Source organism: Streptomyces eurythermus (assembly GCF_014649115.1).
GTDB lineage: Bacteria > Actinomycetota > Actinomycetes > Streptomycetales > Streptomycetaceae > Streptomyces > Streptomyces eurythermus.
On the sequence record NZ_BMSK01000015.1, the window covers coordinates 56,538 to 266,821 of the forward strand.

At 72.0% G+C, this 210,284-nt stretch carries 183 protein-coding genes, 3 tRNA genes and 3 pseudogenes (1 of these 189 only partly in view); 69 read left to right on the forward strand and 120 right to left on the reverse strand.

The features are described 5' to 3' along the window. The 6 genes from IE251_RS27005 to IE251_RS27030 form a co-directional block, all read left to right on the forward strand. A protein-coding gene (locus IE251_RS27005) for a phosphatidylglycerol lysyltransferase domain-containing protein (protein WP_234470142.1) crosses the window boundary here: on the forward strand, positions 1-1,474 show its 3' portion. Its footprint begins 362 nt before the window's first position; only the last 1,474 of its 1,836 coding nucleotides appear in the window; its start codon lies off the left edge, out of view; the stop codon is at positions 1,472-1,474. 95 nt (positions 1,475-1,569) lie between these two features. Next, the gene (gene folP / locus IE251_RS27010) at positions 1,570-2,484 is read left to right on the forward strand and encodes a dihydropteroate synthase (protein WP_189755619.1); all 915 of its coding nucleotides are present in this window, start codon (positions 1,570-1,572) and stop codon (positions 2,482-2,484) included. Beyond that, positions 2,481-3,014: a nuclear transport factor 2 family protein gene (locus tag IE251_RS27015; RefSeq protein ID WP_189755620.1), complete on the forward strand. Its 534-nt coding sequence runs from the start codon at positions 2,481-2,483 to the stop codon at positions 3,012-3,014. Before folP ends, IE251_RS27015 begins: the two co-directional genes overlap by 4 nt. Before the next feature lie 270 nt (positions 3,015-3,284). After that, the gene (gene folB, locus IE251_RS27020) at positions 3,285-3,644 is read left to right on the forward strand and encodes a dihydroneopterin aldolase (RefSeq protein WP_189755621.1); all 360 of its coding nucleotides are present in this window, start codon (positions 3,285-3,287) and stop codon (positions 3,642-3,644) included. Continuing rightward, the gene (folK, locus tag IE251_RS27025; RefSeq protein ID WP_189755622.1) at positions 3,641-4,252 is read left to right on the forward strand and encodes a 2-amino-4-hydroxy-6-hydroxymethyldihydropteridine diphosphokinase; all 612 of its coding nucleotides are present in this window, start codon (positions 3,641-3,643) and stop codon (positions 4,250-4,252) included. The genes folB and folK overlap by 4 nt, the downstream gene beginning before the upstream one ends. A gap of 78 nt (positions 4,253-4,330) precedes the next feature. Next, positions 4,331-4,819: a DUF3180 domain-containing protein gene (locus IE251_RS27030; RefSeq protein ID WP_189755623.1), complete on the forward strand. Its 489-nt coding sequence runs from the start codon at positions 4,331-4,333 to the stop codon at positions 4,817-4,819. Positions 4,820-4,844: 25 nt separating this feature from the next. Here IE251_RS27030 and folE read toward each other — a convergent pair whose 3' ends face one another. The 6 genes from folE to dacB all read right to left on the reverse strand — a co-directional run bounded on the left by folE (position 4,845) and on the right by dacB (position 12,522). Further along, a complete protein-coding gene (gene folE / locus IE251_RS27035) occupies positions 4,845-5,450 on the reverse strand; it encodes a GTP cyclohydrolase I FolE (protein WP_189755624.1) in 606 nt (201 codons plus the stop codon). Positions 5,451-5,585: 135 nt separating this feature from the next. After that, positions 5,586-7,625: an ATP-dependent zinc metalloprotease FtsH gene (ftsH, locus tag IE251_RS27040; RefSeq protein ID WP_189755755.1), complete on the reverse strand. Its 2,040-nt coding sequence runs from the start codon at positions 7,623-7,625 to the stop codon at positions 5,586-5,588. A 196-nt stretch (positions 7,626-7,821) separates the two neighbouring features. Then, positions 7,822-8,382: a hypoxanthine phosphoribosyltransferase gene (hpt, locus tag IE251_RS27045; protein ID WP_030606186.1), complete on the reverse strand. Its 561-nt coding sequence runs from the start codon at positions 8,380-8,382 to the stop codon at positions 7,822-7,824. 125 nt (positions 8,383-8,507) lie between these two features. Further along, on the reverse strand, positions 8,508-9,536 hold the full coding sequence (gene tilS, locus IE251_RS27050) for a tRNA lysidine(34) synthetase TilS (RefSeq protein ID WP_189755625.1): 1,029 nt from the start codon (positions 9,534-9,536) through the stop codon (positions 8,508-8,510). Positions 9,537-9,728: 192 nt separating this feature from the next. Beyond that, a complete protein-coding gene (locus IE251_RS27055) occupies positions 9,729-10,862 on the reverse strand; it encodes an Rv3626c family coenzyme F420 biosynthesis-associated protein (protein ID WP_189755626.1) in 1,134 nt (377 codons plus the stop codon). Between the two features lie 115 nt (positions 10,863-10,977). Continuing rightward, positions 10,978-12,522, reverse strand: coding sequence for a D-alanyl-D-alanine carboxypeptidase/D-alanyl-D-alanine endopeptidase (gene dacB / locus IE251_RS27060; RefSeq protein ID WP_189755627.1), 1,545 nt, complete (start codon positions 12,520-12,522; stop codon positions 10,978-10,980). Between the two features lie 124 nt (positions 12,523-12,646). On the opposite strand from dacB, the gene IE251_RS27065 reads away from it, so the two are divergent. Together IE251_RS27065 and IE251_RS27070 are read left to right on the forward strand one after the other, a co-directional pair. Beyond that, positions 12,647-13,138 carry an inorganic diphosphatase gene (locus IE251_RS27065; RefSeq protein WP_029381130.1) on the forward strand — a complete coding sequence of 164 codons (492 nt, stop codon included), beginning with the start codon at positions 12,647-12,649 and terminating at the stop codon, positions 13,136-13,138. A gap of 129 nt (positions 13,139-13,267) precedes the next feature. Then, positions 13,268-14,929, forward strand: coding sequence for a threonine/serine exporter family protein (locus IE251_RS27070; RefSeq protein ID WP_189755628.1), 1,662 nt, complete (start codon positions 13,268-13,270; stop codon positions 14,927-14,929). Positions 14,930-14,956: 27 nt separating this feature from the next. Here the strand turns inward: IE251_RS27070 and IE251_RS27075 are convergent, their stop codons facing one another. From IE251_RS27075 to IE251_RS27100, 6 genes are all read right to left on the reverse strand, one after another. Then, positions 14,957-16,003, reverse strand: coding sequence for a DedA family protein (locus IE251_RS27075; protein ID WP_189755629.1), 1,047 nt, complete (start codon positions 16,001-16,003; stop codon positions 14,957-14,959). Positions 16,004-16,204: 201 nt separating this feature from the next. Continuing rightward, entirely contained in the window at positions 16,205-16,957 is a 753-nt protein-coding gene (locus tag IE251_RS27080) for a MerR family transcriptional regulator (protein WP_229896969.1), read from the reverse strand. A 212-nt stretch (positions 16,958-17,169) separates the two neighbouring features. After that, the gene (locus IE251_RS27085; RefSeq protein WP_189755630.1) at positions 17,170-17,811 is read right to left on the reverse strand and encodes a PadR family transcriptional regulator; all 642 of its coding nucleotides are present in this window, start codon (positions 17,809-17,811) and stop codon (positions 17,170-17,172) included. Between the two features lie 23 nt (positions 17,812-17,834). Further along, the gene (locus tag IE251_RS27090) at positions 17,835-18,383 is read right to left on the reverse strand and encodes a DinB family protein (protein WP_189755631.1); all 549 of its coding nucleotides are present in this window, start codon (positions 18,381-18,383) and stop codon (positions 17,835-17,837) included. 118 nt (positions 18,384-18,501) lie between these two features. Continuing rightward, positions 18,502-19,962, reverse strand: coding sequence for an aldehyde dehydrogenase family protein (locus IE251_RS27095; protein ID WP_189755632.1), 1,461 nt, complete (start codon positions 19,960-19,962; stop codon positions 18,502-18,504). A 95-nt stretch (positions 19,963-20,057) separates the two neighbouring features. Beyond that, complete coding sequence (locus IE251_RS27100) at positions 20,058-20,894, reverse strand: Sco1979 family transcriptional regulator (protein ID WP_030606206.1); 837 nt, start codon at positions 20,892-20,894, stop codon at positions 20,058-20,060. A 357-nt stretch (positions 20,895-21,251) separates the two neighbouring features. On the opposite strand from IE251_RS27100, the gene IE251_RS27105 reads away from it, so the two are divergent. After that, positions 21,252-21,725, forward strand: a complete 474-nt coding sequence (locus tag IE251_RS27105) for an ATP-binding protein (RefSeq protein ID WP_229896954.1) — start codon at positions 21,252-21,254, stop codon at positions 21,723-21,725. A gap of 157 nt (positions 21,726-21,882) precedes the next feature. On the opposite strand, the gene IE251_RS27110 is transcribed toward IE251_RS27105, so the two are convergent. The 5 genes from IE251_RS27110 to rpmG form a co-directional block, all read right to left on the reverse strand. Beyond that, the gene (locus tag IE251_RS27110) at positions 21,883-22,152 is read right to left on the reverse strand and encodes a DUF397 domain-containing protein (protein WP_030781778.1); all 270 of its coding nucleotides are present in this window, start codon (positions 22,150-22,152) and stop codon (positions 21,883-21,885) included. A 499-nt stretch (positions 22,153-22,651) separates the two neighbouring features. Further along, complete coding sequence (gene rpsR / locus IE251_RS27115; RefSeq protein ID WP_189755634.1) at positions 22,652-22,885, reverse strand: 30S ribosomal protein S18; 234 nt, start codon at positions 22,883-22,885, stop codon at positions 22,652-22,654. Then, positions 22,885-24,093 (reverse strand): CobW family GTP-binding protein, encoded by a 1,209-nt coding sequence (locus tag IE251_RS27120; protein ID WP_189755635.1) that lies wholly within the window; start codon positions 24,091-24,093, stop codon positions 22,885-22,887. The genes rpsR and IE251_RS27120 overlap by 1 nt, the downstream gene beginning before the upstream one ends. Then, the gene (locus tag IE251_RS27125) at positions 24,090-24,344 is read right to left on the reverse strand and encodes a type B 50S ribosomal protein L31 (RefSeq protein ID WP_030781785.1); all 255 of its coding nucleotides are present in this window, start codon (positions 24,342-24,344) and stop codon (positions 24,090-24,092) included. Before IE251_RS27125 ends, IE251_RS27120 begins: the two co-directional genes overlap by 4 nt. A 9-nt stretch (positions 24,345-24,353) precedes the next feature. Continuing rightward, positions 24,354-24,518 (reverse strand): 50S ribosomal protein L33, encoded by a 165-nt coding sequence (gene rpmG / locus IE251_RS27130; RefSeq protein ID WP_030606219.1) that lies wholly within the window; start codon positions 24,516-24,518, stop codon positions 24,354-24,356. 62 nt (positions 24,519-24,580) lie between these two features. Here rpmG and rpmB point away from each other — a divergent pair, with 62 nt between their 5' ends. From rpmB to IE251_RS27145, 3 genes are all read left to right on the forward strand, one after another. Further along, on the forward strand, positions 24,581-24,817 hold the full coding sequence (rpmB, locus tag IE251_RS27135) for a 50S ribosomal protein L28 (RefSeq protein ID WP_030606221.1): 237 nt from the start codon (positions 24,581-24,583) through the stop codon (positions 24,815-24,817). Beyond that, entirely contained in the window at positions 24,817-25,122 is a 306-nt protein-coding gene (gene rpsN, locus IE251_RS27140; protein ID WP_189755636.1) for a 30S ribosomal protein S14, read from the forward strand. The genes rpmB and rpsN overlap by 1 nt, the downstream gene beginning before the upstream one ends. Before the next feature lie 913 nt (positions 25,123-26,035). Next, positions 26,036-26,551, forward strand: a complete 516-nt coding sequence (locus IE251_RS27145) for a DUF4232 domain-containing protein (protein ID WP_189755637.1) — start codon at positions 26,036-26,038, stop codon at positions 26,549-26,551. Between the two features lie 37 nt (positions 26,552-26,588). Here the strand turns inward: IE251_RS27145 and IE251_RS27150 are convergent, their stop codons facing one another. Continuing rightward, complete coding sequence (locus tag IE251_RS27150; RefSeq protein WP_189755638.1) at positions 26,589-27,698, reverse strand: DUF2786 domain-containing protein; 1,110 nt, start codon at positions 27,696-27,698, stop codon at positions 26,589-26,591. A gap of 313 nt (positions 27,699-28,011) precedes the next feature. Here IE251_RS27150 and IE251_RS27155 point away from each other — a divergent pair, with 313 nt between their 5' ends. Then, positions 28,012-28,758: a Clp protease N-terminal domain-containing protein gene (locus IE251_RS27155; RefSeq protein WP_189755639.1), complete on the forward strand. Its 747-nt coding sequence runs from the start codon at positions 28,012-28,014 to the stop codon at positions 28,756-28,758. 85 nt (positions 28,759-28,843) lie between these two features. Continuing rightward, positions 28,844-30,532 (forward strand): bifunctional 3'-5' exonuclease/DNA polymerase, encoded by a 1,689-nt coding sequence (locus tag IE251_RS27160; RefSeq protein WP_189755640.1) that lies wholly within the window; start codon positions 28,844-28,846, stop codon positions 30,530-30,532. Positions 30,533-30,754: 222 nt separating this feature from the next. On the opposite strand, the gene IE251_RS27165 is transcribed toward IE251_RS27160, so the two are convergent. From IE251_RS27165 to bldG, 12 genes are all read right to left on the reverse strand, one after another. Further along, positions 30,755-34,270 (reverse strand): AfsR/SARP family transcriptional regulator, encoded by a 3,516-nt coding sequence (locus IE251_RS27165; RefSeq protein ID WP_229896955.1) that lies wholly within the window; start codon positions 34,268-34,270, stop codon positions 30,755-30,757. Positions 34,271-34,854: 584 nt separating this feature from the next. Continuing rightward, positions 34,855-34,931 (reverse strand) — tRNA-Thr (locus tag IE251_RS27170). Positions 34,932-35,039: 108 nt separating this feature from the next. Further along, positions 35,040-36,668: an alpha/beta hydrolase gene (locus IE251_RS27175; RefSeq protein ID WP_189755641.1), complete on the reverse strand. Its 1,629-nt coding sequence runs from the start codon at positions 36,666-36,668 to the stop codon at positions 35,040-35,042. 145 nt (positions 36,669-36,813) lie between these two features. Continuing rightward, positions 36,814-38,019 (reverse strand): DNA polymerase III subunit delta', encoded by a 1,206-nt coding sequence (locus IE251_RS27180; protein ID WP_030781817.1) that lies wholly within the window; start codon positions 38,017-38,019, stop codon positions 36,814-36,816. A gap of 186 nt (positions 38,020-38,205) precedes the next feature. After that, on the reverse strand, positions 38,206-41,685 hold the full coding sequence (gene tmk / locus IE251_RS27185) for a dTMP kinase (RefSeq protein WP_189755642.1): 3,480 nt from the start codon (positions 41,683-41,685) through the stop codon (positions 38,206-38,208). Positions 41,686-41,891: 206 nt separating this feature from the next. Beyond that, entirely contained in the window at positions 41,892-44,726 is a 2,835-nt protein-coding gene (gene topA / locus IE251_RS27190) for a type I DNA topoisomerase (RefSeq protein WP_189755643.1), read from the reverse strand. Positions 44,727-44,982: 256 nt separating this feature from the next. Then, entirely contained in the window at positions 44,983-45,180 is a 198-nt protein-coding gene (locus IE251_RS27195; RefSeq protein WP_189755644.1) for a hypothetical protein, read from the reverse strand. A 253-nt stretch (positions 45,181-45,433) separates the two neighbouring features. Then, on the reverse strand, positions 45,434-46,957 hold the full coding sequence (locus IE251_RS27200; protein ID WP_189755645.1) for a N5-glutamine methyltransferase family protein: 1,524 nt from the start codon (positions 46,955-46,957) through the stop codon (positions 45,434-45,436). Between the two features lie 61 nt (positions 46,958-47,018). Next, positions 47,019-47,630: a small secreted protein gene (locus IE251_RS27205; RefSeq protein ID WP_229896956.1), complete on the reverse strand. Its 612-nt coding sequence runs from the start codon at positions 47,628-47,630 to the stop codon at positions 47,019-47,021. Positions 47,631-47,844: 214 nt separating this feature from the next. After that, a complete protein-coding gene (locus tag IE251_RS27210; protein WP_189755647.1) occupies positions 47,845-50,247 on the reverse strand; it encodes a sodium-translocating pyrophosphatase in 2,403 nt (800 codons plus the stop codon). 297 nt (positions 50,248-50,544) lie between these two features. Then, positions 50,545-50,979, reverse strand: a complete 435-nt coding sequence (locus IE251_RS27215; RefSeq protein ID WP_189755648.1) for an ATP-binding protein — start codon at positions 50,977-50,979, stop codon at positions 50,545-50,547. Between the two features lie 219 nt (positions 50,980-51,198). Next, on the reverse strand, positions 51,199-51,540 hold the full coding sequence (bldG, locus tag IE251_RS27220) for an anti-sigma factor antagonist BldG (protein ID WP_030781841.1): 342 nt from the start codon (positions 51,538-51,540) through the stop codon (positions 51,199-51,201). Between the two features lie 81 nt (positions 51,541-51,621). Between bldG and sftH the strand changes: the two genes are divergently transcribed. Next, positions 51,622-54,099 (forward strand): DEAD/DEAH box helicase, encoded by a 2,478-nt coding sequence (gene sftH, locus IE251_RS27225; protein WP_189755649.1) that lies wholly within the window; start codon positions 51,622-51,624, stop codon positions 54,097-54,099. A gap of 313 nt (positions 54,100-54,412) precedes the next feature. On the opposite strand, the pseudogene IE251_RS41255 reads toward sftH, so the two are convergent. From IE251_RS41255 to ssd, 7 genes and pseudogenes are all read right to left on the reverse strand, one after another. Continuing rightward, a pseudogene (locus IE251_RS41255) lies at positions 54,413-54,703 on the reverse strand (Rv3654c family TadE-like protein); the annotation flags it as partial. A gap of 245 nt (positions 54,704-54,948) precedes the next feature. Beyond that, entirely contained in the window at positions 54,949-55,287 is a 339-nt protein-coding gene (locus tag IE251_RS27235) for a TadE family type IV pilus minor pilin (protein WP_189755757.1), read from the reverse strand. A 34-nt stretch (positions 55,288-55,321) separates the two neighbouring features. After that, the gene (locus tag IE251_RS27240; protein ID WP_030606347.1) at positions 55,322-55,459 is read right to left on the reverse strand and encodes a DUF4244 domain-containing protein; all 138 of its coding nucleotides are present in this window, start codon (positions 55,457-55,459) and stop codon (positions 55,322-55,324) included. Positions 55,460-55,609: 150 nt separating this feature from the next. Further along, positions 55,610-56,398, reverse strand: a complete 789-nt coding sequence (locus IE251_RS27245) for a type II secretion system F family protein (protein WP_189755651.1) — start codon at positions 56,396-56,398, stop codon at positions 55,610-55,612. 94 nt (positions 56,399-56,492) lie between these two features. Next, a complete protein-coding gene (locus tag IE251_RS27250) occupies positions 56,493-57,386 on the reverse strand; it encodes a type II secretion system F family protein (RefSeq protein WP_229896957.1) in 894 nt (297 codons plus the stop codon). A gap of 154 nt (positions 57,387-57,540) precedes the next feature. Next, a complete protein-coding gene (locus IE251_RS27255; RefSeq protein WP_189755652.1) occupies positions 57,541-58,728 on the reverse strand; it encodes a TadA family conjugal transfer-associated ATPase in 1,188 nt (395 codons plus the stop codon). After that, complete coding sequence (gene ssd / locus IE251_RS27260; protein ID WP_189755653.1) at positions 58,725-59,831, reverse strand: septum site-determining protein Ssd; 1,107 nt, start codon at positions 59,829-59,831, stop codon at positions 58,725-58,727. The genes IE251_RS27255 and ssd overlap by 4 nt, the downstream gene beginning before the upstream one ends. Before the next feature lie 594 nt (positions 59,832-60,425). On the opposite strand from ssd, the gene IE251_RS27265 reads away from it, so the two are divergent. Next, positions 60,426-61,256 carry an HAD family hydrolase gene (locus tag IE251_RS27265; protein ID WP_189755654.1) on the forward strand — a complete coding sequence of 277 codons (831 nt, stop codon included), beginning with the start codon at positions 60,426-60,428 and terminating at the stop codon, positions 61,254-61,256. 332 nt (positions 61,257-61,588) lie between these two features. Here the strand turns inward: IE251_RS27265 and IE251_RS27270 are convergent, their stop codons facing one another. Beyond that, positions 61,589-62,413 (reverse strand): Fic family protein, encoded by an 825-nt coding sequence (locus tag IE251_RS27270; protein ID WP_189755655.1) that lies wholly within the window; start codon positions 62,411-62,413, stop codon positions 61,589-61,591. 101 nt (positions 62,414-62,514) lie between these two features. On the opposite strand from IE251_RS27270, the gene IE251_RS27275 reads away from it, so the two are divergent. Next, entirely contained in the window at positions 62,515-63,495 is a 981-nt protein-coding gene (locus IE251_RS27275; RefSeq protein ID WP_189755656.1) for an ATP-binding protein, read from the forward strand. A 3-nt stretch (positions 63,496-63,498) separates the two neighbouring features. Here the strand turns inward: IE251_RS27275 and IE251_RS27280 are convergent, their stop codons facing one another. Continuing rightward, positions 63,499-64,764 carry a polysaccharide deacetylase family protein gene (locus IE251_RS27280; protein WP_189755657.1) on the reverse strand — a complete coding sequence of 422 codons (1,266 nt, stop codon included), beginning with the start codon at positions 64,762-64,764 and terminating at the stop codon, positions 63,499-63,501. A 356-nt stretch (positions 64,765-65,120) separates the two neighbouring features. Here IE251_RS27280 and acs point away from each other — a divergent pair, with 356 nt between their 5' ends. The 5 genes from acs (at position 65,121) to IE251_RS41260 (ending at position 70,616) form a co-directional block, all read left to right on the forward strand. After that, positions 65,121-67,118: an acetate--CoA ligase gene (gene acs, locus IE251_RS27285; RefSeq protein WP_189755658.1), complete on the forward strand. Its 1,998-nt coding sequence runs from the start codon at positions 65,121-65,123 to the stop codon at positions 67,116-67,118. 206 nt (positions 67,119-67,324) lie between these two features. Further along, entirely contained in the window at positions 67,325-68,755 is a 1,431-nt protein-coding gene (nhaA, locus tag IE251_RS27290; RefSeq protein ID WP_189755659.1) for a Na+/H+ antiporter NhaA, read from the forward strand. A gap of 122 nt (positions 68,756-68,877) precedes the next feature. Beyond that, positions 68,878-69,366, forward strand: coding sequence for a phage holin family protein (locus IE251_RS27295; RefSeq protein ID WP_030606372.1), 489 nt, complete (start codon positions 68,878-68,880; stop codon positions 69,364-69,366). Further along, complete coding sequence (locus IE251_RS27300; RefSeq protein WP_189755660.1) at positions 69,363-70,298, forward strand: alpha/beta fold hydrolase; 936 nt, start codon at positions 69,363-69,365, stop codon at positions 70,296-70,298. The genes IE251_RS27295 and IE251_RS27300 overlap by 4 nt, the downstream gene beginning before the upstream one ends. Before the next feature lie 138 nt (positions 70,299-70,436). After that, positions 70,437-70,616, forward strand: a complete 180-nt coding sequence (locus IE251_RS41260) for a hypothetical protein (RefSeq protein WP_229896959.1) — start codon at positions 70,437-70,439, stop codon at positions 70,614-70,616. A 16-nt stretch (positions 70,617-70,632) separates the two neighbouring features. Here the strand turns inward: IE251_RS41260 and IE251_RS27305 are convergent, their stop codons facing one another. From IE251_RS27305 to nth, 3 genes are all read right to left on the reverse strand, one after another. Then, a complete protein-coding gene (locus tag IE251_RS27305; protein ID WP_030781889.1) occupies positions 70,633-71,832 on the reverse strand; it encodes a MarP family serine protease in 1,200 nt (399 codons plus the stop codon). A gap of 90 nt (positions 71,833-71,922) precedes the next feature. Further along, on the reverse strand, positions 71,923-72,618 hold the full coding sequence (locus IE251_RS27310; RefSeq protein ID WP_189755661.1) for an NUDIX hydrolase: 696 nt from the start codon (positions 72,616-72,618) through the stop codon (positions 71,923-71,925). Positions 72,619-72,673: 55 nt separating this feature from the next. Next, entirely contained in the window at positions 72,674-73,852 is a 1,179-nt protein-coding gene (gene nth, locus IE251_RS27315) for an endonuclease III (protein WP_189755662.1), read from the reverse strand. A gap of 275 nt (positions 73,853-74,127) precedes the next feature. Here nth and IE251_RS27320 point away from each other — a divergent pair, with 275 nt between their 5' ends. Then, positions 74,128-74,802: a Crp/Fnr family transcriptional regulator gene (locus IE251_RS27320; protein WP_014674022.1), complete on the forward strand. Its 675-nt coding sequence runs from the start codon at positions 74,128-74,130 to the stop codon at positions 74,800-74,802. A 73-nt stretch (positions 74,803-74,875) separates the two neighbouring features. On the opposite strand, the gene IE251_RS27325 is transcribed toward IE251_RS27320, so the two are convergent. The 4 genes and pseudogenes from IE251_RS27325 to sp36 form a co-directional block, all read right to left on the reverse strand. After that, positions 74,876-75,706 carry an MBL fold metallo-hydrolase gene (locus IE251_RS27325; protein WP_189755663.1) on the reverse strand — a complete coding sequence of 277 codons (831 nt, stop codon included), beginning with the start codon at positions 75,704-75,706 and terminating at the stop codon, positions 74,876-74,878. A gap of 314 nt (positions 75,707-76,020) precedes the next feature. After that, positions 76,021-76,902, reverse strand: a pseudogene (locus IE251_RS27330) (NUDIX hydrolase); the annotation flags it as partial. Between the two features lie 68 nt (positions 76,903-76,970). Beyond that, on the reverse strand, positions 76,971-77,435 hold the full coding sequence (locus IE251_RS27335) for a RidA family protein (RefSeq protein WP_189755664.1): 465 nt from the start codon (positions 77,433-77,435) through the stop codon (positions 76,971-76,973). Then, the gene (sp36, locus tag IE251_RS27340; protein WP_086024262.1) at positions 77,432-77,590 is read right to left on the reverse strand and encodes a Sp36 family protein; all 159 of its coding nucleotides are present in this window, start codon (positions 77,588-77,590) and stop codon (positions 77,432-77,434) included. The genes IE251_RS27335 and sp36 overlap by 4 nt, the downstream gene beginning before the upstream one ends. Before the next feature lie 95 nt (positions 77,591-77,685). On the opposite strand from sp36, the gene bagA reads away from it, so the two are divergent. Both bagA and bagB read left to right on the forward strand, forming a co-directional pair. Then, on the forward strand, positions 77,686-78,663 hold the full coding sequence (gene bagA / locus IE251_RS27345; protein WP_189755665.1) for an ATPase BagA: 978 nt from the start codon (positions 77,686-77,688) through the stop codon (positions 78,661-78,663). Further along, on the forward strand, positions 78,660-80,003 hold the full coding sequence (gene bagB, locus IE251_RS27350) for an ATPase BagB (protein ID WP_189755666.1): 1,344 nt from the start codon (positions 78,660-78,662) through the stop codon (positions 80,001-80,003). The genes bagA and bagB overlap by 4 nt, the downstream gene beginning before the upstream one ends. Before the next feature lie 237 nt (positions 80,004-80,240). Here the strand turns inward: bagB and wblA are convergent, their stop codons facing one another. Continuing rightward, positions 80,241-80,579 (reverse strand): transcriptional regulator WblA, encoded by a 339-nt coding sequence (gene wblA / locus IE251_RS27355; protein WP_030606400.1) that lies wholly within the window; start codon positions 80,577-80,579, stop codon positions 80,241-80,243. Positions 80,580-81,139: 560 nt separating this feature from the next. On the opposite strand from wblA, the gene IE251_RS27360 reads away from it, so the two are divergent. Further along, the gene (locus IE251_RS27360; RefSeq protein WP_189755667.1) at positions 81,140-83,488 is read left to right on the forward strand and encodes a transglycosylase domain-containing protein; all 2,349 of its coding nucleotides are present in this window, start codon (positions 81,140-81,142) and stop codon (positions 83,486-83,488) included. 382 nt (positions 83,489-83,870) lie between these two features. Here IE251_RS27360 and IE251_RS27365 read toward each other — a convergent pair whose 3' ends face one another. After that, positions 83,871-84,338 (reverse strand): GatB/YqeY domain-containing protein, encoded by a 468-nt coding sequence (locus tag IE251_RS27365; protein ID WP_030781920.1) that lies wholly within the window; start codon positions 84,336-84,338, stop codon positions 83,871-83,873. A gap of 179 nt (positions 84,339-84,517) precedes the next feature. On the opposite strand from IE251_RS27365, the gene IE251_RS27370 reads away from it, so the two are divergent. From IE251_RS27370 to IE251_RS27380, 3 genes are all read left to right on the forward strand, one after another. After that, on the forward strand, positions 84,518-85,447 hold the full coding sequence (locus IE251_RS27370) for a metallophosphoesterase (protein WP_189755668.1): 930 nt from the start codon (positions 84,518-84,520) through the stop codon (positions 85,445-85,447). Positions 85,448-85,630: 183 nt separating this feature from the next. Beyond that, positions 85,631-86,389, forward strand: coding sequence for a Pr6Pr family membrane protein (locus tag IE251_RS27375; RefSeq protein WP_189755669.1), 759 nt, complete (start codon positions 85,631-85,633; stop codon positions 86,387-86,389). A 66-nt stretch (positions 86,390-86,455) separates the two neighbouring features. Further along, positions 86,456-86,529, forward strand: a tRNA-Pro gene (locus IE251_RS27380). Between the two features lie 184 nt (positions 86,530-86,713). On the opposite strand, the gene IE251_RS27385 is transcribed toward IE251_RS27380, so the two are convergent. Further along, a complete protein-coding gene (locus tag IE251_RS27385; protein WP_189755670.1) occupies positions 86,714-87,859 on the reverse strand; it encodes a hypothetical protein in 1,146 nt (381 codons plus the stop codon). 638 nt (positions 87,860-88,497) lie between these two features. Between IE251_RS27385 and IE251_RS27390 the strand changes: the two genes are divergently transcribed. The 7 genes from IE251_RS27390 (at position 88,498) to IE251_RS27425 (ending at position 95,911) form a co-directional block, all read left to right on the forward strand. Beyond that, positions 88,498-89,259: a DUF3761 domain-containing protein gene (locus IE251_RS27390; protein ID WP_229896960.1), complete on the forward strand. Its 762-nt coding sequence runs from the start codon at positions 88,498-88,500 to the stop codon at positions 89,257-89,259. 571 nt (positions 89,260-89,830) lie between these two features. Next, entirely contained in the window at positions 89,831-90,691 is an 861-nt protein-coding gene (locus tag IE251_RS27400) for a hypothetical protein (protein WP_189755671.1), read from the forward strand. A 155-nt stretch (positions 90,692-90,846) separates the two neighbouring features. Continuing rightward, positions 90,847-92,271 carry a non-reducing end alpha-L-arabinofuranosidase family hydrolase gene (locus IE251_RS27405; RefSeq protein WP_189755672.1) on the forward strand — a complete coding sequence of 475 codons (1,425 nt, stop codon included), beginning with the start codon at positions 90,847-90,849 and terminating at the stop codon, positions 92,269-92,271. A gap of 305 nt (positions 92,272-92,576) precedes the next feature. Beyond that, complete coding sequence (locus IE251_RS27410; protein ID WP_189755673.1) at positions 92,577-93,089, forward strand: toxin-antitoxin system HicB family antitoxin; 513 nt, start codon at positions 92,577-92,579, stop codon at positions 93,087-93,089. A gap of 81 nt (positions 93,090-93,170) precedes the next feature. Further along, positions 93,171-94,013 carry a DUF4097 family beta strand repeat-containing protein gene (locus IE251_RS27415; RefSeq protein WP_189755674.1) on the forward strand — a complete coding sequence of 281 codons (843 nt, stop codon included), beginning with the start codon at positions 93,171-93,173 and terminating at the stop codon, positions 94,011-94,013. 132 nt (positions 94,014-94,145) lie between these two features. After that, entirely contained in the window at positions 94,146-95,123 is a 978-nt protein-coding gene (locus IE251_RS27420; RefSeq protein ID WP_189755675.1) for an ATP-binding cassette domain-containing protein, read from the forward strand. Then, positions 95,120-95,911, forward strand: a complete 792-nt coding sequence (locus tag IE251_RS27425) for an ABC transporter permease (protein ID WP_189755676.1) — start codon at positions 95,120-95,122, stop codon at positions 95,909-95,911. Before IE251_RS27420 ends, IE251_RS27425 begins: the two co-directional genes overlap by 4 nt. Before the next feature lie 313 nt (positions 95,912-96,224). Here the strand turns inward: IE251_RS27425 and IE251_RS27430 are convergent, their stop codons facing one another. The 4 genes from IE251_RS27430 to IE251_RS27445 all read right to left on the reverse strand — a co-directional run bounded on the left by IE251_RS27430 (position 96,225) and on the right by IE251_RS27445 (position 99,906). Next, positions 96,225-96,734 carry a hypothetical protein gene (locus IE251_RS27430; RefSeq protein WP_189755677.1) on the reverse strand — a complete coding sequence of 170 codons (510 nt, stop codon included), beginning with the start codon at positions 96,732-96,734 and terminating at the stop codon, positions 96,225-96,227. 28 nt (positions 96,735-96,762) lie between these two features. Then, the gene (locus tag IE251_RS27435; protein ID WP_189755678.1) at positions 96,763-98,373 is read right to left on the reverse strand and encodes a multicopper oxidase family protein; all 1,611 of its coding nucleotides are present in this window, start codon (positions 98,371-98,373) and stop codon (positions 96,763-96,765) included. Next, positions 98,370-98,849, reverse strand: coding sequence for a hypothetical protein (locus tag IE251_RS27440; protein WP_194552778.1), 480 nt, complete (start codon positions 98,847-98,849; stop codon positions 98,370-98,372). Before IE251_RS27440 ends, IE251_RS27435 begins: the two co-directional genes overlap by 4 nt. Before the next feature lie 304 nt (positions 98,850-99,153). Continuing rightward, positions 99,154-99,906 (reverse strand): SDR family oxidoreductase, encoded by a 753-nt coding sequence (locus IE251_RS27445; RefSeq protein WP_189755680.1) that lies wholly within the window; start codon positions 99,904-99,906, stop codon positions 99,154-99,156. Positions 99,907-100,040: 134 nt separating this feature from the next. On the opposite strand from IE251_RS27445, the gene IE251_RS27450 reads away from it, so the two are divergent. Continuing rightward, the gene (locus IE251_RS27450; protein ID WP_030782079.1) at positions 100,041-100,559 is read left to right on the forward strand and encodes a MarR family winged helix-turn-helix transcriptional regulator; all 519 of its coding nucleotides are present in this window, start codon (positions 100,041-100,043) and stop codon (positions 100,557-100,559) included. 29 nt (positions 100,560-100,588) lie between these two features. Here the strand turns inward: IE251_RS27450 and IE251_RS27455 are convergent, their stop codons facing one another. The 14 genes from IE251_RS27455 to IE251_RS27520 all read right to left on the reverse strand — a co-directional run bounded on the left by IE251_RS27455 (position 100,589) and on the right by IE251_RS27520 (position 116,150). Further along, positions 100,589-102,361 (reverse strand): acetyl/propionyl/methylcrotonyl-CoA carboxylase subunit alpha, encoded by a 1,773-nt coding sequence (locus tag IE251_RS27455; RefSeq protein WP_189755760.1) that lies wholly within the window; start codon positions 102,359-102,361, stop codon positions 100,589-100,591. Between the two features lie 345 nt (positions 102,362-102,706). After that, positions 102,707-102,916 carry an acyl-CoA carboxylase subunit epsilon gene (locus IE251_RS27460; RefSeq protein ID WP_189755681.1) on the reverse strand — a complete coding sequence of 70 codons (210 nt, stop codon included), beginning with the start codon at positions 102,914-102,916 and terminating at the stop codon, positions 102,707-102,709. A gap of 25 nt (positions 102,917-102,941) precedes the next feature. Continuing rightward, the gene (locus IE251_RS27465) at positions 102,942-104,486 is read right to left on the reverse strand and encodes an acyl-CoA carboxylase subunit beta (protein WP_030791023.1); all 1,545 of its coding nucleotides are present in this window, start codon (positions 104,484-104,486) and stop codon (positions 102,942-102,944) included. Continuing rightward, positions 104,470-105,267, reverse strand: coding sequence for a 4'-phosphopantetheinyl transferase family protein (locus IE251_RS27470; RefSeq protein WP_200692377.1), 798 nt, complete (start codon positions 105,265-105,267; stop codon positions 104,470-104,472). Before IE251_RS27470 ends, IE251_RS27465 begins: the two co-directional genes overlap by 17 nt. 79 nt (positions 105,268-105,346) lie before the next feature. Beyond that, positions 105,347-106,867 carry an FAD-dependent monooxygenase gene (locus IE251_RS27475; protein ID WP_229896961.1) on the reverse strand — a complete coding sequence of 507 codons (1,521 nt, stop codon included), beginning with the start codon at positions 106,865-106,867 and terminating at the stop codon, positions 105,347-105,349. A 19-nt stretch (positions 106,868-106,886) separates the two neighbouring features. Next, positions 106,887-108,359, reverse strand: coding sequence for an FAD-dependent monooxygenase (locus IE251_RS27480; protein WP_189755683.1), 1,473 nt, complete (start codon positions 108,357-108,359; stop codon positions 106,887-106,889). Beyond that, positions 108,349-109,296: an aromatase/cyclase gene (locus IE251_RS27485; protein ID WP_189755684.1), complete on the reverse strand. Its 948-nt coding sequence runs from the start codon at positions 109,294-109,296 to the stop codon at positions 108,349-108,351. Before IE251_RS27485 ends, IE251_RS27480 begins: the two co-directional genes overlap by 11 nt. Positions 109,297-109,323: 27 nt before the next feature. Next, complete coding sequence (fabG, locus tag IE251_RS27490) at positions 109,324-110,106, reverse strand: 3-oxoacyl-ACP reductase FabG (protein ID WP_189755685.1); 783 nt, start codon at positions 110,104-110,106, stop codon at positions 109,324-109,326. Positions 110,107-110,230: 124 nt separating this feature from the next. Beyond that, positions 110,231-110,503: an acyl carrier protein gene (locus IE251_RS27495; protein WP_189755686.1), complete on the reverse strand. Its 273-nt coding sequence runs from the start codon at positions 110,501-110,503 to the stop codon at positions 110,231-110,233. An 80-nt stretch (positions 110,504-110,583) separates the two neighbouring features. Then, positions 110,584-111,807, reverse strand: a complete 1,224-nt coding sequence (locus tag IE251_RS27500; protein WP_189755687.1) for a ketosynthase chain-length factor — start codon at positions 111,805-111,807, stop codon at positions 110,584-110,586. After that, the gene (locus IE251_RS27505) at positions 111,804-113,075 is read right to left on the reverse strand and encodes a beta-ketoacyl-[acyl-carrier-protein] synthase family protein (protein ID WP_189755688.1); all 1,272 of its coding nucleotides are present in this window, start codon (positions 113,073-113,075) and stop codon (positions 111,804-111,806) included. Before IE251_RS27505 ends, IE251_RS27500 begins: the two co-directional genes overlap by 4 nt. Beyond that, positions 113,072-113,404 (reverse strand): TcmI family type II polyketide cyclase, encoded by a 333-nt coding sequence (locus IE251_RS27510; protein ID WP_030619579.1) that lies wholly within the window; start codon positions 113,402-113,404, stop codon positions 113,072-113,074. Before IE251_RS27510 ends, IE251_RS27505 begins: the two co-directional genes overlap by 4 nt. 108 nt (positions 113,405-113,512) lie before the next feature. Beyond that, positions 113,513-115,000 (reverse strand): FAD-dependent monooxygenase, encoded by a 1,488-nt coding sequence (locus IE251_RS27515; RefSeq protein ID WP_189755689.1) that lies wholly within the window; start codon positions 114,998-115,000, stop codon positions 113,513-113,515. Positions 115,001-115,316: 316 nt separating this feature from the next. Continuing rightward, a complete protein-coding gene (locus tag IE251_RS27520; RefSeq protein WP_229896962.1) occupies positions 115,317-116,150 on the reverse strand; it encodes an IclR family transcriptional regulator domain-containing protein in 834 nt (277 codons plus the stop codon). A gap of 762 nt (positions 116,151-116,912) precedes the next feature. Here IE251_RS27520 and IE251_RS27525 point away from each other — a divergent pair. After that, positions 116,913-117,398 (forward strand): hypothetical protein, encoded by a 486-nt coding sequence (locus IE251_RS27525; protein ID WP_189755691.1) that lies wholly within the window; start codon positions 116,913-116,915, stop codon positions 117,396-117,398. Next, a complete protein-coding gene (locus IE251_RS27530; protein ID WP_030790987.1) occupies positions 117,395-117,586 on the forward strand; it encodes a hypothetical protein in 192 nt (63 codons plus the stop codon). Before IE251_RS27525 ends, IE251_RS27530 begins: the two co-directional genes overlap by 4 nt. 13 nt (positions 117,587-117,599) lie before the next feature. Here IE251_RS27530 and IE251_RS27535 read toward each other — a convergent pair whose 3' ends face one another. The 3 genes from IE251_RS27535 to IE251_RS27545 all read right to left on the reverse strand — a co-directional run bounded on the left by IE251_RS27535 (position 117,600) and on the right by IE251_RS27545 (position 120,575). Next, the gene (locus tag IE251_RS27535) at positions 117,600-118,271 is read right to left on the reverse strand and encodes a TetR/AcrR family transcriptional regulator (protein WP_229896963.1); all 672 of its coding nucleotides are present in this window, start codon (positions 118,269-118,271) and stop codon (positions 117,600-117,602) included. After that, entirely contained in the window at positions 118,268-119,101 is an 834-nt protein-coding gene (locus IE251_RS27540) for an NAD(P)H-binding protein (RefSeq protein ID WP_189755692.1), read from the reverse strand. The genes IE251_RS27535 and IE251_RS27540 overlap by 4 nt, the downstream gene beginning before the upstream one ends. 241 nt (positions 119,102-119,342) lie before the next feature. Next, positions 119,343-120,575 (reverse strand): MFS transporter, encoded by a 1,233-nt coding sequence (locus tag IE251_RS27545; protein WP_189755693.1) that lies wholly within the window; start codon positions 120,573-120,575, stop codon positions 119,343-119,345. A gap of 164 nt (positions 120,576-120,739) precedes the next feature. Here IE251_RS27545 and IE251_RS27550 point away from each other — a divergent pair, with 164 nt between their 5' ends. Together IE251_RS27550 and IE251_RS27555 are read left to right on the forward strand one after the other, a co-directional pair. Next, a complete protein-coding gene (locus IE251_RS27550; RefSeq protein WP_189755694.1) occupies positions 120,740-121,102 on the forward strand; it encodes an ArsR/SmtB family transcription factor in 363 nt (120 codons plus the stop codon). Then, positions 121,103-121,738: a pyridoxamine 5'-phosphate oxidase family protein gene (locus IE251_RS27555; protein ID WP_189755695.1), complete on the forward strand. Its 636-nt coding sequence runs from the start codon at positions 121,103-121,105 to the stop codon at positions 121,736-121,738. Positions 121,739-121,745: 7 nt separating this feature from the next. On the opposite strand, the gene gltX is transcribed toward IE251_RS27555, so the two are convergent. Continuing rightward, complete coding sequence (gene gltX, locus IE251_RS27560) at positions 121,746-123,128, reverse strand: glutamate--tRNA ligase (RefSeq protein ID WP_229896964.1); 1,383 nt, start codon at positions 123,126-123,128, stop codon at positions 121,746-121,748. 114 nt (positions 123,129-123,242) lie between these two features. Next, a complete protein-coding gene (locus tag IE251_RS27565; protein WP_189755697.1) occupies positions 123,243-123,680 on the reverse strand; it encodes a hypothetical protein in 438 nt (145 codons plus the stop codon). A 161-nt stretch (positions 123,681-123,841) separates the two neighbouring features. Here IE251_RS27565 and IE251_RS27570 point away from each other — a divergent pair, with 161 nt between their 5' ends. After that, the gene (locus IE251_RS27570) at positions 123,842-125,911 is read left to right on the forward strand and encodes an NAD(+) synthase (protein ID WP_189755698.1); all 2,070 of its coding nucleotides are present in this window, start codon (positions 123,842-123,844) and stop codon (positions 125,909-125,911) included. An 89-nt stretch (positions 125,912-126,000) separates the two neighbouring features. Beyond that, a complete protein-coding gene (locus IE251_RS27575; protein ID WP_189755763.1) occupies positions 126,001-127,797 on the forward strand; it encodes a potassium channel family protein in 1,797 nt (598 codons plus the stop codon). Between the two features lies 1 nt (position 127,798). On the opposite strand, the pseudogene IE251_RS27580 reads toward IE251_RS27575, so the two are convergent. Continuing rightward, a pseudogene (locus IE251_RS27580) lies at positions 127,799-127,987 on the reverse strand (helix-turn-helix domain-containing protein); the annotation flags it as partial. 268 nt (positions 127,988-128,255) lie between these two features. Here IE251_RS27580 and IE251_RS27585 point away from each other — a divergent pair. Further along, the gene (locus IE251_RS27585; protein WP_189755699.1) at positions 128,256-128,822 is read left to right on the forward strand and encodes a dihydrofolate reductase family protein; all 567 of its coding nucleotides are present in this window, start codon (positions 128,256-128,258) and stop codon (positions 128,820-128,822) included. 80 nt (positions 128,823-128,902) lie between these two features. Here the strand turns inward: IE251_RS27585 and IE251_RS27590 are convergent, their stop codons facing one another. Further along, positions 128,903-130,708: a S9 family peptidase gene (locus IE251_RS27590; RefSeq protein ID WP_189755700.1), complete on the reverse strand. Its 1,806-nt coding sequence runs from the start codon at positions 130,706-130,708 to the stop codon at positions 128,903-128,905. Between the two features lie 226 nt (positions 130,709-130,934). Here IE251_RS27590 and IE251_RS27595 point away from each other — a divergent pair, with 226 nt between their 5' ends. Next, complete coding sequence (locus IE251_RS27595; RefSeq protein WP_189755764.1) at positions 130,935-131,714, forward strand: class I SAM-dependent methyltransferase; 780 nt, start codon at positions 130,935-130,937, stop codon at positions 131,712-131,714. Positions 131,715-131,757: 43 nt separating this feature from the next. Next, positions 131,758-132,549 carry an SURF1 family protein gene (locus tag IE251_RS27600; protein ID WP_189755701.1) on the forward strand — a complete coding sequence of 264 codons (792 nt, stop codon included), beginning with the start codon at positions 131,758-131,760 and terminating at the stop codon, positions 132,547-132,549. 25 nt (positions 132,550-132,574) lie between these two features. Here IE251_RS27600 and IE251_RS27605 read toward each other — a convergent pair whose 3' ends face one another. From IE251_RS27605 to IE251_RS27635, 7 genes are all read right to left on the reverse strand, one after another. Beyond that, a complete protein-coding gene (locus tag IE251_RS27605) occupies positions 132,575-133,675 on the reverse strand; it encodes a hypothetical protein (protein ID WP_307784871.1) in 1,101 nt (366 codons plus the stop codon). A 113-nt stretch (positions 133,676-133,788) separates the two neighbouring features. Next, entirely contained in the window at positions 133,789-134,469 is a 681-nt protein-coding gene (locus IE251_RS27610) for a SigE family RNA polymerase sigma factor (RefSeq protein WP_189755703.1), read from the reverse strand. Positions 134,470-134,781: 312 nt separating this feature from the next. Further along, positions 134,782-135,876 (reverse strand): aspartate-semialdehyde dehydrogenase, encoded by a 1,095-nt coding sequence (locus IE251_RS27615; RefSeq protein WP_189755704.1) that lies wholly within the window; start codon positions 135,874-135,876, stop codon positions 134,782-134,784. A gap of 36 nt (positions 135,877-135,912) precedes the next feature. Further along, positions 135,913-137,184 (reverse strand): aspartate kinase, encoded by a 1,272-nt coding sequence (locus IE251_RS27620; RefSeq protein WP_189755705.1) that lies wholly within the window; start codon positions 137,182-137,184, stop codon positions 135,913-135,915. Positions 137,185-137,350: 166 nt separating this feature from the next. Then, positions 137,351-138,013: a DUF5063 domain-containing protein gene (locus tag IE251_RS27625; RefSeq protein WP_030790918.1), complete on the reverse strand. Its 663-nt coding sequence runs from the start codon at positions 138,011-138,013 to the stop codon at positions 137,351-137,353. Continuing rightward, positions 138,006-138,605, reverse strand: coding sequence for a recombination mediator RecR (recR, locus tag IE251_RS27630; RefSeq protein WP_030790916.1), 600 nt, complete (start codon positions 138,603-138,605; stop codon positions 138,006-138,008). The genes IE251_RS27625 and recR overlap by 8 nt, the downstream gene beginning before the upstream one ends. 82 nt (positions 138,606-138,687) lie before the next feature. Beyond that, on the reverse strand, positions 138,688-139,029 hold the full coding sequence (locus IE251_RS27635) for a YbaB/EbfC family nucleoid-associated protein (RefSeq protein ID WP_189755765.1): 342 nt from the start codon (positions 139,027-139,029) through the stop codon (positions 138,688-138,690). 262 nt (positions 139,030-139,291) lie between these two features. On the opposite strand from IE251_RS27635, the gene IE251_RS27640 reads away from it, so the two are divergent. Beyond that, positions 139,292-140,044 carry an SLATT domain-containing protein gene (locus IE251_RS27640; protein ID WP_189755706.1) on the forward strand — a complete coding sequence of 251 codons (753 nt, stop codon included), beginning with the start codon at positions 139,292-139,294 and terminating at the stop codon, positions 140,042-140,044. A gap of 3 nt (positions 140,045-140,047) precedes the next feature. Here the strand turns inward: IE251_RS27640 and IE251_RS27645 are convergent, their stop codons facing one another. Continuing rightward, positions 140,048-142,141: a serine/threonine-protein kinase gene (locus IE251_RS27645; RefSeq protein ID WP_189755707.1), complete on the reverse strand. Its 2,094-nt coding sequence runs from the start codon at positions 142,139-142,141 to the stop codon at positions 140,048-140,050. 255 nt (positions 142,142-142,396) lie between these two features. Between IE251_RS27645 and IE251_RS27650 the strand changes: the two genes are divergently transcribed. The 3 genes from IE251_RS27650 to IE251_RS27660 all read left to right on the forward strand — a co-directional run bounded on the left by IE251_RS27650 (position 142,397) and on the right by IE251_RS27660 (position 145,331). Beyond that, positions 142,397-143,752 (forward strand): aspartate aminotransferase family protein, encoded by a 1,356-nt coding sequence (locus IE251_RS27650; protein ID WP_189755708.1) that lies wholly within the window; start codon positions 142,397-142,399, stop codon positions 143,750-143,752. 122 nt (positions 143,753-143,874) lie between these two features. After that, on the forward strand, positions 143,875-144,570 hold the full coding sequence (locus IE251_RS27655) for a GntR family transcriptional regulator (RefSeq protein ID WP_030790903.1): 696 nt from the start codon (positions 143,875-143,877) through the stop codon (positions 144,568-144,570). A gap of 110 nt (positions 144,571-144,680) precedes the next feature. Then, positions 144,681-145,331: a putative DNA-mimic protein gene (locus tag IE251_RS27660; RefSeq protein ID WP_189755709.1), complete on the forward strand. Its 651-nt coding sequence runs from the start codon at positions 144,681-144,683 to the stop codon at positions 145,329-145,331. Positions 145,332-145,408: 77 nt separating this feature from the next. On the opposite strand, the gene IE251_RS27665 is transcribed toward IE251_RS27660, so the two are convergent. Beyond that, positions 145,409-146,692: an adenylosuccinate synthase gene (locus tag IE251_RS27665; protein ID WP_189755710.1), complete on the reverse strand. Its 1,284-nt coding sequence runs from the start codon at positions 146,690-146,692 to the stop codon at positions 145,409-145,411. A 197-nt stretch (positions 146,693-146,889) separates the two neighbouring features. Here IE251_RS27665 and IE251_RS27670 point away from each other — a divergent pair, with 197 nt between their 5' ends. Then, on the forward strand, positions 146,890-147,729 hold the full coding sequence (locus tag IE251_RS27670; protein WP_189755711.1) for a diacylglycerol kinase family protein: 840 nt from the start codon (positions 146,890-146,892) through the stop codon (positions 147,727-147,729). Between the two features lie 27 nt (positions 147,730-147,756). Here IE251_RS27670 and IE251_RS27675 read toward each other — a convergent pair whose 3' ends face one another. From IE251_RS27675 to IE251_RS27750, 16 genes are all read right to left on the reverse strand, one after another. Next, positions 147,757-148,977 (reverse strand): cytochrome P450, encoded by a 1,221-nt coding sequence (locus tag IE251_RS27675; RefSeq protein WP_189755712.1) that lies wholly within the window; start codon positions 148,975-148,977, stop codon positions 147,757-147,759. Between the two features lie 55 nt (positions 148,978-149,032). Next, positions 149,033-149,713: a response regulator gene (locus IE251_RS27680; protein WP_189755713.1), complete on the reverse strand. Its 681-nt coding sequence runs from the start codon at positions 149,711-149,713 to the stop codon at positions 149,033-149,035. Then, complete coding sequence (locus IE251_RS27685) at positions 149,710-151,110, reverse strand: sensor histidine kinase (protein ID WP_189755714.1); 1,401 nt, start codon at positions 151,108-151,110, stop codon at positions 149,710-149,712. The genes IE251_RS27680 and IE251_RS27685 overlap by 4 nt, the downstream gene beginning before the upstream one ends. Next, a complete protein-coding gene (locus tag IE251_RS27690) occupies positions 151,103-152,296 on the reverse strand; it encodes an acyltransferase family protein (protein ID WP_229896970.1) in 1,194 nt (397 codons plus the stop codon). The genes IE251_RS27685 and IE251_RS27690 overlap by 8 nt, the downstream gene beginning before the upstream one ends. Positions 152,297-152,360: 64 nt before the next feature. Then, a complete protein-coding gene (locus IE251_RS27695; protein ID WP_373302056.1) occupies positions 152,361-153,395 on the reverse strand; it encodes an alpha/beta hydrolase in 1,035 nt (344 codons plus the stop codon). Between the two features lie 721 nt (positions 153,396-154,116). Beyond that, positions 154,117-155,049: an alpha/beta hydrolase gene (locus IE251_RS27700; RefSeq protein ID WP_189755716.1), complete on the reverse strand. Its 933-nt coding sequence runs from the start codon at positions 155,047-155,049 to the stop codon at positions 154,117-154,119. Positions 155,050-155,238: 189 nt separating this feature from the next. Next, positions 155,239-156,423 carry a kynureninase gene (gene kynU / locus IE251_RS27705; RefSeq protein WP_189755717.1) on the reverse strand — a complete coding sequence of 395 codons (1,185 nt, stop codon included), beginning with the start codon at positions 156,421-156,423 and terminating at the stop codon, positions 155,239-155,241. After that, complete coding sequence (locus IE251_RS27710; protein ID WP_189755718.1) at positions 156,416-157,264, reverse strand: tryptophan 2,3-dioxygenase family protein; 849 nt, start codon at positions 157,262-157,264, stop codon at positions 156,416-156,418. Before IE251_RS27710 ends, kynU begins: the two co-directional genes overlap by 8 nt. A 154-nt stretch (positions 157,265-157,418) precedes the next feature. Beyond that, a complete protein-coding gene (locus tag IE251_RS27715; RefSeq protein WP_030620585.1) occupies positions 157,419-157,832 on the reverse strand; it encodes a DUF3151 domain-containing protein in 414 nt (137 codons plus the stop codon). Positions 157,833-157,912: 80 nt separating this feature from the next. After that, entirely contained in the window at positions 157,913-159,370 is a 1,458-nt protein-coding gene (locus IE251_RS27720) for an MFS transporter (protein ID WP_189755719.1), read from the reverse strand. A gap of 62 nt (positions 159,371-159,432) precedes the next feature. Then, positions 159,433-160,455, reverse strand: coding sequence for a class II fructose-bisphosphate aldolase (fbaA, locus tag IE251_RS27725; RefSeq protein ID WP_030790871.1), 1,023 nt, complete (start codon positions 160,453-160,455; stop codon positions 159,433-159,435). Between the two features lie 141 nt (positions 160,456-160,596). Next, positions 160,597-161,148, reverse strand: a complete 552-nt coding sequence (gene pyrE, locus IE251_RS27730) for an orotate phosphoribosyltransferase (protein ID WP_030620592.1) — start codon at positions 161,146-161,148, stop codon at positions 160,597-160,599. A gap of 10 nt (positions 161,149-161,158) precedes the next feature. Continuing rightward, positions 161,159-161,947 (reverse strand): aldose epimerase family protein, encoded by a 789-nt coding sequence (locus tag IE251_RS27735; protein ID WP_189755720.1) that lies wholly within the window; start codon positions 161,945-161,947, stop codon positions 161,159-161,161. Positions 161,948-161,990: 43 nt separating this feature from the next. Then, a complete protein-coding gene (locus IE251_RS27740; RefSeq protein ID WP_189755721.1) occupies positions 161,991-162,863 on the reverse strand; it encodes an SRPBCC family protein in 873 nt (290 codons plus the stop codon). A gap of 133 nt (positions 162,864-162,996) precedes the next feature. Next, entirely contained in the window at positions 162,997-164,631 is a 1,635-nt protein-coding gene (locus IE251_RS27745; protein ID WP_189755722.1) for a polyamine aminopropyltransferase, read from the reverse strand. Positions 164,632-164,742: 111 nt separating this feature from the next. Continuing rightward, entirely contained in the window at positions 164,743-165,267 is a 525-nt protein-coding gene (locus IE251_RS27750; RefSeq protein WP_030790858.1) for a DUF2617 family protein, read from the reverse strand. Between the two features lie 820 nt (positions 165,268-166,087). On the opposite strand from IE251_RS27750, the gene IE251_RS27755 reads away from it, so the two are divergent. Beyond that, complete coding sequence (locus tag IE251_RS27755) at positions 166,088-167,272, forward strand: pyridoxal phosphate-dependent aminotransferase (RefSeq protein WP_189755723.1); 1,185 nt, start codon at positions 166,088-166,090, stop codon at positions 167,270-167,272. 54 nt (positions 167,273-167,326) lie between these two features. Here IE251_RS27755 and IE251_RS27760 read toward each other — a convergent pair whose 3' ends face one another. Together IE251_RS27760 and clpB are read right to left on the reverse strand one after the other, a co-directional pair. Further along, positions 167,327-167,860, reverse strand: a complete 534-nt coding sequence (locus IE251_RS27760) for a YbjN domain-containing protein (protein ID WP_030790849.1) — start codon at positions 167,858-167,860, stop codon at positions 167,327-167,329. Positions 167,861-168,044: 184 nt separating this feature from the next. Next, positions 168,045-170,642 (reverse strand): ATP-dependent chaperone ClpB, encoded by a 2,598-nt coding sequence (gene clpB / locus IE251_RS27765; RefSeq protein WP_189755724.1) that lies wholly within the window; start codon positions 170,640-170,642, stop codon positions 168,045-168,047. Between the two features lie 113 nt (positions 170,643-170,755). On the opposite strand from clpB, the gene IE251_RS27770 reads away from it, so the two are divergent. Continuing rightward, positions 170,756-171,169, forward strand: a complete 414-nt coding sequence (locus tag IE251_RS27770) for a pyridoxamine 5'-phosphate oxidase family protein (protein ID WP_189755725.1) — start codon at positions 170,756-170,758, stop codon at positions 171,167-171,169. Positions 171,170-171,314: 145 nt separating this feature from the next. On the opposite strand, the gene IE251_RS27775 is transcribed toward IE251_RS27770, so the two are convergent. Continuing rightward, entirely contained in the window at positions 171,315-171,650 is a 336-nt protein-coding gene (locus tag IE251_RS27775; protein ID WP_030790839.1) for a Rieske (2Fe-2S) protein, read from the reverse strand. Between the two features lie 346 nt (positions 171,651-171,996). On the opposite strand from IE251_RS27775, the gene IE251_RS27780 reads away from it, so the two are divergent. Then, positions 171,997-173,001: a helix-turn-helix domain-containing protein gene (locus IE251_RS27780; protein WP_189755726.1), complete on the forward strand. Its 1,005-nt coding sequence runs from the start codon at positions 171,997-171,999 to the stop codon at positions 172,999-173,001. A 15-nt stretch (positions 173,002-173,016) separates the two neighbouring features. Here IE251_RS27780 and IE251_RS27785 read toward each other — a convergent pair whose 3' ends face one another. Both IE251_RS27785 and IE251_RS27790 read right to left on the reverse strand, forming a co-directional pair. Continuing rightward, entirely contained in the window at positions 173,017-174,057 is a 1,041-nt protein-coding gene (locus IE251_RS27785; protein ID WP_189755727.1) for a helix-turn-helix transcriptional regulator, read from the reverse strand. Positions 174,058-174,291: 234 nt separating this feature from the next. After that, positions 174,292-175,398, reverse strand: coding sequence for a sugar ABC transporter substrate-binding protein (locus IE251_RS27790; protein ID WP_189755728.1), 1,107 nt, complete (start codon positions 175,396-175,398; stop codon positions 174,292-174,294). Between the two features lie 291 nt (positions 175,399-175,689). Here IE251_RS27790 and IE251_RS27795 point away from each other — a divergent pair, with 291 nt between their 5' ends. Next, complete coding sequence (locus IE251_RS27795; RefSeq protein ID WP_189755729.1) at positions 175,690-177,135, forward strand: PA14 domain-containing protein; 1,446 nt, start codon at positions 175,690-175,692, stop codon at positions 177,133-177,135. 53 nt (positions 177,136-177,188) lie between these two features. Here IE251_RS27795 and IE251_RS27800 read toward each other — a convergent pair whose 3' ends face one another. The 5 genes from IE251_RS27800 to IE251_RS27820 all read right to left on the reverse strand — a co-directional run bounded on the left by IE251_RS27800 (position 177,189) and on the right by IE251_RS27820 (position 182,488). Then, entirely contained in the window at positions 177,189-177,659 is a 471-nt protein-coding gene (locus tag IE251_RS27800; protein ID WP_189755730.1) for a heat shock protein transcriptional repressor HspR, read from the reverse strand. 5 nt (positions 177,660-177,664) lie between these two features. Next, positions 177,665-178,831, reverse strand: a complete 1,167-nt coding sequence (gene dnaJ / locus IE251_RS27805; protein WP_189755731.1) for a molecular chaperone DnaJ — start codon at positions 178,829-178,831, stop codon at positions 177,665-177,667. Positions 178,832-178,864: 33 nt separating this feature from the next. Next, the gene (gene grpE, locus IE251_RS27810) at positions 178,865-179,536 is read right to left on the reverse strand and encodes a nucleotide exchange factor GrpE (protein ID WP_189755732.1); all 672 of its coding nucleotides are present in this window, start codon (positions 179,534-179,536) and stop codon (positions 178,865-178,867) included. Continuing rightward, positions 179,533-181,368: a molecular chaperone DnaK gene (gene dnaK, locus IE251_RS27815; RefSeq protein ID WP_189755733.1), complete on the reverse strand. Its 1,836-nt coding sequence runs from the start codon at positions 181,366-181,368 to the stop codon at positions 179,533-179,535. Before dnaK ends, grpE begins: the two co-directional genes overlap by 4 nt. A gap of 94 nt (positions 181,369-181,462) precedes the next feature. Beyond that, positions 181,463-182,488 carry an MraY family glycosyltransferase gene (locus tag IE251_RS27820; protein ID WP_189755734.1) on the reverse strand — a complete coding sequence of 342 codons (1,026 nt, stop codon included), beginning with the start codon at positions 182,486-182,488 and terminating at the stop codon, positions 181,463-181,465. Positions 182,489-182,688: 200 nt separating this feature from the next. On the opposite strand from IE251_RS27820, the gene IE251_RS27825 reads away from it, so the two are divergent. After that, positions 182,689-184,971 (forward strand): (Fe-S)-binding protein, encoded by a 2,283-nt coding sequence (locus IE251_RS27825; RefSeq protein ID WP_189755735.1) that lies wholly within the window; start codon positions 182,689-182,691, stop codon positions 184,969-184,971. Between the two features lie 113 nt (positions 184,972-185,084). Here the strand turns inward: IE251_RS27825 and IE251_RS27830 are convergent, their stop codons facing one another. Beyond that, positions 185,085-185,423, reverse strand: a complete 339-nt coding sequence (locus tag IE251_RS27830) for an antibiotic biosynthesis monooxygenase family protein (RefSeq protein WP_030620648.1) — start codon at positions 185,421-185,423, stop codon at positions 185,085-185,087. An 86-nt stretch (positions 185,424-185,509) separates the two neighbouring features. Between IE251_RS27830 and IE251_RS27835 the strand changes: the two genes are divergently transcribed. Then, positions 185,510-186,571 carry a YIP1 family protein gene (locus tag IE251_RS27835; RefSeq protein WP_189755736.1) on the forward strand — a complete coding sequence of 354 codons (1,062 nt, stop codon included), beginning with the start codon at positions 185,510-185,512 and terminating at the stop codon, positions 186,569-186,571. 84 nt (positions 186,572-186,655) lie between these two features. On the opposite strand, the gene IE251_RS27840 is transcribed toward IE251_RS27835, so the two are convergent. Together IE251_RS27840 and dcd are read right to left on the reverse strand one after the other, a co-directional pair. Continuing rightward, positions 186,656-187,159, reverse strand: a complete 504-nt coding sequence (locus IE251_RS27840; protein WP_189755737.1) for a phosphoribosyltransferase — start codon at positions 187,157-187,159, stop codon at positions 186,656-186,658. 13 nt (positions 187,160-187,172) lie between these two features. Then, positions 187,173-187,748, reverse strand: coding sequence for a dCTP deaminase (gene dcd / locus IE251_RS27845; RefSeq protein ID WP_030620657.1), 576 nt, complete (start codon positions 187,746-187,748; stop codon positions 187,173-187,175). A 498-nt stretch (positions 187,749-188,246) separates the two neighbouring features. On the opposite strand from dcd, the gene IE251_RS27850 reads away from it, so the two are divergent. Next, positions 188,247-188,320 (forward strand) — tRNA-Gly (locus IE251_RS27850). 923 nt (positions 188,321-189,243) lie between these two features. On the opposite strand, the gene IE251_RS27855 is transcribed toward IE251_RS27850, so the two are convergent. From IE251_RS27855 to IE251_RS27870, 4 genes are all read right to left on the reverse strand, one after another. Next, a complete protein-coding gene (locus IE251_RS27855) occupies positions 189,244-190,050 on the reverse strand; it encodes an SPDY domain-containing protein (protein WP_189755767.1) in 807 nt (268 codons plus the stop codon). 215 nt (positions 190,051-190,265) lie between these two features. After that, positions 190,266-191,417: a tyrosine-type recombinase/integrase gene (locus IE251_RS27860; protein ID WP_189755738.1), complete on the reverse strand. Its 1,152-nt coding sequence runs from the start codon at positions 191,415-191,417 to the stop codon at positions 190,266-190,268. After that, positions 191,417-191,629: an excisionase family DNA-binding protein gene (locus IE251_RS27865; protein WP_019983959.1), complete on the reverse strand. Its 213-nt coding sequence runs from the start codon at positions 191,627-191,629 to the stop codon at positions 191,417-191,419. The genes IE251_RS27860 and IE251_RS27865 overlap by 1 nt, the downstream gene beginning before the upstream one ends. 155 nt (positions 191,630-191,784) lie before the next feature. Next, positions 191,785-192,042: a helix-turn-helix domain-containing protein gene (locus IE251_RS27870; RefSeq protein ID WP_189755739.1), complete on the reverse strand. Its 258-nt coding sequence runs from the start codon at positions 192,040-192,042 to the stop codon at positions 191,785-191,787. Positions 192,043-192,542: 500 nt separating this feature from the next. Between IE251_RS27870 and IE251_RS27875 the strand changes: the two genes are divergently transcribed. From IE251_RS27875 to IE251_RS27890, 4 genes are all read left to right on the forward strand, one after another. Beyond that, on the forward strand, positions 192,543-193,451 hold the full coding sequence (locus IE251_RS27875) for a hypothetical protein (protein ID WP_189755740.1): 909 nt from the start codon (positions 192,543-192,545) through the stop codon (positions 193,449-193,451). Beyond that, entirely contained in the window at positions 193,448-194,143 is a 696-nt protein-coding gene (locus tag IE251_RS27880) for an ATP-binding protein (protein ID WP_189755768.1), read from the forward strand. The genes IE251_RS27875 and IE251_RS27880 overlap by 4 nt, the downstream gene beginning before the upstream one ends. Before the next feature lie 961 nt (positions 194,144-195,104). Beyond that, the gene (gene mobC, locus IE251_RS27885) at positions 195,105-195,512 is read left to right on the forward strand and encodes a plasmid mobilization relaxosome protein MobC (RefSeq protein ID WP_229896965.1); all 408 of its coding nucleotides are present in this window, start codon (positions 195,105-195,107) and stop codon (positions 195,510-195,512) included. Positions 195,513-195,570: 58 nt separating this feature from the next. After that, positions 195,571-197,337 (forward strand): relaxase/mobilization nuclease domain-containing protein, encoded by a 1,767-nt coding sequence (locus tag IE251_RS27890; protein ID WP_189755742.1) that lies wholly within the window; start codon positions 195,571-195,573, stop codon positions 197,335-197,337. Here IE251_RS27890 and IE251_RS27895 read toward each other — a convergent pair. Then, positions 197,327-198,016, reverse strand: coding sequence for a YdcF family protein (locus IE251_RS27895; protein ID WP_189755743.1), 690 nt, complete (start codon positions 198,014-198,016; stop codon positions 197,327-197,329). The genes IE251_RS27890 and IE251_RS27895 overlap by 11 nt on opposite strands. Before the next feature lie 284 nt (positions 198,017-198,300). On the opposite strand from IE251_RS27895, the gene IE251_RS27900 reads away from it, so the two are divergent. The 6 genes from IE251_RS27900 to IE251_RS27925 all read left to right on the forward strand — a co-directional run bounded on the left by IE251_RS27900 (position 198,301) and on the right by IE251_RS27925 (position 205,595). After that, positions 198,301-198,969, forward strand: a complete 669-nt coding sequence (locus IE251_RS27900) for an HAD-IA family hydrolase (protein ID WP_229896966.1) — start codon at positions 198,301-198,303, stop codon at positions 198,967-198,969. 100 nt (positions 198,970-199,069) lie between these two features. Then, positions 199,070-200,272 carry a helix-turn-helix domain-containing protein gene (locus IE251_RS27905; RefSeq protein WP_189755744.1) on the forward strand — a complete coding sequence of 401 codons (1,203 nt, stop codon included), beginning with the start codon at positions 199,070-199,072 and terminating at the stop codon, positions 200,270-200,272. A 188-nt stretch (positions 200,273-200,460) separates the two neighbouring features. After that, positions 200,461-200,904: a hypothetical protein gene (locus IE251_RS27910; protein WP_189755745.1), complete on the forward strand. Its 444-nt coding sequence runs from the start codon at positions 200,461-200,463 to the stop codon at positions 200,902-200,904. Continuing rightward, positions 200,901-201,107: a hypothetical protein gene (locus IE251_RS27915; RefSeq protein ID WP_189755746.1), complete on the forward strand. Its 207-nt coding sequence runs from the start codon at positions 200,901-200,903 to the stop codon at positions 201,105-201,107. The genes IE251_RS27910 and IE251_RS27915 overlap by 4 nt, the downstream gene beginning before the upstream one ends. Before the next feature lie 126 nt (positions 201,108-201,233). After that, complete coding sequence (locus IE251_RS27920; RefSeq protein ID WP_189755747.1) at positions 201,234-201,536, forward strand: hypothetical protein; 303 nt, start codon at positions 201,234-201,236, stop codon at positions 201,534-201,536. Positions 201,537-201,563: 27 nt separating this feature from the next. Beyond that, positions 201,564-205,595: a P-loop NTPase fold protein gene (locus IE251_RS27925; protein ID WP_189755748.1), complete on the forward strand. Its 4,032-nt coding sequence runs from the start codon at positions 201,564-201,566 to the stop codon at positions 205,593-205,595. A 380-nt stretch (positions 205,596-205,975) separates the two neighbouring features. Here IE251_RS27925 and IE251_RS27930 read toward each other — a convergent pair whose 3' ends face one another. From IE251_RS27930 to IE251_RS27940, 3 genes are all read right to left on the reverse strand, one after another. Further along, positions 205,976-206,950: a hypothetical protein gene (locus IE251_RS27930; RefSeq protein WP_189755749.1), complete on the reverse strand. Its 975-nt coding sequence runs from the start codon at positions 206,948-206,950 to the stop codon at positions 205,976-205,978. Positions 206,951-207,332: 382 nt separating this feature from the next. Beyond that, positions 207,333-208,502 carry a tyrosine-type recombinase/integrase gene (locus tag IE251_RS27935; RefSeq protein ID WP_189755750.1) on the reverse strand — a complete coding sequence of 390 codons (1,170 nt, stop codon included), beginning with the start codon at positions 208,500-208,502 and terminating at the stop codon, positions 207,333-207,335. After that, complete coding sequence (locus IE251_RS27940; protein ID WP_189755751.1) at positions 208,502-208,702, reverse strand: excisionase family DNA-binding protein; 201 nt, start codon at positions 208,700-208,702, stop codon at positions 208,502-208,504. Before IE251_RS27940 ends, IE251_RS27935 begins: the two co-directional genes overlap by 1 nt. A gap of 474 nt (positions 208,703-209,176) precedes the next feature. Between IE251_RS27940 and IE251_RS27945 the strand changes: the two genes are divergently transcribed. Continuing rightward, positions 209,177-210,088 (forward strand): hypothetical protein, encoded by a 912-nt coding sequence (locus IE251_RS27945; RefSeq protein ID WP_229896967.1) that lies wholly within the window; start codon positions 209,177-209,179, stop codon positions 210,086-210,088. Positions 210,089-210,284 lie beyond the last annotated feature (196 nt).

The window sequence follows — 210,284 nt, forward strand, 5'->3', positions numbered from 1 at the left end:
CTCGCTGGTCGGCGCCCTCATCGCGGTCGCCCTGCTGGTGCCGCTGCTGCGCCACCGGGACCAGTTCGCCGCCCTGCCCGATCCGCGCAGCCGGTGGCGCGCCCTCGCCAACTTCGTGCTGATGAGCGCCGGTTCGGTCCTCCTCGGGCTCGTCATCGTCAGCGTCCACCCGGGCCGGACGATCGGCGACCCGAGCCTGGCCGACCGGCTGACGCACGTCATCTACGGCCTGTTCGGCTTCGAGGGCCCGGTCGACTACCAGGGCAACACGTCCTGGACGGTCGCCTTCTCCCTCGGCGCGCTCGGCTGGATCACCGCGGTGACCACCATCTACCTGGCCTTCCGCCCGGAGCACCCGGCCGCCCGCCTCACCGAGGAGGACGAGGAGAAGCTGCGCGCCCTGCTGGCCAGGCACGGCGGGCGCGACTCGCTCGGCCACTTCGCGCTGCGCCGCGACAAGGCGGTGGTGTTCTCGCCGAGCGGCAAGGCCGCGGTCACCTACCGGGTCGTCTCCGGGGTGATGCTCGCCAGCGGCGACCCCATCGGGGACGTCGAGGCCTGGCCGGGCGCCATCGAGCGCTTCATGGACGAGGCCCGGGCCCACTCCTGGACGCCCGCCGTCATGGGCTGCTCGGAGACCGGCGGCGAGGTGTGGACCCGCGAGACCGGCCTGGACGCCCTGGAACTGGGCGACGAGGCGGTGGTGGACGTGGCGGATTTCTCGCTCGCCGGACGCGCGATGCGCAATGTGCGCCAGATGGTCAAGCGCATCGAGCGGGCCGGCTACGAAACCCGGGTGCGGCGCATCCGTGACCTCGGCGAGGCCGAGCTGGAGCGGACCCGCCGGGCGGCGGAGGACTGGCGCGGCACGGACACCGAGCGCGGCTTCTCCATGGCGCTCGGCCGCATCGGCGACCCCTCCGACGGCGACTGCCTGATCGCCACCGCGCACAAGCAGGACGACGAGCCGGGCGAGTACGGCGACCTGAAGGCGATCCTGCACTTCGTGCCGTGGGGCAAGGACGGCGTGTCGCTGGACCTGATGCGCCGCGACCGCGCCGCCGACCCGGGCATGAACGAGCTGCTGATCGTCGCCGCCCTCCAGGCCGCCCCCAAGTTCGGCATCAGCCGGGTCTCGCTGAACTTCGCGATGTTCCGCTCCGCCCTCGCGCGCGGGGAGAAGATCGGCGCCGGTCCGGTGCTGCGCGCCTGGCGCGGGCTGCTGGTGTTCCTCTCGCGCTGGTTCCAGATCGAGTCGCTGTACAAGTTCAACGCCAAGTTCCAGCCGCGCTGGGAGCCGCGGTTCGTGGTCTACCGGGCCCCCGCCGACCTGCCCCGCATCGGCTTCGCCGCCATGCAGGCCGAGGGCTTCGTCGACCTCGCCGTGCCGCTGCCGCGCTTCCTGCGCCGGCGCCGCCCCGCGCCCGGACGCCCGTGCGGGCACGTGGGCGAGCGGGACGTCCGGGCCGCCTGAGTCCCGCGCCCCGGACGCCACGGCCCGCCGGCCGGCCCCCTCGCCGAGGGGGCCGCCGCGCGTTCCCGGCACCGGCCTGGGCCTACGCTGAACGTATGAACAGCATCAGCGGGCGCGGCCGGGTGGCCGGCCTTCCGGCATGGGACCGGTGCGCGGTCATGGGGGTCGTGAACGTCACCCCCGACTCCTTCTCCGACGGCGGCCGCTGGTTCGACACCACCGTCGCCGTCAAGCACGGCCTGGACCTGGTCGCCCAGGGCGCGGACCTGGTCGACGTGGGCGGCGAGTCCACCCGGCCCGGCGCCACCCGCGTGGACGAGGCCGAGGAGCTGCGCCGGGTGGTGCCCGTGGTGCGCGGCCTGGCCTCCGAGGGGGTCGTCGTCTCCGTCGACACCATGCGCGCCTCCGTCGCCGAACAGTCCCTCGCGGCCGGCGCCGCCCTCGTCAACGACGTCAGCGGCGGCCTGGCCGATCCCGCGATGATCCCGGTGGTGGCCGCCGCGGGCGCCCCCTTCGTCGTCATGCACTGGCGCGGCTTCCTCCAGGGCGGCAACGTCAAGGGCGTCTACGCGGACGTGGTCGCCGAAGTCGTCCAGGAGCTGCACGCGCGCGTGGAGGCCGTGCTGGCCGGCGGCGTCGCCCCGGACCGTGTCGTCGTCGACCCGGGCCTGGGCTTCTCCAAGGAGGCCGAGCACGACCTCGCCCTCCTCGCCCACCTGGACCGGCTGCGCGCCCTCGGGCACCCGCTGCTGGTCGCCGCCTCCCGCAAGCGGTTCCTCGGCCGGGTGCTGGCCGGGCCGCAGGGGCCGCCCCCGCCGGCCCGGGAGCGGGACGCGGCCACGGCCGCCGTCTCCGCGCTCGCCGCGCACGCCGGCGCGTGGGCGGTGCGCGTCCACGAGGTACGCGCCACGGCGGACGCGGTACGGGTCGCCCGGGCCGTGGAGGAGGCGCGCGGCACAAAGCGCACGCCCGGCGCGGACGGCGAGCGCGGGCCGGAAGGAGCCCGGTGAGCGCCCCCCACACCGACGTCGAGCAGGTGGAAGCCGCCAACACCGCCTTCTACGAGGCACTGGAACGCGGCGACTTCGAAGAGGTCTCCGCGCTCTGGCTGACGCCCGCGGAACTGGGCGTGGACGAGACGTACCACGACCCCGCGGACACCGGCGTGATCTCCTGCGTGCACCCCGGCTGGCCGGTGCTGACCGGCCGCGGCGAGGTCCTCAGGTCGTACGCCCTGATCATGGCCAACACCGACTACATCCAGTTCTTCCTCACCGATGTGCACGTCTCCGTGACCGGTGACACCGCGCTGGTGACCTGCACCGAGAACATCCTCAGCGGCGGACCCGCACCGGAGGAGGGCGCGGAGCTGGGGCCGCTGCTCGGCCAGCTCGTCGTCGCCACGAACGTGTTCCGGCGCACCCCCTCGGGCTGGAAGCTGTGGTCGCACCACGCCTCCCCCGTCCTGGCCGAGACCGCCGAGGACGACGACGACACCGGTGCGAACGGCCTGAACCCGGACGACGGCCCCCTCGCCTGACCGGCTGCCCCGCCCGTCTCCCGGCGGCGGGCCGTCCGGGAGACGGACACGTGGTTGGAATCACCTACGCCCGGGTAGAAGCGGCTACCGGCCCGTGACAGGGCCGGGTTCCCCAGGGGAAACCCGCGGTGAACCCTGCGGGTTCCGGCCCGCCCCCGCGCCCCCGCGGCCGGGCCCTGTCGGTGCCCGCAGGTAGATTCGTCTGAGACCGGCGTGCCGCCCGCACGCGGCACGGGCCGGTCCTTCCCGACGATTGCAGGAGTGATTCGCGTGGATCGTGTCGCGCTGCGCGGCCTCAAGGCCCGTGGGTACCACGGGGTGTTCCCCAAGGAGCGCGAGGACGGCCAGACCTTCATCGTGGACCTCGTCCTCGGTCTGGACACCCGGCCGGCCGCGGCCGACGACGACCTGACGAAGACCGTGCACTACGGCATCGTGGCCGAGGAGGTCGTGGCCGTGGTCGAGGGCGAGCCGGTGAACCTCATCGAGACCCTCGCCGAGCGGATCGCCCGGACCTGCCTGAAGCACGAAGGGGTCCAGGAGGTCGAGGTGTGCGTCCACAAGCCGGACGCGCCGATCACCGTCCCCTTCGACGACGTGACCGTCACCATCACCCGGAGCCGAGTATGACCCGACCTTTCCGCCAGGGTCACAGCGACCCGACCGTCCAGCCGGTACCCGCCTCGGTCGTCGAGAAGGTGGACGCCGCCGACACCACCCTGCACAACCCCCAGTGGGCCGTGATCTCCCTCGGCTCCAACCTCGGCAACCGCCTGGAGACCCTCCAGGGGGCCGTGGACGCCCTGGAGGACACCCCGGGCGTGCGGGTGAAGGCCGTCTCGCCGGTGTACGAGACCGAGCCGTGGGGCGTGGAGCCCGGCAGCCAGCCGTCGTACTTCAACGCGGTCGTGGTGCTGAAGACGACCCTGCCCCCCGCCTCCCTGCTGGAGCGGGCGCACGCCGTCGAAGAGGCCTTCCACCGCGTCCGGGACGAGCGCTGGGGCCCGCGCACGCTGGACGTCGACATCGTCGCGTACGCCGACGTCACCTCGGACGACCCGCGGCTCACCCTGCCCCATCCGCGCGCCCACGAGCGCGCCTTCGTGCTGGCGCCCTGGCACGACGTGGACCCCCAGGCCCAGCTCCCCGGCCGTGGCACGGTCGCCGAACTGCTGTCCACGATCACCCGTGAGGGTGTGGCGCACCGGGAGGACCTGGAACTCCGGCTGCCCGAGTAGTCGTTAAGGTCGAGACGGGTCGAGACCGAAGAACGACCACCGTCCGGGACGGTCCGGGGGAACAACTGAAGGGACACCGTGAGAGAGCTGCGCATCAGGGTGCTGGCGGGCGTGTTCGTCGTGGCCGGCGTCCTGTCCTGGGCGGGCGCCCGCCTCTGGAACTCGACCGGGACCCTTCCGAGCGTCCCCCTGGCCGCGCCCGTGGTCCTCGCGCTGATCGCGGTGGTGCTGCTCTCCACGGCGCTCTCGCTGCGCGCCCGGCTGAAGGCCCAGCGCGAGCGCCGGCCCGGCGCCAAGGGCGTCGATCCGCTGATGGCCGCCCGGGCGGTCGTCTTCGGCCAGGCCAGCGCCCTGGTCGCGGCCCTCGTCGCCGGCATGTACGGCGGCACGGGCGTCTTCCTGCTGGAGCTGCTGGACTTCCCGGCCCGCCGCGACCAGGCGATCTACGCCGGGTTCTCGGCCCTGGCGGGCTTCGGTGTGATAGCGGCCGCCCTGTTCCTGGAGCGAGTGTGCCGGCTCCCCGAGGACGACGACCAGAACCCTCCCGGGGCGCAGCCGGCGGCCTGACCGCCCGCCGCGCCCGGCGGGCGGCTCAGCGCGCCATGATGAGGCTCATGGCCTCGTTGCGCGTGGCGACATCGCGCAGCTGACCGCGCACGGCGGACGTTATGGTCTTCGCGCCCGGCTTGCGGATGCCGCGCATCGACATGCACATGTGCTCGCACTCGACGACGACGATGACGCCCCGCGGCTCCAGGATCTGCATCAGGGAGTCCGCGATCTGCGTGGTCAGGCGCTCCTGCACCTGCGGCCGGCGGGCGTAGACGTCGACGAGCCGGGCCAGCTTGGACAGCCCGGTGATCTTGCCGGTCTCGGACGGGATGTAGCCGACGTGGGCGACGCCCCGGAACGGCACCAGGTGGTGCTCGCAGGTCGAGTACACCTCGATGTCCTTCACGAGGACCATCTCGTCGTGCCCGAGGTCGAACGTCGTCGTCAGCACGTCCTCCGGCCGCTGCCACAGGCCGGCGAAGATCTCCCGGTAGGCTCGCGCGACCCGGGCCGGCGTCTCCCTGAGCCCCTCGCGGTCCGGGTCCTCCCCGACCGCGAGCAGCAGTTCCCGCACGGCGTTCTCGGCGCGCTTCTCGTCGAACTCGCCGATGCGGCCCTCGCCGTCCAGCGTCACCGGGTCGGTCATCTGGTTCCTCGTTCCCGCGCCATGACGCGCGTGTGTCTCGCCTTGCCGAAACTGCGGACATGCGAAATGCCGCGACCCCCAGGCTAGAACCTGAGGGTCGCGGCATTCATTCCGGGCCGTGTCTCCGCGGGCCGGTCAGCCCTCGGAGCGGTCCTCCGGGGACTGGTCCGTCACCGGGGCGGACTCCGCCGCCGTCGACTTCGCGGTGCTGATCGACGCCGTCGCGCCGTTCGCGCCGTTGGTCAGTGCCAGCTCCTTCGGGGAGAGCACCGGCGGGCGGGTGGACGGGGTGCGGCGCGAGGAGCCGGTCCAGGCGGGCCGCGGCGGGCGCTTGACGATGGGGGCGAAGATCTCGGCGATCTCCTCCTTGCCCAGGGTCTCCTTCTCCAGCAGCTGGAGAACGAGGTTGTCGAGCACGTCGCGGTTCTCGACCAGGATCTCCCATGCCTCGTTGTGCGCGGTCTCGATGAGCTTCTTGACCTCTTCGTCGACCAGCGCGGCGACCTCTTCCGAGTAGTCCCGCTGGTGGGCCATCTCACGGCCCAGGAACGGCTCGCTGTTGTCGCCGCCGAACTTGATCGCGCCGAGACGCTCGGTCATGCCGTACTGCGTGACCATCGCGCGGGCCAGGTTGGTGGCCTTCTCGATGTCGTTCGCGGCACCGGTGGTCGGGTCGTGGAAGACCAGTTCCTCGGCCGCCCGGCCGCCCAGCATGTAGGCGAGCTGGTCGAGCATCTCGTTGCGGGTGGTCGAGTACTTGTCCTCGTCGGGCAGGACCATCGTGTAACCGAGGGCACGGCCGCGGGACAGGATCGTGATCTTGTGGACCGGGTCGGAGTTCGGCGAGGCCGCCGCGACCAGGGCGTGACCGCCCTCGTGGTACGCGGTGATCTTCTTCTCCTTGTCCGACATGATCCGGGTCCGCTTCTGCGGACCCGCGACCACGCGGTCGATCGCCTCGTCCAGCGCCTTGTTGTCGATCAGCTTCTGGTCGCCGCGGGCGGTGAGCAGCGCGGCCTCGTTCAGCACGTTGGCGAGGTCGGCGCCGGTCATGCCCGGGGTGCGGCGGGCCACGGCGGACAGGTCGACGTCGGGCGCGACCGGCTTGCCCTTCTGGTGGACCTTGAGGATCTCCAGACGGCCCTGGAGGTCCGGCGGGTCGACCGCGATCTGCCGGTCGAAGCGGCCCGGGCGCAGCAGCGCCGGGTCGAGGATGTCCGGCCGGTTGGTGGCGGCGATCAGGATGACGCCGCCCTTGACGTCGAAGCCGTCCATCTCGACCAGCAGCTGGTTCAGGGTCTGCTCGCGCTCGTCGTGACCGCCGCCGAGGCCGGCGCCGCGGTGGCGGCCGACCGCGTCGATCTCGTCCACGAAGACGATCGCCGGGGCGTTCGCCTTGGCCTGCTCGAACAGGTCACGCACCCGGGAGGCACCGACACCGACGAACATCTCGACGAAGTCGGAACCGGAGATCGAGTAGAACGGGACGCCCGCCTCGCCGGCGACGGCGCGCGCGAGCAGGGTCTTGCCGGTACCCGGGCGGCCGTAGAGCAGCACGCCCTTGGGGATCTTGGCGCCGACGGCCTGGAACTTGGCCGGCTCCTGGAGGAACTCCTTGATCTCCTGGAGCTCCTCGACGGCCTCGTCACAGCCGGCGACGTCGGAGAAGGTCGTCTTCGGGGTGTCCTTGGTGATGAGCTTCGCCTTGGACTTGCCGAAGTTCATGACCCGGGAGCCGCCGCCCTGCATCTGATTCATCAGGAACAGGAAGACGACCACGATCAGGACGAAGGGGAGCAGGGACAGCAGGACGCCGACGAACGGGTTCTGCTTGGACGGCGAGACCGTGTAGCCGTCCGTGATCTGCTTTTCCTGGTACTTGGTCTGCAGCGTGCCGGCGAGCTGCACACCCTGGTCGCCGATGTAGCTCGCCTGGATCTTCGAGCTGCCCTCGACCTTGTAGCCGTCCTTCAGCGTGACCTTGATGCTCTGATCGTCACCGGTGGTGAGCTTGGCCGACTCGACCTTGTTCGCGTTGATCGCCGCCACGACCTGGCCGGTGTCCACCGTCTTGTAGCCGCCGGACGAGCCGACGACCTGCATCAACACGACCACGGCAAGGACGGCCAGCACGATCCACATGACCGGCCCACGGAAGTATCGCTTCACGTCCATCCATACGGAGCGGTGCCGCCCCGTCCCTCCTGCCATAGTGAGTTTGATAAGACAGTTCTTCTGACGGTACCCCAGCATTGTTGCCCGAAGCCGCACGGAGCCGATTCGACGGCTGGGAAAACCCGTCTCCGCTTGCTTCAACGGCGCGGAACCCGCTGGGGTTCCCGATCGTCCTACAGGGCTTGGGCCGAGTGGCTCAGCCGCCGTAGACGTGAGGCGCGAGCGTACCCACGAACGGCAGGTTGCGGTACTTCTCGGCGTAGTCGAGGCCGTAGCCGACGACGAACTCGTTCGGGATGTCGAAGCCGACCCACTCGACGTCGATGGCGACCTTGGCGGCGTCCGGCTTGCGCAGCAGCGTGCACACCTTCAGGGAGGCGGGCTCGCGCGAGCCGAGGTTGTTGATCAGCCAGGACAGGGTCAGGCCGGAGTCGATGATGTCCTCGACGATCAGGACGTGCCGGCCCTTGATGTCGGTGTCGAGGTCCTTGAGGATGCGGACCACACCGGAGGACTGGGTGCCCGCGCCGTAGGAGGACACGGCCATCCAGTCCATCGTGACGGGGGTGGACAGCGCCCGGGCGAGGTCCGCCATGACCATCACCGCGCCCTTGAGGACGCCGACGATGAGCAGGTCCTTGCCCGCGTACTCCGCGTCGATCTTCGCGGCCAGCTCGGCCAGCTTCGCGTCGATCTCTTCCTTGGTGATGAGCACCCGCTGGAGGTCGGCACCCATGTCTTTCGCGTCCACCCGCATCACTTTCGGTCGTCCCGCACTTACGGCCGCGTGTGCGGCCACCGGCTACGGCCGCGTGTACGGCCCCGGGGGCCGCCCGGCCCGCCGGAGGGCACCGGATGCGGGCACTCCGTGGGGGCCGGTCGTCAGCCTTGCCGAATCACCAGTCTGCCACCCTGCCGCTGGGCGACGACCCTGCCCGGGAGATTGATGGCTCCCTGGCCGCGCCAGCCGGTGATCAGGCGGTCGACTTCCTCGATGTGGCGGGCGAACAGCGCACCGGCCGGCGCTCCGGCCTCGATGGCCGCGCGGCGCAGGATCCGGCGGCGCACGGCGGGCGGCAGGGCGTACAGCTTGGCGCACTCCAGCAGGCCGGCCGCGTCCCGTACGGAGGCCTCGGCCTGCCTGGCCCAGGTGTCCAGGGCGTCGGCGTCGTCGCGGGAGAGCTGGGCGGTGCGGGCCAGCGCCTCCACCACGCCCTTGCCGAGGGCCTTCTCCAGGGCGGGCAGTCCCTCGTGCCTCAGCCGGGAGCGGGTGTAGGCGGGGTCGGCGTTGTGCGGGTCGTCCCAGACCGGCAGGGACTGGACCATGCAGGCCTTGCGGGCGGTCTGGCGGTCCAGGTGCAGGAAGGGCCGCCGGTAACGGCCGCCGGCCCCCGAGACCGCGGCCATGCCGGACAGGGAGCGGATGCCGGAGCCGCGGGCGAGCCCGAGCAGGACGGTTTCGGCCTGGTCGTCGCGGGTGTGGCCGAGCAGGATCGCGGTGGCGCCGTGGCGTTCGGCGGCGGCGTCCAGGGCGGCGTAGCGGGCGTCCCGGGCGGCGGCCTCGGGGCCGCCCTCGCGGCCTACGGTCACCGCGACGGACTCGACCGGGTCGAGGCGCAGCTCGCGCAGCCGCACGACGACCTCCTCGGCGCGGAGGTCGGAGCCGGGCTGGAGGCCGTGGTCGACGGTGACCCCGCCGGCGCGGACGCCGAGCTTGGGGGCCTCGAAGGCGAGGGCGGAGGCGAGGGCCATGGAGTCGGCGCCGCCGGAGCACGCGACGAGGACGAGCGGGGAGGGGAGCCGCTCGGCCGTCCGGCCCGCGGGGGCGCGGGAGGTCTGGTCGTTCAGGATGTCGTGGAGGACGCGGCGGACCGCCAGGCGTATCGCCGCGACCGCAGGATGGGGACCCATGTCCGGTTCCCTTCATGAAGTTTTCCGGGGGGTGTGCCCGGGACGGTCACTCAGAGTGTGTAGATGGTGACAGAACCGGGGCGTTCCCCGAGCATCGCACGCCTACGCATGGCATACGGTCCCTCGGACGGGTGATTGGAGGGGCGGTCGCCTGCCGTCGGCCGGATCCGCTTCACGACTCCGCCCCGTGGTTCACCCCTCGGCCCTGCCGTGCACCCGCGCGACCCAGTCCGCCGGTTTGGCGATCTCCGCCTTGGTGGGAAGGGTGTTGGGCGAGGTCCACACGCGGTTGAAGCCGTCGGTGCCCACCTGTTCCACGACCGCTCGCACGAACCGTTCGCCGTCGCGGTACTGCCTCAGTTTGGCATCCAGCCCCAGCAGCTTGCGCAGGGCCGCGTCCAGGCGGGAGGCGCCCTTGGCGCGGCGCTGCTGGAACTTCTCGCGGATCTCGGCGACGGTCGGCACGACGCTGGGCCCGACGCCGTCCATGACGTAGTCGGCGTGGCCCTCCAGCAGCGACATCACGGCGGTGAGCCGGCCGAGGATCTCCCGCTGGGCCGGGGTCTGCACCAGCTCCACGAAGGAGCGCCCGCCGTCCTCCTCCTCGCCCTCGGGACGGCCGCCGGCCAGGGACTGGGCGGCGTCCCGGATGCGCTCCAGGAAGGTCATCGGGTCGACGTCGGTCTCCGCGAGGAACGACTGGATCTCGCCCTCGAGGTGGTCGCGCAGCCAGGGCACGGCCGTGAACTGGGTGCGGTGGGTCTCCTCGTGCAGGCACACCCACAGCCGGAAGTCGTGCGGCTCGACGTCGAGTTCGCGCTCCACGTGGACGATGTTGGGCGCCACCAGCAGCAGCCGGCCGCCGCCGTTCTGGCCGGCCGGCAGATCGCGGCCGGCGGGGGCGAAGGTCTCGTACTGGCCGAGGACCCGGGAGGACAGGAACGACAGGAGCATGCCCAGCTCCACGCCGGTGACCTTGCCGCCGACGGCGCCCAGGACCGCGCCGCCCGGGCCGCCGCCGCGCCGTTCCTGCATCTTCTCGAGCAGCGGTTTGAGGATCTCCCGGAAGCCCGCGACGTTGGCGCGGACCCAGCCGGGGCGGTCGACCACGAGGACGGGGGTGTCGTGCGTCTCCTCCGTGCCCATGCGGGTGAAGCCCCGGACGTGTTCCTCCGAGGCCTTCGCGTGCCGGCGCAGCTCCGCGACGACGGCCCTGGCCTCGTCACGGCTGACGTCGGGGCCGGGCCGTACGAGCCGTGTCGCGGTCGCCACCGCGAGGTTCCAGTCGACCATCCCGGGAGATGCGGTGCCACCGAAGCCAGTCATGTTGTCAACCGTACGTGCTCGTTGCCGCTTGGGGCAGGCCGTGGCGGGCCGGCGGGGGCCGAGGGGGTTGCCCCGGCACCCGGTGGTGCGGCGAGCCCGGGGCGAACGGCGCCGGTCACCTCGCCAGTGCCGTCGCCGCCTCGTCCAGGGTCGACTGGGCCTGGGTGGCGTCGGTGGTGCCGGAGGCCAGGAAGGCGAAGGCCAGCAGGTGGCCGGTGTCGTCCACGACCGTGCCGGCGAGGGTGTTCACGCCGGTCAGGGTGCCGGTCTTGGCGCGTACGACGCCGGACGCGCCGTCGGCGAAACGATTGCTCAGGGTGCCGGTGAAACCGGCCACCGGCAGGCCGGTGAGGACCGGGCGCAGGCCGGGGCGGTCCGGGTCGGCCGCCCGGACCAGGAGGCCGGTCAGCAGGTCGGCGGTGAGCCGGTCGGCGCGGTCCAGGCCGCTGCCGTCGCGGAAGACGGCGCCCGCCATCGGCAGGCCCAGCCCCCGCAGCTGCGTGGCGATGGCCTCGGCGCCGCCGGCGAAGCTCGCCGGACGCCCGCCGGCCAGGGCCGTGTGCCGGGCCAGGGCCTCCGCGATGTCGTTGTCGCTGTTGGTCAGCATCCGCTCGACCAGGGCGGACAGCGGGGGCGAGGAGACCCGGGCGAGGGTCTGCGCGCGCGTGCCGGCCTTGGAGGGGCCGGGGGGCGTGGTCGTGATGCCGGCCTCCTTCAGGAAGCCGGCGAACCGGGCCGCCGCGTCCGCCGCCGGGTCGCCCACGCGGATCACCGGGCCGCTGGTGGAGTCGTCGGTGCGGCCCTCGTCGGCGGTCAGGGCGCTGACCGGCGCGAGGTTGTCGTTGACGCCGATGGGGTGCAGGGCGGGGCCGGTGAACAGGGTGGTGTCGTAGGACAGGGTGATCTTGCTGATGCCGCGCTCGCGCAGGGCCTTCGCGGTGTCCGCGGCCAGCGTCCGCAGGCTCGCCCAGCCGCCGCTGCGGGCGCGCGCGGTGAGGGTGGGGTCGCCGCCGCCGACCAGGACGAGTTCCCGGGTGTCCGGTTCCAGGGCGGTGCGGGTGGTGAGGCGGTGGTCCGGGCCGAGGGCGGACAGGGCGGCGACGGCGGTGGCGATCTTGGTGGTGGAGGCGGGGACGAGGGCCTTGCCGCCGTCGGCGTCGTACAGGCGTTCGCCGGTCGTGACGTCGACGACGGCCGCCGTGTGGCTGTCGCCGAGTTCGGGGGCGTCCAGGAAGGGCTTCAGGGCGTCGGAGACGGCCCGCGCGTCCGGCGCGGACCGTCTGGTGCCCACGGCGCCCGTGACGCCGCCCAGGCCGGTCAGGACGGGTCCGGCGCTCGGCGCGGGCCGGGCCGCCGTACCCGGGCGGCCGTGATCTGCGCCACCCGTCCGCTCCAGGGCGGCGGCGCGGTCCCGCTCGGCCGTACGCTGACCCGAGGCGTCCCAAGGTCCGGCCACGGTCACCGCACCGGCGGCCAGCGCCAGGCCGGCGGTGGCGGCGCCAGCGGTGTACTGCCAGGTCCGGACGGTGCGCGGACGGGGGAGACGGGGGAGGTGCACAGGGCCGGTCCGCACGGCCCGCGACAGCCGCGCGAGCTGCGGCTTCACGGCCGTCACGGCGCGCGTGAGACTCGGTCGGACGGCGTTCGCGAGCCGCGCCACCCGCGGTCCCGCGGCTCGCCAAGGCCCCAGCTCCGGCACGACCACCAGCCCCTTTCGCGATCACACACCTGCGTGAGGGACACTTAACCACCAGAACTATGTGCTGATCATGGAGGAGCCACCGGTGGAGTTCGACGTCACGATCGAGATCCCGAAGGGTTCGCGGAACAAGTACGAGGTGGACCACGAGACCGGCCGGATCCGCCTGGACCGTCGTCTCTTCACCTCGACCGCCTACCCGACCGACTACGGCTTTGTCGAGAACACCCTCGGCGAGGACGGCGACCCGCTGGACGCGCTGGTCATCCTGGACGAGCCGACCTTCCCGGGCTGCCTGATCCGCTGCCGTGCGATCGGCATGTTCCGGATGACGGACGAGGCGGGCGGCGACGACAAGCTGCTGTGCGTTCCGGCCACCGACCCGCGTGTGGAGCACCTGCGTGACATCCACCACGTGTCGGAGTTCGACCGCCTGGAGATCCAGCACTTCTTCGAGGTGTACAAGGACCTGGAGCCCGGCAAGTCGGTCGAGGGCGCCAACTGGGTGGGCCGGACGGACGCCGAGGCGGAGATCGAGCGGTCGTACAAGCGCTTCAAGGAGCAGGGCGGTCACTGACCCCGCTCGGTGGACGGGCCGCACGCGCAGGCGTGCGGCCCGTTCGCGTGTGTGCACGCCTGCGCCCCTTCGGGGTACGTGTGCGCATACTGAGGGCTACGCGAGGTGTGGTGCAGGGAGCGGTGCGAAGTGACGGAGACGGAGGACCGCAAGCCCCGGTCGGACGAGGCACGGTACGACCCGGAGATCACCTCCGAGTTCGCCATCCCCCAGGGTCTCGATGTCCCGAAGACCGGCGGCGAGAGCGAGACGACCTCCGAGTTCGCGGTGCCGGAGGGGCTGCAGACGCCGCAGCCGCCCGGTGCCGAGCCGGAGGGCTCGGCGTTCACGCCACCGCGCACCTACAGCGCGAAGGAGGCGCCGGCCGCGTTCACACCCGCGACCGGGGTGCCGCTGGTCAGCCTGATCAAGGACGCGCCCTGGCAGGACCGGATGCGCACGATGCTGCGCATGCCGGTGACCGAGCGGCCGGCCCCGGAGCCGGTGCAGCGCGAGGAGGAGGGCGGCCCGGCCGTCCCGCGTGTGCTGGACCTGTCCCTGCGCATCGGCGAGCTGCTGCTGGCCGGCGGTGAGGGCGCGGAGGACGTGGAGGCCGCGATGTTCGCGGTGTGCCGGTCCTACGGCCTGGACCGGTGCGAGCCGAACGTCACCTTCACCCTGCTGTCGATCTCGCACCAGCCGTCGCTGGTGGAGGACCCGGTGACGGCGTCCAGGACGGTCCGGCGGCGGGGCACCGACTACACCCGGCTGGCGGCCGTCTTCCATCTCGTGGACGACCTCAGCGACCCGGAGACCGAGGTCTCCCTGGAGGAGGCCTACCGGCGCCTGGCGGAGATCCGCCGCAACCGGCACCCCTACCCCGGCTGGGTGCTGACCCTGGCCGGCGGGCTGCTGGCCGGTGCGGCCTCCCTGCTGGTGGCGGGCCGGGGCGACCCGGTCGTGTTCCTCGCGGCGGCCGTCGGCGCGATGCTCGGCGACCGGCTGGCGTGGCTGTGCGCGGGGCGCGGGCTGCCGGAGTTCTACCAGTTCACGGTGGCCGCGATGCCGCCCGCGGCGATCGGGGTGGCGCTGACCCTGGCCCATGTCGACGTGCAGGGCTCCGCGGTGATCACCGGTGGGCTGTTCGCGCTGCTGCCGGGGCGGGCACTGGTCGCGGGGGTGCAGGACGGGCTGACGGGCTTCTACATCACCGCCTCCGCGCGGCTGCTGGAGGTCATGTACTTCTTCGTCGGCATCGTCACCGGGGTGCTGACCGTCCTGTACTTCGGCGTGAAGATCGGCGGCGAGCTGGACCCGGAGGCCGCGCTGCGGGTCTCGGAGCAGCCGCTGCTCCAGATCGCGGCCTCGATGCTGCTGTCCCTGACCTTCGCCGTCCTGCTCCAGCAGGAACGTTCCACCGTGCTCTGGGTGACCCTGAACGGAGGCGTCGCCTGGTCGGTGTACGGCGCGATGCGCTACGCCGGCGACATCTCACCGGTGGCCTCCACGGCGGTCGCGGCGGGCCTGGTGGGCCTGTTCGGGCAGCTGCTCGCCCGGTACCGGTTCGCCTCCGCCCTGCCGTACACCACGGCCGCGATCGGGCCGCTGCTGCCCGGTTCCGCGACCTACTTCGGGCTGCTGTCCATAGCCCAGAACGACGTGGACAAGGGGCTGGTGTCGCTGGCCAAGGCCGTGTCGCTGGCCATGGCCATCGCCATCGGGGTGAACCTGGGGTCGGAGATCTCCCGGCTGTTCCTGCGCATCGGCTCCGCCGGGAAGCGCCGGGCGGCGAAGCGCACCAGGGGATTCTGAGCGCCGTACGCCCGGGGCCCCGGGGAGCTACTGGCGGCGCTGGTCGTACGGGTAGCCGTTCTCGTCGTACCGCTGCTGGTCGTGGCCCTGCTGCTGCCCGTAGCCCTGCTGCTGCCCGTAGCCCTGGTGCTGGTCGTAGCCCTGCCGCTGGTCCCAGTCCTGCTGATGCGGGTACTGCTGCGGGTCGTACGGCTGCTGGTACTGCTGCTGCCCGTCGTAGTACTGGTCGTAGCCCTGCTGCCGGTTCCAGTCCTGCTGCTGCGGCTGCTGCTGGTACCCGGGCTGCTCGTACCGCTGCTCCTCGTAGTGCGGCTGCTCCGGTTCGACGCGCCGCAGCTGGGCCGTGGCGTCGTCCATGACCGGGGGCTGCTGCCCGTACGACGGCTGGGGCTGCTGGTAGGCGGGCTGCTGCGCCGGCACCGGCTGGGGCCGCGGGCCGGCCTGGGCGGCCTTCTTCTCCTTGCCCCGCGCCCGGAGGAACTCGATCGCGATCGGGATCACCGACACGAGGACGATCAGGATGAGGATCGCCTCGATGTTGGTCTTGACGAACTCGATGTTGCCGAGCCAGGAGCCGAGCAGGGTGACGCCGGCCCCCCACAGGACGCCACCGATGACATTGAAGATCAGGAACGAGCGGTACCGCATGCCGCTGACGCCCGCGATGATCGGCGTGAACGTGCGCACGACCGGCACGAAGCGGGCCAGGACCAGGGACTTCGGGCCGTACTTCTCGAAGAACTCGTGCGCCTTGGTGACGTTCTCCTGCTTGAACAGGCGGGAGTCCGGGCGGTTGAACAGGGACGGCCCGACCTTCTTGCCGAACATGTAGCCCGCCTGGTCGCCCAGGATCGCGGCGAGGCAGATCAGGGCGATCGCCCCCCACAGCGGGAAGTCCAGGTCGCCGGAGGTGATCAGCAGGCCGCAGGTGAACAGCAGCGAGTCACCCGGCAGGAAGAAGCCGATGAGCAGGCCGGACTCGGCGAAGACGATGAGCAGCAGGCCCCAGATGCTGTAGGTGTCGAGCAGGTAGTTGGGATCGAGCCAGCTCGGGCCTAGGGCGAGTGTCATCACGGGTCCGGGCTCCTGAAGGGGTGAGGGCGGCTACGGCGTCCAAGTGCGGCCGCACAAAGCTATCAACGCGATGTGACCGCCCCAGGTTCCACCGGTGGCTCCAGGATGCCCTGTGCGAGGCCCCTGAGGAAGCTGTGACTCAGGGGACTCGCGGGGTTCCGACCCGGGAGCGAACCCCGTGCGCTCCCGGGCCGGGAACGCTCAGGACGCGCCGTGCCGGGCCGTGTTCGCCACGATCGCGTCCCGCATGTAACGGGCCAGACCGGGACGGATGGCCTCGTACGTGGCGGTGAACCGCTCGTCGGTGACGTACATCTCGCCCAGGCACGCGTGCAGCTCGGGCCCGCAGTCGTAGTACGCGCCCGTGATGAACCGGCGGTGCTCCTCGGCGACCTCCATGGCCCGCTCCGAGTCCGCGGGCACGCCCTCGGCGAGCAGGCCGGCCATCCGGCCGTGGATCGCGTCCAGCTCGGCGTTGATCCGCTTCCAGTCCTCCTTGGTGTAGCCGGCGGTCCGGCGCTGCGACTGCCGGTAGGCCTCGGTGTGGCCCCAGCGCCGCTCCACCTCGTCCGCGTGCGCGTCCGGGTCGAAGTCGCCGAAGACCTCGAACTTCTCCTCCGGTGTCAGGTTGACGCCCATCTTGCGTGCCTCCATGGCGTGCTCCACGGCCGCGGCCATCTTCTGGAGCTTCTCGATCCGGGCGGTCAGCAACTCGTGCTGGCGGCGCAGGTGCGCGCGCGGGTCCGTGTCCGGGTCGTCGAGCAGGGCCGCGACCTCGTCGAGCGGGAAGCCGAGCTCCCGGTAGAACAGGATCTGCTGGAGCCGGTCGAGATCGGCGTCGGTGTAACGCCGGTGCCCGGCGTGGGTGCGCGCGCCGGGCACGAGCAGTCCGATCTCGTCGTAGTGGTGCAGGGTGCGCACCGTGATCCCGGCGAACCCGGCGACCTGCCCCACGGAGTAGACCCGGTCCGGTGACCGGTCCTCTCCCGCGGGCCGGTCCTGCCCCACGGGCCTGTCGTGTCCCAGGGGGTGGTCGTGTCCCACGCGGTCCTGTCCCACGGGGTGGCTCACTTCTTCCGCTCCTTCGGTCGGTACGCCCTCCACCCTGCTGCCTCACGTCGCGTGAGGTGCAAGCCGGTCGCGGGTGGCCACCGGGCCGGGACCGCTCAGCGGTCGTCCTCCGGGTGCCGCTCCCCCGTCGCGTACGGGTTCCGCTGCCCCTCGGCGAGGACGCCGACGAAACGCTCGCCCTCCCCCGCGAAGGTGTACGCGCCCGCCTCCAGGCGGTCGATCAGGCCCTGGGTCCAGGCCGCGTCGGAGTCGGCCGTGTGGATCCACAGGCGCATGATCTCGCCGATGTGACCGAGCTGCTGCGGGCCGCCCTCGGGGAGGTAGTCCCCGGTGACGGAGTCCCGCCACCGCCCGATCCGGCGGATCCGCTCCCGCAGCAGTTCCAGGGCCTCGGCACGGGGCAGCTCGACCAGGAAGCCGATGGCCGCCGACCGGACGTCGGGCTTCTGGTCGTAGGAGACCAGGGACTCGCGCAGCAGCCGGAAGAACTCCTCCTCGCCGCGGCCGGTGATCTCGTACTCGGTGCGCGGCGGCCCGCCGGCCGTGGACGGCGCCGTCTCGTGCGCGTGCAGCAGTCCCTGCCGGGCCATCTGTTTCAGGGCGTGGTAGACCGAGCCGGGCTTGGCGTTGGACCACTCGTGTGCGCCCCAGTACTCCAGGTCGTTGCGCACCTGGTAGCCGTGGGCCCGGCCGTGCTGACGGACCGCGCCCAGCACGAGGAGACGGATCGCTGACATGGGGACCAGGTTAGGACCCGCGATCAGGCCGGGGAGCCGCCCTGTGCCTGGGCCACCAGCTCGAACGCGGTCCTGCCGTCCAGCGACTCGCGGATGATGTCGGCGTGGCCGGCGTGCCGGGCCGTCTCACGGATCAGGTGCAGGCACAGCCAGCGCAGCGAGACGCGGCCCTCCGGGGGGAACCACGGGTCGGGCGGCAGCGGGAAGGTGTCGTCCAGGCTGGGCGCGGAGCGGATCAGCTCCTCGGTCTCGCCGGCCACCCGCTCCCAGTACGCCAGCTGCGCGGCGACCGTCTCGTCGTCGGTCAGCCGGAACGTCTCGTGCCAGTTCGACGCGTCCCGCTGTACGGCGGGCGGCTCCTGCCTGGCCCGGGCCACCCAGCCCTGCTCCACCTCGACGACGTGCTTGAGCAGGCCGCCCAGGGACAGCTCGCTCGCGCTCGGGCGGCTGCGGGCCTGCTCCTCGGACAGTCCGAGCAGCGCCCTGCGGATCCCGCCGCGCTGTTCCTCGATGAACGCGAGCAGCGCTCCCCGCTCGTCGCCCTTGTCCTCCGCCGGCACGTGCATGACCATGGCCCGCCGCCTCTCGTCTGGCCGTCCGCCGGGGCGTCCGCCCCGACGGGAAAGACGCTAGGGGCCATTGCGGTCAGATCCTGACCGCAATGGCCCCTGGGCGGGAAAGGTGACGCGGCTAGAACGGGAATCCGCTGCGGCCGTGCTGGATCGAGATCCACTTGACGGTGGTGAACGCCTCCAACGTGGTCTCGCCGTTGAGGCGGCCGACGCCGGAGTGCTTCTCCCCGCCGAAGGGCACGATCGGCTCGTCGTGGACGGTGCCGTCGTTCACGTGGAACATGCCGGTGTCGATCCGCTTGGCGAAGGCCACACCGCGCTCGATGTCCCCGGTGTGGACGGCGCCGCTCAGCCCGTACGGCGAGCCGTTGACGATCCGCACCGCGTCCTCCTCGCCGTCGAACGGGATGAGGAAGACGACCGGGCCGAACACCTCCTGCTGGAGCAGCGGGGACTCGGCCGGCACGCCGGTCAGCACGCTCGGCTCGACCAGGTTGTCGGTCGTGCCGCCGTGCACCAGGGCGGTGGCGCCCTCGGCGAGCGCCTGCTCGACGGTGCCGGAGATCGCGGCGGCCTGCGCGGAGTTGATCACCGGGCCGATCACGGTCTGCGGGTCACGCGGGTCGCCGACCTTCAGGCTCCTGACCTTGGCGACGAACTTCTCGGTGAACTCCTCGTGGACGGAGCGGTCCACCAGGACCCGGTTGGCGGCCATGCAGACCTGGCCCTGGTGCACGAACCGGCTGAAGACCGCCGCGTCCACCGCGTAGTCGATGTCGGCGTCGTCCAGCACCACCAGCGCGCTGTTGCCGCCGAGTTCGAGGACCGAGCGCTTGAAGTGCTTGGCGCAGACGGTGGCGACGTGCCGGCCGACCTTGTCGGAGCCGGTGAAGGAGATCACCTTCGGGACGGGGTGCTCGAGGAACGCGTCACCGATCTCGGCGATGTCGGTCACCAGGACGTTCAGCAGGCCCCCGGGCAGCCCGGCGTCCTCGAAGATCTTCGCGATCAGGGTGCCGCCGGCGATCGGGGTGTTCTGGTGCGGCTTGAGCACCACGCCGTTGCCGAGCGCGAGGGCCGGGGCGACCGACTTCAGCGACAGCAGGAAGGGGAAGTTGAACGGGCTGATCACACCGACGACGCCGACCGGCACCCGGTAGACGCGGTTCTCCTTGCCGTCGACCGGCGAGGGCAGGATCCTGCCCTCGGGGCGCAGCGCGAGGTGGACCGACTCGCGCAGGAACTCCTTGGCGAGGTGGAGTTCGAAGGCGGCCTTCACGCGCGTGCCGCCCAGTTCCGCGATGATCAGGTCGGTTATCTCCTGCTCGCGGTCCTCCACCAGCCGCAACGCGCGCTCGAACACGGCCCGCCGGGCGTAGGGGTTGGTCTCCGCCCACTCCTTCTGGGCACGGGCGGCCGCCCGGTAGGCCAGGTCCACCTCCTCGACGGTGGCCACGGTGATCGAGGCCAGCTTCTCGTCGTTGTAGGGGTCGAAGTCGATGACGTCCCAGGAGCCCGTGCCCGGGCGCCACTCGCCGTCGATGTACTGCCGGGCCAGGTCGCTGAAGTAGGACGACATGTGATCCCTCAATCGCTAGCGGACACCAGATCTACGCCGTGTCTGACAGGACGTCATCGTACTGGTGGGTACCGCGAGTTGAGAGCCCTGTCGGGTCAGGAGAGTTGCAGGAGGCCGCGGAGCAGATCCCGGCTCTCGTCGGGGCCGGGGCTGTCCTGCTGGAGCTCCTTCAGGGCCTGCTCGTACTGGGCGACGTCCTCGCGCTTGTCCAGGTAGAGGGCGCTGGTCAGCTGCTCCAGGTAGACCACGTCGGACAGGTCGGACTCGGGGAAGCTGAGGATGGTGAAGGCGCCGCTCTCCCCGGAGTGCCCGCCGAAGCTGAACGGCATGACCTGGAGCCGTACGTTGGGCCGCCCGGAGATGTCGATCAGGTGCTGGAGCTGGCCGCGCATCACGTCCCGGTCGCCGTAGGGGCGGCGCAGGGCGGCCTCGTCCAGGACGATGTGCAGCTCCGGGGCGTTGTCGGAGAGCAGGTGCCGCTGCCGCTCCAGGCGCAGGGCGACCCGGCGCTCGATGTCGGCGGCGCTCGCGCCCTTCATGCCGCGCCGGACCACCTCGCGGGCGTACTCCTCGGTCTGGAGCAGGCCGTGCACGAACTGCACCTCGTAGACCCGGATCAGCGAGGCGGCGCCCTCCAGGCCCACATAGGTGGGGAACCAGCTGGGCAGGACGTCGGTGTAACTGTGCCACCAGCCCGCCACGTTGGCCTCCCGGGCGAGGGACAGCAGCGACTCGCGCTCCGCTTCGTCGGTGATGCCGTAGAGCGTCAGCAGGTCCTCGACGTCTCTGGTCTTGAAGCTCACCCGGCCCAGCTCCATCCGGCTGATCTTCGACTCGGAGGCGCGGATCGAGTATCCCGCCGCCTCGCGCGTGATCCCCCGCGCTTCCCGCAGTCGCCTGAGTTGCGAGCCGAGCAGCATCCGCCGCACCACCGATCCGGGCTCTCCCGCGCTCACTTTCGCCAGCCTCCCCAACCGTCTCCCAGGGGCCGAAGTCTGCCACTAAAACACTCCGAGCAGTACTCGCCCGGTTACGCAAACGGAAAGAGCTCGGCCGTTTCCACCCTGACCGGACCGGGCCAGAGGTCCGGACCTCTGGCGACTTCCCGGACGAAGTCGGCGGAAAAAATGGCCAAGAAGCGGTACGGGATGTGCCATTTCGGCCGCGTGCACGTGCATCTGCCCTTGCATCTGCTCTGCGCTTCCGAAACCATGGGTGCCGCGCCACCGCTGCATCGCAACGACCGCGAATTCCCGGGAGTGCCTCGCATGGGGACGAATGGATCGACCATGCTCAAGCCGTTACGGCAGGGCCTTCCGCCGCTGGATCCCGCGGCCGTGTCCGATGCCGCCTCCTGCGCCCTCCCCGCCCGTTACGAGGCGGTGCGCGAGGCCCGGCGCTTCACCCGCGACACCCTGGGCCGGTGGGACGTCGGCGACCGCTTCGACGATGTGTGCCTCGTCGTCTCCGAACTCGTCACCAACGCCCTGCGCCACGCGGTGCCGGGGGACCCCTGTCCCACCGACGGCCTCCCGTCCGTGCGGCTGCACCTGATGCGCTGGAGCGAGCGGCTGGTGTGCGCGGTGCGCGACCCGAGCCACGAGACGCCGGCCCCCAGGAACTCGGACGACTTCTCGGCCGAGTCGGGCCGCGGCCTCTTCCTCGTCGACTCCTTCGCCGACAGCTGGGGCTGGCACCCGCTCGCGGGCACCCTCGAGGGCAAGGTGGTCTGGGCGCTGTTCCGGATGCACCGGGCGGGCTGATCCCGTACGGCGCGGGCGCACGCACGGTTTCTACGCGCGTACACCCGCGGCTCGCCGGTGCGTACGCGCGCTGTTGCCGCGTGGGCGTGCGTTCCGGTTGTCACGTGGGTGCGCTCGCCGGTCGTCGCGTGGGGCGTGCGTGCCGACGAACCGGGCGTCAGCTCGCGATCAGGTGGTCGAACTCGCCGTCCTTGACCCCGAGGAGCATGGCCTCGATCTCCGCGCGGGTGTAGACGAGCGCCGGCCCGTCCGGGAAGCGCGAGTTGCGCACGGCGACATCGCCGCCCGGCAGCCGCGCGAATTCCACGCAGGAACCCTGCGAGTTGCTGTGCCTGCTCTTCTGCCAGGCCACTCCGTCCAGCTGCGTGGCAGCCATGCCGTTGTACACGTCGTACCCCCCGTACACGCCGTCAACGTCGCGGTCCACAGGTCGCTCCCCGGTGGTGCACTGGCTGGTGTGGCCATAGGTGCTGTGGTCAACTGACCCGGATCATAACTCTGTTCACGTGCAGATGCATGAGCAGATGCACGTGCACGAGCGGTGTTGCCGTGATTACACCTTTGACGTGTGCTTTACCAGAGCCGCTCCGGCGTCTGCCCCGGAGCAGGCAGGACATGCCTCGCCCCGCACGGGAAGAGACGCGTACCGCACCGCTCATGTTCCCCTGTCCGGCGACCGATCGGCCCGGCGGACTGGCCGGAACGGCGTCCGCCCACCGGAGGGACGGCCTCCGTTCGGTGGCGTAGACCCGCCGAACCGCGGCTACGACAGCGGGACGCGGGCGCCGGGACACGTGACGGAGATCATCCGGTACCGGTCGGCGTAGCGCTCCGGGGCGGGCCGCCGCCGGCACCGGTGGATACGGCAAGAGGCAGGCGCCGTCCTACGGGGGAGCGTAGGGCGGCGCCTGCCTGGGCGTGGGGGCTCAGCGGCCGGCGTACGGCAGCAGCGCCATCTCGCGGGCGTTCTTGACGGCCCGCGCGAGCAGCCGCTGCTGGCGGACGGTGACCCGGGTGACGCGGCGGCTGCGGATCTTGCCCCGGTCGGAGATGAACTTCCGCAGCAGGTCGGTGTCCTTGTAGTCGATGTAGGTGACGCCGGCCTCGTCCAGGGGGTTGGGGCGGTCGCGGACGGAGGAGCGGTCGCTCTTGCGGGGCATCAGACCTCCAGCAGGGTGTCGAAGGCGGGCGGGAGCCGGCGCCAGGAGTCCCGCCCGGCGGCGTACTCGGCGTCGGTGAGCAGGCAGGACTCCAGCAGCCTGGTCAGTCCCTCGCGGTCGAGGCCGGGCGAGGTGAACACCAGGTGGTTGCAGCGGTCGCCGTGCTCGGGGTGCCAGTCCAGCGCGGCGGCGGCGCGGCGCACCGGCGGCACCAGTTCCCAGGCCGCGTCGGGCAGCGCGGCGAGCCAGGGCCCCGCGCTCTCCACGCACAGCGCCCCGCCCGCCGCGTCCCAGTGCAGCAGCGCGTCCGGCTTGTCGGCGAGCCAGAACCGGCCCCGGCTGCGGGCGGCGGCGCAGGTCAGGTCCTCCAGCGCCGCGTACAGCCGCTCCGGGTGGAAGGGCCGGCGGCGGTGCCAGACCAGGGTGGAGACGCCGTGGTCGTCGGCCTCCTGGGGCAGCAGCGCGCAGGCCGGGTGCTGGGCAGCGGCGGCGGCCTCCACGTCGAAGCCGGCGAGGGCGGCCCGGGCGAGCGGACCCTGGACCCCGGCGTCCGCGCCGCCCGGCACCGGCCGGACCGCCGAACGCGGTCGCGCCGAAGGCTCACCGTCCCCGGCACCCGCGCCGATCGGCACCCGGCGGGCCGTCGGATGCAGCTGCGCCAGCAGCTCCATGTCCTCGTCGTCGGCCTCCGGGGAGTCGGTCACGGCGAGCACGGGCGCGTACTCCAGCTGCCGGGCGAAGGTGTCGGCGACCGTGCGCCGGTCGGTGGCCGCCGCGGCGAGTCCGGCCTCGGCGAGGTCGTCGCCGTTGCCCAGGTACGGCAGCACCAGCGCCGGGTCCACGGCCGTGATCACGGACGTGACGGTCAGGCCGCCGGAGGCGATCACCTCGGCCATCGCCTTCGGCTCGACGGAGTCCCACAGCTCGACGATCGCCAGCCGGGTGCTCGCCGCGTCGGCCAGCCGCCGCAGTTCGGGCACCAGGTCCTCGCGCAGCGCGCAGCAGGCACAGTCGTTGACCAGGGGCGTCTCGCCGCGCGACACGATGCCGTCGCGGTCCCGGACGGTGCGCGCGACCCGGCCGGCGGGGGCCGTGGAGAGGTCGTGGTGCAGGACGACGCTCCCGGGTACGTCGGCGAGCAGCCGGTCGACGGCCGCCGTGCGGGCCGCGGCGTGCAGCCCGCCGACGACGGCCACGGCCAGGCTCACTTCCCGCCCCGCTTCCCGAACCGGCGCTCGAAGCGCTCGACGCGTCCGGCGGTGTCCAGCACGCGCGCGGTGCCGGTGTAGAAGGGGTGGCTGACGTTCGAGATCTCGACGTCCACGACCGGGTAGGTGTTGCCGTCCTCCCACTCCACCGTCTTGTCGCTCGTCATGGTCGACCGGGTGAGGAAGGCGTGCCCGGCGGCGCGGTCGCGGAAGACGACCGGTCCGTAGGCGGGGTGGATTCCCTTGCGCATGACGGTGGTTCAGCGCTCCTCTCGGAAATCGACGTGCCGGCCGGCGACGGGGTCGTACTTGCGCAGCGTCAGGCGGTCCGGGTCGTTGCGGCGGTTCTTGCGGGTCACGTAGGTGTAGCCGGTCCCGGCGGTGGACCGGAGCTTGATGACCGGGCGCAGCTCGTTGCGTGGCATGCTGCTACCTTACTGAAAATGAATTCCATTTGCTGACTCGCTGCGAGGAGAGCTACGTCACCATGTCCGCCCACTGCATGCTCACCGGGGCCCGGCCGGGCTTCGGCAACCGCGTCTCCCACTCACACCGGCGCACCTCCCGCCGCTTCGACCCCAACATCCAGACCAAGCGCTACTGGCTGCCCGGCGAGGGCCGGTACGTCCGGCTGCGGCTGAGCGCGAAGGCGGTCAAGACGGTGGACGCGATCGGTGTGGAGGCGGCCGTCGCCCGCATCCGCGCCCGGGGGGTACGGGTCTGATGGCGAAGAAGAGCAAGATCGCGAAGAATGAACGGCGCAGGGAGATCGTCGCCCGGTACGCCGAGCGCCGCGCCGAGCTGAAGGAGATCATCCGCCGGCCTTCCACGCCCGAGACCGAACGGCTCGCCGCCCAGCGGGAACTGCGCGCACAGCCGAGGGACGCCGGCGCCACGCGCGTCCGCAACCGCGACGGGATCGACGGCCGCCCGCGCGGCCACCTGCGCGCCTTCGGACTGTCCCGGGTGAACCTGCGAACACTGGCACACCAGGGCTTCCTGCCCGGGGTCCGCAAGTCGTCCTGGTGACGGCCCGCACCGCTCCGGGACGGGTGACCGGGTCGGGGTGCGGGGCGGCCGGGTGACCGTTGGGTGCCCGGGCCGGATCGGGGCTGTGCTGGTGACGGCCGGGTGAGCGGGCCGGGTCGCGACTGTGCCGGTGACGGCTGGGGGCCGGGCCGGGTCGGGGGCTGTGCTGGTGGCCGCCGGGTGAGCGGGCCGGGTCGCGACTGTGCTGGTCACCATCGGGTGAGCGGGCCGGATCGCGGGCCGGCCTGGTCACCGCCGGGTGAGCGGGCCGGATCGCGGGCCGGCCTGGTCACCGCCGGGTGAGCGGGCCGGATCGCGGGCCGGCCTGGTCACCGCCGGGCAACCAGGCCGGATCGCGGGCCGGCCTGGTCACCGCCGGGCAACCAGGCCGGATCGCGGGCCGGCCTGGTCACCGCCGGGCAACCAGGCCGGATCGCGGGCTGTGCTGGTGACCGCCGGGTGAGCGGGCCGAGTCGCGGGCTGTGCTGGTCACCGCTGGGGGGCCGGGCCGGATCCCGGGCCGTCTTGGCGAGCATCAGGCGACCAGGCCGGATCGCACGCCGCCCTGGCGACCGCCGAGCAACCAGGCCGGGCGCGAGCCACCCTGGCGAGCATCAGGCGACCGGGCCGGATTCCAGGCCGCCGCCTGGTGACCACCGCGCAACCAAGCCGGGCCGCGGGCCGCCTGGCGAGCACCGGGCGACCGGGCCGGATCCCGAGCCGCCGCCTGGCGACCACGGGACCGGTCCGGGTCGCTGGTCGTCCGGGAGGGTGGCGTGCGATCCCTGAAGGGGAGCCCGGCCGCGCGGGGTTCGAGGGTCCGGGGGCCGGGTTGCGGAGGGGCGGGCGTACGGGGCTCGGGGGCAGGCGCCATGATGCAAGGGCACCGTCACCACCAGGACAGGGACCCGCCATGCGCGCCATTCCGCTCACCGTCACCGCTCTCGCCGCCACCCTGCTGCTGACCGCCTGCGACGACGGTGGCGGGAAGAGCGGCAATAACGCCGACTCGGCCTGCGAGATCGGCGGGGTCTCCGTGCAGATCGGCTCGGCGAGCGTCGCTCCGGCCGCCGGGGACACCGGCGAGATCCCGGTCAGCCTCACCAACCAGAGCGCGCCCTGCACCCTGGACCACTTCCCGGGCGTCGTGCTGAGCGGCGGCGGCAGCGACGTCACCGTGCCCACGCTCAAGGGCGCGAAGGCCCAGAAGCTGAAGCTGGCCAAGGGGGACTCCGCGTCCTTCTCCCTCACTTACGTACGCGGCAAGGACGGCGCCGAGAACACCCTCGCGGCGAAGACCGTGAAGATCACCCTGCCCGGTACGGACACCGGCCGGAGCTTCCCCTGGAAGTACGGCCCGGTCGCCGGGAAGGCCGACGGGAGCGGTCCGGACGCCTCGGTGAGCGCCTTCCAGCAGGTCGGCGACTGAGACTCAGGACCGGTGAGGCGCACTCCGGCACGGGGGCTCACTCCAGCCGCGGACGGGCCCTGACCTGGGCCTGGTCCGCCGCGCGGGCGCCCTCGGTCCAGCCCGCCGCGTCGCTGACACCCCGCAGCCGGGTCGTCGTGGTCTCCGGGAACATGTGCTCCAGCCGGCCGGTGACGGCTATCGCGCGCGTGGCCAGCACCGGCAGCAGGTCCTGGGACACCTGGGTCTCGGCGGCAGCCGCGAGCCGGTCGCCCACGCGGTGCGCGTAGGCCGCGAGGAACGACTGCCGGAAGGTCTTGGTCCGCTTGCGCCCGCCGGCCCGCTGGGCCGCCTCGGCCCTGGTCATGGCATGCGTGGCCTGCACCAGCAGTGAGGTGTAGAGCAGCTCGACGGCCTCCAGGTCCGCCTCGAAGCCGACGACCGTGGAGAAGCCGAGCGGTTCGTTCCACACCGCGCGGCAGTGGTTGGCCGTGGCCACCGCGTCCAGCAGGACGGCCTTGGCCTGTTCGTACGGCGGCTCGACCCCGATCCGGCAGGCGCCGGGCGCGTCCGGCGCGGGTGCCTCGGCGGCGAGCAGTGCCTCGTCGACGCTGTGCCGGGCCATCAGCTCCTGCGCCTTGGCGCTGAGCGCCTCCGCCTCCTCCGGATAACCGGTGGCCTCGGCCTTGGCGAGCAGCGCGCGGATGCGGGTGAGCATGCGGGAGGCGGCCGGGCCGGGAGCGCGCCGGGACTCGTCGTCCAGCGGCTCCAGGGCGGGCAGGCGCAGCAGCAGGCGGTACAGCTCCAGGACGGTGGTGGCGTACGAGAAGCGGTCCGTGGCGCGGTCGGGGCCGGTGGGCAGCGCGGCCAGCTGGTCGGCCCAGCGGCGCCCGCGCGGACGGTCCCGCCCGGCCTGCGCCCGGATCAGCGCGGCGGCCAGGTGGACGTGCGGGTCGTCCAGCTCGCGCCGCACCAGTCGTACGACGTCGGCGGGCTGCCAGCCGCGTCTCCAGGCCGCCGCCACGAACTCCTCACCGCGCCGCCCGAGTTCGGCGTCGGCCCCCGGATCGGCGGCGAGCACGGAGGCACCCGTGTCGAGCCCGGTGTCGGTGTCGTCGTAGAGAGCGGCCCGGAAGGCCCGCTCGACGGTGCTGGCAGTACTGGTCACAGACCCGATCGTGCCACGCGCCACCGACAAGCGGCGGCGTCCGTCCACAGCCTGTGGAAAACTCTGACGGAGGCGGATCCCGGGTCGGCTCGGGGCGGCGGCCCCCAGCACACCCGCGAGGCCCTACGGACGCCGCGTCCGTACGGCACCCACACACCCGATGCCCCCAACCGGGCGGGCGGGACTCGCCCGCGCCACTGTCTCACCCTCCGGAATTCCACCCCCGCGCGCGGGCCGGTGCCGAGCATGGCCGACCGAACCAACTGACAACCATTGGTTGACACCCCTAGAGGTGCAACCTACGGTTGACACTATGGCGACCAACCCGAACTTCACGGCTTCCGTGCGCCTCGACGACCTCATCGAGGCCATCAAGAAGGTCCATCCCGAACCCCTCGACCAGCTCGAGGACGCGGTGATCGCCGCCGACCACCTCGGTGACGTGGCGGACCATCTGATCGGGCACTTCGTCGACCAGGCCCGCCGCTCGGGCGCGTCCTGGACCGAGATCGGCCGCAGCATGGGCGTGACCCGGCAGGCGGCACAGAAGCGGTTCGTGCCCAAGGAGTCCGCCGATCTCGACCCCAGCCAGGGCTTCAGCCGCTACACCCAGCGCGCGCGGAACGTGGTCATGGCCGCGCACAACGAGGCGCTGGCCGCCCGCAACACCGAGGTCCGCCCCGAGCACCTGGTCCTCGGCCTGCTGTCCGAGCCCGAGAGCCTGGCCGCGAAGGCGATCACCGCGCAGGGCGTGCTCCTGGACGCCGTACGCCAGGCCGCGACCGCCGCGCTGCCGCCGGCCGCCGACGACGTTCCCGACCTCGTCCCCTACGCCCCGGACGCCAAGAAGGTCCTGGAACTGACCTTCCGCGAGGCCCTCCGTCTCGGTCACAACTACATCGGCACCGAGCACATCCTGCTGGCCCTGCTGGAGCACGAGAACGGCCAGGGCGTCCTCAGCGGCCTCGGCGTCACCAAGCCGGCCACCGAGGAGGAGCTGCGCAAGATGCTGGCGCTGCTGCTGGAGAACACCCCCGGGCCGGGCGGCTCGCAGGAGTAGATCCACAGGTTCCACCCCAGCTCACGGCCCAGGTCCCGCCCGAGGTCACGGCCGATTGTCAGACCCACCTGCCACACTCGCGGACATGACGGACCGGTGGGCGCTCGCACCGGCCGAGGACGGAGGCGTGGACGTCGCCCCCCTCGGCCCGGACGGGCTGCCCGCCGGACCGGTGCGGCGGGAGAGCGATCTCGCCGGGGCGGTGCGGAGCCGCCCGGAGGTGACGCGCTGGGTGTGGCGGTCGACCGCCGAGGTCTATCCGCGTCTGCTCGCCACGGGGGTGCGAGTGGAGCGGTGCTACGACATCGAGGACGCCGAGACACTCCTGCTGGGCCACGAGGGCCGGTACGGCGAGCCACGCTCGGCCGCCGCCGCCCTGGCCCGCCTCCGCGGCGGCCCCGTCCCGCCCGATCCGCCGCAGCGCGCGGCCGAACCGGGCGCCCAGTCCCCGCTGTTCGAACCCGCCGGCGACCATCTGCCCCTGCCCGACCTGCTCGCGGTCTACGCCGAGCAGCAGCACCGCCACCAGAAGGCCGCCCATCCCGACCGGATGCGGCTGCTGACCGCCGCCGAGTCGGCCGGGATGCTGGTGGCCGCCGAGATGAACCGCTCCGGCCTGCCGTGGAGCGCCGAGGTGCACCGCGCCCTGCTGCACGAACTGCTCGGCGAGCGGTACGCGGGCGGTGGCGAGCCGCGCCGCCTCGCCGAGCTGGCCGACGAGGTGTCCGCGGCCTTCGGCCGCCGGGTGCGGCCGGACCTGCCCGCCGATGTGGTCAAAGCCTTCGCGCAGGCCGGGATCAAGGTGAAGTCCACCCGCCGCTGGGAGATCCGGTCCGTCGACCACCCGGCCGTCGCTCCCCTGCTGGAGTACAAGAAGCTGTACCGCATCTGGGTGGCACACGGCTGGTCCTGGCTCCAGGACTGGGTGCGCGACGGCCGCTTCCGCCCCGAGTTCCTCGCCGGCGGCACGGTCACCGGCCGCTGGGTGACCAACGGCGGGGGCGGCCTGCAGATCCCCAAGGTGATCCGGCGGGCCGTCGTCGCCGACCCCGGCTGGCGGCTGGTGGTGGCCGACGCCGACCAGATGGAGCCGCGCGTACTGGCCGCGATCTCCCGCGACCCCGGTCTGATGGAGGTGGCCGGCCGCGACAGCGACCTCTACCAGTCCGTCTCCGACCGCGCCTTCTCCGGCGACCGCGAGCAGGCCAAACTCGCCGTGCTCGGCGCGGTCTACGGCCAGACCTCCGGCGACGGCCTGAAGAACCTCGCCGCGCTCCGCCGCCGCTTCCCGAAGGCCGTCGCCTATGTCGACGAGGCCGCCCGCGCGGGCGAGGAGGGCCGGCTGGTGCGCACGTGGCTGGGCCGTACCTGCCCGCCGGCCGCCGGTTCGGGCGAGGACACGGCGGAGGAGGCGGGCATCCCGGGCGGCGAGGAGGAGAACGAGGGCCAGTCCGGCTGGGTCCCCGGATACGCCTCGGCCGATTCCCGCGCGCGGGGCCGCTTCGCGCGCAACTTCGTCGTCCAGGGCAGCGCCGCCGACTGGGCCCTGCTGCTGCTCGCCGCGCTGCGCCGGGCGCTGTGGGACATGGCGGCCGAGCTGGTCTTCTTCCAGCACGACGAGGTGATCGTGCACTGCCCCGCGGAGGAGGCCGAGGCGGTCGTCCGGGCCATCCGCGACTCCGCCGCCCTGGCCGGCCGGCTGACCTTCGGCGACACCCCGGTGCGGTTCCCGTTCACGACGGCGGTGGTGGAGTGCTATGCCGATGCCAAGTGAGGGAGTGGGGTGCGGCGGGCGGGCGGGGATCGGTGGCCGCTGGGAGGTCGGCCGGTGGCCGGAACTCAGCGGACGGCCGGAGTCCGGCGGACGGCCGAGGTCCACCGGAAGGCGGGGGTCGCCCGGAAGGCGAGGCGTCGGCGGAGGGCTGGGGTCAGTTGGCGGGTGCGGGTGCATCGGACCGCTGGGTGGGCGGTCGGGCGGGCGCTCGGGAGGTCCCGTTCAGCCGGCCTCCGGGTCTTCGCCGGGCGGATCCGGTTCGCCGGAAGCGCCAAGTCCCCCGCCGTCCTGCGCACCACCCCGTCCGCCGACCACGCCCGGACCACCGCCCGACGGCCCCGCTCGGACAGCGACGCCGGCGGCGTCAGTGGCGCAAGTGGGGTCAGCGGCGTCAGCAGGGTCGGTGGCGTCAGCAGGGTCGGTGGCGTCGGACGCGCCGGAACCGTCGCCCAACAGGTCCCGCAGCTCCGCCAGGACTGCCTGCTCGTCCGTGCCGTCCAGTGCCGTGTGTGCCGCGCGCCAGGCGTCGTACGCCTCCATCCGCAGCCCCCGCTCGCGCAGCAGCAGCCCGTGCTGGTGCAGGGCCAGCCCGCCCATGTAGCGGTCGGCGCGGGCGTCGGCCCGGCGCAGCAGCTCGGCGCACTCCTCGGCAGCCCGCTCGGTCCGCCCCAGCTGCCGCAGTGCGCGGACCAGACCGAGCCGGGTCTGGGCCTCGCCGTGCCAGTCGCCGTGGACGCCCAGGATGCGCAGGCTCTCCTCGAAGTGCCGGGCGGCGGACTCCGGTTCGCCGAGGGTGAGATGGGCGTAGCCGATGTTGCAGTGCGCCGAGTGCCGCACGATGACCGCGCCGATCCTCTCCCCGATCGCCAGCGAGCGCCGGTGCTGCTCGATGGCGGCACGCGGGTCGGTGTGCTCGTAGAGGTTGCCGAGGTGGCTGCGGGTGACGGCCTCGCCGTAGGGGTCGTTCAGCAGCCGCGAGTAGGCGAGGCTCCGCCGCAGCGCCTCCCCCGACTCCGCGAACCGCCCGAGCCCCTCCAGCAGCAGCCCCCGGTTGTTCAGACAGCGCCGGATCCGGGAGACCATGCCCAGCCGCCCCCAGATCTCCAGGGCCTGGTCGGTGAGGGCGAGGGAGTCGTTCTGCCGGCCCGTCAGGAAGTGCAGCGCGGCGAGGTCGCACAGCGCGTACCCCTCGGCCGCCGGGTCCCCCAGCCGCCGCGCCGCCGCGAGCCCGGCCCGACCCAGCACCTCCATCTCGGCGACCCGGCCGCTGCGCTGCACGTACGGGGAGATCAGCCGCGTGAGCACCGAGAGGTGCCCGGCCGTGCGCGGATCGTCGGTGTCCGCGTTCCGTGCCACCAGCGCGACGATGTTCTCCAGCTCCGTCTCGCCCCAGCCGAACGCCTCCTCGGCCGACTCGAAGGACGCGAGCGCGGCCACGTCCGTGGCGTGCTCGGGCGGCTGCGCCGCGGTCGGCCGCCGCCGGTCGTCCTGGTCGATGCCCGGCTCCACGATCGCCTCCAGCACCCGTTCGGACACGGCGGCGTACCAGCGCAGGGCGACGAGATCGGCGCAGGCGTGGAGGGAGGTGGTGCCGGGCTCGTCCGGCCCCGGCTCCACGTCCCCGGTGACGGCCTCCGCACGGCTCGTCCGCGCGTCCGCGTCCGCCAGTTCGCGGGCGAAGTCGCGGACCAGGTCGTGGGGTGCGTAACGGCCGTACGCCGTCTCCTCCAGCAGGGCCACGTCGACCAGACGGTCCAGGGCGGCCTCGGCGCGCCGCTCGTCGGTGCCGGTGAGACGGGCGAGCAGCGAGGCACCGTACGTCGGCAGGTCCAGCGCGCCGATACGGCGCAGGGCGAGGGCGGCGTCCCGGTCGGCCTCGCGCTCGGCGGCGGCGAGCGCGTCGTGGGCGACGGCCAGGGAGCGTCGGACGCTCAGATCGTCGTACTCCAGGTGGTGCAGCCGGCTGCCGGTGTCGGCCAGCTGACCGGCCAGGACGTCCGGGGTGAGGGCGCGGCGGGCGGCGAGCCGGGCGGCGACCACGCGCAGCGCCAGCGGGAGCCGGCCGGTCAGCTCGACCAGCGGATGGCCCGCGTCCAGCCCCGCGCGCCCGCTGACCGCGCGCAGCAGGGCCGCGCTGTCCTCGCCGGTCAGCGGGGCGAGCGGGAAGCGCCGGGCGCCGTCGAGGGCGGTGAGCGGCGAACGGCTGGTGACGATCACCGCGCAGCCGGGCCCGGCCGGCAGCAGTGGCCGGACCTGGGCCGCGTTCGCCGCGTCGTCCAGCACCAGCAGGAGGCGGGCGGGGGCGAGCAGCGAGCGGAGCAGCGCGGCGGCGGCGTCGGGGTGTTCGGGGATGTTCCGGGGGCCCACGCCGAGGTCGCGCAGCAGCGCGGCCAGTGCCTGGGTGGCGGTGAGCGGGGTCATGCCGGGGGTGGCGCCGTGCAGATTGACGTAGAGCTGACCGTCGGTGAAGAGCTCCCGCAGTTCATGGGCCACGTGCAGGGCCAGAGCGCTTTTGCCGACCCCGGCCATGCCGCTGATCACCGCGACGGCGGGGACGGAGGCGGGTGGCCCGGTGAGCGCCTGGCGCAACTCGCGCCGTACGTCCGTCCGCCCGGTGAAGTGGGCCGGCGGCGCGGGCAGCTGGGCCGGACGCGGGGTCTGCGGGGAACCTGAGGCCGTGGGACCAGGGGTGGCGGTCCCGGGGGCCGGGGTTGCGGGGAAGGCGCCGGAAGCCGAGGCGGTGCCGGGTCCGTCGACCGCGCTCGCGAGGCCGGCACCGTCGTTACCGGTACTGCCGGAGCCGGTGCCGTCGTCGGTGGCGGCACTCCCGGCAGCGGCCGGGCCGGCGTCGTCATCACGCGACTCCTGCCCCGGCCAGGGCTCTGACCGGGAGTCAGCACGTGCCTGCCCGCGACGGTCGCGCAGCACCTCGACATGCGCCTCGCGGACCGCCGGACCGGGTTCGATACCGAGTTCCTCCACCAGACGGGCGCGCAGGTCGCGGTGGACGGCGAGGGCCTCGGCCTGGCGCCCGGTGCGGTGCAGGGCGAGCATCAGCTGGCGGTGGTACGCCTCGCGCAGCGGATGCTCGGCGGCCAGGGCCGTCAGCTCGGGCACGAGGGCGGCCAAGCGGGTGCCGCCGAGGGCGAGTTCGGCGTCGTACCGCCACTCCAGCAGGAGCAGCCGGGCCTGCTCCAGGCGCTGCACGAAGGCGTAGCCGCCGATGTCGGCGGGGAGCCCGCTGAGCGGGGTGCCGCGCCACAGCGCGAGCGCGCCGGCGCAGGCCCGCAGCACGCCCGGCCAGTCCCGCCGGACGTGCGCGGCCCGGGCCTCGGCGGCCCGGGCGTCGAAGACGTGCACGTCGAGTTCGCCGTGGTCGACGCGCAGCACATAGCCCGGCGGTACGGCCCTGAGCCGCTCGGGGTCGTCCAGGAGTCGGCGCAGCCGGGTGACGTGGTTGTGCAGGGACGCCCGCGCGGAGACGGGCGGCGCGCCGCCCCACAGCGCGTCCTTCAGCACCTCGACGGAGACGACCCGGCCGGGCTCCAGCAGCAACGCGGCGAGCAGGGCACGGACCTTCGGACTGCCGATGGACCGGACATGACGGTCGGGAACATCACCCCCGGACGAGACATCACCCGAGACCCCGGACGAGGGCTCGTACGAGACTCCGTACGACGGTCGGTCGTAGAGAACCGGCGGTCCCAGCAGTCCGAAGCGCAGCTCGCACCGCCGCATCACGCCGCTCCACAGCCTTCCCGCGCGGCCGGGCCGACCGCACTCCGCAGCGGGCGCCTGCCCGCCGATGTCTGGCGGAAACCCGCCCTGTCCACAACGGTTTCCCGCCACTTCCTGCCCACCAAACGGCCTGCGGAACCTCCCTCGTTCGAGGGGCTGTTCCCGCGCCTGAAGGGCGAGTTCAAGCCAACCGTTCAGCGGCCCTCTGACGAACCGTTGGCCACATGTTAGCGATCCGTTGGCGAATCCTGATGTGATCATTCCATCGGATCTGGCTCGACGGCGCGCGCGTATGTCGCGTAACTCGGGGGAGTGTCGCCGCAGGCTGGATCCGGGGACGACAAGGGCCCCGGCCGGCGGAGGTGAACGACCGGGGCCCCGTCCCGCCTCTCCTGCGAGAACGCGCGTCCCGCGTCGGCGCCCATTCGTTCCACGTACGCCGGCGCCCTCCCGCCGCACCCCGCGATCCGGAACCGTCTCGGTGTGCCTGCCGTCGTCACCCGAGCGGCCCGCGCCCGCCGCCGACGCCGCATCCACTGAACGACGAAAGACCACCCAGGAACGTTCCCAGGTGGTCTTCGCGATGGAGCCGCTTTCGGGATTCGAACCCGAGACCTACGCATTACGAGTGCGTTGCTCTGGCCATCTGAGCTAAAGCGGCGCGCTGCTCGCACCATGGTGCGAGCGGCAACGTCGGTAAGTCTACACAGTTTCCGGGGGTGCTTCGCACCCACCCCGGAGCGGGGGATTCCGGGGTGGGTGGGAGGGGTCAGGAGCAGCGCTTTCCGGGGGGTGGCGGGGTGCCTCGGAGGAGGTAGGTGTCGATCGCCGTGTCGATGCAGCCGCTGCCCCGCCCGTACGCCGTGTGGCCGTCGCCGGCGTAGGTCAGCAGGCGGGCCGAGGAGAGCTGCCCGGCCAGGGACCGGGCCCAGCGGTAGGGCGTCGCCGGGTCGCGGACCGTGCCGACCACCACGATCGGCGCCGCCCCCTTCGCCTCGATGCGGTGCGGCTCCCCCGTGGCCCGCACCGGCCAGTACGCGCAGTTCAGCGACGCCCAGGCCAGGCCCGGCCCGAAGACCGGGGACGCCTTCTCGAACGCGGGCAGCGCCTTCTCGACCTCCTCGGGGCCCGAGAACGCCGACGGCAGGTCCAGGCAGTTCACGGCCGCGTTGGCCATCATCAGGTTGCTGTAGTGGCCGTCGCCGTCCCGCTCGTAGTAGGTGTCCGCGAGGGAGAGCAGGCCCGCGCCGTTGTGCTCCTTGATCGCCGAGGTGAGCGCCTCGCGCAACTGCCCCCAGGTCCCCTCGTCGTACATCGACGCGATCACCCCGGTCGTGGCGAGCGACTCCCCCAGCCGGCGGCCGTCCGCGTCACCCGACGGCAACGGGCGGGCGTCCAGCTCGCGGAAGAACGCCCGCAGGCGGTCGCCGACCCGCGCGGGCGTCGCGCCCTTGCCGCCGAGCGGGCAGTCGGACCGCCGTACGCAGTCCCTCGCGAACGCCTGGAACGCCGTCTCGAAGCCCGCCGTCTGGTCCAGGTTCATCCTGCGGGCGTCCAGGGACGGGTCCATCGCGCCGTCCAGCACCATCCGGCCGACCCGCTCGGGGAACAGCCCCGCGTACGTCGCCCCGAGGAACGTGCCGTACGACGCCCCTACGTAGTTCAGCCTCCGGTCCCCGAGCACCGACCGCAGGATGTCCATGTCCCGGGCCGCCTCCACCGTGGAGACATGCCGCAGCAGCCGCGCCGAGTGGGCCCCGCAGCTCTCCGCGAACCTCCGGTCCGCCGCGACCAGCGCGTCCCGCTCCCGCTGATCGTCGGGCGTCAGGTCCGTCTGCGTGTACGCGTCCATCTGCCGCCCGTCGAGGCACTTCACCGGCTCGCTGCGGGCGACGCCCCTCGGGTCCATCGCCACCATGTCGTAGCGGGCGCGGATCCGCGCCGGGTAGCCGAGGGCCGCGTACTGCTGGAGGTAGTCCACCGCCGAGCCGCCCGGGCCCCCCGGGTTGACCAGCAACGAGCCCAGCCGTCCTGCCGTACCGGTGGCCTTCTTGCGGGCGACGGCGAGCCGGACGGTGCCCGCGTCGGGGCTCGCGTAGTCCAGCGGGGCCTTCATCGTCGCGCACTCGAATCCGGGGACGCCGCACTCGCGCCAGCGCAGCCGCTGGCCGTAGTACGGCGTCAGCGCCGCCGGCGTCGTACGCGGCAGCGCGGCGAGGGCCGCCTGCACCGTTCCGCCGGACGGCGCCGCCGGGTTCCCCGGGGAGCAGGCGGACACCAGCAGTGCGGCGGCCCCGAGGAGTGTGGCGGTGAGCCGGGCCGTCGCCCGGGGGCGGGTGCCTCGGATCCGGTGGGCGCGGCGGGGACCGCGGGTACGGGGAGATGGCCTGGTTCGCATCAGGCGAGCGTAACGCTCCGCGATGGATCAGGTGCGGTGCGTGGACATTGTGCCTCCTACGGGGGACACGCGCCCTGTTCCCGGAACCGGTTGACGCTCCCCCTGGCCGCACGCCCCTGAGCGCATCAGCCCCGGTCTCACCGTCTCAGCCCGCCCGCAGTGCCATCGTCATCGCCTCCACCGCCAGCAGCGGGGCCACATTGCGGTCCAGGGCCTCGCGGCACGCGGAGATCGCCTCGATGCGGCGGAGCGTGGACTCGGGGGTGCTGCCGTTCGCCAGCCGCTCCAGGGCGTCCCCGGCGTCGGCGTTGGCGATCGCCACGCGCGTGCCGAGCTGGAGGGCGAGGACATCTCGGTAGAAGGCGGTGAGGTCGCCGAGGGCCACGTCCAGGCTGTCGCGCTGCGTGCGGGTTCTGCGGCGCTTCTGCATGTCCTCCAGGTCCTTCATCACCCCCGCCGTCCCGCGCGGCAGCCGGCCGCCCTGGGCCGCGCCGAGGGCCGCCTTCAGCTCCTCGGTCTCCTTGCCGTCCATCTCCTCGGCGAGCTGCTTGGCGTCCTCCGCCGCCGCGTCGACCAGCTCCTGGGCGGCCTTGAGGCAGGCACCCACCTCGTCCAGCCGCAACGGCAGCCGCAGCACGGCGGCGCGGCGCTCGCGGGCCGCCGGGTCGGTGGCCAGCCGGCGGGCCCGGTCGACATGGCCCTGGGTGGCGCGGGCGACGGACGCGGCGACCTCCGGCTCGATGCCGTCGCGCCGTACGAGCATGTCGGCGACCGCGTCGACGGACGGCGTGCGCAGGTTCAGGTGGCGGCAGCGGGAGCGGATGGTGGGCAGGACGTCCTCGATGGAGGGGGCGCACAGCAGCCAGACCGTGCGCGGGGCGGGCTCCTCCACGGCCTTCAGGACGGCGTTGGCCGACTTCTCGTTCAGCCGCTCGGCGTCCTCGACCAGGATGATCTGCCAGCGGCCGTTCGCCGGGGCGGTGAACGACTTGCGGACCGTGTCCCGCATGTCCTTGACCAGGATCTCGGCACCGACCGCGGCGACCGTCGTGACGTCCGCGTGGGTGCCGAGCAGCGCCGTGTGACAGCCGTCGCAGAAGCCGCAGCCGGGGGCGCCGCCGAGCGCGCGGTCGGGGCTCACGCACTGCAGGGCCGCGGCGAAGGCCCTGGCCGCCTGGTTCCGGCCCGCGCCGGGCGGGCCCGTGAACAGCCAGGCGTGGGTCATCTTCGACGCCTCGGGCAGCGGCTGCTCCGCCGAGACCGCCGTGACGAGGGCGTCGGCGTCCCGCGCGGCCGCATCGAGCACCGCGCTCACCTTCTCCTGCCCGACGAGGTCGTCCCACACGGTCATGGGTCACGCCGCCCTTCCGTCACATTCCGCGTTCCGGAATCCATTGTGCGGGTGGGCACTGACAACGGGCCGCCACCCGAGGACGACGGGCTGCCGACCGACGGCCACGAGCCGCCGACCGACGGCTACGCGGCCCCTGCCGGGGGCAGCGGCGACGGGACACCGGCCGAAGGTCCGGCCGCCTGGTCAGCCCCGTCGACCCCGGCCCCTGCCCCGGCCCCGGCCGCCCTGCTCCTCGCTCTCGCCCCCGTCGCCGTACTGCCGCTCGCCGTACTCCCCCTCGTCGTACGAGCCGAGCAGTTCGTCGGCCAGCGACGGCAGGTCGTCCAGCGGGGTCTCCTCGGCCCAGTCTGGGCGCGGGCGGCGGGGCGTGCCGTCGGCGTCGAGCTGGGGCATCTCGCGCGTGCGTGCCTCGGAACCGTCGGGGCTCGCCGCGGGGCGCTCGTCGCGGAAGTAGCCGGGCGGTACCCGGTCCGCCGGGTCGTCACTCCGTACGGGCGGCAGCACGGCCGTCTCGTCGGCCGCACCCGGGGTCACCGGCGGCAGCACGGCCGTCTCGTCCGCCGCACCCGGGGCCACCGGCGGCAGCACCGCCGTCTCCTCCCCCGGCCCGGTCGGCGCCGGCGGCTGCGGCAGCTCGGCGGTCACCTCGGAGTCGGGGTAGGCGTCCCGGGGGCCGTCGGCGGGCCGGCCGCGCTCCTCGCGCACCGGTCGCAGCACCGTCGTGTCGTCCGTGGCCGGTCCTTCCGTACGCCGTCCCGTCGTACCCGTCGTACCCGTCGAGCCAGTCATGCCCGACGCACCCGGTGTCTGCCCCGTCCGCGCGTCCGGCGACACCGCCGGTGTCGGGACGGTCTCCTCGGCCTGCTCGACGCCCTCGGCGCCGCGGGCCGTGCCCGGGGCCACCACCGGCGTGGCGACCGTGGCGTCGTCCGGAGCCACGCCCGGGGCCGCGGGAAGCGGCGCGCTGGGCCTGCGGGCCGCCGCGTCGGCCGCCGCCGCGGCCTCGGCGGCCTGCCGCCGGGCCTCCTCGGCACGCAGCAGCGCCTCCTCGGCCTTGCGCTGCGCCTCCAGACGCCGCGCCTCCTCCTCGGCACGCAGCTTCGCCTGCCGGGCCTCCTCCTCGGCGCGCAACCGGGCCTGCCGGGCCTCTTCCTCGGCGCGCAGCCGGGCCTCCTCCTCGGCCTGCTTGCGGCGCTGCTCCTCCTCGGCCTTGCGGCGGGCCTCCGCCTCCGCGCGCGCCTTCTCCTCGGCGAGCAGCCGCTGCCGCTCCTCCTCCGCGCGACGGCGCGCCTCCTCGGCCCGCTGCCGGGCCTCCTCCGCCTGCCGCTCGGCCTCGCGCCGCTGCGCCTCTTCCAGCTCGCGCCGCTTGCGCTCCTCCTCCTCGGCGCGCAACCGGGCGAGCTGCTCCTGGCGCTCGCGCTCCAGACGCTCTTCCTCGGCCTTGCGGGCGGCCTCCTCCTCGGCCTTGCGGCGGGCCTCCTCCTCGGCCTTGCGCCGGGCTTCCTCCTGGGCCTTGATCTCGGCCTCGGACAGCGGCAGCACGGTGTCCAGCCGGTGCCGGATCACGGTGGTGACGGCCTCGGGCTCCTGTCCGGCGTCCACCACCAGGTAGCGGCCGGGGTCGGACGCGGCCAGTGTGAGGAAACCGGCCCGCACGCGCGCGTGGAACTCCGCCGGCTCCGACTCCAGCCGGTCCGGTGCCTCGGTGAACCGCTCGCGGGCGGTCTCCGGGGAGACGTCCAGCAGGACGGTGAGGTGCGGGACCAGGCCGTTGGTGGCCCAGCGGTTGATGCGGGCGATCTCGGTCGGGGACAGGTCCCGGCCGGCGCCCTGGTAGGCGACGGAGGAGTCGATGTAACGGTCCGAGATGACCACCGCGCCGCGCTCCAGGGCGGGCCGTACGACGGTGTCGACGTGCTCGGCGCGGTCGGCGGCGTACAGCAGCGCCTCCGCGCGGTGCGACAGCCCCGCCGAGGACACGTCCAGCAGGATGGAGCGCAGCCGCTTGCCGACCGGGGTGGCGCCGGGCTCGCGGGTGACCACGACCTCGTGGCCCTTGGCGCGGATCCACTCGGCGAGGGCCTCGGCCTGGGTGGACTTGCCGGCGCCGTCGCCACCCTCCAGGGCGATGAAGAAGCCGCTGGCCGCCGGTGCCGTGACCGGGTCGTCGCCGCCGAGCAGCGCGTCCCTCAGGTCCTGGCGCAGCGGCACGCCGGAGCGGTCGTCGACCTTGGCGAGCACCAGCGCGGCCACCGGCAGCAGCAGCGCGCCGACGAGCATGAGCGTGAAGGCGGCGCCGCCGTGCGCGAAGACGAACTTGCCGTTCTCCAGCCGGTGCGGGCCGATCAGCGCCGCGAACAGCGGCGCGATCAGGACGCCGAGCGCTATGAAGACGCGGACCACGGCGTGCAGGTGCTCGGTGGTGCGGACCCGGCGGTAGTCCTCGGTCTCCTGGTCGAGCAGGGTGTGCCCGGTGTTCGCGGCGACGCCCGCGGCGGCACCGGCCAGCGTGACGATCAGCAGGACCGTGGTGACGTCCGGGACCAGCCCGGCGGCCAGCAGCGCGATGCCGGTGACGGCGATCGCCAGGGCCAGCAGGCGGCGGCGGGACAGGGACGGCAGCAGCGCGGGGGCGGTCTTGATGCCGACGGCGACACCGCCGGTCAGGCCGAGCACCAGCAGGCCGTAGAGGACCGGGCCGCCGCCCAGGTCCCGGGCGTGCAGCACGCACACCGAGACGGCCGCGGCGATCGCGCCGGCGACCCCGGCACAGGCCAGGACCAGCAGCGGGGCGACGCCCGTACGGCCCTTGTCGACACCGGTGCCGGTGCGCGGCCGGCGCAGGCCCTCCAGCGGGGACCGCGCGCGCGGGGTGCGCGTGCCGGGCACCTCCAAGGACGTCAGCACGGACAGGGAGGCGGCGAACAGGCCCGCCGCGACATACGACCCGAGGGCCGCCTGGTGCTGGTCGAACCAGGCCACGCCCGTGCCCAGCAGGTTGTTCAGCAGGGCGGCGACGATCAGGGCCGCGGCGGCCGGCGGGACCGCGAGGAAGGTGGTGCGCAGGGTCAGGCGGCGCAGGGCGTCCAGGTGGTCCGGCAGCGGCCGCACGGTCGCGCCCTCCGGGGGCGGGGCCGGCAGCAGGGCGGGGGCGGCGCTCTCCCGGCACACCGTCCACAGCCGCTCGGCGACGCCGGTGACGAAGGCGGTGACCAGCAGGACGGTGAGCGCGTCACCCGGGACCCAGTCGATCCACAGGGGCGCGACGATCAGCAGCGCGGCGCGCAGGCCGTCGGCGCCGACCATGGTCCAGCGGCGGTCGAGCGGGCCCTCCTCGGAGGTGAGCGAGGTCAGCGGGCCGAGGAGGACGGCGCCGAAGACCAGCGTGGCGAGGATGCGCGCGGCGAAGACCGTCGCCACTGCGAACGCCACGCCTCGGTAGCCACCGCCGAGGGCGCCCTCGGCGACCGACGCCTGGAGGACCAGCACGACGAGGACGAGGAGGGACAGGGTGTCGCCGACACCGCTCACCAGCTGCGCGCTCCACAGGCGCCTCAGCTGCGGTCGGCGCAGCAGGGAGCGGACGGCGCGCTCGCGGGAGTCCGCGACCAGGGCGTCGTCCGGGGCTGTGGAATGGGCCGTTGGCTGCTCGGCTCGCGTCATGCGTTCAGCCTATCCGCAGCCGCTGACACCACACCTCGCGTGTCCGGACGTACGCCCGCCCCGGCACCGCGCGGGCACCGGGGCGGGCGTTCGTTTCGCGAAGCCGAGTGCGAAGCGGGGAAGCGGCAGCCGAGGCCAAAGGCGCGGACACCCCCTGCCCGGGAGGCCCCGGAGGCCTCAGCCCGCCGCCGCCCCCGAATCCGCTGTCAGTCCTCCGCGCCGGAACCCGACGCCTTGGACGCCGTGGTCTTCTTCGCGGCCGTCTTCTTGGCGGTCGTCTTCTTCGCGGCGGCCGTCGTCTTCTTGGCGGCCGTCTTCTTGGCGGCGGTCTTCTTCGCCGGAGCGGTCTTCTTGGCCGCCGCCTTCTTCGCGGTCTTCTTGGCCGGTGCCTTCGCCCTCTTCTCGGCGAGCAGCTCGAAACCACGCTCAGGAGTGATCGTCTCGACGCTGTCGCCGGAGCGCAGGGTCGCGTTGGTCTCGCCGTCGGTGACGTACGGACCGAAGCGGCCGTCCTTGACCACGACCGGCTTTCCGGAGACCGGGTCCTCGCCCAGCTCCTTCAGCGGCGGCTTGGCGGCGGCCCGCCCCCGCTGCTTCGGCTGGGCGTAGATCGCCTGGGCCTCTTCCAGCGTGATCGTGAAGATCTGGTCCTCGGACTGCAGCGAACGCGAGTCCGTGCCCTTCTTCAGGTAGGGGCCGTAGCGGCCGTTCTGCGCGGTGATCTCCACGCCGTCGGCGTCCGTGCCGACCACACGCGGCAGCGACATCAGCTTCAGCGCGTCCTCGAGCGTCACCGTGTCGAGCGACATGGACTTGAACAGCGAGGCCGTCCGCGGCTTGACCGCGTTCTTGCCGGTCTTGGGGGTGCCCTCGGGCAGCACCTCCGTGACGTACGGGCCGTAGCGGCCGGCCTTGGCGACGATCTGGTGGCCCGTCTCCGGGTCGGTGCCCAGCTCGAAGTCGCCGCTCGGCTTGGCCAGCAGTTCCTCGGCCAGCTCGACGGTCAGCTCGTCCGGCGCCAGGTCGTCCGGGATGTCGGCGCGCTGGTGCTCCTCGGTGTCCTTCTCGCCGCGCTCGATGTACGGCCCGTAGCGGCCGACGCGGAGCACGATGCCGTTGCCCACCGGGAACGAGGAGACCTCGCGGGCGTCGATCGCGCCCAGGTCGGTCACCAGCTCCTTGAGGCCGCCGAGGTGGTCGCCGTCGCCGTTGCCCGCCTCGGCCGCGCTGCCGACGCCGCCACGGCCCTCGCCGAAGTAGAAGCGCTTCAGCCACGGCACGGCCTGCGCCTCACCGGCGGCGATCCGGTCGAGGTCGTCCTCCATCTTGGCCGTGAAGTCGTAGTCGACGAGCCGGCCGAAGTGCTTCTCCAGCAGGTTGACCACGGCGAAGGACAGGAAGGACGGCACCAGGGCCGTGCCCTTCTTGAAGACGTAGCCGCGGTCCAGGATCGTGCCGATGATCGACGCGTACGTGGACGGGCGGCCGATCTCGCGCTCTTCCAGCTCCTTGACCAGGCTGGCCTCGGTATAGCGGGCCGGGGGCTTGGTGGCGTGGCCGTCGGCCGTGATCCGCTCGGCGGACAGCGCGTCGCCCTCGGCGACCTGCGGCAGCCGGCGCTCGCGGTCGTCGAGCTCGGCGTTCGGGTCGTCGGCGCCCTCGACGTAGGCCTTCAGGAAGCCGTGGAAGGTGATCGTCTTGCCGGACGCGCTGAACTCGACGTCCCGGCCGTCGGCGGACGTGCCGCCGATCTTCACCGTGACGCTGTTCCCGGTCGCGTCCTTCATCTGGGAGGCGACGGTCCGCTTCCAGATCAGTTCGTAGAGCCTGAACTGGTCGCCGGTCAGGCCGGTCTCCGCGGGCGTGCGGAAACGATCACCCGACGGACGGATGGCCTCGTGGGCCTCCTGCGCGTTCTTGACCTTGGCGGCGTACGTGCGCGGCTGCGGCGGCAGGTAGTCGGCGCCGTACAGCTGCGTGACCTGGGCGCGGGCCGCGGAGATCGCGGTGTCGCTCAGGGTCGTGGAGTCCGTACGCATGTACGTGATGAAGCCGTTCTCGTACAGCTTCTGCGCGATCTGCATCGTCGCCTTGGCGCCGAAGCCGAGCTTGCGGCTGGCCTCCTGCTGGAGCGTCGTCGTACGGAACGGGGCGTACGGCGAGCGGCGGTACGGCTTGGACTCGACGGAGCGCACGGAGAAGCTGGCGTTCTCCAGGGCGGCGGCGAGGCCGCGGGCGGTCGCCTCGTCGAGGTGGAGGATGCCCGCGCTCTTGAGCTGTCCCACGGAGTCGAAGTCGCGGCCCTGCGCGACCCGCCTGCCGTCGACGGTCTGAAGGCGCGCGACCAGCGACGACGGGTCCGACGGGTCTCCGGCGCGGCCGGTGCCGAAGGTGCCCGTCAGGTCCCAGTACTCGGCGGAACGGAAGGCGATGCGCTCGCGTTCCCGCTCCACGACGAGTCGCGTCGCGACGGACTGCACGCGGCCGGCCGACAGCCGGGGCATGACCTTCTTCCACAGCACCGGGGAGACCTCGTAGCCGTAGAGGCGGTCGAGGATGCGGCGGGTCTCCTGGGCGTCGACCAGCTTCTGGTTGAGCTGGCGCGGGTTGGCGACGGCCGCGCGGATCGCGTCCTTGGTGATCTCGTGGAACACCATCCGCTTGACCGGGATCTTCGGCTTCAGGACCTCCTGGAGGTGCCAGGCGATCGCCTCGCCCTCCCGGTCCTCATCGGTGGCGAGGAACAGCTCGTCGGATTCCTTCAGCAGGTCCTTGAGCTTCTTTACCTGGGCCTTCTTGTCCGCGTTGACGACATAGATCGGCTGGAAGTCGTGTTCTACGTCCACACCGAGGCGGCGGACCTCACCGGTGTACTTCTCGGGCACCTCGGCGGCACCGTTGGGAAGGTCGCGGATGTGCCCGACGCTCGCCTCGACGATGTAACCGGGGCCGAGGTAGCCCTTGATCGTCTTCGCCTTGGCAGGCGACTCGACGATGACGAGTCGGCGACCGCCGTGTGCGGTCTCGCTGGTCGGGGACAACTTCGCTCTTCTCTCCGGTCGACGCTGGGGCCTCCCCAGGCCTTGGTCCCGGGGTCGCGGCGTACTGCTGGCTCGTGTGACGCTGCGGAGTGTGACGCTACATCCCGCCCCCGTGTCAAACGGGAAAAGCCCACAACGGCCACTCGAACGGTAACCCGACTACCGGCATTCCTGCCGCCCGGACCGCCCGGCCGCTCCAGTACCCCTGTCCGGAGCGTAACGCTCCCCTTACCCGCCGGAGCGGCGTTCCATGGCCTCAGAGCCGGGTCAGGCAGTACCCGCCCAGGGCCAGGGCGACGGCTCCGGCCATGCCCGCGAGGGCGCCGGATGCGATCCGGCTCACACCGAGACCCACCGGTTCCCGGCGCCACAGCCGCGTCCCGGTCCACGCCAGCAGACCGGCTCCGAACAGGGCGAACACCGCTCCAGCGAAGATCGCCGGCCCACTCTCCATCGCCCGCCCACCCCTTTTCGGCCGCCGGCTCCACCCGGCGTGGGGAGAGTGGCACGCACGGGGAACGGACGGGCGACACGGGGGTGAACGGAAGGCCGACGCGCAATCGAACATGCGAGCGGATAGACACCCTCCGGAATCCCCGGCCATATTTTTCCGGCCGTTTTCCGAAGACCGGTGCGCCTCGCGGCTCCGGGACCCTTTCCGGGCCCCGGAGCGGGTGGGAGGGTGTACGACCGGTGCGCGTGGTCGCTCAGTCCGCCGCCGGCTCCAGGAAGCCCTGCTCCACCAGCAGCCGGATCTGGGCGGGGGTGCGGTCGCGGAGCAGTACCGGGTCCTCGCCGACGAGCTGGGCGATCGCGTCCAGGATGCGGCCCGCGCTCAGCGTGCCGTCGCACACGCCCGCGAACCCGGCGCCGACCGTGTCCACCTTCGTCGCCCGCCGCATCCCGCGGTGCTGGCGCAGCACGACATGCTCGGGGTCCTCGGCGCCGGGCAGCCCGACCTGCTCCTGGACCACTTCGGGGGCGAGCCTGAAGCGGCTGTCCAGCAACGCCGCGTCATCGTGGCCCCGGAGATAGTCGAGCCGGTCGAAGTGCGCCCGGACCGCCTCCCCGAGCGGCTGCTCGACCGGGTGCGGCCACTCCTCCACGGTGACGACGGGCTCGGCGGAGCCGGTCTTGCGCAGGGTGATCCAGCCGAAGCCGACCGCCTTGACCTTCCGCGCCTCGAACTCGTCGAGCCAGGCGTCGTAGCGCGCCTGGTACTCCGCCGGGTCCCCGCGGTGGTCTCCGGCGTCCCTCAGCCACAGCTCGGCGTACTGTGTGACGTCCTGCACCTCGCGCTGCACGATCCAGGCATCACAGCCGCGCGGCACCCACGACCTGAGTCTGTCCTGCCAGTCCTCCCCCGCCACGTGCTGCCAGTTCGCGAGGAACTGCGCGAACCCGCCCTCGGTCAGCCGTTCCCCCGCCTGCTGGACGAGCGAGCGGCACAGATCGTCCCCGCCCATGCCACCGTCCCGGTACGTCAGCCGGGCGCCCGGGGAGATCACGAACGGCGGGTTGGAGACGATCAGGTCGAACGTCTCGTCGTCGCGGACCGGCTCGAAGAGCGAGCCCTCGCGCAGATCGGCGGCGGGCGCCCCGGACAGCGCCAGCGTGAGCGCCGTGATGTGCAGCGCGCGGGGATTGAGATCGGTCGCCGTCACGCGCGTGGCGTGCTGGGCGGCGTGCAGCGCCTGGATGCCGGAGCCGGTGCCGAGGTCCAGGGCGGAGGCGACGGGAGTGCGCACGGTGATGCCCGCGAGGGTGGTGGAGGCGCCGCCCACGCCCAGGACGACGCCCTCCTCGTGCTGCCCGATGCCGCCGGCCCCGCCGACCGCGCAGCCGAGGTCGGAGACGATGAACCAGTCCTCGCCGCCGGGACCGCCATAGGGCCGCACGTCCACGGTCGCGGCCACCTCGTCGCCGCCCACGCGCCGCAGCCAGCCGGCCTCCAGCGCCTCCTGGACCGGCAGCACGGCCGCCACGCGCGCGTGCGGCACCGGCTGCTGGAGCAGGAACAGTCGTACGAGCGTCTCCAGCGGCGTGTCGCCACGGGTCGCCCGCAGGGCGGGCACGGTCTCGCTGCGGGCCAGGGCCGCGTACGCGGGCGCGCCGAGCAGGTCGAGCAGTCCGTCGGCGGTGAAGGAGGCGGCCAGCAGCGCGTCCCTCAGGCGCGCGGCGATGTCGGGCCGGTCGGCGGCGGGCAGGGAAGCGGGTCCGGTGTCAGTCACGCCCCCATTGTGGCCCGCGACGGCCCGCCGGGGCGGACTCCGCGCGGGCCGTTCGCCGACGTCAGCCGGTCGTCGCCGGGGCCGTGGACTGTGCCGCGGCGGACGCGGCGACCTTGCAGCTGGGCTGCTCGGCCATGGCCTCCTTGACCTCGCCCTGCTCCAGCCGCTTCAGCGCCTCCGTGCCGTCGTCGCCCTGCTTGCCGACCTCCTTGGTCTGCCCGGCGACCGTCTTGAGGCCCTTGGCGAACTTGCCCTGGTCCTTGGTGTCGAGCCCCTCGACCGTCTTCTTCAGCTCGGTGTACGACGTGGACAGGCCGGCCAGGTTCTCGGCGGCGTCCTTCTGGAGCTTGGCTCCGCCGTCGATGCCGGGGGGCGCGCCGGCGCTGTCGAGGGCGCCCGCGAGGGCCTTGTAGCCGTCGGCGAGGTTCTGGAAGGCCTCGACGTACGTCTTCTGGGCGTCCTTGGGCGGAAGGTTGCCGTCCGTGGCGATGGACGCGATCGACGCGTTGGCCGACTTGATCTTGGCGCTCTGTGCGGGCACGGCGTCGCACACCGTCTTGGCCCAGGACACCAGCTTGGGGTCGGGCCCCTTGTCGCCGCCGCCGCCACACCCCGTCACCGCGACTGCCAGTACCGCACCGCTGGACAGTGCGGCCGCGAGCTTCTTGTTCACCGGATTGGTCCCTTCCATGGCTCTCGGCCCCCGGAATCTACACGGCGGACGGCCTCGCCCCCGCTACCGGGCAAGAGATCGGTCAGCTTTTATGACCTTTTGTGCCATGAGAGAGAAGGCTCACGACGTGGCCGGGCCCACACGGCAGGACGGGCGGGCGGCGCGTCAGCACGCGCCGTCCGCCCGTCCGTCACCCGGGTCCTGCCGATCCGGGCTAGGAGACCACCGCCGCGTCGGGCGAGTTGGTGACCCGCTCGGCGTTGTCCTCGTCACCGACGGCGATGCCGCGCCGCTTGGAGACGTACACGGCCACGACGATCACCAGCAGGGCGAGGACCGCGATCCCGATCCGCACGCCGAGGTTCTTGTCGTCGCCGTAGGAGAACTTGATCACGGCCGGTGCGATGAGCAGCGAGACCAGGTTCATGACCTTCAGCAGCGGGTTGATCGCGGGTCCGGCGGTGTCCTTGAAGGGGTCGCCGACCGTGTCCCCGATCACCGTGGCCGCGTGTGCCTCGCTGCCCTTCCCGCCGTGGTGGCCGTCCTCCACCAGCTTCTTGGCGTTGTCCCAGGCGCCGCCGGAGTTGGCGAGGAACACCGCCATCAGCGTGCCCGCGCCGATGGCACCGGCGAGGTAGGAGCCGAGCGCGCCGACACCGAGCGTGAACCCGATGAAGATCGGCGCCATGACGGCGAGCAGACCGGGCGTGGTCAGCTCGCGCAGGGCGTCCTTGGTACAGATGTCGACGACCTTGCCGTACTCGGGCTTCTCGGTGAAGTCCATGATCCCGGGCTTCTCGCGGAACTGCCGCCGCACTTCGAACACCACCGCACCGGCCGAGCGCGACACGGCGTTGATGGCCAGCCCGGAGAACAGGAAGACGACCGCGGCGCCCGCGACCAGTCCGACCAGGTTGTTGGGCTGCGAGATGTCCAGCGACAGGCTCAGCGGTGAGCCGGGCCCGGTCAGCTTGGCGCCGACGTCCTGCACGTTGGTGGTGATCGCGTCGCGGTACGACCCGAACAGCGCCGACGCGGCCAGGACGGCGGTGGCGATGGCGATGCCCTTGGTGATGGCCTTGGTGGTGTTGCCGACCGCGTCCAGGTTGGTGAGCACCTGCGCGCCCGCGCCCTCGACGTCGCCGGACATCTCGGCGATGCCCTGCGCGTTGTCGGAGACCGGCCCGAAGGTGTCCATGGCGACGATCACACCGACCGTGGTGAGCAGGCCGGTGCCGGCCAGGGCCACCGCGAACAGCGCCAGCATGATCGACGTACCGCCGAGCAGGAACGCGCCGTACACGCCGAGCCCGATGAGCAGCGCGGTGTACACGGCCGATTCCAGACCCACCGAGATGCCGGACAGGACGACGGTGGCCGGCCCGGTCAGGGAGGTCTTGCCGATGTCCCGCACCGGGCGGCGGTTGGTCTCGGTGAAGTAGCCGGTCAGCTGCTGGATGACGGCGGCGAGCAGGATGCCGATGGCGACCGCGACCAGCGCCAAGACGCGCGGGTCGCCGTCCTTGCCCTTGATCGCCGCGTCGGTGACGCCGTCCAGGGCGGCGTAGCTTCCCGGCAGGTAGACGTAGACGGCCACCGCGACCAGCGCCAGCGAGATCACCGCGGAGATGAAGAAGCCGCGGTTGATCGCGCTCATGCCGCTGCGGTCGGCGCGGCGCGGGGCGACCGCGAAGATGCCGATCATCGCCGTGATCACACCGATGGCGGGCACCAGCAGCGGGAAGGCCAGTCCGAAGTCGCCGAAGGCGGTCTTGCCGAGGATCAGTGCGGCCACCAGGGTCACGGCGTACGACTCGAAGAGGTCGGCCGCCATGCCCGCGCAGTCGCCGACGTTGTCGCCCACGTTGTCGGCGATGGTCGCGGCATTGCGCGGGTCGTCCTCCGGAATGCCCTGCTCGACCTTGCCGACCAGGTCGGCGCCGACGTCGGCGGCCTTGGTGAAGATGCCGCCGCCCACCCGCATGAACATGGCGATCAGGGCGGCGCCGAGGCCGAAGCCCTCCAGCACCTTCGGCGCGTCGGCGGCGTACACCAGCACCACGCAGGAGGCGCCCAGCAGGCCGAGCCCCACCGTGAACATGCCGACGACGCCGCCCGTGCGAAATGCGATCTTCATCGCGGTGTGCGAGACGGTGGTGAGATCCTTTCGGGGTTCGCCTTCCGCGGGAGTCGCTTCCCGGGCCGCCGCGGCGACCCGCACGTTGCTGCGCACGGCGAGCCACATGCCGATATAGCCGGTGGCCGCCGAGAACGCCGCTCCGATCAGGAAGAACACCGAGCGGCCGGCCCGCTGATTCCAGTCGTCCGCGGGCAGCAGCATGAGCAGGAAGAACACGACGACGGCGAATACGCCGAGCGTGCGCAGCTGCCGGGCGAGATAGGCCTTGGCGCCTTCCTGGACCGCCTCGGCGATCCGTTTCATGCTGTCGGTTCCCTCGCCCGCCGCGAGTACCTGCCGGACCAGGATCCCCGCGACCACCAGCGCGGCCAGGGCGACGGCCGCGATAACGGCGACGATGATCCGATTGTCGTCGGTCAGAACCGCTGCTGCGAGAGAAGTGGGATGACCCAGATGAGGGGTAGAAAGCCCCGCCATTCGTCCTCCTTGACGCTTGGGCTGAGCTCAAGATGTGGACGGATTGTAGGTACCGCAGAGTGATCTAAACAGGGGACGGTAAACGGATTCGGCCTGCTCTCGCTCTTCAGCAAAAGATCGAGAGAACGACATGGAACCCGAAAGAAGTAATGCCCTCAGGGCATTGACGGCCGCATTGGCGCTTGATCAAATTATCGGGCTATTGATCGTGAATTCCTTCACGAATTCCCCGGCGCCCCGAAAATACGACGAGGGCCCTGCTGAGCAGGGCCCTCGCGGGTGCGGCTACGCCGTCGGTCAGACGAGCGTCGTGGCCGGCGGTGTGGTCGGCCAGGTCATGCGGATCAGTCCGCCGTTCGGTCCGGTGGTGACCTCCACGTCGTCGACGAGGCCGCTGATGACCGCCAGACCCATCTCGTCCTCCTCGACCTCGGACTCGCCGTCCTGCGCGGTGCCGGGCGTGTCGCCGCCCGCGACGGCGTGCGGCGCCTCGTCGCCGACCTCGATGGAGAACTGTTTCTCCTCTTCGGTCAGCGCCACCTTCACCGGTGCCGTGACACCACTGCTCTGGTGCAGTCCGACCGCGCGGGAGCACGCCTCCCCCACGGCCAGGCGCACCTCGTCCAGGACGGCCTCGTCCACTCCCGCCCTGCGCGCCACCGCTGCCGCCACCAGCCGGGCGGTCCGGACGTGTTCGGGCAGCGCGCTGAAGCGGAGTTCGACGGTGGCCATGCATCCCCCTCGCGACTACGGGCGTGCGGTCGGGGACGGGGCCGCCGCCGGGCGACCGCACCCCCTGGTGTTCCTTCTCTACCCCGGGCCGCCCTGTCCGCAGCGTCTGGTCTGCGTCATCCGCGTCGTCGGGCGCGGCCCAGAACGGGACCGGCCGACGACCGGGCCCCGGCAGGAGCCCGGCGCCGGCGAACGGTCCTGGGATCGGCCTGCGGCCGATCAGTCGGTGGCCGCCACCGCTTCCTCGACCGTGGTGTGGATCGGGAACACCTTGGTGAGGCCGGTGATACGGAAGATCTTGAGAATGCGCTCCTGGTTGCAGACCAGGCGCAGCGAGCCCTCATGGGCACGCACCCGCTTCAGGCCGCCGACCAGCACGCCGAGCCCGGTGGAGTCGAGGAAGTCCACGCCCTCCATGTCGACGACGAGGTGGAAACTCCCGTCATTCACCAGCTCGACCAGCTGCTCGCGCAGCTTGGGCGCGGTATACACGTCGATTTCGCCACCGACTCGGACGACCGTACGATCGCCGACGGTCTCGGTCGACAGGGACAGGTCCACGGATCCTCCAGCACCTTGCTATCGAGCGTTTGTCCCTCGGGCACCTCGGCTTGCGGCCCCCGGGACGCTTCGCCAGCCGCGATGGCATTCAATCACTTACCGGCAGGCGTGCACGACGCCTTGACTCCATTGTCCGTCACACCAGTGACACACTCGGTGCCGATGGCCAAGAATCACCGATCCGATCGAACCCCGGTGGACCCGGCGTGCCGACCGTCTCCGGGCGCGGTCCTGGACCGGCTCGCCTCCGGGCCGAGCCGGGCTGCGCGCATCACTCATACGGAGCACTTGCCCCCGCGTGCGGGCCGCCATGCCGTCTGGCCTGACCGGATTCGCCCCGAAGTGATCGCGGCCGTCCAGGCGTGCGGTATCGAGCATCCCTGGGCACACCAGGCACAGGCGGCCGAGCACGCCCTCGACGGCGACTCGGTGGTCGTCGCCACCGGCACCGCCTCCGGCAAGTCCCTCGCCTATCTCGTACCCGTCCTGTCCACCCTCCTGGACGGGGCGGAGGCCCCGAACGGGCGCGGCACCACCGCCCTGTACCTGGCGCCCACCAAGGCGCTCGCGGCGGACCAGTGCCGGTCGGTGAAGGAACTTTCACAACCTCTCGGCACCTCGGTACGCCCGGCCGTGTACGACGGCGACACCCCGTTCGAGGAACGGGAGTGGATCCGCCAGTACGCCAACTACGTCCTCACCAACCCGGACATGCTGCACCGCGGGATACTTCCCTCCCACCCGCGCTGGTCCTCCTTCCTGAAGTCGCTCCGGTACGTCGTCATCGACGAGTGCCACACCTACCGCGGCGTGTTCGGCTCGCACGTCGCCCAGGTGCTGCGCCGGCTGCGCCGGCTGTGCGCCCGCTACGGCTCCTCTCCCGTGTTCCTGCTGGCCTCGGCGACCTCCGCCGAGCCCGCGGCCTCCGCCCGCCGGCTGACCGGCCTGCCGGTGGTGGAGGTCGCCGACGACGCCTCCCCGCGCGGGGAGCTGGTCTTCGCCCTCTGGGAGCCCCCGCTCACCGAGTTGCAGGGCGAGAAGGGCGCCCCCGTACGGCGTACCGCCACCGCCGAGACCGCCGATCTGCTGACCGACCTGACCGTGCAGGGCGTGCGCTCGGTCGCCTTCGTCCGCTCCCGGCGCGGCGCCGAGCTGATCTCGGTCATCGCCCAGGAGCGGCTCGCCGAGGTCGACCGCTCCCTGGTCCGGCGTGTCGCGGCCTACCGCGGCGGCTACCTCCCCGAAGAACGCCGCGCCCTGGAACGCGCTCTGCACTCCGGCGAACTCCTCGGCCTCGCCGCGACGACGGCCCTGGAGCTGGGCGTGGACGTCTCCGGCCTGGACGCGGTGGTGATCGCCGGCTACCCGGGCACGCGCGCGTCCCTGTGGCAGCAGGCAGGCCGCGCGGGCCGCTCCGGCCAGGGCGCCCTCGCGGTCCTCGTCGCCCGCGACGACCCGCTGGACACCTTCCTCGTCCATCACCCCGAGGCCCTGTTCGACCAACCGGTGGAATCGACGGTCCTCGACCCCGACAACCCCTACGTCCTCGCCCCGCACCTGTGCGCCGCCGCCGCGGAGCTGCCGCTGACCGAGGAGGACCTGGAGCTCTTCGGCCCCGGCTGCGCGGACGTGCTGCCGCAGCTGGAGGCCGCGAAGCTGCTGCGCCGCCGCACCCGGGCCTGGCACTGGACCCGCCGGGAGCGGGCCGCCGACCTCACCGACATCCGCGGCGCCGGGGGGCGCCCGGTGCAGATCGTGGAGTGCGGCACGGGCCGGCTGCTCGGCACGGTCGACGCGGGCGCCGCGCACTCCACGGTCCACGAGGGCGCCGTCCACCTGCACCAGGGCCGCACCTACCTGGTGCGCTCCCTGGACCTGGAGGACTCCGTCGCCCTGGTCGAGCAGGCCGACCCGCCGTACTCGACCGTCGCCCGCGACACCACGTCGATCTCCATCCTGGAGACGGACACCGAGATCCCGTGGGGCTCCGGCCGCCTGTGCTTCGGCTCGGTGGAGGTCACGAACCAGGTGGTCTCCTATCTGCGCCGGCGCCTCATCACCGGCGAGGTGCTGGGCGAGACGAAACTCGACCTCCCTCCTCGTACGCTGCGCACCCGCGCGGTGTGGTGGACGGTCACCGAGGACCAGCTGGACGAGGCCCGGATCACCCCGGAGATCCTCGGCGGCTCCCTGCACGCCGCCGAGCACGCCTCCATCGGCATGCTGCCCCTCTTCGCGACCTGCGACCGCTGGGACATCGGCGGGGTGTCCGTGCCGCTGCACCCCGACACCCTCCTGCCCACGGTCTTCGTCTACGACGGTCACCCCGGCGGCGCGGGCTTCGCCGAGCGCGCCTTCCACACCGCCCGCACCTGGCTGTCCGCCACCCGCGAGGCCATCGCCTCCTGCGAGTGCGAGGCCGGCTGCCCGTCCTGCATCCAGTCCCCCAAGTGCGGCAACGGCAACGACCCCCTGCACAAGAGGGGCGCGGTACGGCTTCTCACGGTGCTGCTGCGGGGAGCTGTGGAGGAGCCGGCGGACGGGGCATGCGCTGGTTAGGTGATGGGGGACGGGGGCCGGCTGGCCAAGGGCTGGGGGCACGGGGGGCTGGTCAGGGGCTTGGCGGGTCGGGGCGCGCTCTCGGTTCGGCGGGCGGTACGGCCTGGAGTCCGTCCGGGACCCCGGGCGGCACAGGCCACGGCGCTCCCGATTCGGCAGACGGAACGGCCGGGATGCCAGGCGCCACGCGCCCCGGCGGTCCGGGATCAGCGGGCGGTCCGCTCCGGAGTCCGTCCGGGGTGCCGGGCGACACCCGTCCCGGCAAGCCCGGCTCGGGAGGCGGCACGGCCCGGAACCCGTCCGGGATCCCCGGCGGCACAGGCCCCGGCGGGCCCGCTCTCGACCTGACCTCCGCCGCGAACGGCCCTCTCCCCACGGCCGCCGTCACATCCGAGGTGTCGCCCACGATCGCGCACCGCACCAGCCGTACCCCTTGGACCGCCGCCAGCCGCCCGGCGCGGGCACAGGCCGCCGTGCCGCCCTCGGCCCAGTGGTCCGCCGCCGCGAGCGCCGCCAGATCCGCGCCGCCGGCCGCCCGGTGCCGTACGGCGACGGCCTGCCCGTAGAAGAGCACCGCGCCGAACACCGCGCACAGCAAGGCCATCGCCCCGAGGCTCCATACGGTGGCCGACCCCCGGTCGGCCCCGCACCGCCGTGCCACGCCCGAGCGCACGCGGCCCGGCACCAGCGCACGACGCCCCAGGCCGAACCACGGCCACCGGGACACCGCCCGCTCCGCCTCCGCGCAGGCCCACCGGCCCGGCCGGCCGCGCCCGCCCCGGGGCGCCCTCGTGTCTTCCCGTACACCGTCGGCGGGCCGCCGTTCGCCGGGCGGCTGGTACCCGCGCTTCACCGGCCCGCCTCCCCCGTGCGCACGGTGTCCTCGGCGAGTGCCACCGCCTCCTCGTGCAGTTCGATGGGCAGCCCGCTCAGGAGCGGGGGCCGGGCCACCACCGTGACCCGGACCCGGTCGCCCTCGCGTGCGACGGCCACCCGCGCACCTCGCGGAGCGGTTTCCCGCGTCACCCGCACCACCGCGTCGGGCGGGTCCTGCCGGGCGGCGGCCCGGGCGCCCGCGCGGGCCGCGTCCACGCACTCGATCCGCGCCGCCACCATGAGCAGCCCCGAGACCAGCGCCATCGTGAACGCCACCAGCACGGACAGCGCCATGGCCGCCTCCACGGTCACGAACCCGTGGTCCCCGCCCCGCTCTCCTCCTTCCTCACATCCGGGCACTGAGGGCCTTCTTCACGATGGCCTGGAGCTCCGCCTGGACCTGGCCGCTGGTGACCACCTGGTAGAGCAGCACCGCGAACCCGACGGCCGCGATGATTCCCATCGCGTACTCGGACGTCACCATTCCGGTGTCCTGCCGGCATGTCCCGCGCAGCCTCGCCGCCGCTTTCCTGATCTTTCCGAACATCTCAACCCCCGTAAGGTTTCGGGTCTGTAGTCGTTCTGCGTGCTTGCCTGACGGCTTTCTTCTCGTCCGCTCTCGTTCGCCTCGCTCTCACCTCCCTCCCGTCACCCCGCCGGCCAGACCGACCACGACGGGCACCACCCCGACCGCGACGAACGCGGGCAGGAAGCACAGTCCGACCGGCGCGGAGATGAGGACGGCCGCCCGCCGTGCCCGGGCCGTCGCGGTACGGGCCCACTCCGCGCGCGCGTCCGACGCGAGACGGGCGACCGGACCGGCCGCGGCGAGCCCGGAGTCGTCGGCCCGTTCCAGCAGTCGCGCCAGGGCACCGGCGCCGGGCAGAAGGGCGAGGCTCCGCCAGGCGTCCGCCGGCGCGCCGCCGAGCCGGACCTCCGCGGCGCCGCGCGCCAACGCCTGCCCGACGGACCCGCCGAGGGCCTCTCCCACGGCCTGGGCGGCGAGCACCGGGGCGGCGCCGGCGGCGATGCAGGCGGCCAGCAGGTCGGCCGCGAGCGGGAGCCGGCGCGCGGCCCCTGCGGTGTCGACCGCCTCGGGCCGCGCGGCCGCCGCCTGCCGGTCCCGCCACCGCCAGAGCGCGACACCGACGCCCAGCCCCAGCGCCGCTCCGGCGGCCCCGCCGACCAGCACCCACGCCCCGCACGCCGCACCGGCCGGTGCCAGCAACCGCCGTACGCCGCGCGGCATCGCGAACGGCACCGCTCCCGCCCGTCCCGACGACACCTCGCGCCCCAGCAGCCCGGCCACCCGGCGCCGTGCCCGGCGCCGCCGACGCGCCAGTTCCAGCCGCCGGGCTCCCCAGCCGAGGACCAGCACGGCGACCCCGGCCGTCCCCAGCCTGTGGAAGACGTCCCCGCTCACCCGGCCCACCCCTTTCGCATCCCGCGCGTCCCGGACCGCCCGGCCCGCCCGGCCCCGCGGACCGGCCGCTTTCCCCCAGCCCGCCGAATCGCCCTCACACCGCCTCCGCCCCTCGTACGATCCGCGTCGCCCACCACATCCCGGCCGCCTCGAACACCGCCCCGGCGGTCAGGCAGCCCAGGCCCGCCCCGGTGTGCAGCAGTACCCGCAGGGGGTCCGCGCCCATGGCCGTGCCGAGCAGCAGTCCGAGGACGGGCAGCACGGCGAGCAGCACCGCGGTGGCCCGGGCGCCCGCCAACTGGGCGCGCAGGTCGGCCCGGCCGTCCCGCTCGGCGCGCAGGGCACCGTCCAGCCGGTCCAGGCCCGCGGCGAGTCCGGCGCCCTGGTCCACGGCCACCCGCCAGCACGCGGCGAGTCCGAGCAGCCCCTCGGCACCCGGCTGCCGGGCCGCCGCGGCGAGCGCGCCCGGCACGTCTCCGCCGAACCGCGCCGCCGCCACCACCGCGGCCTGGGCGTCACCGAGCCCGGCGGATTCCCGCGCGGCGCGCAACAGCGCCGCTCCCGGCTGCCGTCCGGCCCGGACCTCCCCGGCGAGCACCCCGCACAGGGCGATCACCGCGTCGGCCCGCCGCTCCCGGGCATCCCGGGCCTGCCGGGCCAGCCGCACCCGGCGCAGCACCGGCACTCCGGCCGCCCCCGCGACGACCGGGATCACCGAGGCGCCCCACAGGGCGATCACCAGCCCGGCGGCGAGGGCCGCCCACTCGGCACCCCACCGGCCGCGCCATCCCCCCAGGTCCATGACGGCCCGCTGCCAGGCGGGCGGTCCGGTCGCCACCACCGGGCCACCGGCCAGCAGCAGCCGGGCCCGCCGGACCCCGTAGTGCCGGCCGCCCAGCAGCCAGGCCAACGCGCCGAGGCAGAGCACCGCGGCCCCTGTCGACAACTCACCGATCACTTCCATCGCCATCCGGCCGATCACTTCCATCGCCTCTCCCTTCGCTTCCGGCACGGCCTCCTGACGGACCCCGCCCGTCCTCGGAGCACGCCCCTCCCGGGTCGCGTCCGTGCCCCGCCCTCACCGGGCGCGACCTCCTTCACCCCGGGCCCCATCCGCCCCCGGTGGTCTTCTCCGCCGCCCCTCACTCGCCCTCGGCCTCCGCATAGGGCCCCAGCAACTCCCGCAACCGCCCCCACCCCCGCTCCCGGACGAACGCCCGCTCGCCCCAGCGCAGGGCCGGTACCGTCCGCACCAGCCCGGTGGGGTCCCGCTCCAGGACGTGGACCTCGTCGATCCGGCGCCGCCCGGACCGGTCCCGCACGAGGTGCACCACCACCGAGAGGGCGGCCGCCAGCTGGCTGTGCAGCGCGGCCCGGTCCAACCCGGCGGCCGTGGCCAGGGCCTCCAGCCGGGCCGGTACGTCGGCGGCGGCGTTGGCGTGGACCGTGCAGCAGCCGCCGTGACCGGTGTTGAGGGCCGCGAGCAGATGCACGACCTCCGCGCCGCGCACCTCGCCGACGACCAGCCGGTCCGGCCGCATCCGCAGCGCCTGCCGTACGAGGTCCTCGAGGGTGACCAGGCCGGCCCCCTCCTGGTTGGCGGGCCGGGTCTCCAGCCGGACCACGTGCGGATGGTCCGGCCTGAGCTCGGCCGAGTCCTCGGCGAGCACGATCCGCTCGCCCGGTCCGACCAGCCCCAGCAGGGCGCTGAGCAGGGTGGTCTTGCCGCAGCCGGTGCCGCCGCTGACGAGGAACGAGAGCCGGGCCTCGATCAGGGCTTTTAGGATCCGGTCGCCGCCGGGCGGCACCGTGCCCGCCGAGACGAGTTCCCCGACGGTGAACGCCCGGGGCCGGACCACGCGCAGGGCGAGGCAGGTGCAGCCGACGGCGACCGGGGGCAGTACCGCGTGCAGCCGGGTGCCGTCGGGCAGCCGGGCGTCCGCCCAGGGCCGGGCGTCGTCCAGCCGGCGGCCGGCCACCGCGGCCAGGCGCTGCGCGAGACGCCGTACGGCCGCCGCGTCGGGGAAGGTGACCGTGGTCAGCTCCAGGCCGCCACCGCGGTCCACCCACACCCGGTCGGGGGCGGAGACCAGCACGTCGGTGACGTCCGGGTCGGCGAGCAGAGGCTCCAGGGGGCCGCTGCCCACGAGTTCGGACCGCAGGCGTTCGGCCGCGCCGAGCACCTCGGCGTCGCCGAGCACCCGGCCCTGTTCGCGCAGCGCCTGGGCCACGCGCGCGGGAGTGGGTTCGGCACCGCTCTCGGCGAGCCAGCGGCGGACACCGTCGAGCAGGGCCGCGCCGTCGGCCCGGTCGAGTCCGGGCAGGCTCATCGGGTGCCTCCCGACTCGACCAGCACGCGCTCCCAGAAGTGCGCACAGAACCGGGCGAGCGGGCCGCGCCCGGTCGCGCCGGGGGCCTTGGCGCTCGCCTGTGGGCGGAGCAGCACCGGTTCGACGGGCAGTTGGCCGGCCAGTGGCAGGCCGAGCAGCCGGGCCACCTCGTGGTCGTCCAGCCCGGGTGCGTAGGGTCCGCGGACCGCCACGCGGAGATCGCGGACGACCATGCCGACGGCGGAGGCGACCCGGCCGGCCGCGGCGACCGCCCGCAGTTCGGCCGGGACGACGAGGAGGACCAGATCCAGTTGGGCGAGGGCTTCGGCCACCCCGTCGTCGAGACGGCGGGGCAGGTCGACCACGACCGTGCCGCCGCGCCGCCGGGCGGCCGCCAGCACCGCCCGCACCGCGGGCGGGGGCACGGCGACGCAGTCCCCGCGGTCCCAGCTGAGCACGCGCAGGGAGTGCAGTTCGGGCAGCGACTCCTCCAGGGCGCCGCCGCCGACCCGGCCACGGGAGGCGGCGAAGGCGGGCCAGCGCAACCCGTCGGCGCCCTCGCCGCCGAGGAGCACGTCGAGTCCGCCGCCGAGCGGATCGGCGTCGACCAGGAGGGTGCGCAGTCCCTCGCGCGCGGAGGTGACGGCGAGCGCGCAGGCGAGTGTGGACGCCCCGGCGCCGCCCCGGCCGCCGATCACTCCGACGGTGAGGGCCGGACGGCCGATGCCCTCGGCGACGTCGGCGATGCGGTCGACCAGCCAGGCCTCGCCGTCGGGGAGCATCAGGACGTGGTCGGCGCCGATCAGGACGGCCCGTTTCCACACGTCGGAGTCGTCCTGGTCGCGGCCGACCAGCACCACGCCGGGCCGGCGCACGGCCCCGCTCACCCGGCGGGCGGCGTCGTCGCCGACGAGCACGAGCGGGGCCGCCGTCCAGCCGTCGCCGGAATCCGGCACGTCGTGGCGGACCTCCGGGGTGGCGCCCGCCGCCGCGCACAGGCGCAGCAGATCGTCCAGGAGGACGGCGTCCTCGGTGATGATGAGCGGCTGTCCGGGCCGGCCCGCGGGGCCGGCTGGCGGGTCGTGGGTGACGGTTCCGGTCACGGGTGTTTCCCCCTTCGCTGTGCGGGCCGCACGGCTTCCTCGGCCACGCGATTCCCAAAGGTGCGGAGAACCGCGAGCGGCCTCCCTGTGAACGGCCGGCGGAAACCGGCCATACGCGCTGCGGGCAATCGGAACCGGCCAAGAACTCGCCGCGGCCCGGAGCGCCCTGGAAACACGGTGGCGCGAGCCGCGAAATAATGTGGATCTTGGTGGAAAACTGTGGACAACGCAGGCCCTGTGAATAACTTCGTCACCCATACCGGTGACCCCTGCACCGATCCGCAGGCGACTTCCACAGAGCAGTCCGATGATTACTCCCCGTAGCCGATCATGGGCATGCCGAAAGCGCGGCAACGGCGGCGTGACGCCGGCCGTACGGCCGCGTGAAGAACGGGGAAGAGCGAGAAAACCCGCCCGGACATGCGACGACCCCCGCCGGGGGGGAGAGCGGGGGTCGTCCCCACGGCCGACTCGGGGGGGGAGGAGTCGGACCGGGTTAGCACGGTCGCGAACGATCCGTGACTTCCATGGTGTACCCGAGAGCCCTCTCAGGCAAACCCACGCGCCCCACCTTACGCCGAATGGAGGGCCCCTATGCTCAGGGGTGTGGAAAACCACTCCTTGCCCCGCGCCGCGGCCTTCTTTGACCTGGACAAGACGGTCATTGCGAAGTCGAGCACGCTCACCTTCAGCAAGTCCTTCTACCAAGGCGGCCTGATCAACCGCAGGGCCGCCTTGCGTACCGCATATGCCCAGTTCGTCTTCCTGGCCGGCGGTCTGGACCACGATCAGATGGAGCGGATGCGCGAGTATCTCTCCGCGCTGTGCCGCGGCTGGAACGTCCAGCAGGTACGGGAGATCGTGGCCGAGACCCTGCACGACCTGATCGACCCGATCATCTACGACGAGGCCGCCTCCCTCATCGAGGAGCACCACGCGGCCGGCCGGGACGTGGTGATCGTGTCCACCTCGGGCGCGGAGGTGGTCGAGCCGATCGGCGAACTGCTGGGGGCGGACCGGGTGGTCGCCACCCGCATGGTCGTGGGCGAGGACGGCTGCTTCACCGGAGAGGTGGAGTACTACGCCTACGGCCCGACCAAGGCCGAGGCCATCCGGGAACTGGCCGCGTCCGAGGGCTACGACCTCGACCGCTGCTACGCCTACAGCGACTCGGCGACCGACCTGCCGATGCTGCGCGCCGTCGGGCACCCGCACGCCGTGAACCCGGACCGCGCGCTGCGCCGCGAGGCCCTCGCGCACGGCTGGCCGGTCCTGGAGTTCCGCCGCCCGGTCCCGCTCAAGAAGCGGCTGCCGGCGTTCTCGGTACCGCCCCGGCCCGCGCTGGTCGCGGCGGCGGCCATAGGAGCGGCGGCGGCGACCGCCGGGCTCGTCTGGTACGCCAGCCGACGCCGTGCCACGGCCTGAACCGCGCCCGTTTCACCCTGTTCGGCGGTGAAAGTAAAGAAGTGCGGGCAGGGGTTCCGCTTCCTCCCGGCTCGCGGTACAAAGAACGTAGGCCCGCGAGACCAAAAGGACATCCGGGAGGATTCCCTGTCTACGCACTTGGCCCACGGACCTCGCATGAACACCGGGCACCCACGCGACGTCGACCCGTCGATTACGGGCCAGCCGCACCAGGACGGGCAAAGCACCCCGGCCTGATGGGCGACATATCGAGGACGCTTGGTAACCCGGTGAGCATGCCAGCGGCGGTACGAGAATTCGTACCGCCGCATCTCTCTGTCCGGCTTCTTCGCTCAGGCCGCGCCGCGCTGGAGCGCCTCGCAGACCGCCGTCGACTCGCGCACGCCCAGCTCCACCGCCCGTCCGCAGTGGGCGATCCACGCCGCCATGCCCTCGGGCGTGCCGGAGACATAGCCCTCCAACGCGGCCAGATAGGAGGCGCGGCCCAGTTCGGCGTGGCCGACCTCGGCCGGGCAGACGGCCTTCGGGTCCAGACCGCTGCCGATCAGCACGATCCGCTCGGCCGCGCGCGCGACCAGGCCGTTGTGCGACACGAAGGGGCGCAGCGCCAGCAGCTCGCCGTGCACGACGGCGGCCGTCACCAGGGCCGGGGCCGAGGTACCGGCGATGATCAGGTCCGCCAGCCCCTCCAGCCGGCCGGAGACCTCCCCGGCGTCGGGCAGCGGCAGTTCGATCAACGGCTCGTCCACCGGCTCGCCGGCCTGTCGCGGCCTGCCCACCCGCTCGGCGCCGTCGGCCGCGGCCACCAGGTGCAGCCGGGCCAGCACCCGCAGCGGCGACTGGCGCCAGATGGACAGCAACTGCCCCGCCTCGGCGGTGAGCCGCAGGGCCGCGCCCATCACGCGGGCCTCCGCGTCGACGCCGAAGTCGCTGCGCCGCCGGACCTCCTCCAGGGCCCAGTCCGCACCGGACAGCGCCGCCGAGCCACGGGCGCCGCGCAGGGCGGCCTCGGAGGTGATCTCGTTGCTGCGGCGCCGCATGACACGGTGGCCGTAGACCCGGTCCACGGCCTTGCGTACGGACTCCACGGATTCGGCCACACCGGGCAGCGAGCCCAGGGCGGAGAGCGGGTCGGCGGTAGCGCCTGTCGTACTCATGGGTACGACAGTACGCACCCTGGCGGCCCGCCCCACGAAGGAGTGGTCTTCTTCACGTCAGCGTGACACCTACAGCTATCATCCGGCTACTCTTGGTGAACATGAAAATTGCTTTCGTCGGGAAGGGCGGGAGCGGCAAGACGACGCTCTCCTCCCTCTTCATCCGCCATCTCACCGCCGCCGGCGCTCCGGTGGTCGCCATCGACGCGGACATCAACCAGCACCTCGGCCCCGCCCTCGGCCTCGGCGAGGACGAGGCGGCGGCACTGCCCGCCATGGGCGAACGGCTCCCGCTGATCAAGGACTACCTGCGCGGCACCAACCCGCGCATCGCCTCGGCCGCGACAATGATCAAGACGACCCCACCCGGCGAGGGATCGCGGCTGGTCCGGGTGCGCGAGCCCAACCCGGTCTACGACGCCTGCGCGCGTCCGGTGGAACTCGACGGCGGCGCCGTCCGGCTGATGGTCACCGGCCCCTTCACGGACGCCGACCTGGGGGTCTCCTGCTACCACTCCAAGACGGGAGCGGTGGAGCTGTATCTGAACCACCTCGTCGACGGCCCCGACGAGTACGTGGTGGTCGACATGACGGCCGGTTCGGACTCCTTCGCCTCCGGCATGTTCACCCGCTTCGACATGACGTTCCTCGTCGCCGAGCCGACCCGGAAGGGCGTCTCCGTCTACCGCCAGTACAAGGAGTACGCCCGGGACTTCGGCGTGGCCCTGAAGGTCGTCGGCAACAAGATCCAGGAGCCGGACGACATCGACTTCCTGCGCGAGGAGGTCGGGGACGACCTGCTCGTGACGGTCGGGCGCTCGGACTGGGTGCGCGCCATGGAGAAGGGCCGCCCGCCCCGGTTCGACCTCCTGGAGGAGCCCAACGCCCGTGCGCTGGAGACCCTCCGGGCCGCCGTGGACGCCACCTACGAGCGGCGCGACTGGGAGCGCTACACCCGTCAGATGGTGCACTTCCACCTGAAGAACGCCGAGTCCTGGGGGAACGAGCGCACCGGGGCCGACCTGGCGGCGCAGGTCGACCCCGGCTTCGTGCTCGGCGAGAGTGTGGCGACCCCCGCCTGACACCTACCGCTGGTCCGCCGGCGCCCCGGGTACTCCCTTGGGCGCCGGGGCCGGGCTGCCGGACAGGAAGGACGCCCAGCCCTGCCGGGGCGCCTCGCCGACCTCCAGGGAGCGCAGCCGCGCCAGCGTCCGCGGGTCCTGGGCGTCGAGCCAGTCGACCAGCTGCCGGAAGGAGACGCAGCGCACCTCGGGCTTGGTGCACACCTCCTTCACCACCTCTTCCACGGCGCGCATATAGGTGCCGCCGTTCCAGGACTCGAAGTGGTTGCCGATGACCAGAGGCGCGCGGTTGCCGTCGTAGGCGCGGTAGAAGCCCTTGAGGAGGCCGTCGCGCATCTGGTCGCCCCAGTAGTCGAACTTGTCGGGATCACCCTGGGTCTCGGTGCCGGACTGGCCGACCATGAAGTTGTAGTCCATGGTCAGCTGCTCATAGGTGTGGCCGGGGAAGGGCACCAGCTGCATCGACAGGTCCCACAACCCCTCCTTCTTCTTGGGCCAGACCTGGTCGTTGACTCCGCTGGAGTCGTAGCGGAAGCCGAGGTCGCGGGCGGCCTTCACGAAGTTCTTCCGCCCCTCCAGGCAGGGGGTGCGGGCGCCGATCAGCTCCTTGTCGTAATCGAAGGGCAGCGGCTCCTCCGCCCGCATGCCGGTATTGGACCGCCAGGACTTCACAAAACTTCTGGCCTGGGCGATCTCGCTCTTCCACTCGTCCACCGACCAGGTGCCCACCCCGCCGTCCGGCCCGCAGAAATGGCCGTTGAAGTGGGTGCCGATCTCGTTGCCCTCCAGCCAGGCCAGCCGCAGTTGCTCGAGGGTGTCGGCGATGCCCCGCTCGTCGTTGAACCCGATGTCGGAGCGGCCCGGGGAGTGCTGCGGCGGCTTGTAGAGGTCGCGTTTCTCCTCCGGCAGCAGGTACACCCCGCTGAGGAAGTACGTCATGGTCGCGTTGTTCTCCTTGGCGACCTCACGGAAGTGCGAGAACAGTTTCTGGCTGTCCTCGCCCGCGCCGTCCCAGGAGAACACGACGAACTGCGGGGGCTTCTGACCAGGGCTCAGCCGCTCCGGTGTGGGCAGATGCGGCTGGGCCCCGGTGTACACGGTGGATCCGTCGCCGATCGGCCGGAACACGCTGCCCGGCGCCGGGGCGCCCTGCTCCGGGCCGGGCGCCCCGGGTTTGACGGCGGTGGCGTCTCCCGCGCAGCCGGCGAGTGACGCCGCACAGGCCGCGGCGACCATGGCACCGACGGCGATCCTCTGGGTGGCGGCCATGTTCCGCCCACCTTCTTCCTTCTCTCAGACGCACGCTGACTTGGGCCGTTTCTGGTGATGTGCCGGGGTTGTCCCGGCGGCGCGGCCAAGGTCGCATGGGGTCGAGAAGGGATGAGGATGACAAGCCGATCAAATGATTAATTCACCCTCAGAGGGGATCCTTTCCTCCATTTACGCCGAAAAGCTATTCCATACCTTTACGTGGCATTACGATTCCTTTACTGAATCCGCATGGCCGGACACGACCCGGCCAACTGGCGCCCCAGAGACCGGAGGTGACAGACAACGGCCCTCCGACAGGTCTAAACCAATTTTCCCGGCGACCCTTGTCATCGGCCCCCCGGGTCTGATGAGCTGTGGCCTGGGACACAACGGACACCCTTGGAATGGGAGATGTCGTGAGCAATGAGAGCCTGGCCAACCTGCTGAAGGAAGAACGCAGGTTCGCGCCCCCCGCCGACCTGGCCGCACACGCCAATGTCACCGCGGAGGCGTATGAGCAGGCCAAGGCTGACAGGCTCGGCTTCTGGGCCGAGCAGGCCCGCCGGCTGACCTGGGCCAAGGAACCGACGGAGACGCTGGACTGGTCCAACCCGCCGTTCGCGCAGTGGTTCAAGGACGGCGAGCTGAACGTCGCCTACAACTGCGTGGACCGCCATGTGGAGGCCGGTCACGGCAACCGCGTCGCCATCCACTTCGAGGGCGAGCCCGGGGACAGCCGCGCGATCACCTACGCGGAGCTGAAGGACGAGGTCTCCAAGGCCGCCAACGCCCTGCTGGAGCTCGGCGTGCGCAAGGGTGACCGGGTCGCCATCTACATGCCGATGATCCCGGAGACCGCGATCGCGATGCTGGCCTCGGCCCGGATCGGCGCGGCCCACTCGGTCGTCTTCGGCGGCTTCTCGGCGGACGCGCTCGCGACCCGCATCCAGGACGCGGACGCCAAGGTCGTCATCACCGCCGACGGCGGCTACCGGCGCGGCAAGCCGTCCGCGCTCAAGCCGGCCGTGGACGAGGCGCTCGGCAAGGCCGACCAGGTCGAGCATGTGCTGGTGGTGCGCCGTACCGGCCAGGAGGTCGCCTGGACCGAGGGCCGGGACCTGTGGTGGCACGACGTGGTGGGCCGGCAGTCCGCCGAGCACACCCCGGAGGCGTTCGAGGCGGAGCACCCGTTGTTCATCCTCTACACCTCCGGTACGACGGGTAAGCCGAAGGGCATCCTGCACACCTCCGGCGGCTACCTCACCCAGGCGGCCTACACCCACTGGGCGGTCTTCGACCTCAAGCCGGAGACGGACGTCTACTGGTGCACGGCCGACGTCGGCTGGGTGACCGGCCACTCGTACATCGTGTACGGCCCGCTGGCCAACGGCGCGACCCAGGTGATGTACGAGGGCACGCCGGACACCCCGCACCAGGGCCGGTTCTGGGAGATCGTGCAGAAGTACAAGGTCACGATCCTCTACACCGCGCCGACCGCGATCCGGACGTTCATGAAGTGGGGCGACGACATCCCCGCCAAGTACGACCTGTCCTCCCTGCGGGTCCTCGGCTCGGTGGGCGAGCCCATCAACCCCGAGGCGTGGATCTGGTACCGCAAGCACATCGGCGCCGACCGCACGCCCGTGGTGGACACCTGGTGGCAGACCGAGACCGGCGCGATGATGATCTCGCCGCTGCCCGGCGTCACCGAGGCCAAGCCCGGTTCGGCGCAGCGCCCGCTGCCCGGCATCAGCGCGACGGTCGTCGACGACGAGGCGAACGAGGTGCCCGACGGCGGCGGTGGCTACCTGGTGCTGACCGAGCCGTGGCCGTCGATGCTGCGCACCATCTGGGGCGACGACCAGCGGTTCATCGACACCTACTGGTCCCGCTTCGAAGGCAAGTACTTCGCCGGCGACGGCGCGAAGAAGGACCAGGACGGTGACATCTGGCTGCTGGGCCGGGTGGACGACGTGATGCTCGTCTCCGGGCACAACATCTCCACCACCGAGGTGGAGTCGGCTCTGGTCTCGCACCCGGCGGTCGCCGAGGCCGCCGTCGTGGGCGCCGCGGACGAGACCACCGGCCAGGCCATCGTCGCCTTCGTCATCCTGCGCGGCTCGGCGTCGGAGACCGAGACGCTCATCGGCGAGCTGCGCAACCACGTCGGCGCCACCCTCGGCCCGATCGCCAAGCCCAAGCGGATCCTGCCGGTGGCCGAGCTGCCGAAGACCCGCTCCGGCAAGATCATGCGCCGCCTGCTGCGGGATGTCGCCGAGAACCGCCAGCTCGGTGACGTGACCACCCTGACCGACAGCACCGTCATGGACCTGATCCAGGCCAAGCTGCCCGCCACGTCCAGCGAGGACTGAGCGGACCGGGAGGAGTCGAACGACGTCCTGCGGGGCACTCGGCCGGTGAACGTGCCGGGTGTCCCGGGGACGGCTACGGTGAAGATCATCGGACCGGCGCGCGCTACTTTAGGTAAACTAAGGAAAGTCGCAGCATGTGACACCTCAGGTGCGCCGGGAAGTCTGGTCGGCATGTGATTCCGCCTGCCTGCCTCCGGAGGTCTCCCGTGACCGCGCCCCGCACCCCCACCACCGTCCGCAAGGCCCTCGGCCGCCTGTCCCTGCCCGAGCGGACCTTCATCGCGGACGCGCTGCGCACCGAGACCGTCGGCGGTGTCCTGCTGCTCCTGGCCGCCGTGGCCGCGCTGCTCTGGGCGAACATCCCCGGCCTGCACCACAGCTACGAGACGGTCAGCCACTTCCACCTCGGCCCCGGCGCGCTGGGCCTGCACCTGTCCGTCGCCCACTGGGCCGCCGACGGACTGCTCGCGCTGTTCTTCTTCGTCGCCGGCATCGAACTCAAGCGCGAGCTGGTCGCCGGGGACCTGCGCGACCCGAAGGCGGCCGTGCTGCCCGTGGCGGCGGCCCTGTGCGGGATGGCCGCACCCGCGCTCGTCTACGCCCTCACCAACCTCGCCGGGAACGGCTCCCTCCAGGGCTGGGCCGTGCCCACCGCCACCGACATCGCCTTCGCGCTCGCCGTGCTCGCGGTCATCGGCACCTCCCTGCCCAGCGCCCTGCGCGCCTTCCTGCTCACCCTGGCGGTCGTCGACGACCTCTTCGCGATACTGATCATCGCGATCTTCTTCACCGACCGGCTGAACCTCGCCGCCCTCGGCGGGGCCGCCGCCGGGCTCGCCGTCTTCTGGCTGCTGCTGCGCAAGGGCGTACGCGGCTGGTACGTGTACGTACCGCTCGCCCTCGTCATCTGGGCGCTGATGTACAACAGCGGCGTGCACGCCACCATCGCCGGCGTGGCGATGGGCCTGATGCTGCGCTGCACCACCCGGGAGGGTGAGCAGCACTCGCCGGGCGAGCACATCGAGCATCTGGTGCGGCCCCTGTCGGCCGGGCTCGCCGTACCGCTGTTCGCCCTGTTCAGCGCCGGTGTGTCGATATCCGGCGGTGCGCTCGGGGACGTGTTCGCGAGGCCCGAGACGCTCGGTGTCGTCCTCGGCCTGGTCGTGGGCAAGACGATCGGGATCTTCGGCGGCACCTGGCTGACCGTCCGCTTCACCCGGGCGCGGCTCAGCGAGGAGCTGGCGTGGGCCGACGTCTTCGCGATGTCCTCGCTCGCCGGGATCGGCTTCACGGTGTCGCTGCTGATCGGCGAGCTGGCCTTCGGGAGCGACACCGTACTGACCGGCGAGGTGAAGGCGGCCGTCCTCATCGGATCGCTGATCGCGGCGGTGTGCGCGACGATGCTGCTGAAGCTGCGCAACAACCGGTACCGCAGGCTGTGTGAGGAAGAGGAGCGCGACGAGGACCTCGACGGCATCCCGGACGTCTACGAACAGGGCGACCCGGCGTACCACCTCCGGATGGCCGAGATCCACGAGCGCAAGGCCGCCGAACACCGGCGGCTGGCCGCCGAGGCACGCCGCGGGCTTGCGGAAGTGCCGGGCGGGGCAGGCGAGGAGGGCGACCGTCCGGCATGATCTGACGAGACGGTACAAAACAAGACGGCCGCACGCGCGCGACGGCTACCCGGACGGCCGTACGAGCACCACGGCCGTCCCCACAGCACATGTGCGGCACGAGACCTCTGAGGGAGAACGCGATGAGCGCACCCGACGGCAGCCCGGTCGGCGCCGAACGCAGTATCGGCCAGCTGTTCGCCTCGGCGACGACCGAATTGTCGGCGCTGGTGCACGACGAGATCGCGCTGGCCAAAGCCCAGCTCAAGCAGGACGTGAAGCGCGGCGCGGTGAGCGGCGGCGCCTTCTCGATGGCGGGCGCGGTCCTGGTGTTCTCCCTGCCGATGCTCAACTTCGCCCTGGCGTACGGCATCCGCACCTGGAGCCACTGGAACCTGGCGATCTGCTTCGTGCTGTCCTTCGCGGCCAATGTGCTGGTGGCCGGTCTGCTCGGGCTCATCGGCGTGGTGTTCGCGAAGAAGGCCAAGAAGGGCAAGGGCCCGCAGAAGGTGGCCGCCTCGATGAAGGAGTCGGCGGGCGTCCTGCAGAACGCCAAGCCGCACCCGCGTCCGGAGCTGCCCGGCGAACCGGCTCCCGCCGCCATCGAGGCTGTGGCACGCTCGTCGTCATGACGGACCCAGCCGCCCCCTCGCCCGTGCGGATCGACCTCCCGGACGGGACACGGGTCACGCACCGGGATGTCGCCGCCAACGGCGCCCGCTTCCACATCGCGGAGCTGGGCGACGGTCCCCTGGTGCTGCTCCTGCACGGTTTCCCGCAGTTCTGGTGGACGTGGCGGCACCAGCTGACCGCGCTCGCCGACGCGGGCTACCGGGCGGTGGCGATGGACCTGCGGGGCGTCGGCGGCAGCGACCGCACGCCCCGCGGGTACGACCCCGCCAACCTGGCGCTCGACGTCACCGGGGTGATCCGCTCGCTCGGCGAACCGGACGCCGCACTGGTCGGCCACGACCTCGGCGGCTATCTGGCGTGGACGGCGGCGGCCATGCGGCCCAAGCTCGTCCGGCGCCTGGCGGTGGTGTCCATGCCGCACCCGCGGCGCTGGCGCGCGGCGATGCTGCGGGACGCCCGGCAGACGGCCGCCAACTCCTACATCTGGGGATTCCAGCGGCCGTGGCTGCCCGAGCGCCAACTGACCGCCGACGGCGGCGCGCTGGTGGGCCGGCTGATCCGGGACTGGTCCGGGCCGCAGCCGCCGGAGGACACGGCCGTGGAGACGTACCAGCGGGCCATGTGCATCCCCTCCACGGCGCACTGCTCCATCGAGCCGTACCGCTGGCTGGTGCGCTCCCTGGCCCGCCCCGACGGCGTGCAGTTCTACCGCAGGATGAAGCGGCCCGTACGGGTGCCGACGCTGCATCTGCACGGCTCGCTGGACCCGGTGACCCGGACCCGCAGCGCGGCCGGTTCCGGGGAGTACGTCGAAGCCCCGTACCGCTGGCGCCTGTTCGACGGTCTCGGCCACTTCCCGCACGAGGAGGACCCGGCCGCTTTCTCCGCGGAACTGGTCAACTGGCTGAAGGATCCCGAGCCGGACCGGTGACCGTCCGGGGCGGATTCCGGTGCGTTCGGCATCCGGTTCCCCGCCCGTGTCCCCCCAACCGCCACATGCCTTGCGCATAGGCCAATTAGGGGGCGCGCGGGCGGTTATCGACCTTCGGGCGGGGGCACACGTCGGGGTATGGGCTGGACGCACGACATCAGTGACGCACCCCGCAACCGCCGCTCGGCCACGGGTCCGGGCACACCCCAGCGGGTCACGCCGCAACTCGCGGTGGGCGACCCCAGGGTGGGGATCCCGCGCATCCTGCGCCGCCGGGCCCGCTGGGTCTCGGTGCGTCTGCGTCATCCGCGGGGCTGACCGCCACCGCGCCGCCCTACAGGGCGCAGCTGTCCGTGCCCACCTGCTCGTTCGCCGTACGACCCCGCTCGATGTCGGCCCGGATCTCATCCGCCGTCAGCGCGTACCCCGTGTCCGCGTCGTCGAGTGACTTGGCGAACACCACGCCGTACACCTCCCCGTCCGGGGTGAGCAGCGGGCCGCCGGAGTTGCCCTGCCGGACGACGGCGTACAGGGAGTAGACATCGCGGCGCACCGTGCCGCGGTGGTAGATGTCCGCGCCGCTGGCCGTGATGCGCCCGCGCACGCGCGCGGCGCGCACGTCGTACGCGCCGTTCTCCGGGAAGCCCGCGACGATCGCGCCGTCCCCTCCGGACGCGTCCTCACGGGTGAACCGCAGCGCGGTCGCCCGCAGGTCGGGCACGTCGAGTACGGCGATGTCGCGCTCCCAGTCGTACAGCACCACCCGGGCGTCGTACTTGCGGCCCTCGCCGCCTATCTGCACCCTCGGCTCGTCGACGCCGCCGACCACGTGCGCGTTGGTCATCACGCGCCGGTCGGCGAACACGAAGCCGGTGCCCTCCAGGACCTTGCCGCAGCTCTGGGCGGTGCCGGTGACCTTGACGATGGAGTTCCGGGCGCGCTGGGCGACCGGGCTGCCCGCGAGGGCCGGGTCGGGCGGCCGCACGTCCTTGATCGGCTCGTCGGCGAACGGGCTGAAGACCTGCGGGAAGCCGTTCTGCGCGAGCACCGAGGAGAAGTCCGCGAACCAGGTGTCGGCCTGCTCGGGCAGCGCCCGGGAGACGCCGAGCAGCACCTTGGAGCCCCGGACCTCCTTGCCGAGCGTGGGCAGGGTCGTGCCGGCCAGGGCGGACCCGATCAGCCAGGCCACCAGGAGCATCGCGACGACGTTGACCAGGGCGCCGCCGGTGGCGTCCAGGGCGCGGGCCGGGGACCAGGTGATGTGCCGGCGCAGCTTGTTGCCCAGGTGGGTGGTCAGGGCCTGGCCCACGGAGGCGCAGACGATCACGACGACCACGGCCACGACGGCGGCGGTGGTGCCGACCTCCTCCTTGCCGGTCGTGGCGTCCCAGATCACGGGCAGCGTGTACACGGCGAGCAGACCGCCGCCGAGGAACCCGGTCACCGACAGGATGCCGACGACGAAGCCCTGGCGGTAACCCACCACCGCGAACCACACGGCCGCGACGAGCAACAGGATGTCCAGCACGTTCACTGCTTCAGGCCTCGCCTACTCACTCCGCTCCCAGCAGCTCGGCCGGGCCCCGGGGCCGCCCCCCGGGGATTCAGCACGGGGATCACCCTGTCACGCGCGCCAGTCGAGCGGGACCTGCTTTCCCCGGTCCCAGGGGCGCTCCCAGCCCGCGAAGTGCAGCAGGCGGTCGATCACCCCGGCCGTGAAGCCCCACACCAGGGCTGATTCGACCAGGAACGCCGGGCCGCTGTGGCCGCTGGGGTGGACGGCGGTGGCGCGGTTGGCGGGGTCGGTGAGATCCGCCACGGGCACGGTGAAGACCCGGGCCGTCTCGTTCGGGTCGACCACGCCGACCGGGCTGGGCTCGCGCCACCAGCCCAGCACGGGCGTGACGACGAAACGGCTGACCGGGATGTACAGCCGGGGCAGCACGCCGAAGAGCTGCACGCCCGCCGGATCCAGCCCGGTCTCCTCCCGCGCCTCGCGCAGCGCTGCCCGCAGCGGACCGTCGCCCTGCGGATCGCCGTCCTCCGGATCCAGCGCGCCGCCCGGGAAGGACGGCTGGCCGGGGTGCGAGCGCAGGGAGCCCGCGCGCTCCATGAGCAGCAGCTCCGGGCCGCGCTCGCCCTCGCCGAACAGGATCAGCACGGCCGACTGCCGTCCCGAGCCGTTCTCCGGCGGCAGGAAGCGGCTCAGCTGCGTCGGCTCGACCGTCTCCGCGACGCGCAGGACCGGCGCCAGCCAGTCCGGCAGCCCCGCGCCGCTGAGCGTCAGCGGGCCGTCCTGCGTTCCGCTCGTCCTCGTCATCGCCACCCCCGTCGTCCTGCCCTCTCCAACGCCCGAGGGCACCGAGATCGTTCCGTCACGCGGCCCCCAGGGGCGGCGCCGGTTTGCCGCCGGCGTCGAGATAGGCCCGCGGGGGGTTCAGACGCTGGCCCGGGAAGCCGCCCTTCTCGTACTTGAGCAGCTTCTTCGCCTTCTCCGGGTCGGTCTCGCCCTCGCCGTACGCGGGGCACAGCGGGGCGATGGGGCAGGCGCCGCAGGCGGGCTTACGGGCGTGGCAGATGCGCCGGCCGTGCCAGATGACGTGGTGGGACAGGTCGGTCCACTCGCTCTTCGGGAAGAGCGCGCCGACGGCGGCCTCGATCTTGCCGGGGTCGGTCTCGTCGGTCCACTGCCAGCGCCGCACGAGCCGCTGGAAGTGGGTGTCCACGGTGATCCCGGGGTGGCCGTAGGCGTTGCCGAGGACGACGAAGGCCGTCTTGCGGCCCACGCCGGGCAGCGTGACCAGGTCCTCCAGCCGTCCGGGCACCTCGCCGCCGAAGTTCTCGACGAGCGACTTGGAGAGCCCTATGACCGACCTCGTCTTGGCCCGGAAGAAGCCGCAGGGGCGCAGGATCTCCTCGACCTCCTCCGGGTTGGCGGCGGCGAGGTCCTCGGGGGTGGGGTACCGGGCGAAGAGCGCCGGGGTGGTCTGGTTGACGCGCAGGTCGGTGGTCTGGGCGGACAGCACGGTGGCGACCAGCAGCTGGAAGGGGTTCTCGAAGTCCAGCTCGGGGTGCGCGTAGGGGTACACCTCGGCCAGCTCGCGGTTGATGCGGCGGGCACGGCGGACCAGGGCGGTGGGGGACTCGCCGCCCGGCGGCCGGACGGCGATCTTCTTGACGGGCGCGGCCTTCTCGACGGCGGCTTCGGCGGGGAGGACCACGTCGGCCGGCTTCACCTTCCTGGCGACCGCGGCTTTCCCGGCGGAGGTGGTTCTTCCGGCCGGGGCGGTCTTCTTGGCGGGCGTGTTCCTGGTGGCGGCGGTCTTGGAAGGCGCGGCCTTCTTCGCGGCCGCCGTCTTCTTGGCCGCGGGTGCCGCCTTCTTCCCGGCGGGCTTCCCGGCGGGCTTCTCGGCGGGCTTCTCGGCCCGCTTCGTGACCTTCTTCGTGGCCTTCTCCGCCGCCTTCTTCGCGGGCGAGGTCTCCCCCTCCGCACCGACAGCCTTTTTAGCCGATTTGCCCGTTTTACTACTTCCATCGGGCGCGCGTTCGCCCACAGCGGAATCGCGACGTACAACCACCCGCCCAGCCCCCTTGTCCTGTGCTGTCACCGGCGATTTGGACACCCGGCCAGCCTAAAGCCCGGCACCGACATCCGCCCCGGACCCGGCGAAGCGGCCCCCGATCGGACCCCTGACGCTTACCCCGGGAGACGGGTGCGGCATCCTTGTGACAGATCACACTGTTTGGACCGTCCGGCAAAATGGGGAACACGGTCCCCTGGCACACGGGGGAGCAAGATCCCCTGAGCAGGTCGACAAGGAGAGAACTCGTGGACGACGTTCTGCGGCGCAACCCGCTCTTCGCGGCTCTCGACGACGAGCAGGCCGCGGAGCTTCGCGCCTCCATGAGTGAGGTGACCCTCGCACGCGGCGATTCCCTGTTCCACGAGGGCGACCCCGGGGACCGGCTGTACGTCGTCACCGAAGGCAAGGTCAAGCTGCACCGCACTTCCCCCGACGGCCGGGAGAACATGCTCGCCGTCGTCGGCCCCGGCGAGCTCATCGGCGAGCTGTCGCTGTTCGACCCGGGCCCCCGCACCGCCACCGCGACCGCGCTGACCGAGGTCAAGCTGCTCGGTCTCGGCCACGGTGACCTCCAGCCCTGGCTGAACGCCCGCCCCGAGGTGGCCGGCGCCCTGCTGCGGGCCGTCGCCCGCCGGCTGCGCAAGACCAACGACGCCATGTCCGACCTGGTCTTCTCCGACGTCCCCGGCCGGGTCGCCCGTGCCCTGCTGGACCTCTCGCGCCGCTTCGGCGTGCAGTCCGAGGAGGGCATCCACGTCGTCCACGACCTGACCCAGGAGGAGCTGGCCCAGCTGGTCGGCGCCTCCCGCGAGACCGTGAACAAGGCCCTCGCCGACTTCGCCCAGCGCGGCTGGCTCCGCCTGGAGGCGCGCGCCGTGATCCTGCTGGACGTGGAGCGGCTGGCCAAGCGGTCGCGCTGACGCCGGCCTCGGCCGTACGCCCCCGGGGCCCCGCTCGCACGAGCCGGGCCCCGTTGTCGTGCCCTGCCCGGGGCTAGATCAGCCCGTGCTCGCTGAGGTAGTCCAGCTGGGCCCGGACCGACAGTTCCGCGGCCGGCCACAGCGAGCGGTCCACGTCGGCGTAGACGTGGGCGACGACCTCGGCCGGGGTGCGGTGGCCGTCCTCGACCGCGGTCTCCACCTGGGCGAGCCGGTGGGCGCGGTGGGCGAGGTAGAACTCCACGGCGCCCTGGGCGTCTTCCAGGACTGGCCCGTGGCCCGGCAGGACGGTGTGCACGCCGTCGTCCACCGTCAGGGACCGAAGCCGCCGCAGGGAGTCCAGATAGTCCCCGAGCCTGCCGTCCGGGTGGGCCACGACCGTCGTACCGCGCCCGAGGACGGTGTCGCCGGTCAGCACCGCCCGGTCGGCCGGGAGATGGAAGGACAGCGAGTCCGCGGTGTGCCCGGGGGTGGGTACGACCCGCAGCTCCAGGCCGCCGACGGTGACCACGTCCCCGGCGGCCAGCCCCTCGTCGCCGAGCCGCAGGGCCGGGTCCAGCGCGCGCACGCGCGTGCCGGTCAGCTCGGCGAACCGGGCGGCGCCCTCCGCGTGGTCGGGGTGACCGTGGGTCAGCAGGGTCAGGGCTATGCGTCTGCCGGCCTTCTCCGCCGTGTCCACGACGTTGCGCAGGTGGCCGTCGTCGAGCGGGCCGGGGTCGATCACCACGGCCAGGTCGGAGTCGGGCTCGGCGACGATCCAGGTGTTGGTGCCGTCCAGGGTCATCGCGGAGGCGTTGGGCGCGAGGACGTTGACCGCCCGTGCGGTGGCCGGCCCGGACAGCGCTCCGCCCCGGGGCTGGCCCGGCAGCGCGCTCGCGTCGGTCATGCGGAACCTCCACCGGTGGTCGAGGGGGTGGACAAGGCGGTGGTCGAGGAGGAGGCCGAGGCGGTGATCGTGGGCGTGGCCGGGCGGGTACCAGCAGGGGCGTCCGCCGGACCACGCACCGGGCCGCCCACCGAACCACCCACCGGACCGCCCGCAGAACCGCCCGCAGAAGCCCCGGGCGCCGCGGATCCCTCGGGCTTCCCGGACACCGCAGACGTCGTCGTCGGTGCCGCTGGCGCCTCGGACGTCGTAGGAGTCGTAGGCGCTGTCGTAGGAGTCGTAGGCGCTACGGATGTCCCCGGCCCCGTAGGTTCCGCAGCCGTCGGCCCCGTCGGCTCGGCGGTCGTCGGGACGTGCTTGGTGAACTCCTCGTGCCCCGGCCAGGAGAGGATGATCTCGTCGCCCTGGAGGCGGGCGGTCGCCAGTACCGGCGTCATCTCGCGCGCGGGCGCGGCGGCCAGTGCCTCGGCGGCGGTGCCGTAGGGAAGCAGCCGGCGCAGGGTGGCGATGGTGGGCGGCATCATCAGCAGCTCGCCCTTGTCGTACCCGGCGGCGGCCTCGGCGGGGCGGATCCACACCGTGCGGTCGGCCTCCGTGGAGGCGTTGCGGGTGCGCTGCCCGTCGGGGAGGGCGGCCACGAAGAACCACGTGTCGTAGCGGCGGGCCTCGAACTCCGGGGTGATCCAGCGGGCCCAGGCACCCAGCAGGTCCGAGCGCAGCACCAGCCCGCGCCGGTCGAGGAACTCCGCGAAGGACAGCTCACGCGCGACCAGGGCGGCGCGGTCGGCCTCCCAGTCGTCCCCCGTGGTGTCGCCGACGACCGAGTCCGGGTCGGGACCGGCGAGCAGCACGCCGGCCTCCTCGTAGGTCTCCCGTACGGCCGCGCACACGATCGCCTGGGCGGCCGCGGCGTCGACGCCGAGCCGATCCGCCCACCACGCGCGCGTGGGGCCCGCCCAGCGGATCTGGCGGTCGTCGTCGCGTGGGTCGACACCGCCTCCGGGATACGCGTACGCGCCTCCGGCGAAGGCCATGGAGGCGCGTCTGCGCAGCATGTGGACGACGGGGCCGTCCGGGGTGTCCTTGAGGAGCAGCACCGTGGCCGCGCGCCTGGGGGCCACCGGGGTGAGCGAGCCGTCCGCGAGCGCGCGGATGCGGTCCGGCCACTCCGGGGGATACCACTGACCGTTCGCCATGGCCGGAGGCTATCCCGTGCCGGGCGATTGTTCGAGAGGTGCCCGGGGCCGGCGGGGAGGACGGCGGTCTACTGCGCCAGCTCCACCTGGATCTCGACCTCGACCGGCGCGTCCAGCGGCAGCACCGCGACGCCGACCGCGCTGCGGGCGTGCACGCCCTTCTCGCCCAGGACCTCGCCGAGCAGTTCGCTGGCGCCGTTGACGACACCGGGCTGCCCGGTGAAGTCGGACGCCGAGGCGACGAAGCCGACGACCTTCACCACGCGCGCGACGCTGTCCAGGTCGCCGACGACGGACTTCACGGCGGCCAGCGCGTTCAGCGCGCAGACGCGGGCCAGCTCCTTGGCCTCCTCCGGCGTGACCTCGGCGCCCACCTTGCCGGTGACCGGCAGCTTGCCCTCCACCATCGGCAGCTGCCCGGCGGTGTACACGTACGCCCCGGACCGCACGGCCGGCTGGTAGGAGGCCAGCGGCGGTACCACCTCCGGCAGGGTCAGGCCCAGCTCGGCCAGCCTGGCCTCGACCGCGCTCACGCCTGCTTCTCCCGCTTCAGGTAGGCCACCAGCTGCTCCGGGTTCGGCCCGGGCACGACCTGGACGAGTTCCCAGCCGTCCTCGCCCCAGTTGTCCAGAATCTGCTTCGTGGCATGGACGAGCAGCGGCACGGTTGCGTATTCCCACTTGGTCATGGGCCGACTGTAGCCGCTGTGGCCACGGGGACGGTGACCTGCGTTATCCACAGCCTCGCGCGTGACCGTCGGCCGGACTGGTTAGTCTCGAAGACGTGAGCAGGCTCCAGGTCGTCAGCGGCAAGGGCGGGACCGGAAAGACGACGGTCGCCGCCGCACTCGCGCTGGCCCTCGCGACCGAGGGGAAGCGGACGCTTCTCGTGGAGGTCGAGGGCCGGCAGGGCATCGCACAACTCTTCGAGACGGAGGCGTTGCCCTATGAAGAGCGGAAGATCGCGGTCGCTCCGGGCGGCGGGGAGGTGTACGCCCTCGCCATCGACCCCGAACTGGCCCTCTTGGACTACCTCCAGATGTTCTACAAGCTCGGGGGCGCGGGCCGGGCCCTGAAGAAGCTCGGCGCGATCGACTTCGCCACCACCATCGCGCCCGGCCTGAGGGACGTCCTGCTGACCGGCAAGGCGTGCGAGGCGGTGCGCCGCAAGGACCGCTCGGGACGGTTCGCGTACGACTACGTGGTCATGGACGCCCCGCCGACCGGCCGTGTCACCCGCTTCCTGAACGTGAACGACGAGGTGGCGGGCCTGGCGAAGATCGGACCGATACACAATCAGGCGCAGGCCGTGATGCGGGTGCTGAAGTCGCCGGAGACGGCGGTGCACCTGGTGACGCTCCTGGAGGAGATGCCGGTCCAGGAGACCGCCGACGGCCTCGCCGAACTCCGCGCCGCCCGGCTGCCGGTGGGCCGGGTCATCGTGAACATGGTCCGGCCGCAGGTGTTGGACGAGGACGACCTGGAACTCGTACGGACCGTGGAGCGTTCCTCCGTCGCACAGGCGCTCTCGGCGGCCGGCCTGGGCGGGGCCCGGCGCGGCGGGAACGCCGAGAAACTGGTGGACCCGCTGCTGGAGCAGGCCGCGGAGTACGCCGAGCGGTACACGCTGGAGCAGGAGCAGCGCGCGGTCCTCACCGAGCTGGGCCTGCCGCTGCACGAACTGCCGCTGCTCGCCGAGGGCATGGACCTGGCGGGCCTCTACGAACTCGCCACCGAGCTGCGGAAGCAGGGGTTGTCATGAGTCCGGACCCGGCCGAGGCATCCGAGACGGCACAGGAGCCCGAGCAGGCCCGCCGCCTTTCTTCCGCGCGCGTGCTGGACGTGGACCCGCTGCTGGACGACCCCAGGACCCGGATCGTGGTGTGCTGCGGCTCGGGCGGGGTCGGCAAGACGACGACCGCGGCGGCGCTCGGGCTCAGGGCCGCCGAGCGGGGCCGGAAGGTGGTCGTGCTGACCATCGACCCGGCCAAGCGGCTGGCCCAGTCGATGGGGATCGACTCCCTCGACAACGTGCCCCGCCGGGTGAAGGGCACCGAGGGCGACGGCGAGCTGCACGCCATGATGCTCGACATGAAGCGCACCTTCGACGAGGTCGTGGAGGCGCACGCGGACCCGGCGCGGGCCGCCGCGATCCTGGCGAACCCCTTCTACCAGTCGCTCTCGGCGGGCTTCGCGGGCACGCAGGAGTACATGGCGATGGAGAAGCTGGGCCAGCTGCGGGCACGGGACGAGTGGGACCTGATCGTGGTCGACACCCCGCCCTCCCGCTCGGCACTGGACTTCCTGGACGCCCCCAAGCGGCTCGGCTCCTTCCTGGACGGCCGGCTCATCCGTCTGCTGACCGCTCCGGCGAAGCTCGGCGGCCGGGCCGGGATGGCCTTCCTCAACGTCGGCATGTCGATGATGACGGGCACGCTCGGCAAGCTGCTGGGCGGTCAGCTGCTGAAGGACGTGCAGACGTTCGTGGCCGCGATGGACACCACGTTCGGCGGCTTCCGCACCCGCGCGGACGCCACCTACAAGCTTCTCCAGGCGCCCGGTACGGCGTTCCTGGTGGTGGCGGCCCCGGAGCGGGACGCGCTGCGCGAGGCCGCGTACTTCGTGGAGCGGCTGGCCGCGGAGAGCATGCCGCTGGTGGGGCTGGTGCTGAACCGCGTCCATGACAGCGGTGCCGGCCGGCTGTCGGCCGAGCGGGCGCTCGCGGCCGCGGAAAATCTTGAGGACTCCCGCATTGTGGATCAGGGGGACGGGAAAGCTGGACTTCGTAACTCTCCCGACACGCAAGGCAGTTCACAATCTTCCGCACCGGAGACCGCAGCCCCTGCTCCCGAGGAAGGCTCCCCCGCCGACACGGAGCGCTCGGTCGACCGGCTCACCGCGGGCCTGCTGAGGTTGCACGCCGAGCGCATGCGGCTGCTCGCCCGCGAGCGGCGCACACGCGACCGCTTCACCGCCCGGCACCCCGAGGTGGCGATGGTCGAGGTACCCGCGCTGCCCGGTGATGTCCACGACCTCGCGGGCCTGCGCGACATCGGAGACCGGCTGGCGGCCCAACGGCCCGAACGGACGGAGCACATATAGGCACCGCACTACGGGTTACGTCACGTCTTTCGACGCGTGAACAGGTACGCGTACGGCGCATACCGGCGCGTGGGGACGCACAGGCGCACAGGGGCGCTCGATGGCGCGCTCGCGGCCACGGACGCCACCGCACAGCAGTACACCCGCCGTACAACCGGCCGTAATGGGCACCGCGCACGCCGACCCTGGCCTTGACGTGGTGACGTGGTGACGGGGTCAGCCTGAGCGGGGAAGCCCTCAGCTCACCGCGGCATAGTTCTCGTACACCTCGTCGTTGTCGAGGGATACGATCCCCGCTCCCCGCTCGTACTCCGAGCGGGCGGTTTCCAGGAGTCTGCGCCAGGAGGTCACGGTGGGCCGCCTGCGCAGCAGCGCACGGCGCTCACGCTCCGTCATGCCTCCCCACACGCCGAACTCCACGCGGTTGTCCAGCGCGTCGGCCAGGCACTCGGTGCGCACCGGGCATCCGGTGCACACCGCCTTGGCCCTGTTCTGCGCTGCTCCCTGAACGAACAGTTCATCCGGATCGGTAGTGCGGCAGGCGGCCTGCGCACTCCAGTCGGTTACCCAGCCCATACCGGCGCCGTCCTCTCCCGAATCGAGGCTCCCCCACGGCGGCAGCGGCATATTCACCGCCGCCAGTTGAGGACGTTACGGAAGGTGGGGACAGTGCAACACCCCCTTCGGGCCCAATCTTGAATGGCCCGAACGGACTATGGGTAAGCGGCAGATCACCCACGGGAGTGAGCTGGCGACATGCGTGATCATTCCGGCAAACCGGGGCAGTCGCGGTGGGCGACACCGGGCACCGGACGGCACTCGGGGCGGGGCTCAGGCCCGTCCCCGGCGGGGAAACAGGGCCGCTTCCCGGGAATTCCCGGCCGTGTCCGGAACGATTCGGGGTAGCCGCACGTAGGAATGGGTGACCGCACGGTTGTGACAGTCGAGAGCAGCTTAGGCCAATGCCTGTGCGCGTGTCCGGCGAATGGGAACGCGGACATCCCCTCTCTGCGGGGCCCTGACGGAGGCCGGCGCCCCCGGCGAGCCCTCGGGGCCACGTCACGATCGGCACTCGGAACATCCCGAGAAGCGGTCGCTCCCTCGGAACGCTCAACAGTACGGATTAGGCTGCCTCCATGCCAAAGAAGCGCTCGGGCGGTGGTCTGTCGCCCATGCAGCAGGCCGCCAAGTTCCTCGGTGTCAGTGTGCTCGCCGGAGCCGTCATGGCGGGCATCGCGCTGCCCGCGGCCGGAGCGCTGGGCCTCGCGGCCAAGGGCTCGGTCAAGGGCTTCGACGAGATCCCGGCCGACTTGAAGAGCCCCCAGCTGAGCCAGCGCACCACCATCCTGGACAGCCAGGGCAAGCAGATCGCGACCGTCTACTCCCGCGACCGCACGGTGGTGGACCTCAAGGACATCTCGCCGTACATGCAGAAGGCGATCGTCGCGATCGAGGACTCGCGCTTCTACAAGCACGGCGCCGTCGACCTCAAGGGCGTGCTGCGCGCCCTGAACAAGAACGCGCAGGAGGGCGGCGTCGCCCAGGGCGCCTCCACGCTCACCCAGCAGCTGGTGAAGAACTACTTCATCGAGGAGGCCGGCGACGACCCGACGAAGGTCGCCGAGGCCACCCAGCAGACCCTGGGCCGCAAGATCCGCGAGCTGAAGTACGCCATCCAGATCGAGGACAAGCTCGGCAAGAAGAAGATCCTCGAGAACTATCTGAACATCACGTTCTTCGGCGAGCAGGCCTACGGCGTCGAGGCCGCCTCCCAGCGTTACTTCTCCAAGCACGCGAAGGACCTCAGCCTCCAGGAGTCGGCGCTGCTGGCCGGCATCGTGCAGTCCCCGAGCCGGTACGACCCGGTCAACGACGAGGCGGAGGCCACCAAGCGGCGCAACATCGTGCTCCAGCGGATGGCGGAGCTGGGCGACATCTCCCAGCAGGAGGCCGACCAGGCGAAGCGCGCACCGCTCGGCCTGCACACCAGCCGCCCCAAGAACGGCTGCATCACCGCGGTCAAGGGCGCCGGCTTCTTCTGTGACTACGTCCGCCAGGTCATCCTCACCGACCCGGTGTTCGGAAAGACCAAGGAGGCGCGGGCCAAGCTCTGGAACCGGGGCGGCCTGACGGTCCGTACGACGCTCGACCCGCAGGCGCAGGAGTCCGTGCAGGACTCCGTCAAGGACCACGTCTACCGCAGCGACGCCGTGGCGACCGCCGCGACCATCGTCGAACCCGGCACCGGCAAGATCCTCGCCATGGGCCAGTCCCGCCCGTACGGCGTCAACGTCAACAACGGCGAGACGACGATCAACCTCTCCGTGGACCAGGACATGGGCGGCGGCGCCGGCTACCAGCCCGGTTCCACGTTCAAGCCGATCGTCGCCGCGGCGGCCGTCGAGGGCGGCAAGTCCCCGGCGCAGGAGTACTCGTCGCCGTACGAGATGGCGTACCCGAGCCCGGTGACCGCGTGCGACGGCAAGGTGTGGCGCAACGACCCGAGGCGGCCGGAGAAGCTGAAGAACGAGGACGACTCCGAGCGCGGCCCGTACGGCATGGCGGAGGCCACCGCGAAGTCGGTCAACACCTATTACGTGCAGCTGATCAGCGACATCGGCATCTGCCCGGTCGTCGACATGGCCAAGAAGATGGGCGTGGCGCGCGCGGACGGCCGCAAGATCGTCCAGGCGCCCTCCATCGCGCTCGGCACCCAGGAGATGTCCCCGCTGACGATGGCGAGCGCGTACGCCGCCTTCGCCTCGCGCGGCACGTACTGCACCCCGGTCGCCATCGAGTCGGTCACCCAGAAGGCCGGCAGCCGGCAGAAGTCCCTTCCGGTGCCGAAGTCGACCTGCTCACGGGCGATGTCGGAGAACACCGCGGACACGATCAGCACGCTCCTCAAGGGCGTGGTCGAGGACGGCACGGGCCAGGAGGCCGGTCTCGGCAGCCGCCCGAGCGCGGGCAAGACGGGTACGACGGACGAGCGCTTCGCGGCCTGGTTCGTCGGCTACACCCCGAACATGGCGGGCGCGGTCTGGGTCGGCGACCCGCAGCACAAGCGCAAGATGACCAACATCACCATCGGCGGCGTCCCGCACGACAAGGTCTACGGCGGCGAGGTCCCGGGTCCGATCTGGCGCGACATGATGTCCGGCGCGCTGGAGGGCAGGCCCGCCCCCGACTTCCATCTGGTCGACCTTCCCGACGACAGCCACGACGAGGACGACCAGAAAAAAGGCGACCGGGGGGAGACGGACGACCACAACGGGGACACGAGGGGGCGGGTGACCGGGGGACTGCTCGGCGGCCTGACGAACGGCGGCACCGCTGACGGCGGCCCCACCGCGGGCGCCCTCGGCGGCTCGTTCCCGACGCCGACGTTCTCCCTCCCGGAGAACCTCATCCAGGGGCAGGGGGGCGGCGGGACCGGCGGAAACGGTGGAAACGGCGGGAACGGTCACGGGGGCCGGCGGCATTAGGACGGGCCGGCCGATCATGTTCGGAGCCGGATGAGCGGGGCCGCACCTCTGGGGAGGGGTGCGGCCCCGTGGTCGTGGAGACGTCGTAGCGACGATGCCGGGGCGCGTCGTAGAGACGTTGCCGTTGCGGCGAGGCCGTAGAGACCCCGTGGTAGGGACGGGGAACGGAGGCCGGGCGCCGGGGGCGGGGCGCGCCTGCCGGGGCCGGTGGCGACGGCGCGAGGAGGGTGGGCTGGGGCGGTGTCAGCCAGGGGCCGGCTCGGGAGGCCGGCGCTGGAGGAGGTCGGCGTCCTGGGTGTCAGCCTGAGAGGAGACCAGCCCAGCAGGCTTGCCCGGAAGTCCGGCCCAGGAAAGGGCCGGCCCAGGAGGCCGGCCCGGGGGCTCAGCCCTGGAGGTGCTTCTTCACCGCGGCGGCGACCCGGCCGCCCTCGGCCTGACCGGCCACCTTCGGGTTCACGATCTTCATGACGGCGCCCATGGCCCGCGGCCCCTCGGCACCGGCCGCCTTCGCCTCGGCCACCGCCTGGACGACGATCGCGTCCAGCTCCTCGTCGGACAGCTGCTTGGGCAGGTAGTCGGCGAGCACCTCGCCCTCCGCCTTCTCCCGCTCGGCCTGCTCGGCACGGCCGCCCTGCGCGAAGGCCTCCGCCGCCTCACGGCGCTTCTTCGCCTCGCGGGTGATCACCTTGAGGACCTCGTCGTCGGACAGCTCCCGCTTCTCCTTGCCTGCGACCTCCTCCTTGGTGATCGCGGCGAGGGTCAGCCGGAGCGTCGAGGAGCGGAGCTCGTCGCGCCCCTTGATCGCGGCGTTGAGGTCGTCCTGCAGCTTCGACTTGAGCGTGGTGGTCATGGCCCGATTGTCGCAGGTACGCGGCCCCCCGTGCCCGCCCATTTAGCGGCGGGCACGGCCACGGGCGCGCGGTCACCCGTGCCCGCCCCTATATAACCGCCGGCGTCATATCCGCCGGCGTCCGCTCGACCGGTGACGGCCGGTCTCGGCGCGCCCAACCCGTCTGACACGATGGACAGATGCGCGCGCGATACGGAATCCCCTTGGGAATCGTGGCGGCCGGCACCGCCGGCCTGGTCTATGCGGCGGGCTTCGAGGCCCGTTCCTTCCGCCTCCGACGGGTCACCGTCCCCGTCCTGCCCCCGGGCATGCGCCCGCTGCGTGTGCTCCAGGTCTCCGACATCCACATGGTCGGCGGCCAGCGCAAGAAGCAGCGCTGGCTGCAGTCGCTGGCCGGACTGCGCCCCGACTTCGTGATCAACACCGGGGACAACCTGTCCGACCCCGAGGGCGTCCCGGAGGTGCTGGACGCGCTGGGCCCGCTGATGGAGTTCCCGGGCGCGTACGTCTTCGGTTCCAACGACTACTACGGCCCCAAGCTGCGCAACCCGGCCCGCTACCTGCTGGAGAAGGCGAGCGGACGCCACGGGCTGAACGGCAACGCGCCGGCGGTGGGCGCGGTCCACAACCCGTGGGAGGACCTGCGGGACGGCTTCGACGCGGCGGGCTGGCTGAACCTGACCAACACGCGGGGTGTGCTGAAGGTCGAGGGCGTCTCCATCGAGCTGACCGGCCTGGACGACCCGCACATCAAGCGGGACCGCTACGCCCGGGTGGCCGGCGGCCCCTCGGGGGCGTACGACTTCTCGATGGGCGTGGTCCACGCGCCGTACCTGCGGGTGCTGGACGCGTTCACGGCGGACGACTACCCCCTGATCCTGGCCGGCCACACCCACGGCGGCCAGTTGTGCATCCCCTTCTACGGCGCCCTGGTCACCAACTGCGACCTGGACACGGACCGCGTCAAGGGCCTGTCCACGCACACCGTGGAGGGCCGTACGTCCTACCTCCACGTCTCGGCCGGCTGCGGCACCAACCGCTACACCCCGGTCCGCTTCGCGTGCCCGCCGGAGGCGACGTTGCTGACGCTGGTGGAGAAGAAGGGGTGACGGGCCGGAGGGGGAACCCGGCACTCCGCTCGGCCGACGCACGGTGACGGAAGGCCGGGATGACGGAAGGCCGGGATGACGGAAGGCCGGGGGGACGGAGGGCCGGGATGCCGGCCGTCGTTCCGTAACCCACCCGGCCCAATCCGCCTGGCCGCCCCCCTCCCCCGCTCCTAGCGTGAGGGCATGACCGCCCCGATACCCAGGGACATCCCGGACCTGCCCGCGGTCCCGGGCCCGCCCGTCCTGCTGCCCGCCCCGGTCCCGGCCACGGCGGTGGTGGCCCCGGTGCGCCGCCCGGCGGCCGCGGTGTTCCGTCTGCTGATCGCCGCGACGGCGGCGGGAGGGGTCGCGCTGGAGCTGCTGCTGGGCAGCCCGGGCCGCATGCTGAGCCACTTCAGCGTCCAGGCCACCGCGCTGCTGGCCGTGATCACGTTCCTGTCGGCGACGAGGGCCTGGCGGGCCCGCCGCCCGCTCCCGTCGGCGGTGACCGGCGCCGCGCTCCTCTACGTCGTGACCAGCGCCCTCGTCTACCACCTGCTCCTGGCCCACACGACGCCGCCGTTCTCCATGACCGGCGCGACGACGGCCCCGGAACGCTGGCACGCCCAGTGGACGGCACTCCAGGTACTCCACGTACTGGTCCCGGCGGCGGCCGTACTGGACTGGCTCCTGCTCACCCCCGCGCCCCGCCTGCGCCTCCGCCAGACCGCGGCCTGGCTCCTGTACCCCCTGGCCTATCTGGTCTTCACCTTCATCCGGGCCGCGCTCCTCCCCCCGTCCGACCCGTCCCGGCACCTCTATCCCTTCCTGGACACGACGGCCCACGGCTACCGCGGCACCCTCGCGAACGCCCTCCTCCTGGGCCTCGGGATCTACGCCCTGTCGGTCCTCCTGGTGGCCCTGGACCACACCCGCCCGTCCCCGACCCGGCACCGCCTCTGAACCGGATTTCGTCTACAGCCCCCAGTGGGCTAAAGTAAACGACGTCGCCGCGAGAAGCAGCGACACCGGGGTGTAGCGCAGCTTGGCAGCGCGCTTCGTTCGGGACGAAGAGGTCGTGGGTTCAAATCCCGCCACCCCGACGCCGTAGTACCAGGTCAGGGGCCTGATCCGCTTAGCGGGTCGGGCCCCTGAGTGGTTTCCGGGGACCGTTTGGGAGAAATCCGGGAGAAGATGTTGGTCGGCTTCTCCCAGATGGATCCGGCACCTGCCGCGACCCGCAGGTCGGACAAGGCTCCTCAAAGCTGCACGCTCGCGAATCCGGATCTACGACACGGCGGCTTCCGGTTCGTCCGCCGCATACGGGTGGACGTACCTGCCCCTGTTGAACGGGGAGAACCACGCCTTGAATCCCATGGGCGCCACTCGGAGGACCTCGCCGATGGGACTTTCATCGATCCCATCCATGGAGGCGTCGTAGAGCCACTCGTGGTCCATGTCCTCGTAGACGTTGTTGGCGAACACTTCCAACGCGGCGGAAACACCGTCGTCGAGCAGCCCGAAGGTCTCCAAGGTCACGTGGGTCTCGTTCAGCAGAAGCTTCAGGGCGAGTTCCTCGGCGACACAGCTCAAGCGCTGGAAGCTGCCGTCCGTGAAGTGTGTGGTCATGGCGACCACCGTCACCAGGAAGCGGCGGGCGAACAGGCTGTCGTATTGGAGCGCATACCGCGCGGGAAGGTCCTCCAGGTGCCATAGGTGCCCGTCACACTCCGCGGCGGTGGTGTCCTCTTCCGCCAGCGTCTGCACGTCCTGGAAGAGCTGGTCCACCAAGACGTCGGTCGCCCACACCAGCGCGCCGGCGGCCAGCCGGGCGTCCTCGGGCGATACGGAGAAGCCGCCCTCGCCCTCTTCCGCCTCCTCGTTCTCCTCCTCATCCGGCACACCGAACATCACCGGGGAAAACGAGCGCAGTTCGCCGGCCAACGCCAGCATGTGCTGGCGCACCTCCTCAGCCTTCGCCTCCGCGTCGTACTCGTCCTCGCCACTCCCGGCCGCAGGGTGCTCGCCGTGCCTGGCCTTGCGCGCAGCCGGATCGGACGGCGGAACATCGGGGCCGTCTGCGGCGTCGAGGCTCTCCAGGGCGAGCTTGGGATGCAATGCGACCTCGCATCGGTCAATCGTCCAGTCGGCCAGCAATTCGGACCGCTCCAGCAGTTCCTCCACGATGGAACGCACAGCACTCTCGGCCATTTCCAACGCCGGGGCGTCCACGACGACCTTCAGGAGCGCTCCCTCTGAGTGAACGGCCACAATGCTGTCGAGCAGACCGACCTCGACACCGTCAGGGCCCTCGATGGCCTCGACCGAGTCGAAGCCGTCCTCGATGAGCGCGACAGCACCGACGCGCTGAAGCGGGTCCAACTCCGGGACTCCCTCGGGGAGGCGGGCATCTACCGTCACGACATATTTCACGCCCCCGAGCCTGGCAGCCGACGCTACTTCGCGGGGTGGGTTCCTCCTGATTGGCCACCCCTCCCTTCCAGTCATGGAGGTCGAGGTGCGGAGAGGACTTACCGCAGCAGCAGTGGGCGAGAGCACGGGGCGAAGAACAGCGCGCCAGCCCCCCGGAAGGCACGCGGCAGGTCGGAACGTTGATCGGTAAGACCGCCGCAGGTCACGACCGCCGATGGTGGTGAGTTGTGGCTGGACTGACTCCCAAGGGAATCCGTGTCAGTCATCTCTGCAACGTAGCCGACCCGTACGACACGGCTTCCTCGCTGATGAGCGGGAGCGTTGATCAATGGACCGGCTACTGCGTGCGGGCCGTGGCTGACGGCCTGCCCATGCTGTTTGCGCGTCTGTTCGGCAGGGTCGAGCGCTGTCGTGGGCAGCGGCTGGCGCCCGGAGCAGTTCTTGTCCGTCACCGTTCCAACTCAGCCACTCTTCGTCCCTCTTTTTCCTTGAACGGTCATCTACTCGGCGGTACCCGGTTAGTGTCATCGCCCTGACAGGCACCTGTTCCCCGCTACAAGCGGGCACCGGTTCACGGCCGAGGGCAGGGCTATGCGCGCAGGGGAGCGCGCAGCAGGTAGTAGCAAGGGGATCAGTACGTGGCACAAAACCAGAGACCTCAGCCGACGGCTGAGGACAAGAAGAACGTCAGACTTGGTTGCGGCATCATGCTGGCCGCGCTTCTCCTGGTCGGCGGATGCAGTGCCCTGCTCAACGACGACAACGACTCCTCGTCGACCTCATCGTCCTCGTCATCCGTGTACGACGGCAAGGCGAAGACCGTTAGAGTCGAGGACTTCGTCGGCATGGGGCTCCAGGAAGCCCAGGACGCCGCGCAAGCCGACGGCATCGTCCACCTTGACTCAACGGACGCCACCGGCCAGGGCCGAATGCAGCTCTGGGACCGCAACTGGACGGTCTGCGCACAGACACCCGCGGCCGACGCAACGATGAGCACCGATGACACGCTCACGTTCGACACCGTCAAGTCCAGCGAGGGCGAAAGCTGCGACGACCCTACAGAGTCTGCTGGCAGCGGCGATGACTACGGAGAAAACGATTCCTCCGCTGTCTCGGGCACGGGAGACGACTACAGCGACGACACTTCCTCAACCGTCGCCGGCACCGGGGACGACGACGGTGCCGACTCTTCCAGCAGCGGCTCAAGCACATCGACTGGCGGCTCCGACTCATCAGGAGACGTCTCGAGTTCCTCTTCGTCCTCGGGTGGTTCGCAGCAGGCGCCTGCCGGCGCCACCGCCCAGTGCAACGACGGTACGTACAGCTACTCCGCGCACCGTAGGGGCACCTGCTCGCATCACGGTGGTGTGGCCGTCTGGCTCGCCAGCGTGCCTTCGTAGAGAGGAAGTCGTGTTCTGGGCCATGTGTGCCTGCATCGACTTCACGTTCGCTTCGTAGAGGCGTTGGCCGGCCGACACCCCCGCCGTCGTGGCTGTCGTTCGTCGGCTGAGGTTCGGACAGGGTCATCCAAGATGCCGGCCGTCAGTCCAAAGCCAGCTCCCTAAAACCTCCGGCAAGACTCAGGGCATGGTGTGGATCAGGCCGAGCGACGCCGACGAGTGCGAAGCCGGTGGGCTCCCTTCACGGCGTAGACGACGGTCATGAGGGCGAAGCCTACGAAGGTGAGTCAGAACCACGATTTCGCGACCACGAGAGTCAGCAGCGGGCCGCCGAAGAGCAGCAGGGAGCCAACGGCGTCCAGCAGGTCGAGATACGCCTTCAAACGCACCGGCGAATCGGATCGGCGCAGTCGGCTGATGACGGAAACGAGGCCGAGGCCCTGCAAGACGGCCAGAGCCAGAGCGACCCAGGTAGGGAGAGATCCGGGACAGGATTTCGGCGCCTGGCCGGCTTCTCCCGGCCGGCCCGTGTTGGGCCGGCTCTCGTCGCCCCGCTGCTACGGTCGCGTGCATGCCGCTCCCGGTCTCTGCAAGTCAGGCTGTCGACCTACGGGTGCAGCCTGTTGGTGGGGTTTTGGATCGTGTTGCCCGGTGGCTGGGGGTGCGGTTTCTCGGGGATACGGTGGTGCGCAAGCGCCGGACTGTGGGGGCCCGGACGGATCGCGATACCTGGGTGCGTATCGAGCGGCGGCCGCTCGGCAAGATCGCCGGTCAAGGGTGGAACGGTGCGGAGTGTGCCGCTCGCCTTCATGGCGTCGTCCAGCCGGTATGGCGGGGATGCGTGGTGTGGCGGGACTCGGACGAGGCGGTGATGTGGCGGGCCGATGAGAGTGATCTCCTGCCGGGGGATCCTGTCGGGAACGCCGTTCTGAGTGAGGATCCCGGGCTTCCGGACGAGTGGTGGGGCGGGTTGAACGCCTCTCTGGACGCGCTGGCGGCGCAGCGGACGGGGCGGGTCGCCACGCCCGATGGCGAGAGCATCACCCAGGCGATGGTCACCCGGTGCGTCCAGGCCGTCTTCTCCGGCGGTTTCGATACGGCCGTCCGGCGTTGGGTGCCGGCACACGCCGACCTGAACTGGGCCAACGTCACGGCCCCGGTGTTCAGTCTCTTCGACTGGGAGGACTGGGGGGACGCTCCGCAGGGGCTGGACTCGGCCTCGTTGTGGGCGAGTTCGCTTGCCGTTCCGGGTCTGGCGGATCGTGTGCGGCACGAGCGGCGGCGAGACCTCGGGACGCGGGACGGCAAGCTGATGACATTGTTCGTCTGCTCGAAAATCCTCGGGCCGTACGCCCATCCCGGTGATCCTCGATCGGAGCCTGCTCGGCGCATGGCCGAGCGGGTCGTCGAAGAGCTTCGGGCGGACATGTAGCCGGGCGCGTCGGGAGTGGTCTCGGCTCGGGAATTCGGCGAGAAGTATTGACGCTGTTCGGCGGGTCTCCCATCATCCAGGTTGCTCGGCACTTCGACCTTTGTTCGGTATCACGAACGCGCCGGAATCGCCGGCTCAAGGATGACGAGGTCCCCATGCACTTAGGAAAGTTCAGCCGCAGGCGTCTGTCCGCGATGTTCGCCGCCGCGATCGCGGTCCTGGCCTCCTTGGCGGCGCTGCTCGGCGCCGGCCCGGCCCAGGCGGCCACCAGTGGCACCTTGCGCGGTGTCGGTTCCGGCCGGTGTCTCGATGTGCCGAACGCCGGCCAGTCCGACGGCACGAACCTGCTGATCTGGGACTGTCACGGCGGGGCCAACCAGCAGTGGACGCTGACGGACAACAATGAGCTGACCGTGTACGGCACCAAGTGCCTGGACGTTCCGGGCCACGCCACCACGGCCGGTACGCGGCCGGTGATCTGGGCCTGCAACGGCGGTGCGAACCAGCGGTGGCGGGTGAACGCCGACGGCACGGTCGTCGGTACGGAGTCCGGGCTGTGCCTGGAGACCGCGGGCGGCGCCACGGCCAACGGCACCGCGGTGCAGATCGGCACGTGCAACGGCGGCGGCAGCCAGAAGTGGACCGGCCTGACCGCGCCGGGCGGCGACACGTGCGCGCTTCCGTCGGCCTACCGGTGGACGTCGACCGGTGCCCTGGCCCAGCCGGCCTACGGGTGGACCTCGCTGAAGGACTTCAGCACGGTGACGTACAACGGAAAGCACCTGGTCTACGGCTCGAACGTGTCGGGCGGGACGTCGTACGGCTCCATGGCGTTCAGCCCCTTCACGAACTGGTCGGACATGGCCTCGGCCGGCCAGACCGGGATGAGCCAGTCCGCGGTGGCGCCCACGCTGTTCTACTTCGCGCCCAAGAACATCTGGGTGCTGGCCTCCCAGTGGGGGGCCTCGCCCTTCATCTACCGCACGTCGAGCGACCCGACCAACCCCAACGGCTGGTCCGCTCCGCAGCCGCTGTTCACCGGCAGCATCCCCGACGGGGCACCGCTCGACCAGACGCTGATCGCCGACGACCAGAACATGTACCTGTTCTTCGCCGGTGACAATGGAAAGATCTACCGGGCGAGCATGCCGATCGGGAACTTCCCGGGCAACTTCGGCTCCTCCTACACCACGGTCATGAGCGACACGACGGCCAACCTGTTCGAGGCGGTCCAGGTGTACAAGGTCAAGGGCCAGAACCAGTACCTCATGATCGTCGAGGCCATGGGGGCGAACGGGCGCTACTTCCGCTCCTTCACCGCCACCAGCCTCGGCGGGTCGTGGACCCCGCAGGCCGCCACCGAGAGCAACCCCTTCGCGGGCAAGGCCAACAGCGGTGCCACCTGGACCAACGACATCAGCCACGGCGACCTGGTCCGCGACAACCCCGACCAGACCATGACCATCGATCCCTGCAACCTCCAGTTCCTCTACCAGGGCCTCTCCCCCGCCTCCGTCACCCCGGGCATGCCCTACAACGAGCTGCCCTGGCGGCCCGCCGTGCTCACCCTGCGACGCTGACCCGCCGCCCGATCACCGTCTTCAGGAGCCCCCGCCGCGCGTCGGCCGGGGCTCCTCGCGGTGTCGGCGCCCCCACCCCGCACCAGGCGCCATCGTGGTGCCAAGTGGTGTCACTGTGGTGCCGGGTGGTGCCGGGTGGTGGGTGATCTCCGGTTCCGTAGGGTGCTTTGACGCCGGTCGATAGGGCTTCTGAGCCACCTCACACCACCTCTGACCTGGGGATATCTGGAGGACGCAGCACTCGCGGTGCCATCCATGGCGCCATGGGGTTGCGTATGGCATCACGATGGTGCCATTATGGCGTCATGGACCTCACGCCCTATGTCGAAACCCTCCGCCGCGAACTCGCGGTGGCCGCTGAAGCCGGCGGGGAGGATGCCCGGGAGCTGGCCGAGAGGCTGACCGCTCCGCTGGAGTCGGCGGCTCGGCTGACCATGCTGAACGTGCTGTCCGCCGCCATGGACGAAGTCACCCGGGAGCTCGCCCCGGGGTCGGTGGACGTGCGGCTGCGCGGGCTCGACCCGGAGTTCGTGGTGGCGTTGCCGGCCGTCGAAGCCGGGGGCCCCGCGGAGGCGGCCGCGCCCGTCGAGGCCTTCAAGGCGCCGGCCGAGGGGGACGAGGGCGGGACCGCCCGCGTCAATCTGCGGCTGCCCGCCCAGCTCAAGGCCCGGGCCGAGGAGGCCGCGAACCGCGAGGGGCTCTCGGTCAACGCCTGGCTGGTACGGGCCGTGTCGGCCGCGGTCGACGGCGGCTCCCGGCCGCGTACGCCGGAGAAGAGCCAGACCGTCGGACAGCGCTTCACGGGCTGGGTGCGCTAGCCGCACCCCGCCCGCTCCACTTCACCCACACCACGTCCCACCTGCGGGGACGTTCCCAAGACTCACGAGGACGGGACAGCCATGCCTTCTTTCGACACTCCCGAACCGATCTCGGTCACCGCACGGGTGGACGCCGGTTCCATCCAGTTCACCGCGAGCGACCGCCTCGACACCGTGGTGGAGGTGCGGCCCCGCAACCCGAAGAAGGACCTGGACGTACGGACGGCCGACCAGACCGAGGTCTCCTGCGCGAGTGGCGCGCTGACCATCCGGACGCCCAAGTCCAACCTGTTCGGCCGCACCGGCGTCGTGGACGTGACGGTCGAGCTGCCCGCCGGCTCCCGCGTCGACATGACCGGGGCCTGGACCCAGGTGCTGGGCGAGGGCCGGCTCGGTGAGGTGCGGGTGAAGACCTCGTCCGGCGATGTCCGCCTGGACGCGACCGGCCCGCTGGAGCTGACGGCCTCGCACGGCTCGATCACCGTGGAGCGGGTCGAGGGCCGGGCCGAGATCAGCACCAGCACCGGCAGTCTGCGCGTCGGCCTCCTCGACGGCCCGGCCGTGCTGAAGAACTCGCACGGCGGCACGAGCGTCGACGTCGCGACCGGCGCGCTGCGGGTGAGCAACGCCAACGGTGACATCGAGGTGCGGCGCGCCGAGGACTCGGTCACCGCCACCACCGCCCACGGCACCGTGCGCGTGGGGGACGTGGCCCGCGGCACCGTCCAGCTGGAGACCTCCTACGGCGCCATCGACCTCGGCATCCGCGAGGGCACGGCCGCCTGGCTCGACGTCAGCTCCGGTGCCGGGCAGGTGCGCAACACTCTCACCGCCTCCGGCGCCCCGGACACCACCGAGGACACCGTCCAGGTCCGCGCCCGCACCCGCTACGGCAACATCGACATCCGCCGCGCCCGGGGCTGAGCACCGGGCCACGAGCCCGCCGGCCTCCCCGCCCGCTCCCTCCGCTTCCCCCGCTTCTTCAGCTTCCTCCGCCGGCTCCACTTCCTTCTACTTCCTCGGCTCGAACGGGAGGGCTCCATCCCCATGCCTGTCATGTCCACGACCAAAACGGAGCGGTCGGCCGCCGCCATCTCCGCCGTCGGGCTCCGCAAGTCCTACGGCGACAAGACCGTCCTGGACGGCATCGATCTGCACATCCCCGCCGGCTCCGTGTTCGCGCTGCTCGGACCGAACGGCGCCGGCAAGACCACCACCGTGAAGATCCTCTCCACGCTCGTCACCGCCGACGGCGGGCAGGCCCGCGTCGCGGGCCACGATCTCGCCACCGCACCCCAGGCCGTACGCGCCGCGATCGGGGTCACCGGGCAGTTCTCCGCCGTCGACGGGCTGATCACCGGCGAGGAGAACATGCTCCTCATGGCGGATCTGCACCATCTGCCCAAGCGCGAGGGGCGGCGGGTCGCCGCCGAGCTGCTGGAGCGGTTCGGGCTGGCCGAGGCCGCCAAGAAGCCCGCCCAGAGCTACTCCGGCGGCATGAAGCGCCGTCTGGACATCGCCATGACCCTCGTCGGCGCCCCGCGGATCATCTTCCTCGACGAGCCGACCACCGGCCTCGACCCGCGCTCCCGGCACACCATGTGGCAGATCGTCCGCGAGCTGGTCGCGGACGGCGTCACCGTCTTCCTCACCACGCAGTATCTGGAGGAGGCCGACCAGCTCGCCGACCGCATCGCCGTGCTCAACGGCGGGCGGATCGCCGCCGAGGGCACCGCCGACCAGCTCAAGCGCCTCGTCCCCGGCGGACATGTGCGGCTCCGCTTCACCGACCCGTCCGCGTACCGGTCCGCCGCCTCCGCGCTGCGCGAGGCCGCACCGGACGACGAGTCGCTGGCGCTGCGCGTCCCCAGCGACGGCAGCCAGCGCGAACTGCGCTCCCTGCTCGACTGGCTGGAGGCCACCGGCATCGAGGCGGACGAGCTGACCGTGCACACCCCCGACCTCGACGACGTGTTCTTCGCCCTCACCGCCGGCGCCGAGCAGCCGGCCCTCTCCACGGAGGATGTCCGATGAGCTCCCTCTCCCTCGCCGTGCGCGACTCCTCGACGATGCTGCGCCGCAATCTGCTGCACGCCCGCCGCTACCCGTCGATGACGCTGAACCTGCTGCTCTCGCCGGTCGTCCTGCTGCTGCTGTTCGTCTACATCTTCGGTGACGTGATGAGCGCGGGCATCGGCAACGGCGGGACGGACCGCTCCGCGTACCTCGCCTATCTCGTCCCGGGCATCCTGCTGATGACCATCGGCAGCACCACGATCGGCAGCGCGGTCTCCGTGGCCACCGACATGACCGAGGGCATCGTCGCCCGCTTCCGTACGATGGCGATCCACCGCGGGTCGGTGCTCGTCGGGCACGTCGTCGGCAGCGTGCTCCAGTGCGTGATGAGCGTGCTGCTCGTGGGGGCCGTCGCGGTGGCCATCGGGTTCCGGGCCACGGACGCCACCGCCCTGGACTGGCTCCTGGCCGTCGGGCTGCTCGCGCTCGTCTCCGTGGCGCTCACCTGGATCGCGGTCGGCATGGGCCTGTCCAGCCCGAACGCCGAGGCGGCCAGCAACAACGCCCTGCCGCTGATGGTGCTGCCGCTGCTGTCCAGCGCGTTCGTGCCGGTCGACGCGATGCCGGGCTGGTTCCGGCCGATCGCCGAGTACCAGCCGTTCACCCCGGCCATCGAGACCCTGCGCGGACTGCTGCTCGGCACCGAGATCGGCCACAACGGATGGCTGGCCGTCGCCTGGTGCGTCGGACTGGCGGTGCTCGGCTACGTCTGGTCCACCTCGCTCTTCGCCCGCGAACCGAAGTAACGGCCGTCCCCGCTGACGCGTCCCGCTCCGGGGCGGTGTACGTCCGGCACCACGCCGGCGTGCGCCGCCCCGAAGCCGTTTCCCCGCGGCCCGGCCGAGCCTCGGAGAGTCGTAGGCGCGCGTCAGGGTCACGTCAGGGGTTCCGGTTCCGGCTTGCCCGGGGTGTGCGGGACGGCTTCGATGGACGGCGTGAACAGCGCCCGGCTCCTCCCTGGCCGGCGCCGCCGGTATCGCGTCCCGCCGACGCCGGCTTCCGTGGTCCGAGGGGCGCCGAGCGGCTCCGGCGCCCCTCGGCCTCCCCGCGCGGTGCCCGTCAGGCGGTCTTGGTGCCCGTCATGACGATGGTCACCGTCTCGGTCCCGCCGTCGTCGTAGACGCGCTTGGTCAGGCCGCAGGCGGAGAAGGCGGTCGGCGAGGTGAGGACGCCGTCCAGTGCGACGTACGCCGTTCCGGTGCGCGTGCCCGGCAGCGGATGGGTGAACTCGTAGTGGAGCGTGCCGCCGTAGCCGCTGCGCCACTCGCCGGTGCCGATGAACACCGGCTTGCCGTCGGGGCCGGGGTGCGCTTCCAGCCGCAGGGTGTGGTCGGCGTGGAAGAAGAGGGTGCCCGTCGAGGCCGGGTGGTCGGACTCCTGGGTCGTCACCGACCAGGTGCCCACCGGGGAGGGCGCGGTCGTGGCCGTAGCGGACGTGGGGGGTTCGGCGGTCAGGGCGAGCGCGGGCTGTGGTGCGGCCACGGCCAGCGTCAGGAACCCGGCGGCCAGGGCCACGCCCACGGCACGGCGCGCGGCCGGTGCGCCGGTGGTGCTCTGCTTCTTCGGCATCGTGTACGTCCTCTCGGATCGTTTTTCCTTACACCACGCGGAAATTGGCCATCATCGCCATGTCCTCGTGTTCGAGGTTGTGGCAGTGGAGCATGTAGCGCCCCCGGTATCCGTCGAACCGCGCGAGGATCTCCACGACCTCGTACGGGCGCAGGTCGACCGTGTCCTTCCAGCCGCGGTCGCCCGCGTCGGGGGCCCCGCCGGCCCGTGACAGCACCTGGAAGTGCGCCAGGTGCAGATGGACGGGGTGGTGGAAGTCGCTGGTCAGCCGCCATCGCTCGACGGTGCCCAGGCGGGGTGTCGCCCAGGTGCGCGCCGGGTCGAAGGGGTGGCCGTTGACGGTCCACATGTCGTCCCGGCCGAGCCGGAAGTCGAAATGACGCGTGGTCACGGCCTGCTCGGCGCGCAGCGTCTCCGGCCGTGACAGGCGGGTGGGGATCACGCTGTCGTCGCGGCCCCTCCCCCGGCCGGTGACGTGGAACCGCATGACGTCGCGCATGGCTCCGTCCGCCAGGGTGTTGACGAGGGTGACGGTGGTGTCCGGCGCGCAGGCGGAGAGGTCGAGGACGACGTCGTAGCGCTCGGCCGGGGCCATGGTGAGCGTGGGGAGGGTCTGCGGGCGGCCCAGCAGCCCCTGGTCGCTGCCGACCTGGACGAAGGGCAGACGGCGGCCGTCGGAGGTGGTGAGCGCCAGCCGGTAGCGGCGCGCGTTGGCGGCGTTCAGCAGCCGCAGCCGGTAGCGGGCCGCGCTCACTTCCAGATACGGCCAGGGGCGGCCGTTGACCAGTTGTACGTCGCCGAGCACGCCGTCCATGTAGCCGGACCGGACGCCGGGGGTGCGGGTGAGGGTGGGGTCGAGCGACGGGTAGCGGAAGGCGCCGTCGGCGTCGAAGGAGCGGTCGCAGAGCATCAGCGGGATGTCGCGGTCGCCCTTCGGCAGCGGCAGCGCGTCCTCCTCGTCGTCGTCCACGAGGAAGAACCCGGCGAGCCCGCGCCAGACCTGCGGGCCGCTGAAGTCCATGCGGTGGTCGTGGTACCAAAGGGTGGCGGCTCGCTGCCGGAGCGGGTACGTGTACGTGCGCGTGCCGGTGACGGACTCGCCCCCGGCCATCGTGCCGCCGTGCGTGCCCGCCGTCCCCCGCATGGGGTGCGCGGGGTCCTCGCGGTGCCCCGCCGGGTGCAGCAGGTCGGTGGGGTAGCCGTCGGAGCCGGGCGGGGTGACGCCGCCGTGCAGATGGGTCGCGGTCGGCGTGGGCAGGGTGTTGGTCATCCGGAGCCGGACCGGGCGGCCGGAGCGGGCGCGGAAGGTCGGGCCGGGGAAGGTGCCGTCGTACGACCAGATCTCGGTGCGGGTGCCGGGCAGGATCTCCACGGAGGCGCGCCGCTGGGTCACCTCGTACACGTCCGTGCCGTGTGTGCCGTGGGTGGGCTCGGCCACGGCGGGCACGGTCAGCGGCAGTGTGAACGGGCGCGGCAGTTCCACCTCGGGGTCGCTGGCGAGGAGGACGCCGGTCGAGGGGCGGTCCGTGCCGCAGCCGGCCAGCCCGCCGAGCGCGACCGCGCCGGCGCCGCCCGCCGCCAGGCGCAGGAAGCCGCGGCGTGAGGCAGCGGGTACGGGGGCAGGGACGGGCGCGGTCATCGGTGCAGCGCCTTGAGCGTCCGGACGGGCAGGGTGAGGGTGAACGCCCAGACCGTCATCGTGCACGCGCCGCCGAACAGGGCGACACCGAGCGGGATGTGCAGCAGCAGGTCGCGCGCGTACCCGGCGATCTGCTGGACGACGATCAGCACGAGGAGGACGGCGCCGAGGACCGTGGGCCACACCCGGTTCGCCCGCGCCCTCCAGGCGACGGTGGCGGCGACCGTCTCCGCCACGAGCATCATCGTAAGAACGTGCGCGTTGACGTCGTGGGCGGTGAGCAGGCCCACGTCGCCGTTGACGAACAGACCGGCCAGCGCGGCCTGGACGAGGGTGTTGACGGTGAACAGCACGGAGACGACCCGGAAGGCGATCACCGGCCGGTGCGCCCAGCGGGCGGGTGGCCGGTCACCGGCCGGGCCGGGGCGCCGTAAGTCCCGGGGACCGGATCCGCCGGAGTCGGAGGTGGGGGGCACGGCCTGCGCCGCGGCTTCTGAGGAGGGTCGCTGCATCACGGATTCCGGTGCGGTACGGGCTTGACGGGTGGGGGTGGGGGGAGGCGCGCGCCCAGGGCACGCGGCGCGGAGGTGTCACGCACGTACGGGCTTGCACGGCGCGCGAGTGGGAGGGGCGCGCGGGCGGGAGCGCGGGGCGGAAGTACGTACGCTCCCTCCCCGCCCCCGCGAACGCCCACCGCGCGCCCCGCGAACGGACACCCGCCCCGCGCCGCCGAAGCCTCAGAAGCCGCCGAAGTCGCGGAAGTCCCGGAAGCCGCCGGTGTCAGTGGCCGCGGACGCGGGACAGGTTCAGCGGGTAGTTGAGGCCGCCGGTCACAGGGAGGGTCGCCCCGTTGATCCACTCCGACTCGGGGCGTGCCAGCAGGGACACGGCGTCGGCGATGTCCTGCGGGGTGCCGAGCCGCCCGGCCGGCGTGGCGTTGGCCAGCGCGTCGCGCGCCGGCTGCGGAACCACCGAGGAGGCGTCGGTGAGGACGAAGCCCAGGGCGAGGCCGTTGACGGTCACGCCACCGGCGCCGAACTCGTCGGCCGCGTACCGGACGTAGCCCTCCAGCGCGGCCTTCGTGACGCCGTGCGCGGCGAGGCCGGGCGCGGTCGGGCCCCAGGACGAGCCGCTGGAGACGACCACGAGCCGCCCGTACCCCCGCTCCCGCATCGCGGGTACGAAGGCGGTGGTGAGCCGGTGCAGCAGGACGACGTCGTTGCGGACCTTGTCGCCGAGCGCGGTCGGGTCCATGCCGGCCAGCGGCACGCGCGGGTACGAGGCGCAGGCGTTGCTGACGACCACGTCGAGGTGGTCCACCCGTTCCCGCACGGCGGTGACCAGTTCCTCGGCGCCGTCGGCCGCGTCCAGGTCGGCCCTGAGCACCGTGGCCTTTACACCTTTTTCCTCGCACGCGGCCGCCACGGCCTCGGCCTCGTCCAGCGAGCTTCGGTACGTGAGCACGACGTCGGCCCCGAGCCCGGCGAGAGTGGTGGCCGTCGCGGCCCCGATCCCCCGGCTACCGCCTGTCACCAGCGCGATCCTGCCCTGAAGCGGGCCGGATGCGGAGACGCTACGAGTCATCGGCAAGGCACCTCTATTCGACTGCGTCGCTTCCTGGTAATTAAACGACCAGGAAGGTAATGGCCAGCAGCTAGGGTAGACCCATGGGTGATCGCCAGCAAGCCGTCGATCGCGTCGACGTGATCATGAAGCAGGTCGCGCAGGTCTCCACGGCGCCCGACCTGACGTCCAAGGAACTCTGCCAGCGGATTCAGCGCGTCGCCCACCATCTGGAGACCCGGCTCCGCCGCGAACTGGCCGTCTTCGGCATCGAACCCTGGGAGATCGAACTGCTCGCCTCCCTGCGCCGGGTCGGGCCGCCCCACCAGGTGACCGCCGGTTCACTCCAGGACATCATGCAGCTGACCACCGGCGCCGTCACCAAGCGCGTGGCCGCCCTGGAGAAGAAGGGGTGGGTGCGCCGGGAGGTCGACGCCGGCGATCGCCGCCAGGTACTGGTCTGCCTCACGGACGAAGGGGAGCAGCGGGCGCTCGAGGTCTTCGCCACCAAGACGGAGACGGAGGCGCGGGTGCTGTCCGCCCTCGACCTCGACACCCAGCGGCGGCTCAACGACGATCTGCGCACGCTCCTGATCGACCTGGAGGGAGCGGTCCGCACCTGACCGCTCCCCTCGCCCCGGCCTCGGTCCCGTCAGCCGGTGATCTCGCAGATGGCGGCGCCGGAGGTGAGGGAGGCGCCGACCTCGGCGGTCAGGCCCTTGACGGTGCCCGCCTTGTGGGCGTTGAGGGGCTGTTCCATCTTCATGGCCTCCAGGACGACGACCAGGTCGCCTTCCTTGACCTCCTGGCCCTCCTCGACGGCGATCTTGACGACGGTGCCCTGCATCGGGGAGGCCAGGGTGTCGCCGGAGGCGACGGGCCCGGACTTCTTCGCCGCGCGCCGCTTGGGCTTGGCCCCGGCCGCGAGGCCCGTGCGGGCCAGGCTCATGCCCAGGCTGGAGGGCAGGGAGACCTCCAGGCGCTTGCCGCCGACCTCGACCACGACCGTCTCACGCGCCGCGTCCTCGTCGGCCTCGGCGTCGGCCGGGGCGGTGAAGGGCTTGATGTCGTTGACGAACTCGGTCTCGATCCAGCGGGTGTGGACCGTGAACGGATCGCTGGAGCCGGTGAGTTCGGGGGCGAAGGCGGGGTCGGTGACGACCTTGCGGTGGAAGGGGATGGCGGTGGCCATGCCCTCCACGCGGAACTCCTCCAGGGCGCGGGCGGCCCGCTGGAGGGCCTCCTTGCGGGTGCGGCCGGTGACGATCAGCTTGGCCAGCAGGGAGTCCCACGCCGGGCCGATGACACTGCCGGCCTCCACACCCGCGTCCAGACGGACACCGGGGCCGGAGGGGGCTTCGAAGGTGGTGACGGTGCCGGGCGCGGGCAGGAAGTTACGGCCCGGGTCCTCGCCGTTGATACGGAACTCGAAGGAGTGACCGCGCAGCACCGGATCGTCGTAGCCGAGTTCCTCGCCGTCGGCGATGCGGAACATCTCGCGGACCAGGTCGATGCCGGCGACCTCCTCGGTGACCGGGTGCTCGACCTGGAGACGGGTGTTGACCTCCAGGAAGGAGATCGTGCCGTCCTGCCCCACCAGGAACTCACACGTGCCCGCGCCCTCGTACCCGGCCTCCTTCAGGATGGCCTTCGACGCCCGGTACAGCTCCGCCATCTGAGCGTCGGAGAGGAACGGTGCGGGCGCCTCCTCCACCAGCTTCTGGTGGCGGCGCTGCAGGGAGCAGTCGCGGGTGGAGACCACGACGACGTTGCCGTGCTTGTCGGCCAGGCACTGCGTCTCCACATGCCGCGGCCGGTCCAGATACCGCTCCACGAAGCACTCGCCGCGGCCGAACGCGGCGACCGCCTCGCGCACGGCGGACTCGTACAGCTCCGGGACCTCTTCGAGGGTGCGGGCGACCTTCAGACCGCGCCCGCCGCCACCGAACGCGGCCTTGATCGCGATCGGCAGACCGTGCTCCTCCGCGAAGGCCACGACCTCCTCCGCACCCGAGACCGGGTCCGGGGTGCCGGCGACCAGCGGGGCGCCGGCGCGCTGGGCGATGTGCCGGGCGGCGACCTTGTCACCGAGGTCGCGGATGGCCTGCGGCGGCGGGCCGATCCAGATCAGGCCCGCGTCCAGGACCGCCTGGGCGAACTCGGCGTTCTCGGACAGGAAGCCGTAACCCGGGTGGATCGCGTCCGCACCGGACTGCTTGGCGGCCAGCAGCACCTTCTCGATGTCCAGGTAACTGGTGGCCGGGGTGTCACCCCCCAGCGCGAACGCCTCGTCGGCGGCCCGTACGTGCAGAGCGTCGCGGTCCGGGTCGGCGTAGACGGCCACGCTCGCGATCCCGGCGTCCCGGCAGGCCCGGGCCACGCGGACAGCGATTTCGCCACGGTTGGCGATGAGCACCTTGCGCAGACTCATTTCGAGATCCCTTCCCCGGCGCACCGCACCGGCGCCAACATCGACTGCCACCCGCTCCCCATCCGTACCACCCCGGAGCCCGCGGCGATGCCGCCCATCCGGTGACCCCGCGTCGGTGTCGGGTGCGCCGGGGCGGGAGTCCGCCGGTGGCCGATGGTGGCGCGCGGCCGTACGCGGTGGTCCGGGAGGACACCGGAACGGGCCCGTCCGGTGGGGTCGGGGCGGGTGCGAAGGCGGGCGCGCGGTGCCGCCACCTCGTGGGGCGCGTGGGGAGAGAACACGTGCTGCTCCGTGGTTCTGTCGTGGTCCGCGGTGGTACGTGCGTGCCGGACGGGCCGGCTACGAGGCGGTCTGCCAGCTGTGCGAGGCCAGGAACCCGGCGTTGCGCTCCAGCCGGAACCAGCGCGCGGCCGCCGGACGCGGGGCGGCCGGTTCCGCCGCGGTGCCCGCCCGCTGCGCGAGCGCGGTGAGTACGGCCGTCAGGGCGGCGAGTTCCTCGGCGTCGACCTGTCCCCGGACGATCCGGAAGAGGGGCTCAGCGGTGCTCATGGACACAGGACCTCCGTTGCCGATGTCACTGGGGCGGGTTGCCGTGCTTGCGCATCGGCAGGTCGGCGTGCTTGGTGCGCAGCATCGCCAGGCCGCGGATCAGGACCTCGCGGGTGTCGGCCGGGTCGATCACGTCGTCCACCAGGCCGCGCTCGGCGGCGTAGTAGGGGTGCATCAGCTCGGCCTTGTACTCCTCGACGCGCTGCCGGCGTACGGCCTCGGGGTCGTCGGCGGCATTGATGTCCCGGCGGAAGATGACGCCCGCCGCGCCCTCCGCGCCCATCACCGCGATCTCGTTGGTGGGCCAGGCCAGCGCCAGGTCGGCGCCGATGGAGCGGGAGTCCATGACGATGTAGGCGCCGCCGTAGGCCTTGCGCAGCACCAGGGAGATCCGGGGCACGGTCGCGTTGCAGTACGCGTACAGCAGCTTGGCGCCGTGCCGGATGATGCCGTTGTGCTCCTGGTCCACGCCGGGCAGGAAGCCGGGCACGTCCAGCAGGGTCACGAGGGGGATGTTGAAGGAGTCGCAGGTCTGCACGAAGCTCGCGGCCTTCTCGGACGCGGCGATGTCCAGCACGCCCGCCAGGGACTGCGGCTGGTTGGCGACGATGCCGACCACCTTGCCGTCGAGGCGGGCCAGCGTGCAGATGACGTTGGTGGCCCAGCGTTCGTGGACCTCCAGGTGGGTGCCGTCGTCGACGATCTCCTCGATGACGGCCCGCATGTCGTACGGCCGGTTGCCGTCGGCCGGCACCAGGTCGTACAGGGCCTGGCCGCGCCGGTCCGCCGGGTCGTCGCAGGGCACGGCCGGGGCGCTCTCGCGGTTGTTGGCGGGCAGCATCGACAGCAGGAAGCGGACCTCCTCCAGGCAGGTCTCCTCGTCGTCGTACGCGAAGTGCGCGACGCCCGAGGTCCGGGAGTGGACGTCCGCGCCGCCCAGCCCTTCCTGGCCGATCTCCTCGCCGGTCACCGCGCGCACCACGTCGGGGCCGGTGATGAACATCTGCGAGGTGCCGCGCACCATGAAGACGAAGTCCGTCAGCGCCGGGCTGTAGGCGGCGCCGCCCGCGCACGGGCCGAGCATGACGCTGATCTGCGGGATGACACCGGAGGCGCGGGTGTTGCGCTGGAAGATGCCGCCGTAGCCGGCGAGCGCGGTGACGCCCTCCTGGATGCGGGCGCCGGCGCCGTCGTTGAGCGACACCAGCGGCGCGCCGGCCGCGATCGCCATGTCCATCAGCTTGTGGATCTTCTGGGCGTGGGCCTCGCCGAGCGCGCCGCCGAAGATGCGGAAGTCGTGCGCGTAGACGAAGACGGTCCGGCCGTGGACCGTTCCCCAGCCGGTGATCACGCCGTCGGTGTACGGCTTCTTCGCCTCCAGGCCGAAGCCGGTCGCGCGGTGCCGGCGCAGCTGCTCGATCTCCTGGAAGGAGTCCTTGTCGAGCAGCAGCTCGATGCGTTCGCGGGCGGTGAGCTTGCCCTTGTCGTGCTGGCGCCGCGTCGCGTCCGGATCCGGGCCGCCCCGGGCCGACTCCTTGATGTCGAGCAGCTCGTCAAGCTGTTTCCTCATGGGTACCCTCCGGTTGCCCTGCCAACTGGTCGGTGGGCTCGTGGTCGTTGGCGGCCTGGTGCATGGACGTCAGTCGGTGCGGTGAGGTGAGGCGCACGGGCAGCCGGCGTACGGCCGGGGGCGCCGTGCCGAGGACCGCGACCGCCGCGGTGTGGGCGTCGGCGCGGGGCAGGTCGGTGACCGTCCAGCCGTGCGGCCGGGACCGGGTGTCGGCGCCGAGGTAGTCGGCGGACGCGGGGCGGCTCAGACCGGTGCCGATGCCCTTGAGGTACGCCTCCTTGCGCGCCCACAGCTGGGCGAACGCGCCGGGGCGCGCGCCGGGCGGCAGCCGGTCCAGTTCCGCGCGTTCGGCCGGGTGCAGTAAGGGGGCGCAGGCGTCGACGGTGCCGGGACCCGGCACCCGCTGCACGTCGACGCCGACGGGGACCGATGCCACCCCGATCAGGGCCAGGCCGTGGCTGTGCGAGAGGGAGAAGTGCAGCGGGGGCGGTGTGCCCGGGACCGCGGGACGGCCGTGCGGGCCGCCGCACCCCGGGCACGGCTCGCGGACGAGGACCACCTCCCGCGCGGGAACGCACAGGTAGGCGCCGAGCAGGGTGCGCAGGGCGAGGTGCGAGGCGACGTAGAGGGCCCGGTCGGCGGGCCGGCGCAGGGTGGCCGCGCGCTTCCGCTCCGCCGCGTCGAGTACGTCGCGTACATCGAGTACGTCGGGTACGCCTTGGCCGGCGAGGAGGCCGGTCGGGGCGCCCGGTTCGGGGCAGCGCAGCAGCCACAGGTCCACGCGCCGGCCGTCCGGTACCGGGAGCGTTTCCGGTACGGCGTCCGGTACCGGTACCGGTACCGGTACCGCCCAGCGTTCCTCAGCCCGCGTACGCAAGCCGGATCCGGGGTTCCGCCGGGCCCGCCCAGCGGTCCAGGGCGTCGCGGACCGCCGCCGGGCCGGGGCCGTCGGCCGCCCAGGCGACGTACCCGTCCGGCCGGATGAGCAGCGTCGTGCGGACGTCCGCGGGGGCGGTCACGACGCGGTCGGACCAGTCCGCCACCGCCGTGCGCACGGCCTCGTCGGGGCTGAGCAGCACGAAGCGGCCGGTGCCCAGGGCGCCGTCGAGCCGTCCGCCGGTCAGCCGCCCGTGGAAGAACCGGCCCACGAGCCGGTGGTCGCCGCGCTGCCGCCCGTAGGTGATACCGGTACCGGAGACGGCCAGGCCCTCCCGGCGGCCCAGCGCCTCGCCGAGCGGGCCCAGGTGTCCGGCGAACCAGACCATCGCCCGCTGGGCGAGCCGGGTGCGTCCGCTCTGCCGGATGGCCGCGCGGACCAGGGAGCCCGACGTGCGCAGCACCTCCTCGCCGACCGGGTGCGTCTCCGCCTCGTAGGTGTCGAGCAGGGCATCATCACCGTGGCCGCGCACCGCCGCCGCCAGCTTCCAGGCGAGGTTCATCGCGTCCTGCAGGCCGGTGTTCATGCCCATGCCGCCGGCCGGCGAGTGGACGTGCGCGGCGTCGCCGGCCAGGAAGAAGCGGCCCTCGCGGTACCGGGTGGCCTGGCGCTCGTCGCTGTGGAAGCGCGAGACCCAGCGCGGCTCGTACATGCCGAAGTCCCGGCCGAGAATGGCCCGGCACAGCCGGCGCAGCTCCTCGAAGTCCACGGACTCGTCCGCCGAGCTGTCGGTGTGCCGGTTCCAGGCGAGCACGCGGTAGTAGCCGTCGCCGAAGGGGGCGACGAAGGCGAACCCGTGCTCGTTGGCGTCCACCGTGAGCAGGTCGGCGGGCGCCTCCTTCATCAGCACGTCGGCGAGGATCACCGAGCGCAGCACGGAGTCGCCGGGGAAGGGGATGTCCAGCAGCCGCCGTACGGTGCTGTGTACCCCGTCGGTGCCGACCGCGTAGGCCGCGCGGTGGGTCTCCCGGCTGCCGTCGGCGGTGATGGCGTCCAGCTCGACCCCGTGCGCGTCCTGGCGCAGCCCGGTCACCTCGGTGTCGTGGCGGAACTCCACGCCGAGGGAGACGGCCCGCCGCTCCAGCGCTTGTTCCACGTAAAACTGCGGGGTGATCAGCACGTACGGGTAGCGGGTGCGCAGGTGCGCGAAGTGGATGTCCAGGTCGCCGAAGAGCGGCAGGGTGGGCAGCTTGGTGCCGGTGGCGATGATGTCCTCGGCGACGCCGCGCGCCTGGAGCTGTTCCAGGGTGCGTGCGTGCACGGTGAACGAGCGGGTCAGATTGCTGAGTTTCCGGCCGCGCTTCTCCAGGACGGTGACCCGGGTGCCGGCGGCGGCGAGGTCTCCCGCCAGCAGCAGGCCGGTGGGGCCCGCGCCGACGACCAGGACCTCGGGGCCGGTCGCCGGGCGGGGGTCCGCCGGGGATCGCGGTGCGGACTTCGACATGTCGGTCACTCCCTCGAACTCAAGACACCGGTGCGCCGAACCAGCGGCGCAGGGCCGTGTCCGGCCGCCCCGCGCCGGAGTCGGTCCAGACCACGTGGCCGTCGGGACGCACCAGGACCGCACGCGCCCCCGAGAGAGCGGACGGGCCGTCGGCCGTACGGAACCCGGCCGTGACGACGTCCACCCGGTCCGCCCAGCCGGCGGCGGCGGCGCGCGCCTCCGCCGCGGACGGGCTGCCGGGGGCGAGGTCCAGCAGCACCCCGCGCGCCTTGCGGCAGGCCGCGTCGGGGGCCTGGTCCAGCTCGCCGTAGGGCATGCGGGCGCCCAGCAGCGGATGGTCGCCCGGGCCGACGTCGTACCGGATGTCCAGGCCGCTGATCAGGCCGGCCAGGTGGGCGCGGGTGTGGCGGGTGTGCGCGGGGTCGATCAGCTCGCGGAAGACCTCGCGCAGCGCCTCGACGTCCGGGCCGCCGAGCAGGAACGTCGACTGGGCGCGGATGGTGCTCAGCACCCGCTCGCCGACGGCGTGCCGCTCGGAGTGGTACGTGTCCAGCAGGCCGTCCGGGGCCCCGCCCCGGATCTCGGCGGCGAGCTTCCAGCCGAGGTTGACCGCGTCCTGGAGACCGAGGTTGAGGGCCTGTCCGCCCACGGGCATCTGCACGTGCGCGGCGTCCCCGGCGAACAGCACGCGGCCGTCGCGGTAGCGCGCCACCTGCCGGGAGGCGTCGCCGAAGGCGTTGACCCACAAAGGGGTGCCGCCGCTGATGTCCTCGCCGGTCACGCGCTTCCACACGTCGACGACCTCGGCGAAGGCGGGGGCGCCGGTGCGCGGCCGGGCCGCACGGCCGAACTCGTGCACCATCACCCGGGTGACGCCGTCGGGCCGGCGGGCGGCGATGGCCAGGCCCCGCTGAAGCCGCTGGAAGCGCCGGTCGGGGATGTCGATGCCGGCGACGTCGGCGCGGATCAGCTCGCGGCCGGCGTCCTGTCCGGGGAAGTCGGCCCCGGTCAGCTCCCGTACGGTGCTGCGCTCGCCGTCGCAGCCGACGACATAGCGGGCGCTCACCCGGAGGGGCCGGCCGTCGGGGCCGGTGGCCTCGGCCTCGGCACCGGTGTCCGTGACGGTCAGCGCGCGCAGTTCGTGGCCGCGGCGGACGGTGGCGCCGAGGGAGAGCGCCCGGGCCTGGAGCAGTTCCTCGGTGCGGGTCTGCGGGACCTTCCACTGGCCGGGGTACGGCGTGGGCAGGGTGAGGTCCAGCGGGACGCCGCCGAAGTGGCCCATCACGTCGTTCGGCGGGGTGCCGAGCGCCTCGAGCAGGCCGCGGGCGGCGAAGATCTCCATGGTGCGGGCGTGCAGGGTCGTCGCGCGGGACTCGGTGGCCGGCCGGGGCAGCCGTTCCAGCACGACCACCTCGGCGCCGCCGAGGCGCAGTTCACCGGCGAGCATCAGCCCGACCGGGCCCGCGCCGACGACGAGGACGTCAGTCCGCATGGTTCCGCCGTGCCTCGGCGTAGTCCTTGGCGTGGCCGAGGGTGGCGCGGCTGTTGGTGCTCAGCGCGCCCTGCACATAGGCGCGGGCCTCGGGGATCCCGGCGTCGGGGCCGAGGATCCGCGTGATGTTGTCGGTGTTGAGGACGACGGTGTGCTGGGAGGAGGCCGACACTCCGTCCGCGTCCTCGGTGAACGTCCAGTAGCCGGTGTGCAGGTTCATCAGCGCGGGCAGTGTGACCTGCTTGTAGGCGATCTTCCGGTGCGGGAAGCAGACCCGGTACGACTTGGTGGTGTGGGTCGAGCCGTCCTTGGCCCGGGTGTCCATCTCCAGGGTCTGCAGGCCCGGGTACTCCTCCTCGCAGCGCACGCTGGCCACGTGCGGCAGCCGCTCGGACCACAGGTGGGCGTCGTTGATGAAGTCGTAGACGTCCTTGGCCGACCCGGCGATGCGGACGGTGTCCTCGAAGGAGAAGGTGATCTCCCGCGCGGCGTGCGCGAACTCCACGTTGGTCTTCAGCGCGGCCAGCTCGCTGCGGGAGTTGCGGTCGACGGCCTCGTCGATCCAGGCCAGGCCGGCCGGGTCGTCGTCGACGGCGCGGTAGTCGTGCAGCAGCCGCACCCGGGCCGCGGACTCGCCGGCCGGCTCGATGATCCAGGTGCCGCCCATGGCCGCGACCGGCGGGGCGGAGACCTCCTGGCGGAAGGTGATCACAAGGCCCCGCGGGTCCAGGGTGCGGCGGGAGGTCCAGTTCTTGGCCTCGCCGTTGGCGGTGGCCCAGATCCGGATCCGCTCCTCGGTCTCCCCGCCCTCCAGGCGGTCGGCGAAGATGGTGGGCGGGAAGATGCGCGGCCAGTTCTCCACGTCGGCCAGCAGCCGGTACACCGCCTCGGCCGGGGCGGCGATGGTGATCTCGTGCTCGACCTCACGGGTGGTCATCGCGGTAGCTCCTTGGAAGGCGGGGGATCAGAAGTTGCCGAGGCCGCCGCAGACGTTGAGCGCCTGGGCGGTGATGGAGGCGGCGGTGTCGGAGGCCAGATAGCCGACCAGCCCGGCGACCTCCTCGGGGGTGGAGTAGCGGCCGAGCGGGATCTTGGACTGGAACTTCTCCAGGATCGCGTCCTCGGTGGTGTCGTAGGCGGCGGCGTAGCCCTGGCGCACCCGCTGGGCCATCGGCGTCTCGACGTAGCCCGGGCAGACCGCGTTGACGGTGATGCCGGTCGGGGCCAGCTCGTTGCCGAGGGCCTTGGTGAAGCCGACCACGCCGTGCTTGGACGCCGAGTACGGGGCGCCCAGGACGACACCCTGCTTGCCCGCGGTGGAGGCGATGTTGATGATGCGGCCCCAGCTCTTGTGCCTGAGGCCGCCGGTGTTGAGCACCTCGCGGGTCAGCCGGAACACGCTGTTGAGGTTGGTGTCGATCACGTCGTGCCACAGCTCGTCGGTGATGTCGGCGGTCACTCCGCCGCCGCTGCGGCCGGCGTTGTTCACCAGCACGTCCACCGTGCCGAACCGGTCGACGGCGGCCTGCACGAAGGCGTGGGCGCCGGCGTCGGAGCGGACGTCCAGCGTGGCGCCGTCCGCCTCCAGGCCGGCGCTCTGCAGTTCCTTCACGGTCGCGGCCACGTTCTCGGCGCTGCGCGCGCCCAGGAACACGCGGTGCCCCTGCTCGGCCAGCAGCCGGGCCACGGCCAGACCGATGCCGCTGGTCGCCCCGGTCACCAGGGCGACCCGCTTGTCCTGCGCCATTGTTTCCTCCTGCGGATCTCGATGCGGAAAAAGGGCCGCCGCCGGACCGGGGGTGCTTCCCGGCCGGTCCGGCGGCGGGGCCGCGAGGGTCGTTCGCGACCGGTGTGGGGCGACGGCGCCCGGGTCAGACCGCGGTGGGCTGACCGATGTGCGCGTTGACGACCTCGATGAGGGCGCGCGGGGTGGTGGCGTCGGTCAGCGCGGTGTCGTCCAGCGTGATGCCGAACTCGCGCTCGATGCGGCCGCCGGTCTCCAGCAGCGCCAGGGACTCGTAGCCCAGCGCCTCGAACTCGGAGTCGAGGAAGTCGGCGCTGTCGAGGTCGACGCTCTCGTCGGCGCCGGCGCCTTCGAGGAGGATGCGCTTGAGGTCGTCGACGGTGAATTCCTGAGTGGCCATGGGGATTTCCTTCTTCCGTGTACGAGCGGGACGGCGCCCGCGCTTGCCTGGACAAGCGGGACGGCGCCGCCGCGGGATCGTCAGGGGGTGGCGCGGACCACGAGCGCGGAGTTGAACCCGTTGAAGCCGCGGGCCAGGACGAGTGCCGTGCGCACCTCGGCCGGGCGGGCCTCGCCGGTGACCAGGTCCAGGTCGTAGCCGTCGGCCGGCTCGACGTTCGTGGTGGGCGGGATCAGCCCTTCCTCGATGGCGAGCAGCGCGGTGGCCACGTCCAGCGGGGCAGCGCCGGAGTACAGGCGGCCGGTCATGGTCTTGGGCGCGGTGACCGGGACGCCGCGGGCACCGAAGACGGCGGTGAGCGCCTCGGCCTCGATACGGTCCAGCTCCGGGACGGCGGCGGCGTCGGCGAACACCACGTCCACCTCGTCCGGGGTCGCGCCCGCGTCCGCGAGGGCCAGCTCGATCGCCTTGCGCAGGCCCGGCGGACGGCCGCTGCCCGGCTTGGGGTCGAACGTGGAGCCGTAGCCCGCGATCTCGCCGTAGGTCCGGGCGCCCCGGGACCGGGCGGCCTCGGCGTTCTCCAGGATGAGGATCGCGCCGCCCTCGCCCGGGACGTGCCCGCGCGCCTCGGCGTCGAACGGCAGGTAGGCGCGCTCGGGGTCGTCGCTGGTGCTCAGCCGCTTGCCGGCCAGCTGGGCGACCCAGCCCCAGGTGCACACGGACGCGTCCATGCCGCCGGAGACGATCAGCCGGGTGCCCTTGCGGATCTGCCGGCGGGCCTGTGCGAGCGCGTCGAGTCCGCCCGCCTGCTCGCTGACGACGACGCCGCTGGGCCCCTTCATGCCGTTGCGGATCGAGATCTGGCCGGAGTTGACCGCGTAGAACCAGGCGAAGGACTGGTAGGCGCTGACGTGCTGGCCGCCCTTGCTCCACAGCGCCTGGAGTTCGCGCTGGCCGAACTCGAAGCCGCCCGAGGAGCTGGCGGTGACCACGCCCATGTCGAACTCGGGCAGCTCCTGCGGCTTCACCCCGGCGTCGGCGAGCGCCCAGTCGGCGGCCACGAGCGCGAGCCGCGTCATGTGGTCGGTCTGCGGCAGCAACCGGCTGGGCAGGTGGTCGCGGGCCTCGAAGCCGGGGACCTCGCCGGCCAGCCGGGAGGGGTACTGCGAGGGGTCGAAGCGGGTGACGCGGCCGATGCCGCCCTTGCCGGTCCGGGTCGCCGCCCAGTAGTCCTGGGTGCCCAGGCCGTTGGGGGCCGCGACGCCCAGTCCGGTGACCACCACCTTCGTGGCCGTGCCGGTCATGCCACGCTCCTCTCGGGCCGGGCGAGCACCATGGCGCTCTGGAATCCGCCGAATCCGCTGCCGACCGTCAGGACGGTGTCCGTGCGGTGCTCGCGGGCGGTGAGCGGCACGTAGTCCAGGTCGCACTCGGGGTCGGGGGTGTGCAGGTTGGCCGTCGGGGGCACGACGCCGTGCTCCATGGCCAGGGCGGACGCGGCGATCTCGATGGAGCCGATCGCGCCCAGCGAGTGGCCCACCATCGACTTGATGGAGGAGACCGGGGTGCGGTACGCGTGGTCGCCGAGGCTCCTCTTGAACGCGGCCGTCTCGTGCCGGTCGTTCTGCTTGGTGCCGGAGCCGTGCGCGTTGATGTAGTCGATCTCGTCGCCGTTGATCCGGGCCTCGTCGAGCGCGACGCGGATGGCCTCGGCCATCTCGGCGCCGTCGGGGCGCAGCCCGGTCATGTGGTACGCGTTGGAGCGGGTGGCGTAGCCGGCGATCTCGGCGTAGACGTGGGCGCCGCGCGCGCGGGCGCTCTCCAGCTCCTCCAGTACGAAGAAGGCGGAGCCCTCGCCGAGCACGAAGCCGTTGCGGGTGCCGTCGAAGGGGCGGGAGGCGTGCCCGGGGTCGTCGTTGCGCGGGGTCGTCGCCTTGATCGCGTCGAAGCACGCCATGGTGATGGGCGAGATCGGCGCGTCCGAGGAACCGGCGATCATGACGTCCGCCGAGCCCTCGCGGATCAGCTCCACCGCGTGGCCGACCGAGTCCAGGCCGGAGGTGCAGCCGGTGGAGACCACCGTGCTGGGGCCCTCCGCGCCCACCTGCCAGGCGACCTCGGCGGCGAAGGAGCTGGGGACCATGTGGTTGTACAGGTGCGGGACCGCGTACGTGTGGTCGACCAGGTCGAGCAGGCCGCCGTTGCTGACGACCCGGTACTCCTGGTCCAGCCCCATGGTCGCGCCGACGGCGCTGCCCACGGTGACCCCGACGCGGTACGGGTCGATGCCGGTCAGCTCGATGCCGCTGTCGGCGACCGCCTCGCGGGTGGCGACGACGGCGAGCTGGGCGGCGCGGTCCATGCGCCGTGTCTCCTGCGGGTTCAGCCCGTGTTCCTCCGGATCGAAGTCGATCTCGGCGGCGACCCGCGAGCGGAACTGGGCGGGGTCGAAGAAGGTGATGCCGCGGGTCGCGGTGCGGCCCTCGCTCAGCAGGCTCCAGAAGTTCTTCACGCCGATGCCGCCCGGCGCGAGCACGCCGATGCCGGTGATGACGACGCGCCGGGGCGTCATGCGGAGGCCTCCCAGTGGTAGAAGCGCGTGGCCATCGCGTCCTTGGGCGAGCGCCACGTCTGCGGGTCGTACGCCTCGATGAACGGCTTGAGGTCCTCGCTGATCCGGATGAAGCGCGGGTCGGTCTTGGCCTCCTCGATGAGCTCGCCGCCGTTGTCGGTGTCGAAGTCCTGGAGGTGGAAGTACAGGCCCCGGTACTTGAACAGCTGACGGCGGCGGGTGCCCATGCGGTGGGGCATCTCGGTGTCGTCGAAGGCGCCGAAGAGGGCCGCGACGTCGTCACTGGCGTGCGGCTCCATCCGGGCCACGATCAACGTGCTGTGCTTCATGGTGGGTGTCTCCTCACGACGGTTCGCGACCGGACACGGCCGGGCGCGGCCGGAGTTGCTCGGGCGGGTGACGCAAGAGATGGGGTGGTGACGCAGCGGGCCCGGTCGTCAGCGGGACGGGCCGAACCAGCGCTCCAGCGCGGCGGTCAGCGCCCCGGGACCGCCGGGCGCGGCCCAGGCCACATGGCCGTCGGGGCGCACCAGTACGGCGGTGGCGCCGTGCGGCGGCCGGTCCTGGGCGGTGCCGTGCGGGGTCGCGGTGACGGTGTCCACGCGGTCCGCCCAGCCGGCGGCGACGCGCCGGGTCCCGGGGTCGTCGGCGAGGTCGAGCAGCAGGCCGCGCGCGCTGTGCAGCAGGGCGGTGGTGCTGGTCTTGCCGCCGTCGGCGGTCACGAGTTCCAGGTGCGGCATGCGGCGGCCGGGCAGCGGGTGGCCGGTCGCGCCGACGTCGTAGCGGATGTCCAGGCCGCTGATCATTCCGGCGAGGTGGCGGCTGACGTCCTCGTACGCGATCAGCTCGGCGAGCACGTCGCGCAGCGGCTGCATCTCGCTGCCGCTGAGGTAGAGCAGGCCCTGGGCCTGGGTGTTGGTCAGCAGCCGGCGGCCGACCGGATGGCGCTCGGCGTGGTAGGTGTCGAGCAGCGCCTCGGGGGCCGTGCCGCGTACGACGGCGGCGAGCTTCCAGCCCAGGTTGACGGCGTCCTGGATGCCGGTGTTCATGCCCTGGCCGCCGGCGGGCAGGTGGATGTGCGCCGCGTCGCCGGCCAGCAGGACGCGTCCGCGGCGGTACTCGGTGACCTGGCGGGCGGCGTTGCCGAAGGCGCTGATCCACACCGGGGTGGCGCCGCTGATGTCCTGGTGGGTCAGGCGCTGCCAGGCGGCGGCGACCTCGGCGAAGGGCGGCGGTCCGGTGCGTTCGCGCGGGGGGTTGTCGCGCTCGCAGACGATGATGCGGTGGATGCCGTCGCCGATGGGCACCGACATGGCCATGCCGCCGGGCACGGACTCGCCGATGGGGCGGGGCCGCACCTCGCAGTCGGTGATGTCGGCGAGGTACATCTCCATGGTGGCGGCGGTGCCGGGGAAGTCGAACCCGGCGAGCCTGCGGACCGTGCTGCGGCCCCCGTCGCAGCCCACCAGGTAGCCGGCGCGCAGCCGTTCGGGGCCGTCGGGGCCCTCGATGCCGACGCGTACGCCGTCCTCGCCGGCCGTGAGGGCGACGAGTTCGCGGCCGCGCCGCACCTGGACGCCGAGCTCGGCGAGCCATGCCCCGAGCACCGCCTCCGTACGGTGCTGGGGTACGTCCTTGACGCTGAAGTGGGCGCCGTCGAGGACGCCGAAGTCGACGGGGGCGCCGCCGAAGTGGCCGAGCCTGCTGGTGACGATCTCGCCGAAGCGGGGCAGCAGTCCGCGCTGGTCGAAGACCTCCATGGTGCGAGGGGTGAAACCGAGCCCGCGGGACTCTCCGCTGGGCCGGGGAAGGCGGTCGATGACGACGGTCTCGACTCCGGCGAGGCGCAGTTCACCGGCGAGCATCAGCCCCGTGGGGCCTGCTCCCACGATGACCACGGGAACGTCGACGAGGGCAGCGTCCATCCGCGCCTCCTTTCCTGTTGCGTACGTCCCGGGACGGGGAGACGCCGGTGAGGTGGCTGAGGGCATGTCATGTCGCCGCCCGCCGGGGTACGTGGTTCCGGGCGGGCGGAGGCGACAGACGAGAGGGAAGGTGAGGGTGAGGCCGGGTGAAGCGTCGGCGAGGTGGCTCTGTACGCCCCGGCGACTGGCGCGAGGCGGAGCGAACACCGACCTGAGGGCACACGTGTGCCGCCCGATCAGCGTGACAGGTCGGTCGGAGGATGTCAATCGCCGTGCAAGGGCGGCTTGTTCACGGGAGCCGGCGGGAACGGCTCGTTCACATGACGCGGTGGTGCGGGCCCAGCGACAGGCTGAGCTGGGTCGCGGCGGTGGTCGTCGCGTCGATCACGTCCGGGTGGACGTGCGCGGAGTCCGGCAGGAGCACGAGGACCGCGCCGAAGACCCAGCCGTCCCACATCACGGGGGCGGCGCAGGAGTTCCAGCCGGCGATGCACTCCTCCAGGCCGATGGCGTAGCCCTGGTCGCGTATGTCGCGCAGCGAGTCCCACAGCGCGTCGTTGTCCACCAGCACACCGGGGCCCGCCTCGGCCACGGCGGGCTCGGCGGCTATCCGTTCCTGGATGGGGCGCGGGAGGTACGCGAGGATGGCGCGGCCCGACGCGCCGACGCGCAGCGAGCGGGTGACGGTCAGCACCTCGCGGGGTGTCATGCCGAGTTCGGAGAGGTCGGAGTCCCCGACGGCCATGTCGACGCACTGCCGCTGGGCGCCGCCGAACGGGGCGAGCGTGTAGAGGAAGGCGAGCCCGCCCCCGGTGGCGGCGCGCAGCCTGAGCAGGATCGACCGGGCGGTGTGGCGGTCGAGGGTGTGCGCCATGGCCTGCATGCCCACTAGGGCGGCGGTGGTGCCGAGTTGGTACATCCCGCGGCCGACGCGGTCGAAGACGCCCTCGTAGATGCCGGATTGCAGGATGCGGTGGACGGCGGAGTCGTCGAGTCCGGCCGCCTCGGCCAGCGCTCCGGGGCCGTGCGTCCGGCCGCGCAGCTTGAGGAACGCCTGCTGGACCCGGAACACGCGCTCCGCGTGCGTGGTGCCGCCCGCACGGACGCGCTCACCGGTCCGTCCTTCGGCCGAAACCGCGTGCATGTCCATGGCGACCCCCGTCTCTCCACCACGCACGATCCCGGCCATCCTAACCAGACGGCTTGGTGACAATCCGTCAACAGCAGCGGTCGGGCGAGGGCCGGCCCGGCCCCCCGAACAAGGAACAAGCCGGATTTACGGACACCTGCGAACATACTGCACAAAAAGGTGCACCCTTCCGGGGAAAACGCCGTCGCATACATGGGGTGTAAGGCACAACCCCGGACATCCATCCCCCGTTTTCCCGCCCCGCGAGAAATGATCGCCGGGCTCCACTTTCCCCTTTCTTTGCTTGACGAAGCCTTGGCCGCCTACGCAGACTGTGACTGCGAGCCGGGGGCCCACAGGCCTGAATTCATTCGGTTGCACGGGGGCAGTACACACTGATAAACCGCGATTTCACCGCACGTATCCGGCACATTCGAAACCATCATTCAGCGCGCGCGTCGCGCCATTCCGCCGCGCGGCGCCGTCCTGCGCCGCAGCAGGCATCCGCGCCCGGCCAGGACCATGGCCGGCCAGCCACGACCCAACGACGGGTCCGACAAACAGCAATTCCAGTTCAAAAAACGGGGAAACGGAATGCGCCAAGCTCTGCCATTGTCAGAAACGTCGGAGGAACAACCCAGCGCGGACGCGCTGATCCCAACTCTGCGTACCCTCGCGGAGCTTTACGAAGAATGCGGGCGAATGTTAGCGCATACCCCGTACAGCCTGCGCCAGCGTGTCACCGGAAGCCGCGCCACCGGAATTTCTCTCAACGAGAAAGCCATGGCGATACGGACGGAAACGCAGAACACGCTCGGCTCCTGGGCGCGCCTGGTGGTGGACGAGTGCGGCACGGCCGGCCCGTCCCAGGAGGGGATTCCTCCCCTCGTGTCCTTCCTCATCCGCCATTCCGGATGGCTGGCCGCGCATCCGGCGGCCGGTGACTTCGCCGAGGAGATCGCCGCGCTCGCGAGGTCCGCCCGCCGGATCGCGGGCCCCGGCCCCGCCCACCGCGTCGACCTGGGGCGCTGCCTGCGGTCCGGCTGCGCGGGCACACTGCGCGCCGTGGTGCACGACGGGGACGACGCGACGCCGGGACAGGTGTCGTGCGACGCCGGGCACGCGCTGCCGCCGCAGCAGTGGCTGCTGGTCGCGCACCGCATGCGGCGGACCGCCTCGCGCGGCGAGCGCGTCACCCGGCGCCACGACGGTGACCGGGCCGGTGTCCAGGCCGACCGGGCCGGTGTCCGCGAGGAGGCCGCCCGATGAGCCGTACGCCACGGCGGCGCTTCGTGCCCACGGAACTCGCCGCGCTCGCGGCCGGGGTGACGGAGGCCACCATCCGCAAGTGGGCCAGCCGCGGCAAGATCACCCGCTACGGCAGCCCCCGGCGTGCCCAGTACGACCTGGACGAACTCATCGCCATCGTCGCCGACCGGTCCGAGGCCCTCGGCTGACGGCCGATCGCGGTCAGGACCCGGGCCCGGGCACCGCCTCCGGATCCGTCCCGGGTTCTGACCCCGGCACCGCCCCCGGCTCCGAGCCGCGCTCCGGCTCCGAGCCGGGGGCGATCAGGGTGCGGAACAGCGGTGCCGCCAGGCGCAGTACGTCGTCCAGGTCGGCCTCGGCCAGGTCGGGCATGCGCAGCAGGTACCGCTGGGTCGCGATGCCGAACATCATCGCCCCGGACAGCGCGGCGCGCAGCCGCGCGTCCGGGGCGTCGACGTTCGCCGCCACCCGCTCGACGGTCTCCTTGGTCACATGCCGGCGCAGCAGCTCCGCGGCCTCCTCGCTGGTCATGCTGGTGCGCAGCAGCACCGCCATGGGGCTGTCCGGGTCGGCCGCCCAGCTGCTCAGCATGGCGCGGAGGTAGTTGTCGACCGTGCGGGCCGGGTCCGGGGTCGTCAGCTCCTCGATCGGGACGTGCCAGCGGACCGCCTCACGGAAGAGTTCCTGCTTGGTGCCGAAGTACTGGATGACGGACGCCTTGTCGACTCCCGCCTCGGCGGCGATGGCCCGGATCGTGGCGCGTTCGTAGCCCACCTCGGCGAACTTGCGGCGCGCGGCCTCCATGATCCGCCGGCGCGTGCGCTCGCCCTTGCGCTCCGGTTCCGCGCCTGCCTGCGGACGGCTTCCGGTCACCTGAAGTCACCGGCGTGGTGGGCCGCCCACTCGGCGTAGGTGTGCGCCGGGCGGCCGGTGACGTCCCGCACCGCCGTGGACACCGGCACCGTCGTACCCGACTGACGGGCGAACATGCGCAGCAGGGAGTCGACCGTCTCGGCCTCCAGGTGCCGGGTCATCCGCTCCCGGGCCGCCTCGGGCGACAGTTCCTCGAAGCGCAGCTCCCTGCCGAGCACCTCGCCGAGGATGCGTACGCGCTCAACCTGGGTCAGCGACTGGGGGCCGGTCAGCTCGTACGCCTGCGCCACGTGGTCGTCGTCCAGCAGGGCGCGGGCGGCCACGGCGGCGATGTCCCGCTCGTCGACGGGTGCGGTGGCGGCGTCGCCGTATGCCGCGCGGACCACGCCCTCCGCCTTGACGCCCCACGCCCACGGCAGGTCGTTGACCATGAACGGGCCGGGGCGCAGGAACGTCCACGGCACACCGGAGGCGATGACGGCCTGCTCGTCGGCCGCGTTGAGCCTGCCCATCCGCTCCCGGCCGAGGTGTTCGTCCACCACCGACTGCGAGGACAGCAGCACCACCTGCTTCAGCCCCGCCCGCGTCGCGGCGTCCAGGAACGCGCCCAGCCGGCCGTGCACGGGGAAGAGGAACGCCCGCTCCACTCCGCGCAGCGCGGAGGCGAGGGACTCGGCGTCGGTCAGGTCGCCCCGGACCACGTCGACTCCGTCCGGCAGGCCGGCGCGCCGCGGGTCACGGGTGAGCGCGCGTACCCGCGCTCCCGCGTCCAGCAGTTCGCGCACCAGGTTCCGGCCGACGTTGCCGGTCGCACCGGTCACCAGGATCATCCCTCAGCCTTTCGTCGGTACACGTGCGCGGAAAGGGGGCGGGAGCCCCGGCCGACGGGGGTCGCGCAGGGCGTGTCGTACCTGCGCACGGCCGGGGCACTCGCCGACTCCCTCTCCAGCGAGGGGCGTTGACGACGCTACGCCCGCCCCGGAGAAATATCAACGCCTGTTTAGTTCTAGGTCTTCCGACGTAAGACCGCAGCTCGCGCCGCTGATCCACCGCCGGCGGCACCGGATGCCGCTAACCGGCGGACACCCCCTGGGCCCCGGCCGGCTCCGGCTCCCCGGTCCCGGCGCCGGCCCGCTCGCTGCGGGCGGCGGCGGCCGTGACCAGCGCCGCGGCCACGGCGAAAGCGGCGCCCGCCCAGGCGATCCACACGGCACCCGTCGCGCCGAGGATCCCGGCGCCCAGCGCGCTGGACAGCGAGATCGCCAGGTACATCACGGCGGCGTTGAGGGAGACCGCCAGGGGTTCGCTGCCGGGGCTGGCCAGCGCCATGACGCGCTGCTGCTGCGGCGCGGTCACCGACCAGGAGGCGATGCCGCACACCGCCGTCAGCGCGACGGCCGCCGGGTAGGAGGAGCGGACGCCGGCCATGACCGCGAACACCACCGTGAGCAGCAGCGTCGCGCCGATGACCACCGTGCGCGGCCCCTTGCGGTCGGCGAGCCGGCCCGCGGTGAGGTTGCCGGCCGTCCCCGCCAGGCCGAAGACCAGCAGCAGTACGGCCACCTTGCCGCCGTCCCCGCCGGTGGCGGGCTCGAAGACGGCGCTGATGTAGGTGTAGGGCAGGTAGATGCCGATGAACGCGACCAGCGTGCCGGCCAGCACCCCGGCGACCTTGCGGTCGGCGAGCGGGGCGAGGCGCCGCCGCAGCTGGGTCGGGCCGCCGAGGGTGACGTCGGGCAGCCGCAGGGCGATGACCGGGGCCACGACCAGGGCGAGCGCGGTGACGAACCACATGGTGGCCTGCCAGCCCAGCGCCTCCCCGATGACGGTGCCGAGCGGCGCGCCCAGCGCGAGCGAGGCGGTCAGCCCCACGGTGACGATGGCGATCGCCCGGCCCCGGTGCTCGGGTCCGGCCAGGGTCGCCGCGGTCGCGCCCGCGTTCGGGGTGAACATCGCGGCGCCGGCCGCGGCGATCACCCGGGCCGCCAGGACCAGCGCGTAGTCGGGGGCGAGGGCGGTCACCACGTTGCCGACGGCGAACACGCCGAGCCCCGTGATCAGCACCGTACGGCGTGACCAGCGGGCGGTGAACGCGGCGAGCACCGGGGAGAGCAGGGCGTAGGCCAGCGAGAAGACGCTGACGAGCTGGCCCGCCGCGCCCACGGAGATGTCGAGGGAGTCACTGATGTCGGGGAGCAGACCGGCGATGACGAAGGCGTCGGTGCCGACGGCGAACGTGCCGAGTGCGAGCACACAGGCGTGGGTCCGCCAGGCGCGCCCCTGCTGTGCGGCGGGAGGGGTCATGGAAGCACCTGAGTTTCGATGGACGTCAAGTATGTCGATGTCGATCGTAATAGAGGTTCGATGTGTATCGTAGATGTCGAGCGACATCGCCATAGTCGCGCGACCTCGCCTCCCCCGCACCGGTGCCGCCGGGCCGCGCGAGGCGGGAAGAGCCTGGAGGCAGGATGCGAACGACGGAGGAGACCCGGCTGCCGCAGCCGGACCTCGCCACGGTGGAGATCGGCACCGTGCTGCAAGCCCTCGCGGACCCGGTACGGCTGCAGATCGTGCGGCTGCTCGACACCGTCGGCGAGGCGCCCTGCGGCGCGCTGGAGCTGCCGGTCGGGCGCTCCACCGTCTCCCACCATCTGCGCACCCTGCGCGAGAGCGGCCTCGTAGAGACGCATCTGCGGGGCAACACCCGGGTCAGCCGGATCCGCGGCGAGGAGCTGGAGCGGCGCTTCCCCGGCCTGCTCGCCTCCGTCCTGGGTGCCACGCCGGCCGCGCGAGCGGGCGCGGCCACAAACGACGGGGAGGGGGAGCGCTAGATGGGACGGTTCGCACACCTCGCCTACACGGACAGCGTGCGCCGCGTCCAGGAGGAGCAGGGCAGCGGCCTGTTAGGGGTGCGCGCCCTCGCCCAGCCCGACACCGGGCCGGACGAACTCGGCCCCGACGAGGCCGCGTTCCTCACCACCCGGGACGGGTTCTACCTGGCCAGCACGGGCGAGACCGGCTGGCCCTACATCCAGTTCCGCGGCGGCCCCGCCGGCTTCGTACACGTCCTGGACGAGCGGCGGCTGGCCTGGGCGGAGGTGCGCGGCAACCGGCAGTACATCACCACCGGGAACCTGCGGACCGACGGCCGGGTCGCGCTGTTCTTCATGGACTACGCCCGGCAGGCCCGTCTGAAACTGCTGGGCCGGGCCCGCACCCAGGGGCTCGACGAGGACCCCGCGCTCACCGAACGGCTCGACGAGCCGCGCACCGACGGCAAGGTGGAGCGCCTGATGATCGTCGAGGTCGAGGGCTTCAACTGGAACTGCCACCAGCACATCACCCCGCGCTACACCGAGGAGGAGCTGGAGACCGCCCTCCGCCCCGTCCGCGCCCGCATGGACGCCCTGGAACAGGAGAACGCCCGCCTGCGCGCCCGCCTCGCCGAACTCGGCGAGCAGGACTGACCCCGCCCTACCGCGGCGCGCCCCGCCCCGCCAGGCGCCGGATCGCGGTGTCCAGCCGGGCCAGCGTCCGCTCCCTGCCGAGCAGTTCCAGGGACTCGAACAGCGGCAGCCCGACCGTGCGCCCGGTGACCGCGACCCGGACCGGGGCCTGGGCCTTGCCCAGCTTCAGCCCGTGCCTCTCCCCCACGGCGAGCAGGACGCCCTTCAGCTCCTCCGCCCTCCAGCCGGCGACGCCGGCCAGTCCGGCGCGGACGTCCGTGAGGATGTCCGCGGCCCCCTCCTTCATCGCCTTGTGCCACGACGCCTCGTCCTCGACCGGCTCGTCCAGGAACAGGAAGTCCACGTAGCCGGTGATCTCGGAGAGCCGCGTCAGCCGGGTCCGGGCCAGCGGGGCCGCCGCCTCGAAGACGTCCTTGTCGAACGCCTCCGGCCGCCACGGGGCGTACGGGGCGACGAGCCACGGCACACAGGCCGCGGCGAACTGCGCGGGCGCCAGGGCACGGAGGTACTCGCCGTTGAAGGCCGTCAGCTTCTTCACGTCGAAGAAGGCCGGTGCGGTGTTCACGTCCTCGATCCGGAAGAGCCGCTCCAGCTCCTCGTACGGCATGATCTCCCGGTCGCCGCCCGGGCCCCAGCCGAGCAGCATCAGGTAGTTCACCATCGCCTCGGGCAGGAAGCCCTCGGCGAGGTAGTCCTCCAGCGCGACCTTGTCCCGGCGCTTGGACAGCTTCTGCCGTTTCTCGTTCACGATCACCGGCAGATGCGCCCACACGGGCGGCTCGGCACCGAGCGCCTCCCACAGCAGCTGCTGCTTCGGCGTGTTCGACAGGTGCTCCTCGCCCCGGACGACCTGCGTGATGCCCTCGTCCAGGTCGTCCACGACGTTGGCGAGCAGGAAGACCGGGGAGCCGTCACCGCGGGCGATCACGAAGTCCTCGATCGCGCTGTTCGGGAACGCCGGCTCGCCGCGCACCAGGTCGGCGACGACGGTCTCCCCCTCGTCCGGCGTCCGGAACCGCAGCGCCCGCCCGGCCGCGTACCCGAGCCCCCGCTCCCGGCAGAACCCGTCGTACCCGAGGTGCTCCGACCCCGTGCGCTCCTTCAACTGCTCCCGGGTGCAGTCGCAGTAGTACGCCCGCCCCGCCGCGAACAGCCCCTCGGCCGCCTCCCGGTGCCGGCCGGCGTTGTGCGACTGGAAGTACGGCCCCTCGAACACCGGGTCCTCGTCGTGGATGCCGATCGCCGCCAGCGCGCTGATGATGCCGTCGATCCACTCCGGCTTGTTCCGGGCCGCGTCGGTGTCCTCGATCCGCAGCACGAACCGGCCGCCGGACTGTCGCGCCACCGCCCAGTTGTAGAGAGCGGACCGCGCCCCGCCGACATGGAACATGCCGGTCGGAGAAGGAGCGAAACGCACACGAACCGGACCAGTCACCATGCGCCCCAGCGTACCGATCCCGGCCGTCCGCCCCGGCGTCTTTTTTCCGTACCGTCGGCAGCCCGCCTACGACAGGTGCCCGGCCCTGGGTGGCTCGCCGTCTCCGTTGAGGGCGCGTCGTACAAAGGTGATCGCCGCCGTCGCCGCGGCGGTCGCGGCGAGGCTGCCGAGGGTCACCAGGCCCACGCCGATCACGAACAGGCCGCTGGCGTCGTCGGACCAGTCGTAGTACGCGGCGGCGGTCAGGCCGGCCGAGGTGCCGAGGACGGCGGCGAGGGGGTGGCGGCGGGCGGTGGCCCAGTACACCGGCGCCAGCTGGGTCAGGACCAGTCCGATCACCTGCCAGGCCTGGTACGGGCCGGTCGTCGTGCCGTCGGCGTGGACGTCCCGCTGCTGGTCCCAGCCCAGCCAGCCGGCCCACGCCAGGGGCGCGACCACGGCGGGCGCGAGGACCGGCAGCACCCTGAGGGCGTCGCGCGTGGGTTTGCCTGCTCCTTTTCGCATACCTCCACCCTCGCGCCGCGCGCCGCCCGCGCACAGAGCGCACGTACTCAGCCGCGTGCGCATACGTGCCCGAGTACGTGGCCGGGTCCCGGGCTCCGGGCGGCCGGGATCTAGGCTTCCCTCAGGAGGAGATTCGCTTCGTCAGTGCGGTCTGTTGAATCATGAAGGAAGCCCCGTTGAACTTCTGGTCGCTGTACAGCCACGGCTTCGCGCGCATCGCCGCGTGCACGGGCCACACCGTCATCGCCGACCCGCACGCCAACGCCGAGGCGGTCCTGCGCCAGGCCCGCCGGTGCGCGGACGAGGGCGTCGCCGTCGCCGTCTTCCCCGAGCTGGGCCTGACCGGCTACTCCATCGAGGACCTGCTCCTCCAGGACGCGCTGCTCGACCAGGTCGAGGCGGCGCTCCACACGCTCGTCGCCGGCTCGGCCGACCTGCTGCCCGTCCTGGTCGTCGGCGCCCCGCTGCGCCACCGCCACCGGATCTACAACTGCGCGGTGATCGTCCACCGGGGCCGCGTCCTCGGCGTCGTACCGAAGTCGTACCCGCCGAACTACCGCGAGTTCTACGAACGCCGGCAGATCGCCGACGGCCACGACGAGCGGGGCGGCACCATCGTCGTCGCCGGCGCCGAGGTGCCGTTCGGCGTGGACCTGCTGTTCGCCGCCGAGGACGTACCCGGGCTGGTGCTGCACACCGAGATCTGCGAGGACATGTGGGTGCCGGTGCCGCCCAGCGCGGAGGCCGCCCTCGCCGGGGCCACCGTGCTGGTCAACCTCTCCGGCAGCCCCATCACCGTCGGCCGGGCCGAGGACCGCGCGCTGCTGTGCCGCTCGGCGTCCTCCCGCTGCCTGGCCGCCTACGTCTACGCGGCGGCCGGCCTCGGCGAGTCCACCACCGACCTGTCCTGGGACGGACAGACCATGATCTACGAGAACGGGGTGCTGCTCGCCGAGTCCGACCGCTTCCCGCTCGGCGACCAGTGCACCGTCGCCGACGTCGATCTCGACCTGCTGCGGCAGGAACGCCACCGGATGGGCACCTTCGACGACAACCGCCGGGCCCACGCCGCGCGCACCGGGGACTTCCGGACCGTCTCCTTCGAGCTGGACCCGCCGCGCACCGACCTCGGGCTGCGCCGCCGCGTCGAGCGGTTCCCGTTCGTGCCCGCCGACCCCGACCGGCTCGCCCTGGACTGCTACGAGGCGTACAACATCCAGGTCGCCGGGCTCCAGCAGCGACTCGCGGCCATCGGCGGCCCCAAGGTCGTCATCGGCGTCTCCGGCGGCCTGGACTCCACGCACGCGCTGATCGTCGCCGCCCGGGCGATGGACCGCGCGGGCCGACCCCGCAGCGACATCCTGGCCTTCACCCTGCCCGGCTTCGCCACCAGCGACCACACCAAGGACAACGCGCACAAGCTGATGCGCGCCCTCGGCGTCACCGCCGCCGAGCTGGACATCACGCCGACCGCCCGGCTGATGCTGAAGGAGATCGGCCACCCCTTCGCCGCCGGCGAGCCGGTCTACGACGTCACCTTCGAGAACGTCCAGGCGGGCCTGCGCACCGACTACCTGTTCCGGCTGGCCAACCAGCGCGGCGGCATCGTGCTCGGCACCGGCGACCTCTCCGAGCTGGCGCTCGGCTGGTCCACGTACGGCGTCGGCGACCAGATGAGCCACTACAACGTCAACTCCGGGGTGCCGAAGACCTTCATCCAGCACCTGATCCGCTGGGTCATCGCCAGCGACCAGTTCGACGACGAGACCGGCAAGGTGCTGTCCGCGATCCTGGACACCGAGATCAGCCCCGAGCTGGTGCCGGGCGAGGAGATGCAGTCCACCGAGTCCAAGATCGGCCCGTACGCGCTGCACGACTTCACCCTCTTCCAGGTGCTGCGCTACGGCTTCCGGCCCTCGAAGGTCGCCTTCCTGGCCTGGCACGCCTGGCACGACCCTCAGGCCGGCGCCTGGCCGCCCGGCTTCCCCGAGGCCAAGCGGGTGGCATACGACCTGGCCGAGATCCGGCACTGGCTGGAGGTGTTCTGCCGCCGCTTCTTCGCCTTCTCGCAGTTCAAGCGCTCGGCGATGCCGAACGGGCCCAAGGTCTCGGCCGGCGGCTCGCTCTCCCCGCGCGGCGACTGGCGCGCCCCCTCGGACGGCAACGCGGAGTCGTGGCTGCGCGACCTGGCCCGCTTCGACTTCGAGGCGGCGGCGGCCGAGGCCCGCTAGCCGCCTGGAACCGGGCCCCGGCTTCGGACACTCTTTCCCTCGTGGCGAGCGTTCCGTATCAGGGGGGACCGGGGGTCCCGCAAGCGCACATGGTGGTGTGCGGTGACGACGGGCTCGCGCACCGGCTGGCCGCCGAGTTGCGCGGGGTCTACGACGAACAGGTCACCCTCGTCGTACCGCCGGACCGGCGCACCGCGCGGCCCCCGGTGGTCGGCCGGGCCCGGGCCGCGTCGGCGGCGCTGTTCGACCGGATGGTCAGCGCCGCGGTGGGGACGGTCGGCCGGGCGGGCCCGACCGGGCAGCCCACCGTCCCGGCGGCCGGCCAACGTACGGACGCCGAGGGGGTGTTGGCGGCCGCCGAGCCGACCGAGGCGGTGCTGGCGGAGGCCGGGGTGGCGCGGGCCGCCGCGCTGGCCCTCGTGTACGACGACGACGAGACCAACATCCGCGCCGCGCTGACCGCCCGCCGGCTCAACCCCCGGCTGCGGCTGGTCCTCAGGCTCTACAACCGGCGGCTGGGCCAGCACATCGAGGAACTCCTCGACCAGGCGGCCGCGTTGGCCGCCGGGGACGAGACGGCCGGCCCGGGCGCCGGTCTCGACGCCTCCACGACCGTGCTGTCGGACGCCGACACCGCCGCGCCCGTGCTCGCGGCCACCGCCGTCACCGGCACCAGCAGGGTCGTACAGACCGAGGGCCTGCTGCTGCGGGCCGTGGAACGCCCGCTGTCCGGGGAGGACGGGGCCGGGCTGTCCACCCTCGCCCTGCTGTCCGGCGGCGATCAGCCACCCCTCCTGCTCCCCGGCGACGAGGAGGTACGGCGGGCCGCCGGCCGGCAGGCCGTGGTGCTGGAACACGTCTCCTCCCCCACGGACGCGGAGTCCGCCACGCCCGCCCGCCGGCTGACCGGCGTCATGCCGCTCGCCTCGCTCTTCTCCCGGCGGCTGCGCTGGTCGCTGGCCGGACTGGTCGGCTGCGTGATCGCCCTGGCCGTCACCCTGTGGCTGGTCACCGGCATCGATCCGCTGCGCGCCTGCTACATCACCCTCCTGGACCTGTTCGCCATCGACGACCCGGCGTTCAAGGAGCCCCTCGGCCGTCAGGTCCTCCAACTCCTGTCCGCGCTCGTCGGACTGCTCCTGCTGCCGGTGCTGCTGGCCGCCGCGCTGGAGGCGCTCGGCACCTTCCGCACCGCCTCCACCCTGCGCCGGCCGCCCCGCGGGCTGAGCGGTCACGTGGTGCTGCTGGGCCTCGGCAAGATCGGCACCCGGGTACTGACCCGGCTGCGTGAGCTGAACGTCCCCGTGGTGTGCGTCGAGTCCGACCCCGACGCGCGCGGCCTGGCCACCGCCCGCCGGCTGCGGGTGCCGGTGGTCCTCGGGGACGTCACCCAGGAGGGCGTCCTGGAGGCGGCCCAGATCCACCGGGCGCGCACGCTGCTCGCGGTGACCAGCGCCGACACCACCAACCTGGAGGCCGTGCTCTACGCCCGCACGGTCCGCCCGGACCTCCGCGTGGTGCTGCGGCTGTACGACGACGACTTCGCCACCGCCGTCTACCGCACCCTGCGCGCCGCCCACCCGAACGCCCTGACCCGCAGCCGCAGCGTCACCCATCTGGCCGCGCCCGCGTTCGCCGGGGCGATGCTCGGCCGGCAGGTCCTGGGCGCGATCGCGGTGGAACGGCGGGTACTGCTCTTCGCCGCGGTCGACGTCGACGGCCACCCTCAACTGGAGGGCCGCACCCTGCGCGAGGCCTTCCACACCGGCTCCTGGCGCGCCCTGGCCCGCCTGGGCCACCCGGACACCTCCTCCGATCACGTACTGCAGAAGGGCGACCGCGTGGTCGTGGCGGCGACCCGGAGGGGCTTGGCGGAACTCCGCTGACTGCCGTGGCGATCAGATCGTCCGCTTGGTCGGCAGCACCACAAGCCGTGCACCAGGCTCGGATGTCCGCGTCGGTCGGCTGTACTTCCGCCTTCTCGATACGGGTGGTCTTCGCGGGGTGCCAGCCACACCAGGCGGACAGTTCCCTCTCGGTGAGACCGGCGTCCTGCCGAAGATGCGCGAGACGCACAGCGAGTCAGCAGTCCGGGGTTCGTCCGGGGACGAACCCCGGTGCCACCTTGTTCTGCTCTGATGTGTCCAAAACGCCAAGACCAGTGCTGGTGGCCTCCAGTCGACGGGGAACACCGTCAAGAGTCGAACTCGCCCGCCTTCACCCCAGGGTGACTCGGCGGGCTTCTCGCGGCTGGTCGTGGTGATCAGGGCGGGATCTGCCGTCGCCTTCCCGTCGGCCGGACTATGATTCGGCCCCCGGCCTCCAGGATTCTTGGACAAGGCGCATGAGTGATGTGGGCACCGGTACCGGCAAAGTGGTCGTGAACAGGGCGATGTCGCTGGACGGGTTCATCGCCGGTCCTGGCCACGCGATGGACTGGATCTTCGAGTACCTGACCGCGGACGCGTTCCCGGAGGTCATGGCGGCCACGGGCGCCATGCTCGTCGGCCGGGGTACGTACGAGGTGGCCAAGCGTATGGCCGACCAGGACACCGTCTACGACGGGGGAGCACAGTTCGTCCTCACCCATGAGCCTCCCGAGGAGCCGGACCCCACCGTCACGTTCCTCACCTGTGACATTGAGGAAGCCGTTGCCACGGCACGCGGCGCCGCGGGCGGCAAGAACCTGGAGATCCTCGGTGCCGACGTGGCCGCCCAGTGCCTGCGGCGCGGGCTCGTCGACGAGATCCTGGTGTATGTCCTGCCGGTGCTGCTCGGCGACGGCGTCCGCTTCTCGCCCCCGACCCTCGGCAGGATCGACCTGGAACCCTTCGGCACCACCCGGTCGGGCGCCGTCACGATGCTCCGCTTCCGCGTACGAAAGCACCCAGCGGTCTCCCGCCGGACGTGAGTGACATCCGGCGGGCGTCGGCGTGACGTTCCTCCACGCCCGTGCCGGCAAACCCGGCCCGGTAGGCCGGCCTCGGCCCGTCAGGCCGGCAAGTGCCGGGCCGCGAAGTCCAGTTCCAGTCTCACCTGCTTGATGCGTTCGTCGACCACCAGGGAGCCGTGGCCCGCGTCGTAGCGGTAGACCTCGTGGGTCGCGCCGCGGGCTTCGAGTCTCTTGACGTAGTTGTCGATCTGGCGGATCGGGCAGCGGGGGTCGTTGACGCCCGCCGAGATGTGGACCGGGGCCTTGACCTGGTCGACGTAGGTGAGCGGGGAGGACGCGGCGAAGCGGTCCGGGACCTCCTCGGGGGTGCCGCCCAGCAGCGTGCGGTCCATGGCCTTCAGGGACTCCATCTCGTCGTGGTACGCCGTGACGTAGTCCGCGACCGGCACCACCGCGATGCCCAGCGCCCAGGCGTCCGGCTGGGTGCCGATGCCGAGCAGGGTGAGGTAGCCGCCCCAGGACGCGCCGGTGAGGATCAGGCGCGCGGGGTCGGCGAGACCCGAGGAGACCGCCCACTCCCGGACCGCGGCCACGTCCTCCAGCTCGATCAGGCCCACCCGGTGCTTGAGCGCGTCGGTCCAGGCGCGGCCGTAGCCCGTGGAGCCGCGGTAGTTGACGCGGACCACCGCGTAGCCGTGGTCGACCCAGGCCGCCGGGCCCGCCGCGAAGGAGTCGCTGTCGTGCCAGGTCGGGCCGCCGTGCAGGTCGAAGACGGTGGGGAGGGGGCCCGTGGCGCCCGCCGGCTTCTGGACGAGGGCGTGGATGCGGCCGCCGGGCCCTTCCACCCACACGTCCTCCACCGGCACCGACGGCGGGCACGCCATGCCCGGGGAGTCCAGCACCACACCGCCGGCCGTGGACCGCACCGCCGGGGGCTCGGCGGCCGACGACCACAGGTACTCCACGCTGCCGTCGGGGCGGGCCGTCGCGCCGGAGACCGTGCCGGGCGGGGTCGGGATGCGGGTCAGCTCGCGGGCCGTCAGGTCGTACCGGAACAGCTCGCTGCGGGCCTCGAAGCCGTGCACGACGAGCAGGGCCGAGCCGTCCGGGTACCACTCGGCGCCGAGATCGCCCGGCAGGTCCAGCGCCAGGTCCGTCTCCTCGCCCGTCGCCACGTCCCACACCATCGGTTCCCAACGGCCCCGGCGCTGATGGCCGATGAGCAGCCGGGTGTCGCCGTCGACCGGCGCGAAGCCCAGCACCTCCAGGCCCAGCTCCTCGACACCGCCCTTGGTGTCGTCCAGCTCGGCGACCGTCGTGCCGTCCGGGCGCAGCACCCGCAGGGCGGCGTGCATGGCGTCGCCGTGCTCGGTGTGCTCGATCGCGATCAGCGAGCCGTCGTACGAGAGGTCGCCGACGCCCGCGGACTCGCGGTGCCGGTAGATCTCCACCGTCTCCGCGCCCTCGCGCGCCAGGTGGATCGTCGTGCCGTCGTCGTCCGTGGAGCGGCCCACGACCGCCGTGCGGCCGTCGCGGGACAGGGCCAGACCGGCCGGGTAGGACGGGGCCAGGCCGGGCACGGCCGGCTCGTCCGGGCCGCCCGTGAAGGGCTGGCGGCGCCAGATGCCGAACTCGTCGCCGTCCTTGTCGTCGAACCACCAGATCCACGCGCCGTCCGGGGAGAGCACGCCGTCCGTCGTGCCGTTCGGCCGGTCCGTCACCTGCCGCCGCTCGCCCGTCGCGCGGTCCCACGCGTACAGCTCGTACGTCCCCGTCGCGTTCGACACGAACAGGGCGCGGTCCGGCGCGTCCTCCGCCCAGTCGGGCAGCGAGACCCGCGGCGCCCTGAAACGCCGCTCCCAGTCCGGCATGTCCGGTGTGTCCGGCGTCCTGCTCTCACTCATGGCCCCAGTCATGCGCCCATACTGCCTGGCCGCGCCAACAATTGGGTGGCGGGTGTGCGCAGCCTGTGGATAACTTCCGCGCATGAGCATTTCCGCCGCCTCCTCGCCCATATCCGACGGATCCGGCACCGAAGGTCCCACCCCGTCCGACCCCGAAGGCCACATCCCCGAAGGCCACATCCCCGAAGGCCGTATCCCGGAAGGCTGGCGCGAGGACAACCGCGCCATGTGGGACGAGCGCGTGCCCCTCCACGTCGCCAGTCCCTTCTACGACCTCGCCGGTTTCCGCACCCGCCGCGACGACCTGCGCGACTTCGAGACGGCGGAGGTCGGCGACGTCACCGGCAGGACACTCCTGCACCTCCAGTGCCACATCGGCACCGACACCCTCTCCTGGGCCCACCGGGGCGCCGCCCGCGTCGTCGGCCTGGACTTCTCCGTGCCCGCGGTGGAGGCGGCCCGCGCCCTCGCGGCCGACCTCGGCTACGGTCCCGAGCGGGCGGCCTTCGTCGCCGGCGACGTGTACGACGCGCCCGGCGCCGTGCCCGAGCCGTCGTACGACATCGTCTACACCGGGCTCGGTGCCCTGTGCTGGCTGCCGGACATCCGGCGCTGGGCGGAGACGGCGGCCTCACTCGTCGCGCCCGGCGGCTTCCTGTACCTCGCCGAGTTCCACCCGCTCACCGAGTCCCTGGACGACGAGACCGGCACCCGGATCGTGCGGGACTACTTCACCCGCGACGCGCAGGTGTGGAACGAACCGGGCACCTACGCCGACCAGGACGCCGCCACCGTCCACAACCGCAGCGTGGAGTGGCAGCACACCCTCGGGGACGTCGTCTCCGCGCTCGCCGCCACCGGGCTGCGCGTGGAGTTCCTGCACGAGCACGACGTCTCGCTCTTCCCGCGCTTCGCGAACTTCGAGGTCCGCGACGGCTACCACCGCTTCCCCGCGGGCCATCCGCGCGTCCCGCTGATCTACTCCCTGAAGGCGAGCAAGAGCTGACCCGGGGCCGGGGCACCGGGTCGGGCGCCGTACCGTGGAGGGCGTGTACCGGTTTCTGCTGACACCCCGCTGGTGGGGCATCAACGTCTTCGTGCTGCTCGCCATCCCGTTCTGCGTCTTCATGGGGTCGTGGCAGCTGAGCCGGTTCGAGGGGCGGGTGCAGGACCACCGCGCCGCGACCGAGCAGGCCACGTCCGACCGGACCGAGGCCGCGCGCCCGCTGGACGCCATGCTCCCTGTCGACAAGAGCACCTCGGGCCGGCGGGTCACGGCCGGCGGGCACTACGGCAAGCAGTTGCTGGTGCCCGGCCGGGAGCTGGACGGCAAGCGCGGCTTCTACGTCCTCACCCTGCTGCGCACCGACTCCGGCAAGGCACTGCCCGTGGTCCGGGGCTGGCTGCCGGGCACGGCGGACCCCGCGAAGGCCCCCGCCCCGCCCGCCGGCGAGGTCACCGTCACCGGCGCGCTCCAGGCGTCCGAGACCCCGGGGGACAACGGGGTCGCCGCGCAGGGCGGGCTGCCGGCCGGGCAGACGGCGGCGATCAGCTCGGCGTCGCTGGTCAACCTGGTGCCGTACCGGCTGTACGACGCGTGGGTGACGCTGGACAAGGCCGACGCCGGGATGAAGGCCGTGCCCGCGAGCGCGCCGAGCGGTACGGGGCTGGACCTGAAGGCGTTCCAGAACCTCGGCTACACCGGCGAGTGGTTCGTGTTCGCCGGGTTCGTGGTGTTCATGTGGTTCCGGCTGCTGCGGCGGGAGCTGGAGTTCCAGCGGGACGCGGCGCTGGGCCTGGTCCCGGAGGACGCGGAGCGGGCGCCGGTCCCGAGCGGCTGACTGGAACCGGCACCTGCCGCCAGCCCTACTGACCCGCCAGCAGCCCCGTGTAGTACACCGTCCCCGCGCACGCCCCCGGTACCACCGCGATCGCCGACGGTGCGCCGTCCTGCGCCGTGTGGGTGACCGCGACGCTGCCGTCGGCCGTGCCGCCCTCGGTGACCAGCTGCGCCGTGACGCCGGGCGACCCGGTTCCGGTGTCGGTCGGGCTGCCGGTGGCGCCCGCCTCCTGGGTGGGCGACGGGTCCGGTGAGGGACCGCCCGTGCCGGAGCCGCCGTCGGTGCCCTCGCCGCCGGTGACGGGGCAGGTCTCGGAGGGGACGAAGGCGAACCTCTCCTCGTAGGCCGCTCCGGGCTGGAGGACCAGCGAGGCGACCTCCAGGGAGGGGTCGGGCAGGGCCGTGGCCGCCTGATCCCCCGCGGTGTGCCGTACGGCGACGACCTTGGCCGGGTCCGCCGCGCCCTGGGCCGCGGTGGTGACGCTGCCCGGGCCGGACACCGTACAGGCCGTGCCGGAGACGTTGACGACGCGGAAGGTGCCGGAGACCACGCCCGCGGAGTCGGGGGCGTTCACGGTGCCGCTCGCGGAGCCCAGCCGGCCCGGCGAGCACGCCGGGATGCCGGCGGCCGCGCTGGCCGAGGGCCCGGTGCCACCGGGGGAGCCTGCGTGGTGGCCGTCCTTCGGGTCCTTCCCGGCACCCTTGTCCGGCTCCTTGCCGGGCTCGGCCTTCGCGCTCCCGGTGTCCTTCTCGCCGTCCTTGCCGACGGTGCCCTTGTCCTTGCCCTGGCCGGTGCCGCCCTGGGCCTGGGAGGTCTGGCCGGCCATGGCGGTGTTGGGGTCGGAGCCGCCGGAGTTCGAGACGTGCACCAGGGCGGGGATCGCGGTGCCGATGAACAGGGCCGCCGCCGCCATGCCGACCGCCGCCTGGCGCTTGCGGGCGCGGCGGGCGGGGATCGCCCGGCGCAGGTGCTCCAGGGTGTTCCCGCGCGGCTCGATGTCCTCCACCGCCGAGTGCAGCAGGCGGCGCAGGTCCGGCTCGTCCGCGTCGGGTCCGTCGAGGCCGTCCGGTGCGTCGGTGACCGGGCCGGGCCGCTCGGGGCCCGTGCCGTCGGGGCCGTGGTTCACAGTTCCGTTCCCAGCGTGCGTTGGCGTGTGCGGTTGCCCGTCGCGGTGTGTCGGCTCGTGCCAGGCGTAGGGCTCGTGACGTTCATGGGGGTCGCCCCCTTCGGCGCGGCCGCTCATGCCGGTGTCCTCATGGCCACCCGCAGCGCGGCGATGCCCCGCGAGCCGTACGCCTTCACCGAGCCGAGGGATATGCCGAGCGTCTCGGCGACCTGGGCCTCTGTCATGTCCGCGAAGTACCGCAGCACGAGCACCTCGCGCTGGCGGCGCTGGAGGCCCTTCATCGCCTTGATGAGGTCCCGGCGCTCCAGCTGGTCGTAGGCGCCCTCCTCCGCGCTCGCCATGTCGGGCATCGGCTTGGAGAGCAGCTTCAGGCCGAGGATGCGGCGGCGCAGCGTGGACCGGGAGAGGTTGACGACCGTCTGCCGCAGATAGGCGAGGGTCTTCTCGGGGTCGCGGACGCGTCTGCGGGCCGAGTGGACGCGGATGAACGCCTCCTGGACGACGTCCTCGCAGGAGGCGGTGTCGTCGAGGAGGAGCGCGGCGAGACCCAGCAGGGAGCGGTAGTGCGCCCGGTAGGTCTCGGTGAGGTGGTCGACGGTGGTCCCGGCGGCCTCTGCCGTCGCGGCGCCCGGAGTCTCCTCGGCGCCGTCACGCTGACTGGGTATGCGGGCGGGCCGCGCTGCGGGCATGGGCGCGATCACCGGCATGCCGCCGGACGTGCGGGGCCGGAGCGCCGGACGCGGCCGCAGGGCCGCGCCGCCGGGGGCCACACTGAGTTCGAGTACCTCTGCCACGCCAGTTGGACACGTCTCCCCCCTCGGGGGTTGTACGTGCCGGGCGTCACATGTGCGACAACCGGCCGTGCCTCAAGTGCCGTCATGCGTCCCGCTCTTCCCTTATGTCCCATTTGAACGGGCGTCCCCACGCCCCGATCACGGCGTCCCCACGCCAGGATCATCACGCCCCCAGGCCCCGCAAGGGTGACCGCAAAGACGCTCCCCGCCCTCCGTACGGTTGCGGAAGGCGGGGAGAGAAATCCTCTGCTGCCAAGAGGGACGGTTCAAGGGAATTGGACCATGCTCCCGGCCACACTTCTTACGCGGCTCCTACAAGCCCGTCATACCGGGCAGGCCCGCCCCGGCCGGTTCCCCGCCGGCCGGCCCGGCGAGCAGCTCCGCGATCTGCACACAGTTCAGGGCGGCGCCCTTGCGCAGGTTGTCGCCGCACACGAAGAACTCCAGCGCGGCCGGATCGTCCAGGGCCCGGCGCAGCCGCCCGACCCAGGTCGGATCGGTGCCCACCACGTCGGCCGGGGTGGGGAACTCGCCGGCGGCCGGGTCGTCGCACAGCACCACGCCGGGCGCGGTCGCGAGGATCTCCCGGGCGCCGTCGACCGCGACCTCGCGCTGGAAGCGGGCGTGCACGGTCAGCGAGTGCGTGGTGACCACCGGCACCTGCACGCAGGTCACGGCGACCGGCAGCGCGGCCAGGCCGAGGACCTTGCGGGTCTCCTCGCGCACCGCCAGCTCCCGCGCCGACCAGCCGTCCGCCCGCGGCGGCCCGGCCCACGGCACGACGTTCAGCGCGACCGGCTCCGGGAACGGCCCGGTGGCGTCCCCGACGGCCCGCCTGAGGTCCCCCGGCTGTGTGCCCAGCTCGGTCCCGGCCACCAGGGCCAGCTGGGCCCGCAGGGTGTCCACCCCGGCCCGCCCGGCCCCGCTCGCCGCCTCGTACGACGACACCACCAGCTCGCGCAGGCCGTACTCGGCGTGCAGCGCGCCCAGGGCGACGATCATCGTCAGGGTGGCGCTGCCGGGGCTCGCGACGATCCCGCGCGGGCGGGAGCGCAGCGCGTGCGGATTGACCTCGGGCACCACGAGCGGCACGTCCGCCTCGGCCCGGAAGGCACCGGTGCCGTCGACGACGACCGCGCCGCGCGCGGCGGCGACCGGCGCCCAGGCGGCGGCGACCTCCCCGGGCACGCCGAACAGCGCGATGTCGACCCCGTCGAAGGCGTCCTCCGACAGGGCCGTCACCTCGACCTGAGCCCCGCGCACGGTCAGCTTGCGGCCGGCCGAGCGCGCGGAGGCGATCAGCCGGATCTCGCCCCAGATGTCCGCGCGCTCGGACAGGATCCGGAGCATGACCGTGCCGACGGCCCCGGTCGCTCCCACGACCGCGAGCGTCGGCCTGCCGGTCATCGGGCCGGACCCCGGCTCATCGGGCCGTGCTCCGGCTCATCGGCCGGTGCCTCCGTAGACGACGGCCTCGTCGGAGTCGGAGTCGAGCCCGAAGGCGGTGTGCACGGCGCGTACGGCCTCGGGCACGTCGTCGGCGCGCGTGACGACCGAGATGCGGATCTCGGAGGTCGAGATCAGCTCGATGTTCACGCCCGCGTCGCTCAGCGCCTCGAAGAACGCGGCGGTGACGCCCGGGTTGGTCTTCATACCGGCGCCGACCAGGGAGATCTTGCCGATCTGGTCGTCGTAGCGCAGCGAGTCGAAGCCGATGCCGGGACGGTTCTTCTCCAGCGCGTCGATGGCCTTGCGGCCCTCGGTCTTCGGCAGGGTGAAGGAGATGTCCGTCAGCCCGGTGGAGGCGGCGGACACGTTCTGCACGACCATGTCGATGTTGACCTCGGCATCGGCGATGGTCCGGAAGATCGCGGCGGCCTCACCCGGCTTGTCCGGCACACCGACGACCGTGATCTTGGCCTCGGAGGTGTCGTGCGCGACACCGGAGATGATGGCCTGCTCCACCTTCTTGTCCCCAATCGGCTCACTGCTGACCCATGTGCCCTGCAGTCCGCTGAACGAGGACCGGACATGGATCGGGATGTTGTAACGGCGGGCGTACTCCACACAGCGGTGGAGCAGCACCTTGGAACCGGACGAGGCCAGCTCCAGCATGTCCTCGAAGGAGATCCAGTCGATCTTCCGGGCCTTCTTCACCACCCGCGGGTCGGCGGTGAACACGCCGTCGACGTCGGTGTAGATCTCGCAGACCTCGGCGTCCAGCGCGGCGGCGAGCGCCACGGCCGTCGTGTCGGACCCGCCGCGCCCCAGCGTGGTGATGTCCTTCTTGTCCTGGCTGACGCCCTGGAAGCCGGCGACGATCGCGATGTTGCCCTCGTCCAGCGCGGTGCGGATCCGGCCCGGCGTGACGTCGATGATCCGGGCTTTGTTGTGGACCGAGTCGGTGATCACGCCCGCCTGGCTGCCCGTGAACGACTGGGCCTCGTGGCCCAGGTTTTTGATCGCCATCGCCAGCAGGGCCATGGAGATCCGCTCTCCGGCGGTCAGCAGCATGTCGAACTCCCGCCCCGCAGGCATCGGAGACACCTGCTCGGCGAGATCGATCAGCTCGTCCGTCGTGTCGCCCATCGCGGAAACGACGACGACAACCTGGTTGCCGTTCTTCTTCGCTTCCACGATCCGCTTGGCGACGCGCTTGATGCCCTCGGCATCGGCTACGGAGGAGCCTCCGTACTTCTGCACGACAAGGCCCACGTGCGCTCCTCGCTCGGTTCGTTTATGTCGGCTCAGTCTATCGAGCGTCCGAATTCCACCCACCTGCTCCCGCATGGTGAGACATCGTCCGCCCAGGTCCGACCCTGCCCAGCGGGCCGCGCGCCACTCCGAAAGTGCCCCGGCTCACAGCCGGCCGCCCGGACCGCTACTTCGCCGGGCGGATGCCCAGCGGCGCGCCGATCTCCTCGGCCATGACCCGGCCGGCCTCGAACTCCAGCGTCTCGTCGCCGATGTCGGCCTGGTCGGTGTCCAGGCCGTCCAGCTCCTCCAGCGGCTGGTTCAGCCGGACGTGGATGAGGACGGACTGCAGGGCGCGCAGCACCGCCGAGGCCGTCGCCCCCCAGTTGGAGAAGTACGAGAACTGCCACCACCACAGCGCCTCGGTGGCGCGGCCCGCGCGGTAGTGGGCCATGCCGTGCCTGAGGTCGGTGATGATGTCGGCGAGGTCGTCGGAGATCCGGGCCGGCACGGGCGCCTTGCGGGGCTCGTACGGGTCGAAGACCTCCGAGTAGACGTCGACCGGGTCCAGCAGCCGGGCGAAGTTCTCGCGCAGCCCGTCCACGTCCGGCTCGGGGCCCGGGTCGGGCTCGTAGCGCTCGTCGGGGACGAAGTCCTCGTGGGCGCCCAGCCGGCCGCCGGCGAGCAGCAGCTGGGAGACCTCCAGGAGGAGGAAGGGGACCGCCGAGCCCGGCTCGTCGCCCCTGGCCACCTCCGTGACGGCCACCAGGAAGCTCTCCACCTGGTCCGCGATCTGCACCGCGAAGTCGTCCGGGTTCTGCGTCGTGGCATGCAGCGTGGCGTCAGACATCCAGCAATCGTCTCCCCTCGAAGGCGCGGCCGAGGGTCACCTCGTCCGCGTACTCCAGGTCGCCACCCACCGGGAGGCCGCTGGCCAGGCGGGTGACCTTCAGGCCCATGGGCTTGATCATGCGGGCGAGGTACGTGGCCGTCGCCTCGCCTTCCAGATTCGGGTCCGTCGCCAGGATCAGCTCCGTGACCGTCCCATCGGCCAACCGCGCGAGAAGTTCCCGTATACGCAGGTCGTCGGGTCCGACGCCCTCGATGGGGCTGATCGCGCCGCCGAGTACGTGGTAGCGGCCCCGGAACTCGCGGGTGCGCTCGATCGCGACGACGTCCTTGGGCTCCTCCACCACACAGATGACGGCGGGGTCGCGGCGCGGGTCGCGGCAGATGCCGCACAGCTCCTCCTGCGCCACGTTGCCGCAGGTCGCGCAGAAGCGGACCTTCGCCTTGACCTCCATCAGGGCGTGCGCGAGCCGCTTCACGTCGGCCGGCTCCGCCTGGAGGATGTGGAAGGCGATCCGCTGCGCGCTCTTGGGACCGACGCCGGGCAGCCGCCCCAGTTCGTCGATGAGGTCCTGGACCACGCCTTCGTACAACGGACTGCCCTTCCTGGAGACCTTTCGGTACGTACGGTAGTCGGCTTCCTCCTCCGCCCGGAAGGCGGTGGCGGGAAGCGGGTCAGAACGGCAGGCCCGGGATGCCGCTGCCGCCGCCCAGCCCCTGGGCCAGCGGGCCGAGCTTCTGCTGCTGGAGCGTCTGCGCGTTCTGGTTGGCCGCCTGGACGGCCGCCACGATCAGGTCGGCGAGGGTCTCGGTGTCCTCCGGGTCCACCGCCTTCGGATCGATCCTCAGCGCGCGCAGCTCGCCGGCGCCGGTGACGGTGGCCTTCACCAGGCCGCCGCCCGCCTGCCCGTCGACCTCGGTGTTCGCCAGTTCCTCCTGCGCGCGCGCCAGGTCCTGCTGCATCTTCTGGGCCTGCTGGAGCAACTGCTGCATGTTGGGCTGCCCACCGGGGATCACGATCAGCTCCTCGCCGTCTTCCGCGTCGTCGTCTCCGACGTTTTTCTCAGTCGTCAATGAGCCTACGTGGTCCACGCGGTCCCTGCCCTGCCACTCTTTCGGGTGAGAAAGGCCGCTGTCCTATACCTGATCAAGGCCCTCTTCCGGGCGGAAAAACGGGGAAACCTCCCTCTCCGTCATCCGTTGGGCGGTAGGAAGGTGGCCGCGCGTCGGCATGGAATGTCACGCAACGCGACCGGTCGTGATCAGTAGGGAGTGCCGGGTGGGTCAGCCGGAGATGCAGCCCGAGGGTCCGCCTCAGGACGGGCGGGGCGAGGGCGCGGCCGGGCTGCGGCCGGGCGATCTGACCGGGCGGACGTTTCCGCTCGGGGACTGGGGCGAACCGGCCGAGCGGCTGGACGAGCTGTACCGGTGGGTGGAGCGCCGGGGGATGGAGACGGCCGACTGGTATCTGCGGGACCGGCTCTGGAAGCGGCGCGGGGCGCGCGCGCTGCGGATCACGGCGGCGGCCGGGGCGGTGGCCGGGGCGGCGCTGCCGCTGCTGGACCTCACCGGGGTGGCCGCCGGGGTGGCGCCCTGGGGCTGTCTGGCACTGCTGCTCGCGGGCGCCGGCGTCGGCGTCGACCGGTTCTTCGGGTGCACGTCCGGCTGGATGCGGGACGTGGCCACGGCCCAGGCGGTCCAGCGGCGGCTCCAGGTCCTCCAGTTCGACTGGGCGTCGGAGAGCGTGCGGGAGGTGCTGGGCCCGGCGGAGGGCACGGCGAGCGAGGCGGCCGAACGGTGCCTGACGGTGCTGCGGCGCTTCTGCGAGGACATCGCGGAGCTGGTGCGCACGGAGACCACCGACTGGATGGTGCAGTTCCGCACGGGCCCGGCTCCCCTGGGCATCCAGACGGCGTCGGCCACGGTGCCCCGGCAGGAGGCGGGCGCCGCGGGCGGGGCGCGTTTCCCGCTGCCCCCGGCGAACGGAAGCCGCCCGAACATGCCGAGGCAGCGCCCCCCGGAACCCCGCTGACGGTCACTCCTTGCTGTACGTCAGGCTCTCCCCGCCGCTCGCCTTGGTCCGCTCGAGCCTGCCGTCCGGCAGCAGGGTGACCTCGGTGGCCTCGCCCGGGGTGCAGGAGGAGGCCGGTTCCCCGGTGGTGACGGTGGACGGCCCGATCTCCAGCGGCCCGTCCCCGCCGGATGCTCCGGTCAGCTCGGCCTCGAAGACACAGTGGTACGACCCGCCGCCCTCGGTCGGCCCGTCCGCGACCAGGGTCAGCACGGTGTCCCCCACCTCGCCCTGCCGGATGGTCAGTTCGCGGGTGCCCGTGCCGCTCTCGCTGCTGATGGCGGCACGCCAGGTGCCCAGGTAGGCGTCGGGTATCGCCCCGGCGGCCGATGTCTTGGAGGCGGTCGGGGCGGGCGCGGCGGAGGTGGGGGGCGCCGCCGAGCCGTCCGGGGGCGCGGAACGGTGGGCGGGGGCCGTACCGGTCGTGCCGCCGGCCTTCTCGTCGGTGCCGCCGTTCTTCATCAGCGCGTACACCGAGCCGCCCGCGCCGACCGCCACGACCAGCGCGATGACGACGAGCAGCGCGGTGGACCGGCCGCTGCGCCGCTCCGGCTCCTCCGCCGCGCCGGGGTCCGAGGGACCGTACGGCGGTGTGGACCCGGGCCCGCCGGCATACGGGCCGTACGGCTGCCGCACCCCGCCCCAGCCGCCGGTACCGGTGCCGGCCTGCTGCGGATAGCCGTAGCCGGTGGGGTGTGGCTGCGGCTGCTGGTACGACTCCGGTGGCGGGGTGCCGTACGCCGGGCCGAAGCCGTGCGGTGCCGGGGGTGCGGTGGGCGGCGGCGGAACGTGGGGGGGCAGGGCGCCGGGCAGGTGGTCGACGGGCGCGGGGGCTCCGCCGTCGGAGACAGGGGCGTGCTCGGGGGACCCGTTGGCCGCCATGAAGGACACTCCGGCCCCGTGGGACGCGCCGGACCCACGTGGGACACCGGTGCCGTGGGACCCATAGGACCCGTGCGTCCCGGACTGCTGCGAGGCACCGGAGGACCCGTGCGACGCACCGGACCCCTGCGGCACCGCGGACCCGTGGGACGTACCCGGCCCCCCGAGCGCGTCGGCGCCCGCCGGCGTCCCGGCTGCGGTTCCGTTCGCGTGCGCGGCCGTCCCCGCCGTCGGTGCTCCCCCGCCGTCCTCCGGATGCTCCGCCTCCAGCAGCCGTACGGCGTGCCGGCCGAGCTGGGCCACCAGGGCACCGGGCAGCCAGGGATCGCGGGAGCGGCCCCCGGTCACCGTGTCCTCCATCCCGGTGCGCTCCAGGATCTCCGCCGGCGAGGGCCGGCCCGCCGGGTCCTTGCGCAGGCAGTCCCGTACGAGGTCGGCGATCCCCTCGGGCACCCCGGTCAGGTCCGGCTCCTCCTGGGCGATGCGGAACATCAGCGCGTGGACCCCGCTGTCGGCGGTCCCGAAGGGCAGCGAACCGGTGGCCGCGTAGGCGAGCACCGAGCCGAGGCAGAACACGTCGCACGCGGGCGTGATCCGGTCCCCGCGCACCTGCTCGGGCGCCATGAACCCGGGCGAGCCGACCAGCGCCCCGGTGCGGGTCAGCCCCTCCTCGCCCGGCGCCGCCGTCTCCAGCGCCCGCGCGATCCCGAAGTCGATCACGCGCGGCCCGTCGATGGTGACCAGCACGTTGGACGGCTTGAGGTCGCGGTGCACGAGCCCGGCCGCGTGGATGTCCGCCAGCGCCTGCGCGAGACCCGCCGCCAGGATCCGTACCGACCGCTCGGGCAGCGCCCCGTGGTCGTGCCCGACGACCTGTTGCAGGCTCGGCCCGGCCACGTACCCGGTCGCCACCCAGGGCACGGCGGCCTCGGTGTCCGCGTCCAGCACCGGCGCGGTCCAGTACCCGCCGACCCGGCGCGCGGCGTGCACCTCCTGCCGGAACCGCGCCCGGAACTCCTCCCGCTCGGCCAGTTCCGCGCGGACCAGCTTCACGGCGACGGTCCGGCCCCGCTCCGACCGGGCCAGGTACACCTGCCCCATGCCGCCCGCGCCGAGCCGTGCCAGCAGCCGGTACGCCCCGATCGCCGGCGGATCCCCCGGCCCCAGCTTCTCCATCCCCGCGCCGCCTTCCCCCCATAGGTCTGCACCGCCCGACAATAGTGCGCCGGTACGGCACCGGGTCCGGTACGGATTCCACGGTTCCGTAACAGGGCCCGACGGGCACCGGGAACCGGCCACTGCGGGCACCGCCGCAAACGCGCCACCCACCCCCTATGTCCCCGCCCGTCGACAACCTGTCGCGGATTCCCCCCGTCCACGGAACAAGACGCCGATATGCCTTCCGCATCGCGGACATTTACCCTCACCGGCATGACCCCTCAGCCCAGCCCCGAAGCCGGCGCCGCAGTGAAGGCCGCCGACCGCGCGCACGTCTTCCACTCCTGGTCCGCGCAGGACCTCATCGACCCGCTCGCCGTCGCCGGCGCCGAGGGGTCGTACTTCTGGGACTACGACGGCACGCGCTACCTGGACTTCACCAGCGGGCTCGTCTTCACCAACATCGGCTACCAGCACCCCAAGGTCGTCGCGGCGATCCAGGAGCAGGCCGCGAAGCTGACCACCTTCGCGCCCGCGTTCGCCGTCGAGGCCCGCTCGGAGGCGGCCCGGCTGATCGCCGAGCGGACCCCCGGCGACCTGGACAAGATCTTCTTCACCAACGGCGGCGCGGACGCCGTGGAGCACGCGGTGCGCATGGCCCGGCTGCACACCGGCCGCCCGAAGGTCCTCTCGGCGTACCGCTCGTACCACGGCGGCACCCAGCAGGCGGTGAACATCACCGGTGACCCGCGCCGCTGGGCGAACGACAGCGGCTCGAACGGGGTCGCCCGGTTCTGGGCGCCGTTCCTCTACCGCTCCCGCTTCTACTCCGAGACCGAGGAGCAGGAGTGCGCCCGGGCGCTGGAGCACCTGGAGACGACGATCGCCTTCGAGGGCCCGGCGACCATCGCCGCGATCATCCTGGAGAGCATCCCGGGCACCGCCGGGATCATGATGCCGCCGCCCGGCTACCTGGCCGGCGTGCGCGAGCTGTGCGACAAGTACGGGATCGTCTTCATCCTGGACGAGGTCATGGCCGGCTTCGGCCGGACCGGCGAGTGGTTCGCGGCCGACCTGTTCGGTGTCGTCCCCGACCTGATGACCTTCGCCAAGGGGGTGAACTCCGGTTACGTGCCCCTCGGCGGTGTCGCCATCTCGCGGAAGATCGCCGAGACCTTCGGCACGCGCCCCTACCCCGGCGGCCTCACCTACTCCGGCCACCCGCTGGCCTGCGCCGCCGCCGTCGCCACGATCAACGTGATGGCGGAGGAGGGCATCGTGGAGAACGCCAAGCGGCTCGGCGAGAGCGTCGTCGGCCCCGGCCTCGCCGAGCTGGCCGCCCGCCACCCGAGCGTCGGCGAGGTGCGCGGCGTGGGCATGTTCTGGGCGCTGGAGCTGGTGCGCGACCGGGAGACCCGCGAGCCGCTGGTGCCGTACAACGCGTCCGGCGAGGCGAACGCCCCCATGGCCGCCTTCACCGCCGCCGCCAAGCGGCACGGCCTGTGGCCGTTCGTGAACATGAACCGCACCCACATCGCCCCGCCGTGCAACGCGACCGAGGCCGAGCTGAAGGAGGGGCTGGCCGCGCTCGACGCCGCGCTGACCGTCGCCGACGAACACACCGTGTGACCACAACTGCCGCGACACCTGTTCGAACGCGTAAGGTGACGTGCTCGTAAGGAAGAGGGACCCGCGGCGTTCGCGGGTCCGTACGAGCACCGCATCCGGACGTGTGAGGAGAGGCACGGAGCATGCCCGGCAACGGCCCCGTGACGCGCAGCACCCTGCGCCAGCAGATCGCGGACGCGCTCCGTGACGAGGTGCTGGCGGGACGGCTGCGCCCGGGCCGGGCGTTCACCGTCAAGGAGATAGCCGACCAGTACGGCGTCTCCGCCACACCGGTCCGCGAGGCGCTGGTCGACCTGTCCGCGCAGGGCATCCTGGAGGCCGACCAGCACCGCGGCTTCCGGGTGCCCGAGTACTCGGTCGGCGACTACCGGCACATGGTCGAGGCCCGCGGCCTGGTCACCGACGGCATGTTCCGGGCGCTCACCGCCGACCACCCCGCCTTCCGCACCCCGCCGGAGGACCCCCGCACGGGCGCGGCCCTGGCCACCGTGCGACGCCGTGGCGAGGAGGCCCAGCGGGCGGCCACGGCCGGCGACCTGACCGTCCTCATCGGCTACGACCTGCGCTTCTGGCGCGAGTTGAGCGCCCTGTTCGGCAACCCCTACCTCGGGGACTTCCTGCACCGGCTGCGCGTGCAGTCCTGGGTGTGCGCGGTGCAGTACCTGCTGCGCCTGCCGGAGCTGCGCGGCCGGCTCTGGGACCGGCACACCGAACTGGTCGACGCGCTGGCCCGGCGGGAGGCGGAGACGGCCCGCGCGATCGTCGCCGACGCGAGCGCGCACTCGCTGGCGCTGCTGGAACACCTGGCGGGCGGGTAGACGACCGATACGGGCCCCACGGGGGAGCGTCCCCGGGCCGCAGCGACTACCCTTCCCTGACCACCCGCCGCCGCGCGTGACGGCGCGCCCGCCGATGCGAGGAGCCCTCTTTGGCCTGTGACCTGTGGCTGGTACCACTCGTGGACGTGTTGTGCCACACCCCGGACAACCCCTTCGCCGAGGAACTCGCGCAGTACGACAAGGCGCTGGCCGAGGCCGGTCTGCCGCCGGTGCCGGTGTACCAGTACATGCCCGGCCTGTCCGGCGACGTCGCCCCCGTCGCCGGTTTCGACTACGACGCCCTGCACTTCCTGCGCCGGGCCTACCTGCTCCAGGTCTGCGGCCTGCCGGTGACGCCGGTGGACGAACTGGGCGGCGACTACGAGCAGTTGCTGGAGATGTTCGAGTCGACGGCCCAGCAGTCACACCTGGTCTGGCACTACGACCACGCGGGCGCCTACGTCCCCGTGGACTTCCCGCACCCGCTCTCCAACGACGAACTCCTCGCGGGCGGCGGCCCGTTGGGTTCCTCCCAGACCCTGTTGCGGGAACTCCAGTACGTGGCCCCCGTCATCGGCATCGACCCGGCCAACCCCCCGGCCGCACCCGCCCCGCCCCCGGCCCCCACGGAACTGGAGGAACCGGCGGCCCCGCCCCCCTACGACCCCAGCCCCTTCGCCCGCGAACGCCACGTCTGGCTGGGCCTCCACACAGCGGCGACCCGCTCCCTGGCCCAGGGCTCGATGATCGTGTTCAGCTGAGCCGGGCGGAAACAGCGCGGGAAAAGAAAGACACCCTGCCGGCCGGACCGGCAGGGCGTCCCGTGAGGGTGCTCGTTCTACAGGAACGAGTTGATCTCGATCGTCTCGTCGCGGCCCGGGCCCACGCCGATCGCGGAGATCGGGGCGCCGGACATCTCCTCCAGTGCCTTGACGTACGCCTGGGCGTTCTTCGGCAGGTCGGAGAAGGACTTGGCCTTGCTGATGTCCTCGGACCAGCCCGGCAGCATCTCGTAGACGGGCTTCGCGTGGTGGAAGTCGGTCTGGGAGTAGGGCAGCTCCTCGACCCGCTTGCCGTCGATCTCGTAGGCGACGCAGACCGGGATCTGCTCCCAGCCGGTGAGCACGTCCAGCTTGGTGAGGAAGAAGTCGGTCAGGCCGTTGACGCGGGTGGCGTAGCGGGCGATGACCGCGTCGAACCAGCCGCAGCGGCGGTCCCGGCCGGTGGTGACGCCCCGCTCGCCGCCGATGCGGCGCAGCGCCTCGCCGTCCTCGTCGAACAGCTCCGTCGGGAACGGGCCCGCGCCGACACGGGTCGTGTAGGCCTTCAGGATGCCGATCACCCGGCTGATCTTCGTCGGGCCCACGCCCGCGCCCGTGCAGGCGCCGCCCGCGGTCGGGTTCGAGGAGGTGACGAAGGGGTACGTGCCGTGGTCGATGTCCAGCAGCGTGCCCTGGCCGCCCTCGAAGAGCACGACCTTGTCGTCCTCCAGGGCCTGGTTCAGGATCAGCACCGTGTCGGCGACGTACGGCCGGATCTGCTCGGCGTAGCCCAGCAGCTCCTCGACCACCTGGTCCGCGGCGATCGCGCGCCGGTTGTACAGCTTCGTCAGGATCTGGTTCTTGACGTCGAGGGCCGCCTCCACCTTCTGCTGGAGGATCGACTCGTCGTACAGGTCCTGGACCCGGATGCCCACGCGGTTGATCTTGTCGGCGTAGGTCGGGCCGATGCCGCGGCCGGTCGTGCCGATCTTGCGCTTGCCGAGGAAGCGTTCCGTCACCTTGTCGACGGTCACGTTGTACGGCGTGATGATGTGCGCGTTACCGCTGATCAGGAGCTTGGACGTGTCGACGCCACGCTCGTTCAGACCGCTCAGCTCGGAGAGCAGGACCGACGGGTCGACGACGACACCGTTGCCGATGACCGGCGTACAGCCGGGCGACAGGATTCCGGAAGGGAGGAGGTGCAGTGCGTACTTCTGGTCGCCCACGACGACCGTGTGGCCGGCGTTGTTGCCACCCTGGTAACGCACCACGTAATCGACGGAACCACCGAGGAGATCCGTCGCCTTTCCCTTGCCTTCGTCACCCCACTGAGCACCGAGCAGCACAAGTGCGGGCACGCGCGTACACCCCTTCCGGGCGGGGCATGTCCAAGGTCGGGGGCATGGGCGTAACGTTCACCGCCGCGTACCACCGCGACCGTCGTTGGTCGCACAACCGTCGGACCGGATGCCCCGGAATAGACGAAGCCCCTGGCGCAATAGCGCAAGGGGCTCTTGCACAAAGATGCTACCCGAGGAAGCGAGGCAGGACCGAGGTGGCGACTTCCGCGACGTCCGATCAGCTGCTGGTGATCATCGATCCGGCGGCACGGCAGGCGGACGGGGAGTCCGTACGGATCGCGAAAGACGTGCTCAGCGCGGGTGCGCCGGCCAAGCTGTGCCTGCCGGACGGCCCGGAGGAATTCGCCCGCGCCCTGGCCCGCAGAGGGTCGCGGCGGCCGGTCGTGGTGGGGGACGGCCGGGCGCTGACGCGGGCCGTCACCCTGCTGCACCGGCGGGGTGAGCTGGCCGGATGCGCGCTGTCCGTGGTGCCGGTCGGGGACACGGCGCTCGCCGAGTCGCTCGGGGTGCCCGGCGGCGCGGTGGCGGCGGCGCGGGCGGTCCTGGACGGCGTGGAGCGGCGGCTGGACCTGCTGGTCGACGACGGGGACGGCGTGGTGCTGGGCGCGCTGCGCATCCCGCCGGTGCCGGTGCGGGCGGGCGCCGCCTCCCCGGTGCCGCTCTCCTCGGGCCGGCCCTGGTACCGCTCGCTGGTCCGCACCCTCGCCGTCCGCCCGGCCCGGCTGTCCGCCGTGCCCGCCCCGCACGCGGCCCGGCTGCGGGTGGAGGTCGACGGGCGGCCGATGGTCGACACGGACCAGCCGGTGGAGGCGGTGTCGGTGACGCCGGGCGCGGCCGGGATGGCCTCGGTGGAGGTCCGGCCGCTGTCGGTGGGCGCGGAGGCGACCCCGCTGCTGGCCTCCGGGCACACGGTGACCGTCACCGGGGCGGAGTTCCGCTACCGGACGGACTCGGCGGTGTCCGGGCCGGTGCGCCGGCGGACCTGGCGGGTGGTGGAGGGCGCCTGGAGCCTCGTCCTGCCCGCCGGCCGCTGAATCCCCGCGAGGGACGGCGCGCCCGGCTCAGCGCAGCTCCACGCGCAGCCCCCGCAGTCCCCTCATCACGAAGTTCGGGCGGCGTTCCGGCTCCGCCGCGAGGGTGAGCGTGGGCGCCCGCTCCAGCAGGGCCGTCAGGGAGGCGGCCAGCTCGATACGGGCCAGGGGCGCGCCGACGCAGTAGTGGATGCCGGCGCCGAAGGAGATGTGCGGGTTCTCCGCGCGGGCGAGGTCGAGTCGGCCGGGGTCGGCGAAGACGGCCGGGTCGTGGTTGGCGGAGCCGAAGAGCAGGGCGACCTCGGCGCCCCTCGGGATCGTGGTGCCGCCGATCTCGATGTCGTCCAGCACCCAGCGTTCGAAGAGCTGGAGCGGTGTGTCGTAGCGCAGCAGCTCCTCGGTCGCGGACGGCACCAGGGCGTGGTCGGCGCGCAGGGCCGCGAGCTGCCCGGGGTGGCGGAACAGGGCGTACCAGCCGTTCACCGTGGCGTTGACGGTCGCCTCGTGGCCGGCGTTGAGGAGCAGCACCACCGTGGAGACCAGTTCCTGCCCGGTGAGGCGGTCGCCCTCGTCGTGGGCCGCGATCAGGGCGGAGACCAGGTCCTCGCCGGGCTCGGCGCGGCGGGCCGCGATCAGCTCCCGCAGGTAGCCGGAGAACTCCACCGACGCCCGCACCGCCCGGGCCGCCGTCTCCTCGGACGGGTTCAGCTCGTACATCCCGCAGATGTCCGCCGACCAGGGCCGCAGCAGTGGCCGGTCCGCCTCGGGGATGCCGAGCAGTTCGGCGATCACCGCGACCGGCAGCGGTTCGGCCAGGTCCGTCAGCAGATCGCCGCCGCCGTTGCCGACCAGGGTGTCCACCAGCTCCTCGGCCAGCCCCCGCACATACGGCACCAGCCGCTCCACCGTGCGCGGGGTGAACGCCTTCGCCACCAGGCGCCGGATCCGGGTGTGGTCCGGCGGCTCCAGGTCCAGCATTCCGTGGTCGTTGAGGGTGTGGAAGGGCTCGTGCTCGGGCGGCGGCGGGGTACGGCCGAACTCCTCGTGCGTGAACCGGTGCAGATAGGTGCGGCCGAGCCGGCGGTCCCGCAGCAGCGCCGAGACGTCCGCGTGGTGCGGCACCAGCCACTGGTCGCTCGGTTCGTACCGGATCACCCGGCCGCGGGCGCGCAGCTCGGCGTAGGCCGGGTAGGGGTCGGCGACGAACGCCGGGTCCCAGGGGTCGAAGGCGTGGTCCGCAGCAGCTGCCATGGACGGACGCTAGCCCGGCCCGCCCCGCGTGGCCAGCCTCCGCCCCGGCCCGCCGTCAGCGGGCGCCGGGGCGGACCACTCCGGACTCGTAGGCGTAGACCGCGGCCTGGGTGCGGTCGCGCAGGCCCAGCTTCACCAGGATCCGGCCCACATGCGTCTTCACGGTCTGCTCGGCCACGACCAGCCGCTCGGCGATCTCCGCGTTCGACAGGCCCTGCGCGATCAGCGCCAGCACCTCCGTCTCCCGCTCGGTCAGCTCGCCGACGCGCCGTCTGAGCGGGGCCCGGCCGCCACCGTCCAGGCGGGAGAACTCCGCGATGAGCCGCCGGGTGATGCCGGGGGCCAGCAGGGCGTCACCCGCGGCCACGACCCGGACCGCCTCGGCCAGCTGGTCCGCGGAGGCGTCCTTGAGCAGGAAGCCGGAGGCGCCCGCCCGCAGCGCGTCGTACACGTACTCGTCCAGGTCGAACGTCGTCAGCACCAGCACCCTCACGGCGGGGTGGTCCTCGGTGATGCGGCGGGTCGCCTCGATGCCGCCCAGCTCCGGCATCCGGATGTCCATCAGCACCACGTCCGGCGCCAGTTCGGCGGTCCGGGCGATCGCGTCCCGGCCGTCCACCGCCTGCCCGATCACCTCGATGTCGCTCTGGGCGTTGAGCAGCACGGTGAAGCCCTGCCGGACCATCTGCTGGTCGTCGGCGATCAGGACACGGATGCTGCCGGTACCGCTCGTCATGGGGTCTGTTCTCCTGTCGGGCGCTGGTCGGGTGGGTCCGGGACGTCCCCGGGGAGGAAGGCCGTGACGCTGAAGCCGCCGCCCTCGGTGCCGCCCGCCACGAGACGGCCGCCGAGCATGGCCACGCGCTCGCGCATGCCGAGCAGGCCGTGCCCGGCGCCCGGGGACGGCGGTACGGGGTGCCGGGGCGGGGAGTTGTCCACCCTCAGCCGCAGACCGTCCGGGAGATGCCCGACCTCGACCCGCACCCGGGATCCGGGCGCGTGCCGCAGGGCGTTGCTCAGCGCCTCCTGCACGATCCGGTACGCCGACAGCTCCACGCCCGGTGCGTAGGGCCGTGTCCCGCCCGTGACCTCGGCGGTCACGTCCAGTCCCGCCGCGCGGGTGTTCTCGATCAGCGCGCCGAGCCGGTCCAGCGTGGGCTGGGGGGCGTCCGGGGCCGCTCCGGTGCCGGGGGCGCCCAGGCCGTAGGGGTCCTCGGGGTTCTCCGGGTGCTCGGACCGCAGCACCCCGAGGACCCGGCGCAGCTCGGTCAGCGCCTCCAGCGCGTTGGCGCGGATGCCGGAGAGGTTCTCCAGCAGCTCCGGGGAGGGGTTCTCCACCAGGTGCGGGGCGACCTGGGCCTGGATGGAGATCACCGACATGTGGTGGGCGACCACGTCGTGCAGCTCCCGGGCGATCCGGCTGCGCTCCTCCAGCAGGGTGCGGCGGGCCCGCTCCTCCACGGTGATCGTCGTCTGCTGCACCAGCTCGCTACGGGCCTGCTGGCGGCTGCGCAGGGCGCCGCCGGTGACCGCCATGACGGCGCACAGGGCCACCGCCAGCGTGCCGGTGCCGGAGTAGCGGCCCGCCCCCATCAGAGCCTGTAGGACCCAGGTCACCGCGGTGGTCACGGTGGCCGCGGCCACCACGCCGGCCGGCCGGACGCGCAGGGCGAGCAGCAGGAAGACCGCTATGTGCGCGATCAGCGTGGGCGTGGTCCAGGGCCAGTTGGGGCCGGGGCCGTCGGGCGGGAGGGCGGCCAGGTGGGGGCGGGCCAGCAGGGCGGTGACGGTGGCGGCGGCGAGGGACAGCGCCCAGGCGGGGACGGGGCGCCAGCCGGCCAGGAGGAGGGCGACGGCCTGGAGGGCGGTGGTGGCGAGGGCGACGGGGAAGGCGATGCCGTAGGACTCGGAGACCTCGGCGCCGCCGCCCACCGCGATGGTCAGCGCGATCCAGCCGAGCAGGAAGTAGGTGAGCAGTCGGGCCCAGCGGTAGCGGGAGTACGGGGGCGAGTGGCGGGTGGGGGCCTCGCCCAGCCAGACCCGCAGGCGGGCGCTGGTGCGGGGCGGGGTACGAGGGCCCTCGGCGGGGGTGGTGGTCGGGTCCTCGGGCTGCACGGGGACAACCTTAGGCATGGTGCGGGGACTTCCTCGGCGGCAGATGGCGGCGGACCACCCGGGACGAACCGCGGCGCGTGCGGCGCGGACCCCGCTCGCGGTGGCGGAAGGCCGCCAGGCACAGGGCCAGCGCCACGGCGAACACGGGCAGCCAGGCCAGCCGGTACGCCACCCAGAGCAGGGAGTCGGGCGTGGTGTGCAGACCGGGCAGACGGCCGGCCACGAGCCCGGTGGCGGTGGTGGCCATCATCGCCGTCTGGTGCCACAGGAAGACCGTCATCGCCGAGAGGTTGACCAGGGCCACCGCCGCCCAGACCAGGGGGCGGGCCGCGGCCCGGCGCAGCCGGTCGCGCAGCGACAGCGCCAGACCGCACTGGGCCAGGCCGAATGTGACGGCCGCCAGGGTCGGCGGATTGAGGTTGGAGACCGCGGCGCCGGGGACGCCGACCATGGACGCCGGGTAGCCCGCGCAGCCGACGAGGAGCGCCGTGGCCGCCGTACCGCCGAGCAGCAGGACCCGGGCCGAACGGCGGCCCCGCAGCTCGCCCCGGGCCCAGGCCGCGCCCAGGGTGTAGGGCACCAGCCAGCCGGCGGCCAGGTTGGTCCAGCCGAGCCAGGACGGGCCGATGTGCAGACCGAAGCGGAGCAGGTCCACGTGCAGGACGACGGCGAGCGGCCAGAGGGGGTTGAGCCGGGCGACGAGCGGGGTGGCGGCCGTCAGCGCGGCGAACACCAGCAGGAACCACAGCGGGGACAGCGCGAGTTTCACCAGGCTGTGGACAGTGGCCAGGGGCGTGCCGCCCAGCAGCAGGGCGGCGGCGGTCACCGTCCACAGAGCCGACAGGGCGGTGACCGGGCGGAGCAGCCGGGCCATGCGGGCGCGCAGCCAGTGACCGTAGGAGTCGCCCCGGGCCTGGGCCGTGGCCAGGCTGCGGGTCGCCGCATGGCCGCCGACCAGGAAGAACACGGCCAGGGTCTGGAACAGCCAGGAGACCGGGGCCAGCCAGGGCTGGTGGCCCAGCGGGCTCTCGGTGTGCAGGGCGCCGTCCTGTGCGACCAGGGCGGTCACCAGCCAGTGGCCGAGGACGACACCGAGTATCGCGAGGGCCCGCAGCGCGTCGACCGCGCGGTCCCGGGAGGCGGGGGTGGCGGCGTCCAGACGCCGGGCGCCCAGGCGGAGGGTGTGCGGACGGAAGGCGTCCAGGGCGCGGGTGCGTCGGCGGAGGACGTCCAAGGGGCGGCGCGGGGCGTGGGCCCGGGGGGTCTGCTCAGGCACGGGTCACCTCCGAGGTCTCGCCGAGGGTGATCCGGGCCAGGTTGGCGAGAGAGGCCGAGCCCGGGGTGAAGTAGCCGCTGTGGCCGGCGCCGGCCGCGTCGAAGACCCGGGCGCCGAAGGCGGCGGAGACGGGGTCGGTGCCGAAGCCGACGGTGGTGCCGGTGCCGAACAGGCCGGCCCGGAGGTGCGGGACGTGCGCCACCCAGTCGGCGGTGCCGCGGGCCGCCCAGACGCGGGCGCGGGTGTGCAGGGCGGTGGCCGAGTCGGCGCCGGTGCCGGGGCTGCCGATCAGGGCGATGTCGTCCGCGGCGAGGCCGGGGGCGGCCCGGCCGCAGACCACGGAACCGTAGGAGTGGCACAGGAGGGTGAGGTGGGCCCCGGCGGGTGCCGTGGTGCGCAGGTCGCGGAGGAAGGCGCGGAGGCGTGGGGCGGCCTCGTCGGCGCGGGTCGTCGTGGTGACGGTGGTGCTGACCGTGGCCGGGGTCTCGTAGCCGAGCCAGGCTATGACGGCGACGGTGTTTCCGGGCGTCCGGCGTTCGGCGGGGTGGTGGGTGAGGGCCGTGTACAGGGACGCGGCGGCTCGGTGGAAGCGGGGGTAGGTGTCGAGGGTGGTGTCCGAGCCGGGGACCAGTACGGCGATGTGCCGGGCGTGGGCCAAGTCGCCCATGACCTCCGTGGCTTGGCCGCTTCCCCGGCCGTCGAAGGCGAGGAGGTGGCGGGAGGGGGCGGCGAGGGCGCGGTCGGCCTCGGCGCGGTGGGTGTCGCCGTGGGCGGCGGCCATGCGGGCGGCTTCGGTGGCGTTCTCCCGGTTCGCTTCGTAGGCGGACGGGAGGGTCGCGGGGGTGAGGGGGGCGGTGAGGGTCGCGGGGGGCGGGGCGGGGATGGTGGGGCGGGCCGCGCCTGCGAGGGGGAGGACTATGGCGGCGGTCAGGAGGGTGGGGAGCAGGAGGCGAAGGAGGGTGCGGCGGAAGGGGTGGGGGTTGCGGTGCGTGTTCCCGTGCGGGTGCGTTGTGGGGGTGTTTCCCACCCGCACCACCCGTGCGGGTTTCGTCGTCGGGTGCGGGTGGCCCCCGTGGGGAGCGTTCACCGTCGGCGACTGCGGGTGCGTCGCGGGAGAGGTTTCCACCCGCACCACCCGCGCGGCAATCGTCGTCGGGTGCGGGCGGCCCCCGTGGGAGGCGTTCGCCGTCGGCGACCGCGGGAACGCCGTGGGATTGCTTTCCGGTCGGGCCACCCGTGCGGCAATCGTCGTCGGGTGCGGGTCGCCCCCGTGACCAACGTCCGCCATCGGCGACCGCGGGAGCGCCCTCGGATTGCCTTCCGGTCGTGCCACCCCTGCGGGAACCGCCACCGGATGCAGAACGCCCCCGTAGGCCCCCACCACCACCGGCGCCTGCGGCAACCTCGCGGGCTTGCCCTCCGCCCGCACCAACCCTGCGGCAATCCTCACCAAGCGCGGAACGCCTCTGGGCGGCCCCACCACCGGCGCCTGCGGCGACGTCACGGGCTTACCCTCCGCTCGCGCCTGGCGGGCGGGGATCCGTGACAGGCGCGGAACACCCCCGTCGGGCCCTGTCGGCGTCGGCTGCTGCTGAGGTGTCGTGGGTCGCGGGCCGGTCCCCATGGTGGCTTCCTTTCCGGTCGCCCGGCCATCGGGCTTGACTGGGAAGGAAATTACGGATCGGGGGGTGTCGCCGGCGTCCCGCCAGGGAGCTGTCGTGGCGCGTAGCTCTCAGGTACTACGGGTATCACCAGGCCAGTTGGGCGATCTCCTCCGCCACCACCGCGCAGGCGTCCGCCGCCGGGTCGATCAGCGGAAAGTGGCCCACGTCCTCCAGCAGCGTCAGCCCGACCATCTCCCCCGCCTTCGCCGCCGCCTCCGCGTACGACTCGGCCACCTGATGCGGCACCACGACATCGGCCCGGCCCTGCACCAGCGTCGTGGCGATGCCCGTCGGCAGCAGCCGCGCCGGATCCGCGTACCGGCTGCGCTCGGCGAACACCGCCTGGCCGCCCAGGAGTTGCCGCGTCGCGTGGTCGCACACCTCCAGCTTCTCCGCCACCTCGAAGTCCGCGATCGGCGCCAGCGCGACGACCCCGCGCAGCGGCGCCGGACCGTCGGTACGCCAGGGCGCGTCCGCCGGGAGCACATGCCGGGCCGCCGCCCACAGCGCCAGGTGGCCGCCCGCCGAGTGCCCGGTCAGCACCGTACGGCCGGCGTCCGCCTGCGGAACCACCTCGCCGGCCAGCGCGGGCAGGGCGTCCAGGGCCGCCGCGACATCGTCGAACGTGTCGGGCCAGCGCCCGGCGGGGGGCACACTCCCCTCACCACCGGCACCGCCGGCACCCCCCTCACCACCGGCACCGCCCCCGCCTTCCTCGCCGCCCCTCCGGTACTCCACGTTGGCCACCACGAACCCGCTGCGGGCCAAGTAGGCCGCGAACGGAGTGACATGGCGGCGGTCGTAGCGCGCTCGCCAGGCGCCGCCGTGCAGGACGACGACCAGCGGGGCGAGGGCAGTGGGGGCGCCGGCCTCCCGGCCGGGACGGGGGACGTAGAAGTCGATCACCTGGTCGGGGTGGTCGCCGTACGCGGCGGTGATGTCGGGGTCGACCGGCGGGTGCGAGAAGGCCGACTCCTCTTCGGCGGCGGCGCGGGCTGCTGCGGCGTCGTCCGGCATGCTCCAACCTCTCAGCTACGAAAACGGGGGTGGCGGACCAGGTGGGAAACGGCCGTTGGCCGGGACGGTACCAGGCCGGTGACGTGCGGGGACACGGGCATTTCCCGCACGCCGGGAGGGAAGCGGGACAACCGGTTCGCGCCCCGCACCCGGGTCCCCGAACCTGTCACCCCGCCCCCTCGGCACCCCTTAGGCCAACTCCTCCCCCAGCACCCGCGCCGCCCGCTCCACCTCGCGGAATCCCACATACAGCGGGGTGAAGCCGAAGCGGAGGATGTCCGGGTGCCGGAAGTCGCCCACGACACCACGGGCGATCAGGCGCTTCATCACCTCGCCCGCGTCCGGGCAGCGCAGGGCGATCTGGCTGCCCCGCTCCGCGTGCCGCTGCGGAGTCACGCACTCCACCCGGCCGGGCTCGGTGTACGCGGCCACGCACCGCAGGAAGAAGTCCGTCAGCGCGAGGGACTTGGCACGGACGGCGGTGACGGACACCCCGTCCCACACGTCGAGCGCGGCCTCCAGCGCCAGCAGGGAGAGGATGTCCGGCGTGCCGACCCGCCCCCGCACGGCGCCCGGCGCCGGGGCGTAGTCGGGGCTCATCCCGAACGGCTCGGCGTGGGAGTTCCAGCCGGGCAGCGGGGAGTCGAAGCGGTCCTGCAACTCCTCGCGGACGTACAGGTACGCCGGTGAACCCGGGCCCCCGTTCAGGTACTTGTAGGTGCAGCCGACCGCGAGGTCCACGCCGTGCTCGTCCAGGCCCACCGGCAGCGCGCCCGCGCTGTGGCACAGGTCCCACACCGCGAGGGCGCCGCAGGCGTGGACCGCGGCCGTGAGCGCCGGCAGGTCGTGCAGCCGGCCGGTGCGGTAGTCGACGTGGTTGAGCAGTACCGCGGCCGTACGGCGGGACAGCGCGCCGGGCACCTCGGCCGGGGTGACCGGGCGCAGGGTGCGGCCGGTAAGCCGGGCCGCCGAGGCGGCGATGTAGCCGTCCGTGGGGAACGTCGTGGCGTCCACGAGGAGTTCGTCACGGTCGTCGCCCGCCATGCGGACCGCCGCGACCAGCGCCTTGAAGACGTTGACGCTGGTCGAGTCGCCCACGACGATCTGGCCGGGCGCCGCGCCCACCAGCGGGGCGATCCGGTCGCCGACCCGCTCGGGCGCCGTCCACCAGCCGCTCTCCTCCCAGGAGCGGATGCGCAGTTCGCCCCACTCGCGGCGGACCACGTCGGCCAGCCGGCCGGGGACGTGCGCGGGCAGGGCGCCCAGGGAGTTGCCGTCCAGGTAGACGACGTCGTCGAGGACGAACCGGTCCCGCAGGGAAGCGAGTTCGTCCTCCGCGTCCAGCTTCTCCGCGTGCAGGGCCAACTCAGACATGGGACCTCGCCGTCCACAGCTCGGGGAACACGTTCTTGCGGGCGCGCTTCTCCAGCCAGGCCACTCCGGCGGAGCCGCCCGTGCCGGGCTTGGCGCCCATCGCGCGCCGGGTGGCCACCAGGTGGTCGTTGCGCCAGCGCCACACCAGCTCGGCCACGTCGGTCAACGCCTCGCCGAGCCGGGCGAGTTCGTCGCTCCCGTCGCCCCCGTAGATCGCGGCCCAGGCGGCCTCCACGGCCTGGGACGGCTCGTACCGGGCGGAGACGTCCCGGTGCAGCACGGAGTCCGGGATCGGGTGGCCGCGGCGCGCGAGGAGCCGTAGCGCCTCGTCGTACAGGCTGGGCTCGTGCAGGGCCTTCTCCAGTTCCGCGTGGACGCGCGGGACGCCCTGGTGCGGTACGAGCATGGAGGCGGACTTCTCCCCGAGCAGGAACTCCAGGCGCCGGTACATCGCCGACTGGAAGCCGGAGCCCTCGCCGAGCGCGCCGCGGTAGGCGTTGAACTGCGCCGGGGTCAGCTGGCCGAGCGGCTTCCAGGAGGCGTTCAGGGCCTCCAGCTCCCGCACGGAACGTTTCAGCGCGGCGAGCGCGGTCGGTACGTCGTCCGAACGGAGCGCATGGGCGGCCGTCTCCCACTCGTGCACGATCACGGTGAACCACAGCTCCATGACCTGGGTGGTCACCAGGAAGACCATTTCGCCGGGGTCGTCGGAGAGGGTGTGCTGGAGGTGGGTGAGGACGTCGGCCTTGACGTAGTCCTCGTACGGCGTCGTCCCCGCGAAATCCAGATTCGGGGTCTCGGGCTCAGCGGCCTGGTGAGGGTGGTGAGCCTGTTGGGACATCGCTGTCTCCTGTGTTACTCCGGGTAGCGGTCCGCCCCTGCCGATGCCGGCACGGGGGCCCCGGTCCCCACCCCGCCATCCTCCGCAATGCCCCGGGGGACGGCAAGGCCCGCCTGCCGCCAGACGGGCCACACCGGTGACATGCGCCCCGCGGTCAGCCCAGGGTCTGGGCCGCCGTCGGCGAGGAGTCCTTCAGGAACTGGGAGCAGCGCTCGTACTCCTCCTGCTCGCCGATCGCCTGGGCGGCGCGGGCGAGGGCGTGCAGCGCGCGCAGGAAGCCGCGGTTCGGCTCGTGCTCCCACGGGACCGGACCGTGGCCCTTCCAGCCGTTGCGGCGCAGGGCGTCCAGGCCGCGGTGGTAGCCGGTACGGGCGTAGGCGTACGACTCCACGACCGAGCCCCGCTCGAACGCGTCGTCGGCCAGCTGGGCCCAGGCGAGGGACGAGGTGGGGTGCTGGGCGGCGACCTCCGCCGGCGCGGTACCGGCGGCGAGGGCCTCGCGGGGCTCCGGGTCGTCGGGGAGGTGGGTCGGGGGCGGGCCGCCGAGAAGGTTCTGGTGAATCGTCATGGGTTCAGTGTGTCTCACGGGGGCGTACGGGGAGTGGGCGGCAGGGGGTACGGGAAGCGGCCGTCCCCACACCTCCCGGCCTACCTCTCCCGCCGTCCCCCCTCCAGCGGCGGAGCCGTCACATTGCCGTGGGTCCGGCATTCCGGGTGGGGGCAGTCCGGGGCCGGGCGGCGGACCAGGGTGAAGGCGAGGACCGCGCCCAGCACCAGCGTCCCCGCGCACAGGAGCATCGCCCGGTCGAAGGCCGCGTCGAACGCCGCGGGCACCCGGTACGCCTCCGGCCCCATCCCCGCCACCAGCGGCAGCGCCGCCACCGCCACCAGTCCGGCCGCGCGTGCCGCCGCGTTGTTGATGCCGCTGGCCAGGCCCGCCCGGGCGGTGTCGACGGAGGCGAGCACCGTGGCGGTCAGGGGCGCGACCAGGGTGACCATTCCGGCGCCCAGCACCAGCAGCGCGGGCAGCACGTCGGTCGCGTAGTCGGCCCCCTTGCCCACCCGTGGCATCAGCAGCATCGCCGCCGCGCACAGCAGCGGGCCCACGGTGAGCGGCAGGCGCGGGCCCGTACGGTCGGCCAGGGCGCCGGAGCGGGAGGAGAACAGCAGCATCAGGGCCGTGGTGGGCAGCAGGGCCGTACCGGCGGCGAGCGGCGAGTAGCCGGCCACCACCTGGAGCTGGAGCGCGACGAGGAAGAAGAAGCCGCCGAAGGCCGCGTACACGCACAGGGTGACCAGGTTGACCGCCGTGAACTGGCGGGAGGCGAAGATGTCCGGCGGGAGCATCGGGTCGGGGCGGCGGCGCTCCACGTACCCGAAGGCGACCGCCACCGCGAGGCCCGCCACCGCGGCCGGGAGCACCGCCGGGGAACCCGACGGGGCCTCGATCAGCGCGTACGTCAGCAGGGCGAGGGCCAGCGCGCCCAGGGTGGCGCCGAGGACGTCGAAGCGGCCGCGGGCGCGGGCGCCGGCGGACTCCGGGACGTGCCGCAGCGCGACCGGCACGCACAGCGCCGCCAGCGGCACGTTGAGCAGGAACACCCAGCGCCAGCCGGGCCCGGCCACCAGCCAGCCGCCGAGGAACGGGCCGACGGCCGCGCCGATCCCGCCGAACCCGGACCACAGGCCCACCGCCCGGCCCCGGTCGTCGGGGTGGAAGGAGGCCTGGATGAGCGCGAGCGAGCCGGGCGTGAGCAGGGCCCCGCCGACGCCTTGCAGGGCCCGCGCGGCGATCAGCACCCCGGGTGTCGGGGCCAGGCCGCACAGCAGGGAGGCGAGGGCGAACCACACCACGCCGAGGACGAAGACGCGGCGGCGGCCGTAGCGGTCCCCGAGCGAGCCGCCGAGCAGGATCAGGCCGGCCAGCGTGACCAGGTAGGCGTTGACGGTCCACTGGAGGGCGGCGAGGCCCGTGTCCAGGTCGCGGCCGATGCGCGGCAGGGCGACGTTGACGACGGTGGAGTCGAGCATCGCCATGGCGGAGCCGAGGACGGTGGTGAACAGCAGCCACCTGCCCTGGGGCGAGGCCAGCCGGACGTCGGGCATGCCCCAGGTATACAGCGGGCCCGGCGGCAAGGACAGCCGCCGGGCCCACCGCGGGGTACCGCTTACTTGATCTTGTTGCCCGCCGAGCGCAGGTGCTGCGTGGCCTGCACGACGCGCGCGGCCATGCTCGCCTCGGCCAGCTTGCCCCAGGTACGCGGGTCGTAGGCCTTCTTGTTGCCGACCTCGCCGTCGACCTTCAGGACGCCGTCGTAGTTCTGGAACATGTGGGCGGCGACCGGGCGGGTGAAGGCGTACTGGGTGTCCGTGTCGATGTTCATCTTCACGACGCCGTTCTCCAGCGCGGTCAGGATCTCCTGCTCGGTGGAGCCGGAGCCGCCGTGGAAGACGAAGTCGAACGGGGACTCCTTGCCGAACCGGGCGGCGACGCCCTCGTTCAGCTCCTTCAGCAGCTCGGGACGCAGCACGACGTTGCCCGGCTTGTACACGCCGTGCACATTGCCGAAGGACGCGGCCAGCAGGTAGCGGCCCTTCTCGCCCAGGCCGAGGGCCTCGGCGGTGCGGATGGCGTCGTCGACGGTGGTGTACAGCTCGTCGTTGATCTCGTGGGTGACGCCGTCCTCCTCACCGCCGGTGGGGGTGATCTCCACCTCGAGGATGATCTTGGCGGCGCGAGCCTGCTCCAGCAGCTCCTGCGCGATCTCCAGGTTGTCGGCGAGGGTCTCGGCGGAGCCGTCCCACATGTGCGACTGGAACAGCGGGGTGAGACCGGCGTCGACGCGCTTCTTGGACAGCGCGATCAGCGGACGCACGTACCCGTCGAGCTTGTCCTTCGGGCAGTGGTCCGTGTGCAGGGCGATGTTGACCGGGTACTTCTCGGCGATGACGTGCGCGAACTCGGCGAGCGCGACCGCGCCGGTCACCATGTCCTTGCTGTACTGGCCGCCGAGGAACTCCGCGCCGCCGGTCGAGATCTGGACGATGCCGTCGCTCTCGGCCTCCGCGAAGCCGCGCAGCGCCGCGTTCAGGGTCTGCGTGGAGGTCACGTTGATGGCCGGGTAGGCGAACTTGCCTGCCTTCGCCCGGTCGAGCATCTCGTTGTAGACCTCGGGGGTTGCGATGGGCATCTGTCCGCTCCTTGTGTTGCGGGTAGGGGTTCTGCGTTACGGCCCTGACCTAGACCTGGGGGGCGACATCATCGTCGGCCCCATCTTCCCAGACATGACCCCATGGTCCAGGCGCCGGTCAAGACCGGAACGTCCGGATCGTCAGTCCAGCCCCAGTTCGTCCTTCGAGAAGGCGAAGCGGTAGGGAACACCAGCGCCCGCTTCGATCTTCTCTGCGGCTCCCGTCGCCCGGTCCACGATCGTGGCGACGGCGACGACCTCCGCGCCGGCCTCCCGCACGGCCTCGACGGCGGTCAGCGGGGAACCGCCGGTGGTGGAGGTGTCCTCGACCACCAGGACCCGGCGGCCCGCGATGTCCGGGCCCTCGACGCGCCGCTGGAGCCCGTGCGCCTTGGCCGCCTTGCGGACCACGAACGCGTCCAGGCGACGGCCGCGCGCGGCGGCGGCGTGCAGCATGGCGGCGGCCACCGGGTCGGCGCCCATGGTGAGCCCGCCGACCGCGTCGAACTCCAGGTCCGCGGTCAGGTCCAGCAGCACCTGGCCGACCAGCGGGGCGGCCTCGCCGTCGAGGGTGATGCGGCGCAGGTCGACGTAGTAGTCGGCCTCCAGACCGGAGGAGAGGGTCACCTTGCCGTGTACCACGGCCTTGTCCTTGATCTGCTGCAGCAGCGCGCCGCGCACGTCGTCCGTCATGCCGACCAGCTTAGAGCCGGCGCCAGCTCCAGGTCGTACTCGCCTCCAGCGGCTCCAGCGGGGTGACCAGGCGCGGAAGGGTGTTCAGACCGTTGGGCGGGCCGGTCTGCGGTTCCACGCAGACGGCCTCGGACTGCTCGTCGTAGACCACCACCCACTCCTCGCGGGAGGCCACCTTCAGCTCCAGCCGGTCCGGCCAGGTGAGGGTGACGTCGACGCCGCCGGGCATGCCGAAGCAGTCGTCCCAGGGGCCGGGGCGGGGGTCGGTCCGGTTGCCGGTGGGCAGGTGGTCGGCGCCGCGCTCCTCCTGCCAGGCGGGCGTGAAGTCCAGCCGTACGTCCGCGCCGTCGATGTTCCGGTTGAACCACGGGTGCCAGCCGAGCTGCGCCGGGAAGGAGTCGTCGTACGCCTCCACGGACATGGTCAGGGTCAGGCCGTCCTCGGTGAGCGCGACGACCTGGGTGACGCGCCCGGGGTGCGGCCAGGGGTCGGTCAGCTCGTACGTGATCACCGCCTCGTCCGCCGAAACGCGCGCGGTGCGCCAGGCGCCGTCGCGCGCGGTGCCGTGGATGGCGTGCGGCGGGGAGTTGAGCGGCATCCGGCGGACGGTGCCGCCGTCCAGGAAGCGGCCGTCGCGGATCCGGCCGCACCAGGGAACCATCGGGAAGCAGCCGTAGCGCGGGCCCTGCCGCAGCAGCTCCAGGGAGCCGACCTTGAGCCCGCTGATCCGGCCGCCGTTCGCGGGGCTGACGCGCACTTCCGCTTCGCCTGCGGTCAGCGTGATGTCTTCGTTGCTCACGGCACGACACTACTGGGGTGCGCGGTGGGTGTGCGGGCGCCGGTCAGCGTCGTCTGCGCAGGGCGCGGGTGACCACGATCGCCGAGGCCAGGGCGAGGGCCGCGGCGGGCGCCGCCCAGCGCAGGGCCGGGTTGCCGACGACGGTCTGGGGGGCGGGCACGGGGGCGTACCGGCCGCGCGGCGGGGCGTGGTCGACCTCCTCGGCGCTGCGCCCGATCATCGTCCGCCGCGCGTGCGCGGCCTCGGCGGGCGGCTCCCCGGTGGCGGCGAAGTCCTCGGCGAGCTCGTCGGGGTGGACGGGACCGGTGTCTTCGGTGCCATCGGTGCCCTCGGCCTCCGCGGTGCCGTCGTCCGCGTCCCCGTCCGGGTCGTCCGCGTCGCGGTCCAGGGAGGGCGGCGGGACCTCGGTGTCGAAGACGGAGGGGCGGGGTTCACCCGCCGCCGCGGACTCGTCCGGCACCGGCTCGTCGCCCGCCGACGGCTCCTCCCCCGCCGGCTCCTCCTCCGCCAACGACTCCAGGAACCGGCTCAGCAGCCTGGTCGTCGCCGAAGTCACCGTCTCCGCCGGGAGTTCCGTGATCCGGCCGGTCGCGGTCGCCGTGCCCTCGGCCGTGACCGTGCAGCCGTCCTCGGCGGGCGTGAGGCGCAGGGTCAGGGACAGCTTGACCGAGCCGGTGCCGCGGGCCTCTGTGGCGTCGGCCTCGACACCGTACGTGCCGTCGGCGCGCGGGGTCACCCGGGCCGTGCCCCGGTAGGTCACGGAGTGCCCGCCGACCCGGAGTTTCAGCCGGCCGGTGAGCGGTTCGGCACCGGCGTCCTGCTGCAGCCCGGGGACGGCGCGGGCGACGCGAGCGGGGTCGGTCAGGGCGGCGCCGAGCCGGTCGGTGGAAGCCTGGACGAAGACCTGGTGCTCCATGGTCCGGGAGCCTACCCACTCGTGGCCGGAACTCACCCGGGCATGCTGACCGCTCCGCGCCCGGCCCCCCGTTGGCCCACGCGCCCACCGCCCGCCCGGCGGGAGGCCGGCCGCCGGCCTCCCGGGACGGCGCTCAGTACCGGGGCCGTACCAGCGTGGAGGCCCGCAGCCCGTCGATCCGGGTGCGGTCGGCGGCGCGCGCGTCCGCCGTCAGCCGGGCCTGGGTCAGTGTGTCCGGCCGCCAGGTGCCCAGCCGCAGGGGTGGCGGGGTGGGGCCGGGGGCCGCCAGCAGGAAGCCCCAGTCGTGCGGGGCCCGGGTGGCGCCCGGCGAGCGGTCGGGGCCGGCCGCGAAGCCGCTGTCGTGGCCCGGCACCCGGTACGGGGAGACGCCGAAGCCGGCCGCGCGGAGGGTCGCGGCGACGGTCCAGTAGGCGCGCGGCCGGGCGGCGACGGGACCGGCGTGCACCACCAGGCGGCCGTGCGGGGCCAGCACCCGGCGGGCCAGGCCGTAGAACTCCTGGGAGTACAGCTTGGCGCTGGCGGTGATGCCGGGATCGGGCAGGTCGGCGATCACGACGTCGTACGCCCGTCCGCGCGTCCCGCGCAGCCAGGCGAGCGCGTCGGCGGTGGTGACGTGGACGCGCGGGTCGGCGAGGGCGTGCGCGTTGAGGGCGGCGAGACCGGGGTCGTGGCGGGCCAGCTCCACCAGGGCCGGGTCCAGTTCGACGAGGTCGAGGCGGTGGACGTCGCGGTGGCGCAGCACCTCGCGGGCGGCCAGCGCGTCGCCGCCGCCGAGGATCAGCACGCGCGCGTGCGGGCCGGACAGCGCCGGGTGGACCAGGGCCTCGTGGTAGCGGCGCTCGTCGCGGCCGCCGACGCGGAGCCGGCCGTCCAGGAAGAGGTCGAGGGGCCGGCCGTGGGTGCCGCCGGCCAGGACGATCTCCTGCACACCGGTCCGCACGGCCACCCGGACGTCCCCGCCGTACACGGCGTGCCGGGCGGCCCGCTCGAAGTCGCCGGCGAGGGCGGCGGCGCAGGCGAGGACACCGAGGACGGCGAGCCCGGTGAGCAGCAGCAGCCGGCGGGCGCGGCGGCCGAGGTCGCGCCGGAACAGGCCGAGGACCAAGGCGCCGCCCGCGACCACGTTGACCGTGCCGGTCAGCAGCGCGCCGGTCAGCTGGCCGAGGAACGGCAGGAGCAGGAAGGGAAAGGCGAGGCCGCCGACCAGGGCGCCGACGTAGTCCGCGGCGAACAGGTCGGCCACCGCGCCGCCCGCGTCCTGCCGCCGGATGCGCTGGATCAGTTCCATCAGCAGCGGCACCTCGGCGCCGATGAGCAGGCCGATGGCCAGGGAGAAGACGACGAGCAGGCAGCGCGGTCCGGCGGCCCAGAGCCCGCCCCAGCCGGCGGTCCAGGCGAACACGGCGTACAGCGCCATGGCGCTGCATCCGCCGACCAGGGCGAGGGCGGCCTCCACCGCGACGAAGCCGGCCGCCGCGTGGCGGCGCAGCCGTTTGGCGCCGAGGGAGCCGATGCCCATGGCGAACACCATCACGGACAGCACCACGGACGCCTCGGTGACCGAGTCACCCATCAAGTACGAGGCGAACGCCACGAGTTCGAGTTCGTACACAAGTCCGCAGGCCGCGCAGACGAAGACGCACGCGAGGACCAGGAACCGCCCGGTGCCGGGCCGGACGGGCAGCCGTGCGGGGCTCGTCCAGGAGGGCGGGGCGCCCGGGGGCGCGGGGGCGTGCGGTTCGATCACGCTGCGACGTTACGTCACATCCCGGGTACGCTTCGTCACCCACACGTGTGGATCTGGGGGCGGTTGACGCATTGCGGGTTTATGTCGCCGGAAAAGGCATAGACCCGGCGCTCAGTCCGGCTGGGCCACCCGCGCCCGCTCGCCGACCCGGGTCCGGGTGGCCACCAGCTGCCCGTCCTGCGGATAGGCGTGCCAGGTGCGCCAGTGCACCTGGCCCTCGTGCCGCTGGGCCAGCATCGCGGTGAAGGCGTGCGGGCTGCCCGGGAAGACTCCGGCGAGGCCGTGCGGATGGTCGGAGACGAGGGCCAGCAGTTCCTGGGCGCGACCCGCGAACGAGCCGGGGGTGAGCACCTCGACGCGGGCGGCGAACTCGTACTCCCAGTCGCCGACCCGTTTGGCGACGCCCAGCGGCAGTGGGGTGCTGGAGCCCGGGATGCACGCGACCGTCTCCGAGCAGTTGCCGCGCTCCTCCTCCAGGAGCACCTGGTGGGAGGCGCCGAGCAGCCGCAACTGGAGTCTGGCGCCGGTGAGTTCGAGGTCGAGGGTGGCCAGGGCGGGCAGCGGTTCACGGCCCAGGGCCCAGGCGAGGTCGGCAGCGCGCGTATCGGTGTAGGAGGTGTTCAGGGTCGTGAGCATGGATCGGCTCCGCTAACACGCATTGGGGGGAAATCAGCCAATTTCAGCCCAGCCGGCCCGGCCGGAATGCGGAGTCAGGGGGCGTTCGAGGGGCTGCGTTGGCGTTTAGAGGGAACCATGAACAAGGCTGTCGCCACAGGGTTTTTACCCAACTTCATTGGGTTTCCATCCCTCGGGGGGCTCACAGCTCACGTGTTCAACTACGGCGTGCGCCGGTCGTGAATAAGACACGCCGGGCGCCTGCCGGATCTCTGTCCGGCGGACGCCCGGCGCGGTGCGGCCCGGATGCGGTTCCCCCTCTCTCCGGGAGGCCGGCTGCCCCGTGTCAGCCGCCTCCCCCGCATCCGCCCCCGCCACCGCCGCACGACGAGCCCCCGCCGCACGACGAACCGCCGCCGCAGGACGAGCCCCCGCCACAGGAGTGCCCCCCGTGCCCGTGTCCCCCGTGGTGCCCGCCGTGGTGCCCGGACGAGCCGGAGTCACCGCCGGTCCACCAGCTGTCCGACGCCGAGCCGCCGTAGACCGATGCCGACGAGGACGACGAGGACGACGACCCGCGGTACGCCCCGCCGCGTCCGCGGCCCCTGCCGCGCGCCGGCCTCGTCCGCCGGTTCCCGCGCCTCCCGCCCAGCGCGATGAACGCCACCAGGATCACCGCCAGGATGATGCCCACGATCATGGCGCCACCCTCCTTCCGTTCCCCCGAAGCGGCCCCCCGTGGGCGCCTCGTCTGTCACCGCCTCTCGCGCGGTGCCGGGGAATTGCCCGGCCGTGCCGGCGGCCAAAGCAGAGTTGAGGAACTCCAGAGCTTGAGCGCAGGATGACGGGCATGACCTCCAGCGCACGCCCTCATCTCAACCGCCGGCTCGCCGAGTTCGGGACCACGATCTTCGCCGAGATGTCGGCGCTCGCCGTGGCGACCGGGTCGATCAACCTGGGCCAGGGCTTCCCGGACACCGACGGCCCCGAGGAGATCCGGGAGGCCGCCGTGCGGGCGCTGCGCGACGGGCGCGGCAACCAGTACCCGCCGGGCCCCGGCGTCCCCGAGCTGCGCACCGCGATCGCCGCGCACCAGCTGCGCCGCTACGGCCTGGCCTACGACCCCGACACCGAGGTGCTGGTCACGGCGGGCGCGACGGAGGCGATCGCCGCCGCGCTGCTGGCGCTGGTCGAGCCGGGGGACGAGGTGGTGGCGCTGGAGCCGTACTACGACTCGTACGCGGCGAGCATCGCGATGGCGGGCGGCCGGCGGGTGCCGGTGACCCTGCGGCCGCACGAGGGCCGCTTCCGGCTGGACCTGGACGAGCTGCGCGCGGCCGTCACCGACCGCACCCGGCTGCTGCTGGTCAACACCCCGCACAACCCGACCGGCACCGTCCTCACCCGCGCCGAGCTGGCCGCCGTCGCCGAGCTGGCGGTCGAGCGGGACCTGCTGGTGGTGACCGACGAGGTCTACGAGCACCTGGTCTTCGACGACGCCGAGCACCTGCCGCTCGCCACGTTCCCGGGGATGCGCGAGCGCACGGTGAGCATCGGTTCGGCGGGCAAGACCTATTCGTTCACGGGCTGGAAGGTCGGCTGGGTGACGGCCGCGCCGGAGCTGGTCCGCGCGGTCCGCTCGGCCAAGCAGTTCCTGACCTACGTCGCCTCCGGCCCCTTCCAGTACGCGGTCGCCGAGGCGCTCGCGCTGCCCGACTCCTACTACGAGGAGTTCCGCCGGGGCATGCTGGCCCGCCGGGAGATCCTCGCCGAGGGGCTCACGGCGGCCGGGTTCGAGGTGTTCCGCCCGGCCGGCACCTACTTCATCACCACCGACATCCGGCCGCTCGGCGAGAAGGACGGCTTCGCCTTCTGCCGGGCCCTGCCGGAGCGGGCGGGCGTGGTGGCCATCCCGAACGCGGTCTTCTACGACGACCGGCAGGCGGGGGCGCCGTTCGTACGGTTCGCCTTCTGCAAGCGCGAGGAGGTGCTGCGGGAGGCCGCGCAGCGGCTGCGCTCCATGTGAGCGCGGTGCAGCGTCCGGCCGGGGGCACGGCCCCGGCCGGAGCGGGGGACCGTCTTACTCGGCGTCGCCCTCGGGCGTCTCGCCCTCGCCGCCCTCCGGGTCCAGGCCGAGCTGCTCCACCAGCCACTTGTCGAACTCGATCGCGGCCCGCACCCAGCTGACCGTGGAGGAGACGAAGTGGTTGATGTCGACGCCCGTGCCGATCAGCATCTGGGCCTCGCCGATCAGCCGGACGGTGCCGTCCTCGTGGGTGTGGGTGTACACCTTGGGCCACAGGGTGCGGCGGTTCCACTCGTCCACGGTCTCCAGCAGCCGCGGCTTGTCCTCGATGGCGTGCGGGCGGTCGAAGAAGGTCCGCACCGAGAAGATGGCCTGTTCGGGCTCGTCCCCGCGGAACATGAAGTAGGTGCGGAACTGCTCCCACGGCGCGACGAGGTCACCCTCCTCGTCGACGACGTACTTCAGCTCCATCTGGTCGAGAAGCTGCTTCACCAGGTCCTGATCCGGGAGGACGGGGCCCGCCGGTCCTTGGGGCTGCGGTTCGGGCTGGCCCCCGAAGTTCGGAATCGAGGACGGGTCGATGCTCACCGTGTTTTTCCCTTCATGCGGATGCCGCCATCCTCCCCCATGCGGGGAGGGGCGTGGCAAGCCCCGACCCACCGCTCAGCCCTGAGCTGAAGGGCCGTGTCAGAGCGCTCGGCTCCGGGCCGGGGTGCCAGGGGAGACCGCTCGGCCCCGGGCCGGGTCCCCCGGCCCGGGGCCGAAGGGCGCGTCAGAGCGTCTTGCCGGTGGCCGGGCCCACCAGCAGGCCCTCGCCGAAGCGGTCCACGCGGACCGTGTCGCCGTCCTTGACCTCGCCGGACAGGATCTCCTTGGCCAGCCGGTCGCCGATGGCGCTCTGCACCAGGCGGCGCAGCGGGCGGGCGCCGTAGGCCGGGTCCAGGCCCTCCTCCGCGAGCCAGGCCAGTGCCTCGGGGCTGACGTCCAGGGTGAGCCGCCGCTCGGCCAGCCGCCGGGCGAGCCGGTCGATCTGGAGCCGGGCGATCCGCTCCAGCTCGGGCTTGGTCAGCGACGAGAAGACCACCAGGTCGTCCAGCCGGTTGAGGAACTCGGGCTTGAACGAGGCCCGCACCACCTCCAGCACCTGCTCCCGCTTCTGCTCCTCGCTGGTCAGCGGGTCCATCAGGAACTGGCTGCCCAGGTTGGAGGTGAGCACCAGGATCGTGTTGCGGAAGTCGACCGTGCGGCCCTGGCCGTCGGTGAGCCGGCCGTCGTCCAGCACCTGGAGCAGGACGTCGAAGACCTCCGGGTGGGCCTTCTCCACCTCGTCCAGCAGCACCACGCTGTACGGGCGCCTCCGGACGGCCTCGGTGAGCTGGCCGCCCTCCTCGTAGCCGACGTAGCCGGGGGGCGCGCCGACCAGCCGGGCCACGCTGTGCTTCTCGCCGTACTCCGACATGTCGATGCGGACCATGGCCCGCTCGTCGTCGAAGAGGAAGTCCGCGAGCGCCTTGGCCAGTTCGGTCTTGCCGACACCGGTCGGGCCGAGGAAGAGGAAGGAGCCGGTGGGGCGGTCGGGATCGGCGATGCCGGCCCGGGAGCGGCGTACGGCGTCCGACACGGCGCGTACGGCCTCGCCCTGGCCGATCAGCCGCTTGCCGATCTCCTCCTCCATGCGCAGCAGCTTCTGCGTCTCGCCCTCCATCAGCCGGCCGGCCGGGATGCCGGTCCAGGCGGCGACCACGTCGGCGATGTCGTCGGCGCCGACCTCCTCCTTGACCATGGTGTCCCGGGCGGCCTCCTCCTCGGCGGCGGAGGCGGCCTCGAGCTCCTTCTCCAGCTGCGGGATCTCGCCGTACAGCAGCTTGGCCGCGGTGTCGAAGTCGCCGTCGCGCTGGGCCCTCTCGGCCTGTCCGCGCAGGTCGTCGAGCTTCTCCTTCAGCTCGCCGACCCGGTTGAGGGACTGCTTCTCCTTCTCCCAGCGGGCGGTGAGGCCGCGCAGCTCCTCCTCCTTGTCGGCGAGGTCGCGGCGCAGCTTCTCCAGCCGTTCGCGGGAGGCCGGGTCGGTCTCCTTGCCGATCGCCAGCTCCTCCATCCTCAGCCGGTCGACGGCGCGCTGGAGCTCGTCGATCTCCACCGGGGAGGAGTCGATCTCCATGCGCAGCCGGGAGGCGGCCTCGTCCACCAGGTCGATGGCCTTGTCCGGCAGGAAGCGGGAGGTGATGTACCGGTCGGACAGGGTCGCGGCGGACACCAGCGCGCTGTCGGCGATCTGCACCTTGTGGTGGGCCTCGTAGCGGCCCTTCAGCCCGCGCAGGATGGCGATGGTGTCCTCGACGGAGGGCTCGGCGACCAGGACCTGCTGGAAGCGGCGTTCCAGCGCGGGGTCCTTCTCGATCCGCTCCCGGTACTCGTCCAGGGTGGTGGCGCCGACCATGCGCAGCTCGCCGCGGGCGAGCATGGGCTTGAGCATGTTGCCCGCGTCCATGGCCGAGTCGCCGCCGGCGCCGGCGCCCACGACGGTGTGCAGCTCGTCGATGAAGGTGATGATCTGGCCGTCGGAGTCCTTGATCTCGGCGAGGACGGCCTTCAGCCGCTCCTCGAACTCGCCGCGGTACTTGGCGCCGGCCACCATCGCGCCGAGGTCGAGCGCGACCAGCCGCTTGTCCTTCAGCGACTCGGGCACGTCGCCCTTGACGATCCGCTGGGCGAGCCCCTCCACGACGGCGGTCTTGCCGACGCCGGGCTCGCCGATGAGGACCGGGTTGTTCTTCGTACGGCGGCTGAGCACCTGGACGACCCGCCGGATCTCCTGGTCCCGTCCGATGACCGGGTCCAGCCGGCCCTCGCGGGCGGCGGCGGTGAAGTCGGTGCCGAACTTCTCCAGGGCCTTGTACTGGCCCTCGGGGTCGGCGGTGGTCACGCGGCGTCCTCCCCTGGCCTTCTTGAAGGCCTCCAGCAGCTTCTTGGCGTCGGCGCCCTGCCGGGTGAGCAGTTCGCCCGCGGCACCGCCCTGCGCGGCGATCCCGATCAGCAGGTGCTCGGTGGACAGGTACTCGTCACCCAGCTCCTTGGCCCGCTCGCCGGCGTCGGCGATCACGGCCAGCAGCTCGCGGTTGGGCTGCGGCGGCGCCACGGTGGACCCGGTCACGCTGGGCAGCCCGGCCAGGATCCGCTCGGCGCCGGAGCGTACGGCGGCCTGGTCGGCGTCGACCGCGGCCAGCAGGTCGGTGATGTTCTCGTTGTCCCGCCCCTGGAGCAGAGCCAGCAGCAGGTGGGCGGGGGTGAGGTCCGGGTGCCCCCCGGTGACGGCGCGATTGCTCGCGGCGTTGATCGCGTCCCGGCTCCTGTTGGTCAGCTCGGCGTCCACGTCTGCGTTCTCCTCCTCGACCGCTTCCCAGTGCTGACTTAACCAGCGTACACAAAGTTGAGTCTATTCCACTCAAGCTTCGAACGGGAGTACCGACGGGCTAGGTTGCGCGCATGACGAGGAACTCCGCGGACCCGTCCGCTCCCGACGAGTCGCACCTCGCCTTCTGGCGCGAACGGCATCTGTGCACCCTGACGACGCTGCGCCCGGACGGCAGCCCGCACGTGGTCCCGGTGGGGGTGACGTACGAGGCCGGGGCCCGGCTGGCCCGGGTGATCACCAGCGGGACCAGCGCGAAGGCCCGGTACGTGGCGGCGGCCGGCGAGGCGGGCGCCCGGGTCGCGGTGTGCCAGGTGGACGGCCGGCGCTGGGCGACGCTGGAGGGGCGGGCGCGGGTGCGGACCGAGCCGGAGCGGGTGGCCGAGGCGGAGCGGCGCTACGCCGAGCGCTACCAGCGCGCGCCCCGGCCGAATCCGGCGCGCGTGGTGATCGAGATCGAGGTCTCCCGGATGCTCGGCAACGCCTGATGAACGGCGATTTTCGGCCAGCATGGAAATGTCTGCATACCTCGATATATCCCCGCAAACGGCAGCGGCGTCACCGTGTTCAGGTCACGGTGACGCCGCTGCGGGGGGAAGCGCCTGAGCGATCTTTTACGACGGGGGAATCGCGTCAGGCACTGCGGGGGGTGGCCGAGATGGTCCTCAGGTCGGAGTCCGTCGGCTCGGAGAGCCGGTGGTCCCGCTGGTCCAGGTTCACAAAGATCATTCCGTACCGGATGGCACACCGCACCGGCTGCGGGGCGCCACGCGGCCTGCGCAGGCACCGGTACGCCCGCACGTCGCCGTCCTCGTCCCGGGTGACGACGACCGGTTCACCGAACACGGTCACCATCAGCGAATCACCGCTGTGGGGGATGGCGGTGACCAGGTCGATGAAATGCCAGCCGGACCGGTAGGCGGTGGCCATTTCGCGACGGAAGGAGCGGTCGTCGGGTGGAGTTGTCATGACTCCACGGCCCAACTGCTGTCCGCGGGGGGGACCCACGAGCTGTCGCCCGGGACATCGGACGCCACGATCACCCAGCTGCTGTCACCGGCGCCGGCGCCAGCAGCGGCCTGTACGCGCCAACTGCTGTCCTGAGCGACAGCATCCTTCGTCCCCGCATGACCGGTCAGTACGCCGAAGGCCAAGGCGGCGGAGAAGGCGGCGACAAGCGCCGAGCGAAGCATTGTCTTATGCATAGTCGGCTTCGTCCTCATGTGAAGGTCACCTCTCCCCCGTCCGGATACGACGATGGCCCATTCCGGCACGTCATGGCCACACAAACGATGCATCATGTTCCTGCACGTTCATGACCCTGGGGGGTGGAGATTTGGCGATAAACGAGATTAAACGGACACATCCCCACGGGCTGACCGACCTGTGCCCGGAGGGGAGCCGTCTGTACGGGAACGCTCTCCGGACGGGCCGCATAGCCCGTGCCGACGTGGAGACCGCGCCCTGCCTGATGGAATTCGCCCTCCTCCACCCCGACCCCGACGACCCCAACTGGCTGCGCCCGGTGCCCCCGGCGATCGCCCTGGCCCAGCGGCTCAACCCGATCGAGCAGGAGATCAGCCAGCGCCGCCGGGAGTCCATCGAACTCGCCGACGCCTTCGAGCCGTTCATGCACATCAGTGCCCAGCCCACGGCGACCACCCACTCCATCACCGTGCTGGAAGGGCTTGACCGGATCAACGCGGCGCTGGATCTGGCCACCTCCCAGTGCCAGAGCGAGATGCTCACGGTCCAGCCGAGCCGCCGACGGCTCGAACACACCCTCGCCAAGGCCCTGGAGCGCGACCGCCCGCTGATCGAGCGGGGCTGCCGCATCCGCACCCTCTACCAGCACCCCGCCCGCTACAGCCCCGAGACGCTGGCCTACGTGGCCCAGTTCGCCGACGGCAAGGTGGAGTACCGGACGATCGACGAACTGGCCGAGCGGCTGATCATCTGCGACGAGACGGTGGCCTTCATCCCCACCCGGGACGACGGGGAGATCGCGCTCGAACTGCGCCACCCCGGGCTCGTCCGCTATCTGATCAAGGTCTTCGAGTTCATGTGGGCCCGCGCGGTCCCGCTGAGCGCCGGCGCCCCCTACGAGACCGCCTCCGACGGCATCACCGAGGTCCAGCACTCCATAGCCAAGCTCCTGGTCGAGGGGCATGTGGACGAGGCCATCGCCCGCCGCCTCGGCATGAACGTGCGCACCTGCCGGGCCCACATAGCCAAGCTGGCCCACGCCCTCGGCAGCGGCAGCCGCGCCCAGCTCGGCTATCTCATCGCCCAGTCCGGCATCCTGGACCGCGACCACTGAGCCGGCCCGCCCGGTTCAGCCCGCCGGGGGTTCCGGCTCCGCGCCGGCCATCGCCCCGGCCGGCCGGGGCGGACGGTGGCCGTCCAGGCCCACCTGGGCGATGCGCACACCGAGCTGGGTCCGGCTGGCCGCGCCCAGGGTCTCCGACAGCCGGGCGATGTGCGCCCGGCAGGTACGCACGCTGATGCCCAGCCGCTCGGCGATCACCGCGTCCTGGTGGCCCTCCGCCAGCAGCGCGGCGATGGACTGCTCCCGGTGCGAGATCCCCTCGATGCCGGTGTCCGGCAGCGGCGCCGTCAGCGGGATGGCCAGCCGCCACAGCCGCTCGAAGACCGTCACCAGATACTCCACCAGCGCCGGGTGGCGCAGTTCCAGGGCCATCGTGCGGTCGGTGTTGGCGGGGATGAAGGCCACCGTGCGGTCGAAGAGGATCAGCCGGTCGATGACCTCGTCCAGGGTCCGGGCCTCCACCGTGTCGCCCATCAGCTCCAGGTAGTTCAGCAGCCCCTGCCCGTGCCGCGCCACATGCGTGTACAGGTCGCGCATCCGCACGCCCCGGCCGCGCAGCGCCAGCGCCCGGTGCAGGCCCTCGGTGAGCTCCGCCTCCCGGCGGATGCCGCCGGGCTGCACGGTGAGCACCTCGGTGGTGCAGGCCTCGGTCGCCTCGTCCATCGCGGCCTGGATGCGGGCCAGCCCGTCCAGGACCCGGATGGCGCTGCGCTCGGCCGGTGCCGCCAGGGCGTCCCGCTGCCGGCCCAGGCCCGCGTACCACTCGAACGCGGCCACCGCCGAGCCCACCCGCCGCTGGCTCGCGCTGACCTCGTCGTAGACCCCGCGCAGCAGCCGGGTCATGACCTCCTGCGGGGAGGTCGGCACCAGCCAGTCCATGTCGTCGGGATCGGGGTGCAGCAGCGCCAGGTCCAGCAGGCAGGGCACGGGCTCGGCGTCCGAGCGCGGCACCCGCCCCCGGCGCACGGCACGGGAGTACACCCGATCCCCGGCCTCACACAGCCGGTCGGCACCGTGAGGATGCTCCTCCGCCCCGTGCCCGGCCATCGCCCATTTCACCCCCGGTGTGCTGCCACTTCCGCAGCGCAACTATGCGCGGCGCCGACCGGGTCCGCAACACGGGTGCCCCGACGGCACCGCCCAAGTGGTCCCGTTCCGCCCGGGTTTGCGTGGTGCTCGGCCTTCACATCACATCAGGACGGGGGTGGCGGCGCACCGGCGGCTCCGGCACCGCCGGTCACGCACCGGACCGGCTCACCACCGGTTCACGCACAGGTCCGGTCACTTCAGCCCGATCGCCGCGCAGGCGGACTTGTACTTGGCGGTGCAGATGTCCTCGGCCGAGTAGATGCCGTCGGCGATGACCGTGTCCTTGACGCTGCTCCTGGTCAGCGCGCTCACCTGGAGCAGCCGCGCCGGGATGTCCTTGGTGGTGGGGCTGTCCACCCGGTCCCGGGTGAGGGCGTCGAACTGGATGTCCTTGCCCTGGACGCGCATGACGGCCATCTGCGCGGCGGCCTCGGCCTCGTCCGGGTAGGACTTGTAGACGCTCATGTACTGCTCGCCGGCCACGACCCGCTGCACCGCGTCCAGGTCGGCGTCCTGGCCGGTGACCGGGGGCAGACTGGTGACGCCGGCCGCCTTCAGGGCCTTGATGACACCGCCCGCCATGCCGTCGTTGGCGGAGTACACACCGGCGATGTTCGCCTTGCCGAGCTTGGCGATCGCCTTGGCCATGTTCGCCTCGGCGTTCTCCGGCTTCCAGTCCGTGGTGTCGTAGCTGTCGGCGATCGTCACCTTGCCGTTCAGCTCGGAGAGCGCGCCCTGCTTGAACTGCTTGGCGTTGGGGTCGGTGGGCGAGCCGTTCATCATCACGATCTTGTCGGAGATGTCGGCGGTCGAGCCCAGTGCCTCCATCAGGGTCCGGCCCTGCACCTCGCCGACCAGCTCGTTGTCGAAGGAGACATAGGCGTCGATCGGCCCCTCGGCCAGGCGGTCGTAGGCGATGACCGGGATGCCCGCGTCCTTGGCCTTCTGCACCTCGCCGGCGATGGCGTGCGCGTCCACCGCGTCCAGCAGGATGACGTCGGCCTTGGCGTCGATCATGTTCCGCAGCTGCTCGACCTGGCGGGCGGCGCTCGCCTCGGCGTTGGCGTACTCGACCTTGCCCTTGTTCTTGGTGAGTTCGGCGACCTTGCGCTTGATGATGGGGTAGTCGAACTTGTCGTAGCGGGTGTTGGCCTTCTCCGGCAGCAGCAGGCCCACGGTGACGTCGTCGCCCTTGGTCGGGCTCGCGCTCGCCCCGTCCTCCGACGCGTTCAGCACGCCGCAGCCGGCGAGCGAGAGGGTCATCGTGGAGGCGGCCACGGATATGGCGATACGACGCATTCGGGGGCTCACTTCAGGTGTGGTACGGAGGGGTACTGCGCTACGACCAGATGTCTGAAAAGACAACGCGGAGCGCCCACCCGGCGTCAAGAAAAATCACTTAACGAGTGCGCAACACCACGCTCAGCTGCCTCTGTGAAGGTCACGCGAAACCACCTGCAAGGGGCCTTTACCGGCCCTCCATTCCAAGGAAGTTCACGGGACGGCCAGACCCGTACAACCAACCCGGTTCCCCATGAGTCGTGATCGCCGGCGGCCGCGGGCCGCACTCCGATTCGATCAGAGGAACGAATGAACCCAGCCAGACGAGCGACCGCGACGGCGGTCGTGCTCGCCGCAGCCGGCGCCCTGCTGAGCGCCGTCGCCCCCACCGCGTCCGCCGCCGCGACCTGCGCCTCCCCCACCTACCAGCGGCAGTTCTTCGCGAACACCACCTTCACGGGCACCCCGAAGAAGACGGACTGCGACACCGCCGTGGCCGAGAAGTGGGGCACCGGCGCCCCGGCCACCGGCCTGCCCAAGGACAACTTCGGCGTCCGCTGGACGGTGACCCGCGACTTCGGCTCCGGCGGGCCCTTCGCCCTGCCGGTCACCGCCCAGGACGGCATCCGGGTCTACCTGGACGGCACCCGCAAGGTCGACCTGTGGAAGAACGTCTCCACGACCCAGAAGAAGACCGTCAACGTCACGATCCCGTCCGGCAGGCACACGCTCCGCGTGGACTTCGTCAACTGGACCGGCGCCGCGGACGTCTCCTTCTCCTACACCCCCCGCACCACGCCGGATGTGGACAAGGTCAAGCCCCTGGTGCCGTCCGGGGACTCGGTGTCGTACGACGCCGTGACCGGCCGGGCCAAGGTGAGCTGGTCGAAGAACAAGGAGATGGACCTCGCCGGTTACCGCGTCTACCGGCGGCCGAGCGGCTCCCCGTTCAAGGCCGTGCCGCTGGCGGCGACCACCGGCACGAGCTACACCGACACCACCCTCCCGGTGACCGGCGAGAGCTTCTACTACGAGGTCCGCGCCTACGACAAGGCCGGCAACGAGTCCGCCGGAACGGCCGACAAGCCCGTCACCACAGCCGACCGCACCGCGCCGGGCGCGCCCTCCGGCCTGGAGGTCACCGACGCCTCCGAGGAGAACGGGCTGGGTCTTGGCTGGAGTTCCGTCCCCGGCGCGGCCTCCTACCGGGTCTACCGGGCGACGAGCGCGAACGGCACGTACACCCGCCTCGGCAGCGCGGCGGAGCCGTCCTACCGGGACGCCACGGCCGTGGTGGGCACCGCCTACGCCTACCAGGTGACCGCGGTGGACGCGGCGGGCAACGAGTCCGCCCGGTCCGCCGCCCTGACCGGCACGCGCCGGGACGTCACCCCGCCACCGCCCGTCACCGGGCTGAAGGCCACCCCGACCGACGACGGCTTCGAGCTGACCTGGGACCGGAACCCGGCGCCCGACCTGCTGCGGTACTCCGTCCACGGGGGCCTGCTCCTCAGCGACGGCGAGGACAGCGTCTGCGCCGCCTCCGAGGTCGCCTGGCTGACGCCCGATGTCACCTCCTACCGGTACACCACGGTCCCCGACGGCGAGGACCGCTGCTTCTTCGTCGACGCCGTCGACGCGTCGGGGAACTCCATCTACAAGCTGACCGGCGAGGCCGACGTGGTGGTCGCCACCGAGCTGGGCGCACCGGCGGAGCCGGGCACCGAGCCCGCCACCGGCGGCGCCGGAGCGTAGAAGAAGAGGGGCCCGGTGTCCGGGCCCCTCTTCACATGCGCCTGTACGCGCCGTCAGTCCTGCTGTTGCTGCCGCTTGGGCCGCCACACCACCAGCGCGCTGGTCTGCTGGACCTCCTGGTACGGCACCAGGTCGCGCCGGTAGGAGGCGTGCACCGCGGCCTCGCGCTGGCGCATCGCCGCCGCCGCGCCGTCCAGGGCCGCCTCCAGCTCCGCGACCCGGGACTGGAGCGCGGCGACCTGGTTCTCCAGCTCGATGATCCGCTTGATGCCGGCCAGGTTGATGCCCTCGTCCTGCGACAACTGCTGCACCTGGCGGAGCAGTTCGATGTCACGGGCCGAGTAGCGCCGCCCCCGGCCGGCGGTGCGGTCGGGGGAGACCAGGCCCAGACGGTCGTACTGGCGCAGCGTCTGCGGGTGGAGTCCGGAGAGCTGGGCCGCCACCGAGATGACGTAGACCGGGGTCTCATCGGTCAGTTCGTACGGTGAGAAACCCCCGCGCTGGCGGGGACGACGGCCATCCATCTCTCTCAAGCTCCCTTCGCGGCCTCGAACAGCTCCGCCCGCGGGTCCTCGCCCGCGGTCGCCTCGCGATACGCCTCCAGCGCGTCACGAGCCTTCCCCGACAGGTCCTTGGGAACACGCACCTCCACGGTGACCAGCAGATCGCCGCGGGTGCCGTCCTTGCGGACCGCGCCCTTGCCCCGGGCCCGCATCGTACGGCCGTTCGGGGTGCCGGGGGGCAGTTTCAGGGTGACGGGCGGGCCGCCGAGGGTCGGCACCCGCACCTCCCCGCCGAGGGCCGCCTCGGGATACGTCACCGGCACGGTGACGGTGAGGTTGTCGCCCTTGCGCCCGAACACCGGGTGCTCCCCGACGTGCACGACCACGTACAGATCGCCGGCCGGGCCGCCCCGCTCGCCGGGCGCGCCCTTGCCGCGCAGCCGGATGCGCTGGCCGTCGGTCACCCCCGCGGGGATGCGGACCTGCATCGTCCGCGACGACTTGGCGCGTCCGCTGCCCTTGCACTCCTCGCAGGGGTGCTCGGCGATCAGACCGCGGCCCTTGCAGTCGGGGCAGGGGTCGGTGAGCGAGAAGCCGCCGCCGGAGCCCCGTGCGACCTGCCCGGTGCCGACGCAGGTCGGGCACACGCGCGGTGTGCCGTTCTTGTCGCCGGTGCCCGAACAGGCCTTGCAGGGCGCCTGGGAGGACATCCGCAGCGGCACCGTGGCGCCCTCGATGGCCTCCGTGAAGCTCAGCGTCACCTCGGACTCGACGTCCTGGCCGCGCCGGGGCTGGGTCCGCGGACCCGCGGCGCCGCCCCGGTTGAACAAGCCCCCGAAGACGTCACCGATGCCGCCGCCGAAGCCTCCGCCCTGGGCGGCGCCGCCGAACAGGTCGCCCAGGTCGAAGTTGAAGGAGCCGCCGGCCGCGCCCGGTCCGGGGCGGAAGCCGCCGTTGCCGAACAGCGCGCGCGCCTCGTCGTACTCCTTGCGCTTCTTGGGGTCGCCGAGGACGTCGTTCGCCTCGGAGATCTCCTTGAACCGCTCCTCGGCCTTGGTGTTGCCCTTGTTGGCGTCCGGGTGGAACTCGCGGGCGAGCTTCCGGTACGCCTTCTTGATCTCGGCCTCGGTGGCGTCCTTGGGGACGCCGAGGACCTTGTAGTAGTCCTTCTCGATGAAGTCCTTGGTGCTCATCCCCGACGTCCCTCCTTCCCCTGCGTTGTCACGTCAGCCCTCGTCCGGGCCACCGTTCTCCTTGTCGCCGTCCGCCGCGGTGTTCTCCTCGGCGGCGTCCTCCGCCTGGTCCGCCTTGACGGACTGCGCGCCGGGCTGCGGCTCGGCCACGGCCACCCGCGCGGGGCGGATGGTGCGCTCGCCGATGCGATACCCCGGCTGGAGGATCGCCACGCAGGTCGTCTCCGTGACGTCCGGCGCGTAGCTGTGCATCAGGGCCTCGTGGATCGTCGGGTCGAAGGGCTCGCCCTCCTTGCCGAACTGCTGCAGGCCCATCTTGGCCGCGACGGTCTCCAGCGACTCGGCCACCGACTTGAAGCCGCCGACCAGTTCGCCGTGTTCCCGTGCCCGGCCGATGTCGTCGAGCACCGGGAGCAGCTCGGTCAGGAGGTTCGCCACGGCGATCTCCTTGACCGCGGCCCGGTCGCGCTCGACGCGGCGGCGGTAGTTCTGGTACTCGGCCTGGAGGCGCTGGAGGTCCGCCGTGCGCTCGCCGAGCGCCGTGCGCACCTGGTCCAGCTGGGCGACCAGGCCGGCGTTCTCTGCGTTCCCGTCCCCGGCCGGGGCCGCCCCCTCCTCGGAGGCGGCCTTCGGCTCGGCGTCGTCGGAGGTGGCGCCGGAGGGGACGTCGGGCTTCTCCTCGAAGCCCGGGGTCTCCTCCGTCACGCGGCACCGTCCTTGCGCTCGTCGTCCACGATCTCGGCGTCCACGACGTCGTCGTCCTTGGCGTCACCGGCGGTGGCGCCGCCGGCGGCCTGGGCGCCCTGGGCGTCGGCGTACAGGGCCTGGCCCAGCTTCTGCGAGACGGCCGCGACCTTCTCGGTGGCGGTGCGGATCTCGGCGGTGTCCTCGCCCTTGAGCTTCTCCTTCAGCTCGGCGACGGCGGACTCCACCTCGGTCTTGACCTCGCCGGGGACCTTGTCCTCGTTGTCCTTGAGGAACTTCTCGGTCTGGTAGACGAGCTGCTCGCCCTGGTTGCGGGTCTCGGCGGCCTCGCGGCGCTTGTGGTCCTCCTCCGCGTAGCGCTCGGCCTCCTCGCGCATGCGGTCGACCTCGTCCTTCGGGAGCGAGGAGCCGCCGGTGACGGTCATCTTCTGCTCCTTGCCGGTGCCGAGGTCCTTCGCCGTGACGTGCATGATGCCGTTGGCGTCGATGTCGAAGGACACCTCGATCTGCGGGACGCCGCGCGGCGCCGGCGGCAGACCGGTCAGCTCGAACATGCCGAGCTTCTTGTTGTACGCCGCGATCTCGCGCTCGCCCTGGTAGACCTGGATCTGCACCGACGGCTGGTTGTCCTCGGCCGTGGTGAAGATCTCCGAGCGCTTGGTCGGGATCGTGGTGTTGCGCTCGATCAGCTTGGTCATGATGCCGCCCTTGGTCTCGATGCCGAGGGACAGCGGGGTGACGTCGAGCAGCAGGACGTCCTTGACCTCACCCTTGAGGACACCGGCCTGGAGCGAGGCGCCGATGGCGACGACCTCGTCCGGGTTCACACCCTTGTTGGCCTCCTTGCCGCCGGTCAGCTCCTTGACGAGCTCGGCGACGGCGGGCATACGGGTGGAGCCACCGACGAGCACGACGTGGTCGATCTCGTTGATGGAAATGCCGGCGTCCTTGATGACGTTGTGGAACGGCGTCTTGCAGCGCTCCAGCAGGTCGGCCGTCAGCTGCTGGAACTGGGCGCGGGTGAGCTTCTCGTCCAGGTGCAGCGGGCCCTCGGCGGACGCCGTGATGTACGGCAGGTTGATCGAGGTCTCGGTGGAGGAGGACAGCTCGATCTTGGCCTTCTCGGCGGCCTCACGGAGGCGCTGGAGGGCCATCTTGTCCTTGGACAGGTCCACACCGTGGCCGGACTGGAACTGCTTGACCAGGTAGTCGACGACGCGCTGGTCCCAGTCGTCACCACCGAGGTGGTTGTCGCCGTTGGTGGCCTTCACCTCGACGACGCCGTCACCGATCTCCAGCAGCGACACGTCGAAGGTGCCGCCGCCGAGGTCGAAGACGAGGATCGTCTGGTCGTCCTTGTCGAGGCCGTAGGCGAGCGCCGCGGCGGTCGGCTCGTTGACGATCCGCAGGACGTTCAGACCGGCGATCTCGCCGGCCTCCTTCGTCGCCTGGCGCTCGGAGTCGTTGAAGTAGGCCGGGACGGTGATGACCGCGTCCGTGACCTTCTCGCCCAGGTAGGCCTCGGCGTCCCGCTTCAGCTTCTGCAGGATGAACGCGGAGATCTGCTGCGGGTTGAAGTCCTTCCCGTCCAGCCCGATCTTCCAGTCGGTGCCCATGTGGCGCTTGACGGACCGGATGGTCCGGTCGACGTTGGTGACCGCCTGGCGCTTGGCCACCTCGCCGACGAGCACCTCGCCGTTCTTCGCGAAGGCGACGACGGACGGCGTGGTCCTGGCACCCTCGGCGTTGGTGATGACGGTGGGCTCGCCGCCCTCCAGAACGCTGACGACGGAGTTAGTCGTGCCCAGGTCGATGCCGACCGCACGTGCCATGGTTGATTCCTCCAGCTGACTTGAGTGGAACAGGCTCAAGTGTGCCCGAGGAGACCCGCGGGGTCAACAGACCTGAGTCAAACGGACTCAACTCTTATCCGCTCCTTACACGCAAGTGCCCGCTGACCTGCGTAGACGCCGTACGAGGAGGGTGCTGGACAGGCATCCGAAGGAGTACGAGGGCGACCACGGCGACGACGACCGCGCCGCCGACCCAGAGCGCGGCACCCTCCCCCGTCCACCCCGCGTGCACCAGTACCCCCACCAGCACCGAGGAGAACGAGGCCGCCCCCAGCAGCACGACCGATCCCGGCGGGGTGAGCCCGAGCCGGCGCAGCCGGTGCGCGAGGTGGTCCGGGCCGCGCCGCAGCAGCGGGCGCCGGGCGGTGGTCCGGGCGAGCACCACGAGCAGGGCGTCGGCGACGGCGACGGCACCCAGGCAGAACACCACCGCCGCGCTCGGCCCGAGCGCGTACCCCGCGCGCGTGAAGACGACGGCGGAGGACAGCACGAACCCGGTGAACAGCGAGCCGCAGGCGCCGAGGCCGATCCGCGCGGGATGCCAGTTGTGCATCAGGAAGCCGGTGAGGGCGGCGGCGACCACGCTCAGCAGTACGGCGAGGCCGTCCATCACCTCGGCGGCGGCACAGGCGCCCACCCCGAAGGCGGTGATCACCCCGACCGTCCCGGCCAGCCCGTCGGCGTGGTCGAGCCCCCGGAAGGCGAGGGTGGTGAGCACGATCCAGCCGACGGCCAGCAGCCCGCCGGGCAGACCGGTGTCGTCGTAGGGCACCACCCAGACCGCCGCCACGGCCGTCCCGGCGGCGAGCACGCGCGCGCGCAGCCGCCACACGTCGGCCACCAGGCCGAGGGCGGCGATCGCGGCGGCGGCCGTCAGCAGTTCCCCGACGCCCTCCCCGAGCGGGGCCACCCGGCTCCACTGCCCCATCCCGGCGACCAGGCAGGTGACGGCCACCACGGCGAGCCCGCCGAGCAGCGGGAGGGGACGCTGCCGGCGCCGGTCGAGGATCCCGGCCCGCAGGGCGGGCGCCCGGAGCGCCGCGGCGAGCACGGCGGTCAGGAGGAGGGCGGCGGTAGCGGCGGCGATCCCGTAGAGCACGGCTCTAAGGTAGGGGCGAAAGTATCAATTCGGTACGAATAACACGATCCGATTGCCTGGCGGCGATCCAGATCACCCCGCGCTCTGCTGCATCCCGACGGAAGATGGGGGTAGTCTCAGACGGACTGCATAAGTTACCGCTTAGTAATGTTCGTCAGCCCAGACAGCTCGTTCCGACCGAGGCCGCTTCAGGAGCCCCAATGCAACTCGCCGCGATCATCGTGTCGCTGGTCCTGATCGTGGTCGGCGTGGCACTGTTCGGCCGCGCCCTCCTCCAGATCTACAACCACATGCGGCTGGGCCAGCCGGTACCGGCCGGCACGCGGACCAACGATCCCACCCAGCGCACCCTGACCGTGGTCCGGGAGTTCCTCGGCCACACCCGGATGAACCGCTGGGGCATCGTGGGCGTGGCGCACTGGTTCGTCGCCGTCGGCTTCTTCACCCTGCTGCTGACGATCGTCAACGCGTTCGGGCAGCTGTTCAAGGCGGAATGGATCCTGCCGGTCCTCGGCGACTGGGCACCGTACAACGTCTACGTCGAGTTCATCGGCACGATGACCGTGATCGGCATCCTCGTGCTGATCGCGGTCCGCCAGCTGAGCCACCCGCGCGACCCGGGCCGCAAGTCCCGCTTCGCCGGCTCCAACTTCGGCCAGGCGTACTTCGTCGAGACCGTCATCCTCATCGTCGGCGTCTGCATCTTCATGCTGCACGCCCTCGAAGGCGCCCAGCACCACGTCGACGGCTACGAGGCCTCGTTCTTCATCTCGTACCCGGTCGTCGCCTGGCTGCGCGAGATGGACCTCTCCACGCTCCAGAACCTCACCTACTTCTTCGCCGGCCTGAAGATCGCGACCAGCTTCATCTGGATGATCACGGTCTCGCTGAAGACCGACATGGGTGTGGCCTGGCACCGCTTCCTGGCCTTCCCGAACATCTGGTTCAAGCGCAACGCCGACGGCTCCACCGCGCTCGGCGCGCTCCAGCCCATGACCTCGGGCGGCAAGCCGATCGACTTCGAGGACCCGGGCGAGGACGACGTCTTCGGCGTCTCCCAGGTCGAGCAGTTCTCCTGGAAGGGCCTGCTGGACTTCTCCACCTGCACCGAGTGCGGCCGCTGCCAGTCGCAGTGCCCCGCCTGGAACACCGGCAAGCCGCTCTCGCCGAAGCTGCTGATCATGTCCCTGCGGGACCACGCGCACGCCAAGGCGCCGTACCTGCTCGCGGGCGGCGGCAAGACCATGGAGGGCGAGGAGAAGGCGACCGAGGAGCAGCTCGCCTCGGTGCCCGCGGCCGCGCTGGCCGAGGCCGAGCGCCCGCTGATCGGCACCGCCGAGGAGAACGGCGTCATCGACCCGGACGTGCTGTGGTCCTGCACCACCTGCGGCGCCTGCGTCGAGCAGTGCCCGGTGGACATCGAGCACGTCGACCACATCGTGGACATGCGCCGCTACCAGGTGATGATCGAGAGCGCCTTCCCCTCCGAGGCGGGCACGATGCTCAAGAACCTGGAGAAGAAGGGCAACCCCTGGGGCCTGGCGAAGAAGCAGCGCCTGGAGTGGACCAAGGAGGTCGACTTCGAGGTCCCGGTCGTCGGCAAGGACATCGAGGACCTCACCGAGGTCGAGTACCTGTACTGGGTCGGCTGCGCCGGTGCCCTGGAGGACCGCGCCAAGAAGACCACCAAAGCCTTCGCCGAGCTGCTGCACATCGCGGGCGTGAAGTTCGCGATCATGGGCGGCGACGAGAAGTGCACCGGTGACTCCGCCCGCCGCCTGGGCAACGAGCCGTTGTTCCAGGAGCTGGGCATGGAGAACGTCATGGCCCTGAACACGGCGTTCGGCGAGGAACTGGACGACGACGGCAAGGTCACCCCGGAGTCGCGGAAGCCGAAGTCCGCGAAGAAGATCGTCGCGACCTGCCCGCACTGCCTGAACACGATCGGCAACGAGTACCCGCAGCTCGGCGGCGACTACGAGGTCATCCACCACACCCAGCTGCTCCAGCACCTGGTGGACGAGGGCAAGCTGATCCCCGTCACCCCGGTCGAGGGCATCATCACCTACCACGACCCCTGCTACCTGGGCCGCCACAACAAGATCTACACGCCCCCGCGCGAGATCATCGGCAAGGTCCCGGGCCTCAGGAACGAGGAGATGCACCGCCACAAGGAACGCGGCTTCTGCTGCGGCGCCGGCGGCGCCCGGATGTGGATGGAGGAGCGGATCGGCAAGCGCATCAACAACGAGCGCGTCGACGAGGCCCTGTCCCTCAACCCGGACATCGTCTCCACCGCCTGCCCGTTCTGCCTCGTCATGCTCACCGACTCGGTGAACGGCAAGAAGAACGACGGCAAGGCGAAGGAGTCGATCCAGGTGGTCGACGTCGCCCAGCTGCTCCTGGAGTCCGTCAAGACGCCGGTCGACCCGGCGGGTGACGCGGAGACCGAGAGCGCGCCGGAGCCGGAGCCGGTGAAGTAGCTCCGCTCCCCCCGACGTACGGCGCCCCCTGCTTCGCACAGGCAGGGGGCGCCGTCGTGTCCTGGGCATCCGGCTCAGGTGTCGTCGGGGCCGGTATCCGCTGTCGGCCCGGCTCAGGCGCCCTTGGGGCCGGCCTGCTGGACCACGTCGAAGGACCACAGGGTCGAGCCGGAGGCGGCCGGCTTCGGACGCTCGCCGCCTTCGCCGCCACCCTCGCCGCCGCCCTGGTGCGCGGCCTTCATCGGCCCCTCCATCCAGGCCTGGAAGGACTCCTCGTCCCGCCAGCGGGTGTAGACGAGGTACTGGTCGGTGCCCTCCACGGGCCGCAGCAGCTCGAACCACTCGAAGCCGTCGGAGTTCTCCACCGCGTGGGCCCGCGAGGCGAACCGCTTCTCCAGCACCTCCCGCTGCTCGGCGGGAACGGTCAGCACGTTGATCTTCACTACGCTCATGGACCCATCCTGGACCATCAGGCCCCGCCGAACGGCGTGGAACCCCGAGGGAATTCAGGGTGAGGTGCCTGACGGTCCCTTAGGGGATGTCACAGGTCGGCCGCAAAGCCGGGCGAAGGCCACAGGCCCCGTCACGCGGGCCCGCCGGACCAGGTACGTTCGATGACGTGGCTGGATTCAGGATCGGACGCGGGGGCAGGGACGACCGTACCCCCCAAGGACAGCAGGCGCCCCAGGGACCGTCGTACGGACACGGGCACGGCCCCGCGCAGCCCGGCGGACCGGCGTACGGGCAGCCGCCGCACGGCCGCCCGGGCCCCTCGGGTCCCGCGGGCCCCTCGTACGGCTACCCGTCGGCGCCCCAGCCGCCGTACCCGCACCAGGGACAGCCGGGACAGCCCTACGGCTACCCGGGCGGCGGTGCCGACGACGGCCCCGAGTACTTCGGCGACGGCGGCTACCCGGGCGGCGGCCACGGCACGCACGACCCCTACGCGGCGAACCAGCCGGGCCACACCCAGGCGTTCTCGGTCGACGAGGCCGCGACCTACACCCAGGGGGCGACCTACCAGGCCGGCTCGGCCGCCGCGCCGGCCGCCCCGATCGGCCCGCCGCTGCACTGGAAGGACCTGCTGAAGGGGATCGTGCTCGCCCCGAACGAGACGTTCCTGCGCATGCGGGACTACACGATGTGGATCCCCGCCCTCATCGTGACCTTCCTCTACGGCCTCCTCGCCGTCTTCGGCTTCGACGGCGCCCGCCAGGACGCGATCAGCGCCACCCTGTCCAACGCGGTGCCGATCGTGCTGGTGACGGCGGTCGTGATGGTGCTGGGCCTGTTCGTCCTCGGCGCGGTCACCCACACCCTGGCCCGCCAGCTCGGCGGCGACGGCGCCTGGCAGCCCACGGTGGGCCTGTCCATGCTGATCACAGCCCTCACCGACGCGCCCCGGCTGATCGTCGCCATGTTCTTCGGCGGCGACGCCGGCTTCGTCCAGATCCTCGGCTGGGCCACCTGGATCGGCGCCGGCGCCCTGCTGACCCTGATGGTCTCCCGCTCCCACGACCTGCCCTGGCCGAGGGCGCTGGGCGCGTCGGCGATCCAGCTGATCGCGCTGCTGTCGATCGTGAAGCTCGGCACGTTCTAAGTACCGGCTGGTTTACCGGCGCACAGGAAAGGGGCCCCCGCACGGGGCCCCTTTCCCATGTCTTCTACGTCCGCGCGCCGGAGGCTAGGCGTCGAGAACCTGCCCGGACCGCTTCACGACGGGCGGCTCGACGCTCCAGGGGAAGTTGATCCAGTCGTCGGTCCGCTTCCACACGTACTCGCACTTCACGAGCGAGTGGGACTTCTCGTAGACCACCGCGGAGCGCACCTCGGCGACGGTGTCCAGGCAGAAGTCACGGACGAGCTTGAGCGTCTTGCCGGTGTCGGCGACGTCGTCGGTGATCAGGACCTTCTTGTCGGAGAAGTCGATCACGTTGGGAACGGGGGCGAGCATGACCGGCATCTCCAGGGTGGTCCCCACACCGGTGTAGAACTCCACGTTGACCAGGTGGATGTTCTTGCAGTCGAGGGCGTAGGCGAGCCCGCCAGCGACGAAGACACCGCCCCGGGCGATGCTCAGCACGATGTCGGGCTCGTACCCGTCGTCGGCGATGGTCTGCGCCAGCTCCCGGACAGCGGTGCCGAACCGCTCGTAGGTCAGATTCTCCCGCACGTCTGCGCTGCTCATGCTGTGGTAGCCCTCACACCTGGGTCCGATGGAAATTGAGGAAGGACCGCGAGGCGGTCGGCCCGCGCTGCCCCTGGTACCGCGAGCCGTAGCGCTCACTGCCGTACGGGGACTCGGCGGGCGAGGTCAGCCGGAACATGCACAGCTGCCCGATCTTCATGCCCGGCCACAGCTTGATGGGGAGCGTGGCGAGGTTGGACAGCTCGAGGGTGACGTGCCCGCTGAAGCCGGGGTCGATGAACCCGGCGGTGGAGTGCGTGACCAGCCCGAGCCGCCCGAGCGAACTCTTCCCCTCGAGTCGCGAGGCGAGGTCGTCGGGCAGCGTGATGACCTCGTAGGTGGAGGCGAGCACGAACTCCCCGGGGTGCAGGATGAACGGCTCGTCCCCGTCCGGCTCCACCAGCCGCGTCAGGTCCGCCTGCTCGATGGAGGGGTCGATGTGCGGGTAGCGGTGGTTCTCGAACACCCGGAAGTACCGGTCCAGCCGCACGTCGATGCTCGACGGCTGCACCATGGATTCGTCATAGGGATCGATCCGTACCCGCCCGGCGTCGATCTCGGCCCGGATGTCCTTGTCTGAGAGAAGCACGTAGCGAGGATACGCAAGGCGCGCGGAACCATCGCAATCACGACGGCGCCGCGCGCTCCCCGTCACGCCCCGACTACGGCCGGTGCGGTCCTGCTCTCCCGCCTACCGCTTCTCCAACACGACAGGCACCGCGCTCCGCAGCCGGGCGCATCGCGGACACCGCACGAGCCGGCCGGGGCCGAGCCGCTCGGCCTGCTGCATCGGGAACGAAGCGGTGCTGAAGACGTGCCCGTCCGCGCAGCGGACGACGGTGCGTTGCATCAAGTCCCTCAAGTCCCTTCCCCAAGAGCCGCGTCCGGCGTTCTGCCCGGACGCCAAAAGCCACATTACGGGATCAAAGAGACGACTCACCAGGCGGCACTCCGGCCCCCACGGTACGCCCCAACTCACGCCCCTCGCAGCCGGATCCCACGCCCTGAGAACACTCGGCTCCCGAGATGATGTAGAGTGAGCGAGCGTCCGGACAAGGGATTCTCCGAACCCCATGTCCGTACATACGCGGGTGTAGTTTAATGGTAGAACATCAGCTTCCCAAGCTGAGAGCGCGAGTTCGATTCTCGTCACCCGCTCCAGAGAAAAACCCCAGGTCAGCGGCCTGGGGTTTGTTTGTTGTCTAGACCAATTCGAGGGCGGCGTGCCCTTCGCGTGCCCTAAGTCGAGGTGAAGGGGCGGGCTGAGGGGTCTTGCGTGGCAGTTGGGAGCCATGGGGTGCCGGGCCATCTCGCATCGTGAGATCGATTTCGTGTGATCCGCACCATAAGCAGGCTGGATTCGTGTGAAGTCGCGTACGCGAAGCCGGGTGCGGCTACGTCCAGGGCCACGTGATGGGCCGGCCCTCGTCCAGCAACGGAGTTCGAGGACGGAGCGGGCCACTCCTAGCTTCCGTTCGCGGACTGCCGTTGGTGCCGGGCCTCGTCCAGTAGAGGTCGTCCAAGAGGGAGGAGCGGGCTCTCTTTTCCCGGAGAGCGTCACTGCCACGGCCGGCGCCGGGGCGGCCCCCGGCGCTCGCCCCGTCCGCGGACAGGAGCCCTCCACCTGGCTGCGGGCCCAGTGATCGCCGGGAAGAGTCGAGTCTTCCGCGATGTACTCGGCGTACTCGTCGGCACTGAGGAGGCCGTTCGCCATCACGTCGTCCGTGCGGAGTCGCTGCTGAGCGGCACCGAACTGGTCCAGGCCCCGGGTGGCGACGGCAACCACCAACAGTTCCGCCTCGTCTGACCGAGCGGGGGCAGCGGCGGGACCTTCAACGCCCTTGGACCAGCAGAGGTCCCGGACCGGCTCACGGCCTCGCGGTTGTCCAACGTCCCGACGGCTGCCGCGCCAACCTCGGCGATGTCCACGCTTTCCGAGCATGGTGAAGCCCGACACCCAATGGGATGCCGGGCTTCACCATTCCGGTCGGGGCGGAAGCGACCGGGGCCATGTCGTAGTGCGGGCGCGTAACGGCCCCGGTCCACAGGCCCTCGGGTTTATCCGCCCGCATCGGGCTGGGCCGTCAGATGGCCGGAGCGCGCAGGAGTCGGTCCCGGGTGCTCTCCGGGAGCACCCGGCGCAGGACTGGCGCGGTGGAGCTGACCGAGCGGGCGAAGGCGGCGACCAGGTCGTGGGGGACGCCGGAGCTGAAGGATGCCGCCCACAGGCACCCCCCGCCGAGCACCGGCTCGGCCCACGCCTGCCACCCCTCCAGCTCCTCCCCCACGTCGCGGGTGAGGGTCTGGGGGGCGCCGTCCTGGATGAGGGGCGGCACCGTGCCGTAGCTGAGGTGGGTGGTGAAGGTCGCGTCCATCGCTCCCGTGTGCGGCTGGTCGATGTCGAGGAGCCAGCCGTGCCCGGTGACGGCCTCAAGGACCAGCTCGGTGCCGCCGCACGGGGTTGCGGGGTGCCGGCGTGCGTCGAGCGCGACGAGGAAGTCGGCGATGGCCTCCCCGGGGACATCGGGGGTGAAGTACGCCGACCACTGCGCGAGCGGACTGCTCGTGTCCGCACGGGCCGATACGTGCCAGGCGATCGGCAGGTCCCCGAGCAGGAAAGGCTCGTCCGCCAGGACCCATTGGGCCCACCGCAGGGTATCGGGGCTGAGGTGCAGGACGGTGCTGCGCACAACCTGCCGGTCCTCCGGTGCCTCGTCCGGCTCCCGCAGGCCGCGGACCATCGTCAGGCTCGTCCAGCCCATAGCGGCGAGGGTGTCATAGAGGCGGCCGTCGTCGCCGGCCAGGTGGCGGGGGCCGACCCAGCAGGCCGCCGGGATCTGGCCGGGGGCGGAGGGGTCGAGCGGGATGTCAGGGTTCAGGGGCACCTCCAGGGTGAGGGGATCTATTGGCCTCCGCACGCGGTGCAGCGGGGACGAGGCGGTGGCTGAACGGGAGACTGCCAGGCCAGTTTTACGGCGACCTCGGGCGGCTCCTGACAAAGGACCCCGAGGAAGTCCGTGGGCATCACCCGGGTAGCGCTGTGCTGTGAGCCGGACAGGTTGCGCCTGGCCCTGCGTGAACCGGCCGGACCCGCGTGCGTGCGTCCTCATCCTTCGCGCGCTGTGCGCTTGTCGGCGAGCGACTCGCTCAGTTGCTGCCGGACCTCGGCGTCGATGCCCTGGGCCAGCTTGCGCTGGTGCTTCGCCGTCGAGTGCTGGTAGATCAGCTGGGCGCGCTCCGAGGACTGGCCGGCGCGGACCATGAGGTCCTTCAGCTTGGCGCCGGTGTCGGCGGCGAGGGTGTTGCCGGTGTGCCGCAGGTCGTAGAAGCGGAAGTTGCCCGGCATGCCGACCTGCTTCCTCGCCTTGCGCCACTTGCGGCCGAAGGTCGAGCGGCGGAACGGGGCGCCCTTCTCACCGACGAAGAGGAGGCCGTCCGGCTCCTTCTCCGCGAACCACCGAAGGTGCCGGCGCAGCTCCGGCAGCAGGAAGTCGGGCAGGTACACGGTGCGCTTGCCCGCTCGGGTCTTGGGGGCGCCGGTGACCCGCCTGCCGTTCGTCAGCTCCGGCGACGCGTGCGTGATACGCAGGGAGCACTCGTCGAGATCGACACTGTGGCGGCGCAGCTCGGCCAGTTCCTCGGGGCGGAGGGAGGCGAAGGCGCCGAGCAGGACCATGAGCCGCCAGCGCGGACCCATGGCGTCGGCGAGGTCGAAGACCTGCTCCACGGTCGCGGTGGGGCGCTCGTCGGCCTCCTCCTTGCCGGCGCCCTTGATGCGGCACGGGTTGGTCGGGAGCAGGTCGTCGTCGACCGCGGTCTGCAGGATCGCCTTCAGCAGCCGGTACGACTTGGCGACCGTGGTGGCGCCCGTCTCCTTCCGCCGTTCGGCACGCCAGGCGCGGACGGAGGGCGGGGTGACTTCGTCCAGGTCCTTGCCGCCGAACGTTGGCAGGATGTGCAGGCGGAGCAGGCCGCTGTAGCGGTCGACCGTGGTCGGTGCCAGACCGCGTTCCTCCAGCCACCGCAGGGCGTACTTCTCGAAGTTGACCGCGCCGGCGTCCGGGTTCCGCCACCGGTTGCGGTCGATGTCCGCGCGGACCAGGTTGAGCCAGTCCTGCGCGTCGGTCTTGGTGTCGAACGTCTCGGGGGCCTTGTGACGGGTCCCGTCCGGGCCGACGTAACGGGCCTGCCACCGGCCGGAGGCGAGCCGGCGTACGGTGCCGAACTCGCGTCGGCGCTGGGGTCTGCGTCCTGCCATCAGGCTGCCCTCCCGTACCGGAGGCGGGTGCGGCGGACCGGCTCGACGGTGCGTGCCTCGATGTACTCGGTGACGGCGCTCTCCGGGATGCGGACCGGGCGGCCGAGCTTGACGTAGCGGATGCGGCGTTCGGCGATGAGGCGGCGCACGAACCGTTCGCCCGTGCCGAGTTGTTCGGCGGCCTCGCCCACCGTCAGCAGACGGTCAGCCATTGGTGATCACCTCCTTCGGGGCGCACTGAAGGCGGAAGCGGGCAGGGGGTATTGCGGGTGGGTGCAAGGGCGGTGGCTCCTCACTCGGGGCGGAGGTGGCGCGGCGATTCTGGAGGTGGGGGGTGGCGTGGTGGTTCGGGGTGGCGAAGTCGGGTTCAGGCGGTCGCTGGGCCGCGGAGGAGGGCCGGGACCGGCACGTGCAGCGCCTGTGCGAGGGCGACCAGGTCGTCGATGTCGCAGCGTCGCTGGGCGCGTTCGATGCGGGACAGCATCGTGTTGGACATCGGCCGGCCGAGAGCAGTGACACGAGCGGCAAGCTCCCGCTGCGGTAGGCCGCGCTCGGTGCGGAGAATTTCGATGTTTCGGGCGGCCCTTATTCCGGCTGGGCCGATTTCCAGTGAACGTGCTGCCATGGCTCCGTTGTAGCGTGCACTCGCCGGTTTGGTTAACCGGCGATCGTCGGCTATGTTGCGCCCCGCGCACACGGCACACGGGGGTACGCCCCCGTCGCAAGCACGCGTGTCGAGCACCGTCGACAGCCCGTCTGACGTGGGGTGTTGTGTTGTAGCTTCGCCGCCCGCAGACGTCAACGGTTTGCCGATGTGATCCTTCTGGCTCGGGTTCCTGGGCAACTATTTGGTCAGCGGCCGATCGTGCCCTACCGTTTTCCCACCGCCCTCTCCGACCTGTTTTCCGACTGCCTTTCTGCCGTCAGAGATCTGGCCGTTTGGGGCTGGACTTGTCCGCACTGGGTGTGGCTATGTTGACGACAGCCCCGGAGAGGCCGCGGTCGGCTCAGCGAGCCGAGCGGCAGCCGGTCGGCAACTCCCCACACCTGACGCCCCCACCGCCCCCGTCGACGGTGAGCCATGGGTGCCCGCCCCCTGGCCACCGAGTGAGGACCGCCCCGCTCTTGGCACGAATCCGCACCATCAAGCCCGAAGCCTTCGTCTCCGAGTCCCTGGCCGCCGTCTCCCTGACCGCCGAGCGCACCTTCTTCGGCCTGCTCACCCAGGCCGACGACCAGGGCCGCCACCGCGACCACGCCGCGATCATCGCCGGACAGCTGTGGGTCCTGCGCCCCGACCACACCCCCGCCGACGTCGAGAAGGACCTCGCCCAGCTCTCCGACGCCGGCCTCATCTGCCGCTACACCGGCCCGGACGACAAGCGTTACCTGCACGTCGTCACCTGGCACCAGCACCAGAAGATCAACCGGCCCAGCAAGAGCCGGCTCCCTGCATGTCCCCACCACGACACCGTCGGCGGCGCCGCACGAGCCAGCCTCACCGAGGCCGCACCGCCGCCTCACGGACCCCTCCGTGAGGGCTCCCGCCAACAGCAGGAGACGACGGTGAAAACCGGAGACGTACGCGAAGGCGCAGGTCAGGAGGATTTCACGGAGCCTTCCGTGAAGGCTCACCACCCGCTCACGGAGCAGTCCGTGAGTCCTCAGGGTCCGGATCTAGGACCTAGGAACATGGATCTAGGAAGTACCCCTTCGGGGGGCGCAAGCGCCCCCGCGCCCGACACCGTCTCGGCCAAGCACCTCATCGCCGAGTACACCGCCGCTTGCGCACACCGTCCGCCCAAGGACGTCCTGGACCATCTCGGTCGCGAGGTACGCAAGCTGCTCGACGAGGGGATCGACCCCGCACACGTCCGGGCCGGCCTCACGCTCCACCGCGCCAAGGGCCTGCACCCCCGCATCCTGCCGAGCCTCGTGCACGAGGCCATGAACGCCACCCCCGCCAGGCAGGTTGTCCACAGGTCGTGGACGAACCCCGCCGATGTCGCCGCCGCCTATGGAGACCAGCTCTGACCGCCACCCTCACCCGCGGACCCCAGCAGGTCGGTCCCATCGCCGCCCGCCTCAACGGCATCCTGGCCAGGCGGGGCATCGACCCCGCCGCAGCGGCTGCCGGGGAATCCCCGGCCGAGCCGGTCACCGCCCTGGAGCTGGCCGACGCCCGCATCCCCGCCCGCTACCGCCGCGCCCTGGCCGGCCACCCGCAGATCACCGCCTGGGCCGACGAGATCGCCCGAGCCGGCCGCCCCGGCCCCGGCGGACCCGGTATCGCGGAAGGCCCGTCGCTGCTGATCGCCGGCCCCACCGGCACCGGCAAGACCCACCAGGCATACGGCGCCATCCGCACCCTCCTCGCCCGCGGAGTCCGCCTGCGCTGGGAAGCCACCACCACCGCCGACCTCCACGCCCGCCTGCGCCCCCGCGCCGGCCACGACACCGAACGCGACCTGCAGACCCTGGCACGCAGCCCGCTACTGCTCCTGGACGACCTCGGCGCGGCCAGGACCAGCGAATGGACCGAGGAGCTGACCTACCGGCTCATCAACCACCGGTACGAGCACATGCTCCCCACCCTCATCACCACCAACCTCCCCACCGCCGAACTCCGCACCACCCTCGGCGACCGCGTCGCCTCCCGCCTCGCCGAGATGACCGAACGCGTCATCCTCGACGGCCCCGACCGACGACGCCACCGGCCCACCTGAACCGGCAGCGGCCCGCCGGCCAGGGGGCGGACCTCCGAGGGGCTTTCATCCGGGGACCGCAGCGGTGCCGGGACCGAACCCGGGGGCAGATGACCGACTCCGGGGACCGAGGGCGGGGACCGAGGGCAGGGACCGAGCGCGGGGACCGGGGACCGAGCGCGGGACCGGTCCCCAAGGTGCGGGGACCGTCCGGGGACCAACGCAGCGACAACCCGTTGAGGACCGAGGCCCGACTCGGGGACCGAACCTGGGGACCGGGGACCAAGTTTGGGGACCGGGGACCGGAATTGATCGGGGACCGGAATTGGATCGGGGACCGGGGACCGGCCCCCCAGCGCCCCCATCGGTCCCGGGGGCCGGTCCCGGCAAAGCAGCAGGTCACACGGCCTATGGCTGCGTGAACAGTGGAGTGCGACGGGGACCGACGTCACCTGGACGGGACCGGCGTCAGCGTCGGGATGGAGTCCGGGGACCAGGGACCGGGGACCGAGCACGGGGACCGGTCCCCAACGGGCTCATCTGATGCGGGGACCGAGACCCCGGTCCCCGCACTTTCCGGACCGGCATCCGCCGATGACCCATACCCCAGTTCCCGCACGTCAAGTGGGGACCGGTCCCCACTCTCGGCTCGGGTCCGAGAACAGAACACCTACCTGGCCCGTCCGTCCCCACCCTTCCCGAGAGCCACACAACACCACACGACAGGCCATGCCTCAGCTGGCCGAGAGAGACTTCCGTGCACCAGGCAAACCACGACACGCCCCACAGCCCCCACCGGGACACCACCACCCCGGCCCCAGGCGGAGCAAGTTATCGGCCAAGACACTCTTCCCCGCCGGGGAAGGCGTCCTGGCCGGAGCCCGCCCCGGGGGTGGCGGGAGCGGGCCAGCACCAGGAGGTGCCGGCCCGCCAGGCAGCGACCGAGGGCGGATCGCAGCCGGAGGAGAATCCGTCACCGCGCATGCCCCGCGTCGCGAAGAAGACCTCGCGCAAGCGCTCGCCGAAACCGACCGCGCACAAGCGCGACTACGTATGCAGCGTCCGCCTGAACGACGACGAGAAGACCCAGCTCGCCGCCGCCGCTCGCGCGACCCGTACGAGCCTGCCCGCCTTCCTCGCCCGTAGCGGCCTCGCCGCCGCCCAGGACCTCGACAACACCGCCTCCGCCATCGCCGGCCACCGTGAGCTGGTCACCGAACTCTTCGCCGCGCGCCGGCACCTCGGGCAGGTCGGCAACAACCTCAACCAGATCGCCCGCGCCCTCAACACCGGTGCTCACCCCACCGAACTCGACGTGGTCATCACCGCGGTCCAGCGTGCCGTGAGCCGCGTACAGGCAGCCACCGACCGACTGCTGGAAAAACACTGACCCGGCATCTGGACGCCGCCCCGCCCCCACCAGCCCCAGCACCCATCTCGGACACCAGATGATCCCCCGGATACAGAAGCGCGGGCAGCGCACCATCGGCCTCCTGGCCTACCTGTACGGGCCCGGCAAGCACGAAGAACACGCCGACCCGCACCTGGTCGCCTCCTGGGACCACAATGCACCCGACCCCGGCCGCAACTCCTCCGCCACCCTCAAGCAACTCCAGCAGCTCCTGGACCAGCCCGTCGTCAACCTCGACCCGGCCCAGCGGCCGCGAAAGCACGTGTGGCACCTGTCCATCCGCAACGCCGCCGAGGACCGGCTCCTGACCGACGAGGAGTGGGGCGAGGTGGCCCGCCGGATGGTCGCTGCCGCCGGCATCGACGACCCCGACCAGGACGCAGGCTGCCGATGGGTGGCCGTCCGGCATGCCGACGACCACATCCACATCGTCGCCACCCTCGTCCGCGAGGACGGCTACAAGCCCGACCTCGGCCGAGACGCCGCCCGCGTCCAGGCCCAGGCCCGCACCCTGGAGGCGGAGCTTGGCCTGCGCCGCCTCAACCAGGGCGACGGCACCGCCGCCCAGCGGCCCACCAGCGCCGAACGCCACAAAGCCGACCGGCAGGGCCGCGAGCGCACCGTCCGGGAGGAACTGCGCGAGACCGTACGGCGGGCGGTGGCCGGCACGGTCGGCGAGGAGGAGTTCTTCGACCGGCTGGCCGCCGCCGGCCTGATCGTCCACACGCGCATCGCGCCATCGGGTGACCTTCTCGGCTACAAGGTCGCCCTGCCCTTCGACCGCAACAAAGACGGCGAGCCCGTGTTCTACTCCGGCTCGCGTCTGGCCCCCGATCTGTCCCTGCCCCGCATCCGCGAACGCTGGCCCGGTCCCACCACGGACCAGCACAGCGACGAGCCGTCGGAGCAGGCCACGACCACGACGCCCAATGGCCCGGCGACGGCACGGCGTCGAGCAGCCACGGCGGCCTGGCAGACGATCCTGGTCATCGATCAGGACGAAGAGGCGACGGTGGCCGCGCACATCGCTGCCGCGGGCGAGGTCCTGGACGCGCTCGCAGCCACCTCGGCCGCCCACACCCGACGCGAACTACGCGAAGCCGCCCTCTCGTTCGAGCGCGCCACGCGCTCCCACATCCGCTCGCAGCACGGGCATGACCAGGCACTACGGCGGGCCGCCCGCGACCTCGTCCGCAGCGGCCCGGCCCTCGACCGCGGGGAGGACGGAGCGACCACCGCCATGGTGATCGACATGCTGTTCTTCCTCGTCACCGCCGCCACCCACTGGCACGCCAAGAAGGGCCACGCCCAGCAGGCAGCCGCCGCCCGCCAGGCGGCCGAACACCTGCACGCCGCATACCAAGCAGCAGCCGCCCAACCCCTCGGCGCCCTCTACCAACGCGGCCGGCGCCTGAGCCGACCACTCCTCCAACGGCACACGGCCATGCTGCGCAAAGCCGTACCGGAGCTGGCCGAGCAGATCCTCAGCGAACCCGGCTGGTACGCACTCGCCGCCACCATCACCGACGCCGAGGTCGCCGGCCACGACCCCGCAGCCCTCCTGACCACCGCCGCCAGACGACGGGAACTCAACACGGCGCAGTCCGTCAGCGACGTGCTGGTATGGCGTCTACGCCGCACCGCCGGCCTGCCCGCCGACACCAGCCACGCGGTCACAGGCAGCCAAACGGCGGGACACCCGGCCAACCCAGCAGTGCTGCGTGGCCAGCCAGGGGAACAGGTTCGGCTGGTGGATCGCGCAGTGCCCGCCCACCAAACCGGCACCCAGCAGTTCAGACGCTGATGAGACGGCTGTCGAAGCCGGCGCCGAGGAGGCGTTCGTAGGCGTCATACACATCCCCCGGTACCTCCTGCTCGACGGCGAAGCCGAGCTTCGGGTACTTGATCACCCGTTGCAGATCGCCGACCAGCATGTCCACGACCAGCTTCTCGTCACCGATGGACTTGATGTAGTCGTCCAGCTCCAGCGGCTCGGAAGCGCACACGACCTCCACCTCGGGCCAGAGCTTGCGGCAGGTGGCGTACGAACGCCGCTCCATGTACGGCTTGGAGATCAGCAGCAGCGACTCGACCGCGATGCCGGCCTCGGCCAGCAGCTCCCGCGAGAAGGTGATGTTCTGCCCGGTGTTCGCGGCCTTCGGCTCGACCAGGATCGCCTCGTCCGGCACGCCCAGGTTCAGCGCGTGCTCGCGGTAGTGGACGGCTTCGCCGCGTGGGAAGCGGGCACGGGTCGTGGGGCTGTTGCCACCGCTGAAGACCACGACCGGGAACAGGCCGGCGCGGTAGAGACCGGCGGTTGTGGTCGACACTCCGAGATCGTGGCTTCCCAGGCCGATCGCCGCCGAGCAGGGCCGCTGTTCATGGCCCATCTGGTGGTAGTTCCAGATCAGCGTCGCGTCGTGGAACTGCTCGTCGGTGATTTGGCGCTGCTCGTGCTGCGGCACTGGCACTCCCTGGCTCATCCCTGCCGGCCCTTCCGGATGCCCTCGATGCTGCGCAGCTGGTGGCTCGGCCCGTAGCGCCGGGCCACCCGCGCCGCCTGATCGAGGACGGTGAGCCCATCATCCGGGACACCCAGGTTCCGAAAGCGGACCGCAAACGCCGTGCCTCGGGTCGCGTACTCGTAGGCAGTGAGTACAGCGCTGGGGAGAGTGACAGACACCGGACGAAGCGCAAGGCTTGCAGGTATCCACTCCGTCGGTGCGCGGTAGCTTTTTGTAAGGGCAAGGGAGAGGAAGCAACCAGCATGCCGCAACCCATGGGTGCCACGGATCAGCCAGCCAAGCAGGGGCTCATCCTCGACTTCGCCGGGGTGCTGACCGCTGATCCGCGGTCCGTTCACCGAGCCTGGTGCGAGTCTGAAGGGCTTCGCCCGGAAGCGTGGCGTGCCACGCTCAACGATGACCCTGAGGGCCGACGGCTGTACGCGGCGCTGGAGGTCGGCGAGATCGACCAGGAGGAGTGGAACAAGCGCACTGCGGCCCTTCTCGGTGACCATGTCGCACCGGAGAACCTGATGGGTCGGGCCTGGTCTGCGGTGCCCGCGGCGGGGCGTATGGCCGCACTCGCGCGTGCCGCCAAGGACGCGGGATACCGCCTCGCTCTCTTGTCGAACAGCTTCGGCATGGATCCGTTCAACCCGTACGAGCACGCTGGCGTTTGGGACTTCTTCGACGTACACGTCATCTCCGAGCAGGTCGGTATGGCGAAGCCCGACCCTGCCATCTACGAGCTGACGCTGGAACGCCTCGGGCTTCCTGGACAGGCATGCGTGTTCGTTGACGACCACCCTCGGAACCTCCCACCGGCGGAGGCCCTGGGCATCACCACCGTCCTCGCGACGGACGAAGCGTCCACAGTGGCTGAACTGGAAGGGCTGCTCAGTGTGAGCGCCGCGCTTTCCGTCCAGCGGTGACTTCCAGCCAACTGGCTGCCGCTCTCGTGCCTATGGCTGTTGCTGGTCGTAAAGCAGTGGGTACGGTCCGTGCCTGGCCGAACGGGGAGGAGCTGCTGGCATGCAATGGTCCGAGTACAGCACCGCTGAACGGCTCAAGACGCTGCGCGGTGGCATGACCCAGGAGCAGTTGGCGGAGGCCGCCAACGTCTCCGTGGGCGTCGTACGGAAGTTGGAACGGGGCGGCACCGCTTCCCTGCCGTCGCTTCTGTCCATCGCCTCCGCCCTCGGCACCGACATCGCCGTGCTCCTCGGCCAGCAGGCGCCCCGTCGCTCCATGGACCGCGACGAGCGTGCGGCATTGCGGGCGCTGTCCGCTGCCACGCACGATGCCGCCATCGGCATCCCCACCGACACCGAGCCGGGCACCGTCGAAGAGCTCCGTGCTGTCGTCCGGCGCGCTGACGCCGCCTACTGGGCCGGCCGCTACACCGAACTCGGCGCGTTGCTCGGGGCCTTGCTTCCCGAAGCTCGCGCCCGGTACGACCTGGCGGACGCCGACGAGCGGGAGGCCGCGGCCGGTGTCCTGGCCGATGTCTTCCAGACCGCCGGGATGGCCGCGAACGTGTGGGGGTCACGGGACCTGGCCTACGCGGCGCTCACCTACGGCCGGCAGATCGCCGTGCAGGCTGGCGACGACCTGCGGGATGCCCATCTGGCCGCCACCACGGCGTGGGTGAATCTCCGCGACGGGCGGACCGCGCAGGGTTTCGCTCTCGCCGCGGCTCAGGCCGACCGGGTCGAGCCCAAGATGTCCGAGCACGACCCGGACCGGTTGTCGGTGTACGGGCAGCTCGTCACGAACGCGGCTGTGGCCGCGTCCCGGGGTGGCTCCTCGCCGGACGCCGCACGGGAGTACCTCTCCCAGGCCCACGCGGTCGCCGCCCGCCTCGGTGTGGAACATGCCCGTGGCCGGCATGCCCAGCCCTTCGGGCCCCTGTACGCCGGCACGCAGGCCATGAGCATCGCCGTCGCCCTCGGCGACACCGGCGGTGCGCTGCGACTCATGGACACGGTCCGGCTGGACGACACGGTGCCCCTCGCCACTCGGGCCCGGTACGGTCTCGACGTCGCCTTGACGCACGTGGAGTGCCGCCGATGGGACCAGGCTGCCGACACCCTGGAAAAAGTCTGCGGCATGGCGCCGGCGTGGGTGCGGCACCAGATGCTGCCCGGAGTGATCATTTCTCGCCTCGCCGGTGTGTCCGTCGGGCGGCTCCGCGGGCTCGCCCGCGCGGCTGGTGTGCCCCTCGCCGTCCGCTGACCGGCCACCGCCACGGGCCGTAGCAGCTCTCACGGCCGCCACCAGTCCGACCGCCACGTCCCGTTGCAGTTCTGCTGGAGGACGAGAGCGCGGCAGCACGGGGCGTGTCAGGCCATCGAGTCATGAGTTCCTGGCGCCGCCACGGGCCGTGCCTGTCCTGCGGACAGGGCAGGCAGCACGCTGATCACATGCCGAAATCCTCACCCGGCGGCATCGGACACGTGCCGGTCGCCATCTACTCCTGCGCGTTCGAGTCGGCCGCTGTCCGCGAGGCCGAACGCCGCGCACGCCGCTACGCCGACGCCCGGCACTGGCACGTGGCCGGCGCCTGGTCCGACGACAACCCGTGTGTGCCGTTGGACGGCCGCCCGGCTTGGGCGGCCGTCACGAGCACACTGTCCTCCGGCCTGGTCCGCGGCATCATCGTCGCCGGAATCTCCCACCTCGCGGACGACGCCGCACAGTTCGCCGCGCTCGGTGTCCTCATCCGTGACCGGGGCGGCTTCCTCGCCGAGGCGACGTCCCCGCCACCCCGCCAGACCGCCGGACGACAGAAACGCCGGCGCGTTCAGCTCGAAGCCTCCTCGGGCTGGTGGCTGTGGAAAGACCTCGCTCCGGGAGCCGCCTCGTGACCCGGGCACGGGCAGGAGTCGGTGATCTGGTCGAGGACACCGGCGGACGCCACGCCATCGTCACCGACATCAAGCAGGGTGCTGTGTGGGTCCTGCGTCCGGTGTCGGGCGGCACGACGAATCAGTGGGAGACGGACGAACCCGAAAGCCTCCACGTCATCGAGACGCGCGAGGAACGCGTGCACCGAGAGAAGACCGCTTGATGCCCTGCCGCCATGAGGCCCACGGCGGAGCCGGCACCACCCGGCCAGCAACAGAGCAAGCGCGCCCACGACTCACCACTCATCGCCAGAACACTTCCCCAGACACGCCCGGAAGGTGGACCCGCCGTGTACGCATTCGGCATCTGCATCGACCGGCATTACCTCACCCCCGGCCTCGCCACGATCGCCTCGCTGGCGGACAGCCTCAGCCCCCGCGCCCGCAAGGCCGCAGCGCTGCGCTTACTCAGCTTCGACCTCGGACCACCCCAGGCGCTGCTGCTGGCCCACCTCGCCAAGCGAGCCGGCTTCGGGTCGTTCGCCCTGGCCCGCCGTTCCCCCCTGCGCACCGCGCGGATGGCGACCAGTGACCGACCTCGGGACCATCACCGATTGTCAGTGACGGCCCATATCATCCGTTCACCCGTATAGCCCAGGTTCGGAGCGGAGCGGCATGACATGGCACGACAGCGTCCGTGGATCATCGAAGACTGCGCGATCACCTCACCCGACCAGGACCGCTTCGACCACCAGTCAGTGAGTCGTGAACTTCTCGACATCGTGCGCGGCTCAACCCAACCGCTGGCAATCGGACTGCTAGGGCCATTCGGCAGTGGCAAGTCGTCCGTCGTACGCCTCCTGGCAGCAGAGCTCAAGCACGACCCAAAATGGGCGATCCTGCACCTTAGCGCCGAGCGGCACAGCGGTTCCGCGCGGGCGAGAGGGCTGCTCTACGGGCTACTCGATGAGGCGTGGCGGCAGAACCTCATCGGCCTCGAGCAGTGGCAAGCCGAGCGCGCATGTCTCGATGGCGGGCGGCAGCGCACCGCGCCGCGTCCTACAGCGATGTCTGCAAAGCCAGGGAAACAGTCCTGGTACGCCTACCCTGCGGCCGCTGGCGCAGCGCTGGGGTGGCTTCTAGCTTCCCTGGCCACGATCTGGTTGCTCGGCGTGGCTGTCGTGGCTTTCGGCCACCTGGGCGGAGTCGCGGCCGACGTGCCCGTCGGGACGTGGTTCGCTGCCCCCGGAGCCCGTCCGCTGACCACCGCACTGTCAGGCGCAGCCGTTGTGGCGTGCGTTCTGGGCACCGCAAAGGACGGAGCGCTGTCCTCGCTGAGAAGGCACGAGATCACGCTCACCACGCCGCGTGCGGAGTCCACCGACGACTTGGAGCAGGTCTTCTCCGGCGTCATCGACACCATTGACCGTCGGCTGGTCATCGCAATCGACGACATCGACCGCCTGGCGGCCAGCGAGGTCCTCGATGCCCTCACCACCGTGCGGAGCCTTTTGCTCACCGGCACCTACCGCAAGCACCCACCGGTCTTCCTGCTGTCCTGCGACGAGGACATCATCCGCGAGGCCATCGTCGGCGTGCGTCCCGGCCTGGCCCACCGGCCCGCCCAGCAATCCCGCCACAACGCCGACTCGGTGCCCACTAGGGCCGCCGAGCGCAAGGCGACCGAGGAGGCGGCGCAGGAATACCTGAACAAGCTGTTCACGGTGCGCCTCGTCCTGCCCGCCCACCACGATGCGGACCTCAGACAGTACATCGAGCACCTCCTCACCCACCCGACCCCTCACCAACTCGTGCATCGCCTAGGTGGCATCACAGCAGTGCGGGACGTGCTCGAAACGTTGATTCACCCAGACGTCCGCGACCCTCGCCACGCCATCCGGCTGCTCAACGCGTTCCTAGCCGACTATGGGCTCGCCATTCGTCGCGAGCAGGACAACGGCGCACCAGCTTGGATCGCGTCTGGTGAAGTGACCGGCCACCCCATCACCCTGGCCCGGCTCACCGTTTTGAGGCACGACTACCGAGCTCTTTACGACGGCATCTGCGCCGAACACGACCTGCTCGCCCTCCTGGACGACGCACTGCTCGGCTCTGCCAGCGCGCTCGTCGACCCGCTTCTCACCGCGTACATCGTTAGCGAGAAGGCGGGTGATTCAACGAACAGCTCCGGCAGCGACTCGACGGAGGCAAGCGCCACCCTAGACACCGCTCAGGCCGGCGACGACACACTGCCTCGTCTGGACACCGCAAAACACCCAGGCTTGCGCTATCTACGTGCCACAGCTGCCAGGGCACGGACAGGCCGCCCCGAACACCTGATGCCACTACTCACCTTGGGCTCCACCCCCGCCAGTCGCGCCCTGGGCAGCGATCAGGCCGCAGCCATCCAACGCGAACTCCTCCAGCGCGACGCCGACGCCCTGCGTGACCGCCTCACAGTGATCGAGATACGTGAACGGGCACTGCTCGCCGCCACCCACGCCCTCGAGTCGGCACGCCCCGGCCAGGACCTCGACAACACTATGGCCGCAGCAGTTGAAGCCCTGTCGCGCACGCCCGGCCTCGCCAACCACCTCAACTCCGGTACTGACCTGGTCGGCCGCGCTCTACTCAACCTGACCGACCGCATCGCCAGTCGACGTACGCAGATGCGCACGCCGATCGCGGCCCACCACCTCGCCGGCATCCTCGACCTTGTGCCACCCGCCCACCTGCCTTCCCTTTACACCAGCCTCAGCACGCCCCCTCCCCCGGAGTCGGGGAACACCCCTGCAGCGGAGCAGCCCGCCTTCGCCTGGGCTCAGGCCCTGATCGTTCTGCCCACCGACCGCCACAGCCGGCAACTGCGGCCCGCGCTGGAGGCGTACTTTCACACCCTCGCTGCTTCTGGCGGCGCTGACGAGCTGAAAGTCTGGCTCATCGACTACAACGAGTCGTCAGCCGAACGGCGCGCGCTGTGGCCTCAGGATGCCTACCGCGCCCTGATGGCGATGGCCACTCGCGCAGCAGACAGTGCGACCGTGCAAGAGACGCGCCAGGTCATCGAGACGGCAGCCAGCTACCACATGTGGCAGCGTCCCGTCATGCTTGGCGTTTTGACGTGGCTATCGAGCGCCAATGATTCCCTACGTGTGAACGCTGTGGAGATCCTGCTCCAGCGCGTGGTGCCCGCCGACGAGTGGGGGAGCGCTACGGGCGAAGAAGCCGCTTTCGGCGCGACGCTTGCCACCGAGTTCCTAGAGCACGCCGCAGATTTCCTCTCCGACGACGAGGACACCGCATCCTCCGAGCAGACCGCCGAGCTTCTCCATCGATGGCTGCAGATAATCGGGGACCACTCCACCCCTAGCGGCCGTCAGGTCAGCGCCGTCGTAGCCGAGACACTCGCCCAGACCGCACACACGAGCAGTGAGCTCGCTGCAGCGGCGGCCCGGATCCTGCCCGACCTACAGCAGCAGGACGCAGCAGTGTGTGCCGTCGCCATCGCCGAAAACATCGCGGCCCCGGCAGCATCGGACAACGCCGTAGCAAACGCACTCGCAGAGGCCCTCCTGGCGTTCATGCACGTCAGGACCGACGACCCTACCGCCCAGGAAGCCGCTCGGACTAGTCAGAAAGCATTGACAGCCGGCCTCACAGTCGACGATGTCCGGGGCACTTTCGCCCGCCGACACCTTGCCGCCGTCATGAGCACCGACGCGGGCCGAGAAGCGGGAATCACCCTGGTCGACGAGTTCACGCCGCGCCTCGCCCAGCACCACATCGCTCTCAGCCGGGAACTCTTCTCCTGTCTCCATACACTGCTCGCCAACTCCGCGACTCGCGCAGCCCGGCTCGGCCAGGTGTTGCAGCACCTCTACAACCGGATGAGTACGCAACCAGCCGAGAACGCTGGCTTTGCCGCCCACTACGCAGCGGAACAGGCCGTGACAACACAGTGGCTCACCTGGATCGCTCAGCACTGGACACGCATCCCCGACCACGAGCGCTCATTGGCTCTGGCGGCGGCACCCCGTCCGGACCTCGACCGAAGCAACGGACTCCCTGACCTACTCGCCCAGCACCTGCTGGACACACCCGAAACCGAGCCTTGGCAACACGCCGCAGACCTCTGGCCTACAGTCGGCCCCGATCGCCAGGCAGCCCTGCTGGTGGCCGCAGACGGCCGCTGTCCCACCCTCGCCGAGCATGCAGCCCAGGCACCAACTGACGTCCTCATCGTGACGCTGAGAACAGCGAACGCAACCGCGCTTCCGACGGTCCTTGACCTCATATCCGCAAACCCGCAGGCCACCCAGGTGATCTGCGACTACCTCGACGACGCCATCACAGGACGCGAATGGGCCGAAGAGCACGCGGTCCTCATCGCTTCCGCCTGCCCCGCCCCCGGCCCACTCTGGGAAGTCCTCTTCACAGCACTCCCCAAAGGTCCCAGCGCCGTCGAACGCGTCAGCCCGCTCATCGCAGCTCTCCTCATGCAAAGCGGTACTGCCGCTCCCCGCACCATCGTCGACGAGATTGCGCCCGTACTCCGTGAGGCAACCGTCGCCAGTGCCACTGCGCTCGGCCGCGCTGTCCGCCCTGCTCCCAAACTAGCAACGGCGCTACGTCGTACCTTGCACGGTCACAGCAAGACAGCCGCAGAGAAGGAACGAACATCCGCCTTCAAGCAAGCAGCCGGAATCCGCTGAGGTGCAGCGGGCCAGATAATCTGCCCCCCGTTCGCGTAGTCCGCATTAGCCACAACACTCCCGGCCCACAGTTCGTCATCCGGCGCACCACTCTGCCGGGTACGTGTCGCACCAAGACGTGTCCGCTTCCCGTTCCTTGTGGTTCTTCGCGCCCTTAGCCCCACCAGGTCGTCGAGTGGGCAACTCCAGCTCGCTGCTGCTCCTCGTCGGAGTGCTGGTAGATCACTAATCCGACCCGGGGGCCGGACCGGCTCGCTCTGGACGTGTCTAAGACCCGGCAGCTCCGCGGGCCTCGCCGACCGGCTCGGCATGACTCCGACTCAAGGAGGACTCAGCCTGAGAGCAGGGTGGAGAATGTCCGGCACTTGGTCGACAAAAGGCTACTTGCCCGGAAAAAAGGCGTTCAGCATAAGCTCGATGACAACCAGACCGACACCGGCGATTCCACCGGCTGTTGCGCTTTGGTAGAGAATCGCCACGACCACTACGGCTGCAGCGACCGCCGCCGGTTCCGGAACCCCATGCCGCGCTGAAGTTATAACGATTACCGCGACAAGAACCGCTGTGATAGACAGTCGCAACGCGTCGCCCATGCGGCGGGGTGCCTTAAGGTCGCCCTCGTCCAAAAGTGCTCCGAGCCGCCCCAAGGCGTACCGCTCACTGATCGTCAGCGCTAGGCGCCCGAGGTCGCGCGCCGCCTTCTGGGGTTCCTTGTCCAAAGCAGCCTCCGCGCACCGCAACGCCTCCACGACCTCGGCCGCGTGCGCCTTCAATGGCCTGTTGCGCCGCGAGAAAACGGGGACAGTCCCTCGCGCGATACGCGCCCCTCGCACTCGCATTACCGGGAGACGCAGTGACACCGAGCTGAGGTGGTGATCGCGGGTCCCCGAGGTTCGCACAATGTCCGCGCATTGCCCAATCAGGCCGGCCCAGATGCTGACGCGCTCGAAGGTGAAGCCTCCGGCTCCGCACATACGAGCGGCGGAAGCCATAACGAACCGCAGCGGGTACGCTGCCAACAGCAGCACGACCCCGCCCGCACCTATGTCACCAATAGCCCACCCGACCAGACCCTTCGCATCGCTGTAGTACGGGACCTGTTCGGCGAGCTCGTCCACTCTCTCCACATCGCCCGCAAACGCACCGACGATCCCGCGTAGGCAGACGTAGGCGAAGACAGCCCACAGCACCCACGTCCTCACTTGCTGTTGGTGGTAGCGCCGCAAGGCCACTCGCACCGGTCCTGGCACGGGACCGATGCCAAGCACTTCGACATCCTCGCGCAGCTTCCGTATCGCCTCGTCCGCCTGCCGCCGGTGCCGTGCGGCAACGCAAGCTCCGATCCACCTCATCACTGGCCGATCATTACACCGGCTGCAGGCTCTGCGACCCTCAACTCCTAACTCCGCCTCAGGAGTGTGCAGAAGCAATCCGCTCTGTCTGCAACATCCCGCACCCGGAGGGGCACCACCGCAACGAACCATACGCACCCCTCCACAGCACCCCGCTGCGAGCTCGTGCCCATAGCGTGCCCATAAGAGCGGATAGCCACGGTCAACAGCGGTGCGCCCAAGCCCGCATAACGGCGCTGGTGCAACGGATCAAGGCAGGTCGGCAACCTTCTAGCCGCTCAAGCGCCATCGCTTCCCAAGCTGAGAGCGCGAGTTCGATTCTCGTCACCCGCTCTGTGATTAAGGCCCAGGTCAGAGACCTGGGCCTTGTTGTTGTGTCCGGCGATCAGTCGCCGCGTGCCAGATCCGTGCCAGAACGCTTGTCGGCCGCCTTCTTGGCGGCCTCCGCCCGAGCCTTCCGCACGGTGGCGTCGAGGCCGGCGGCGACCTCTTCCTGGCGCTCCTCGTCGGAGTGCTGGTAGATCAGCGCGGCCTTCTCCGAGGACTGCCCAGCGCGGACCATCGTGTCCTTGAGGGTGGCGCCGGACCGGGTGGAGAGGGTGTGCCCGGTGTGGCGGAGGTCGTAGAACCGGAAGCCCTCTGGCATGCCGACAATCTCCCGTGCCTTACGCCACTTCCGCCCGAAGGTGCTACGGCGGAACGGGGCGCCCTTCTCCCCCACGAAGATCAGCCCGTCCGGCCCCGGCTCGGCATACGACTCCAGGTGCCAGCGAAGCTCCCGGCGGAGAAACGCGGGAAGAATCACAGTCCGGGTCCCAGCCTCCGACTTCGTGTCGCCCCGGACGCGTCGTCCGTTCATCCGCTCGGGTTCGGCAAGGCGGACCCTGATCCGCAGGTTCTCCAGATCGATGTCCCGGCGACGCAGGCCGGCCAGCTCTTCCGGCCGCATCGGGCCGTAGGCGCCAAGGTAGACCATCAGCCGCCACCGCATCCCGACCGCTTCGGCGAGCGCGTCGACCTGGGCGACGGTGGCAATGCGCCGCTCGGCCGCCTTCTCCTTGCCGGCACCCTTGATCCGGCACGGATTGCGCGTGATCAGCTCATCGTCCACGGCCGTCTCCATGATGGCCTTCAGGAGGCGATACGCCTTGGCCGTCATGGTCTTGGCCCCGGTCACCCGCAGCCGCTCGGCCCGCCACTCACGCACGAGCGGCGCCGTGATCTCGTCCAGGTCGGAGTCGGCGAAGGCGGCCAGGTACTTGTCGAGAAGGTAGCGGTACAGATCCCGGGTGAGCGGGGCCAGTTCCCGTTCCTCCACCCACTTGTCGGCATAGGCCCGGAAGCTCACCGCACCGGCCTCCGGGTCCCGCCACTCTCCCCGTCGGATCTCGGTCTGCTTCTCCGCGAGCCAGTCGTCCGCGTCGGCGGTCGTCGCGAAGGTCTCGGGCGCCGGGCGCATCACACCGTCCGGTCCGGGATACCGCGCCTGATAGCGGCCGGAGGGAAGCCGCCTGATCGCACCGAAACGGCGGCGCCTGCCCTTGTTGTTGGCCATCAGGCAGCCCGCCCGTAGCGCGTCCGAGGACGCCTCAGCGGCTCCACCGTGCGGGCCCTGATGAACTCCTCCACCGCACTCTCCGGGATGCGCACATGCCGGCCGACCTTCACGTACCGGATGCGCCGCTCCTCGAACAGCCGCCGAGGGAAGCGAGCGGTCGTGCCGAGCAGTTCGGCGACCTGGTAAGCGCCGTTCACGGCCGTTAAAACGGGTCCGAAGGCGGTAGCCGCTCCCACCGCCGACCGCCGATGAACGCAGGTGAACCGCCTCGTCCGAGGTACTCAATACCACCACGCTTGGAAAGCGTGTGTCCCCGAGCGACCTCCTTGGGCCGCCGCGCACCGCTGCGCGGAGCAGTGCGCCTTCCGCAGAGGACATGTGCCGGCCATCCTGCACTGGTCCACACGGTGATCAAGACCGGGCTGGGATACGTGGCCCGTATGCAGTCCAGGTGTGGAGCGCTCACGGAGAAAGGAACTCGCTGCCGGCGGCTGGCGATGGTCGGTGCGTCGCGATGCAACCTGCACCGTGGCGAGTGGTCGTCGTACAGCATCGACAAGCGACAAAGAAAGCCCTCTGGGCTTCCGCCGTGCGCTGAGTGCGTGTAGGGAGGTGTCCTCGAAGTTCGCCTCCACTCGCATTCCTCTGTCCACACGTCTCAGGGGGGACCCTTGAACCTTCGTGTGCCCAACCGTGCCTTCACCCGAGTTGCCACCGCGCTCGCGCTCACTATGGCCTTCGCCGGTGCGAGCACCGGCCTGCTGCACGGGTCCGAAGCGCAGGCACTGCCCGTGTCGTCCGGCTCGATGAGCTTCAGCGGCGACGCGAGCGACTACATCAGCGGCGGCCGGTCGTACTCCTACTCCCCGGCCGCCGGCGATACCCTCGACGTCAACGGTTCGAGCGACGACAACCACATCTCCGTCAGCGTCGACGGTGCCACCGGCGACTGGTGGTACCTCGACCTCGCTGCTCCCGCCGGGCAACAGCTCGCGCCCGGTGACTACACCGGCGCCACCCGCTATCCGTTCAACGAAGCCGCGAAGCCCGGCCTTTCCATCGACGGCAACGGGCGCGGGTGCAACACACTGACCGGATCGTTTTCCGTCGCAGACGTGGTCTTCGGCCCGAACGGCTATGTGCAGAAACTCGACGCCACCTACGAGCAGCACTGTGAGGGCGGCACCGCCGCGCTGCGCGGCGAGATCCACATCGACAACCCGGTGCCGCCGGCTGCGCTCGACCTGGGCGTCGCCATCGACCTCAAGGGCACGGCGAGCTACCTGAACGGCAAGGCCACCATCGGTGGCACCGTCAGCTGCAACGAGCCGACCCAGGTGGACGTCTCCGGCACTGTCACTCAGGTCGCCCACCGCATGCTCATCAAGGGCTCCTACGCCACCAAGGTGGCCTGCGAGCCCGGCGCCCCGGTCACCTGGACCGCGACGGCCGCGCCCACCGGAACCACCCCGTTCCAGAAGGGCGATGTCGAGGTGCAGGCCCAGGCTCAGGCCCAGGACCCTCACTACGGGCAGACCGTGACGGTGACGCAAACCGCCGTGGTCGCGCTGAGCAAGGGCTGAGCAGCCACACACCGTAGCAATGAACCGGAGCGGGTGAACCGTTCTTCAAGGTGAGGTTCCGCGCCGGCGCATCCGGTGCGGAACCTCATCTTTCTTACGAGCTGGTGCGTGATAGCGGTTGAGGGGTGATCGCGCGAGGGTGGGATGATCCAGCCCGTGGTGATCATGGTCAACCGGGACGTCCTCGCGCATCAGC

Excerpts from the sequence above, each read along its gene's own strand:
- pyrE (WP_030620592.1), bottom strand. The coding sequence starts at position 161,148 with ATGACGGACGACGTGCGCGGCGCGCTGCTGCAGCAGATCAAGGACAAG.
- IE251_RS27410 (WP_189755673.1), top strand. The coding sequence starts at position 92,577 with ATGGACCTCACGCCCTATGTCGAAACCCTCCGCCGCGAACTCGCGGTG.
- IE251_RS27370 (WP_189755668.1), top strand. The coding sequence starts at position 84,518 with ATGCGCGCGCGATACGGAATCCCCTTGGGAATCGTGGCGGCCGGCACC.
- IE251_RS27800 (WP_189755730.1), bottom strand. The coding sequence starts at position 177,659 with ATGGATGGCCGTCGTCCCCGCCAGCGCGGGGGTTTCTCACCGTACGAA.
- IE251_RS27770 (WP_189755725.1), top strand. The coding sequence starts at position 170,756 with ATGACGAGGAACTCCGCGGACCCGTCCGCTCCCGACGAGTCGCACCTC.
- wblA (WP_030606400.1), bottom strand. The coding sequence starts at position 80,579 with ATGGGCTGGGTAACCGACTGGAGTGCGCAGGCCGCCTGCCGCACTACC.
- hpt (WP_030606186.1), bottom strand. The coding sequence starts at position 8,382 with ATGCGGGTGGACGCGAAAGACATGGGTGCCGACCTCCAGCGGGTGCTC.
- IE251_RS27495 (WP_189755686.1), bottom strand. The coding sequence starts at position 110,503 with ATGGCCACTCAGGAATTCACCGTCGACGACCTCAAGCGCATCCTCCTC.
- IE251_RS27870 (WP_189755739.1), bottom strand. The coding sequence starts at position 192,042 with ATGGCAGCACGTTCACTGGAAATCGGCCCAGCCGGAATAAGGGCCGCC.
- IE251_RS27910 (WP_189755745.1), top strand. The coding sequence starts at position 200,461 with ATGCCGAAATCCTCACCCGGCGGCATCGGACACGTGCCGGTCGCCATC.
- gltX (WP_229896964.1), bottom strand. The coding sequence starts at position 123,128 with ATGTTCCATGTCGGCGGGGCGCGGTCCGCTCTCTACAACTGGGCGGTG.
- IE251_RS27750 (WP_030790858.1), bottom strand. The coding sequence starts at position 165,267 with ATGCTCACGACCCTGAACACCTCCTACACCGATACGCGCGCTGCCGAC.
- dnaJ (WP_189755731.1), bottom strand. The coding sequence starts at position 178,831 with ATGAGCACCAAGGACTTCATCGAGAAGGACTACTACAAGGTCCTCGGC.
- IE251_RS27530 (WP_030790987.1), top strand. The coding sequence starts at position 117,395 with ATGAGCCGTACGCCACGGCGGCGCTTCGTGCCCACGGAACTCGCCGCG.
- IE251_RS27785 (WP_189755727.1), bottom strand. The coding sequence starts at position 174,057 with ATGGCCGGGCACGGGGCGGAGGAGCATCCTCACGGTGCCGACCGGCTG.
- IE251_RS27415 (WP_189755674.1), top strand. The coding sequence starts at position 93,171 with ATGCCTTCTTTCGACACTCCCGAACCGATCTCGGTCACCGCACGGGTG.
- IE251_RS27615 (WP_189755704.1), bottom strand. The coding sequence starts at position 135,876 with ATGACCGGCAGGCCGACGCTCGCGGTCGTGGGAGCGACCGGGGCCGTC.
- IE251_RS27145 (WP_189755637.1), top strand. The coding sequence starts at position 26,036 with ATGCGCGCCATTCCGCTCACCGTCACCGCTCTCGCCGCCACCCTGCTG.
- IE251_RS27860 (WP_189755738.1), bottom strand. The coding sequence starts at position 191,417 with ATGGCAGGACGCAGACCCCAGCGCCGACGCGAGTTCGGCACCGTACGC.
- IE251_RS27685 (WP_189755714.1), bottom strand. The coding sequence starts at position 151,110 with ATGCCTAAGGTTGTCCCCGTGCAGCCCGAGGACCCGACCACCACCCCC.
- IE251_RS27240 (WP_030606347.1), bottom strand. The coding sequence starts at position 55,459 with ATGGTGACGTCCGAGTACGCGATGGGAATCATCGCGGCCGTCGGGTTC.
- IE251_RS27895 (WP_189755743.1), bottom strand. The coding sequence starts at position 198,016 with ATGAGCCAGGGAGTGCCAGTGCCGCAGCACGAGCAGCGCCAAATCACC.
- folE (WP_189755624.1), bottom strand. The coding sequence starts at position 5,450 with ATGACCGACCCGGTGACGCTGGACGGCGAGGGCCGCATCGGCGAGTTC.
- IE251_RS27125 (WP_030781785.1), bottom strand. The coding sequence starts at position 24,344 with ATGCGCAAGGGAATCCACCCCGCCTACGGACCGGTCGTCTTCCGCGAC.
- IE251_RS27435 (WP_189755678.1), bottom strand. The coding sequence starts at position 98,373 with ATGACCGCGCCCGTCCCTGCCCCCGTACCCGCTGCCTCACGCCGCGGC.
- IE251_RS27255 (WP_189755652.1), bottom strand. The coding sequence starts at position 58,728 with ATGAGCCTGCCCGGACTCGACCGGGCCGACGGCGCGGCCCTGCTCGAC.
- IE251_RS27430 (WP_189755677.1), bottom strand. The coding sequence starts at position 96,734 with ATGCCGAAGAAGCAGAGCACCACCGGCGCACCGGCCGCGCGCCGTGCC.
- IE251_RS27365 (WP_030781920.1), bottom strand. The coding sequence starts at position 84,338 with ATGACCACCACGCTCAAGTCGAAGCTGCAGGACGACCTCAACGCCGCG.
- IE251_RS27210 (WP_189755647.1), bottom strand. The coding sequence starts at position 50,247 with ATGGCGGGGCTTTCTACCCCTCATCTGGGTCATCCCACTTCTCTCGCA.
- IE251_RS27520 (WP_229896962.1), bottom strand. The coding sequence starts at position 116,150 with ATGGACATGCACGCGGTTTCGGCCGAAGGACGGACCGGTGAGCGCGTC.
- IE251_RS27555 (WP_189755695.1), top strand. The coding sequence starts at position 121,103 with ATGGGACGGTTCGCACACCTCGCCTACACGGACAGCGTGCGCCGCGTC.
- IE251_RS27310 (WP_189755661.1), bottom strand. The coding sequence starts at position 72,618 with ATGACGAGGACGAGCGGAACGCAGGACGGCCCGCTGACGCTCAGCGGC.
- IE251_RS27295 (WP_030606372.1), top strand. The coding sequence starts at position 68,878 with ATGAGCGCACCCGACGGCAGCCCGGTCGGCGCCGAACGCAGTATCGGC.
- IE251_RS27625 (WP_030790918.1), bottom strand. The coding sequence starts at position 138,013 with ATGTCTGACGCCACGCTGCATGCCACGACGCAGAACCCGGACGACTTC.
- IE251_RS27275 (WP_189755656.1), top strand. The coding sequence starts at position 62,515 with ATGAAAATTGCTTTCGTCGGGAAGGGCGGGAGCGGCAAGACGACGCTC.
- rpmG (WP_030606219.1), bottom strand. The coding sequence starts at position 24,518 with ATGCCACGCAACGAGCTGCGCCCGGTCATCAAGCTCCGGTCCACCGCC.
- IE251_RS27935 (WP_189755750.1), bottom strand. The coding sequence starts at position 208,502 with ATGGCCAACAACAAGGGCAGGCGCCGCCGTTTCGGTGCGATCAGGCGG.
- IE251_RS27515 (WP_189755689.1), bottom strand. The coding sequence starts at position 115,000 with ATGGACGCTGCCCTCGTCGACGTTCCCGTGGTCATCGTGGGAGCAGGC.
- IE251_RS27300 (WP_189755660.1), top strand. The coding sequence starts at position 69,363 with ATGACGGACCCAGCCGCCCCCTCGCCCGTGCGGATCGACCTCCCGGAC.
- IE251_RS27675 (WP_189755712.1), bottom strand. The coding sequence starts at position 148,977 with ATGGCAGCTGCTGCGGACCACGCCTTCGACCCCTGGGACCCGGCGTTC.
- IE251_RS27465 (WP_030791023.1), bottom strand. The coding sequence starts at position 104,486 with ATGAGGAAACAGCTTGACGAGCTGCTCGACATCAAGGAGTCGGCCCGG.
- IE251_RS27865 (WP_019983959.1), bottom strand. The coding sequence starts at position 191,629 with ATGGCTGACCGTCTGCTGACGGTGGGCGAGGCCGCCGAACAACTCGGC.
- IE251_RS27480 (WP_189755683.1), bottom strand. The coding sequence starts at position 108,359 with ATGCGGACTGACGTCCTCGTCGTCGGCGCGGGCCCGGTCGGGCTGATG.
- tmk (WP_189755642.1), bottom strand. The coding sequence starts at position 41,685 with ATGACGCGAGCCGAGCAGCCAACGGCCCATTCCACAGCCCCGGACGAC.
- IE251_RS27175 (WP_189755641.1), bottom strand. The coding sequence starts at position 36,668 with ATGCGAACCAGGCCATCTCCCCGTACCCGCGGTCCCCGCCGCGCCCAC.
- mobC (WP_229896965.1), top strand. The coding sequence starts at position 195,105 with ATGCCCCGCGTCGCGAAGAAGACCTCGCGCAAGCGCTCGCCGAAACCG.
- IE251_RS27250 (WP_229896957.1), bottom strand. The coding sequence starts at position 57,386 with ATGGAAGTGATCGGCCGGATGGCGATGGAAGTGATCGGTGAGTTGTCG.
- IE251_RS27485 (WP_189755684.1), bottom strand. The coding sequence starts at position 109,296 with ATGACCACCCGTGAGGTCGAGCACGAGATCACCATCGCCGCCCCGGCC.
- IE251_RS27550 (WP_189755694.1), top strand. The coding sequence starts at position 120,740 with ATGCGAACGACGGAGGAGACCCGGCTGCCGCAGCCGGACCTCGCCACG.
- IE251_RS27900 (WP_229896966.1), top strand. The coding sequence starts at position 198,301 with ATGCCGCAACCCATGGGTGCCACGGATCAGCCAGCCAAGCAGGGGCTC.
- IE251_RS27450 (WP_030782079.1), top strand. The coding sequence starts at position 100,041 with ATGGGTGATCGCCAGCAAGCCGTCGATCGCGTCGACGTGATCATGAAG.
- IE251_RS27595 (WP_189755764.1), top strand. The coding sequence starts at position 130,935 with ATGTGGGACGAGCGCGTGCCCCTCCACGTCGCCAGTCCCTTCTACGAC.
- IE251_RS27460 (WP_189755681.1), bottom strand. The coding sequence starts at position 102,916 with ATGAGCACCGCTGAGCCCCTCTTCCGGATCGTCCGGGGACAGGTCGAC.
- IE251_RS27590 (WP_189755700.1), bottom strand. The coding sequence starts at position 130,708 with ATGAGTGAGAGCAGGACGCCGGACACACCGGACATGCCGGACTGGGAG.
- IE251_RS27095 (WP_189755632.1), bottom strand. The coding sequence starts at position 19,962 with ATGTCGTCCTACTTCAGCGACCTGGCCCGGCAGTACATCGACGGCGAG.
- IE251_RS27165 (WP_229896955.1), bottom strand. The coding sequence starts at position 34,270 with ATGCGGCGGTGCGAGCTGCGCTTCGGACTGCTGGGACCGCCGGTTCTC.
- IE251_RS27740 (WP_189755721.1), bottom strand. The coding sequence starts at position 162,863 with ATGGAGCACCAGGTCTTCGTCCAGGCTTCCACCGACCGGCTCGGCGCC.
- IE251_RS27085 (WP_189755630.1), bottom strand. The coding sequence starts at position 17,811 with ATGTCAGCGATCCGTCTCCTCGTGCTGGGCGCGGTCCGTCAGCACGGC.
- IE251_RS27055 (WP_189755626.1), bottom strand. The coding sequence starts at position 10,862 with ATGACTGGCTTCGGTGGCACCGCATCTCCCGGGATGGTCGACTGGAAC.
- fbaA (WP_030790871.1), bottom strand. The coding sequence starts at position 160,455 with ATGCCCATCGCAACCCCCGAGGTCTACAACGAGATGCTCGACCGGGCG.
- IE251_RS27795 (WP_189755729.1), top strand. The coding sequence starts at position 175,690 with ATGAACCCAGCCAGACGAGCGACCGCGACGGCGGTCGTGCTCGCCGCA.
- IE251_RS27155 (WP_189755639.1), top strand. The coding sequence starts at position 28,012 with ATGGCGACCAACCCGAACTTCACGGCTTCCGTGCGCCTCGACGACCTC.
- IE251_RS27680 (WP_189755713.1), bottom strand. The coding sequence starts at position 149,713 with ATGACGAGCGGTACCGGCAGCATCCGTGTCCTGATCGCCGACGACCAG.
- IE251_RS27325 (WP_189755663.1), bottom strand. The coding sequence starts at position 75,706 with ATGACCGACGCGAGCGCGCTGCCGGGCCAGCCCCGGGGCGGAGCGCTG.
- rpsN (WP_189755636.1), top strand. The coding sequence starts at position 24,817 with ATGGCGAAGAAGAGCAAGATCGCGAAGAATGAACGGCGCAGGGAGATC.
- IE251_RS27540 (WP_189755692.1), bottom strand. The coding sequence starts at position 119,101 with ATGATCCTGGTGACCGGTGCGACCGGCAACGTCGGCCGGAACCTGGTG.
- IE251_RS27585 (WP_189755699.1), top strand. The coding sequence starts at position 128,256 with ATGAGTGATGTGGGCACCGGTACCGGCAAAGTGGTCGTGAACAGGGCG.
- IE251_RS27545 (WP_189755693.1), bottom strand. The coding sequence starts at position 120,575 with ATGACCCCTCCCGCCGCACAGCAGGGGCGCGCCTGGCGGACCCACGCC.
- IE251_RS27510 (WP_030619579.1), bottom strand. The coding sequence starts at position 113,404 with ATGAAGCACAGCACGTTGATCGTGGCCCGGATGGAGCCGCACGCCAGT.
- IE251_RS27195 (WP_189755644.1), bottom strand. The coding sequence starts at position 45,180 with ATGGAGAGTGGGCCGGCGATCTTCGCTGGAGCGGTGTTCGCCCTGTTC.
- folP (WP_189755619.1), top strand. The coding sequence starts at position 1,570 with ATGAACAGCATCAGCGGGCGCGGCCGGGTGGCCGGCCTTCCGGCATGG.
- IE251_RS41260 (WP_229896959.1), top strand. The coding sequence starts at position 70,437 with ATGGGCTGGACGCACGACATCAGTGACGCACCCCGCAACCGCCGCTCG.
- sftH (WP_189755649.1), top strand. The coding sequence starts at position 51,622 with ATGGCATTCAATCACTTACCGGCAGGCGTGCACGACGCCTTGACTCCA.
- IE251_RS27710 (WP_189755718.1), bottom strand. The coding sequence starts at position 157,264 with ATGTCCCAACAGGCTCACCACCCTCACCAGGCCGCTGAGCCCGAGACC.
- IE251_RS27375 (WP_189755669.1), top strand. The coding sequence starts at position 85,631 with ATGACCGCCCCGATACCCAGGGACATCCCGGACCTGCCCGCGGTCCCG.
- IE251_RS27565 (WP_189755697.1), bottom strand. The coding sequence starts at position 123,680 with ATGCGAAAAGGAGCAGGCAAACCCACGCGCGACGCCCTCAGGGTGCTG.
- IE251_RS27775 (WP_030790839.1), bottom strand. The coding sequence starts at position 171,650 with ATGACAACTCCACCCGACGACCGCTCCTTCCGTCGCGAAATGGCCACC.
- rpsR (WP_189755634.1), bottom strand. The coding sequence starts at position 22,885 with ATGCCCCGCAAGAGCGACCGCTCCTCCGTCCGCGACCGCCCCAACCCC.
- fabG (WP_189755685.1), bottom strand. The coding sequence starts at position 110,106 with ATGGCGCAGGACAAGCGGGTCGCCCTGGTGACCGGGGCGACCAGCGGC.
- tilS (WP_189755625.1), bottom strand. The coding sequence starts at position 9,536 with ATGGGTCCCCATCCTGCGGTCGCGGCGATACGCCTGGCGGTCCGCCGC.
- IE251_RS27925 (WP_189755748.1), top strand. The coding sequence starts at position 201,564 with ATGGCACGACAGCGTCCGTGGATCATCGAAGACTGCGCGATCACCTCA.
- IE251_RS27420 (WP_189755675.1), top strand. The coding sequence starts at position 94,146 with ATGTCCACGACCAAAACGGAGCGGTCGGCCGCCGCCATCTCCGCCGTC.
- dnaK (WP_189755733.1), bottom strand. The coding sequence starts at position 181,368 with ATGGCACGTGCGGTCGGCATCGACCTGGGCACGACTAACTCCGTCGTC.
- IE251_RS27840 (WP_189755737.1), bottom strand. The coding sequence starts at position 187,159 with ATGAGCAGCGCAGACGTGCGGGAGAATCTGACCTACGAGCGGTTCGGC.
- folK (WP_189755622.1), top strand. The coding sequence starts at position 3,641 with ATGACCCGACCTTTCCGCCAGGGTCACAGCGACCCGACCGTCCAGCCG.
- IE251_RS27160 (WP_189755640.1), top strand. The coding sequence starts at position 28,844 with ATGACGGACCGGTGGGCGCTCGCACCGGCCGAGGACGGAGGCGTGGAC.
- IE251_RS27755 (WP_189755723.1), top strand. The coding sequence starts at position 166,088 with ATGACGGGCATGACCTCCAGCGCACGCCCTCATCTCAACCGCCGGCTC.
- IE251_RS27400 (WP_189755671.1), top strand. The coding sequence starts at position 89,831 with ATGCCGCTCCCGGTCTCTGCAAGTCAGGCTGTCGACCTACGGGTGCAG.
- bagB (WP_189755666.1), top strand. The coding sequence starts at position 78,660 with ATGAGTCCGGACCCGGCCGAGGCATCCGAGACGGCACAGGAGCCCGAG.
- IE251_RS27905 (WP_189755744.1), top strand. The coding sequence starts at position 199,070 with ATGCAATGGTCCGAGTACAGCACCGCTGAACGGCTCAAGACGCTGCGC.
- kynU (WP_189755717.1), bottom strand. The coding sequence starts at position 156,423 with ATGTCTGAGTTGGCCCTGCACGCGGAGAAGCTGGACGCGGAGGACGAA.
- IE251_RS27575 (WP_189755763.1), top strand. The coding sequence starts at position 126,001 with ATGGTGGTGTGCGGTGACGACGGGCTCGCGCACCGGCTGGCCGCCGAG.
- IE251_RS27720 (WP_189755719.1), bottom strand. The coding sequence starts at position 159,370 with ATGCCCGACGTCCGGCTGGCCTCGCCCCAGGGCAGGTGGCTGCTGTTC.
- IE251_RS27830 (WP_030620648.1), bottom strand. The coding sequence starts at position 185,423 with ATGAGCGTAGTGAAGATCAACGTGCTGACCGTTCCCGCCGAGCAGCGG.
- IE251_RS27500 (WP_189755687.1), bottom strand. The coding sequence starts at position 111,807 with ATGACCGGCACGGCCACGAAGGTGGTGGTCACCGGACTGGGCGTCGCG.
- rpmB (WP_030606221.1), top strand. The coding sequence starts at position 24,581 with ATGTCCGCCCACTGCATGCTCACCGGGGCCCGGCCGGGCTTCGGCAAC.
- IE251_RS27890 (WP_189755742.1), top strand. The coding sequence starts at position 195,571 with ATGATCCCCCGGATACAGAAGCGCGGGCAGCGCACCATCGGCCTCCTG.
- IE251_RS27265 (WP_189755654.1), top strand. The coding sequence starts at position 60,426 with ATGCTCAGGGGTGTGGAAAACCACTCCTTGCCCCGCGCCGCGGCCTTC.
- IE251_RS27645 (WP_189755707.1), bottom strand. The coding sequence starts at position 142,141 with ATGGAGAAGCTGGGGCCGGGGGATCCGCCGGCGATCGGGGCGTACCGG.
- IE251_RS27215 (WP_189755648.1), bottom strand. The coding sequence starts at position 50,979 with ATGGCCACCGTCGAACTCCGCTTCAGCGCGCTGCCCGAACACGTCCGG.
- IE251_RS27835 (WP_189755736.1), top strand. The coding sequence starts at position 185,510 with ATGTCACAGGTCGGCCGCAAAGCCGGGCGAAGGCCACAGGCCCCGTCA.
- IE251_RS27780 (WP_189755726.1), top strand. The coding sequence starts at position 171,997 with ATGACCCTGGGGGGTGGAGATTTGGCGATAAACGAGATTAAACGGACA.
- IE251_RS27270 (WP_189755655.1), bottom strand. The coding sequence starts at position 62,413 with ATGAGTACGACAGGCGCTACCGCCGACCCGCTCTCCGCCCTGGGCTCG.
- IE251_RS27105 (WP_229896954.1), top strand. The coding sequence starts at position 21,252 with ATGCTCAAGCCGTTACGGCAGGGCCTTCCGCCGCTGGATCCCGCGGCC.
- IE251_RS27825 (WP_189755735.1), top strand. The coding sequence starts at position 182,689 with ATGCAACTCGCCGCGATCATCGTGTCGCTGGTCCTGATCGTGGTCGGC.
- IE251_RS27475 (WP_229896961.1), bottom strand. The coding sequence starts at position 106,867 with ATGTCGAAGTCCGCACCGCGATCCCCGGCGGACCCCCGCCCGGCGACC.
- IE251_RS27280 (WP_189755657.1), bottom strand. The coding sequence starts at position 64,764 with ATGGCCGCCACCCAGAGGATCGCCGTCGGTGCCATGGTCGCCGCGGCC.
- ftsH (WP_189755755.1), bottom strand. The coding sequence starts at position 7,625 with ATGGACGTGAAGCGATACTTCCGTGGGCCGGTCATGTGGATCGTGCTG.
- IE251_RS27360 (WP_189755667.1), top strand. The coding sequence starts at position 81,140 with ATGCCAAAGAAGCGCTCGGGCGGTGGTCTGTCGCCCATGCAGCAGGCC.
- sp36 (WP_086024262.1), bottom strand. The coding sequence starts at position 77,590 with ATGACCAAGTGGGAATACGCAACCGTGCCGCTGCTCGTCCATGCCACG.
- IE251_RS27650 (WP_189755708.1), top strand. The coding sequence starts at position 142,397 with ATGACCCCTCAGCCCAGCCCCGAAGCCGGCGCCGCAGTGAAGGCCGCC.
- IE251_RS27090 (WP_189755631.1), bottom strand. The coding sequence starts at position 18,383 with ATGGTCATGCACGTGCCGGCGGAGGACAAGGGCGACGAGCGGGGAGCG.
- IE251_RS27525 (WP_189755691.1), top strand. The coding sequence starts at position 116,913 with ATGGCGATACGGACGGAAACGCAGAACACGCTCGGCTCCTGGGCGCGC.
- IE251_RS27790 (WP_189755728.1), bottom strand. The coding sequence starts at position 175,398 with ATGCGTCGTATCGCCATATCCGTGGCCGCCTCCACGATGACCCTCTCG.
- IE251_RS27700 (WP_189755716.1), bottom strand. The coding sequence starts at position 155,049 with ATGCCGGACGACGCCGCAGCAGCCCGCGCCGCCGCCGAAGAGGAGTCG.
- IE251_RS27180 (WP_030781817.1), bottom strand. The coding sequence starts at position 38,019 with ATGACCGTGTGGGACGACCTCGTCGGGCAGGAGAAGGTGAGCGCGGTG.
- IE251_RS27655 (WP_030790903.1), top strand. The coding sequence starts at position 143,875 with ATGCCCGGCAACGGCCCCGTGACGCGCAGCACCCTGCGCCAGCAGATC.
- IE251_RS27505 (WP_189755688.1), bottom strand. The coding sequence starts at position 113,075 with ATGACGCCCCGGCGCGTCGTCATCACCGGCATCGGCGTGCTCGCGCCG.
- IE251_RS27425 (WP_189755676.1), top strand. The coding sequence starts at position 95,120 with ATGAGCTCCCTCTCCCTCGCCGTGCGCGACTCCTCGACGATGCTGCGC.
- IE251_RS27715 (WP_030620585.1), bottom strand. The coding sequence starts at position 157,832 with ATGACGATTCACCAGAACCTTCTCGGCGGCCCGCCCCCGACCCACCTC.
- IE251_RS27405 (WP_189755672.1), top strand. The coding sequence starts at position 90,847 with ATGCACTTAGGAAAGTTCAGCCGCAGGCGTCTGTCCGCGATGTTCGCC.
- IE251_RS27570 (WP_189755698.1), top strand. The coding sequence starts at position 123,842 with ATGAAGGAAGCCCCGTTGAACTTCTGGTCGCTGTACAGCCACGGCTTC.